General features: G+C 30.8%; 246 protein-coding genes, 7 tRNA genes and 1 other RNA gene (2 of these 254 cut by a window edge). 139 read left to right on the top strand and 115 right to left on the bottom strand.

Annotated features, from left to right (window positions below):
* The 15 genes from yihA to EO083_RS01570 form a co-directional block, all read left to right on the top strand.
* Nucleotides 1–509, top strand: partial view of a ribosome biogenesis GTP-binding protein YihA/YsxC gene (gene yihA, locus EO083_RS01640; protein ID WP_126992476.1) — the 3' portion only. The gene continues 76 nt to the left of window position 1, outside the view; only the last 509 of its 585 coding nucleotides appear in the window; the start codon falls outside the window, past its left edge; its stop codon occupies nucleotides 507–509.
* A 1-nt stretch (nucleotide 510) separates the two neighbouring features.
* Nucleotides 511–2,142: an arginine--tRNA ligase gene (argS, locus tag EO083_RS01635; RefSeq protein ID WP_126992475.1), complete on the top strand. Its 1,632-nt coding sequence runs from the start codon at nucleotides 511–513 to the stop codon at nucleotides 2,140–2,142.
* A gap of 11 nt (nucleotides 2,143–2,153) precedes the next feature.
* Complete coding sequence (locus EO083_RS01630) at nucleotides 2,154–3,551, top strand: sensor histidine kinase (RefSeq protein ID WP_126992474.1); 1,398 nt, start codon at nucleotides 2,154–2,156, stop codon at nucleotides 3,549–3,551.
* A 4-nt stretch (nucleotides 3,552–3,555) separates the two neighbouring features.
* The gene (locus tag EO083_RS01625; protein WP_126992473.1) at nucleotides 3,556–4,413 is read left to right on the top strand and encodes an HDOD domain-containing protein; all 858 of its coding nucleotides are present in this window, start codon (nucleotides 3,556–3,558) and stop codon (nucleotides 4,411–4,413) included.
* Complete coding sequence (gene rbfA / locus EO083_RS01620) at nucleotides 4,403–4,783, top strand: 30S ribosome-binding factor RbfA (protein ID WP_126992472.1); 381 nt, start codon at nucleotides 4,403–4,405, stop codon at nucleotides 4,781–4,783. The genes EO083_RS01625 and rbfA overlap by 11 nt, the downstream gene beginning before the upstream one ends.
* Before the next feature lie 40 nt (nucleotides 4,784–4,823).
* On the top strand, nucleotides 4,824–5,162 hold the full coding sequence (locus EO083_RS01615; protein WP_126992471.1) for a flagellar protein FlaG: 339 nt from the start codon (nucleotides 4,824–4,826) through the stop codon (nucleotides 5,160–5,162).
* Between the two features lie 14 nt (nucleotides 5,163–5,176).
* A complete protein-coding gene (fliD, locus tag EO083_RS01610) occupies nucleotides 5,177–6,952 on the top strand; it encodes a flagellar filament capping protein FliD (protein WP_126992470.1) in 1,776 nt (591 codons plus the stop codon).
* Between the two features lie 101 nt (nucleotides 6,953–7,053).
* Nucleotides 7,054–8,079 carry a dual-specificity RNA methyltransferase RlmN gene (gene rlmN, locus EO083_RS01605; protein ID WP_126992469.1) on the top strand — a complete coding sequence of 342 codons (1,026 nt, stop codon included), beginning with the start codon at nucleotides 7,054–7,056 and terminating at the stop codon, nucleotides 8,077–8,079.
* A gap of 203 nt (nucleotides 8,080–8,282) precedes the next feature.
* A complete protein-coding gene (locus tag EO083_RS09925; protein WP_241229922.1) occupies nucleotides 8,283–8,579 on the top strand; it encodes a hypothetical protein in 297 nt (98 codons plus the stop codon).
* Nucleotides 8,576–9,439 (top strand): ribosome small subunit-dependent GTPase A, encoded by an 864-nt coding sequence (gene rsgA / locus EO083_RS01595; RefSeq protein WP_126992468.1) that lies wholly within the window; start codon nucleotides 8,576–8,578, stop codon nucleotides 9,437–9,439. Before EO083_RS09925 ends, rsgA begins: the two co-directional genes overlap by 4 nt.
* Before the next feature lie 3 nt (nucleotides 9,440–9,442).
* Complete coding sequence (locus tag EO083_RS01590) at nucleotides 9,443–11,113, top strand: YgiQ family radical SAM protein (protein ID WP_126992467.1); 1,671 nt, start codon at nucleotides 9,443–9,445, stop codon at nucleotides 11,111–11,113.
* A gap of 28 nt (nucleotides 11,114–11,141) precedes the next feature.
* Nucleotides 11,142–12,434 carry a hemolysin family protein gene (locus tag EO083_RS01585; RefSeq protein ID WP_126992466.1) on the top strand — a complete coding sequence of 431 codons (1,293 nt, stop codon included), beginning with the start codon at nucleotides 11,142–11,144 and terminating at the stop codon, nucleotides 12,432–12,434.
* Nucleotides 12,427–12,816, top strand: coding sequence for a cytidine deaminase (locus EO083_RS01580; RefSeq protein ID WP_126992465.1), 390 nt, complete (start codon nucleotides 12,427–12,429; stop codon nucleotides 12,814–12,816). Before EO083_RS01585 ends, EO083_RS01580 begins: the two co-directional genes overlap by 8 nt.
* The gene (locus EO083_RS01575) at nucleotides 12,813–14,333 is read left to right on the top strand and encodes a DNA repair protein RecN (RefSeq protein WP_126992464.1); all 1,521 of its coding nucleotides are present in this window, start codon (nucleotides 12,813–12,815) and stop codon (nucleotides 14,331–14,333) included. Before EO083_RS01580 ends, EO083_RS01575 begins: the two co-directional genes overlap by 4 nt.
* Nucleotides 14,334–14,352: 19 nt before the next feature.
* Entirely contained in the window at nucleotides 14,353–14,874 is a 522-nt protein-coding gene (locus EO083_RS01570) for a hypothetical protein (RefSeq protein WP_126992463.1), read from the top strand.
* Here EO083_RS01570 and ligA read toward each other — a convergent pair.
* Nucleotides 14,864–16,861, bottom strand: coding sequence for an NAD-dependent DNA ligase LigA (gene ligA, locus EO083_RS01565; RefSeq protein ID WP_126992462.1), 1,998 nt, complete (start codon nucleotides 16,859–16,861; stop codon nucleotides 14,864–14,866). The genes EO083_RS01570 and ligA overlap by 11 nt on opposite strands.
* 86 nt (nucleotides 16,862–16,947) lie before the next feature.
* Between ligA and EO083_RS01560 the strand changes: the two genes are divergently transcribed.
* A complete protein-coding gene (locus EO083_RS01560; RefSeq protein ID WP_126992461.1) occupies nucleotides 16,948–17,166 on the top strand; it encodes a hypothetical protein in 219 nt (72 codons plus the stop codon).
* A 6-nt stretch (nucleotides 17,167–17,172) separates the two neighbouring features.
* On the opposite strand, the gene rnr is transcribed toward EO083_RS01560, so the two are convergent.
* Genes rnr through EO083_RS01520 form a run of 8 tightly spaced genes read right to left on the bottom strand, consistent with a single transcriptional unit; the run spans nucleotide 17,173 to nucleotide 25,549 of the window.
* Nucleotides 17,173–19,293: a ribonuclease R gene (rnr, locus tag EO083_RS01555; protein WP_126992460.1), complete on the bottom strand. Its 2,121-nt coding sequence runs from the start codon at nucleotides 19,291–19,293 to the stop codon at nucleotides 17,173–17,175.
* 4 nt (nucleotides 19,294–19,297) lie between these two features.
* Nucleotides 19,298–20,545, bottom strand: coding sequence for a 16S rRNA (cytosine(967)-C(5))-methyltransferase (locus EO083_RS01550; RefSeq protein ID WP_126992459.1), 1,248 nt, complete (start codon nucleotides 20,543–20,545; stop codon nucleotides 19,298–19,300).
* Nucleotides 20,542–21,234, bottom strand: a complete 693-nt coding sequence (locus tag EO083_RS01545) for a zinc metallopeptidase (RefSeq protein ID WP_126992458.1) — start codon at nucleotides 21,232–21,234, stop codon at nucleotides 20,542–20,544. The genes EO083_RS01550 and EO083_RS01545 overlap by 4 nt, the downstream gene beginning before the upstream one ends.
* Nucleotides 21,235–21,255: 21 nt before the next feature.
* Nucleotides 21,256–21,909, bottom strand: coding sequence for a response regulator transcription factor (locus EO083_RS01540; protein WP_126992457.1), 654 nt, complete (start codon nucleotides 21,907–21,909; stop codon nucleotides 21,256–21,258).
* A complete protein-coding gene (rlmB, locus tag EO083_RS01535; RefSeq protein WP_126992456.1) occupies nucleotides 21,890–22,606 on the bottom strand; it encodes a 23S rRNA (guanosine(2251)-2'-O)-methyltransferase RlmB in 717 nt (238 codons plus the stop codon). The genes EO083_RS01540 and rlmB overlap by 20 nt, the downstream gene beginning before the upstream one ends.
* Nucleotides 22,603–23,358 carry a nucleoside triphosphate pyrophosphohydrolase gene (gene mazG / locus EO083_RS01530; protein WP_126992455.1) on the bottom strand — a complete coding sequence of 252 codons (756 nt, stop codon included), beginning with the start codon at nucleotides 23,356–23,358 and terminating at the stop codon, nucleotides 22,603–22,605. Before mazG ends, rlmB begins: the two co-directional genes overlap by 4 nt.
* On the bottom strand, nucleotides 23,333–24,316 hold the full coding sequence (locus EO083_RS01525; protein ID WP_126992454.1) for an AI-2E family transporter: 984 nt from the start codon (nucleotides 24,314–24,316) through the stop codon (nucleotides 23,333–23,335). The genes mazG and EO083_RS01525 overlap by 26 nt, the downstream gene beginning before the upstream one ends.
* Before the next feature lie 3 nt (nucleotides 24,317–24,319).
* Nucleotides 24,320–25,549 carry a hypothetical protein gene (locus tag EO083_RS01520; protein WP_126992453.1) on the bottom strand — a complete coding sequence of 410 codons (1,230 nt, stop codon included), beginning with the start codon at nucleotides 25,547–25,549 and terminating at the stop codon, nucleotides 24,320–24,322.
* Between the two features lie 69 nt (nucleotides 25,550–25,618).
* Between EO083_RS01520 and EO083_RS01515 the strand changes: the two genes are divergently transcribed.
* The 3 genes from EO083_RS01515 to EO083_RS01505 all read left to right on the top strand — a co-directional run bounded on the left by EO083_RS01515 (nucleotide 25,619) and on the right by EO083_RS01505 (nucleotide 28,082).
* Nucleotides 25,619–26,806, top strand: coding sequence for a hypothetical protein (locus tag EO083_RS01515; protein WP_126992452.1), 1,188 nt, complete (start codon nucleotides 25,619–25,621; stop codon nucleotides 26,804–26,806).
* Between the two features lie 381 nt (nucleotides 26,807–27,187).
* The gene (locus EO083_RS01510; protein WP_241229921.1) at nucleotides 27,188–27,868 is read left to right on the top strand and encodes a transposase; all 681 of its coding nucleotides are present in this window, start codon (nucleotides 27,188–27,190) and stop codon (nucleotides 27,866–27,868) included.
* Nucleotides 27,858–28,082, top strand: coding sequence for a DNA alkylation repair protein (locus EO083_RS01505; RefSeq protein WP_241229920.1), 225 nt, complete (start codon nucleotides 27,858–27,860; stop codon nucleotides 28,080–28,082). The genes EO083_RS01510 and EO083_RS01505 overlap by 11 nt, the downstream gene beginning before the upstream one ends.
* 113 nt (nucleotides 28,083–28,195) lie before the next feature.
* Here the strand turns inward: EO083_RS01505 and EO083_RS01500 are convergent.
* The 3 genes from EO083_RS01500 to EO083_RS01490 all read right to left on the bottom strand — a co-directional run bounded on the left by EO083_RS01500 (nucleotide 28,196) and on the right by EO083_RS01490 (nucleotide 28,447).
* Nucleotides 28,196–28,271 (bottom strand) — tRNA-Phe (locus EO083_RS01500).
* 15 nt (nucleotides 28,272–28,286) lie between these two features.
* Nucleotides 28,287–28,361 (bottom strand) — tRNA-Val (locus EO083_RS01495).
* Nucleotides 28,362–28,371: 10 nt separating this feature from the next.
* A tRNA-Glu gene (locus tag EO083_RS01490) sits at nucleotides 28,372–28,447 on the bottom strand.
* A gap of 213 nt (nucleotides 28,448–28,660) precedes the next feature.
* Between EO083_RS01490 and flhA the strand changes: the two genes are divergently transcribed.
* From flhA to EO083_RS01430, 12 genes are read left to right on the top strand one after another with little or no spacing between them, the layout of a single operon-like run.
* Complete coding sequence (gene flhA, locus EO083_RS01485) at nucleotides 28,661–30,712, top strand: flagellar biosynthesis protein FlhA (RefSeq protein ID WP_126992451.1); 2,052 nt, start codon at nucleotides 28,661–28,663, stop codon at nucleotides 30,710–30,712.
* Nucleotides 30,709–31,845 carry a flagellar biosynthesis GTPase FlhF gene (gene flhF / locus EO083_RS01480; protein WP_126992450.1) on the top strand — a complete coding sequence of 379 codons (1,137 nt, stop codon included), beginning with the start codon at nucleotides 30,709–30,711 and terminating at the stop codon, nucleotides 31,843–31,845. The genes flhA and flhF overlap by 4 nt, the downstream gene beginning before the upstream one ends.
* Nucleotides 31,817–32,650, top strand: a complete 834-nt coding sequence (locus tag EO083_RS01475; RefSeq protein WP_126992449.1) for a P-loop NTPase — start codon at nucleotides 31,817–31,819, stop codon at nucleotides 32,648–32,650. The genes flhF and EO083_RS01475 overlap by 29 nt, the downstream gene beginning before the upstream one ends.
* Entirely contained in the window at nucleotides 32,647–33,180 is a 534-nt protein-coding gene (locus EO083_RS01470; RefSeq protein WP_126992448.1) for a PilZ domain-containing protein, read from the top strand. The genes EO083_RS01475 and EO083_RS01470 overlap by 4 nt, the downstream gene beginning before the upstream one ends.
* Before the next feature lie 14 nt (nucleotides 33,181–33,194).
* Entirely contained in the window at nucleotides 33,195–33,860 is a 666-nt protein-coding gene (locus tag EO083_RS01465; protein WP_126992447.1) for a flagellar brake protein, read from the top strand.
* Between the two features lie 11 nt (nucleotides 33,861–33,871).
* A complete protein-coding gene (gene cheC / locus EO083_RS01460) occupies nucleotides 33,872–34,489 on the top strand; it encodes a CheY-P phosphatase CheC (RefSeq protein ID WP_126992446.1) in 618 nt (205 codons plus the stop codon).
* Nucleotides 34,489–34,971 (top strand): chemoreceptor glutamine deamidase/glutamate methylesterase CheD, encoded by a 483-nt coding sequence (gene cheD, locus EO083_RS01455; protein ID WP_126992445.1) that lies wholly within the window; start codon nucleotides 34,489–34,491, stop codon nucleotides 34,969–34,971. The genes cheC and cheD overlap by 1 nt, the downstream gene beginning before the upstream one ends.
* On the top strand, nucleotides 34,968–35,648 hold the full coding sequence (locus EO083_RS01450; RefSeq protein ID WP_126992444.1) for a sigma-70 family RNA polymerase sigma factor: 681 nt from the start codon (nucleotides 34,968–34,970) through the stop codon (nucleotides 35,646–35,648). Before cheD ends, EO083_RS01450 begins: the two co-directional genes overlap by 4 nt.
* 1 nt (nucleotide 35,649) lies before the next feature.
* Nucleotides 35,650–35,958 (top strand): hypothetical protein, encoded by a 309-nt coding sequence (locus EO083_RS01445; protein WP_126992443.1) that lies wholly within the window; start codon nucleotides 35,650–35,652, stop codon nucleotides 35,956–35,958.
* Nucleotides 35,955–36,398 (top strand): hypothetical protein, encoded by a 444-nt coding sequence (locus EO083_RS01440; RefSeq protein ID WP_126992442.1) that lies wholly within the window; start codon nucleotides 35,955–35,957, stop codon nucleotides 36,396–36,398. The genes EO083_RS01445 and EO083_RS01440 overlap by 4 nt, the downstream gene beginning before the upstream one ends.
* Nucleotides 36,386–37,066 carry a hypothetical protein gene (locus EO083_RS01435; RefSeq protein WP_126992441.1) on the top strand — a complete coding sequence of 227 codons (681 nt, stop codon included), beginning with the start codon at nucleotides 36,386–36,388 and terminating at the stop codon, nucleotides 37,064–37,066. The genes EO083_RS01440 and EO083_RS01435 overlap by 13 nt, the downstream gene beginning before the upstream one ends.
* A complete protein-coding gene (locus EO083_RS01430) occupies nucleotides 37,063–37,980 on the top strand; it encodes a hypothetical protein (protein WP_126992440.1) in 918 nt (305 codons plus the stop codon). The genes EO083_RS01435 and EO083_RS01430 overlap by 4 nt, the downstream gene beginning before the upstream one ends.
* Here EO083_RS01430 and EO083_RS01425 read toward each other — a convergent pair.
* From EO083_RS01425 to EO083_RS01360, 14 genes are read right to left on the bottom strand one after another with little or no spacing between them, the layout of a single operon-like run.
* On the bottom strand, nucleotides 37,969–39,138 hold the full coding sequence (locus EO083_RS01425) for a TolB family protein (protein ID WP_126992439.1): 1,170 nt from the start codon (nucleotides 39,136–39,138) through the stop codon (nucleotides 37,969–37,971). The genes EO083_RS01430 and EO083_RS01425 overlap by 12 nt on opposite strands.
* Nucleotides 39,135–41,714 (bottom strand): CBS domain-containing protein, encoded by a 2,580-nt coding sequence (locus tag EO083_RS01420; RefSeq protein WP_126992438.1) that lies wholly within the window; start codon nucleotides 41,712–41,714, stop codon nucleotides 39,135–39,137. The genes EO083_RS01425 and EO083_RS01420 overlap by 4 nt, the downstream gene beginning before the upstream one ends.
* Complete coding sequence (locus EO083_RS01415; protein WP_126992437.1) at nucleotides 41,711–42,895, bottom strand: metallophosphoesterase; 1,185 nt, start codon at nucleotides 42,893–42,895, stop codon at nucleotides 41,711–41,713. Before EO083_RS01415 ends, EO083_RS01420 begins: the two co-directional genes overlap by 4 nt.
* Before the next feature lie 12 nt (nucleotides 42,896–42,907).
* Nucleotides 42,908–43,747 (bottom strand): MBL fold metallo-hydrolase, encoded by an 840-nt coding sequence (locus EO083_RS01410; RefSeq protein WP_126992436.1) that lies wholly within the window; start codon nucleotides 43,745–43,747, stop codon nucleotides 42,908–42,910.
* A complete protein-coding gene (gene rplI, locus EO083_RS01405; RefSeq protein WP_126992435.1) occupies nucleotides 43,744–44,199 on the bottom strand; it encodes a 50S ribosomal protein L9 in 456 nt (151 codons plus the stop codon). The genes EO083_RS01410 and rplI overlap by 4 nt, the downstream gene beginning before the upstream one ends.
* Before the next feature lie 5 nt (nucleotides 44,200–44,204).
* A complete protein-coding gene (gene prmC / locus EO083_RS01400; protein WP_126992434.1) occupies nucleotides 44,205–44,990 on the bottom strand; it encodes a peptide chain release factor N(5)-glutamine methyltransferase in 786 nt (261 codons plus the stop codon).
* Nucleotides 44,987–45,292, bottom strand: a complete 306-nt coding sequence (locus EO083_RS01395; RefSeq protein ID WP_126992433.1) for a metal-sulfur cluster assembly factor — start codon at nucleotides 45,290–45,292, stop codon at nucleotides 44,987–44,989. Before EO083_RS01395 ends, prmC begins: the two co-directional genes overlap by 4 nt.
* A 5-nt stretch (nucleotides 45,293–45,297) precedes the next feature.
* The gene (gene glmM, locus EO083_RS01390; protein ID WP_126992432.1) at nucleotides 45,298–46,590 is read right to left on the bottom strand and encodes a phosphoglucosamine mutase; all 1,293 of its coding nucleotides are present in this window, start codon (nucleotides 46,588–46,590) and stop codon (nucleotides 45,298–45,300) included.
* On the bottom strand, nucleotides 46,587–47,117 hold the full coding sequence (gene pyrR / locus EO083_RS01385) for a bifunctional pyr operon transcriptional regulator/uracil phosphoribosyltransferase PyrR (protein ID WP_126992431.1): 531 nt from the start codon (nucleotides 47,115–47,117) through the stop codon (nucleotides 46,587–46,589). The genes glmM and pyrR overlap by 4 nt, the downstream gene beginning before the upstream one ends.
* Nucleotide 47,118: 1 nt before the next feature.
* Nucleotides 47,119–47,895: a hypothetical protein gene (locus tag EO083_RS01380; protein ID WP_126992430.1), complete on the bottom strand. Its 777-nt coding sequence runs from the start codon at nucleotides 47,893–47,895 to the stop codon at nucleotides 47,119–47,121.
* A complete protein-coding gene (tgt, locus tag EO083_RS01375) occupies nucleotides 47,888–48,991 on the bottom strand; it encodes a tRNA guanosine(34) transglycosylase Tgt (RefSeq protein WP_126992429.1) in 1,104 nt (367 codons plus the stop codon). Before tgt ends, EO083_RS01380 begins: the two co-directional genes overlap by 8 nt.
* Nucleotides 48,975–49,598 (bottom strand): cyclodeaminase/cyclohydrolase family protein, encoded by a 624-nt coding sequence (locus EO083_RS01370; RefSeq protein ID WP_126992428.1) that lies wholly within the window; start codon nucleotides 49,596–49,598, stop codon nucleotides 48,975–48,977. Before EO083_RS01370 ends, tgt begins: the two co-directional genes overlap by 17 nt.
* A gap of 17 nt (nucleotides 49,599–49,615) precedes the next feature.
* Entirely contained in the window at nucleotides 49,616–49,885 is a 270-nt protein-coding gene (locus EO083_RS01365; RefSeq protein WP_126992427.1) for a cupin domain-containing protein, read from the bottom strand.
* A 20-nt stretch (nucleotides 49,886–49,905) separates the two neighbouring features.
* Nucleotides 49,906–50,658 carry a DUF368 domain-containing protein gene (locus tag EO083_RS01360; RefSeq protein WP_126992426.1) on the bottom strand — a complete coding sequence of 251 codons (753 nt, stop codon included), beginning with the start codon at nucleotides 50,656–50,658 and terminating at the stop codon, nucleotides 49,906–49,908.
* 118 nt (nucleotides 50,659–50,776) lie between these two features.
* Between EO083_RS01360 and EO083_RS01355 the strand changes: the two genes are divergently transcribed.
* The 4 genes from EO083_RS01355 to EO083_RS01340 all read left to right on the top strand — a co-directional run bounded on the left by EO083_RS01355 (nucleotide 50,777) and on the right by EO083_RS01340 (nucleotide 52,880).
* A tRNA-Ser gene (locus tag EO083_RS01355) sits at nucleotides 50,777–50,867 on the top strand.
* A 54-nt stretch (nucleotides 50,868–50,921) separates the two neighbouring features.
* Nucleotides 50,922–51,368: a ribosome maturation factor RimP gene (rimP, locus tag EO083_RS01350; protein ID WP_126992425.1), complete on the top strand. Its 447-nt coding sequence runs from the start codon at nucleotides 50,922–50,924 to the stop codon at nucleotides 51,366–51,368.
* Between the two features lie 11 nt (nucleotides 51,369–51,379).
* On the top strand, nucleotides 51,380–52,414 hold the full coding sequence (gene nusA / locus EO083_RS01345) for a transcription termination factor NusA (protein WP_126992424.1): 1,035 nt from the start codon (nucleotides 51,380–51,382) through the stop codon (nucleotides 52,412–52,414).
* A 13-nt stretch (nucleotides 52,415–52,427) separates the two neighbouring features.
* Nucleotides 52,428–52,880, top strand: a complete 453-nt coding sequence (locus EO083_RS01340) for a Fur family transcriptional regulator (protein WP_126992423.1) — start codon at nucleotides 52,428–52,430, stop codon at nucleotides 52,878–52,880.
* Here the strand turns inward: EO083_RS01340 and EO083_RS01335 are convergent.
* From EO083_RS01335 to EO083_RS01310, 6 genes are read right to left on the bottom strand one after another with little or no spacing between them, the layout of a single operon-like run.
* Nucleotides 52,793–54,025, bottom strand: a complete 1,233-nt coding sequence (locus tag EO083_RS01335; protein ID WP_126992422.1) for a ComEC/Rec2 family competence protein — start codon at nucleotides 54,023–54,025, stop codon at nucleotides 52,793–52,795. The genes EO083_RS01340 and EO083_RS01335 overlap by 88 nt on opposite strands.
* 3 nt (nucleotides 54,026–54,028) lie before the next feature.
* The gene (locus EO083_RS01330; protein ID WP_126992421.1) at nucleotides 54,029–55,237 is read right to left on the bottom strand and encodes a 2,3-bisphosphoglycerate-independent phosphoglycerate mutase; all 1,209 of its coding nucleotides are present in this window, start codon (nucleotides 55,235–55,237) and stop codon (nucleotides 54,029–54,031) included.
* The gene (gene lgt, locus EO083_RS01325; RefSeq protein ID WP_206512268.1) at nucleotides 55,234–56,058 is read right to left on the bottom strand and encodes a prolipoprotein diacylglyceryl transferase; all 825 of its coding nucleotides are present in this window, start codon (nucleotides 56,056–56,058) and stop codon (nucleotides 55,234–55,236) included. Before lgt ends, EO083_RS01330 begins: the two co-directional genes overlap by 4 nt.
* A gap of 41 nt (nucleotides 56,059–56,099) precedes the next feature.
* Nucleotides 56,100–57,422 carry a DUF8509 domain-containing protein gene (locus EO083_RS01320; RefSeq protein WP_126992419.1) on the bottom strand — a complete coding sequence of 441 codons (1,323 nt, stop codon included), beginning with the start codon at nucleotides 57,420–57,422 and terminating at the stop codon, nucleotides 56,100–56,102.
* A 22-nt stretch (nucleotides 57,423–57,444) separates the two neighbouring features.
* Complete coding sequence (locus tag EO083_RS01315; RefSeq protein ID WP_126992418.1) at nucleotides 57,445–58,047, bottom strand: Na(+)/H(+) antiporter subunit B; 603 nt, start codon at nucleotides 58,045–58,047, stop codon at nucleotides 57,445–57,447.
* The gene (locus EO083_RS01310; protein WP_241229917.1) at nucleotides 58,035–58,670 is read right to left on the bottom strand and encodes a winged helix-turn-helix transcriptional regulator; all 636 of its coding nucleotides are present in this window, start codon (nucleotides 58,668–58,670) and stop codon (nucleotides 58,035–58,037) included. The genes EO083_RS01315 and EO083_RS01310 overlap by 13 nt, the downstream gene beginning before the upstream one ends.
* A gap of 56 nt (nucleotides 58,671–58,726) precedes the next feature.
* Between EO083_RS01310 and EO083_RS01305 the strand changes: the two genes are divergently transcribed.
* The 17 genes from EO083_RS01305 to EO083_RS01225 all read left to right on the top strand — a co-directional run bounded on the left by EO083_RS01305 (nucleotide 58,727) and on the right by EO083_RS01225 (nucleotide 72,964).
* Nucleotides 58,727–60,457: an NAD+ synthase gene (locus EO083_RS01305; RefSeq protein ID WP_126992416.1), complete on the top strand. Its 1,731-nt coding sequence runs from the start codon at nucleotides 58,727–58,729 to the stop codon at nucleotides 60,455–60,457.
* 2 nt (nucleotides 60,458–60,459) lie between these two features.
* A complete protein-coding gene (locus tag EO083_RS01300; RefSeq protein WP_126992415.1) occupies nucleotides 60,460–60,792 on the top strand; it encodes a DUF1622 domain-containing protein in 333 nt (110 codons plus the stop codon).
* Nucleotides 60,789–61,637, top strand: a complete 849-nt coding sequence (locus EO083_RS01295) for a deoxyribonuclease IV (RefSeq protein ID WP_126992414.1) — start codon at nucleotides 60,789–60,791, stop codon at nucleotides 61,635–61,637. Before EO083_RS01300 ends, EO083_RS01295 begins: the two co-directional genes overlap by 4 nt.
* Nucleotides 61,637–62,431 (top strand): patatin-like phospholipase family protein, encoded by a 795-nt coding sequence (locus EO083_RS01290; RefSeq protein WP_126992413.1) that lies wholly within the window; start codon nucleotides 61,637–61,639, stop codon nucleotides 62,429–62,431. The genes EO083_RS01295 and EO083_RS01290 overlap by 1 nt, the downstream gene beginning before the upstream one ends.
* Nucleotides 62,409–63,149, top strand: coding sequence for a hypothetical protein (locus EO083_RS01285; RefSeq protein WP_126992412.1), 741 nt, complete (start codon nucleotides 62,409–62,411; stop codon nucleotides 63,147–63,149). The genes EO083_RS01290 and EO083_RS01285 overlap by 23 nt, the downstream gene beginning before the upstream one ends.
* Nucleotides 63,139–63,768, top strand: coding sequence for an LPS-assembly protein LptD (locus EO083_RS01280; RefSeq protein WP_126992411.1), 630 nt, complete (start codon nucleotides 63,139–63,141; stop codon nucleotides 63,766–63,768). Before EO083_RS01285 ends, EO083_RS01280 begins: the two co-directional genes overlap by 11 nt.
* 3 nt (nucleotides 63,769–63,771) lie before the next feature.
* Nucleotides 63,772–64,677 (top strand): tRNA (adenosine(37)-N6)-dimethylallyltransferase MiaA, encoded by a 906-nt coding sequence (miaA, locus tag EO083_RS01275; RefSeq protein ID WP_126992410.1) that lies wholly within the window; start codon nucleotides 63,772–63,774, stop codon nucleotides 64,675–64,677.
* A 2-nt stretch (nucleotides 64,678–64,679) separates the two neighbouring features.
* Complete coding sequence (gene dnaX, locus EO083_RS01270; protein ID WP_126992409.1) at nucleotides 64,680–66,122, top strand: DNA polymerase III subunit gamma/tau; 1,443 nt, start codon at nucleotides 64,680–64,682, stop codon at nucleotides 66,120–66,122.
* Complete coding sequence (locus tag EO083_RS01265; protein ID WP_126992408.1) at nucleotides 66,119–67,180, top strand: type IV pilus twitching motility protein PilT; 1,062 nt, start codon at nucleotides 66,119–66,121, stop codon at nucleotides 67,178–67,180. Before dnaX ends, EO083_RS01265 begins: the two co-directional genes overlap by 4 nt.
* Nucleotides 67,168–68,244, top strand: coding sequence for a peptide chain release factor 1 (gene prfA, locus EO083_RS01260; RefSeq protein WP_126992407.1), 1,077 nt, complete (start codon nucleotides 67,168–67,170; stop codon nucleotides 68,242–68,244). The genes EO083_RS01265 and prfA overlap by 13 nt, the downstream gene beginning before the upstream one ends.
* Entirely contained in the window at nucleotides 68,234–68,860 is a 627-nt protein-coding gene (upp, locus tag EO083_RS01255; protein WP_126992406.1) for a uracil phosphoribosyltransferase, read from the top strand. The genes prfA and upp overlap by 11 nt, the downstream gene beginning before the upstream one ends.
* An 11-nt stretch (nucleotides 68,861–68,871) precedes the next feature.
* On the top strand, nucleotides 68,872–70,140 hold the full coding sequence (gene rho / locus EO083_RS01250) for a transcription termination factor Rho (protein WP_126992405.1): 1,269 nt from the start codon (nucleotides 68,872–68,874) through the stop codon (nucleotides 70,138–70,140).
* 11 nt (nucleotides 70,141–70,151) lie between these two features.
* A complete protein-coding gene (locus EO083_RS01245) occupies nucleotides 70,152–71,258 on the top strand; it encodes a tetratricopeptide repeat protein (RefSeq protein WP_126992404.1) in 1,107 nt (368 codons plus the stop codon).
* Between the two features lie 56 nt (nucleotides 71,259–71,314).
* Entirely contained in the window at nucleotides 71,315–71,845 is a 531-nt protein-coding gene (locus EO083_RS01240) for a hypothetical protein (RefSeq protein ID WP_126992403.1), read from the top strand.
* Between the two features lie 6 nt (nucleotides 71,846–71,851).
* Nucleotides 71,852–72,376, top strand: a complete 525-nt coding sequence (locus EO083_RS01235; RefSeq protein WP_126992402.1) for a hypothetical protein — start codon at nucleotides 71,852–71,854, stop codon at nucleotides 72,374–72,376.
* A 24-nt stretch (nucleotides 72,377–72,400) separates the two neighbouring features.
* Nucleotides 72,401–72,853, top strand: coding sequence for a YqeG family HAD IIIA-type phosphatase (locus tag EO083_RS01230; protein ID WP_126992401.1), 453 nt, complete (start codon nucleotides 72,401–72,403; stop codon nucleotides 72,851–72,853).
* A gap of 20 nt (nucleotides 72,854–72,873) precedes the next feature.
* Nucleotides 72,874–72,964 (top strand) — tRNA-Ser (locus EO083_RS01225).
* A gap of 78 nt (nucleotides 72,965–73,042) precedes the next feature.
* Here EO083_RS01225 and EO083_RS01220 read toward each other — a convergent pair.
* The gene (locus EO083_RS01220) at nucleotides 73,043–74,698 is read right to left on the bottom strand and encodes an HD domain-containing phosphohydrolase (RefSeq protein WP_126992400.1); all 1,656 of its coding nucleotides are present in this window, start codon (nucleotides 74,696–74,698) and stop codon (nucleotides 73,043–73,045) included.
* Nucleotides 74,699–74,827: 129 nt separating this feature from the next.
* Between EO083_RS01220 and EO083_RS01215 the strand changes: the two genes are divergently transcribed.
* Together EO083_RS01215 and EO083_RS01210 are read left to right on the top strand one after the other, a co-directional pair.
* Nucleotides 74,828–75,388, top strand: coding sequence for a thymidine kinase (locus tag EO083_RS01215; RefSeq protein ID WP_126992399.1), 561 nt, complete (start codon nucleotides 74,828–74,830; stop codon nucleotides 75,386–75,388).
* A 12-nt stretch (nucleotides 75,389–75,400) separates the two neighbouring features.
* Complete coding sequence (locus tag EO083_RS01210) at nucleotides 75,401–77,203, top strand: 5'-nucleotidase C-terminal domain-containing protein (protein ID WP_126992398.1); 1,803 nt, start codon at nucleotides 75,401–75,403, stop codon at nucleotides 77,201–77,203.
* A 311-nt stretch (nucleotides 77,204–77,514) separates the two neighbouring features.
* Here EO083_RS01210 and EO083_RS01205 read toward each other — a convergent pair whose 3' ends face one another.
* Nucleotides 77,515–78,171 (bottom strand): hypothetical protein, encoded by a 657-nt coding sequence (locus EO083_RS01205; protein WP_126992397.1) that lies wholly within the window; start codon nucleotides 78,169–78,171, stop codon nucleotides 77,515–77,517.
* Nucleotides 78,172–78,296: 125 nt separating this feature from the next.
* On the opposite strand from EO083_RS01205, the gene EO083_RS01200 reads away from it, so the two are divergent.
* Complete coding sequence (locus EO083_RS01200; protein ID WP_126992396.1) at nucleotides 78,297–79,451, top strand: MalY/PatB family protein; 1,155 nt, start codon at nucleotides 78,297–78,299, stop codon at nucleotides 79,449–79,451.
* Between the two features lie 73 nt (nucleotides 79,452–79,524).
* Here the strand turns inward: EO083_RS01200 and EO083_RS01195 are convergent, their stop codons facing one another.
* Nucleotides 79,525–80,166 carry a lactate utilization protein gene (locus EO083_RS01195; protein ID WP_126992395.1) on the bottom strand — a complete coding sequence of 214 codons (642 nt, stop codon included), beginning with the start codon at nucleotides 80,164–80,166 and terminating at the stop codon, nucleotides 79,525–79,527.
* 14 nt (nucleotides 80,167–80,180) lie between these two features.
* The gene (locus EO083_RS01190) at nucleotides 80,181–80,804 is read right to left on the bottom strand and encodes a redox-sensing transcriptional repressor Rex (RefSeq protein WP_126992394.1); all 624 of its coding nucleotides are present in this window, start codon (nucleotides 80,802–80,804) and stop codon (nucleotides 80,181–80,183) included.
* A 280-nt stretch (nucleotides 80,805–81,084) separates the two neighbouring features.
* Between EO083_RS01190 and EO083_RS01185 the strand changes: the two genes are divergently transcribed.
* From EO083_RS01185 to EO083_RS01115, 15 genes are all read left to right on the top strand, one after another.
* Nucleotides 81,085–81,567 (top strand): Na+/H+ antiporter subunit E, encoded by a 483-nt coding sequence (locus tag EO083_RS01185; RefSeq protein WP_126992393.1) that lies wholly within the window; start codon nucleotides 81,085–81,087, stop codon nucleotides 81,565–81,567.
* On the top strand, nucleotides 81,564–81,821 hold the full coding sequence (locus EO083_RS01180) for a cation:proton antiporter (protein ID WP_126992392.1): 258 nt from the start codon (nucleotides 81,564–81,566) through the stop codon (nucleotides 81,819–81,821). The genes EO083_RS01185 and EO083_RS01180 overlap by 4 nt, the downstream gene beginning before the upstream one ends.
* Complete coding sequence (mnhG, locus tag EO083_RS01175; protein WP_004102534.1) at nucleotides 81,818–82,138, top strand: monovalent cation/H(+) antiporter subunit G; 321 nt, start codon at nucleotides 81,818–81,820, stop codon at nucleotides 82,136–82,138. The genes EO083_RS01180 and mnhG overlap by 4 nt, the downstream gene beginning before the upstream one ends.
* The gene (locus EO083_RS01170; protein ID WP_004102530.1) at nucleotides 82,135–82,374 is read left to right on the top strand and encodes a Na(+)/H(+) antiporter subunit B; all 240 of its coding nucleotides are present in this window, start codon (nucleotides 82,135–82,137) and stop codon (nucleotides 82,372–82,374) included. The genes mnhG and EO083_RS01170 overlap by 4 nt, the downstream gene beginning before the upstream one ends.
* Nucleotides 82,371–83,093 carry a Na(+)/H(+) antiporter subunit B gene (locus EO083_RS01165; RefSeq protein ID WP_126992391.1) on the top strand — a complete coding sequence of 241 codons (723 nt, stop codon included), beginning with the start codon at nucleotides 82,371–82,373 and terminating at the stop codon, nucleotides 83,091–83,093. Before EO083_RS01170 ends, EO083_RS01165 begins: the two co-directional genes overlap by 4 nt.
* Nucleotides 83,094–83,095: 2 nt before the next feature.
* A complete protein-coding gene (locus tag EO083_RS01160) occupies nucleotides 83,096–83,437 on the top strand; it encodes a sodium:proton antiporter (RefSeq protein ID WP_004102527.1) in 342 nt (113 codons plus the stop codon).
* Nucleotides 83,434–84,786 (top strand): complex I subunit 5 family protein, encoded by a 1,353-nt coding sequence (locus EO083_RS01155; RefSeq protein WP_126992390.1) that lies wholly within the window; start codon nucleotides 83,434–83,436, stop codon nucleotides 84,784–84,786. Before EO083_RS01160 ends, EO083_RS01155 begins: the two co-directional genes overlap by 4 nt.
* Complete coding sequence (locus EO083_RS01150) at nucleotides 84,787–86,631, top strand: proton-conducting transporter transmembrane domain-containing protein (protein WP_126992389.1); 1,845 nt, start codon at nucleotides 84,787–84,789, stop codon at nucleotides 86,629–86,631.
* 6 nt (nucleotides 86,632–86,637) lie between these two features.
* Nucleotides 86,638–87,519 carry a respiratory chain complex I subunit 1 family protein gene (locus EO083_RS01145; protein WP_126992543.1) on the top strand — a complete coding sequence of 294 codons (882 nt, stop codon included), beginning with the start codon at nucleotides 86,638–86,640 and terminating at the stop codon, nucleotides 87,517–87,519.
* A 19-nt stretch (nucleotides 87,520–87,538) separates the two neighbouring features.
* Nucleotides 87,539–88,075, top strand: a complete 537-nt coding sequence (locus tag EO083_RS01140; RefSeq protein ID WP_126992542.1) for a NuoB/complex I 20 kDa subunit family protein — start codon at nucleotides 87,539–87,541, stop codon at nucleotides 88,073–88,075.
* Entirely contained in the window at nucleotides 88,056–88,586 is a 531-nt protein-coding gene (locus tag EO083_RS01135) for an NADH-quinone oxidoreductase subunit C (protein WP_126992388.1), read from the top strand. Before EO083_RS01140 ends, EO083_RS01135 begins: the two co-directional genes overlap by 20 nt.
* Nucleotides 88,579–89,682 carry an NADH-quinone oxidoreductase subunit D gene (locus tag EO083_RS01130; protein WP_126992387.1) on the top strand — a complete coding sequence of 368 codons (1,104 nt, stop codon included), beginning with the start codon at nucleotides 88,579–88,581 and terminating at the stop codon, nucleotides 89,680–89,682. The genes EO083_RS01135 and EO083_RS01130 overlap by 8 nt, the downstream gene beginning before the upstream one ends.
* A gap of 31 nt (nucleotides 89,683–89,713) precedes the next feature.
* Nucleotides 89,714–91,549 carry an FAD-dependent oxidoreductase gene (locus EO083_RS01125; protein ID WP_126992541.1) on the top strand — a complete coding sequence of 612 codons (1,836 nt, stop codon included), beginning with the start codon at nucleotides 89,714–89,716 and terminating at the stop codon, nucleotides 91,547–91,549.
* Nucleotides 91,549–92,052 carry a ferritin-like domain-containing protein gene (locus tag EO083_RS01120; protein WP_126992386.1) on the top strand — a complete coding sequence of 168 codons (504 nt, stop codon included), beginning with the start codon at nucleotides 91,549–91,551 and terminating at the stop codon, nucleotides 92,050–92,052. The genes EO083_RS01125 and EO083_RS01120 overlap by 1 nt, the downstream gene beginning before the upstream one ends.
* A 128-nt stretch (nucleotides 92,053–92,180) precedes the next feature.
* Complete coding sequence (locus EO083_RS01115; RefSeq protein ID WP_126992385.1) at nucleotides 92,181–93,488, top strand: nucleotide sugar dehydrogenase; 1,308 nt, start codon at nucleotides 92,181–92,183, stop codon at nucleotides 93,486–93,488.
* On the opposite strand, the gene EO083_RS01110 is transcribed toward EO083_RS01115, so the two are convergent.
* Nucleotides 93,483–94,259: a glucosaminidase domain-containing protein gene (locus EO083_RS01110; protein ID WP_126992384.1), complete on the bottom strand. Its 777-nt coding sequence runs from the start codon at nucleotides 94,257–94,259 to the stop codon at nucleotides 93,483–93,485. The genes EO083_RS01115 and EO083_RS01110 overlap by 6 nt on opposite strands.
* A 66-nt stretch (nucleotides 94,260–94,325) precedes the next feature.
* Here EO083_RS01110 and EO083_RS01105 point away from each other — a divergent pair, with 66 nt between their 5' ends.
* Nucleotides 94,326–95,000: a TIGR00266 family protein gene (locus tag EO083_RS01105; protein WP_126992383.1), complete on the top strand. Its 675-nt coding sequence runs from the start codon at nucleotides 94,326–94,328 to the stop codon at nucleotides 94,998–95,000.
* A gap of 258 nt (nucleotides 95,001–95,258) precedes the next feature.
* Here the strand turns inward: EO083_RS01105 and mnmE are convergent, their stop codons facing one another.
* The 13 genes from mnmE to EO083_RS01040 all read right to left on the bottom strand — a co-directional run bounded on the left by mnmE (nucleotide 95,259) and on the right by EO083_RS01040 (nucleotide 106,087).
* Nucleotides 95,259–96,584 carry a tRNA uridine-5-carboxymethylaminomethyl(34) synthesis GTPase MnmE gene (mnmE, locus tag EO083_RS01100; protein ID WP_126992382.1) on the bottom strand — a complete coding sequence of 442 codons (1,326 nt, stop codon included), beginning with the start codon at nucleotides 96,582–96,584 and terminating at the stop codon, nucleotides 95,259–95,261.
* A 14-nt stretch (nucleotides 96,585–96,598) separates the two neighbouring features.
* Entirely contained in the window at nucleotides 96,599–97,237 is a 639-nt protein-coding gene (gene rsmG, locus EO083_RS01095; protein WP_126992381.1) for a 16S rRNA (guanine(527)-N(7))-methyltransferase RsmG, read from the bottom strand.
* The gene (locus tag EO083_RS01090; RefSeq protein ID WP_126992380.1) at nucleotides 97,234–97,950 is read right to left on the bottom strand and encodes a WecB/TagA/CpsF family glycosyltransferase; all 717 of its coding nucleotides are present in this window, start codon (nucleotides 97,948–97,950) and stop codon (nucleotides 97,234–97,236) included. The genes rsmG and EO083_RS01090 overlap by 4 nt, the downstream gene beginning before the upstream one ends.
* Nucleotides 97,951–98,005: 55 nt before the next feature.
* Nucleotides 98,006–98,092 (bottom strand) — tRNA-Leu (locus tag EO083_RS01085).
* 41 nt (nucleotides 98,093–98,133) lie between these two features.
* A complete protein-coding gene (locus tag EO083_RS01080) occupies nucleotides 98,134–99,297 on the bottom strand; it encodes a type III PLP-dependent enzyme (protein WP_126992379.1) in 1,164 nt (387 codons plus the stop codon).
* Nucleotides 99,298–99,421: 124 nt separating this feature from the next.
* A complete protein-coding gene (locus tag EO083_RS01075; protein WP_126992378.1) occupies nucleotides 99,422–100,549 on the bottom strand; it encodes a CD0519/CD1768 family membrane protein in 1,128 nt (375 codons plus the stop codon).
* 15 nt (nucleotides 100,550–100,564) lie between these two features.
* Nucleotides 100,565–101,044 (bottom strand): hypothetical protein, encoded by a 480-nt coding sequence (locus EO083_RS01070; protein ID WP_126992377.1) that lies wholly within the window; start codon nucleotides 101,042–101,044, stop codon nucleotides 100,565–100,567.
* Nucleotides 101,037–101,954 carry an SPFH domain-containing protein gene (locus EO083_RS01065; protein WP_004102489.1) on the bottom strand — a complete coding sequence of 306 codons (918 nt, stop codon included), beginning with the start codon at nucleotides 101,952–101,954 and terminating at the stop codon, nucleotides 101,037–101,039. Before EO083_RS01065 ends, EO083_RS01070 begins: the two co-directional genes overlap by 8 nt.
* A gap of 2 nt (nucleotides 101,955–101,956) precedes the next feature.
* Nucleotides 101,957–102,358: an NfeD family protein gene (locus EO083_RS01060; RefSeq protein ID WP_206512267.1), complete on the bottom strand. Its 402-nt coding sequence runs from the start codon at nucleotides 102,356–102,358 to the stop codon at nucleotides 101,957–101,959.
* A 41-nt stretch (nucleotides 102,359–102,399) separates the two neighbouring features.
* Nucleotides 102,400–103,233: an HD-GYP domain-containing protein gene (locus EO083_RS01055; protein ID WP_241229916.1), complete on the bottom strand. Its 834-nt coding sequence runs from the start codon at nucleotides 103,231–103,233 to the stop codon at nucleotides 102,400–102,402.
* Nucleotides 103,217–105,127, bottom strand: coding sequence for a threonine--tRNA ligase (gene thrS, locus EO083_RS01050; protein ID WP_126992375.1), 1,911 nt, complete (start codon nucleotides 105,125–105,127; stop codon nucleotides 103,217–103,219). The genes EO083_RS01055 and thrS overlap by 17 nt, the downstream gene beginning before the upstream one ends.
* Before the next feature lie 13 nt (nucleotides 105,128–105,140).
* Nucleotides 105,141–105,545, bottom strand: coding sequence for a hypothetical protein (locus tag EO083_RS01045; protein WP_126992374.1), 405 nt, complete (start codon nucleotides 105,543–105,545; stop codon nucleotides 105,141–105,143).
* Complete coding sequence (locus EO083_RS01040) at nucleotides 105,542–106,087, bottom strand: HD domain-containing protein (protein ID WP_126992373.1); 546 nt, start codon at nucleotides 106,085–106,087, stop codon at nucleotides 105,542–105,544. The genes EO083_RS01045 and EO083_RS01040 overlap by 4 nt, the downstream gene beginning before the upstream one ends.
* 172 nt (nucleotides 106,088–106,259) lie before the next feature.
* On the opposite strand from EO083_RS01040, the gene thrC reads away from it, so the two are divergent.
* Genes thrC through EO083_RS01010 form a run of 6 tightly spaced genes read left to right on the top strand, consistent with a single transcriptional unit; the run spans nucleotide 106,260 to nucleotide 112,298 of the window.
* Entirely contained in the window at nucleotides 106,260–107,471 is a 1,212-nt protein-coding gene (gene thrC / locus EO083_RS01035) for a threonine synthase (RefSeq protein WP_126992372.1), read from the top strand.
* Nucleotides 107,468–107,932, top strand: coding sequence for a (2Fe-2S)-binding protein (locus EO083_RS01030; protein ID WP_126992371.1), 465 nt, complete (start codon nucleotides 107,468–107,470; stop codon nucleotides 107,930–107,932). Before thrC ends, EO083_RS01030 begins: the two co-directional genes overlap by 4 nt.
* Nucleotides 107,925–108,767, top strand: coding sequence for an FAD binding domain-containing protein (locus EO083_RS01025; RefSeq protein ID WP_126992370.1), 843 nt, complete (start codon nucleotides 107,925–107,927; stop codon nucleotides 108,765–108,767). The genes EO083_RS01030 and EO083_RS01025 overlap by 8 nt, the downstream gene beginning before the upstream one ends.
* Nucleotides 108,764–109,552: an FAD binding domain-containing protein gene (locus EO083_RS01020; RefSeq protein WP_126992369.1), complete on the top strand. Its 789-nt coding sequence runs from the start codon at nucleotides 108,764–108,766 to the stop codon at nucleotides 109,550–109,552. Before EO083_RS01025 ends, EO083_RS01020 begins: the two co-directional genes overlap by 4 nt.
* Nucleotides 109,549–109,995 (top strand): (2Fe-2S)-binding protein, encoded by a 447-nt coding sequence (locus EO083_RS01015; protein WP_126992368.1) that lies wholly within the window; start codon nucleotides 109,549–109,551, stop codon nucleotides 109,993–109,995. The genes EO083_RS01020 and EO083_RS01015 overlap by 4 nt, the downstream gene beginning before the upstream one ends.
* Nucleotides 109,992–112,298: a xanthine dehydrogenase family protein molybdopterin-binding subunit gene (locus EO083_RS01010; RefSeq protein WP_126992367.1), complete on the top strand. Its 2,307-nt coding sequence runs from the start codon at nucleotides 109,992–109,994 to the stop codon at nucleotides 112,296–112,298. Before EO083_RS01015 ends, EO083_RS01010 begins: the two co-directional genes overlap by 4 nt.
* A gap of 56 nt (nucleotides 112,299–112,354) precedes the next feature.
* Here EO083_RS01010 and EO083_RS01005 read toward each other — a convergent pair whose 3' ends face one another.
* Together EO083_RS01005 and EO083_RS01000 are read right to left on the bottom strand one after the other, a co-directional pair.
* Nucleotides 112,355–114,382, bottom strand: coding sequence for a S8 family serine peptidase (locus tag EO083_RS01005; protein ID WP_126992366.1), 2,028 nt, complete (start codon nucleotides 114,380–114,382; stop codon nucleotides 112,355–112,357).
* A 19-nt stretch (nucleotides 114,383–114,401) separates the two neighbouring features.
* The gene (locus EO083_RS01000; protein WP_126992365.1) at nucleotides 114,402–116,030 is read right to left on the bottom strand and encodes a hypothetical protein; all 1,629 of its coding nucleotides are present in this window, start codon (nucleotides 116,028–116,030) and stop codon (nucleotides 114,402–114,404) included.
* Between the two features lie 245 nt (nucleotides 116,031–116,275).
* Here EO083_RS01000 and EO083_RS00995 point away from each other — a divergent pair, with 245 nt between their 5' ends.
* Genes EO083_RS00995 through EO083_RS00965 form a run of 7 tightly spaced genes read left to right on the top strand, consistent with a single transcriptional unit; the run spans nucleotide 116,276 to nucleotide 121,699 of the window.
* Nucleotides 116,276–118,402, top strand: coding sequence for a RelA/SpoT family protein (locus EO083_RS00995; RefSeq protein ID WP_126992364.1), 2,127 nt, complete (start codon nucleotides 116,276–116,278; stop codon nucleotides 118,400–118,402).
* Nucleotides 118,399–118,848: a D-aminoacyl-tRNA deacylase gene (dtd, locus tag EO083_RS00990; protein WP_126992363.1), complete on the top strand. Its 450-nt coding sequence runs from the start codon at nucleotides 118,399–118,401 to the stop codon at nucleotides 118,846–118,848. The genes EO083_RS00995 and dtd overlap by 4 nt, the downstream gene beginning before the upstream one ends.
* Entirely contained in the window at nucleotides 118,849–119,640 is a 792-nt protein-coding gene (locus EO083_RS00985; protein WP_126992362.1) for an epoxyqueuosine reductase QueH, read from the top strand.
* Complete coding sequence (locus EO083_RS00980) at nucleotides 119,640–120,047, top strand: ATP-binding protein (protein WP_126992361.1); 408 nt, start codon at nucleotides 119,640–119,642, stop codon at nucleotides 120,045–120,047. Before EO083_RS00985 ends, EO083_RS00980 begins: the two co-directional genes overlap by 1 nt.
* Before the next feature lie 12 nt (nucleotides 120,048–120,059).
* Nucleotides 120,060–120,404, top strand: coding sequence for a divergent PAP2 family protein (locus tag EO083_RS00975; protein WP_126992360.1), 345 nt, complete (start codon nucleotides 120,060–120,062; stop codon nucleotides 120,402–120,404).
* Nucleotides 120,405–120,414: 10 nt separating this feature from the next.
* The gene (locus EO083_RS00970) at nucleotides 120,415–120,951 is read left to right on the top strand and encodes a transglycosylase SLT domain-containing protein (protein ID WP_126992359.1); all 537 of its coding nucleotides are present in this window, start codon (nucleotides 120,415–120,417) and stop codon (nucleotides 120,949–120,951) included.
* Nucleotides 120,935–121,699: an ABC transporter ATP-binding protein gene (locus EO083_RS00965; protein ID WP_126992358.1), complete on the top strand. Its 765-nt coding sequence runs from the start codon at nucleotides 120,935–120,937 to the stop codon at nucleotides 121,697–121,699. The genes EO083_RS00970 and EO083_RS00965 overlap by 17 nt, the downstream gene beginning before the upstream one ends.
* Here EO083_RS00965 and EO083_RS00960 read toward each other — a convergent pair.
* Complete coding sequence (locus EO083_RS00960) at nucleotides 121,696–122,664, bottom strand: polysaccharide pyruvyl transferase family protein (protein ID WP_126992357.1); 969 nt, start codon at nucleotides 122,662–122,664, stop codon at nucleotides 121,696–121,698. The two genes, EO083_RS00965 and EO083_RS00960, sit on opposite strands and share 4 nt — an antisense overlap.
* 66 nt (nucleotides 122,665–122,730) lie before the next feature.
* Here EO083_RS00960 and EO083_RS00955 point away from each other — a divergent pair, with 66 nt between their 5' ends.
* From EO083_RS00955 to EO083_RS00920, 8 genes are read left to right on the top strand one after another with little or no spacing between them, the layout of a single operon-like run.
* Complete coding sequence (locus EO083_RS00955) at nucleotides 122,731–123,477, top strand: MBL fold metallo-hydrolase (RefSeq protein ID WP_126992356.1); 747 nt, start codon at nucleotides 122,731–122,733, stop codon at nucleotides 123,475–123,477.
* Nucleotides 123,478–123,533: 56 nt separating this feature from the next.
* Nucleotides 123,534–124,331 (top strand): 3-methyl-2-oxobutanoate hydroxymethyltransferase, encoded by a 798-nt coding sequence (gene panB, locus EO083_RS00950; RefSeq protein WP_126992355.1) that lies wholly within the window; start codon nucleotides 123,534–123,536, stop codon nucleotides 124,329–124,331.
* Between the two features lies 1 nt (nucleotide 124,332).
* Nucleotides 124,333–125,499, top strand: coding sequence for a bifunctional phosphopantothenoylcysteine decarboxylase/phosphopantothenate--cysteine ligase CoaBC (gene coaBC / locus EO083_RS00945; protein WP_126992354.1), 1,167 nt, complete (start codon nucleotides 124,333–124,335; stop codon nucleotides 125,497–125,499).
* Entirely contained in the window at nucleotides 125,462–126,397 is a 936-nt protein-coding gene (locus EO083_RS00940) for a YncE family protein (protein ID WP_126992353.1), read from the top strand. The genes coaBC and EO083_RS00940 overlap by 38 nt, the downstream gene beginning before the upstream one ends.
* A 36-nt stretch (nucleotides 126,398–126,433) precedes the next feature.
* The gene (locus tag EO083_RS00935; RefSeq protein ID WP_126992352.1) at nucleotides 126,434–127,036 is read left to right on the top strand and encodes a CBS domain-containing protein; all 603 of its coding nucleotides are present in this window, start codon (nucleotides 126,434–126,436) and stop codon (nucleotides 127,034–127,036) included.
* A complete protein-coding gene (locus tag EO083_RS00930; RefSeq protein ID WP_126992351.1) occupies nucleotides 127,036–127,689 on the top strand; it encodes a segregation and condensation protein A in 654 nt (217 codons plus the stop codon). Before EO083_RS00935 ends, EO083_RS00930 begins: the two co-directional genes overlap by 1 nt.
* A 3-nt stretch (nucleotides 127,690–127,692) precedes the next feature.
* On the top strand, nucleotides 127,693–128,238 hold the full coding sequence (gene scpB / locus EO083_RS00925; protein WP_126992350.1) for an SMC-Scp complex subunit ScpB: 546 nt from the start codon (nucleotides 127,693–127,695) through the stop codon (nucleotides 128,236–128,238).
* A complete protein-coding gene (locus EO083_RS00920) occupies nucleotides 128,186–129,211 on the top strand; it encodes an AAA family ATPase (protein ID WP_164723671.1) in 1,026 nt (341 codons plus the stop codon). Before scpB ends, EO083_RS00920 begins: the two co-directional genes overlap by 53 nt.
* A gap of 26 nt (nucleotides 129,212–129,237) precedes the next feature.
* Here EO083_RS00920 and fliY read toward each other — a convergent pair whose 3' ends face one another.
* The 27 genes from fliY to EO083_RS00785 form a co-directional block, all read right to left on the bottom strand.
* Complete coding sequence (fliY, locus tag EO083_RS00915) at nucleotides 129,238–130,338, bottom strand: flagellar motor switch phosphatase FliY (RefSeq protein WP_126992538.1); 1,101 nt, start codon at nucleotides 130,336–130,338, stop codon at nucleotides 129,238–129,240.
* The gene (fliM, locus tag EO083_RS00910) at nucleotides 130,338–131,330 is read right to left on the bottom strand and encodes a flagellar motor switch protein FliM (RefSeq protein WP_126992349.1); all 993 of its coding nucleotides are present in this window, start codon (nucleotides 131,328–131,330) and stop codon (nucleotides 130,338–130,340) included. The genes fliY and fliM overlap by 1 nt, the downstream gene beginning before the upstream one ends.
* A gap of 13 nt (nucleotides 131,331–131,343) precedes the next feature.
* The gene (locus EO083_RS00905) at nucleotides 131,344–131,868 is read right to left on the bottom strand and encodes a flagellar basal body-associated FliL family protein (RefSeq protein ID WP_126992348.1); all 525 of its coding nucleotides are present in this window, start codon (nucleotides 131,866–131,868) and stop codon (nucleotides 131,344–131,346) included.
* A gap of 11 nt (nucleotides 131,869–131,879) precedes the next feature.
* On the bottom strand, nucleotides 131,880–132,746 hold the full coding sequence (locus EO083_RS00900; protein ID WP_126992347.1) for a flagellar motor protein MotB: 867 nt from the start codon (nucleotides 132,744–132,746) through the stop codon (nucleotides 131,880–131,882).
* A 2-nt stretch (nucleotides 132,747–132,748) separates the two neighbouring features.
* Complete coding sequence (locus EO083_RS00895; protein ID WP_126992346.1) at nucleotides 132,749–133,537, bottom strand: motility protein A; 789 nt, start codon at nucleotides 133,535–133,537, stop codon at nucleotides 132,749–132,751.
* Complete coding sequence (locus tag EO083_RS00890; protein WP_164723676.1) at nucleotides 133,537–133,749, bottom strand: flagellar FlbD family protein; 213 nt, start codon at nucleotides 133,747–133,749, stop codon at nucleotides 133,537–133,539. The genes EO083_RS00895 and EO083_RS00890 overlap by 1 nt, the downstream gene beginning before the upstream one ends.
* A 19-nt stretch (nucleotides 133,750–133,768) precedes the next feature.
* Nucleotides 133,769–135,883, bottom strand: a complete 2,115-nt coding sequence (locus tag EO083_RS00885) for a flagellar hook-basal body complex protein (RefSeq protein WP_126992344.1) — start codon at nucleotides 135,881–135,883, stop codon at nucleotides 133,769–133,771.
* 5 nt (nucleotides 135,884–135,888) lie between these two features.
* On the bottom strand, nucleotides 135,889–136,557 hold the full coding sequence (locus EO083_RS00880) for a flagellar hook assembly protein FlgD (protein ID WP_126992343.1): 669 nt from the start codon (nucleotides 136,555–136,557) through the stop codon (nucleotides 135,889–135,891).
* A complete protein-coding gene (gene fliK, locus EO083_RS00875; protein WP_126992342.1) occupies nucleotides 136,532–138,793 on the bottom strand; it encodes a flagellar hook-length control protein FliK in 2,262 nt (753 codons plus the stop codon). The genes EO083_RS00880 and fliK overlap by 26 nt, the downstream gene beginning before the upstream one ends.
* Complete coding sequence (locus EO083_RS00870) at nucleotides 138,790–139,737, bottom strand: hypothetical protein (RefSeq protein ID WP_126992341.1); 948 nt, start codon at nucleotides 139,735–139,737, stop codon at nucleotides 138,790–138,792. The genes fliK and EO083_RS00870 overlap by 4 nt, the downstream gene beginning before the upstream one ends.
* A 113-nt stretch (nucleotides 139,738–139,850) precedes the next feature.
* A complete protein-coding gene (fusA, locus tag EO083_RS00865; RefSeq protein WP_126992340.1) occupies nucleotides 139,851–141,908 on the bottom strand; it encodes an elongation factor G in 2,058 nt (685 codons plus the stop codon).
* A gap of 49 nt (nucleotides 141,909–141,957) precedes the next feature.
* Complete coding sequence (locus EO083_RS00860) at nucleotides 141,958–142,248, bottom strand: LiaF transmembrane domain-containing protein (RefSeq protein ID WP_241229914.1); 291 nt, start codon at nucleotides 142,246–142,248, stop codon at nucleotides 141,958–141,960.
* 9 nt (nucleotides 142,249–142,257) lie between these two features.
* Nucleotides 142,258–142,767: a hypothetical protein gene (locus tag EO083_RS00855; RefSeq protein WP_126992339.1), complete on the bottom strand. Its 510-nt coding sequence runs from the start codon at nucleotides 142,765–142,767 to the stop codon at nucleotides 142,258–142,260.
* On the bottom strand, nucleotides 142,764–144,548 hold the full coding sequence (locus EO083_RS00850) for a polysaccharide biosynthesis protein (RefSeq protein ID WP_126992338.1): 1,785 nt from the start codon (nucleotides 144,546–144,548) through the stop codon (nucleotides 142,764–142,766). The genes EO083_RS00855 and EO083_RS00850 overlap by 4 nt, the downstream gene beginning before the upstream one ends.
* 11 nt (nucleotides 144,549–144,559) lie before the next feature.
* Complete coding sequence (gene murA, locus EO083_RS00845) at nucleotides 144,560–145,807, bottom strand: UDP-N-acetylglucosamine 1-carboxyvinyltransferase (RefSeq protein ID WP_126992337.1); 1,248 nt, start codon at nucleotides 145,805–145,807, stop codon at nucleotides 144,560–144,562.
* Nucleotides 145,808–145,818: 11 nt separating this feature from the next.
* On the bottom strand, nucleotides 145,819–146,412 hold the full coding sequence (locus EO083_RS00840) for a GGDEF domain-containing protein (RefSeq protein WP_126992336.1): 594 nt from the start codon (nucleotides 146,410–146,412) through the stop codon (nucleotides 145,819–145,821).
* The gene (locus EO083_RS00835) at nucleotides 146,405–147,040 is read right to left on the bottom strand and encodes a hypothetical protein (protein ID WP_126992335.1); all 636 of its coding nucleotides are present in this window, start codon (nucleotides 147,038–147,040) and stop codon (nucleotides 146,405–146,407) included. The genes EO083_RS00840 and EO083_RS00835 overlap by 8 nt, the downstream gene beginning before the upstream one ends.
* A complete protein-coding gene (locus EO083_RS00830) occupies nucleotides 147,037–148,050 on the bottom strand; it encodes a rod shape-determining protein (RefSeq protein WP_126992334.1) in 1,014 nt (337 codons plus the stop codon). Before EO083_RS00830 ends, EO083_RS00835 begins: the two co-directional genes overlap by 4 nt.
* A 1-nt stretch (nucleotide 148,051) precedes the next feature.
* Entirely contained in the window at nucleotides 148,052–150,631 is a 2,580-nt protein-coding gene (gene alaS, locus EO083_RS00825; protein ID WP_126992333.1) for an alanine--tRNA ligase, read from the bottom strand.
* 17 nt (nucleotides 150,632–150,648) lie between these two features.
* Nucleotides 150,649–151,461 carry a phosphatidate cytidylyltransferase gene (locus tag EO083_RS00820; protein ID WP_126992332.1) on the bottom strand — a complete coding sequence of 271 codons (813 nt, stop codon included), beginning with the start codon at nucleotides 151,459–151,461 and terminating at the stop codon, nucleotides 150,649–150,651.
* Nucleotides 151,458–152,135, bottom strand: a complete 678-nt coding sequence (gene uppS / locus EO083_RS00815) for a polyprenyl diphosphate synthase (RefSeq protein ID WP_126992331.1) — start codon at nucleotides 152,133–152,135, stop codon at nucleotides 151,458–151,460. The genes EO083_RS00820 and uppS overlap by 4 nt, the downstream gene beginning before the upstream one ends.
* 2 nt (nucleotides 152,136–152,137) lie before the next feature.
* On the bottom strand, nucleotides 152,138–152,695 hold the full coding sequence (gene frr, locus EO083_RS00810) for a ribosome recycling factor (RefSeq protein WP_126992330.1): 558 nt from the start codon (nucleotides 152,693–152,695) through the stop codon (nucleotides 152,138–152,140).
* Nucleotides 152,696–152,740: 45 nt separating this feature from the next.
* The gene (locus EO083_RS00805) at nucleotides 152,741–153,883 is read right to left on the bottom strand and encodes a hypothetical protein (protein WP_126992329.1); all 1,143 of its coding nucleotides are present in this window, start codon (nucleotides 153,881–153,883) and stop codon (nucleotides 152,741–152,743) included.
* Complete coding sequence (locus EO083_RS00800; protein WP_126992328.1) at nucleotides 153,873–155,570, bottom strand: GspE/PulE family protein; 1,698 nt, start codon at nucleotides 155,568–155,570, stop codon at nucleotides 153,873–153,875. Before EO083_RS00800 ends, EO083_RS00805 begins: the two co-directional genes overlap by 11 nt.
* The gene (gene ftsZ, locus EO083_RS00795) at nucleotides 155,551–156,606 is read right to left on the bottom strand and encodes a cell division protein FtsZ (RefSeq protein WP_126992327.1); all 1,056 of its coding nucleotides are present in this window, start codon (nucleotides 156,604–156,606) and stop codon (nucleotides 155,551–155,553) included. Before ftsZ ends, EO083_RS00800 begins: the two co-directional genes overlap by 20 nt.
* A gap of 3 nt (nucleotides 156,607–156,609) precedes the next feature.
* A complete protein-coding gene (gene ftsA, locus EO083_RS00790) occupies nucleotides 156,610–157,872 on the bottom strand; it encodes a cell division protein FtsA (RefSeq protein ID WP_126992326.1) in 1,263 nt (420 codons plus the stop codon).
* Nucleotides 157,873–157,877: 5 nt separating this feature from the next.
* Nucleotides 157,878–158,339, bottom strand: coding sequence for a DUF4894 domain-containing protein (locus EO083_RS00785; protein ID WP_241229913.1), 462 nt, complete (start codon nucleotides 158,337–158,339; stop codon nucleotides 157,878–157,880).
* Nucleotides 158,340–158,414: 75 nt separating this feature from the next.
* Between EO083_RS00785 and rnpB the strand changes: the two genes are divergently transcribed.
* From rnpB to EO083_RS00715, 14 genes are all read left to right on the top strand, one after another.
* Nucleotides 158,415–158,738, top strand: an RNA gene (gene rnpB / locus EO083_RS00780) — RNase P RNA component class A.
* A gap of 54 nt (nucleotides 158,739–158,792) precedes the next feature.
* On the top strand, nucleotides 158,793–159,731 hold the full coding sequence (gene fba, locus EO083_RS00775; RefSeq protein WP_126992325.1) for a class II fructose-1,6-bisphosphate aldolase: 939 nt from the start codon (nucleotides 158,793–158,795) through the stop codon (nucleotides 159,729–159,731).
* Nucleotides 159,732–159,752: 21 nt separating this feature from the next.
* The gene (ackA, locus tag EO083_RS00770) at nucleotides 159,753–160,973 is read left to right on the top strand and encodes an acetate kinase (RefSeq protein ID WP_126992324.1); all 1,221 of its coding nucleotides are present in this window, start codon (nucleotides 159,753–159,755) and stop codon (nucleotides 160,971–160,973) included.
* Nucleotides 160,974–161,023: 50 nt separating this feature from the next.
* Nucleotides 161,024–161,719 carry a FliH/SctL family protein gene (locus tag EO083_RS00765; RefSeq protein ID WP_126992323.1) on the top strand — a complete coding sequence of 232 codons (696 nt, stop codon included), beginning with the start codon at nucleotides 161,024–161,026 and terminating at the stop codon, nucleotides 161,717–161,719.
* Entirely contained in the window at nucleotides 161,712–163,016 is a 1,305-nt protein-coding gene (gene fliI, locus EO083_RS00760) for a flagellar protein export ATPase FliI (protein ID WP_126992322.1), read from the top strand. The genes EO083_RS00765 and fliI overlap by 8 nt, the downstream gene beginning before the upstream one ends.
* Before the next feature lie 26 nt (nucleotides 163,017–163,042).
* Nucleotides 163,043–164,407, top strand: coding sequence for a hypothetical protein (locus tag EO083_RS00755; protein ID WP_126992321.1), 1,365 nt, complete (start codon nucleotides 163,043–163,045; stop codon nucleotides 164,405–164,407).
* A 16-nt stretch (nucleotides 164,408–164,423) separates the two neighbouring features.
* Complete coding sequence (locus EO083_RS00750) at nucleotides 164,424–165,140, top strand: hypothetical protein (RefSeq protein ID WP_126992320.1); 717 nt, start codon at nucleotides 164,424–164,426, stop codon at nucleotides 165,138–165,140.
* A 92-nt stretch (nucleotides 165,141–165,232) separates the two neighbouring features.
* Nucleotides 165,233–166,231, top strand: coding sequence for a type I glyceraldehyde-3-phosphate dehydrogenase (gene gap, locus EO083_RS00745; RefSeq protein WP_126992319.1), 999 nt, complete (start codon nucleotides 165,233–165,235; stop codon nucleotides 166,229–166,231).
* Between the two features lie 73 nt (nucleotides 166,232–166,304).
* Nucleotides 166,305–167,513 (top strand): phosphoglycerate kinase, encoded by a 1,209-nt coding sequence (locus EO083_RS00740; RefSeq protein WP_126992318.1) that lies wholly within the window; start codon nucleotides 166,305–166,307, stop codon nucleotides 167,511–167,513.
* A 2-nt stretch (nucleotides 167,514–167,515) separates the two neighbouring features.
* Nucleotides 167,516–168,256 (top strand): triose-phosphate isomerase, encoded by a 741-nt coding sequence (gene tpiA / locus EO083_RS00735; RefSeq protein WP_277600356.1) that lies wholly within the window; start codon nucleotides 167,516–167,518, stop codon nucleotides 168,254–168,256.
* A 53-nt stretch (nucleotides 168,257–168,309) separates the two neighbouring features.
* The gene (locus EO083_RS00730) at nucleotides 168,310–168,912 is read left to right on the top strand and encodes a response regulator (protein ID WP_126992316.1); all 603 of its coding nucleotides are present in this window, start codon (nucleotides 168,310–168,312) and stop codon (nucleotides 168,910–168,912) included.
* On the top strand, nucleotides 168,896–169,321 hold the full coding sequence (locus tag EO083_RS00725; protein WP_126992315.1) for a potassium channel family protein: 426 nt from the start codon (nucleotides 168,896–168,898) through the stop codon (nucleotides 169,319–169,321). The genes EO083_RS00730 and EO083_RS00725 overlap by 17 nt, the downstream gene beginning before the upstream one ends.
* A complete protein-coding gene (locus EO083_RS00720) occupies nucleotides 169,318–169,977 on the top strand; it encodes a potassium channel family protein (RefSeq protein WP_126992314.1) in 660 nt (219 codons plus the stop codon). Before EO083_RS00725 ends, EO083_RS00720 begins: the two co-directional genes overlap by 4 nt.
* 2 nt (nucleotides 169,978–169,979) lie before the next feature.
* Nucleotides 169,980–171,461: a TrkH family potassium uptake protein gene (locus tag EO083_RS00715; RefSeq protein WP_126992313.1), complete on the top strand. Its 1,482-nt coding sequence runs from the start codon at nucleotides 169,980–169,982 to the stop codon at nucleotides 171,459–171,461.
* Between the two features lies 1 nt (nucleotide 171,462).
* Here EO083_RS00715 and queD read toward each other — a convergent pair whose 3' ends face one another.
* On the bottom strand, nucleotides 171,463–171,825 hold the full coding sequence (gene queD, locus EO083_RS00710) for a 6-carboxytetrahydropterin synthase QueD (RefSeq protein ID WP_126992312.1): 363 nt from the start codon (nucleotides 171,823–171,825) through the stop codon (nucleotides 171,463–171,465).
* A 20-nt stretch (nucleotides 171,826–171,845) separates the two neighbouring features.
* Nucleotides 171,846–172,703, bottom strand: coding sequence for a helix-turn-helix domain-containing protein (locus tag EO083_RS00705; RefSeq protein ID WP_126992311.1), 858 nt, complete (start codon nucleotides 172,701–172,703; stop codon nucleotides 171,846–171,848).
* A gap of 212 nt (nucleotides 172,704–172,915) precedes the next feature.
* Between EO083_RS00705 and EO083_RS00700 the strand changes: the two genes are divergently transcribed.
* The 7 genes from EO083_RS00700 to EO083_RS00670 all read left to right on the top strand — a co-directional run bounded on the left by EO083_RS00700 (nucleotide 172,916) and on the right by EO083_RS00670 (nucleotide 179,003).
* Nucleotides 172,916–173,377 (top strand): hypothetical protein, encoded by a 462-nt coding sequence (locus EO083_RS00700; protein WP_126992310.1) that lies wholly within the window; start codon nucleotides 172,916–172,918, stop codon nucleotides 173,375–173,377.
* Between the two features lie 87 nt (nucleotides 173,378–173,464).
* Complete coding sequence (locus EO083_RS00695; RefSeq protein WP_126992309.1) at nucleotides 173,465–173,935, top strand: hypothetical protein; 471 nt, start codon at nucleotides 173,465–173,467, stop codon at nucleotides 173,933–173,935.
* 26 nt (nucleotides 173,936–173,961) lie between these two features.
* Nucleotides 173,962–174,543 carry a hypothetical protein gene (locus tag EO083_RS00690; RefSeq protein ID WP_126992308.1) on the top strand — a complete coding sequence of 194 codons (582 nt, stop codon included), beginning with the start codon at nucleotides 173,962–173,964 and terminating at the stop codon, nucleotides 174,541–174,543.
* A gap of 22 nt (nucleotides 174,544–174,565) precedes the next feature.
* On the top strand, nucleotides 174,566–175,027 hold the full coding sequence (locus tag EO083_RS00685; protein ID WP_126992307.1) for a hypothetical protein: 462 nt from the start codon (nucleotides 174,566–174,568) through the stop codon (nucleotides 175,025–175,027).
* A gap of 141 nt (nucleotides 175,028–175,168) precedes the next feature.
* The gene (locus EO083_RS00680) at nucleotides 175,169–176,587 is read left to right on the top strand and encodes a hypothetical protein (RefSeq protein ID WP_126992306.1); all 1,419 of its coding nucleotides are present in this window, start codon (nucleotides 175,169–175,171) and stop codon (nucleotides 176,585–176,587) included.
* Nucleotides 176,584–177,690: a type II secretion system protein GspD gene (locus EO083_RS00675; RefSeq protein WP_126992305.1), complete on the top strand. Its 1,107-nt coding sequence runs from the start codon at nucleotides 176,584–176,586 to the stop codon at nucleotides 177,688–177,690. The genes EO083_RS00680 and EO083_RS00675 overlap by 4 nt, the downstream gene beginning before the upstream one ends.
* Nucleotides 177,687–179,003, top strand: a complete 1,317-nt coding sequence (locus EO083_RS00670) for an STN domain-containing protein (protein ID WP_126992304.1) — start codon at nucleotides 177,687–177,689, stop codon at nucleotides 179,001–179,003. Before EO083_RS00675 ends, EO083_RS00670 begins: the two co-directional genes overlap by 4 nt.
* 49 nt (nucleotides 179,004–179,052) lie before the next feature.
* On the opposite strand, the gene EO083_RS00665 is transcribed toward EO083_RS00670, so the two are convergent.
* The 7 genes from EO083_RS00665 to EO083_RS00635 all read right to left on the bottom strand — a co-directional run bounded on the left by EO083_RS00665 (nucleotide 179,053) and on the right by EO083_RS00635 (nucleotide 182,630).
* Nucleotides 179,053–179,433: a desulfoferrodoxin gene (locus EO083_RS00665; protein WP_126992303.1), complete on the bottom strand. Its 381-nt coding sequence runs from the start codon at nucleotides 179,431–179,433 to the stop codon at nucleotides 179,053–179,055.
* A gap of 2 nt (nucleotides 179,434–179,435) precedes the next feature.
* Nucleotides 179,436–179,615 (bottom strand): HTH domain-containing protein, encoded by a 180-nt coding sequence (locus EO083_RS00660; protein WP_126992302.1) that lies wholly within the window; start codon nucleotides 179,613–179,615, stop codon nucleotides 179,436–179,438.
* A gap of 1 nt (nucleotide 179,616) precedes the next feature.
* Nucleotides 179,617–180,135: a ferritin gene (locus EO083_RS00655; RefSeq protein ID WP_126992301.1), complete on the bottom strand. Its 519-nt coding sequence runs from the start codon at nucleotides 180,133–180,135 to the stop codon at nucleotides 179,617–179,619.
* Between the two features lie 14 nt (nucleotides 180,136–180,149).
* Nucleotides 180,150–181,316, bottom strand: a complete 1,167-nt coding sequence (locus tag EO083_RS00650) for an FprA family A-type flavoprotein (protein ID WP_126992300.1) — start codon at nucleotides 181,314–181,316, stop codon at nucleotides 180,150–180,152.
* A gap of 3 nt (nucleotides 181,317–181,319) precedes the next feature.
* Complete coding sequence (gene rd, locus EO083_RS00645) at nucleotides 181,320–181,478, bottom strand: rubredoxin (protein ID WP_004102330.1); 159 nt, start codon at nucleotides 181,476–181,478, stop codon at nucleotides 181,320–181,322.
* Between the two features lie 85 nt (nucleotides 181,479–181,563).
* Nucleotides 181,564–182,208, bottom strand: coding sequence for a peroxiredoxin (locus EO083_RS00640; protein WP_004102328.1), 645 nt, complete (start codon nucleotides 182,206–182,208; stop codon nucleotides 181,564–181,566).
* 2 nt (nucleotides 182,209–182,210) lie between these two features.
* Nucleotides 182,211–182,630: a Fur family transcriptional regulator gene (locus tag EO083_RS00635; RefSeq protein ID WP_241229912.1), complete on the bottom strand. Its 420-nt coding sequence runs from the start codon at nucleotides 182,628–182,630 to the stop codon at nucleotides 182,211–182,213.
* Nucleotides 182,631–182,879: 249 nt separating this feature from the next.
* Between EO083_RS00635 and EO083_RS00630 the strand changes: the two genes are divergently transcribed.
* Together EO083_RS00630 and EO083_RS00625 are read left to right on the top strand one after the other, a co-directional pair.
* On the top strand, nucleotides 182,880–183,911 hold the full coding sequence (locus EO083_RS00630; RefSeq protein WP_126992298.1) for an HD-GYP domain-containing protein: 1,032 nt from the start codon (nucleotides 182,880–182,882) through the stop codon (nucleotides 183,909–183,911).
* A 65-nt stretch (nucleotides 183,912–183,976) separates the two neighbouring features.
* On the top strand, nucleotides 183,977–185,554 hold the full coding sequence (locus tag EO083_RS00625; protein ID WP_126992297.1) for a bifunctional aspartate carbamoyltransferase catalytic subunit/aspartate carbamoyltransferase regulatory subunit: 1,578 nt from the start codon (nucleotides 183,977–183,979) through the stop codon (nucleotides 185,552–185,554).
* 29 nt (nucleotides 185,555–185,583) lie between these two features.
* Here the strand turns inward: EO083_RS00625 and EO083_RS00620 are convergent, their stop codons facing one another.
* From EO083_RS00620 to EO083_RS00610, 3 genes are read right to left on the bottom strand one after another with little or no spacing between them, the layout of a single operon-like run.
* Nucleotides 185,584–186,639 (bottom strand): galactokinase, encoded by a 1,056-nt coding sequence (locus EO083_RS00620; protein ID WP_126992296.1) that lies wholly within the window; start codon nucleotides 186,637–186,639, stop codon nucleotides 185,584–185,586.
* Nucleotides 186,636–187,592: a galactose-1-phosphate uridylyltransferase gene (galT, locus tag EO083_RS00615; protein WP_126992295.1), complete on the bottom strand. Its 957-nt coding sequence runs from the start codon at nucleotides 187,590–187,592 to the stop codon at nucleotides 186,636–186,638. Before galT ends, EO083_RS00620 begins: the two co-directional genes overlap by 4 nt.
* Nucleotides 187,592–188,515 carry an alpha-galactosidase gene (locus tag EO083_RS00610; protein ID WP_126992294.1) on the bottom strand — a complete coding sequence of 308 codons (924 nt, stop codon included), beginning with the start codon at nucleotides 188,513–188,515 and terminating at the stop codon, nucleotides 187,592–187,594. The genes galT and EO083_RS00610 overlap by 1 nt, the downstream gene beginning before the upstream one ends.
* A 481-nt stretch (nucleotides 188,516–188,996) precedes the next feature.
* Here EO083_RS00610 and metG point away from each other — a divergent pair, with 481 nt between their 5' ends.
* From metG to nuoF (EO083_RS00515), 19 genes are all read left to right on the top strand, one after another.
* Nucleotides 188,997–190,943: a methionine--tRNA ligase gene (gene metG, locus EO083_RS00605; RefSeq protein ID WP_206512266.1), complete on the top strand. Its 1,947-nt coding sequence runs from the start codon at nucleotides 188,997–188,999 to the stop codon at nucleotides 190,941–190,943.
* A 13-nt stretch (nucleotides 190,944–190,956) separates the two neighbouring features.
* Nucleotides 190,957–193,377 (top strand): DNA gyrase subunit A, encoded by a 2,421-nt coding sequence (gene gyrA, locus EO083_RS00600; protein WP_126992292.1) that lies wholly within the window; start codon nucleotides 190,957–190,959, stop codon nucleotides 193,375–193,377.
* The gene (locus EO083_RS00595; RefSeq protein WP_126992291.1) at nucleotides 193,370–193,747 is read left to right on the top strand and encodes an archease; all 378 of its coding nucleotides are present in this window, start codon (nucleotides 193,370–193,372) and stop codon (nucleotides 193,745–193,747) included. The genes gyrA and EO083_RS00595 overlap by 8 nt, the downstream gene beginning before the upstream one ends.
* Nucleotides 193,744–194,340: a transcriptional repressor LexA gene (gene lexA, locus EO083_RS00590; protein ID WP_126992290.1), complete on the top strand. Its 597-nt coding sequence runs from the start codon at nucleotides 193,744–193,746 to the stop codon at nucleotides 194,338–194,340. The genes EO083_RS00595 and lexA overlap by 4 nt, the downstream gene beginning before the upstream one ends.
* A 13-nt stretch (nucleotides 194,341–194,353) precedes the next feature.
* Nucleotides 194,354–194,692, top strand: a complete 339-nt coding sequence (locus tag EO083_RS00585; protein ID WP_126992289.1) for an STAS domain-containing protein — start codon at nucleotides 194,354–194,356, stop codon at nucleotides 194,690–194,692.
* Between the two features lie 14 nt (nucleotides 194,693–194,706).
* Nucleotides 194,707–195,144 (top strand): ribose 5-phosphate isomerase B, encoded by a 438-nt coding sequence (rpiB, locus tag EO083_RS00580; protein ID WP_126992288.1) that lies wholly within the window; start codon nucleotides 194,707–194,709, stop codon nucleotides 195,142–195,144.
* Between the two features lie 12 nt (nucleotides 195,145–195,156).
* On the top strand, nucleotides 195,157–195,594 hold the full coding sequence (locus tag EO083_RS00575; RefSeq protein ID WP_126992287.1) for a GatB/YqeY domain-containing protein: 438 nt from the start codon (nucleotides 195,157–195,159) through the stop codon (nucleotides 195,592–195,594).
* Nucleotides 195,591–196,550 carry an elongator complex protein 3 gene (locus tag EO083_RS00570; protein WP_126992286.1) on the top strand — a complete coding sequence of 320 codons (960 nt, stop codon included), beginning with the start codon at nucleotides 195,591–195,593 and terminating at the stop codon, nucleotides 196,548–196,550. Before EO083_RS00575 ends, EO083_RS00570 begins: the two co-directional genes overlap by 4 nt.
* Nucleotides 196,547–197,206 (top strand): eIF2B alpha/beta/delta subunit family protein, encoded by a 660-nt coding sequence (locus EO083_RS00565; RefSeq protein ID WP_126992285.1) that lies wholly within the window; start codon nucleotides 196,547–196,549, stop codon nucleotides 197,204–197,206. Before EO083_RS00570 ends, EO083_RS00565 begins: the two co-directional genes overlap by 4 nt.
* Before the next feature lie 3 nt (nucleotides 197,207–197,209).
* Nucleotides 197,210–197,719, top strand: a complete 510-nt coding sequence (locus EO083_RS00560; RefSeq protein ID WP_126992284.1) for a hypothetical protein — start codon at nucleotides 197,210–197,212, stop codon at nucleotides 197,717–197,719.
* Nucleotides 197,720–197,731: 12 nt separating this feature from the next.
* The gene (gene gltX / locus EO083_RS00555) at nucleotides 197,732–199,126 is read left to right on the top strand and encodes a glutamate--tRNA ligase (protein ID WP_126992283.1); all 1,395 of its coding nucleotides are present in this window, start codon (nucleotides 197,732–197,734) and stop codon (nucleotides 199,124–199,126) included.
* Nucleotides 199,116–200,732 carry a penicillin-binding transpeptidase domain-containing protein gene (locus tag EO083_RS00550; RefSeq protein ID WP_126992282.1) on the top strand — a complete coding sequence of 539 codons (1,617 nt, stop codon included), beginning with the start codon at nucleotides 199,116–199,118 and terminating at the stop codon, nucleotides 200,730–200,732. Before gltX ends, EO083_RS00550 begins: the two co-directional genes overlap by 11 nt.
* Nucleotides 200,725–201,492, top strand: a complete 768-nt coding sequence (locus EO083_RS00545; RefSeq protein WP_126992281.1) for an inositol monophosphatase family protein — start codon at nucleotides 200,725–200,727, stop codon at nucleotides 201,490–201,492. Before EO083_RS00550 ends, EO083_RS00545 begins: the two co-directional genes overlap by 8 nt.
* Nucleotides 201,489–202,394 carry a glutamate formimidoyltransferase gene (gene ftcD, locus EO083_RS00540; RefSeq protein WP_126992280.1) on the top strand — a complete coding sequence of 302 codons (906 nt, stop codon included), beginning with the start codon at nucleotides 201,489–201,491 and terminating at the stop codon, nucleotides 202,392–202,394. Before EO083_RS00545 ends, ftcD begins: the two co-directional genes overlap by 4 nt.
* 169 nt (nucleotides 202,395–202,563) lie before the next feature.
* Nucleotides 202,564–203,055: an NADH-quinone oxidoreductase subunit NuoE family protein gene (locus EO083_RS00535; RefSeq protein ID WP_184618609.1), complete on the top strand. Its 492-nt coding sequence runs from the start codon at nucleotides 202,564–202,566 to the stop codon at nucleotides 203,053–203,055.
* A 2-nt stretch (nucleotides 203,056–203,057) separates the two neighbouring features.
* Nucleotides 203,058–203,435, top strand: coding sequence for a (2Fe-2S) ferredoxin domain-containing protein (locus EO083_RS00530; RefSeq protein WP_126992278.1), 378 nt, complete (start codon nucleotides 203,058–203,060; stop codon nucleotides 203,433–203,435).
* 15 nt (nucleotides 203,436–203,450) lie between these two features.
* A complete protein-coding gene (gene nuoF, locus EO083_RS00525; protein WP_126992535.1) occupies nucleotides 203,451–205,259 on the top strand; it encodes an NADH-quinone oxidoreductase subunit NuoF in 1,809 nt (602 codons plus the stop codon).
* Nucleotides 205,260–205,287: 28 nt separating this feature from the next.
* Entirely contained in the window at nucleotides 205,288–205,776 is a 489-nt protein-coding gene (locus EO083_RS00520) for an NADH-quinone oxidoreductase subunit NuoE family protein (protein ID WP_126992277.1), read from the top strand.
* Nucleotides 205,773–207,386, top strand: a complete 1,614-nt coding sequence (gene nuoF / locus EO083_RS00515) for an NADH-quinone oxidoreductase subunit NuoF (protein WP_126992276.1) — start codon at nucleotides 205,773–205,775, stop codon at nucleotides 207,384–207,386. The genes EO083_RS00520 and nuoF (EO083_RS00515) overlap by 4 nt, the downstream gene beginning before the upstream one ends.
* 154 nt (nucleotides 207,387–207,540) lie before the next feature.
* On the opposite strand, the gene EO083_RS00510 is transcribed toward nuoF (EO083_RS00515), so the two are convergent.
* The 4 genes from EO083_RS00510 to EO083_RS00495 form a co-directional block, all read right to left on the bottom strand.
* Complete coding sequence (locus EO083_RS00510) at nucleotides 207,541–207,915, bottom strand: S1 RNA-binding domain-containing protein (protein ID WP_126992275.1); 375 nt, start codon at nucleotides 207,913–207,915, stop codon at nucleotides 207,541–207,543.
* Nucleotides 207,916–207,983: 68 nt separating this feature from the next.
* Entirely contained in the window at nucleotides 207,984–208,193 is a 210-nt protein-coding gene (gene rpmE / locus EO083_RS00505) for a 50S ribosomal protein L31 (RefSeq protein ID WP_004102224.1), read from the bottom strand.
* Nucleotides 208,194–208,266: 73 nt separating this feature from the next.
* Nucleotides 208,267–208,821, bottom strand: a complete 555-nt coding sequence (locus EO083_RS00500; protein WP_126992274.1) for a TetR/AcrR family transcriptional regulator — start codon at nucleotides 208,819–208,821, stop codon at nucleotides 208,267–208,269.
* 40 nt (nucleotides 208,822–208,861) lie between these two features.
* On the bottom strand, nucleotides 208,862–210,310 hold the full coding sequence (locus tag EO083_RS00495) for a radical SAM/SPASM domain-containing protein (protein WP_126992273.1): 1,449 nt from the start codon (nucleotides 210,308–210,310) through the stop codon (nucleotides 208,862–208,864).
* A 144-nt stretch (nucleotides 210,311–210,454) separates the two neighbouring features.
* Between EO083_RS00495 and EO083_RS00490 the strand changes: the two genes are divergently transcribed.
* On the top strand, nucleotides 210,455–210,715 hold the full coding sequence (locus EO083_RS00490; protein ID WP_126992272.1) for a type II toxin-antitoxin system Phd/YefM family antitoxin: 261 nt from the start codon (nucleotides 210,455–210,457) through the stop codon (nucleotides 210,713–210,715).
* 12 nt (nucleotides 210,716–210,727) lie between these two features.
* Nucleotides 210,728–211,831: an ABC transporter ATP-binding protein gene (locus EO083_RS00485; RefSeq protein WP_126992271.1), complete on the top strand. Its 1,104-nt coding sequence runs from the start codon at nucleotides 210,728–210,730 to the stop codon at nucleotides 211,829–211,831.
* A 42-nt stretch (nucleotides 211,832–211,873) separates the two neighbouring features.
* On the opposite strand, the gene purB is transcribed toward EO083_RS00485, so the two are convergent.
* The gene (gene purB, locus EO083_RS00480; protein ID WP_126992270.1) at nucleotides 211,874–213,151 is read right to left on the bottom strand and encodes an adenylosuccinate lyase; all 1,278 of its coding nucleotides are present in this window, start codon (nucleotides 213,149–213,151) and stop codon (nucleotides 211,874–211,876) included.
* 160 nt (nucleotides 213,152–213,311) lie between these two features.
* On the opposite strand from purB, the gene EO083_RS00475 reads away from it, so the two are divergent.
* The 3 genes from EO083_RS00475 (at nucleotide 213,312) to EO083_RS00465 (ending at nucleotide 214,598) form a co-directional block, all read left to right on the top strand.
* Nucleotides 213,312–213,614, top strand: coding sequence for an ArsR/SmtB family transcription factor (locus EO083_RS00475; RefSeq protein ID WP_126992269.1), 303 nt, complete (start codon nucleotides 213,312–213,314; stop codon nucleotides 213,612–213,614).
* On the top strand, nucleotides 213,607–214,497 hold the full coding sequence (locus EO083_RS00470) for a cation diffusion facilitator family transporter (RefSeq protein WP_126992268.1): 891 nt from the start codon (nucleotides 213,607–213,609) through the stop codon (nucleotides 214,495–214,497). Before EO083_RS00475 ends, EO083_RS00470 begins: the two co-directional genes overlap by 8 nt.
* A 24-nt stretch (nucleotides 214,498–214,521) precedes the next feature.
* A tRNA-Pro gene (locus EO083_RS00465) sits at nucleotides 214,522–214,598 on the top strand.
* 117 nt (nucleotides 214,599–214,715) lie between these two features.
* Here the strand turns inward: EO083_RS00465 and EO083_RS00460 are convergent.
* The 18 genes from EO083_RS00460 to EO083_RS00370 form a co-directional block, all read right to left on the bottom strand.
* On the bottom strand, nucleotides 214,716–215,198 hold the full coding sequence (locus EO083_RS00460) for a transglycosylase SLT domain-containing protein (RefSeq protein WP_126992267.1): 483 nt from the start codon (nucleotides 215,196–215,198) through the stop codon (nucleotides 214,716–214,718).
* Nucleotides 215,199–215,202: 4 nt separating this feature from the next.
* On the bottom strand, nucleotides 215,203–215,484 hold the full coding sequence (locus EO083_RS00455) for a hypothetical protein (protein ID WP_126992266.1): 282 nt from the start codon (nucleotides 215,482–215,484) through the stop codon (nucleotides 215,203–215,205).
* Complete coding sequence (locus EO083_RS00450) at nucleotides 215,477–215,674, bottom strand: hypothetical protein (protein WP_126992265.1); 198 nt, start codon at nucleotides 215,672–215,674, stop codon at nucleotides 215,477–215,479. The genes EO083_RS00455 and EO083_RS00450 overlap by 8 nt, the downstream gene beginning before the upstream one ends.
* 10 nt (nucleotides 215,675–215,684) lie before the next feature.
* Nucleotides 215,685–216,065: a FlxA-like family protein gene (locus tag EO083_RS00445; protein WP_241229910.1), complete on the bottom strand. Its 381-nt coding sequence runs from the start codon at nucleotides 216,063–216,065 to the stop codon at nucleotides 215,685–215,687.
* Nucleotides 215,995–216,264 carry a hypothetical protein gene (locus tag EO083_RS00440; RefSeq protein ID WP_126992264.1) on the bottom strand — a complete coding sequence of 90 codons (270 nt, stop codon included), beginning with the start codon at nucleotides 216,262–216,264 and terminating at the stop codon, nucleotides 215,995–215,997. Before EO083_RS00440 ends, EO083_RS00445 begins: the two co-directional genes overlap by 71 nt.
* A gap of 4 nt (nucleotides 216,265–216,268) precedes the next feature.
* Nucleotides 216,269–217,039, bottom strand: a complete 771-nt coding sequence (locus EO083_RS00435) for a metallophosphoesterase (RefSeq protein ID WP_126992263.1) — start codon at nucleotides 217,037–217,039, stop codon at nucleotides 216,269–216,271.
* Between the two features lie 198 nt (nucleotides 217,040–217,237).
* Nucleotides 217,238–217,783, bottom strand: coding sequence for a type II toxin-antitoxin system PemK/MazF family toxin (locus EO083_RS00430; RefSeq protein ID WP_126992262.1), 546 nt, complete (start codon nucleotides 217,781–217,783; stop codon nucleotides 217,238–217,240).
* A 145-nt stretch (nucleotides 217,784–217,928) separates the two neighbouring features.
* Entirely contained in the window at nucleotides 217,929–218,261 is a 333-nt protein-coding gene (locus EO083_RS00425; RefSeq protein ID WP_126992261.1) for a hypothetical protein, read from the bottom strand.
* Nucleotides 218,262–218,305: 44 nt separating this feature from the next.
* Complete coding sequence (locus tag EO083_RS00420; RefSeq protein ID WP_126992260.1) at nucleotides 218,306–218,905, bottom strand: hypothetical protein; 600 nt, start codon at nucleotides 218,903–218,905, stop codon at nucleotides 218,306–218,308.
* Between the two features lie 30 nt (nucleotides 218,906–218,935).
* Nucleotides 218,936–222,829, bottom strand: a complete 3,894-nt coding sequence (locus EO083_RS00415; protein WP_126992259.1) for a phage tail protein — start codon at nucleotides 222,827–222,829, stop codon at nucleotides 218,936–218,938.
* 27 nt (nucleotides 222,830–222,856) lie between these two features.
* Nucleotides 222,857–223,999: a LamG-like jellyroll fold domain-containing protein gene (locus tag EO083_RS00410; RefSeq protein ID WP_126992258.1), complete on the bottom strand. Its 1,143-nt coding sequence runs from the start codon at nucleotides 223,997–223,999 to the stop codon at nucleotides 222,857–222,859.
* A 12-nt stretch (nucleotides 224,000–224,011) separates the two neighbouring features.
* On the bottom strand, nucleotides 224,012–227,743 hold the full coding sequence (locus EO083_RS10125; RefSeq protein ID WP_373277285.1) for a phage tail tape measure protein: 3,732 nt from the start codon (nucleotides 227,741–227,743) through the stop codon (nucleotides 224,012–224,014).
* Between the two features lie 5 nt (nucleotides 227,744–227,748).
* Nucleotides 227,749–228,231 carry a hypothetical protein gene (locus tag EO083_RS00395; RefSeq protein ID WP_126992257.1) on the bottom strand — a complete coding sequence of 161 codons (483 nt, stop codon included), beginning with the start codon at nucleotides 228,229–228,231 and terminating at the stop codon, nucleotides 227,749–227,751.
* On the bottom strand, nucleotides 228,215–228,580 hold the full coding sequence (locus EO083_RS00390) for a hypothetical protein (RefSeq protein ID WP_126992256.1): 366 nt from the start codon (nucleotides 228,578–228,580) through the stop codon (nucleotides 228,215–228,217). The genes EO083_RS00395 and EO083_RS00390 overlap by 17 nt, the downstream gene beginning before the upstream one ends.
* 16 nt (nucleotides 228,581–228,596) lie before the next feature.
* Nucleotides 228,597–229,562: a phage tail tube protein gene (locus tag EO083_RS00385; protein WP_126992255.1), complete on the bottom strand. Its 966-nt coding sequence runs from the start codon at nucleotides 229,560–229,562 to the stop codon at nucleotides 228,597–228,599.
* A 14-nt stretch (nucleotides 229,563–229,576) separates the two neighbouring features.
* Nucleotides 229,577–229,936 (bottom strand): hypothetical protein, encoded by a 360-nt coding sequence (locus EO083_RS00380; protein WP_126992254.1) that lies wholly within the window; start codon nucleotides 229,934–229,936, stop codon nucleotides 229,577–229,579.
* Nucleotides 229,929–230,399, bottom strand: a complete 471-nt coding sequence (locus tag EO083_RS00375) for an HK97 gp10 family phage protein (RefSeq protein WP_126992253.1) — start codon at nucleotides 230,397–230,399, stop codon at nucleotides 229,929–229,931. Before EO083_RS00375 ends, EO083_RS00380 begins: the two co-directional genes overlap by 8 nt.
* Nucleotides 230,396–230,686 carry the 3' portion of a hypothetical protein gene (locus EO083_RS00370; RefSeq protein ID WP_126992252.1) on the bottom strand. 180 nt of this gene lie beyond the right edge of the window, so the window shows 291 of its 471 coding nt (coding positions 181–471); the start codon falls outside the window, past its right edge; it ends in the stop codon at nucleotides 230,396–230,398. The genes EO083_RS00375 and EO083_RS00370 overlap by 4 nt, the downstream gene beginning before the upstream one ends.

Below are 230,686 nucleotides of genomic sequence, written 5' to 3'. Positions count from 1 at the left end.
AATTTGTATTTGTAGGTAGATCGAATGTTGGTAAATCAACACTTTTAAACATTTTAACTGGTAGAAATATAGCAAAAACAAGTAAAAAACCAGGAAAAACAGCCTCTATAAATTTTTACAAAATAAATAATTCATTTTATTTTGTTGACTTACCTGGATATGGTTATGCAAAAGTTTCTGTAGAAGAGAGAGCGCGTTGGCGAAAAATAATTGAAAATTATTTTTCAAAAAGAGCTTGGAATATAAAATTAGTCTTTGTCTTAATTGACGGTAGGCATGAACTTCAAAAAAATGATGAAATATTACTCGAATGGTTGAAAGAATTAGAATTAGATTTTGCAATTGTTTTGACTAAAATGGATAAATTGAAAAATTCTGAGAGGGCTAAAATGATTAGGTATTATAATGATCTTTACGGAGAAAATTACACTATTATTCCATACTCTGCTGTTACAAGAGAAGGAATAGACAAAATTTATGAATTAATAGAGATATTTGGAGGTGTTTGAATTGATTAGGGAAGTTATAAATGAGCGTTTAGAAAGTATTTTACGTGAAGAAGGTTTCGAATATCAATTTAACGTTGAAATCCCTGATGAAAATTTTGGAGACTATTCAACAAATATAGCGCTTATAGGAAGTAAGCATTTTAGAAAACCTCCAAGAGAGGTTGCAAAATTGTTTGTCGACAAGCTTTCAAAAGAATCCATTTTTTCTGAAGTTACAATTGCCGGTCCTGGCTTCATAAATTTTAGAATATCAAAAGATTTCTATCTTAGCATTCTTTCAGAAATGATAAAAAAGGAAAAGGCATACTGGAAAGTTCAAAAAAATAATAAAAAAATACAATTAGAGTATGGTAGTGCAAATCCAACTGGTCCGTTTACAGTGGGCCATGGAAGACAAATTGTTATAGGAGATGTTCTTGGTAACGTATTAGAATTTCTTGGATATAATGTAACAAAAGAAATGTATATTAATGATGCTGGAAGACAAATAAGACTCTTAGGAAGATCCTTATGGGTTAGATACAATGAATTGTTCGGAAAAGAATATGAACTTCCAGAGGATGGCTATAGAGGAGATTATTTGATAGATTTTGCTAAAAAACTTAAAGATGAAATTGGAGATAAATATGTGGAAAAATGGGATAGTGAAATTGAAAAATTTTTCATGAAATACTCTGTTGAAAATATCTTAAAAACCATGGATGATACCTTATCAATGCTTGATTGTGGCTTTGATTCCAAAGTTAGGGAAAGCTTTGTAATAGAAAAAGGTTATGTAGATATTGTTCTTAATAAGTTTAAAGAAAAGAATATGATTTATGAAAAAGACGGAGCAGTTTGGTTAAAAGTTTCAAAAATAATAAACGAAAATGATAAAGTTTTAATTAGAAGTGATGGAACATATACCTACTTCTTAACTGATATTGCTTACCATTACTACAAATTTACTAGGGGATATGACAAAGTATACGACATTTTTGGAAGCGATCATCACGGACATATTCCGAGAATGATTGCAGCTATGAAATTATTAGATATTGATGAAAATTTTGTCCACTTTATACTTCATCAATTTGTAACTTTAAAGAGGAATAATGAAATAGTAAAAATGAGCACTAGAGCAGGAAATTTCATTACACTTGATGAGTTAATAAAAGAAGTTGGTAAAGATGCAACAAGATACTTTTTTGCTATGAACGATGTAAATACACATCTTATTTTCGACCTTGAACTTGCAAAATCGAAATCAAATGATAATCCTGTATACTATGTACAATATGCATATGCAAGAATCAACAGTATTTTTGAAAAAGCAAAAGAAAAAGATATAGATTTTAAAATTTTAGAAAATATTGAACTTTTGGAAAATGAACATGAAATGAGTATAATAAAAATGATGGATGAATTTATCTACTCACTATATCAAGTTGAAGAAAAACTTTCACCCCATTACTTAACAAATTACCTATTTAGTTTGTCAGAAAAATTCCATAGCTATTATTCAAAATACAAAATTTTAGATGAAGAAAATAAATCACTGTCAAATGCAAGAATGAACCTTATTTTTGCCTTAAAAAATGTATTTGAAATTTCCTTCGAACTTCTTGGAATAAGTGCACCTGAAAAAATGTAGAAGGTGATAATTTGAACTTAGATCTTCTTTTTTCATCTTTTATGCATGAAATTGGGAAAGCTACAAGTGAAATGGAGGTTTACAAAGCCTTATTAAACTCCGTTAAAAGTGTTCTAAAGTATGAAAAAGCCCTTGTAATGAAAGAAGATAAAGTAGTTTATTATGAACCAGAAATGTTAGACATTCATAAATTTGAAGATTATATTGCTTGGATAAAACAAAGACTTTTACCGGCATTTTTTTCAGAAGAAGACAAATTTATTGGAATAATTCCAATTGTAAAACAAAATAAACTCTTGGGAGTAATTTTGTTACTAACTAAAAATGAGCCAAATAACGAAATATTAAATTTATTACAAACATTTGCTTTTCTTACAGGTGTCACTGTAGAAAATTTGATCTTGCTTGACCAAATAAAAAAGTCAGAAAAATTTATGTCGGATGTTTTAAATTCGATTAAAGAAGGGATTTTTGTTTTAAACGAAGAGGGTAAGATAGAATTTTTAAACGATTTTGCAAAGGAAATATTGGATTTGGATCCTCACATTAATGATTTTTTGAAATCAGCAATAAATGATGAAAGAAAAATTTTAACTAAAGAATTTAACAGTCACTATTATACGGTAGTTAAGGTTAAATTTAATTTTTCAAATGAAACAAAATATGTTGTTACTTTCAATAATGTAACTTATGAAATTGAATTAGAAAAACTAAAACAACTAGACAAAATGAAAACAGAATTTGTCGCAAACATCTCCCATGAACTTAGAACTCCTCTAACTGCAATTAAAGCATACACGGAAACATTACTTAATATGGAAGTCGATAGAGAAAGCCAAAGAGAATTCCTTGAAACTGTTTATGAACAGAGTGAAAGATTAGAAAGCTTATTGAATGATTTGTTAGACTTTACTTTAATTGAATCTGGAACAATGGAACTTGAATATAGTGAATTTGATTTGTGTGAATTAATTAAAGAAGTAGTTGAAAACTTGAAACAACTAGCTGAAAAATATAATGTAAAAATTAATGTAAATTGTGAAAGTGTTTCTATATCCGCTGACAAAAGAAGAATTAAACAAGCAATACATAATTTAGTTGATAATAGTATAAAATTTTCGGATAAATCTAAAGAGAAAAGATACGTAAATATATCAGTTGAAAAGAAAGAAGAAAACTTAAGTATAATTATTAAAGATAATGGAATAGGAATTTCACAAGAGGACAAAGAAAAAATATTTGAAAAATTCTATAGAGGGGATAGAAGTCTAACATACGAAGTTCCAGGAACAGGTCTGGGGTTAACTATAGTTCAGGAAATAATTAAACTTCACGGGGGAAAAATAAATGTTCAAAGCACTTTAGGAGAAGGAACAACGTTTGAATTAGTTATCCCTTATAGGAAGTGATAAAGTGATAGCGGAACTTTTAAAAGATATTGAAGAATTACCAACACCGGATTTTCATGTGCAACAAATAATTAATATTGCTTCAAATCCAGATGCTTCGGTTAAAACACTGGAAAAAGCTATTTCTACTGAGCCCACTCTCTCCTTAAAAGTGTTAAAACTTGTAAATTCAGCATATTATGGTTTACCAAAAAAGGTTACAAAAATTAGCGAAGCAGTCATGATTTTAGGGTTTAAAACTGTTAGGAATTTAGCTTTATCTTTGTTTACTTATTCTTCATTAAATAGGGGAACATCAAAGATAGATAAAAAAATGCTTTGGAAACATTTTATGTCAACAGCAATTATTTCTGAGGTGGTTGCTAAAAATATTGGATATCCAGAACAAGAGGAAGCCTTCATGGCAGGTCTTTTGCATGATGTGGGAAAAATTGTTCTTGATATAGCATTTCCAGAATATTTGACTATGATAGTTAATAAAAGCAAGGAATCAAAGATAAATTTATACAAACTTGAAAAAATGTTAGAAGTTGAAACTCATAACGAAATAGGTAGCTATTTGATTGAAAAATGGCAACTTCCTGAATTATACCAAATTGTTTCAAAGTTTCATGATGAACCAGAAGAAAATACTTCGCCAGGTTTCAATAGTATAGTTTTTATAGTACACCTTTCTAATTATATATCAAATTTATTGTATCCAGGCTATTCCGGATCTTTTGGTGATCCAATTCTTTCAAAAGATACATTTAAAGTACTGGGAATTAAACCGTCAGATTTATTGAAATTAATTGTTAAATCTAAAGATTCTTTAGCAAAAGCTAAGGACCTTATGGAAGGAGGAGAAGATAATGAGGCCTGAATACAGAAATAAAAAAATAGAAGCGTATATTAGGGAATTAATTGCTCAAGCAATCCAAAAAATAAAAGAACCTGAATTCGAATCTTTAAAAGATTATATTGTTATTTCACGTGTTTTGATTTCTAAAGATAGAAGATTTGCAGATGTATTCGTCAGTGTTATTGGAAATAGCAAGCTGAGAAAAAAAGCTGTGGAATTACTTGAAAAGTATAAAGGATATTTTAGAACTTTTGTAGCAAAAAATATAAGACTTTATACTGCACCTGAACTGAGGTTTAAAGAGGACAAAGGTATAGAAGAAAGTGTTAGAATTAATAAATTATTAGATGAAATTATGTCTAAAGAAGATGAAAATGGTTCCGATAATTAAATTGGGATATATTACACTTTAATTGTGGGAGGCAAATGTTATGGATGGAATTAAAGGGGTGGAAAATAGAAGAGTAGATGATCAGATAATTTATAGTGATAGAAATGTAAAAGTAAGTGATAATGTTCAACAAAGAAATAAGGAAAAGGTGGATCCAGAATTTGCCGCTAATATTTTTAAAGAAAATTTGGAAAAACTTAAAGTGATTTTTAACGCAGAAGCAGAATTTAAAATTGATCAAGAAACAGGAATGATTATAGTAAAAATAAAAGAAAAAGATACAGGAGAAATCATAAGGCAGATTCCACCTGAAGTTGCATTAAAATTAGCAAAAAATATTGAAGAGCTTTTAGGCATGGTCTTTGATGAACATGCATAAGTGAGGTGGAAAGCATGGATTATAGTTCAATAGCAAATAATATAAACTATAAATATACTTCAAATGCACCGCTCTTTCAATTTGGCGGAGTATCTAGTGGTTTGGATACAGCTTCCATAATCGAAAAACTTATGGAAGTTGAATCTCAACCATTAAATAGATTAAACGAAAAGTTTAAAGAATTAGATTACAAGGAAAAAGCTTATAACGCAGTATCTGACAAACTAAGAGAATTAATGGATTATTTGACAGATTTTAAGCTTCAGTCAAATTTCATTCCTAAAAGTGCTTCAGTTTCAAATGAAAGTATTTTAACCGCAACCGCTAGTTCTTCAACATTGGATGGTACTTATTCTATTGAAGTTAAGAATTTGGCTACAAGGAGCATTTTTGAAAGCTCAAAACTTGGTCAAGATATTACTTTAACCACATTATTTTCAGATATTAATCATAGGTATGTTCCGGAAGATTCTGTCGTAAAATTAACCGTAAATAATACTGAAGTTGATATAAATATAAGCACTTCAGATACGATAAATGATATACTAACAAAAATTTCTGATGCATTTACAACTGCAGGAAGTTCTGCAACTGTAAGTTTTGATGATACAAATAATAGATTGATAATCCAATCTTCAGACGTATTTGAGCTTTCCCAAACAAGTGGTAATTTTATGTATGTATTTAATTTAAACGACGCAAATCTAATAGCAGATGGTAGTGGAAACTATACCCTTGAAAGTACTAAAGATATTGGAAGTTATTTTACTAGTAAAACACTTTCAGAGCTTGGAATTACTGGTTCCGGTAGTTTTACAATTAATGGTGTCTCAATTAGTTATTCTCAAGATGACACGATTGCTGATTTAATTTCAAATATAAACAACAATTTAGAAGATATAACTGCCAGTTATGATGAAGTGAATAACAAAATAATTTTAACAGCAAAGGATATGGGAGATGTTATTATAAATGTTGCAAATGCTCCCAGCGAGTTAGGCTTTGATACTGGAACATTTACTCTTGGAAATGTTGCACACGCTGTTTTAAAAACAGATTCTGGATTAACATATGATTTATATTCTGATACTAATTCATTTTCATATAATGGACTAGAATTTACTGCTCTAAGTGTGGGAACAACAAATGTAAGTGTAAATACTGACACAGATTCAATCATTGAAAAAGTAAAAGATTTTGTAGGCAAATGGAATGAAACTACAGATTATTTGTACACAAAATTAACTGAATCAAAAGTTAAAAATAAAGATGAATCTGAAATGACTGATGAAGAAAAAATACAGGGATATTTAAAAAATGATCAATATTTGAGAAAAGTCTTTGATAAAATGAGAAATTATTTATATGAATCCTACGGAGGAAAATATCTTTGGGAACTTGGAATAAAATCAGGTGATGCTGGCATAGGTTTTGAAAATACAATGAAAGGTCATATTGAACTTGATGAAGATAAACTAAGAGAATTCATTTCTAAAAATGGTACAGATGCAGTTTGGGAATTTTTTGGTGATGAAAATGGTTTTGCATCTCAGGTAAAAGATTATTTATATGAACTTACAAAATTTAATGGAGAGATAGATCAGATAGCCGGAGTTAGTGGACGTATTGAACGTGAAAAAAGGACGCTTGCAAAACAAATGGCTAATTGGATTGAAATTTTACAGAAAAAAGAGCAAGATTTATGGCAAAAATTTTCCGCTATGGAAGAAGCTATTTCAAAATTAAATGCACAAGGTGCCTATCTTGCCCAAGCTTTGGCTAAAAAATAATTTATTAATTTACCATTTAATATTAAAGGTTCTCTTTTAAAGAGAACCTTAAAGTTTTTTATGATAAAATATAATTGTAAATATAAACTGGAGGGAAAATAATGAAAAAAAACATTCTTGATTTTAATTATGAAGAATTGGTAAGTAAATTTAAAAGTTTAGGTTTTGAAAAATATAGAGTAGATCAGGTATTGGACTGGATTTATAAAAAGAAAGTCTTTGATTTTAAAGATATGACTAATTTATCAAAGGATCATAGAAAAATATTAGGTGAAAATTTTGAAATTCAGATCCCCAAATTAATCGATATGCAAATTTCAAAAATCGACAGGACAACAAAGTTTTTATGGGAACTACCAGATGGTAATACAATTGAATCAGTCGCGCTTTTTCATGAAGGAAGGGTTACTGCTTGTATTTCAACCCAAGTTGGCTGCCCTGTAAAATGTTCTTTTTGTGCTACAGGTCAAAGTGGCTATGTAAGAAATCTAACAGCGGGAGAAATAGTATCACAAATTTTGGGAATTGAACTTCATAGAAAAATTAGAGTTGGTAATGTTGTGTATATGGGTATGGGTGAACCTTTACTAAATTATGAAAATACAATTAAAAGTATAAAAATGCTTAATAATAAAAAAATGTTGGGAATTGGAATAAGAAGAATCACTATTTCAACGGTTGGAATACCCGAAAAAATAATTGAACTTGCAGAGAGTGGTTTGGATGTAAAACTTGCACTTTCTTTACATGCAACTACTAACCTTAAAAGAGATCAAATTATCCCATTAAATAGACAGTACAGTATAGAAGAATTAATTTTTGCTGTGAAAAAATATCAAGAAATTACAAATAATAGAGTTACCATAGAGTATATACTAATAAAAGAATTTAATGATTATCCTGAGGACGCAGAAAAATTGGCTGAGCTTTTAAAAGGTTTAAGTGTTTATGTTAACTTAATCCCGGTCAATCCTGTAAATCCAAATTATTATAGACCAAGCAGATGGGCAATGGAAAGATTCAAAGAAATTCTGACAAAGCATGGAATAGAGTGTGAAATAAGAGCAGAAAAAGGGACAGATATTGATGCAGCTTGCGGACAATTACGAAGGAGGAATCTAAAATAAAGATTTTAAAATTAATAATTATGTTTTCAATCGGGGCAATATTTGGTGGACTTTTTTTTCTGGGTATTTTTTACTATATACAAAATACTTCTTACGTTCAAATACCATCAATTGAAGATTTAAAAGGCTTAAAAGTGACGGAAGTAGGTAAAATCTTAAAAAAAGAAGGTTTACAAACCGAAAAGTTTTTTGGTGGGGGTAATTTGAAGTTGATCATACCGGAAAGTGGAAGTTTAGTAAAAAGAGGTAGAAAAATACAAATATATGGAGATCAAGAAATAAATGAAGGTATTTTTATTCCCAACCTTTATGGCGTACACTATTTAATAGGTGTAGATATTTTAAAAAACTTAGGTTTAAATGTAAATCTAGTAAAAATAAATTATCCTGGAGCAGATGGAAGAATTCTTGCCTCATATCCAAGTTTTGAAAGTACTATATCTAATCTAGAGAAAATAAACTTATTGATTGATAACGGAGAAATTGGAGGGAACAAATGAGAAGAAAAGGCGTTGTTATAAAGTTTTTGTCAAACATGGCAATTGTTCAAGATTTTGAAACCGGCGAAGAATTTTTGTGTAAATTAAGAGGAAAGTTTAAGGAGCAAAAAATTAGACCAATTGTTGGAGATATTGTTGAATATCGCCCTATTGTTTCAAAAGAAGGAGTTATTGAGAATATATTAAATAGGAAAAATGAGCTTCCAAGACCAAAAATTGCCAACATTGATCAAGTTGTTGTAGTAACATCCTTAAGAAAGCCTGAAGTTCCTTTACAAATTTTAGATAAATATTTAGTATTAGTAGAAAATGCTAAACTTCCGGCTGTAATTGTCTTAAATAAGATTGACTTATTAACCAAAGAAGAAATAAACAAATTTAAAAATATTTATGAAAAGATATATCCAGTTTATTTTGTTAGCGCTAAAACAAAAGAAGGAATTGAAGAATTAAAAGAAGTATTTAAAAATAAAATTTCTACAATGGCAGGAATGTCAGGTGTTGGAAAAAGTAGTATTCTGAATGCGATTAATCCAGGCCTTTCACTAAAAGTTAATGAGGTTTCGGAAAAATTAGATAGAGGTCGTCATACAACAACGGTTATTGAACTTATGCATTTTGACTTCGGTGGGTGGATAGCTGATACTCCTGGGTTTGCAAATTTAGATATAAGTCACATAGAGCACGAAGATCTAAAAAGATTATTTCCAGAATTTAATGACTTTTATTGCCTTTTCCCTGATTGCAACCATGTTGATGAACCAGGATGTGGAGTTAAGAAGGCGGTTGAAGAAGGAAAAATTTCTAAGACTCGATATGAATCATATTTGCAAATATATAAGCAATTATTGGAGGGGTAAGTTTTGTTTCTACCTACTACTAGAGATGAAATGAACGCACTAGGCTGGAAAGAATTAGATATTATATTAGTAACTGGTGATGCTTATATTGATCATCCATCAATTGGTATTTCACTAATAGGACATTATCTTTTGTCTAAGGGATATAAAGTAGGGATTATAGGACTACCTGATTATAATTCTGATGATATAACGAGGTTAGGAAAACCTCGTTTATTTTTTGGAATTACTAGCGGAAATGTAGACTCTATGGTAGCAAACTATACTGCTTCAATGAAAAAAAGAAGATTTGATGATTATATACCTGAAAAATTTAATATCAGGAGGCCCGATAGAGCTTTGATTGTTTATTCTAATTTGGTTAGGCGATATTTTAAAGGAGTTCCAATAGTAATAGGTGGAATAGAAGCTAGTTTAAGAAGGTTTGCTCACTATGATTGGTGGTCAAATAAAGTTAGAAAATCAATCTTATTAGACTCAAAAGCTGATATCTTAGTTTATGGAATGGGAGAAAAGGCTATTTTAGAAATTGCTAGATGTATAGAAAAATATGGCGATATAAACAAGTGTAAAGATATTGATGGAATAGTATGGTGGTCTTCTAAAAAACCAGAAAAGTGTGTTGAAATTCCTTCATTTGAAGAAGTTAAAGAAAATCCAGAAAAATATAATGAAGCTTTTAGAAAAATGACACTTTTAACAGATCCAAATAGGAAAATAAGAATAGTACAAAGGCAAGATAATAGGTATGTTATTCAAAATCCTCCCCAATCACCTCTAACTCAAAGTGAATTTGATAATTTATACCTTTTGCCATTTGAAAGAGAAGTGCATCCATATTACAATAAGTTTGGAAAGGTTAAGGCAATAGAAACAGTAAGATTTTCCATTACTGCCGTAAGAGGCTGTTATGGAATGTGTGCTTTCTGCGCCCTGACTCAGCATCAAACAACTCATGTAATATCAAGAAGTATTGATTCAATTCTTGAAGAAGTAAAAATTTTAAAAAGAATGAAAAAATTTCGTGGAACAATAAACGATGTTGGTGGTCCCACTGCGAACATGTACGGTTCTGATTGCTCTATAAGAGAAAATAAAGGACAATGTTCAAAGTTTTGTTTGTTTCCTAATATATGTAATAACGCAAAGGTAAATCATGAAAAGTTATTGAATCTACTATACTCAATAAAAAAGGTTCAAGGTGTTAAAAATGTTTTTATTTCCTCAGGAATAAGGCATGATTTAGTATTAGAAGACAAAAAATACGGTGATATTTTCATTAAGGAACTTCCAAAATTTACACCAGGTCAATTAAAACTTGCTCCAGAACATTCTGATAAAAATGTTCTACAAATAATGAGGAAACCTGATATATCTTTGTTTTTGCAATTTAAAGAAAAATATGAGAAAGTTGCAAAAAAAAGATATGTTATAGCTTACTTTATTGTTGGACATCCAGGAGAAGGAATGAAAGAAAATAACAACTTAAAAAAATTTATTAAGGAAAAACTTGGATATAGACCACAACAGATTCAAATTTTTACTCCTACGCCTGGAACATTGAGTACAACAATCTATTACACTGGAATTGATCCTTTTACCAACAGAAAAATTTTTGTAGAAAGAAGTTTAAAAAAGAGAAATCTTATGAAGAAAAACATACTGGATATATGATATAATCTTTTTGGAGGTGGTTTCTAAGATGGAAGATCCTTTAAGTTATTTGTTAAATTTATTTTTGTTAATTTTTCTACTTTATCTTTCTTCTCTGTTTTCAGCTTCTGAAACTGCTTTAACTTCTGTTAGTAAGTTAAAGTTAAGGGAATCTTTGAAAAAAGGAGATAAGAGTGAAGAGGAAAACGAGCTTCACCTTTTTAACAAACTTTTAACTGTAATACTCATAATGAACAATTTAGTCAACATTTTAGCTTCATCAATTGCAACATTAGTAGTTGTCAACGCATTTAAAAATGTATTCCCAGAAAGTCTCTCGGCACTTTTTAGTACGTTAATTTTGACATTTTTCATATTAATTTTTGGTGAAATTACACCAAAAATATATGCAAGGCAAAATAATGAAAAAATATTTAATAAAATGATTGGTATTTTGATATTTTTGTCCAAGATATTTTCACCAATAATAAAACTTCTTGTATCAATATCCAATTTTGTAATTAGAATAATTGGCGGTACCTATGTCGAAGAAGCACCATTTATTACAACAGAAGATATTATAATGTATGTTGAGGTTGGAAGAGAAGAAGGAACTATTAAACATGAGGAAAGTTTTATGCTTAAAAGAACTTTAGAAATGGAAGAATCCGTTGTAAGAGAAATTATGATTCCAAGGGTTGATATAGTAGCAATTGAAGAATCAGAAACTTTGGATAAAGTAATGAAAATAATCAAAGAGGAAGAATATTCAAGGATTCCAGTCTATAAAGAAACAATAGATAATGTAGTTGGTATTTGTTATGCTAAAGACGTTTTAGCATTTATAAGTGATAGAGGATCTGAAATATGCGAAAAGGTTAAGGTGAAAGAATTGATGCGCGAGCCACTCTTTGTCCCAGAAACTATGAAAGTTTCTGAACTTTTAAAAATTTTTAAGGAGCAAAAGATGCACATGGCAATCGTTGTAGACGAATACGGAGGAACTGCTGGACTTGTAACTATGGAAGATATTCTAGAAGAAATTTTTGGAGAAATTATGGATGAGTATGATCAAAATGAAAATCTTGGAATAAAAAAACTTGAAAACGGCTCTTACATAGTAGATGCTACTGTACCTATTAATGATATAGAAAGAGAACTAAAAATAGAGTTTCCTGAGACAGACTATGAAACATTAGCAGGTTATATTCTAGAACACCTTCAAAGAATCCCAAAAGTTGGTGAAGAAATTATAATCGATAAATTCAAATTTAAAATAATTGCAGCATCAAAAAATAGAATTGAGAAAGTATTGGTTAAGGTGGTGAAAGATAATGAATGATAAGCTAATTGAACTTGCAAAAAAGGCACAAGAAAATGCATATGCTCCTTATTCAAATTTCAAAGTAGGTGCAGCAATTTTAACAAAGAGTGGAAAAATTTTTACAGGCGCAAATGTTGAAAATGCATCATACGGATTGAGCTGCTGTGCTGAAAGAACTGCTATTTTCAAAGCAGTAAGCGAAGGAGAAACTCAATTTTCAAAAATTGTAGTTGTTGGTGATACTGAAGAGCCGATATCTCCTTGTGGCGCTTGCAGACAGGTTATGGCAGAATTTGGAGATTTTGAAGTAATTTTAGTAGGAAAAAATGGAAATATTAAGAAAACCACAGTATCAGAATTATTACCATACAATTTTGACAAGGAGCATCTAAATAAATGAAGAGTGTAGAGGTAGTATCTGTACACCTTCATGATTATTTGTATTTTAAAGATGTAGATATTTACTTTGATAAAGGATTAAATGTAATTACCGGTGAAACTGGTGCCGGAAAAAGTTTGATGTTGGATATTTTTGGAATATTGCTTGGAGTTACCCCAGGTAGAGTAGACAACTACAGCGTGGAAGTAGTAATTGATATTCCAGATGATATCTTGGAATATGAAATTTTTAAGGGAGAAAATGTATTTTCAGTTAAAAGAAACAATTCAAGAACTACTTTTAAGATAAATGGAAGAGTATATCCAAAGAATATTGTATCTTCAATTTTATCAAATTATATAACTTTACATAGGCAAAATTCACACATGAAATTTTTGGAGCAAAATTTTTTGATATCTATTTTAGATGAAATTTCAAATAATAAAAACTTATTAAATGAGTATAGAAAATATTACGAATTATATAAAGAATTAAACGAACTTCTTAAAAGTGAGAGTTTGAATAAGCTATATGAAAAGTTAGAATATTTAGAGTCAGTTATAAAAGAAATAGAAGAAGTAAACCCAACTGTAGAAGAAGAAGAATTTTTAAATGAACAGTACAATGTTGCTACTAAGCTTCAAGAAACTTTAGAAAAGTATAATGAAATTTTAAACGAAAGTGAAGTTATTTCAGAAAAATTGTGGAATATAAAAAAGATAATTAATGATAAGTATGAAGAATCAGTAAATGCAGCTTTAGATATTGTAGAAACATTAAAATTAGATATTCAAAAAGAACTTTCAGAAATTGAAGGATATGATGTTAAAGAAATCGAAGAAAAAATCTGGCAATATAACCAGCTAAAGAGAAAATACGGTCCAACTCTAGAAGATGTTTTGTTAAATTATGAAAATTATATGAAAGAGTTAAATGAAGTTAAAAAGAAAATAGAATTATTAGAAGATTCTCAAAAAAAGATAGAAGATTGCTTAAAAAACATGAAAAAACTTTCAGAAAAAATTTCGTTAAATAGAAAAAAAGCTGCTGAAAAAGTAAGTGAAGCATTCTTAAAACACTGCAATGATTTAAATTTAAATATAGAAATTCAATTCAATTTTTTAAAAATTGATTATAATTACAATGGATTCGACAAAGTTGAATTATTAGGAAGAACTGTAAAAAATCAACCTCTAAAACCGTTGAAAGTTATAGCCTCTGGCGGTGAACTTTCAAGGTTAATGCTAGCTCTGGAACTTTCAGTAGTATCAGATGGTATCCTAATTTTTGATGAAGTAGATGCAGGAATCAGTGGTGAAACTGGTAATAAATTAGCTGAAAAGCTTAAAGAAGTATCTGAAAGATATCAAGTAATCGTAGTCACACACCTTCCACAAGTTGCAGTAAGGGCTGACAAACATTTCGTAGTTTTAAAAGATCAAAAGTCTGGATTAATAAAAGAACTAGATGAAGAAGAACGCTCAATTGAAATTAAAAGAATGGTAGGTTCCGATGATGTACTTAAGTTTATAGATTAAAATTTAGGGTGGTAATATTATGAAAAGAGCGATAATTTATACGTTACTTTTAGCAATGTTTTTGTTTTTTTGGGGCTGCAACTATGAAAGAGATAATAATTGTGTATCAATAGGGATTGATAAATATTGCCTTCAAGATAATGATGAAATAATTAGTATAAATACTAACTTTGGTTATCTAATAAGTAATCAAAAGAATTTGATTTATTTTGAGGGTGTTTCTCAAAGCGGCGGAGTTGATATTGAAGATTCTCTTAACAAGGCAAGAATTGATGCAGCTTTAAAAATGATAGACTTTTTTGGTGTAAAGATAGGAACCTACAATGGAAATGTAAAAATAAATTATGGAACCATAAGCGAAGTCTCGCTAAAAATTATAAAAATTTTAAACAGTTCATTAGAATATCTGGTTTTTAGAAGAAACAGAGGTAGCTTTTATGAAATTCATACCATATTGATCTATATACCAGGTAACAAAAAATTCATCCCCATTTATGAGGATGAATTTTCAAAAAAATTATGGCAATATGCTAATCAATAATCATTTTTTTAAATTCATCTTCATTTATAATTTTTAAACCAAGCTCCAATGCTTTTTGATATTTTGAACCCGGTTTTTCACCAACTAATAGATAATCAGTTTTCGAAGAAACAGTGTTAGTAACTTTTCCGCCAAGTCTTTCTATAATTTCTTTTATTTCTTCCCTTTTAAAAGAATTAAACTTTCCTGTTATTACAAATGTTAAACCTGCTAGCTTTGAAGACTTTTTCGTTTTTTCTTCCTGTTCTAGTTTTACACCTGCATTTTCCAATTTTCTAATTATTTCTCTTGTCTTTTCATTTTTAAAGTATTCGATAATACTTTTTGCAACTTCAGGCCCAATTCCCTCAATAGAAGTTAACTCATCATAACTAGCTTGAGAGAGCGCTTTAATACTTTTGAATTTATCGGCTAATATTTTGGCAGTTTTTTCACCTACAAGTGGAATTCCAAGACCAATAATAACTCTATATAACGGAGTATTTTTTGCCTTTTCAATTTGTTCTAAAATATTTGCAATAGATTTTTGACCTAATCCACTGATTTGTGCAAGATCAAATGGGGTAAGATAAAATATATCTGCTACATCATTTATTAATCTTGCATCTACTATCTTTTCAACTATTTTTTCTCCCAAACCACTTATATTAAATGCAGATTTAGAAACAAATATTTCAAGATGTCTCTTTAATTTTTGGGGGCAATGAGGATTTAAACATCGTATAGCAACTTCTTCTTCTGAAGTTTTACCCACTTTTCCACCACAAATTGGACATGATTTTGGAACTTCAATTTCAAGTTCTTTTCCCGTCCTTTTTTCTTTTATAACACTTACAATCTGAGGAATTATACCACCGGCTTTTTCTACGTACACGTGATCTCCAATTCTTATATCTTTTTCTTTTATGTAATCAAAATTATGCAAAGAAGCTCTTTTAACAATAGAACCTTCCAAATTAATTGGTTCTAAAATAGCTACGGGTGTTATAACTCCGGTTCTTCCAACATTAAGTTCTATATCCAAAATTTTTGATTCAGCTTTAATAGAGGGAAATTTAAAAGCAATAGCCCATCTTGGAGATTTTGCAGTCTCACCTAATTTTCTTTGATATTCAAAATTATTAACTTTTATTACAAGTCCGTCAATCCAATAATCTAATTGTGTTCTCTTCTTGGTCATTTCTTTCCAAAAATCTATTACACAATCAACATCGTGACATAACCTTGAATAAGGATTAGTTTTAAATCCTACTTCTTTTAAGAATTTTAAAGCTTCCCATTGAGTTTTTAAACCATAAATCTCAGGGTTTACTACATAATAAATGAAAGAATCAAGATTTCTTTTAGCAACTATAGAAGAATCTAGTTGCCTTATAGTTCCAGCAGTAGCATTCCTTGGATTTGCAAAGGGTTGTAAACCTTCCTCTTCGGCAATTTTGTTATACTTTTCAAATTCTTTTACTGGCATGAAAATTTCTCCTCTAACTTCAATTGTCAAATTTCTAAATAATCTAAGTGGAATAGATTTTATCTTTTTTACATTTTCGGATATATCTTCGCCTTCAATGCCATCTCCTCTACTTAATGCCATAACAAATTGTCCATTTTCATATCTCAATGCTACAGAAATACCATCAATTTTTAATTCACAAACATATTCAACTTCATTAACTCCTAGTAATTTTTTTATCCTCTCATCAAATTCTTTTATTTCTTCTTCGTTATACGTATTATCCAAGCTTAGCATAGGAATCGAATGTTTAACCTTTTTAAATCCATCGAGAACTTTCCCACCAACTTTTTGTGTTGGTGATGTAGGAGAATAAAACTCAGGGTATTTTTTTTCTAACTCTATAAGTCTTTTAAGAAGTTTATCGTATTCTTCATCACTAATTACAGGATCAGCAAGAACATAATATCTGTAATTGTGATATTCAATTTCTTCCCTTAATTTTTCAATTTCTTCTTTAATTTTTTTCTTATCCATACCATCACCTCAAATTTTTTGATAAATTTGCAAATTTTTTTGTTATATGGTAAAATATTTTTGTAATACAAAAAAGGAGGGATAATATGATAAATTTTCTTGCAATTTTAGGAGTAATATTTTTAGTACTACTTGGTATTATATTTTTCCCATTTTTATCTCCTATCTTATCTATAGTTTTAGGAGCTTTATTAATCGTATTAATATTTGTGGGGCTTGTAACAATAGTTTTTCCAGTTGTCTTAGTTATAATAGCGATCGCTTTAATAGTTAAAGGTATAAAATATTTAGCAAATAAAAGGTGAGGCTTTTTAAGCCTCACTTTTTGCTATTTCAAAGTCTATTTGCATTCTTGTTTTGTTTGCATTTACAACTTTTGCTTTTAATTTATCACCAATTTTGAATACTTTCCCAGTGTGTGAACCAATTAAAATACTTCTTTCATCGTCATAGACAAAGTAATCATCCAAAGTTGAAATATGAATTAATCCAGATATATTTTTATCTATGATTTCCACAAATAATCCAAATTTTGTTACCGCAGTAACTACTACATCAAATGTCTCACCAATATGCTTTGATATATAATCAATTTTCTTCAAAGCTGTATAATCCCACTCTGCTTCATCTGCTACTCTCTCTCTCTTACTTGAATGTACCGCAATTTTTGATAGTTTATCATTTAGTTTTGTAATTTCCTTTTTAGTTAATTTACCATTTGTTGATAAAAATTGCTTTATTAATCTATGAACCACAAGATCTGGGTATCTCCTAATAGGAGATGTAAAATGGGTATATGCATATGAGGCCAAGCCAAAATGTCCGATATTGTTTGCAGAATATACAGCCCTTTTCATAGACCTTACAAGAAGTCTTTCTATACTTCCACGTAGAGGATGATCCTTAGTCTTTTCTAAAAGTTCTTGTAAAAGTTTTGACGTTATTTTTTTTGGAACTTTAAAGCTAATACCTATTGCAGAGAGATAATTTTTTAATTGAATTATAGTATCTGGATCAGGTTTTTCGTGGATCCTGTATACGAAAGGCAAATCGAAATTATAAAATAATTCTGCAATTGTCTCATTAGCCTTGATCATGAATTCTTCTATAATTACCTCGGCTTCTCCCCTCTCTCTTGGTATAATATCAATTGTGTTCCCCTTTTCATCTAGGATTATCTTTACCTCTCCGCCTTCAATATCTAAAATCGCTCCACGCCTTTTTCTTGCATTTCTTAGAACATCTTTTAATTCTTTCATTAAAATAAGCTGATCATATAAATCACCGATTTTATTAAAGGCTATTTTATCACCTTTAAATAAAGCATTTACATCGTCATATACTAGTCTTCTATGGCTTCTAATTACACCAGGTGCAACTTCAAAATCTACAACGTTTCCTTCTCTATCTATTTCCATAACAAGTGACATAACTAACCTATCTTCACCTTGTACTAGACTACAGATACCATGGGAGAGCTTAAAAGGAAGCATCGGAAGAACTCTGTCAATTAAATAAACACTCGTTCCTCTTTTAAATGCTTCTTTATCTAATTCACTCCCTTCTTTTACGTAATGAGAGACATCAGCAATATGTACCCCAAGTAAATAATTCCCATTTTTTAATTTTTTAACACTAACTGCATCGTCAAAATCTTTGGCATCAGGTCCATCAATTGTTACTATAATTTCATTTCTGAAATCTTTTCTATTTCTAATGTCTTTTTCTAAAACTTTATCTGGAATTTTAGATGCTTCTTTTAATACCTTATCTGGAAATTCAAGTGGAAGATCATGCTTAACAACTACAGTAGGAAAATCAGTTGCCGGATCATCGGCATACCCTAAAACTTCTATAATTTTTGCTACGGGATTTTTAGTCGGCGTTGGATACTTAATTATTTTTCCAACAACTTTTTCCCCTGGTTTTGCATTATTGAAGAATTCAATAGGAACGTAAAAATCATATTGAATTTTCGGATCATCTGGAATTATAAAAGCAGCCCTACCAATTGGCTGAAAAGTTCCAACAACTTTTTTTAAACCGTGATCTAAAATTTTTACAACTCTTCCTTCTGGTATGTCATACCATTTTCCTGTAATTTCTACAACAACCTTATCTTTATGAATGGCTCTTCCTGCTTTTTCGGCCGGGACTGCAATTTCTTCCCCGTTTTCAGTCCAAACAAAAGCCATAGTTCCATTTCTTGTAAATTCAATTGTTCCAACAATCATATTTTTTCCTATAACTTTGTATCTTCCTTTAGAGTCTTTATATATTTTTCCTTCATTTTGTAATTCTTTAAGTAATTTCCTAACAATTTTCTTTTCTTCTTTAGTTTTAATTTTCAAAGCATTATAAATTTCTTTTTGTATCATTGGTTTATAACTGCTAGAATTAAAAAAACTTTCTAATTTCTTTTTGTTAATCATTTAATCACTCCTTTATCTTTCTTAATATCGAAACATAGAATGGTGTTAAAGTTTCATCAGGATAAAATAATGCACCGTACCCATCCCAAATATGTTTTATATTAAATTTTTCTAATTTTTCTCTTATATCAACAAATTCTGCATAACTTGAAAATTCTTTAACTACTTGTGTGTTTTCTTCGTAAGTAACGGTACAAGTTGAATAAATCAAAAGACCAAATTTATTTAAATATTTCCAAAGGTTTGAAACAATCTTTTTTTGTAGTTTCGAAAGTTCCAAAATATTATTTTTGGATTGACGTCTCAATACTTCGGGATTTCTTCTACCTGTACCAAGACTTGTACACGGGGCATCAACAAAGATTTTATCAAATAAATTATCTAACTTTAATTTCGAAGCATCTTTGCACATTATTTTTTTAGGAGAAAGTCCCAATCTTTCAAATTGCTCTTCAAGAATATTAATTTTAGACTTTTCATAATCATTTACGTATAAATTAACATCGCTAATTTCTAAAATATGTGTTGCTTTTCCACCAGGTGCAGCACAAGCATCAAGAACATTTTCTTCATTTTCATAATTCACTAATAAGGGGATAATTTGTGAAGATTCACTTTGAAATGTTATATATCCATTTTTGTATTCTTCTAATTCCCAAGGGTTAGTTTCCAATCTTTCAAAAATAATACCTACAGGTGAATGAGGAGTAAATGTTGTATTTTCCAATTCTAAATTCTCCCTATTTATTTTTCTCATATTTACCCTTGCTGTAGTTTTTAATGGCTTTTGATTATACTCTAACATTTTTAAAAGATAATCATTTGGAAGAAATGTTTTCCAGTATTCAATCAACCATTTTGGATGTGAATATTTAAGATATAATTCTTTAGGTTCAATATACCCAATTTTTGCAATTTTTCTCAAGACAGCATTTACCAATCCTCTAAACGATTTTTTCTCAACCAATTCCACACAGTTATTAACTACAGAATAAGAAGGCTTGTTAGTAAAAATAAGTTGATATGCCCCAATTCTTAAAACGGTTCTTATAGAAGGGGGAATATCACGCTTTTTTAAGAATGAATCAATTATCCAGTCAAGATATTCCTGCTTTCTCAAAACTCCAAAAATTAAATTCTTAAAAAAAGCTTTCTCCTCCACATAGGAGAAAGCCTGATAGAATTCAGTTGAAAATATTCCTTTTCTAAATTTTTTCCTCAAAAGCCGGTACGCTATTATTAGATCATTCAATCTCTGTTTCCTCCCAAAAAACCTGCTATTAAAAGCATTCTAAGTAATTGCAAAAATGCCATCAATGTTCCAGCAACATATGTCATTGCAGCAGCCCCTAAAACTTTTTTAACACCTTCAAGTTCATTTGGTGGCATCATAAGATTTGTACGTAGAATTTTTACTGCACGATTACTTGCATCAAATTCAACCGGAAGTGTTATTAAGGAAAATATCACAGCAAGAGAAAATAATAACACACCGATCCTAATCAAAGCAATGTTCATAAATATAAAACCTGCAATAAATAATATCCAAGATAAATTAGATGCAAAAGATACAACTGGAGCAATTCCAGTACGGATTACTAAAGGTACATAATGTCTAGCATGTTGAATAGCATGTCCAATTTCGTGGGCTACTACTCCAAGAGCAGCAATAGAGTTTGAATTATATGTTGCATCAGATAACCTGACAACCTTAGTTCTTGGATCATAATGGTCAGTCAAATGTCCTGGAATTTTTTCAATTTTTACGTTGTATAATCCAGCTGATTCAAGCATGTACTTTGCTAGTTGAGCTCCTGTCATATTTAATGATGATGGGATTTTCGAATATCTTGAAAATCTTTCTTGAACGTAGGCTTGTGCTATGAAAGCTAGTAATAACCCCGGTATAAGTATAATGAATGTTGGATCAAAAAAGAACATTTAATCACCTCCAAATAACAATTATGATATAGTATATCCAATTCCTCTGACCGTTTTAATTATGTCTGAGGATAATTTTTTTCTTAAATAGTTTATATATACCTCAACCGTGTTTTCAGAACCTTCATAGGAAATGCCCCACACTGCATCTAATATTTCCTCTTTTGATACTACCCTTCCAGCATTTTTTACTAGGTAAGCCAACAGATCGAATTCCGTTTTTGAAAGATTGATAGGCTTACTCTTAAATATAACCTCTCTCTTTGAGATGTTTATTATTAAATCTTTAATTTTAATTTCATCATTCAAAGTTATATTTTTTCTTCTTGCAATAGCTTTTACTCTCGCAAATAATTCTTCAAAGTCAAAAGGTTTTACTACATAATCATCTGCGCCACTCTCAAATCCTTCAAGTTTATTCTTTTTTTCTGACAACGCAGTTAACATTATAATCCCTGCTGATGAATCTAGCTTTCTTATCTTTTTTGCTACTTCAGTTCCATCTATATCGGGAAGCATAATGTCTAATACAACAACATCAGGTTTAAACTCTTGATATTCAATTATAGCATCTTCACCATATTCACAAGTTTTTACTGTACAATTTTCATGCTTAAATTCAAGTTCAAGTAACCTTCTTAGCTTATCATCATCTTCAACTACTAAAATTTTCATTTTGCCTCATCACCTCATAAAGTAATATACCCGCACTAACCGAAACGTTAAGTGATTCTACACTATTTTTCATAGGAATTGTTATTAAAGCATCACATTTTTCTTTTACGTTTGGCCTAATTCCAGAGCCTTCATTTCCTAAAACAATAGCTATTGGTTTCCTTAAATCTGTTTTATAGTAAACTTTTCCATTAGTATCCGCACCGTATACCCATATTCCCATTTCTTTGATATTTTTTATAAAACGTGCAATATTGGTCGTTTTTATTATATTAATTTTAAAAATTGTTCCTACTGAAACTTTAACCACAGTTGGAGTAACTTGAACAGAATTATTTTTAGGTATTATTACTGCATCTGCACCACTTGCAACAGCTGTTCTTATTATTGCCCCAAAATTATGAGGATCTTGTAATTGGTCTAAAATTACTAAAAAGGGTTTTTCTAAACTTTCAATAATACTTTCATCCTTATACTCAAATTCTCCAATATCAATAACAACGCCTTGATGCTTTTCCGTATTACTTAACCTTTGCAGAACTTTCTTATTTGCAATTGTAAAAGGTAATTTTCTTTTTTTTACTTCCTCAATTAGATCTGTTAATTCTGCAGAGTTAGTATCCGAAAAGTAGATCATTCTAACTTTAGTATTTGTTTCAAGAATTTCTTTTAGAATATTTCTTCCATACACTTTCATTCTTTTGACTCCTCCCAGTACTTGTTCAGTTCATCAAGTGAAAGATCTTCAAATTTTTTACCATCTTTTTCGATCAATTTTTCCATTTTTTTAAATCTTTTTACAAACTTTTCAGTGGCTTTTCTCAAAGCAACTTCTGGATCAATCTTTAAAAATCTAGATAAATTCACAATTGCAAAGAGTAAATCTCCTAACTCGTCCTCAGCTTCTTCATCATTTTTTGCATTTTTCAATTCATCAATTTCTTCATAAACTTTTGAATAAACATCTTCAATATTATCCCAGTCAAATCCTACATTAGCAGCATTTTCTTGAATTCTCCTTGAAAGTGATAAGGCAGGCAATGAATAATTTATTTTACCTATTCTTGAAAAATCGTTTTCTCCCTTCTCTTGAGCTTTTATTTTTTCCCATCTTATGTAAGAAAAATCTTTCTCATTTCCAAACACATGCGGATGTCTCCTTATCAACTTTTCTGATATTGCATCGATAACATCATTAATCGAAAATTTTCCTTCTTCACTTGCAATCTGTGCATGAAAGATAACCTGAAGTAATATATCACCAAGTTCCTCCTTGAGATTATCGTAATTTTTATTTTTTATTTCTTCAATTAATTCATATGCTTCTTCAATTAGATAAGGTATCAATGAATCGTGAGTCTGCTTTTTGTCCCAATCACATCCATTGGGACCTCTTAATTGCTTCATTATATTAATTAATTTCTCAAACTTTTCCCCTGTTGTCGCCATAACTACCTCCTAATATATAATATTTCCAGAATTTCTTTATGAATAATATCGTTGGTATAGCAATTAATATTCCTATAAACCCGAAAAAGTCATTGAATATTAAAAGGCTAATTATGAGAACAAACCAATGAATCTTTAAATTGCTACTTTGAATTTTTGGTGCAAAAAACCAACTTTCAAGCTGATTTACAATTACCAATATTATAATTCCTAAAACTATACCTGTAAATCCTTTCGATGTCCAACCTAGCATTAACATTGGAATTGAAACAATTATTACACCAAGAAATGGTATAAAATCAGTTATAAACGATAAAATACCTAAAAAAAGGGCACCTTTTATTCCAAAAACAAAACAAAGAAATCCTACAGATATCCCTACAAATAAAGCAACCAATACTTGGCCACTTACAAACCTTTCAAAATCTTTGTAAAAACTCCTAAAAAAGTTATACCCTTTCTCTGGATTATACACAAAAAAACTTTTTAAATTTTTCTTCAAATATGCTTTTAAATTTGAAACAGCCAGTGTCGTGACTATTATAAGTATTCCCATTGTTATGATAGATGGAGTGTAAGAAAATAATTGGTTCAATACATTTAACGCAAAATTTGAAATTTGTTTATTAGAATTATTCAAAAAGTCAAGTATCCAGGAAGGCAGTTGTGGATTTCCATTTATAGAAATTTTTGAAAGTTCAGAAAATATCTTTTTTCCTTCTTCCAATATAACTGGTATAAATGTTATAAATGAATAAAAAATTAATGATAACATCAAAGTATATGAAATCACTTTAGAAAGATGTTTGTTTAACTTCTTTGATAATAATTTTGCAGGAACATCTATAACAATAGAAAAATAAAATCCTATTATAACTGCACCAAATACAAACGGAGAAAACTTTATTAATATCAAAAATAAAATAAAATATATTAGAATTAAAAATTTATCATCCATTTTTTAATCACCACTTTTTCTCCTTAGTTTATTTATAAAATTGCTAAAAAAAGAATTTTTTGATTCAACTTTTGAAATATGCGTTTCTTTTAATGGTGTTTCCACCAAATGTTTTACAAATAAATTTAGTATAGCATCTTTAGTAGAGTAAGATGGATACAGAATTTTACTGATAGCTTCTATCACTACTTTTAATGTAAAATCAAAGCTGTTTAATACATCTCTCTTTAGATAGATAACATTATCTTTAATATAATAAAAACTTTTTGAATCAATCCTTTCCAGCATGTTAGTTGATATTAAAACATTTATATCTTTATCTATTGTAGAAAGAAATTTCTTTAAGCTTTGAAAATTTTCTTTTTCTTTTTCAGAAAGTTTTTTCTCATCTATTATTTCAAAAACAAAATTTTTAGAATATTTTTCAAAATAATTTTGTATAGTATTGATTCTATTTCCAAGAATATCTCTTTCATTTAAAAGTTCTTCTTTTATTTCTTCGGGAATTTCTATAATTTTATACCCAGAATTTCTTGCATTTTCTAGTAAATGATTATACTGAACTATTTCTTTTTTAGTAATAAATAAATAGTTATTTAAAGCATTTAATAATTTTAGGGCATGAATTTGAACATCTTTCCATTTTATTTCATCATGTATATTTGTAGAATTAATAATCTCGTTTGCAAGTTTCATAGCAATTTCAGTATTTTCACAAAGTAAAAGTATATTTTTTAGCTTGTAGACAAACGCAGTTTTTTTAAATGGTAAGTCTAGATTCTCTAATTTCTTTATCATATTTTTTGTTGGATTTTTTATATTATAACTATACAGTAAGTTATCTTCCTCTGCAACTAAAATCCCCTTTACATAAATTTTTGATTTTTCATTTTTCTCGATTACTTCACCTTCAAAGTTCGATTCAATAACTTTTTCATTTGAAAGGTCTTTAATAAAATATTTGAGCCTTTCAAGAAATTTTTCATCTAAATCATTAAAAATAATTTTTCCTAACTCAATAACAGCCGGAGATTTATTAATATCAATTTTTTCCCCTTCGCTGTCAAGAATGATTACTTTGCCGTTGGACTTTAAAATATTTACAGGAATACATGAAGATGAAATAACTAATTTATTATTTTCAATAGCTATTTCATAATCTTCAAGTTTAGTAAAAACCTTTATTAAAGATTTAAATAATTCAGAAGTTATCATTTCTTGAAAATCAAACATTTAATCCCCCCTAGAACATAAAAATTATATCATAAAAAGTATGGTATAATTATTACGGGAGGTGAATTTATGAAAATCAAAAAATTATTAGTTATATTTGTTTTAGTTTTATCATTGATTGCTATTTCACAAACATACATTAACATTGGAACTATTGAAAGAAACAATGAAAAGTTTTTTGTTTATGAGCTTTCACCAGAATTTTCAATTGGACCAGTAACTATTGGAATAGGCTTTACCAGTTACTCTACTGATGTTGTTTATGGAGAAATGTATTATGGTATTCCTAGCTCCACACCAAGTACAAACATTTTGAATGCATTTGTCATAAATACCTTTGCATTAAATACTGATTTATTTGAATTTAGGTACGGGAAAGTAAAACCTGTTACTTTAGCTATGGGTTTCAATGTAAGAAAGTATGTTAATCCTAATACCAGAGCATTTGACATAACATTGAAATTTTCTGATCTTTCATTATATACACATTTGCCATATGAAATATCAAAATACATTCCATTTGAATTTTCAAGATCAGATAGTATATATATGGCAAGTTTAGGCTACAACTTAAGTCCCATATTAAAAATTGAATCTTACCTGATTACAGATGTTGATGCAACTGTAAGTTATACTGAAGATTCTTCAACACCAGTAAAATACGGTGGAGGAATTGCTACTTACATTCCTATTTTAAATTCCATTAAAATAGGCGGGGAAATTGCTGCTCAATCAGATGAAAGTTTTCAAAAAATTTCAAAAGGACTCTTTGCTGGAGTATTTGCAGATTTAGGATTAATAAATCCAATGGGTGGAATATACTACACGATGGATGGTTATATTCCGTTTTTGTTTAATAAAAAATATTCATTGCTTAAATTTAATAGCAATTTACCAAGCATGTCATCAACAGACAGCGCTTTAGGATATTTTGCAGGTGCAGATATTGATTTTGAACCTTATATAACTGGAGAATTTTATGTTTATGGATTACTAAAAAACAGTACACCAGTTGCCGAAGGAAATGTAAGAGTTATTCTTCCAGAACTAGGTAACTTCTCAGGACTTATCATTGACGGTACATATTTTGATGATTCACCATTTGAAGGTGGAAAATTGTTAGATGAAAATACAGAAGCAATTTTAAGACTTTCTTACCCATTAATTGGAAATAACTTCGTTGCCGGAATTCAATATAAATGGGAAAGTGATGAGTGGTTTAAGAGCATATTTATAAGTAGCGTAAGTAGTTTTTAAAATTAAAATTTAATAATAAAGCTCAACTTATTAGGCCCCATTCCTATATGTTCTAGAATGGGGCTTTTTAAATTTATCTCCAAAATATAAATTTCCTAAATCAGTTATCAATTAGGTTCTAAATATGACAAAGTTTGAATTATTTATTACGCCAAAATATCATTTCTGAACAAATTACTTATGATTAATGACCCTGGCCAATGTAAAAAATAGGTTAAATTAGAATATAAAAAAAGGGCTACACCTGCTAAAATTATTTTTGTACTAAAAATAATCTTTATCAAGGAGGTGTAGCCCCTGAAAAATATTCACTTCAATATTATTTTACCACAAAAATTACTCAATAAAATATCTAATCTTGTCTTTGACAAATCTAAAAGTATGTATCTAAGAAAGTATCCTGATCATATTTTTGTTTTAATTTTATCTCTTATGTATTTAACTAATATTCAATCTATGAGAAGACTATATGCTTATCTTTTAGATGGAAGAATAAAAATAAATAACCTACCTTCTAGGCAAACAATACACTATAGATTGAAAAGATTATCAAAAAAGAAAGTGAGTAAGAAACTAAAAAGACTTTTTAGTACACTGCTAGTTATTGACAGTAGTGAAATTAGAGGAAAGAAAAAGAGACTTCATCTATTATATGAAGCAAATGCAAAAGTGTTATTAGATTTTGAAATAGGAAATAATAGAGAAGTAGAACATGCAGAAGTTATGTTAGAAGAAATAGAAGGTTCGATATTGTTAGCAGATAGAGGGTACTGGCAATGGGAGTTTATTGAAAAAATGAAAGAAAAGATGAAATTATATGTAAGACCTAGGGGAAGAAAAGGGAAAGAATTTATGGAAAGAGAAATAAATAGGTTGATATATAGCAAAAGATGGGAAATAGAATGGTATATAGAAAGGCTGAAGCAGAGGATAAAGATGAGAGGAATGAATGAAAGGACGCTAAAGGCAGAGATTACATATATGTTACTAGGTCAGCAGTTAACAATGTTAATAGACGCACTCTCTGCTCATCCAAAAATGATTAGATTGATTGAAAAATAATTTTTACATTGGCCAGGGTGTATTAAATCATAAACATGACTTAATCCATAAAGCTGTCGGATGGATGCTACGTGAAATAGGAAAGAGAGATAAAAAACTTGAAGAAGAATTTTTAAAAAAATACTATAAAAAAATGCCAAGAACAATGCTAAGATATGCCATTGAAAAATTTCCTGAAGAACAAAGGCAAAAAATTCTTAAAGGAATATGGTAAAATTTGTATTTCAAAAAATCTATTTATAGACAAACAAAACAAAAGCCCCATAGTCGGGGCTTTCTGACTTAAAAAAATTAATTTTTAATCAATCTCTGAAAAACAAATAAAACTGGTGGCGAGGGACGGAATCGAACCGTCGACACGTGGATTTTCAGTCCACTGCTCTACCAACTGAGCTACCTCGCCACCTCTATGAATTTATGGTGGGTGCGGCAGGACTTGAACCTACGACCTCCTGCTTGTAAGGCAGGCGCTCTCCCTCTGAGCTACGCACCCTTTTATTTTCTGGCGCCCCCAACGGGATTCGAACCCGTGCCTCTGGCTTGAAAGGCCAGTGTCCTAGACCGCTAGACGATGGGGGCTTATCACTTCAAGATTTCCTGTTTATTTTCTTTTCAATTTCGCGAGCAACCGATAATTATCATATCAAAAAACATTTCCATTGTCAAGCAGAAATTTTGTAACTTTTCTCTGACAAGTAAAAAAATATGTTGTTAATATAAAAAATATCTCTTTATCATATTTATAGAATTTATGGTAAAATAAATATGACATATTTTTTCAGAGGTGATTAAATGGCAAAAGGCACTGATATAATTGTAGCAATAATGATTGCTGCTATTGTTTTATTAATGATTCTTCCAATCCCTGGTTTTTTATTAGACTTTTTTCAACTTTTAAATCTTTCTCTTTCACTAATAATCCTTTTTTCAACAATGTATATTAGAAAAGCACTCGAACTTTCTTCATTCCCTACAATATTGTTAGTTATAACATTGTTCAGGCTTGGATTAAATGTAGCTTCTACAAGATTAATATTACTTCAAGGCCCAAAATTTTCTGGTAAAGTTATCAGAGCTTTTGGTGACTTTGTCGTTGGTGGTAATTATGTCGTTGGTCTTGTAGTATTTTTAATACTTGTCATAATTCAATTTATAGTAATTACTAGAGGTTCAGAAAGAATTGCAGAAGTTGCAGCAAGGTTTACACTTGATGCAATGCCTGGAAAGCAAATGAGTGTTGATGCAGATTTAAACGCAGGTTTAATTACAGAAGATGAAGCAAGAAAAAGACGTGAAGAAATAAGAAGAGAAGCTGATTTTTATGGAGCAATGGACGGTGCTTCAAAATTTGTAAGAGGTGACGCAATAGCTAGTATAATAATAGTTCTTGTAAATATAATTGGTGGCTTAATTATAGGAATATTGACCCACAAAATGACTGTATCTGAAGCTGCTCAAACATTTACTCTATTTACAGTAGGTGATGGACTTGTAACCCAAATTCCTGCTTTAATGGTTTCTACTGCAACTGGTATATTAGTATCAAGGGCAGCTTCAGAAGATAATCTTGGAAATGAATTAGTAAGAGAATTAAGCGGCGAAAAAAAGGTAATAATCCTAACTGGATTTATCCTTATATTCCTTGGAATCTTTACTCCTATTCCTTTTTCTGCTGCAATTTTAGGAACATTATTTATGATCACCGGTTTCTTAATTAAAAGCACAACAGAACCTCAACTTGAAAGCGTTGGTGGTAGTGCTGAAATTCCAACAGCTCAAGCACCAAGTGGACCTATTTTAACTACTCCACAGGAAGTATCAGAAATTTTGCAAACTGATACTGTAGAAGTTGAGATTGGATATGGTCTTATACCTCTTGCTGATACATCTCAAGGCGGAGATTTATTAGAAAGGGTAACAATGGTAAGAAAACAAATTGCATATGAATTAGGATTAGTAATATCGCCAATAAGGGTACGTGACAGTGTCTTATTAAAATCAAACGAATATGCTATATTTATCAGAGGAGCACAAGTTGCAAAATATGAATTAATGCCTAATAGATTACTTGCAATCAATCCAGGAACAGTTACTGAAAAAATACCAGGAATCGAAACAAAAGAGCCCGCTTTTGGACTCCAAGCATTTTGGATTGATGAAAGTAAAAAAGAAGAAGCTAGTAGGTTGGGGTATACCGTCGTTGACCCTCCAACAGTTTTTGCTACACACTTAACAGAAGTACTAAAAAGAAACGCTCATGAACTACTAGGTACAAGAGAATTTGAACTACTTGTTGAAGGCTTAAGAAGTAAATTTGAAAAGCTTGTAGATGATCTGTTTAATGTATTAAAACCATCTGATGTAAAAAAAGTTCTTCAGAGATTATTAAAAGAAGGTATTCCTATAAGAAATCTTTCTTTAATATTTGAAACTTTATTAGAATATGGTGAACAAACAAAAGATGTAATTTATTTGACAGAAAAAGTAAGAAAGGCTATGAAAAGACAAATTATTACACCTTTAATATCACCAGATGGTATTTTACATGCAATTGCTATTGATAATGAGCTTGAAAAAAATTTGGTAAATCTTGTAAGAGAAAGCGACACTGAAAGATACCTTGACCTAAACCCAGAAATTATGAGAGAATTAATTGAGTCAATTTCTAACTCTCTAGAAAATATTATGAAAAAAGGATATAATCCTGTTTTAATTTGCTCATCCTCATTAAGACCACTTATATCAGATTTACTTTTAAAATTTATCCCTGGAGTTTATGTAATATCATATGATGAAATCCCAGAAAATGTTTCCATGCAAATCGAAGGAGTGGTTAGATTATGATAGTTAAAAAATATGTTGTAAAAGATATAAAAGAAGCACTTGAGAAAATTAAAATTGAGCTTGGAAAAGATGCAGTAATTTTAGGAACAAGAAAAATTAAAAAAGGTGGTTTTTTAGGTATAGGGGCTAAAACTTTCTTGGAAGTTACTGCTGCTGTTGAAGAAAAAGAAGTAGAAAAGCAAAAACAAAATGAAAACAAACAAATATATCAGTTACAAGAACTATTATCAAAAAATTCTAAAACTACAACTTCTAGTTCTGAACTATCCGAAATTAAAAAAATGATGTATGAACTAAAAACGATGGTTTCCAGCCAAAAGCCGGACAATGAACCCGAATGGAGTAAAGATCTAAGAAAATCTTTGTCATTTCATGATGTTAATTTTGAAATCATCGAAAAAATTATTGAATATATAAAAATAAAATATGGAAGTATAGACTTCAATGACGAAAATAGTAGGTTCGTACTATCTGAAGTTTTTTTGCCATTTATAAAAACTGAAGTTCCAGATTTAAATGGAAAGGTAATGTTTGTTGGTCCAACGGGTGTTGGAAAAACTACAACACTTGCAAAGCTTGCAGCAAAAATGTCAATTAATAACCACAAAAAGGTTGGAATACTTACTCTAGATACATATAGAATAGCTGCAACTGAACAATTAAAAACTTATGCAACACTGATGGATATTCCAATGAGAGTAGCATATACTCCAAAAGAAGCAAAAATTGAACTTGAAGCAATGTCTGATTTTGACCTTGTTTTCATAGATACAGCAGGAAGAAGCCAAAAAAATGATCTACAAATGAATGAAATTAAAGCAATGTCAGAAATTATAAACCCAGACTTTATTTTTTTAGTTGTAGGAATGCAGTATAGAAGTAATGACGTAGAGTTAATTACCAAAAAATTTTCAGCAGTTTCTCCAACACATGTAATCTTAACAAAAATGGACGAAACATCTTCTTTAGGACATTTCTTAAATATAGGTCATTATATAAATAGGCCAATAATCTTTGTCACAAATGGTCAAAGAGTTCCCGATGATATTATGGAAGCGAACAACAAAGAACTCTCTATAATCTTGTCCAGAGAGGTGCTAAATTATGTTAAATCAAGCAAGCAATTTGATTAATCTTGAAAATGTGGTTTTAATTGGTAGTGGAAAAGGCGGAGTTGGGAAAACATTAATTACAGTGAACCTAGCTATTGTTTTAAAACAGTTAGGGTATAAGGTATTAATATTTGATTTAGACGTTGGTTTTACAAATTCTGATGTTCTTTTAAATGTTCACCCACAATATTCTATAAATGATCTATTACTAAATAAATGCGAAAGGGAAGATGTAATCTGTTCAACAGAATATGGTGTAGACCTTGTAAGTGTAGGAAGTGACATTGAATCGATTTTCAACTTTAATCCAGAAAATATTAAAAACTTTTACATAAAATTTGCACAAATTGCAAAAGATTACGATTTTACACTCATAGATCTTCCACCTGGCTATAATAACAACTACGCTCCGTTTTTTAATAGTGCTACACACACTATTACAATCACCACTACACATCCTACTTCTCTTGTAAACTCATATACTTTTGTTAAAATTTTAATACACAAAGGTGTCCCATCTTCTAACATACACTTAGTTGGAAATAACATCGAAAATTATAACGAATCTCTTGAAAATCTTAAACGTTTTTCATCGGTTTTAGAAAAGTTTACAGGAGAAAAAATGGGATCACTAACAATTATCAAAAGACATAATCTTGTAGAAAAAAGTGTTTTTAATAGAAAACCTTTTGTCATTGATCACCCTAAAATACAACCAACTTTTGCCCTATACAGAATTGCATCTATATTAACAAAAAAAGATATTTCCTACAAAGAAAACATATTAGACAAAATTCTCTCTTTTTTCAGGAGTGATCATGAATGACCATTATTGAATTTATAAATAAAAACTTGAGTGGTATATATTTATTAGCAAAGGATCATAATAAAAATGATTATCAAGTAAGACTAATTAATATCCAAAAAAATGGAATTGTTGAAATAGAAAGCAATGATCAGTTCAATATTGGAAAAACCTTGCAATTAAATATTCCAGTAAAAGAGGCTCTATTACTTATTGTTGGTGAAGTATTTGATATTAAAGAAAAAAGATATTTTTTAAAAACTCATGAAAAAGTCGGAATAATTCAAAGGCGCAAAGAAAAAAGATATCCATATTTTAAAAGAGCTATTTTTTCTAATAACAAATTACTTATAATTGATGTCTCAAAATCTGGAATGCAAATTTTTTCAGAAAAAGAAATGGAATTAAAATCAAGTTATGAAATAACAATCGACGATAAAAAAATTAATATTATTCCTATGTGGAGAATATATGAAGAAGAAATATATAGAATTGGATGTAAAGTCTCCAATGAATCCTTAAACTTATGGAATAACATACTAAATATTTAGAAAGGGTGCAACAAATGGCATCATATGTAACAAATATTCCTGTTGAAAAGGCATTAAAAATTGGCCTTCCTGGAGTTGTTGAAATTACAATGGTAAAAGAATTAGAAGGTACTTATAAAACATCCATTGCCGATATGGAACTTTCAAAAAGATTAATTTACCTGTCTATACCTACATACAAAGGCAGGATGATTCCTATACCAAAAGGTGTAAGAATGAACGTCAAAATATTTGATAAAAGTTCTATGTTTTCATTTACAACTGTTTCCCTGGGAGTTATAAAAAGAGATAATCTTTACATGCTTCCTGTGATTGCGCCTGATGAAGTTAAAAAAACAGAAAGAAGAAAATTCAAAAGAATCCCATTATATGTATATGGAATTTTAAAAAAATCATTGGATGAAAATTCAGAAGCTATACAATTTTTAACAAAAGATTTTAGTGCTGGTGGAATTAAATTTGTTACAAATACTATCTTAAATGAAGGAGATATAATATATGTAACTCTAAATCTTGATGACGAATTACAAATAGAAAATCAAAAAGCAAAAATTGTAAGAGTAGATCAAAAAACAGAAGAAGGATATCAATATGGAGCCCAGTTCATAGACGTTCCTAGGCAACTTGAAAATAAAATGGTAAGGTTTGTTTTTCAAAAAGAAATTAAGGCAAAAAAATAGGAGGGATTATAATGCTTGAAAAATTAAACGACTCTCAACTTGATTTTTTAAAGGAAATAGGAAATATTGGTTCTGGAAATGCTGCTACCGCGCTTTCAACCATGATTGGAAAAAAAGTAGATATATCTGTCCCTTCGACAAAGGTTGTACCTATTTCCCAAATTCCTTTTATTTTTGAAAATCCTGAAGAAATAGTTTGTGCAATAAAAATGAAAATGAGAGAAGATGTTGAAGGTGAAATCCTTTTAATCCTGAACTCTAAAACAGTAAAAGAAATAACTAAAATATTGACTGGAAATAGTTTAGAAGATATTACTAGTCTTGATGAGTTTTCCTCTTCAATGCTTAAAGAAATTGGAAATATAATGTGTGGTTCATATGTTACAGCACTTTCAGGATTTACAGGTTTCTTTATAAACCCAGATCCACCTGAGCTTGCCGTTGATATGATTAGTGCAGTTTTGGCCGAAGTATCTTTATCTGTATCAACAACTGAAGATTACATTCTGTTGATTGAAACCTCAATAAAAATTGAAGGCATAGACAAAGAATTAACAGGATACCTGCTTTTACTCCCAAATGAGGAATCATTGGAAAAAATACTTAAAAAATTGGGGATGTGGAATTAATGCCGATCAAGTCAAAGAAAATTATTGGTATAGGAGATTATGCCATTGGTGATAAAAATACGATTCTTGTAACGTTAGGCCTTGGATCATGTGTGGGTGTATGTATAAGAGACAAAAATAAATTGATAGGTGCAATGGTACATGTTATGTTACCTGACAGCGACGGGAAAGAAGTTAACAAACCTGGAAAATATGCAGATACCGGGATTAAAATAATTGTTGAAGAACTCAAAAAATTAGGCGCAACTACATTTGAAGCTAAAATCGCTGGTGGGGCTTCTATGTTTGAAAAATCAGCAATGGATGTGGGGAAAAGAAATGTGGAAGCTGTCAAAAAATGGCTTTCAAAATTTGGAATTCGAATTGTTTCCGAAGACACAGGCGGGAATCGTGCAAGAAGTATTGAATATGATATAGAAACTGGAAAATTAATGGTAAGGAAAGTTAAAACTGGTGAAAACGTGGAGGTAATTGAAATTTGATAAATAAAGAAGCATTAGTAAGAGAATATCTACCATATATAAAAAAAATTGCATACGATTTGAAAAGAAATCTTCCTCACAACGTGGAAGTTGATGATTTGATACAGGAAGGTTTAGTTGCGTTTTTACAAGCTATAGAAAAATTTGACCCTAAAAAAGGAGCAAAATTAAGGTCATATTTGCTTACTCGTGTAAAAGGAGCAATGTATGACTATCTTAGAAAAATCGACTGGATGCCAAAAAATTTAAGACATGATATAAAATTAGTTGAAGATGCAATTATAAATATGGAGTCTGACAGTAATGATATAGATTTTGAAAAAATAGCTAAAATTACTAATTTGCCTATTGAAAATGTTAAGCGTGCCTACAATGAATTAACTAGAAAACAACTTCTAATGTTAGATAGCTACATTTCTGATGATTCTGAGCTAATTGATAAAATTGCTTCAGATGAAAATCCTTATTCATATGCAATTAACGAATTATTAAAAGAACAACTTATTGAGGCGATAAAAAAATTAGACGATAAGGAGCAGTTGCTACTAAGCCTTAGATTTGAACATGAACTTTCACTAAAAGAAATCGGAAAAGTTTTAAATGTCACAGAATCCAGAGTGTCTCAATTACTTGCTAAAACATTAGCAAAGTTAAAGAAATATTTAGGGGGGGAATAATATGGACCCTATTGAATTACATCCAATTTATACAAGAGCAAGCGTAGAAAAATCTGCTCACTTTAGTAATTTACAAAATTATGCAAATGTTTTATCAGAAATTAATGCAAATCAATTAAAAGAAAAAATAAAAAGAGAACAAAGTTCGCCAAAAGTTGTTGAAAAAACATCAAGCAATTTAATCAAAAATTCTACTGAAAAAAATGAAAGTAAGAACAATCAATTTTATAATAAAAAAGGAAAGAAAAATAAAACAAAAGAGGATATCATCAAAACTGAAAATAATCATATACTGGATGTGAGAATTTGATCGGTTATCTTTCTGTAAAAAAAATACTAGATAAATACATTGGTGGAATATTAATAATCAATGATAAAGGGATTCCTGTGGAATTTAAATACACAGAACCAATTATCCCCACAGCAATACAAAAAATCATATATGGTTCTTCGCTAGAAGAGTACCTTAGTACAGAGATAATTGGTAAAACACTAATTGAAAAAATTGAAAATAAACCAGAAATTATATTTGTTGACAGTCAAGAACTATTATCACTCGAGAATGTAGTTTTTTTAGCTGAGCTTAAAACTCCTGCTGAAGAATCATTGGAAATAAATAATAGATATTTTAAAATAATACCATTAAAGGAAAATATTAAAAGCATCTTAATTGATATATCCGAAAAAATAGATATTACCGAACCTTTTTCAAGGCTTGAAAAGGCGCTGAATTACGTATGCGAATCATAAAAAATATTGTAGAAACATTAAAAATGGAACTTGGATTTATAAAAGTTAATAATCTTGACCTTGAATTGTCGGCAAATGCTTCCGAAAACTCGATAAATTTGAGTACAAAAACTTTAGATAAAACATTAAGAACAAATGTCCTAAGCCTGGAATTTGAAAGCAAAGCGAATGTAAAAAATGAAGTGATAGAAAAAAATATTATTCAAATAAAAGATATCGCGTTTTCTGGGAAAAATTTAAAGCTAAACGAACTATCCTTTAAAAACTTTACCAAAGTCAAAAATCAAACCTTAATATTTAACATTCCCAATTGTACTAAAACACCAATATTGATAAAGAATATAAAAATCAATAAAACTGGTGAGTTCAAAGTCAAAATTAATAAAAATTATATTTCTCCTATATATACTATAACATTTCTTCCTACACCTTCTGTAAAGAAAGAAAAAATTTTAAAATTATTGAAAAATATTATCGCCAATTATAAAAATAGTGATATAAAATTTGTCGGTTATTACAAAAATATTCCTATAGGATATGCCTATAATATAATAATCACAGATAGAAAATTAATATTACATGTTAAAAGTAAGGGAAAAGATATTTCGAAAGATATTGTTGTTTTTAAAATTGGGGAAAAATATAAATTGGAGGTTATTGAAGATTGATTTATGATCCAGAATATTTCTCAAGACTTACAACTTTAAAAGGAAAAAGAAAAGTAATTTTTGATATTCTAAAAAGTATTAAACATATGAATTCAAACAACTACAAAATATTAATTAATAATTTAGAAAATAAAAAACTAAAAGAAAAATTAAAAAAAACAAATATAAATTATTTTATCGTTTATACCTCAAACCTATTACATGGAAGTGGAAGCATAATATCCAGACTAAAAATGTTTAAAGAAATAAACATAGAGCCAAACGAAATTGGTGAAATATTATTTTGGGCTAACCCTAAAAAGTTTCCATTTCCAGATACATCTGAAAATTACGATAAAAAATATTTTGAACAAAAAAATAAACTACTAAAAAAATATAAGGTATCAGATTTTCTCGAATTATATGTTATCGAAAGTCTTAATAAAGAAACTTTCTTAAATGATATTATTTCTGAAATAAATTCAATTACTTTTTACAATTTAGATAGAATTAATTGGCTCAGAGAAATTATATATGAACTTGATCCTATTTCAAAACAAAAAATTAGAGAAAAAATATCAATTCATCCATATTTAAAAAGAGCGCTTTTTTCAAAACCAATAAGCCCTGTAATTTTAGATGGCAATAACATTGCTTTTTGGTCTAGACCACCGTCTACAAAAAACATTTATAGCCTTCTAGAGTCTCTTTCAAAAAACAAGGATTTTTACTTTCCATTCTATATTGTTTTTGACAAAAATGCTAAATATATCTTTAAAAATGATAGTATATTTAATTTACCAAACGTATACTTTCATTCACCAGCAGATGAATTGATTATTTCACTTGCTAAAGCAAAAAAAGGAAAAATCATATCAAAAGACAAATTCAGAGATTGGGATAAAAATATTAAAAAGTTGATTTTAGAAATCTAATTTTTTAACAAAAATATCCGGCTCTTTTCCATCTTTATAAACTGAAAAGAATAAAAGGCCATCACTTACTGTAGGATAAAATACATCATAATTAATATCACTAGTTAAACATGTAACACTAGATGTATCCAAATCTTTCATCCAAATCCTATATATTCCATCCCTGTTAGATGTGAAAATTAATTTGTTTTTATAGATAACTGGATCGTGCTCATTATAAAAACTATCTTCCACTTTTAAATTTTCTCCATCAACATATTTATATATACCAAAATTTGCACCATTTAAAGATGTATAATATATATCTCCATCATAAACAAATGGTGTAAAAACCATATCTCCATAAACACCTAAAATCTGCTTTTTACCATTATAAATGTTTGCCATTATCATTACATTCCCTTTTTCAGTATCTTGTATATATAAAACGTTATCATTATCATACCACACAGGAGTATACGATGGTAAATTACTGTCAGAAATCTTTTTAATTTTTTTTGAATAATCATTAACCCCAAAAGGCATGGTATAGATACTCCAGTTTCCATGCAATGAACCTTGAAATAGTACCATTTTCATATCCGATGAAAACCTTGGATAGTACTCACTACTACCCCAAACAGGCAACAGTGTAATTTTCTCATTTTGAATATCAATATATGCTAAATTTCTATTCCCGCCTAATCTATCAGTTATATAAAGAAATTTTCCATCTTTAAAATCTCCATATTCATCAACACCTGGATAAAATGTTAATCTTAAATAATTGTCAAAATCTCTTTTTTTAAGTTTATTTATTGAAATTTTTTCTAGAGGATAATAAACTATTTCCTCTAAAAAAGTACTATATTTTTTATAACCATTTGGAGAATAAACACTACTGACAACATAATCAAAATCCTCGTATGTTGCCTTATATAAATTATTAGTTGAATCATAAGTTAAATAGAGATTTACATAATAATCGCATGTTACATCTGATGAAGAATTAATAAATTTCACATAATCCTTATATTCACTATACTCTTCATTTATAAGATTACTTGCATCAACAAGCAAATCATATGTTTCTGTACTGTAACTAGTTACTACACCAATAGTATAAGAAAACAAAATATACGAAATAAAGGAAAAGGCTAAAATTAACACTTTTTTCATGTTTCATCCTCCAATATTTTTTTTAATTCTCCTTCTTCATTAATTGACGGGTTATCTAATTTTCTACAATATAACTCATTCATAACTTTTCCAATTTCAACAGAATTTTTCACATTCATTTTTTCTTTTAAATAATTGCCTGAAATGCTAAGCTTTGTTGAAAAAACCCTTTTTAAATATTCTACAAAATATTCTTTGGAATCCTCTTCGTCAATATATGACATTATATGAGCAGCTGTCTCAGCTGAAGGTTTACCTATTACTTTATAAATATCTGAAAACCTTATTTTATATTTTATCATGTTTAAAAGAGGAGGTAATCTAGTTTCTGTTGCTTTTATCTCATCTATAAATTTTTTAGGAATACCATACTTTTTGATAACCTGTTTTAATGTATCAATATCATAGTATTCTAGCAAAATTCTCAGTAATGAATAAAAAATATTAATCTTTTTATATAATTCTCTTATAATCCTAAGGTTATTAAACAAATTTTCTAACTTTTTTTTCATAACACTTGTAAAATAGGTTTTAGGAAATATATGTTTTAAAATCTTTAGCTGTGCTAATCTCTTAATTGCATTTAATGGCTCTCTTTCTCCTAGAATTTTTTCTAATTCCTGTCTTATCCTTTGTCCACTAACTTTTTCAAGAAAACCTCCATTGAGTGTTTCATGTAAAATCCTTAATGTTTCTTCTTCTATTTTAAACCCAAATCTCTGTTCAAACCTTACAGCTCTAATTATTCTTGTTGGATCTTCAACAAAGCTTAATTTGTGCAATACTCTTATTAAACCTTCTTTTAAATCTTTTCTTGAATCGAAAAAATCATAAAGTAATCCAAATTCTTTAGTATTTAATTTTATAGCCATTGCATTAATAGTAAAATCACGACGATATAAATCTTTCTTTATGGTACTAATATCTACTTGCGGCAAATCAGCTGGCTTTTCATAATATTCTGTTCTAGCAGTTGCTATATCAATCCTAAAACCATCTTTAAAAAATAGTGACGCTGTCAAAAATTTTTCATGTTCTACCATCTTAGCTCCTAATTGCTTGCTTGCATATTTTGCAAATTCTAATCCGTTTCCTTCAACTACAATATCTATATCATAATTTTCTAATCCTAAAAGTAAATCCCTAACAAAACCTCCAACCACATAAACGGGCATTTTTTTATCTTCACCATAGCTTCCAATAAGTCTTAAAAGATTTAGTATCCGACTGGGGATTCTTTCAACCATCAAATGTTTAACATCTTCAAATTTTAGTGTTGATTCTTTTCCTTTTTTTAACTCTTTTTCATCAAGGTTTAGTAAATCTGATCGAGTAATTATTCCAACCAAAATATTATTTTTATTCAAAACAGGTATCCTACCAACATCGTTTTCAAGCATTAGTTTTCTAACCTTAAAAACTGGATCATCTTCATACACAGTAACTAGTGAAGTAGTCATTATAGACTTTACCGGACGTTCTGAAAAACCATGCCTTATTGCCTTATCAACTGCTTTTCTTGTAACAATACCAACTAATTTATTACCTTCTATTATTGGGAAGCCTCCATGTCCTGTCAAATTCATCATCTCATACACTTTCCCAATGCTCTCATGAGAAAAAACTGTCCTAACAGGTGATGTCATTATATCCTTTGCTTTCTTAGAAAAATTTATAAATTTTGGAAGAACATTTTTTAATCTATAAATTACCTCATCTAAAGAAACATTTTGAAGAGCTGCAGAGCCAGCTTTTTCGTGCCCATTGCCACCAAAATATTGCATTATTTTCTTTATACTAATATCATCGTTCTTTGTTCTTCCCACCAAAAAGACCTTTTTTCCCATTCTCACTACAACTATTAAAGTTTCTAAATCTTCAAATTCCCAAAGCTTATATGTAATTACATTCAATCCACCGATAAATTTCTCAATCTCTGATTTAGCAATTGCAATTTTGTAATCATATACATTAAAAGTTTCAACATTTTCACTTAACAAATGCAGTAATTCTTTTTGTTCACTATTTAACTCAAAACTTATAAATTCCTGAACCCAATCAAGTCTTGCACCATTTTCTAGCAAAAATTTTGCTGCTTCAAGATCCTCAGCAGTTGTTGTATCATACAAAAAATTACCAGTATCCTCATATATTGCAATTAAGAATAGAGTTGCTTCCTCTGGAGAAATATCTATACCATTTTCTTTTATTTTTAAAACAAAATAACTCGTTATTGCCCCAATTTCAAAGCTATTTACTTCTATTTTTTCATCTATTAACTTCAATTTTGGATGATGATCATACGCAACTATCTTAGTATCATCAGTTACTTTTTCTAAAATCTTACTTCCAATTCTATCTAAACTTGCCGTATCCACAAGAACAAGCTCTTTTAAATTTTCATTGATTTCCACATCCCTTAAATATTTAAATTCAAATAATCTTAAAAATTCTTCAAGGTTTTGTTGAAATCTTCCACTAACTACTATTTCAAATTCTGGATTTATTTTTTTAAATGCATATGCAGACGCAAAACCATCAAAATCAGGAGTTCTATGTGGAGTAACTATTTTCAAAATATCACTTCCCGCTTTTTTAAAACATTCACAGTCGAAGTTACAATTTCAACATCACCATTAACTGTCAAAAGGGCATAGAATAATTCACTTCTTCTTTGAAATTTTTTGCCATGCATTTTCTCTACAACCGGTTTCCAAGAGCCACAATTGATATAATACTTTGGTTTATTTGATACGTTAAAGATATTAAACGTATTTTTGTGAATGTGTCCCATAATAACTCCATTGACTTCTTCTATATCATTCCTATAGTCATACCCTATAAAATGTTTTTCATAATTAATCTGGCCTTTTAATACCTTTTTAGCCTTTTTTATCAAATAATCCGTTCTTTTAAATTTTCTCAAATTCATTATTACTCTTACAATTATCTCTCCTAATTTTATACCTCCAAAATTGTTCAAAAATACTTTTGAAAAATTACTCCAAAAAGGATAATTGGTTTTCATCCATTTCTTTGCTTCAAGGCTTTTCATCATTCCTAAAAATTCTTCCATCCAAAATCTCAAAAGATCAATTCCTAAGTCATACTTCTTAGAAACTATCTCAAACCAATCAAATAAATCAAGAGTAGGACGTACATTATCATAATCCCTTAAAACTTCACTTGGTACCTTACCATAAACCTTTTCATCAAAATTTTTTATCATATATCTGACAATATATTCACCAAGCGGTGGAAGTATTTTTCCAGTTGTTTTATCTACAGCAAATTTATTTACTGGATCAAACTGATTACCGTGGATAACTAACATTTTTAAAGTTTCGTCATAGTGATATGGCTTTATAGTTAAATTTGGAATTTTCTCTAAAAGCTTTTCCAACAAACCCTTATTTTTATAAATATAATAATCATGATTTCCAATTATATAAAAAATTCTATTACCGTTTTTAGCAAATTTTCTTAAGCTCGAAAAAACTTTTGGATGTTTTAGCTCAATTTCTTCTATAATATCAGAACTAACGCTCTGAATAGATTCTTCATAATTAAGCAAATCAAAATCTAACTTTGAACTACTTTCAACCAGTTCAAATCCATCTCCTACTATAAATAAATCCACATTTGAAAAATCGGAAAAATCTAACATCAACTTTTCAAAATGCTCGTCGTGTTCAAAATCATCCTTTGCGCTTCCATTTCCTATGTGTAAATCACTCAAAAATAGGTACCTTTTCATTCTAATTCACCTTCATAATTTAAATAGTTTATCAGGCTTTACAATATGAACATCGATGTTTTTTAATTCTTCTTTAAAATCTTCTAGAAAACGCTCAGGTCTTTTTCCATATCTTCCAGAAATGTGATACAAAATTAACGTTTTAATTTTGGTATCTTTAATTAAATCAATAATGTCTTCAAGAACCGCATGATTTTTATATTTTCTATCTTCCTTCCTAAAAAATGTACATTCATGAAATAAAATATCCGTATCAAAAACATCCTCTTTCTTTAAAAGATAAGTATCACCAGATACTGTTAAAATTTTCTTTTCAAACTTTTCAGAAACATAATCACTTCCATGCTTTCTTGAAAGTTCCGCAATTTCTTTTTGACTCAAACTTTGAAATTCTTTTTTTAATCTTTTTCTTACCTCATATAAATGATAACCAAAACTTTTTTCACTGTAAGTATGAACTACAGAAAATGCTTTAATGTACTTTGGCTGATTTCCTTCTCTTAAATAAACAATTTGACCATCTTTTAGTGGAAATACATTTAAATTAAACCTTAAATCAGAATTCATCTTTTTAATAAATTTCAAATATTCTTCTATTCCCCTATTTCCTATTGGATAATAAATGTTTAATTCCTTTTCTCTATCTCCCATTGCATTATTTCTAGTATTAATTAAAGCCCATAATCCAGAAATATGATCAACATGACCATGAGTTAAAAATATATGCTTAATAGCATATATTTTATTATTTAATAAAGTTGCAACTCCTTCACCAGCATCAAATAATATTCGCTCAGGTGAATAATAAATCCAAGTTGTATATAAGGCTTTTGAATATGCTATTATATTCAATTTTTACCCTCCTGAACTACTTCTACTTTAATTTTTCCAGTAACTCCCTCTGGTAACTTTACTGTTATTTCATATAAGCCAAGCTCTTTTATTGGTTTATTCAAAACAATATGTTTTTTGTCAATATCTTTTCCCGTTTTTTCAGAAATTGCCTTAGCAATATCCGCATTTGTAAGTGCCCCAAATAATTTCCCACTTCCACCAGTTTTTACAGGTATTTTGTACAAATGTTGTTGTAAAAGCTTTAGCAGCTCTTCACTTTCTTGCTTTATTTTTTTCTTTTCTTCTTCCTCTTTCATTTTTTGTGCTTTAAGTTGTTTTAAAACAGCAGGAGTAGCTTCTAACGCTAAACCCTTTGGAATAAGAAAATTTCTAGCGTATCCATCAGATACATTCTTTACTTCTCCTTTTTTACCAATTTTTGCAACATCCTTTAATAAAACAACTTTCATTTAAATCACCTCCGAAAATCTTTTATTACTATTCTATCGTTTCCTGAATAATCCTTAATTACATTCCATCCCTTTTCTCTAAAAAAATCACCTTGATCATGTCCTATTTCCATAATTACAATCTTTCCTTGTAAATCGTAGCTGCTTAAAAATTCTCTATAAAAATCTAAACCATCTTCTCCTCCAAATAAAGCTTCCTTGGGTTCGAACATAACTTCCTTTTGAAGGTCTGAATTATTTTTAACATAAGGAGGATTTGATACAATAAGCTCAATTTCATCATATTCATTTTTGAATGGTTCTAAAAATTTACCTAATCTTAAATCTAATCTATCGAGTACATTGAACTTTTTTGCATTCTTTTTTGCTATTTCCAAAGCTTTTTTCGAGATATCCGTCCCAAAACCAACACAATTTCTTTCAAGTAATATAGAAATGATTACTGCACCACTTCCAACACCTATTTCGGCAACTTTCTTTATCTTTTCTTTATTGATTATTTTCGATGCATTTTCAACAAGTAATTCTGTTTCAGGTCTTGGAATCAAAACTCCTTCCTCTATATAAAAATTATGTTTGTAAAAGCTTTTTTCATTTAATAAATATGCTAATGGAATTCCCACTAATCTTTTATTTAAAATATCAAAAAAATTTTTCTCACAAAACTGATATTCAGGATGAGTGACCAAATATTCTTTAGTTTTACCGGTAATTTTTTTTATAACAAGATAGGCTTCCAATTCAGGAAGCCCTCTATCTTTGCAAATTTTTAATGCTTCATAAACCTTCATATCCCTAATTGAGCTCTTACACTTGGATCAACTCTATCAGGAGTCCATGGTGGATCAAAGGTAAGTTCAACTTTTACATCATTTATTCCTTCAATTTCTCTAAGTTTGGTCTCTGCATCTTGCAAAATTAGACCTGCAAGTGGACACATAGGAGTTGTCATTGTCATTAATACATACACATTATCATTTTCATCGACCTTTACTTCATATACTAATCCTAATGATACTACATCTAATCCAATCTCAAAATCAATTACCTCTTTTAACTTGTTATAAACCATTTCTTCTGTTATTTTTCCCATAAATATCACTCCTTTTTATCATCAAGTTTTTTTATTAAATCTGCTATATCATTAGCTATAATTGTTGATTCATCCATATCTGGACCTTCAACCAGAACTCTTACAACTGGTTCTGTTCCAGATGGTCTTACTATAACTCTATAATCTTTAATTGATTTTAATTTTTCAAATACTTCTTTTGATTTATAAACTTCCTTATCATTAACCTTTACATTTATCATCACTTGCGGATAATCAGGTATTAATTTCGATAACTCAACTAATCTTTTTCCAGAATTTACCACAGCTGATAACGTCTCTAGTGCTGTAATAAGACCATCACCTGTTGTAGATCTATCTAGATAAATTATATGACCACTTCTTTCTCCACCTAAAATTATATTTTCCTTTAGCATCTCTTCCAAAACATATCTGTCACCAACTTTAGTTCTTACTACATCTATTGAATTTTCATTTAAAAATCTTTCAAGTCCCATATTAGATAAAATCGTTACCACTACCTTATCGTTCTTTAAACGTCCTTCTTTTTTTAACTGTAATGCTGTCAAACCTATAATTTTATCTCCATGAAATTCCTGACCATTTTCATCCAAAAAAATACACCTATCACCATCTCCATCATGCAAAACTCCAATTTTTCCATTAACTATGTAATTTTTTATGTTTTCTGGATGAGTTGAACCACAATCTTTATTTATATTAAAACCATCAGGTTCATTATTTACAACTTCAATTTTTGCTCCAAAATATTCTAAAATTTTAGGATTCAGATTATACGTTGCTCCGTTAGCAACATCCATTACAATTTTCAATCCTGACAAATCTAAATTCTTATAAAGTTCCTTTATATAATTAAAATACTCTTCTTCAGCTAACTTATAATCAATTACTCTTCCAACCTTTTCAAAAGAATTATATTTTACATTTTGCATTTCATTTTCTATACGTTCTTCTAAACTATCAGGCAACTTATAACCCTTCATTATTACCTTCAATCCATTATATTCGGGAGGATTATGAGATGCAGAAATCATTATTCCAGCTGCATTTTCAAGTTTGGTTATTAAAGCAAGTGCTGGAGTTGACATTATTCCACACCTATACACATCAGCGCCTGCAGAAGTAATACCAGCAATAAGAGCTGCTTCTAACATATCACCTGAATTCCTCGTATCTTTTGCAATAAAAACTTTTCCATTAACCATGTTTCCTACAGCATTACCAAGTCTAAAAGCTAGCTCTGGAGTTAGAAATTCATTAACAACTCCCCTAATTCCATCTGTTCCAAAGTATCTCACTGTTCTTCCTCCTTGTCCAATATATACACCGAATCTTCTCCATCCACTTCACTTATCCTAACTTTAATAGTTTCTCTTTCCTTTGAACTTGGAATATTTTTTCCAACATAATCTGGACGTATAGGAAACTCCCTATGACCTCTATCTACCAATACAGCTAATTGTATAAATTTTGGCCTTCCCCTACTTGTAACTGCATCCATAGCCGCTCTTATCGTTCGGCCTGTAAACAAAACATCATCCACTAATATTACTACCTTATTCTTTACTTCAAAATTTATATTACTCTTATCTTCTTTGGTCTTTTTTTCATCATCCCTAAATGGCCCAACATCAAGTCCACCAACTGGAACTGCAATACCCTCTATCATTTGAATATTTTCTGATATTCTTTTAGCCAAATAGTATCCTCTTGTATATATTCCAAGTAAAACAATTTCTTGGGCTCCTTTATTTCTTTCTAAAATTTCGTGAGAAATTCTCATTAATGACCTTCTTATATCATCTTTTCCCAAAATCTTTTTCATATTAAAATTTCACCTCAATATTTACTTCATAACCATAAGGTGCTTCTTCATAATGCATTGGAATATCAACCAAAAAATTTCTATCAAACGCATAAAAGCCAAAAATTGAAATGGATAAATCTTCTAATTTAATTTTAAAATCTCCACTAATTTTATTTAGCATAACATTATCTTTAACAATATATTCAGGTACCCAAAAAACGTCAAAATAAAGATTGGTAAATGAAATAACAGGACCTAAATTAAACTGAATATACTCTTGTTTTACATATTTCAAAGCACCGTATAAATTAAAATTACTCGTTCCAAAACTAAAATCAATACCAACATTTGGCTTAAAAAATGTAAAAGGTTTTTGAGCATAAAGAGGTAAGTCATCAATAAAAGCTCCTATATTAAAATAATTTGATAATGCAGCTTCAAATCCTATTCCTACACTTAAAGACCTACTTACAGTAGATTCAGTAGTTAAACTATTAAAAACAAAATTAGTCCCCCATTGAAAATTTTTTGACACACCTTTAATAACATACCCGATGCTATTTATTGATTCATTTTCACTATTTTCTGTTCTCAAATATAATAAACCATTCAAAGAATTTTCCTGATCAAAGTAATCTAATTCAAAGTTAGTCAACCAATTATCCAAAAACATTACTCCAAATTTAACACCTACTCCACTTTGGCCTTCTAGAAGGTCAACTGGACTTTTAACAGTCCTCATCGAAAAAACAAATAAACCTAATATCATTAAGAAAACTACAAAACTTTTACGCATAATACTTTAAAACCTCCCCCCTCAGTTCCTGGAAAGTATCATTTTCAATACTTTCTCTTATCTTTTTACTTAAATCCATCATAAAATGCAAGTTGTGAATGGTTAGAAGTATTTGGCCCAGTACTTCCCCCCTGTCAAATAAATGTCTTATGTAAGACCTTGAAAAGTTTCTACATGTATAACATCCACAACTTTCATCAATTGGTTCCTTACTAAATTTGTATTTTGCAGATCTTATATTGAGTTTCCCTTTCCAAGTTAAAGCCTGTCCATGCCTTGCAACTCGTGTAGGCAAGACACTGTCAAACATGTCAACACCAGAATCTACCAAATCAACAATTAATTTTGGGGAACCTGCTCCCATAAAATATCTTGGCTTATTTTCTGGAAGCAGAGGAGCGGTAAATTTAGTCATATCAAGAGTAATATCATATTCTTCACCAACACTTAATCCACCAATTGCAAATCCATCAAAGTTCATACTTGTTATTTCTTTAGCACTTCTAAGCCTTAAATCCTTGAAAAAAGCACCCTGAACTATTCCAAATATTGCTTGATCAGAAAGTGAACGAAGTTTTTTTAAACTTCTTTCGGCCCAAAGACTTGTAAGCTCAAGCGCAACTACCGCATCTTGATGACTTATTCCAGGTTCTGCACAATAGTCAAAAGCCATTACTATATCTGAACCAATAGCGTGTTGAATTTCCATCGAAAGTTCAGGGGTAATCATGTGTTTGCTACCATCCAAAGGAGAACGTATTAAGACTCCATCCTCGGTAATTTTTCGACCTTCCCTTAAACTAAAAACCTGGAATCCGCCACTATCGGTTAGTACTGGTTTATGCCAATTCATAAAATTATGAATTCCACCATGAAATCTAAAAACATCTAATCCGGGCTTAAGGTACAAATGAAACGCATTTCCCAATATAATTTGCGCTCCAACTTCATCTAAAAGTCTTGGAGTCATTAATTTTACATTCGCATTCGTTCCAACAGGCATAAACGTCGGCGTTTCTACAACACCATGTGGAAGATGAATTCTTCCTCTTCTAGCATTTCCGGAAATTTTTAACAGTTCAAATTTCAAAGCCATTCTCTTTTACCAACTCCCTAATAGATTTATAAATACCTTCTACTTCATTTTTTAATTCTTCAAGCTCTTCTCTATACTTTTTTACAAACTCATCATCTTTAATGCTCGACAAGTTAATTAGAACATTATACATACCTATTCTAAATGCTGCATATGCTAGCTCAGCGGAAGAGTAAGCATCAGAAATAGCGTTTTTATTTCCATGTTTACTAGTTACTAGAGAAAATTTTAATACATTCCTTGCTTCTCTTGCAAGCTCAAATGGAATATCGGCAGCTTCTTTTAATGCTGCTTGTAATTTTTCACTCCTTGTTGGATCATCTTTTGGAATTTTTATTGCCTCCATAACTTTATTAAAAGCGCTTATATCATCATACGCTAAATGTTGAAGCTTTTCCCTTGAATAGTTCATATTTTCTAAAACTTCTTCCATTGTCTCTTCAAAATCGGCATATTTTTTCTTTCCTATAGTCAAGTTTGCAACCATTTGATTTAATGCTGCAGCTAAAGCTGCTACAATAGCTCCAACTGCTCCTCCACCAGGAGTTGGTGTTTTATCTGCAACCATATCACAAAACTCTTTTAAGGTAGTTTTTTCAACATTCATTGAGATCCACCCCCGACTTATTTGAAATTATAATGTTTTCTAACCGCTTTTTTTACTTTCCATCTACAACTTAATCCTTTTGGAAATTCAACTAAATCACCTGGTTTAATTTTGTAAAGCTTACCATCCTTTGTTTCAACTTCAATTTCGCCTTCAAGAATATAACATACCTCTGTTTCATCATAATACCAATCAAATTCTGAAACTTCCTTAGTCCAAATTGGCCATGAAAAAACTCCTAATTTTTCTAACTCTTCTTTTGAAGGAGTTGTTATTTTTATTTCCATTATTACACCTCCCCATGATATTATATCATATATCTTGAAAGCATATAACTTAAAAAATATCCTAAAATAGCTGAAAATAAACCTAAAATCATATTTCCGCTTCCATGAAAACCGGGATAAACTGGGTAAAGTGAACCTATAACAAGGCCAAGGATTAAATTCTTAGAAAAATTTTCATATCTTTCAAATGCAATCTTCATGACAAGTGAAATTGCATAAATTCCTAAAAGAACACCTATTCCAAAAATTAGCAATATTCCTATATTTAAATTACTTATTGCACTAATAATATACTCATAAACTCCTAAAAGTAGTAACATCAAAGAACCACTTAATCCAGGGACAACCATAGCAGCTCCACCTGCAAATCCAGCGATAACAATTTTTAAAATAGACGAATTGGAAGAATGTGGCAAAAAATTAGGGATTATAACCAATAATATACCCAATATTAGTGGAACTATATTTAATTTTACTTTCCTCTTTAAAAATAGAATTGAAGCAAATATTAGTCCAAAGAAAAAACTGTACATATAAAATGGAAACTTTTGAAGGGAATATTCAAAAAACTTCGATAATGAAAATATCGAAGCTAAAACTCCAAGTCCAACAATAAATAAAATTTTCAAATCCTGCTTTTTAAACTTAAATACATTAGATATAGCAGAAATAAGTTTTTCATAAACACCAGCAATGACTGCCATTGTTCCTCCACTAACACCTGGAATAAGATTTGCTATACCTATCAAAATCCCTGCAAAAAATAGTCTCATTATTGCACCTCCTAATCTTTTCCTCATTTAGCATTATAATATTAGTTCCAAAAAATGTAAATTGTTACTACTTGCAATTTTTTTATTTTATGATAAAATTCATATTGGTTACAGAATTGGAGAGGTGGCCGAGGGGTCGAAGGCGCACGCCTGGAGAGCGTGTGACGCCCGCAAGGCGTCCGTGGGTTCAAATCCCACCCTCTCCGCCAGAAAACCGGGACTATATGTCCCGGTTTAGTATTTATATTATGAGGGGTGATATTATGAAAGAAATAGTTTTAAAAGTTAAAGAAATTGCCGAAAACGCATGTAAAAAATATAATCTAGAATTATTTGATATTAAATATTACAACAAATCTGGAAAATGGTTTTTAGAAATCGTAATTGACAATCCACTTGATTATGTAAGTACAAAAGATTGTGAAAATATTTCAAGAGAAGTGGAATTTCAATTAGACAAACTAGATATAATCCCTCAACGCTATTATTTAACTGTGTCTTCTCCAGGACTTGATAGGCCATTAAGAAATATTGATGATTTTAAAAGATTTATAAATAACAAAGTAAAAATCAAATTGGAAAATGAAACAATAATCGGATATATAAAAGATGTAAAAGATTCAGTTATCTTTTTAGAAGAAAATAATAAAAAAATCAAAGAAATTAAATATAACCAAATCAAAAAAGCAAATTTAGAAATAGATATATAGGAGGGAAAAGTATGAATTTAGACTTTCTACAAGCACTTGAACAACTTGAAGAAGAAAAAGGTGTTAAGGTTGATGAAATTATACCTGTCATAGAAAAAGCTTTGATTAGTGCTTACAAAAAGGACTTCGGTGGCGAAAAGAATGTTGAGATAATTATCAATCGCCAAACAGGAGAAATTGAAGCATACCAACTTCTTGAAGTAGTTGAAAATGTTGAAAATCCAAATTTACAAATATCTTTAGAAGAAGCTCTTAAAATTAATTCAAGTGCAAAAATTGGTGATATTGTCAAAAAAAGATTAAACATAAAAAAATTTGGAAGAATTGCTGCTCAAACAGCAAAGCAAGTGCTTATCCAGAAAATCAGGGAAATAGAAAAAGAAAAACAATTTGAAAAATATTCAGAACTTGCTGGAAAAATAACTACTGCAGAAGTTGTAAGAGTTACAAAAGATTGGGCTGACATAAGAATCGGCAAACTAGAAACGAGGCTACCAAAAAAAGAATGGATTCCTGGTGAGGAAATACAACCAGCATCTTTAATCAAAGTGTACGTAAAAGATGTAAAAAAAGATAAAAAAGGTCCAAAAATATTAGTAACAAGAATAAACGAGGAGTTTATTAAAGGACTTTTAGAACTTGAAGTACCAGAAATAGAATCAAAAGTAGTAGAAGTAGTAAAAATAGTAAGGGAACCAGGAATAAGAACTAAAGTTGCTGTAAAATCAAATAACCCAAAAGTAGATCCTGTTGGTGCATGTATTGGTGAAGAAGGTATCAGAATAGCAGCAATATTGAAAGAATTAAACGGGGAAAAAATTGACATAATTAAATGGTCAGATGACCCTAAAGAATTAATTGCAAGTGCATTACAACCAGCAAATGTTATAGAAGTTGAAATTCTTGATTCCGAAAATAAAGCATCCAGAGTTATCGTTTCCCCAAATCAATTATCATTAGCTATTGGTAAAGGCGGACAAAACGCAAGACTTGCTGCAAAATTAACTGGATGGAAAATTGATATTAAACCAATTATGAATGTCTAAGAGGAGGAAAAACATGTATATTGAGACTCTGAAAAAGGAATTAAAAAATAAAAAATACAGAATGACTCCACAAAGAGAACTAGTCCTTAAAGTTTTTATTGATAATGAATCTAAACACCTTGGCGCTGAAGATGTTTATAGATTATTATTTTCCAATAAACATACTGTCAGCAAAGCAACCGTGTATAGAACAATCGATCTTCTTGTCGAATTTGGACTTTTAAGAAAAATTGATTTTGGGGATGGAATATACAGATATGAACTTGCTAAAAAAGAAAAAATGCATCATCATTTTATATGTAAAATATGTGGAAAAATATATGAAATTGAAGAAAAGCACCTTGAAATAATAAAAAAAGAATTGCTTTCACAGGGTTTTCAATTTGAAGATTTTGATTTCAAAATATATGGAATTTGTCCAAAATGTAGTAAAAAAGCAAAGAACAAAAGTGAAAACAAAAAGTAAGTGATTGTTCCTCCAGGGATCTTAGGAAATCTTGAAAAAATACCAGAAATAAACTCTATGAATTTTGTAATAGGAAGATTGAGTTTTAAAATAAAATCAACTACTAACGAGAAATTTAAAATGTAAAAGAAATATGCAATCATCAAACTAATTAATATAATTTGAAATGGAATAATAAGCACAAAAGTTCCAATTATTGAAAAAACATTTACATTTGAAAATAATGATAAAAAGGGTGCACAACCTAAAAATGCTGCCAGAGGTTTTAATTTGTTATTTTCAACACTTAATATACCAAACGTACTAAAAAAAGTCATATAAAAAGAAAGTGAGTACGCCAAAAAAGGCTGAAAAAATAAAAAGAACAAACCAACAAAACTTAAAATATCTATTTTTGACATTTTTGGAAGTAATTTTTCAAATAAAATTACCAAAAAAAGGTATAAAAATGCTCTTAAAGACGGTAAATTATTACCACAAGAAATTAAAAAAAGAAACGAAACCATTAAAGCAATAACTTTTTTTGATAAATCAGAAAGGCTAAAAAACGTTAAAACAGAAGTTAAAATGGCAAATATTAAAGAAATATGTAACCCAGAAATGCTAAAAAAATGATAAAGTCCACTATCTGAATATATTTTATCTTTTACTTTTCCACCGAAAAGTCCATAGTAAATCTTGCTATATTTTAATATTTTCTCACGAAAATTTTCTGTCTTTGTATAAATATTTCTAACCAAAGAAAAATAGGGTGAGACAATCACCCTATTTTTATCTAATGTTACTTTTGGATATGAATATTTTTTTGCATCAAAAGGTCCATAATAATAAACAATATCTCCCAATGGTATCTCCTTATTTACTCCCACTAAAACATTTAATTTTTCCCATTTCCCGTCATAAAAAATATCTCCTTTAACAAGAGAATAACTGTCATTTGTCTGAATTACTCTACCAACAAATTCAAATTCACCATTAAAGTTCATAACTGATAAAATGTTAAAAGCAAGAAAGAAAAATAAAATCCAAAAATACTCCCTCTTTTTAAAAAACAAAAATGGTAAAAAAATCACAAACTTTGGAAAAGAAAAAACAGGGGCTATTAAAGCCCCTAATATTGAAGATAAAAAAATGAGAAAATACATAAATTATGCTCCATATTTTTCTAATCTTCCAGCATATGCAAGAGCAAGAGGCATCACATCAACTGCATGGATTGTTCCAAGGCTTCCTCTTGCACATTCAAACTCATTATACAATTTTGAAAGTCCTCTTCTTGTATTCTTCGCATAAATCATTAAAGGAACTGGATGGAATGAATGTCCTTTCATGACACATGGTGTTGAATGATCACCAGTAACTATTAAAACATCAGGATTTAATTCTAAAAGTATTGGCAAAAATTTATCAACTTCTTCTATAACTTTTACTTTCGAATCAAAATTACCATCTTCACCATATGAATCGGTTTTCTTTATGTGAACATAGAAAAAGTCATACTCATTCCAAAGTTTTTTTACAGTATTAAATTCATCTTCAATAGTTTGACCTGCCTCTACAACTTCCATACCAACAAGTTTTGCAAGACCCTTATACATTGGATATACTGCAACTGCTGCAGGTTTTAATTTGAAAACATCTCCAAATTTTGGCATATCTGGGTGCTTTGAAAAACCTCTCAAGAGTGCAAAATTCATTTTTGGTTGGTCTTTCAACACTTCTTTTATTTTATCAAGTAAAATGTTAACTATTCTTTCTGACTTTTTGGACGATTCATCTAAAGCCTTTGTGTACTTTATAGGTTTTCCCTCTTTTTGAGGATCCGCATCTTCTAATTTATCCATTAAGCCTTCACCTGTAAGTTTAACAACAAATCTATGTTCTTTTCCAGGATAAAATGTTATTTTTACATCTTCTATTTCTTTGATATTTTCATTTAAAATTTCTACAACCTTTGCACTTTCTTCTGAAGATGGCCTTCCTGCTCTTCTGTCAACTATAATATCTCCATCAATAGTTGCAAAATTTCCACGAGCAACCAAATCATTTTCACCAACTTCAACATTGATTCCGAGAGCCTCTAATATTCCTCTACCAATTTGATATTTTAAAGGATCATATCCAAATAATCCCAAATGACCTGGTCCACTACCAGGAGTAATACCAGGAAGAACTGGAATTGTTTGACCTAAATCACTCTTTTGTGCAAGAGCATCTAAATTTGGCGTGTTAGCCTTTTGAAGAGGGGTTAAACCTTCTTCATTTGGAATATCACCAATACCATCCATAACCAATAAAACAATTTTTGAAGTATTAGGCGAAATTAATTCACTAATAACTTTTTGCCTATCAATCATTTTTTCACCTCCGTTTTTCTTCTTACCAAAATAAACATAATAATCCCTAAAATAATTAATATGAGACTCACCAATTGTGCCACTCTAATTTTACCCCAATATAAACTATCTGTCCTCAATCCCTCAATCCAAAACCTATTTGCAGAATATAAAATAAAATATAATGCCGTTGTTTCACCATTATTCTTCTTCCACCTCAAATCATATTTGTACAAAAACAAAAATATCAAAAAATCAAATATACTTTCATACAAAAACGTAGGATGAAAATAAGAATAATTTTCATATCCAACCATCCTATTTTCGGGGGGAACAAACATCTTCCATGGTAAATTAGTCGGCCCACCATATGCTTCATAATTAAAAAAGTTTCCCCATCTTCCAATTGCTTGACCTAAAGGTAAAACACTTGTTAAAAGATCTGTTCCTTGCAAAAAAGTAAAAGAACAATTTTTTTTCAAGCGAGTATACAAAAAAGTTGAAATAATGGCACCAATAACAGCACCATGGATTGCAAGTCCACCATGCCAGATCTTTATAATCTCTGAAGGATACTTTGAATAAAACTCGTCCCACATAAATATTACATAATATGTCCTTGCACCAACTATTGATGATAAAATCCCCCAAAAAACAGCTTCATCTAAATCATCAGGGTTAATATTAAAATATTTCAACCTTCTTCTTACAAGATAATAGGAAATAATTATTCCCGTAACTATTAAAAAGCTATACCATCTAAGCTCAAAAAAGCCAAATTTAAAAATGTACCTTTTTAATATTATTTCTCCAGCAAATACTCCTTTGAGAAAGAAAAACATTCCAATTATAAAACAAATAAAGATTAAGGTAAGAATTAATTTTAAAGATTTTCCCAATTTTTCTTCCTCCTTTTATCTTTTTCGTATAAATTAGAATAAATATAGCTTATATTTGAAAGTTTAGCTTTTATTTCTTCAGGAAATTCTATGTACCTCCAGAATATTTCTCTAATTTCCTTTTCAATTTTTTGAACACCATTTGATTCCTTCAAAATCCAAAGTATATATCTTTTTACAAAAAATTCATCAATTCTCTCTCTAATTTTATTATCCATTAAATAATTGTATATTTCTCCTGTCAATCCTTCTTCCATCCAACGCCCAAATGCTAATTCTTTCGCTGCCTTTAACCTGTAATCTCCCAAAGCACTTAAAATAGCAACATCAATATTTTTAGGAAACATAGGTATAACCACTCTGCCACGCCCACTAATAACATTTAATCCCTCAAAAGGCTCCCAACAAAATCCATAGTCTCCATACCCAGGAACTATTATAAAATAGGGTTTTAATTTAATACTTGTGCCTCGAATCTTTCTTTCAAATATTTTATAATCAATTTTTTCAAATTCATTGATTTTACTCTCAACTAGATCTTTTGAACCAATCGCAGTAATACTATTTAAAAAAATAGAGGTTAAAACTAAAAACCGATTCCCAAGTCTTCCAATAGATTTATTTATCATTTGTATTATAACCTCATGCTCCCTTATTTTTTTATTGAAATTATCTTCTGCTTTTTCATTTATTTGAGATTCTTCTTTTAATTTGTTAAGTTGCTCAAAAATAATCTCAACTTCTCTGTTTACAAGTTTTAATTTTTTCAATTTTTCTATAGCTTGATCAATCAAGCTCAAGATAGATTTTCGATATGGTTTTCCTTCATCTTCAATGCTGTTAACAATTTCCCTTAATTGCCTTTCAATGAATTTTCTTTCTTCCAATTTCTCATTAAATGCTATCTCAAATGATGAAACATTTTTTGGGGCAACATTTTTTCGAGATTCAATTACCTCCATGAAGCTGCTTTCGTTTACTAATCCCTTTTTAACAGCAAGCATCCATTCATCAACATAAAATATATTTTCTTTATCATCCACAAAAGGAATGCTTTTTATTCTTTCAAAATCCCTGGAATTTAAATATCTAGGTTCGAGCAACCCATACCTTAAAAAAAGACGTTTTTCAACTTCATAATTTTCGTCTATATTTTCAAGCAAATATCCATACAATTCCCATGTAATTTCAATAAAGTTTCTTTTCACTTGTGAATCGTTAAAGTTTTTTTCAAGATCGCTTTTTGCTTTAAAAACTTCTTTGGCAAGTTCGTTAGGTACATCTTTCAAAACATTTTCAAAAAACATAAAACAACCCCCTATAAATTCATTAAACAATTCCTCTATGCTTTATAAAACTGTATATGATTATCCACATACCAAACATTACTTTAAGGTATATTAATATACTTAGTAATCTTACGTGAACACTGCCCAGCAAAGAAGAGATCGAAAATCCATATATAATGAATATTGCAATTTTTTCAAAAAGCTTTATTTTGTACTTTTCAAATGCATACTCAATCTCATTAAATGTAGTACTTAGAGAGTATAGTAAAACACCAGTTCCTCCAACTACTCCAGCTGAAAAACCTCCACCAGGAGTCTTATCACCATAATATGCTAAATAAAATGATAATAATATCACAAAATAACTAAGAAACTTTAATAATATTCTTATGTGAGTTTCATGTAAATGAAATTTTTGCCTTTCTTCTGAATAATTAAATAAAAATATTCCCATTGCAGCAAGTGAAAAAACCAAAACCTCAAAAAGAGTGTCATACAATCTATTTCTTAAATATATTTCAGTAACAAAATTATTTACAACACCTAATCTACTAAAATCTAAGTCGTATGAACTTTCAAGAAACAAAAATATAACAAATAAAATTGCTAAAGAAATCAAAGAAAAAAACTTTATCCATGCCATGACAACTTAAATTCCTCCGTTTTAAATACATAGATATCAGTAAAATCATACTTTTTAGCTTTTTTTACCATTTGTTCAGAATTTTTTATAGATGCTACTACTAAAGCATCTATTCTAACTTTCGAATTGAGTGGCAAAATTGGTATGCCAAAAACTCTAGAGTTAATTTTACTATTATCATCATCAAAAAATACAACTATATTATACCCTCTATTCAACAAAAGCTCAGCCAAAACTTTTCCAACAAGACCTGCTCCATAAATGCCTATTTCATTTTTTCCTTTTAATTTCAAGAAAATATTTTCAAGCTGAGAATCTATCTTTTTTGATAAATTAACTATATCATTAAAAAATGAAAGTTTCAAATAATATAATTCCGACAAACCTTCTTCTGTAACATTATAAATTTTGCTTTTTCCTAGATCCTTAGTTTCAATATATCCATTCTTTTCTAATTCATTAATATATTTATTCACCAAAGACGGAACAACACCAGCTATGGCTGAAAGTTCTTTTTGAGAAAGTTTAGGATTTTCATACAAAGCTTCCAATATAACAAGCTTTCTGTATTCAGGTGTCGGTTGAAAAAATTTCAACGTATCTATTTTTATCAATTTGCTCACCCCTTCAAAAAAATTATATCATAAACATGATATAATTTGATTGAGGAGGGATATTTATGTTTATAAGAACGACAGTTGCACAATTAAATTCCACTCTAGGTGATTTTGAAAGAAACATGAAAAAAGTTATATCAGCAATTGAAATTGCTGAAAATAATAATTCAGAATTCTTAATATTTCCTGAACTATTCTTGACAGGTTATCCACCTGAAGATTTAATTCTAAGAACTTCATTTTTAAAAAAGAATATTGAATATTTAGAAAAAATTATTGATTTTTCCAGCGGAAAAAACGTAGTTATTTTGCTAGGATTTATAGATATTGAAGATGATGCCTATAATTCACTTGCAATTATAAGAGATGGAAAATTACTTGGGAAGTATCACAAAATGCATTTACCTAATTATAGCGTTTTTGATGAAAACAGATACTTTAAATCTGGAAATGAAATTGCCATTATAGACTATAACAATATTAAAATTGGAATAAATATATGCGAAGATATCTGGAGCCCTTTAGGCCCTATGTTTTACCAAGTTATAAATGGAGCTCAATTAATTTTAAATGCATCGGCTTCTCCATATTTCTATGGAAAAAGGGAGCTTAGAAAGAATTATCTATCACAAAAATCATATGATCATCATTGCCCAATAGTTTACTGTAATATGGTAGGCGGACAAGATGAAGTAGTATTTGATGGTGGAAGTGTTGTTACTTCAGCTGATGGAAAAATAATGTTTGAAGGAAAACCTTTTGAAGAAGAAATCTTTACAATTGATATACCTATTGAAGATAATTTAAGAACAAATCTACATGATCCAAGAAGAAGATATATTAACATTGTAAATGATAAACAAATAAATTATATCTTTGTAAAAAGTGAAAACATAAATAAACTAAAGCCAATAAAACATATAAACCCAAATTACTCTTTAACAAAGGAAGAAGAAATTTTCAGAGCAATTACTTTAGGACTTAAAGATTACATCCAAAAAAATGGATTTAAAAAGGTTCTAATCGGCTTAAGTGGTGGTATGGATTCATCTTTGGTAGCTGCAATAGCAGTAGAGGCTCTTGGAAATAAAAATGTACTTGGTATTTTAATGCCTTCTATGTACAGTTCATCACACAGCATAGAAGATGCAAAAAAGTTGGCAGAAAATCTTGAAATTGAATACCATGTTATAAAAATCTCAGATATTTATTATTCATTTAAAGACTCATTAAAAGATATATTTAAAGGAACAAACGAAGATGTCACTGAAGAAAACTTACAAGCAAGAATTAGAGGAACGTTATTAATGGCTGTATCAAATAAATTTGGATATATCGTCCTTGCAACTGGAAATAAAAGTGAAATAGCCACTGGATATTCTACTTTATACGGTGATATGGTGGGAGGATTTTCTCCAATAAAAGATGTATATAAAACAGATGTATATAAAATTGCAAGGTGGTATAATAAATTCAAAGGTAGGGAAATAATACCAGAAAATGTATTTATCAAACCACCAAGTGCTGAATTAAGACCTGATCAAAGGGATCAGGATACCTTGCCACCTTATGAAATACTAGATGAAATTTTAAAAATGTACATTGAAAAAGAACTTTCGGTAGATGAAATAATTAAAAAAGGATTTGATAAAGATACTGTAAAATATGTAGCAAAATTGGTAGACAGAAATGAATACAAAAGACGTCAGGGAGTTATTGGTGTTAAAGTTTCAGAAAGATCCTTTGGAAAAGACAGGAGAATGCCAATAACAAACAAATATCGGGAATGGTGAATATGAAATTTGAAGAAATAATCGTCAACTATTTAGGATTAATCTTTCAACTTTTAGCAATTATAGTTATTACCTCCGGAATAGTTAAAGCTTTTATTATTTTTGTAAAAGACGCACTATTAAAAAAAGATTCAAAAGAAGCAATAGAAGAAAGTCGATTGGAAATAGGCCATTCTTTTTCGTTGGGACTTGCTATCTTAATTGGTTCAAGTATTTTAAAAACAACAGTTGCTCCTTCATGGAATGACATAGGGCAACTAGCTGCAATTATTGGAATAAGGACATTACTTAACTACTTTTTGAGAAAAGATATCAAAGGCGGGGATGAAAAATGATAAGAATAGGAGCACATATGCCCATCGGTGGTGGTTTTAAAAGAGTACCGAAAGAAACATATGAAATTGGAGGAAATGCATTTCAAATATTTCCGCATAATCCACGTCAATGGAAAGCTAAATTACCTAAGGAAGATGATGTCAAATTATTTAAAGAAGGTATTAAAAAGTATAAGATAGATCCAGAAGCTATGCTTTGTCACAGTGGATACCTTATAAACATAGCAAGTCCAAATATCGAAACATGGAATAAATCGCTAGAACTATTAATCTTAGAAATGAAAATATGCTCAACTCTAGGCATAAAATATTTAAACATTCATCCTGGAAGCCACTTAAAAAGCGGGGTTAAAAATGGTATAAATCAAATTTTAAAAGCTTTAAATACAGCTATGGAGGAAGAAGAAAATACTTTTATCCTACTTGAAAACGTAACAAAAAAAGGTGGAAATATTGGCTCAACACTTGAGGAATTAAAGATGATTATTGATAAAGCTAAATTCCCGGAAAGGCTTGGTATTACCATTGATACTTGTCATGCTTTTGATGCAGGATATGATATAACTAATAAAGAAAAACTAGATGAATTTTTAAATAAGATAGATAAATACTTTTCACTCGAAAAATTAAAATTTATACACTTAAATGACTCAAAAAATGATTTAGGATCAAATAAAGACAGACATGAAAATATTGGAAAAGGAAAGATAGGCTCTGAAGGCCTTAAAGTTTTTTTATCAAATCCATTTATTCAAAAAATACCATGGATATTAGAAACTCCCGGTGATAATGAAGTTCATAAAAAAGATATACAAGAAGTACTCAAAATTTTAGAGGTGAAATAATGAAAATAGGCCTTTCTCTTGCTGCTGGTGGTGTTAAAGGATTTGCTCATATAGCAACTCTGAAATTTTTAGAAGAAAACAATATAGATGTTGATATTTTAACTGGATCTTCAGCGGGAGCTATTGTTGCCGCTTTATACGGACTATATGGAGATAGTGACAAAGTTTTTGAAATGTTTTCAGAAGCTATAAAACTTTATCTTCCAAATTTCAAAAAATATATGACTAAACTTGAAAAGTCAAATTTTTGGTCTATTTTTCAAAGAGCCTTAGTCCCGGTCGAAGATTACTATCCATTTTTCAAATTCCTTTTTGGGAAGAAAAAATTTAGTGATCTTAAAAAGGACGTTGGAATAATAACCTTTGATACTTTAGAAGGAACTTCGTTGTTGATTACAGAAGGTTTTTTAGTAGATGCAGTAATGGCAAGCTCATCAGTACCGGGTGTTTTTTCACCACTATGGATAGCTGGAACTCAAAATACTGATGGTGGAGTACTAGCACCTATTCCTGTTAAAGAAGCTAAAATTTTAGGTGCCGATTTTGTTGTTGCAAGCACTTTCGAAAGAAAACCGCAAGATTTTCCTAAAGATCAACTAGAACTAATGTACTATTTAGATACATGGAAAGAAATAGAAATTGAATATGTTGATTTAGAACTTGCTAATGTGGTAATATATTATAGAATACCTTATCAATGGTATGAATTTAATAATTACTTGCAAATTTACAATACTGCGCTAAACTATATTAACGAGAGGAGAGAAGAATTTGACCCTCGCTTTTGGTGGTGATTCAATTCTTTATTTATCAATTCCTGCTTTTTTCTCCGCAGCTGAAAAATATAATATTGAATTTGAAGAAATTCACTGTACTGGCTTTTCATGTATACCAGCATATTTTTACATAAAAACACAATCAGCTTCAACTAGTTACTTATACTCAAAGAAAGTATACTTAGAATTAAAAAAAACCTTTCATTTTTTATTTGGCTTAAACCTTTTTGGAATTACAGAGCAATTAAGAACTTTGTACAAAGCCTCAAGAAGTTTAAATGGTTTTAAATCCGAAAAAGTTCTTATAAACTTCGTAGATAAGTTTTTTGTTGATGAACCTATTCCAAAAAAATTAAAAATACATGCATTTAATATCAATACATTTAACGACGAAATACTAAAGGGCTCTTTAAAAGAATCATTAATTAAAACACTATCTATTCCTATAGAGTTCAAACCTTATAATGGTTACATCACAGGTAGTTGGGTATATGGAATTCCAGAAGCTGATTTTTTATTCTATATTGAAAATGATAACGAACATACTCTGAAAAATGCTATTGATTTCATGATAGTATCAACAATACATAGGACAAAACAAATTACAAAGAAAAGATTGGAAAATGTAAATCATAAAATAGTTATAAATACAAAATCTAAAAACCCTTTTGAAATTTCAACAACAATACTCAATATATCAGAAAAATATTTAGGGGGACTAATCAATGAAAAATAAAATTTTAACCTTTTTTATTATATTATTTCTAACTACCATTGCAATCTCAAAAACTATACATATTTCTTCTGATTATATTGAACCAAGTGAGAAAACTATTATTTACCAAGGAAACATTTTATTGAAAATTCCAGAGGACAAATTACTTTTAACCTCTAATGATATGGTAATAAATAAAATAAACAATAAATGGATTGACCTAAATGTTGACGGTAAAGTTCACATAGAATTTGAAAATGGAGTAATGGAAGGTATAGAAATGAAATACAATATTGAATCACAAAAAGGAACAATTAAAAATGCATCAGTAACTATAAATGATTCACAAAGCTCGGAAACAATATTTATTTCATGCGAAACCCTTGAATTTGATTTAAAAAATAACACATTTTCTGGGAAATCTGAAAAAGAAAAAGTTTCAATTACAAAAGGAAGCATAATTGCTAAAGCTTTTGAATTTTGGTATGATAGAAATGAAGGTAAAATAACACTTTCAAACAATGTTGATTTAAAAGATGAAAAGAAAAAATTGAAACTTCTAGGTGATAGTGTAAGCATAAATACCAAGGATAATAGCATGAAAGGTAAAAACGTTAAAGTAGAAATAGTGGTGGAGTGATATATGAAATACACAATTATTTCAGGACCAACAGCAGTTGGAAAGACTGATATAGTATTAGAAATTGCATCCCAAATTAACGCAAATATTATTTCAGTAGACTCAAGACAAATTTACAAATTAATGGACATAGGAACAGCCAAACCAAGTAAAGAAGAACAATCAAAAGTTACACACTATTTAATCGATCACATTTACCCAGATGAATATTATAATGCTTTCCTTTTCAGACAAGATGCACTAAAAATAAGAGATAAACTAGTTAATGAAGGTATTGTTCCACTTTTTGTAGGAGGAACAGGTTTGTATATTGATTCATTAGTCAGAGGTTTTTTTGAAGGTGTACCTAAAGATGAAAAACTTAGAAAAGAACTAAGTGAAATGGAAAAAAATGAACCTGGTATTTTAAGGAGCATGCTGGAAAAGTATGATCCACAAGCTGCTCAAAAAATTCATCCCTCCGATATAAAAAGAACAATCCGAGCTCTCGAAGTTTATTTTAAAACAGGTAAAAAGATATCACAACTTCAAACACAATCAGAGTATTCAAAGGACTATAAAATACTTGTCTTAGATCGCTATCGAGATGAGTTATACGAAAGAATTAATTTAAGAGTTGACAAAATGATAAAAGAAGGACTTATAGAAGAAGTTAAATCTTTATTAGAAAAATATCCTAAAGACCTCAATGCTTTTCAAACAATTGGATATAAAGAAATAATCCGTTATTTAGAAAATACATACGATTTGAATACGGCAATTCACTTAATAAAGAAAAACACAAGACACTATGCAAGGCGACAAATAATCTGGCTTAGGCGATATAAACAAGCTAAATGGATAAATCTATCTGAAATCTCAAGAAAAAAAGCTATAGAAGAAATTAAAAAATTTATATTAGAGGTGTGAAAATGCAAGCATTATATAGAAAATATAGACCGAAGTTATTCTCCGAAGTTGTTGGCCAAAATCATGTAAAAACCTTGTTTTTAAATTCCTTAAAAAATGGAGAAATATCACATGCATATATTTTTGCCGGACCACGTGGCACTGGAAAGACTACTGTTGCAAGGATACTTGCAAAATCTCTTAATTGTGAAAATAAGGATGGAGTTGAACCATGTAACAAATGTAGCACTTGCCAAGCAATAGATAATGGCAGTTTTATGGACGTTCTTGAAATAGATGCTGCTTCAAATAGGGGAATAGATGAAATTAGAAAAATACGTGAAACGGTAGGTTATCATGCAGCGCAGGGAAATTATAAAGTTTATATAATTGATGAAGTTCATATGTTAACAAAAGAAGCATTTAATGCTCTATTAAAAACCCTAGAAGAGCCTCCTTCAAACGTAGTCTTTATACTTGCTACCACCAACCCAGAAAAAATTCCTCAGACTATCATATCAAGATGTCAAGTAATAGATTTTAAGAACATAACTATTGAAGATATTATAAAAAGACTTGAATTTGTATGTGAAAAAGAAAATATAAAAATAAGCCAAGAAGCCTTATATGAAATTGCAAAAAGAGCTAATGGTGGAATGAGGGATGCATTAACAATACTAGAACAAGTAGCAAAAAGTTCTGGAAAGAGTATTAGTATAGAAGATGTTCGTGAAACTCTTGGATTAATCCCAATTGAGGTGATAAATGAAATAATTGATAGTATAAAGCTTGGAGATATTAAGAAAACCACAGAAACTATTGAAAAAGTTTATTTTTCAGGAAAAGATCCAGAAGTATTCCTGATGCAACTGCTTGAAGAAATGATTTCAAAAATTGAAAGTGGTGATTATGAATTAATTGAATTTTTAAAACCACTCTCAGAAATTTTAAAAGACATAAGATACTCTGAAGAAAAATTAATTTTGATAAAACTTGGCTTTTTAAGCATCATGAAATTAAAACCACCTCGAGAAAATATAAAGAAAAATGTCGAGAAAAATAAAGAGGAAGATAATATTTCTGAAAGCAAACTAAATGATAAAGATCTAGAGTCAACTCAAAATGTTGAAGATAAAGAAAAAAAGATCGAAAATGAAGAAAATATAAGCAAAATAATGGAATATCTAAAACTTCATGGAGATTTATCACTTTACGTTGGACTTTCATTTTCAAAAATTGAAGAACATCCTGACAGAGTAACAATAATTTTTCCACCAGAGAAAAAAATTCACTATGAGCTTGTTAAAAGTAAAATACATGAATTGGAAAAATTGTATGCCTCAAAATTCGGAATCTTCAAGCCCTTTGAAGTAGTAATTAAAGAAAATTCAAAAGAAGATGATGTACTTAATAAATTAAAGTCATTATTTGGGAATAATTTCATAGTAGAGGGGGATAAGGAATGACCGAATTAAATATTGATGAAATAATACTAAAAGCAAATCAATCTCGTGCATCTGATGTACATATATCTGCTAATATGCCTATTATGATAAGAGTTGATGGTAATCTAGTAAAACTTCCTGGAGAAAATATCCCAACTGCCCAAGAAATAGAAATAATGGTTGAAAATTTATTTTCAAAGCTTGGAATAAATTCATTAAAAAAAGAAATAGACTTTTCATTTTCTATACGTGATATTAGAATAAGAGCAAATTTCTACTATGAAAAAAGAAATCCCACCCTTGCTTTAAGACTTATACCCAAAAAAATCAGAACAATAGAAGAATTAGGGCTGCCGAAAATCTTAAATGAATTTTCAGAAAAAGACCATGGATTAATTCTTGTAGCTGGTCCTACAGGTAGTGGAAAATCAACAACTCTTGCAGCAATGATCGAACATATAAATTCTCGATTTGCAAAGCATATAATAACAATAGAAGATCCAATTGAATATGTTTTTGACTCAAAAAGATCTTTGATACATCAAAGGGAAGTTGGAACCGATACAGATAGTTTTTCAGATGGGTTAAAGTATGCTCTCAGGCAAGACCCAGATGTTATATTAGTTGGAGAAATGAGAGATTTAGAAACAATGTCACTTGCCCTAACAGCTGCAGAAACAGGACACTTGGTATTTGCAACAATTCATACAAATTCAGCTGCCTCTGCTCCTGAAAGAATAATTGATGTTTTTCCAGCCCACCAACAAAAGCAAATAGCTCTTCAACTTGCAAATACACTGATAGCTGTCATATTCCAGAGATTAGTTCCTAAAAAAGATTTTGGAGTTGTCGCTATTGATGAAATAATGATAGCTACACCTGCTATAAAGAATCTTATTAGAGAAAATAAATTACATCAAATAGAAGGCGTAATGCAAACGAGCAAAAAGCAAGGAAATATATTATTTGATGATGCACTCATCGATGCATTTTTAAAAGGCATCATAACAAAGCAAGCAGTTTTAGAAAACGCTAGAAACATAGAGGAGGTGTCTAAAAAGATAGGATGGAGAATATAGAAATAGTTCAACAAATTAATGAATGGAGTACCAAGCTTTTAAAATCATTAGAAGAAAAATTAAGTTCTCAACTAACACCTGACCAGATCAGAATATATTCTGAAAAGTATTCAAAAATGAAAGATATTTTTCAACTTGCAAAAGAATATCTTGAAATTGAAGATGAAATTGAATTGTGGAAGGAAGAAATGCCTGAAGGTTTTGAATATGAAGTTGAAAAGTTACAAAAAAAACAAGAAGATATAATGCAGGATTTAATTTCATTAGTGCTTCCCGAAAGTGAATACAGCGGGAAAAATGTCTTCTTAGAAATACGTGCAGGTACTGGAGGGGAAGAAGCTGCACTTTTTGCTGCCGACCTATTAAGAATGTATCTAAGATATGTTGAAAAAAAGAATTTTAAAGCAGAAATTGTTGATGAAAATAAAACCGATTTAGGTGGATACAAAGAAGTTGTAATAAAAATCAAAGGCAAAAATGTTGGAAACTTATTAAAATATGAAAGTGGAGTACATAGGGTTCAAAGGGTTCCTACCACAGAATCTGGTGGTAGAATTCATACGTCCACTGCCACTGTTGCCGTTCTTCCTGAGGTTTCAAACGTTGAAATAGAAATAAATCCATCAGATATTAGAATAGATACATACAGGGCATCTGGAGCTGGTGGGCAATATGTTAATAAGACAGAATCTGCAGTTAGAATTACCCATATTCCAACGGGAATAGTTGTTACTTGTCAGTCTGAAAGATCCCAACTTCAAAACAAAGAGCAAGCAATGAATATATTAAGGGCAAGGCTTTTTAAGTTAAAACTTGAAGAACAAGCAAAAAAGATCAGTTCAAATAGAAAATCACAAATTGGAACAGGGGAGAGAAGCGAAAAAATAAGAACTTACAATTTTCCTCAAAACAGAGTAACTGATCACAGAATAAATTACACATCATACAATTTGCAAGCTGTTCTTGATGGAGAATTAGATGAATTTATAACAAGGCTTATGCGAATAGATATGCTTGAACAATTAGAAAACATTTTAAAAGGAGGAAATGAAGATGAAAATTAATGTAGTAGATCACCCACTGATCAAACACAAGCTGACAATAATGAGAAAAACTGATACCGGCCCAAAAGAATTTAGAGAACTTCTTAAAGAAATAACTCTTTTAATTGCTTATGAAGCAACAAGACACTTGCAAGTACACGAAACAGAAATTGAAACACCTTTAGAAAAAACGAAAGGATATTTTATTAATGACAAAGATGTTGTTATTGTTCCAATTTTAAGAGCAGGTCTTGGAATGTCAGATGGAATTCTACAATTACTCCCAAACGCATCAGTTGGTCATATAGGAATATACAGAGAGCCTCACACTTTAGAAGCTGTTGAATATTATGCCAAACTTCCAAAAATTAATGAAAATTCATTTGTTTTTGTATTAGATCCAATGCTTGCAACAGGGGTTTCTTCTGTTAAAGCTTTAGATATTGTAAAAGAACATGGTGCAAAAAATGTTATTCTTGTAACACTTATAGCATCACCAGAAGGTACAAGGGTCGTAAATGAAAAACACCCAGATGTTATTATTTATACAGCCTCCCTTGACAGAGAATTAAACTCAAAAGGATATATTCTTCCTGGATTAGGTGACGCTGGTGACAGATTATTTAGAACTAAATAGGGGGGATTATTTTGAGCAATAATGATGCATATAATATAAAAGATTTAGAAAGAATGACAATAAGAGATTTGTACAAACTCGCAAAAGAATACGATATTCCTAGATACACTTCTTTAAAAAAACAAGATTTAATATTTGCAATCTTAGAAGCAAGGGCCCAATCAGAAGGATACTTTTTTGGAGAAGGTGTTTTAGAAGTACATCCTGATGGTTTTGGCTTTTTACGAAGCCTTGAAAGTATGCTACCCAGTTCCAAAGATATATACATTTCAAATTCTCAAATAAGGAAATTCAACCTAAATACTGGTGATATTATATCTGGTGTAATTAGACCCCCAAAAGAAGGCGAAAGATTTTTTGCAATGATAAAAATTGAGGCAGTAAATTATAAAGACCCAGAATTTGCAAACGAAAGGGTTAATTTTGAAAATTTAACAGCATGCTATCCTGACAAACAATTTTTCTTAGAAACAAGCAAAGATATATATTCAACAAGATTAATTGATTTATTTTCCCCAATAGGTAAAGGGCAAAGAGGTATGATAGTTGCTCCACCAAAAGCTGGAAAAACGACTATTTTAAAAGAAATTGCAAATGGAATTGCAAAAAATCATCCAGATACAATAAGAATAGTTCTTTTAATAGATGAAAGGCCTGAAGAAGTAACAGATATAAAGGAATCAGTTAATGCATGGGTAATTGCTGCACCTTTTGATATGCCGCCTGATAAACAGATTAAAAAAGCTGAATTAACACTTGAAATGGCAAAAAGACTTGTGGAATTTGGATATGACGTTGTTATTTTAATGGACAGTTTGACAAGACTTGCAAGGGTGTATAATATAAATGTTCCACCAAGTGGTAAACTTCTTTCTGGTGGTGTAGATCCTGCAGCGCTTTACAAACCCAAACACTTTTTTGGAGCAGCTCGTAATACAAAAGAAGGGGGAAGTTTGACAATAATTGCAACTTCTTTGATTGAAACGGGGTCAAAAATGGATGAAGTAATTTTCGAAGAGTTTAAAGGAACTGGAAATATGGAACTCGTTCTCTCAAGACAACTTGCTAATAAAAGAATTTTCCCTGCAATCAATATTATGTTATCTGGAACGAGAAGAGAAGAGTTACTACTTAGCAATGAAAAATTAAAAAAGTTGTGGCTTTTAAGAAAAATGTTGTCTTCAATGAGTGAAGAAGAGGGGTTAAAACTTATTCTCAATAAAATGAAAGAAACAAGCACAAATGAAGATTTTCTTGCATTAATTGATCTTCAACAGTGAGGTAATCTTTTATGAAAAGATTTTTCATTTTGATTATGTTTATTCTCATTTTGAGTACGTTATTTTCATTCAAAAAAGAAGCAATCGAGTATTACCAAGCAGGGCTTAATGCATATCAACAAAGTAACTATGAAAAAGCTCTTTACTATTTTGAAAAAGCCCTAGTTATTGATCCATCAATTGAAGGATATGATACTTCGTTAAAGTTTAAAGCAGGAATATCAGCTTATATGATTGGAAACTATGAAAAGGCTAAAGCTTATCTTTCAGGGTATACCGAAAATCCATTTGTAAAAGAGCTTTTGAATGATATTTTAAAAAATTCAACATCCACATCAGAAGAATGGAGTAATTGGATTGAAAAGTATAAACCAATGGAATTACCTGCTTCAACTGAGACTACAAATAAGAAAAACAATTCAAAATTGATACTTTTCTTAATTACTTTTTTATCATCCTTTGCAATTTTACTTATAATGGAGTTAAGAGTTATAAAAGCTAAAAAAACTTATCCTCAACCTCTTGAAACTACAAAGGAAGTTGAACAAGAACTCACAGCAAAAAATTCAGGAATTATTTTTAATGAAAACGAAGAATTAATTCCTGAAAATTCTTATACTATGGACTTTAATGAACTTATAAATAAAGAGCTCTCATTCTTATCTGAATTATTTGAGGGACTTGAAGAAATAGAAAATAATAATGAAGTAGAAATAAAAAGTAATGTAGAAGAAAATAAAGAAAATCCTTCATCTGAAATTATAGCTGAAAAAGAAAACAAAGAAGAAGAAGAAAATGTAGATATTGATGAAGTTATTGAAGAAATAGATGAATTAGAAGAAATGGTATCTGATCAAGATGAAAAATTAATCAAAAGCGAAGTTGAACAATCATTAATTGAAAAAATTAAAAGCCTTGAAATTTCTTCCTCAGAAGAAAGTAGCAATGAACTTCCAATTGAAATTGCAGAAGAATTTTCATCATTAAATATAGAAGAAGCATTTTCAAAATTGGATGAAAAAGAAGAGCTTGAAGAAGCAGAATTAAAATTAATAACAGAAAAATTAAAAGAATTCATTTCAACCCAAAACCCAAAAGAAGAGGAGGAGATTATATAAGAAAAATTATACTTTTTCTAACACTACTTCCATTAATTATTTTTTCTGACTCTTCTATGTTTAATTTCATAGAAAATATTGCTGGTAAAAGGGATTTTTTTATATATGGAACTCTACATTTTGATGTATATGATCAAAGTAATAAAAATCTACAAAGTGATATAACATTAGATGCAACAATAGTTAATTTAGAACACTTTTTTGTGCAAATTTACAAACCCGAATTTTTAAAAGATATACAAATAGAATTTAATAGTCTTACAAAAACAACGTATTACAAATATAATAACTATAAAGTTGTAGATATTTCTGCAATTGATGTTGACTATATTTATGAAATTTTAAAAACAATTTTTAGCTTTTTATCTTCTTCGCTTTTTACAATATATGAAGATCAAGAAAATTTAACCTTAATCCCTGCAGGTGCCCCTTTCTTGAAAAGGTTAGGCTTAGAACCAACTAAAATTAGTGTTTATTTTGATAAAGACTCATTGAAAAAAATTATGTTTACCACCGATGATAGTACTGAAAATATTACAATTACATTTGATAAATTTCAAATTCTAAACTTAGAAAATCAGAGGTGAATTATTATGAAAAAGATTTTTACAATACTCATTATTTTGACTATCTTTTCTTTAACTTTTTCAAATGAAACTTTTCTGGATTTTGGTATTGGATGGAATCTAGGAAAATTCTCAAACTATGGCTTAAATCTTGGTTTTTCAAATAATTTGTTTAATATACAATGGATATTTAATTTCTCAGAAAATTTTGATCACAAAATTTTTGTAGACTCTGCTATAGCAAAGTTTGAAAATATAAGCTTTGGACCAATTCTATTTGTTAATAACACAACATATGATAGTACATCGCTAGACATTGAAGCTGGGCTCAAAACTTCTATATATATTCCTGATATAGAAATTTCTTTATCCCTTACCTACCCATTAAATAAAGAGGTAAGTTATAACCTTACTGATTTTCTACTAGTTAATCTAAAATACATCGTTCCTCACCCAAATACAAAAAAAATTTGGCGTGATAAGCTTTTTTTGCTAATTAGTTATTCTAAAAAAACTGTCTTTTTCGGAGTTGGGCTATCTGAACCATTTTAACAAAACAGCTTTGGAGGAAATTTAATGGAAATCTATCCAAATGTAACCAACATAGATTTTAAAAAACTTATTGATATGGGAATAGATTTATTTATTTTTGATTTTGATAACACTGTTAATAAATGGAAAGAGAGCAAAATTCCAAACGAAATAATTCAAATTTTTAATTATCTTGAAAAAAATGGTGTAAAAATAATAATTGTTTCAAATGGAAAACCAAGAAATTTAAATGTAAATGTTAAAACTCTTTGGCTTGCAAGAAAGCCCTTGCCTTTTAAGTTTAAAAAGTACTTGAAAGAAAAGAATATAAAATATAATAAAGCAGTAGTTATTGGCGATCAATTATTTACTGATATGCTTTTTGGAAAGTTTTTAAATGCGTATTTAATTAAAGTCGATCCACTTGATACAGAAAAAGAATTTTTCATAACAAAAATTCTTAGATTTTTTGAAAAAATAGTCTTGAAATTTTTTTAGAGTATGTTATAATAGCTTGTGGAGGCGTGTTCCGAACTGGCTAAGGGGCCGGTCTTGAAAACCGGTGGGGGTTACACCCCCGTGTGGGTTCGAGTCCCACCGCCTCCGCCAAGTAAAAATTAAGCCCCATCCTAAAATGGATGGGGATTTTTTCTATTTCTTTATAAAAATCTTCATGAAACAATATAACTAACTACTTAAATTTTCCCATATTCTCTCAATTTCAGCTTCATAAGCTTTAAAAATTTCTAAAATCTTAGGATTAAATTCATCTGGTGAAGTTCTTCCATCTCCATTTAGCATAATCTCTAAAGCTTTTTCGTGAGTAAACGGTTTTTTATATGGTCTTTTTGACCTTAAAGCATCATAAACATCTACTATATTTACAATCTGCGCTTCAATTGGTATCTGATCTCCTTTTAGTCCATATGGATATCCTTTTCCATTAAACTTTTCATGATGATACAAGGCTATCCTTTTTGCTATTTCTAATCTTTCATCTCCATTTAGTATTTCCGCTCCCCAAATTGTGTGTTTCTTCATAATTTCCCATTCTTCATTAGACAAAGAAGAAGGCTTTCTCAATATTTCCGGTGGAACTTTTATCTTTCCAATATCATGCAATGCCGAATACAAATATATCTTTTTTACCAAATTATCTGGTAATTTCATCTTTTCTGCTAAAAATTTTGATAAAACTTGAACTCTTTTAATATGATTACCGGTATCTTCATCAAAACCTTCAACAATAGTTGCCATTTTTTCAATAAATAGCTCGTATGTTGTTTCAAGCTCTCCAGAATATTTTTCTATTTCCTTATATGCTTCTTCAAGTTCTTCATTTGTAGCTTTAAGCTCTTGAAAATTTGCTTCAATTATTGAAATCATATCGGCAATTTCATTAACCAAAACATCAATTTCTTCAATTTCAGTATTAATTTTTGAACCATCAAATTCTTGATTAGTTAAATATCTTTTTGTTTCATCTATAATATTTTCAATTGGAGCTCTAATGTTGGAATTCAATTCTTCTTCCACATTATTATCAGTCAAATGGCCTAAGAGTAAAATTCCTAAAACAATTGTTATTGTAATTAAAAAATTTGGAAGCAACCTAATCACATAATTTTCATATACTACAATATAGATATCTCCTAAAGCTTTTTGAAATAACAATACATTAAAATTATAAATTCTATATTTTTTATCGTGATCAATTTTTAATTTTCGCCCTATAATTTTCTTATTATTACTATAAATTACTGTGTTATTCTGATCAATTAAAATAACATTTCTATCTAAAACATGAGTAACAATATAGTTAGGATTTATATCCACACCCAAAACTCCGTATCCATTTTTTATTTCAACATATTTTGATATTGTCAAAATAATATCACCAGTGACAGCATCAATATATGGTGGGGAAACTTGGAAAAAATCCTTTTTTTCTAAAGATTTTTTAAACCAGGGCCTATCTTTGGGCAATAAATTTTCTGGAATTTTTGCCTCAGGAATAAAGACAAGATTCCTTTCAGGAATGGAAAAATAGACATGTTGCACCATATTTTTATAATTCTCATAGAAAAGTCTTAAAATATTTTCAAGATTTTTCTTATCTTCAAATAAACTTTTGTCTTGGCTTAAAACGTTTAAAAAATTTCCAACATGTAATCCCAAATCATTCCATTCACGCACAGATTTGGAAAGTTGTAGTTCCAATTGAAAAAACATAGCTCTTATTCCTAAAAGCGTCATAATAATTCCAGCAATTATTCCAATAACTATAATTGGCAAGATAATATGGTTTCTTATTTTCCTTTTTATAAAGTGATTGATTGTCAATCTATCACTCCCAGTTCTATTTTTATACAACTTAATTTTAACATAAAAATCTTTTATATAAAATATGGTATATAATATAAAGTGTAGTAGACATATATCTCAAAAAGATCAATTAATTGGAGGGAGAATATGGTAGGAAAATTAACAGTAATCACTGGCCCAATGTATTCTGGTAAAACCACTGAACTTTTATCATTTGTAGAAATCTATAATATAGGGAAGAAAAAAACAATTGTCTTTAAACCATCGATCGATAACAGATATGGTGAAGATATAGTTTCAACTCATACGGGCTTTAAAGTAAAAGCTCATAAAATCTCAAAATCAATCGAAATATTAAATCATATTTCAAACAATATTGATGCAGTATTTATAGATGAAGTACAATTCTTTGATGAAGAATTGATAAATGTAGTCAGAAATCTTATCTTTAAAGGTATCGATGTTTATTGTGCAGGTCTTGATATCTCATATCTAGAAAAACCTTTTAAAACAACGGCAAATTTACTGGCAATGGCAGATGAAGTTATTAAAAAGAAAGCCGTATGTGAAAAATGTGGGGAACATAGAGCAACTTATTCTTTTAAAATAACTCAAGACAATAAAGAAATAGATATTGGCGGAAAAGAAAAATATATAGCTCTATGTAGAGAGTGCTTAAAAAAGATAAAAGTTAATAAAACACTATAGGAGGTGGAATGCATGAAGAAACTTTTAGGTATTATTCTTATTATTTTAACTGTTTCATTATTATTTTCAACTGAAGTTGTCATTTTACACAGTAGTGACTTACATGGAAATATTTTACCAATCAATTATGCTACAAACTCTCCTTCAGATGTAGGGCTTGCAAAAATTGCAACCTTGGTAAAACAGTTTAGGAATGAGTATCAAAACGTAATACTTATAGATACTGGAGACTTAATTCAAGGAACCCCCTTGGAATATTATCATGCAAGAATAGATAACAAGCCAGTTGATCCAATGGTACTTGTAATGAACAAACTAGGTTATTCTGCCTGGATAATAGGAAATCATGAATTTAACTACGGTTTAGATGTTTTAAAAAAAGCAGTTTCTGAAGCTCAATTTCCAGCTTTAAGTGCTAATATAATAGATGTAAAAGAAAATTCATCTTTATTTAAACCTTATCATATAGTAAATGTTGGAGATATAAAAATCGGTATTTTAGGACTTACCACTAAGTACATTCCCAATTGGGAAGATCCAAAAAATATCGAAGGTCTTGACTTTTTAGATCCAGTAGAAGTTGCTAAAAAATACGTTGATATTCTTAAAAACAAAGAAAATGTTGATATAGTAATTGTTGCATATCACGGTGGCCTTGAAAGAGATCCTCAAACAGGAGAACCAACAGAAGAATTAACCGGCGAAAATCAAGCTTATCAACTCTTACAAGAAGTTGATGGAATTGATGTTTTACTACTTGGTCATCAACACAGAACTATTGCAACAAAAATAAATAATGTGCCAGTTTCAATGCCTTCTTACTGGGGAAAATCACTTGGAAAGGTTGTTTTAAAACTTGAAAAAAAGGATAATAAATGGCAAGTTATTGATAGCTCAGTAGAGCAAGTTTCTGTAAAAGGAGTTCCTGCCGATGAAGAAATCATTTCTTTGATAAAACCATATGATGAAAAAGTTCAAGCATGGTTAGATCAACCCGTTGGATATGCAGATGGAGATTTTTGGGTAGAAAATCCTCTTTTTGCAAGACTTCAAGACAATCCTTTAATAGAATTTGTAAATAAAGTTCAAATGTACTACAGCAAAGCTAAAATTTCATCTACTGCTCTCTTTAATAATAGCATTAAAGGATGGAAGAGTGGTCCTATTACATTAAGAGATATTAATGCAGTTTACATTTATCCAAATACCTTAAAGGTTATTAAAGTCACTGGTAAAGATATAAAAGATGCTTTAGAAAAAAGTGCTGACTATTTTGTTATGGAAAATTATATGGTTTCAGTCAATAAATCTTGGGTTGAACCTAAACCTAGACATTATAATTATGACATGTGGGAAGGAATTAGCTATAAAATAGTTCTTAACAATCCTTCAGGAAATAGAATAATAGACTTAATGTTCGAAGGAAAACCAATTGAAATGGATAAAGAATACGAAATTGTCCTTAACAACTATAGAGCAGGTGGCGGCGGTGGATATACAATGTTTAAAGGAAAACCAGTTGTTAGAGAAGTAATGATGGAAGTTTCAGAATTAATGGCAGATTACATTCTTGAACACAAAAATATTAAAGCAACAACTGATAACAATTGGCAAACTGTTGTTAAATTTGAATATGTTATTAATCCTGGCGAAACTCTCTGGTCAATCTCAAAACGCTTAGGTGTTTCAATTAATGATTTAATAAGATGGAATAATATTAAAAATCCATCGCTTATAAAACCTGGAACTAAATTGGTATATTACAAAAATTACATTGATACTATACCACCAATAAAAGAACTAATAAACTTCTAAAAATCAACAAAAACTTTGCTCATGCTTACATTAATGCCCGTTTCTAGTAGAACAGCTAGAAACGGGCTTTTCTATTTAAAAGTAATATTTAAGTATATGATTCTGTGCTTTTAAAACCTTTTTGAAAGAATAATTTTTGCATTAAATTTTAAGCCATAAATAACTTAACAAGTTATGCGATTTATTAATTCTGACTCTTTTAAATAACAAAATATAAAAACAAAAATATCCCATTCTTTCTTAAGGTAGAATGGGATATTTACGGTTTAAGACTATTTATAAAGGATGATTCTTTTCAGTGTTAATATTTTTTATTTTATTAAACCAAAAACATCCTCTAAACCTTGCTTTTCAACTTGAAATTTATAAAATCCAAAAAATTTATCCATATATTTATCTCTTTCCTTTGAATATTTATCAGCAAAGTTAGCTGTAGATCTTGAAACAGTATCATGATCCCTTGTCTCTTTAATCGCATCCATTAGATATAAAACTGTATAATCCATGTTTATAGCAGCCATATATAAGTCTTGATTTGCATTATAAATTTCAGAATTTTCTATTCTATCTCTTAAAGAATCAAGTTTACTAATTATATCTTTTAATATTTTTCTCTTATCTTCTAAATAGTAAATCATATAAGAATATGTTTCATTTCTATCTTGCATTTTATTAACTTCATTAAAAATCTTACCTGTTATTAAATTTTCTTTTAAAACATCATATCCAATTTCTTTATCTAGAGCTTCTAAATAGGATTTAAAATCTTTAATTTTACTTGATTCTTGAGTGTTTTCAACTTCTTCTGTTACTGGTGATGAATCTTCTTCAATAACTTCTTGTGCAATTGGAGTTTGAACACTATTTGTTGCAACTTCTTTATCCTTAGATGGTATAAGTAACACTGCCACTGCCAAGACTACAACTATCAATATAAAAAAACCACAACCTCTAACCAGTTTTCTCATAAATCTACCTCCTCTAAAGTTAGTAAACAAAATTATATTTCCGACAAGATTATACCATAATAAAAGTAATAATCAATCTATGGTACAATTGATAACGATAGATTATCATAAAAGAGGGGGATAAAATGATAGATTTTGACAAAATCATTGAACGACGTGGAACAAACTCGTATAAGTGGGATTATGGGGATAATGAATTATATGATAATTTATTACCTTTATGGGTAGCAGATATGGATTTTGAAGCTCCAAAAGAAGTAATTGATGCAATAAAAGCAAGAACAAAGCACGGAATATACGGATATACTTTTAGGCCTGAAGGGTATTATAAGTCAATCATAAAATGGTTTGATGAAATTCATAATGTAAAAATAAAAAAAGACTGGATTGTTCCAATCCCTGGAGTGGTTCCAGGAATTGCATTTGCAATACAAGCTTTAACAAATCCTGGAGATAAAATAATAATACAACCTCCGGTTTATAGACCTTTTTATGAAGTAATTAATAACCTTGGAAGAAGAATTTCTTTAAATCCACTAATTGAAAATAATGGATATTACAAAATGGATTTTGAAAATCTTGAAAAAATTATTGATAATAGAACTACAATGTTAATTTTATGTAGTCCACATAATCCAGTAGGAAGAGTATGGAAAAAAACAGAGTTAGAAAAATTAGGTGAAATATGTTTAAAGCACAACATAACAGTTATATCCGATGAAATTCATGCTGATATCGTTTATTCCCCTAATAAACATAATATGTTCTTTTCAGTATCTGATAAATTTTTAAACAATAGTATTGTGCTTACTGCTCCAAACAAAACTTTTAATATAGCAGGTCTTCAAACTGGCAATGCATTTATTCCAAATAAGTTTATAAGGCAAAAGTTCGAGGCAGTTATAAATTCACAACACTTAAACTTAACTAATATATTTGGAATTGTTGCAACTGAAGCAGCATACACATACGGAAAAAGCTGGCTCATTCAATTAAAAAAATACCTTTATGACAATGCCGTATATGTTAAAAAGTCACTAGAAAAAAATACCAATGTTAGAACTTTAATACCTGAAGGAACTTTCCTTATGTGGCTCGATTTTAGAAAATATAATACTGATATCCATGAAAAGTTATTAAAAAATGGGTTGTGGTTAAATCAGGGTAAAGAATTCGGAGAAGAAGGAGATGGATTTGAAAGAATGAACATTGCAACCTCAAGAAAAATAATTGAAAAGGCAGTAAAAATAATAATTAGTAGTTTAAATGATCTTGAGTAATTTTTCAAAAGCCCCCAAAATATTTATTTTTCATAATCTTTGGGGGCTTTATAATATACTTAAGATTAAGATTTTACAAGCCTAGCTCTTTTAATACAATAACAACTTTTATCCTTCCAGGATGTCTATAACCACTTTCTATTATCGTATAATAATTGCAAATTCTTTGGTGTGATGCACAATCAACACAATAACCTGTTTGAGCACATGGAGTATTAAGATTCAACCTTTTTGTATTCATAGGAGAAATATACCTTATTCTTTCTCTTGCTTCTTCCAAATTTTTCACTACTTTATTAACACTAGTAACTAAAATAACGTTTTTTGGTCCAAAAATAACTGCAGCAACTCTATTACCGTTTCCATCTAAAAGCGCAATTTCACCATTTTCAGTTATTGCATTAGCACTACATACATAAAAATCTGAAAAAAACGCTTTTCTTTCTAATTCTTCCTTCTCTTCTTTTGTTTTTGCACTATATCTATCCAAAAAGTTATATTCTTCAGTTCTTAACTTTTCTAGTAGTCCTATTTGATTAAGTGTCAAAGATCCACCTGTGGCAACTGTTGAACCCTTAGGAATTAACTCTAAAACTTTTTCTAAAGCTTCTTTTTCATCTTTTACAATATATGCTTCATGACCTTTTTTGTTTAAAGCATCAGCAACTTTGTTTGCCAACGATTTATACTTCCATAAATATAATTCGTCTCTCATTCTACCACCTTCTTCTATTCAATATTTCTTTCAATCTTAAATGATAACGATTTAAAAGAAAGAGTTATATCTACATCTTCAACGGGGATATTCGTTCTAAGTTTCACAGGTGCAAAATTAACAATTCCCTTAATTCCCAATTTTTCCAATTTATCTACAACCATTTGAGCAGCATTTTCTGGAACCGCTAGAACTGCTATTTCTACAATATTTTTCTTAAAAAATTCATCAATTTCAGAAAAATGTTTAACAGTTAACCTTCCTATCTTTCTTCCAACCTTTGATCTATCAGCATCAAAAATACCTATAACATTAAACTTTTCCTTTCTTAAACCTTCATAATTTGCTATAGCACTACCGATATTTCCTGCACCAATAACAATGACATTCCAATATTTATTAACACCTATTATGTCTTCTAGCCTTTCCATTAATTCATAAGTATTATATCCAACTCCTCTTTTTCCAAACTCTCCAAAATATGATAAATCTTTCCTAACTTGGCTAGATTTAATACCAAGTCTTTCTGCAATATCTTTTGAAGCTACATATTCAATACCTTCATCATATAATCTATTAAGACACCTATAATAAAGCCCTAATCTCTTAATAACAGGTCTTGGAATCTTTTTTTCCATATTCTCAATCCTCCTATATTTTTGTGAAGTTAGTCACAATAAATTATACTATATTTTTCACAAATAATTCAAGTAATAATTTGCCTTCGATTTTTCAATAAAAATATTAAATTTCTGGAAATATTAAAAAATAACATGTAGATAATAACCTTTATTCTATTTTTTTTAATATTTGAACAAATTGGAAAATATGATATAATACAACTTGAAAACAGATAAGAATACTCGGAATTTAATAATTACTTCAAATTTTTAATTGCTTTTTTAAAGGAGGGATATTGTGTATATTTCAGTATTTATTGTGACCTATTTCACATGGATATTACTAACAGGTTACAACGATATTTCTGAGCTAATCGTAGGCTTTTTTGTTTCACTAATTGTTTCAGGTGTCTTAAAAAAGTATTATAGAATAAGATTCGATTCAAAATTTTTAGTAAGATTTGTTAAATTTGTATTAGTTTATTTACCTGTATTTATATGGGAAATGATAAAAGCAAATTTTGATGTTGCCGCAAGAGTCTTAAATCCGAAACTTCCAATTAACCCCGGTTTTGTAAAAATTAAAACAAACCTTAAAAAAGAAGCCTCAAAACTTACCTTAGCAAATTCCATTACACTTACCCCTGGCACACTCACCTTAGATGTTAAAGATGATACCCTCTTTATTCATTGGATTGATGTAAAAACCTTAGATGAAAGCGAAAAAAAGGAAAAGATTAGTGGAACGTTTGAAAAGATTTTAAAGGGGGTATTCGAATGACAATTATTAACTATATTTACTTCGGATTTGTAGGTTTAGGAGTATTATTTTCCTTTCTTAGAATATTGCTTGGTCCAACAAGCGCTGACAGAGTAGCTGCATTAGATACTTTGAATGTCGTTTTAACCGGAACTATTGTTTTTTTAGCTTTAGTATTTAAAAATGGACTATATCTTGATATCGCTCTAGTATACGGTCTTCTTTCATTTACTGAAACAGTTGTAATATCTCGTTACTTGGAGGGGAAAAAATGAGTATATTAGGATATATTCTAATAACTATAGGAGCATTTTTTTATTTTCTAGGCGGGCTAGGTATTTTTAGAATGCCAGATGTTTACAATAGGTTACAAGCTGGGACAAAGGCTACCACTCTTGGCTCATTCTCGGTAATATTAGGAGTAGGTTTGGTAAATCTTGATTATTTACCTAAAGCATTAATTATAATTGCTTTCATTGCATTAACAAATCCCGTTGGAAGTTCTGTTCTTGCAAGAGCTGCCTATTTGAAAGGTATAAAACCTACTGACAAGACAAAAGTTGACGAATATAAAGGTGGTGATGAAAAATGACTATTGTCATTATATTCGTCGGAATATTAATGATTATTTCTGCCATTTATGCAGTCGAGGCAAAAAAAATGCTGGATTCATTTATATCATTATCACTTTTAAGTTTGTTATCGGTTTTTTTGTTTGTAATAATGAAGGCTCCCGATGTTGCAATTACAGAAGCTGCAGTTGGAGCTGGTCTTACTACAGCTGTTTTAATCTTGGCATTACAAAGAGTTGGTGGTGATGAAAAATGAGAAGAGTATTTTCAATTCTTATAGTGTTAGGATTGATTTTATTTTTTGTAAATTCTCTTTCTATTCTACCTGAATATGGGAAAGTTAAACTTTCAAAAGTTTCCAGTGCATATATAAATAAAAGTGTTAATGGAAACAGTGAAAAAGTTAAATTTGGTGAATCAAAAGATTTAGAAGATGGTTCTGCTAATGTAGTTACATCTATAGTAGTCAACTATAGATCTTTTGATACACTTGGTGAAGTAACTGTATTATTCACATCTGCATTAGGTGTTGGATTAATATTACATGGCTATAAAAGAAAAAAATACGGAAGACAACCTAACTTTATTCTAAGAATTTCTGTAGGTATTTTGCTTCCATTAATTCTTTTATTTGGTGCTTATATATTTATCCACGGACATCTTACACCTGGCGGCGGTTTCCCAGGAGGTACAATAATTGCTGCCGGTATTTTACTATTGTATCTTTCTAACGAAGAATATGATCTTTCTAAAGTTTCCAAATTTGTCGAAAGTACTGCAGGAAGTTTATATGTAATAGTCGGTTTAACAGGATTAGCAATTTCAGGTATTTTCTTACTAAACTTCCTCCCAACGGGAGTAGTTGGTAATTTATTTAGTGCCGGAATAGTGCCAATAGTGTACATATTAATTGGTTTTAAAGTAGGTGCCGAACTTTCAGGAATAATTGCGGATTTATACAGGGAGGAGGGATGACAATGGTATACTATATCTCTTTTATATTAATAGGAGTAGGAATTTATGGAATACTAACTCAAAAAAACTTATTTAAAACATTAGTATCATTAACAATAATTGATACCGCAATTAACATTCTTATAATTTCACTTGGCTACATAGAAGGAAGTGATGTGCCAATTTATTCAAAATATACACAATCAGCTAACTTTGTTGATCCACTCCCACAAGCATTGGTACTTACAGCAATTGTTATAGGCGTAGGTACTTTAGCATTAGGTGCTTCTCTATTAATTAGAGTATATGAAAAATATGGGACTTTAGATACTGAAGAAATCGCCGTTAAGGAGGCGAGAAAATGACAGCTTTGTTAATTGCTATTCCCTTAATTTCTGCTTTCATATTTGTACCATTTAAAGAAAAATCAAAATATATTCTTCCATTTATTGTATTAGCCAACATCATTTTATTATTTAATCTTCCACTTGATACTGTAGAATTTATGGGCGGTTGGAAAGCTCCATTTGGAATAGTATTAGTACTTGATTCTGCAAGCTTTTATACTTTATTAGTCGTTAATATTATTTTCTTACTTATCTCCCTAATGCCTCAAATAACAGATAAAGGTTTGTCAATAATCTTATTAATTTTATTAGCATCTACAAATGGTCTAATATTAACAGGTGATATATTTAACTCATTTGTATTTATGGAAATCACAGCAGCTGCAGCATACATTATTGCTTCTTCAAAGAAAAATTATTATGGAGCATATAAATATTTGATTGTTGGAAGTATTGCTGGTGGTTTCTACCTCTTAGGTGCAATATATTCATATCTTGGAACTGGATCATTAAATTTTGCAGATATATCTTTAAATATGAAAGAGTCATTCCTTCCTTATGTTGCACTTATGTTATTTATTGGACTTGCTGTTGAATCAAAAATACTTCCATTAGCTGGATGGGTTCCAGATGTTTATGCTTCAGGTTCACCGCTTACTCCTGCAATTTTGGGTACTGGAGTTACATTTACAATGATTTATTTATTAAGTAGAATTTTTATTACTGTACTTAATGGATATTTTCTTGACGTAATTTATATCTTTGGATTATTAACTCTTATTTTAGCTGAAATTGCAGCATTTAAACAAGAAAAATTATTAAAAGCATTGGCATTTTCATCTATTGCTCAAGCAGGTTTAGTTTTAAGCGTTATTTCTTTAAACACTTATGATTCATTAAAAGCTGGATATTTCCATCTCCTTAATGATGCAACGGCAAAGATAATTTTATTCGTAATAGCTGCAACAGTTGTTGGCAGCTTTATGAAAAACAAAACTGCTGGAATTTCATTTAGTATTGCTTCTTTTTCCTTGATTGGTTTCCCACTATTTGCAGGCTTTAGAAGTAAATTGTTAATTTTACAAAGTTCATTCGAAAGTGGAAACTATATTTTACCAGCAGCATTACTATTCTCAACTATTATTGAAGCAGCTTACTTATTAAAATGGAACATTCATCTTTGGTACGGAAATAATGAAAAATCAGAAAGAATTCCTTGGAATATAGTTCTAATCACTTTAATATTATCGTTATTCATAATATACATTGGATTGTTCCCAGATACATATTTAAAAATTGCTGAAAATATAACAAACGGCTTAATGAACTACAAAGCTTATGTAACTACAGTTCTGGGAGGGATGTAAATGATTTCTATTACAAATCTAATATTAGTGTTTCTGTTTGGTTCTTTAATTAGTTATCTGCTAACAAAAGCAAACAAAGTTTTAGGTTCTATATTTAACTTTCTTCTTTCATTTTATGCATTATACTACGTATGGAATATTGAAGTAGGTCACTATGAAAAATTATTCAACATTTTTCCAAATATTGAAAGCTCACTAAAAGTAACATATTTAGGCAAGTTTTTCGCTATTATAAGTTTAATAGTTATTTCATTAGTTTCATTTTTCATAATTGAATGGATAAGAAAAAAACCTTCAAGACCAGCTGCTTTTAATGCTTTTATATTAATTATGATAGCTGGAGTAATTGGAGTATTCTTTTCAAATGATCTTTTAACATTATATGTTTTCTGGGAAATTGCAGTTTTAGGTTCATTCTTAATAGTTCCAATGGGGAAAGAAGAATCTAAAAAGGCAGCAGTAATTTATGCAGTAACAAGTGCCATTGGAAGCTATATGTACCTTTTTGCAACATTTTCTATTTATAGCAAATACGGCGTACTTTCTTTTGACAAAGTATCAAGTTATTTGTTGAATGAGCCATCAAACTTATTTAAATGGTTTGTAATTCTATTTATTGCTAGTGCAGGAATAGCAAAGAGTGGTATTTTCCCATTGCATACCTGGTTGAGAATAACACATGGTAATGCTCCAGATGCCTTTAGTGCAATATTATCTGGTCAACTAGTTAAAATGGGATCATATGTTCTTGCAATTTCTCTCTCTGTATTTCCTTCGACAATGCTATTCAATGCTTTCTATCATGGTGTACCTTTAATTAATTATCTTCTTATTTGGTTAGGAAATATTTCAATAATAATAGGAACTTTTATGGCAATAAGACAAAATGACATGAAACAATTAATTGCTTATTCTTCCATCGCAAATGGTGGTTACATTCTAGTTGGGCTCGGAGTAATGAATTCAATTGGTTATGCTGGAGGACTTTTCCATGTTTTTAACCATGCTATTGCAGCTGCAATGATCTTTTTATCATTTGCTGCAGTAGTTTATCGAACAGGCACAACTAAGATTGATGAAATGGGTGGTTTAATCTGGAGAATGCCCTGGACATTTGTAACATATCTTGTAGGAATAATTTCATTAGCTGGAATTCCCCCTACAAGCGGTTTTATATCAAAATGGATGATATTTAATGCTCTATTAACAAAGGGAATGTTTATTACATTAGCAATTACATTCATTGGAAGTGTTGGATCATTTTTATATGTCTTTAGACCACTTGCAGGTGTATTTTTAGGTCAATTAAAGAAAAAACATTATGAAGTAAAAGAAGTATCGCCTATAATGTTAATTCCTATGTTAATACTTGTTATTTTAACGGTATTTATTGGAATTTATCCAAAACCTGTACTTGACTTAATAGCATCGATTGAAAAAAATATTGGTATCAAACCAATAGAATATAGTGGTACTATTATAAAAACTTCTTTGGGTCAGTGGGATACTTTAACGGTATTTACAATGTTTGCAGTTGGATTTATTATTGCTCTTATTTTATACCTTATTTTTCCAAAGGGTAAAAAAGTTGAATTGACTGATCAATATACTGGAGGAGATTATCTATATAATTACGATTTATATCACTACGCAACAGGATTCTACAGATTTATTGAAAGATTATATGATAAACATCCATCATTTGAAAAACTCTATAATATGTTAGCATCATTTTTCAAGAGTATGGGTGAAATAGTTAATGGAATAATTTATAAGGTTAGCCCAAGTGGATATGTATTCTGGATTTCAATTGTAATCCTCATTTTATTCTGGGTGAGGTGGTAGAAGATGATGACTATACTTAAGGTAGCAGCAGTTTTATTTACAGGATTCTTTTTTGGATTAACATTAGAGGGAATTTCAAGAAAAGTTATGGCAAGGATACAAAGAAGGTATGGTCCACCCTGGTACCAGAACTTCTTAGATGTTTTCAAGGCTCTTTCTAAGATTGGAATTTCCCATGGATGGATTTTTGACTTTGGAATTTTGATGGCACTTGGAGGAGTAATTGCTACACTTGCATTTGTACCACTTGGAAATTTAGTCGCTTTTCCTGGGCTGGACAATTTATTTATTATAGTATATCTTTTTGCAGTTGGTGCACTGGGAATGGCAATGGGAATGGTTGGTTCCGGGAATCCAAATGCAAGTATTGGTGTTGCAAGGGCTTTGACACAAATGTTAGGTTATGAAATACCTTATATGATTTCCGTAGCCGCAGTAATGTATTACTATAAAACAGCTTCTGTATCAACATTAATGCTCTCACAACAAGATACCTGGACTTTATTTAAAATGCCAATAGGTGGTATTGTCGCATTTATTTCACTCTTGGGTATGTTAGGTAAAAAACCATTTGATACTCCAATAGCACCCGCTGAAATAGCTTCTGGGCCAATGGTTGAACTTTCAGCTAAATACATGGGCTTATTAATGTTAATGCATACTTTTTCAATTTTTGTTGAAGTTGGATTATTTGTAGACATTTTCTTGGGCATAAGTAATTATTGGACTTTTCTCTTAAAGTTTACAGCTGTTTGGATCTTTGCAACTTTAATTTCATCTGTTTTGCCACGATTTAGAATAGAACAAGTTGTTAAATTTTACTGGAAAGTTCCACTCAGTTTAGCTTTTATACAAGCATTGTTTGTATTAATCGGATGGGTATTTTAGGAGGTGAATAAAAGTGAAAATAGATGAAAGAGGTATTTGGGAAAAAATAGCTGACAAGCTTAGAAGTAAATCACTTTGGATGCTTCACTATTGTACAGGTTGTGGAGCTATGGAACTTCCACCAACAATGACATCAAGATTTGATATGGAAAGATTTGGAATGGGACCAATGGCTACACCAAGACAGGCCGATATCCTATTTATTACTGGATACCTAAATACAAAAACACTTAGAAGAGTTATCTATACATATGAAAAAATGGCCGATCCAAAATACGTAATTGGTTTTGGTTCCTGTACATTGAACGGAGGAATATATTATGACTCATACGGAACTATAAATAAATTAGATTATTATCTTCCCGTTGATTTATATATTGCTGGATGTATGCCAAGACCTGAAGCACTTCTTGAAGCATTCAATGAACTAATGAGAATGATAAGAAACGGTGAAGCAAACGGATGGAAAAAATACAAAGAAAATTATGAATGGTATAAAAACAATCAGCTACGTTCATTAGGGGAGGTGTATGTACATGACGAATTCCATGAATGATGTAATTAATAATGTAAAAAATATCGCTAGTCAAGTAGTAATAAATGAAATTGATGAAAGAGAAATAAAATTAGAATTAAATGAAAAAGAAGTCATAAACGTTCTTTCTTACTTGAAGGGTAATGGATTTTCACACCTATCCCTTATGACTGTAGTTGATTGGATTGATGAAAGCAAATTTGAAATTGTTTATATATTATTCTCCTGGAAAACAGGAAATAAAATTATTGTATCAACAAAAATTGACAGAAAAGAAGCTAAATTTGTAACTATAAAACACTTATGGCCAACTGCAAGATTTTATGAAAGAGAAATTCATGAATTTTTTGGTATAGAATTTAAAGGTAATGATGATATGAAACCTTTATTCTTAGAAATATGGGATGATATACCACCACTAAGAAAAGACTTTGATCCATTAGAATATTCAAAGAAAAAATTCCCTGACAGAGAATATGAAAAAGATGTCATCCATGAGGCAAAAATCATAAGAGGTGATATAAATGGGTGAAGTAAAATTATTCTTTGGTCCAAATCATCCTGGAATGCATGGCAATTTTAGTGTCCATATGTATGTTGAAGGTGATACTGTCTTAAAAGCAAGACCACTCCCAGGTTTTTTACATCGTGGTTTTGAAAAATTAATGGAAAGAAGACTCTGGTTTCAAAATCTTGCACTTATACCAAGAATTTGTGTTCCAGAACCTGATATAAATGAAGCATGTTATGCAATGGCTGTTGAAAAGATAGCAAAAATAGAGGTTCCAGAGAGAGCTCAATGGATAAGAATGATTGTTTTAGAACTTGCAAGAATAGCAAATCACTTAATGAGTTTTCCAGGTATTGGTGGTGCAATCGGTCTTTATACTAGTTCTTTTTGGGGAACCGCTGACAGAGATAGAATTTTAGATATATTTGAAAATTTAACTGGTGCAAGAGTTTATCATATGTATATTATTCCTGGAGGAGTAAGAAAAGACCTAACACCAAAAATAATAAAAATGATTAAAGAAACTCTTGACTATATCGAATCAAGATTACCTGACTATGAAAATCTTATATTTAAAAACAGAATCGTTCAAACCAGATTAAAAGGCATTGCACTATTAGATAGAGAAACCGCTTTAGAGTTAGGTGTCACAGGTGTTGGATTAAGAGCAACTGGAATACCATACGATATAAGAAAAGTAGATCCTTATTTATTCTATGATAAAGTTGAATTTGAAGTACCTACTGCTACAGAAGGAGATGCATTCTCCAGAGTTTATTTAAAATATTTAGAAATTCCACAAAGTATAAAAATTATAAGACAAGCATTAGAAATGATGCCAGACGGTAAAGCAAATGTTCCAATTAGTGAGGGTAATGCTCTTAGATATAGAGTTCCAAAAGGTCAAGCATATGTACATATAGAGTCAACTCGCGGCGAATATGGTTACTTTATGGTTTCAGATGGTGGAGAAAAACCATATAGAGTAGCTGTTAGAGGGGCATCATACCCACAAACATTTATAGGCATAGAAAAATACCTACCTGGAACAAGAATTGAAGACGTTCCAATATGGCTTGCTACGATGGACGTTTGTGCTCCTGAGGTAGACAGATAAGGAGGTGTGTGCAGTGAATAATAATAGTACAATGCCAAAAAAAGATTTTTTTGCACCAATAAAGGCTTGGAAGTTTTTATTTAAAAAACCAGTGACAATTAAGGTCCCATATGTTAAAAGAGAAGCTGCAGAAAGATATAGAGGATTTCATATAAATGATTGGGAAAAATGTATAGGATGCGGTACTTGTGCAAAAATATGTCCTACAGATGCAATTAGAATGGTCGAAGTAGAGGATTTACCCCATGAATATGGCAAAAAACCCCAACGTCCAGTCATTGATTACGGAAGATGTTCATTTTGTGCAATGTGTGTTGACATCTGTACAACCGGTTCCTTAAATATGACAAGAGAATACGTGCATGTTTCACCCGATCCTGAGGACTTTATTTACGCACCTACAGAAAAAGGAATACATGGAATAGAAAATATTCCCGTTGGTTGGACAAAAGATGAAAGTTCAGACCTTTTAGAATTAGATAGAGTTGAAATGGAAATGATCGAAGGAGAAGAAAGATCAAAATCATTTATCGAATATGTTAAAGGATATAGCAAAGAACAAGCTATGCATGAAGCTGCAAGGTGTGTTGAGTGTGGAATTTGTACAGACAGATGTCCACAACATATGAGAATTCCAGAATATATTAAAGCAATTTGGAAAGACGATCTAAAAGAAGCAGTAAATATATTGCTAAAAGGTGACTTAGAACAAGATATGCTCGGTGCAAATCCATTTTCTTCAGTGTGTGGTAGAGTATGTACTCACAAGTGTGAAGAAGCATGTTCAATAGGGAACAGAGGAGATGCAATTGCAATTAGATGGCTAAAAAGGTACATTGTTGACAACATTTCAAGTTATGAAAACGTTGTTAATTATAAAATTGAACCAAGGAACAAAAAAGTTGCGATTGTAGGTTCAGGACCTGCAGGACTTTCAGCTGCATACTTTTTAGCAACTATGGGATACGAAGTAGAAGTATTTGAAAGTCTTTCAAGGCCTGGCGGTGTCATGAGATACGGTATACCATCATATAGGCTGCCTGATGAAGCTTTAGATAAAGATATAGCTTTCATTCAAGCACTTGGGGTAAAAATTCACGTCGGTGTTAGTGTAGGAAAAGATATACCTCTAATGGAACTAAAAGAAAAATTTGATGCTGTCTATGTTTCAACAGGATTTACACTTGGAAGAAGTACCAATATTCCTGGAACAGAACATGAAGATGTAATACAAGCTCTGCCATTATTAAGAGAAATAAGAGACTTTCTAAGAGGAGAAGGACCAAAACCAAAGATTCCAAAAAGCCTTGTTGTTATTGGTGGCGGTAATGTTGCAATGGACGTTGCTAGATCAATGGCAAGGCTTCAAATGATGGAATATGGCAAAGTAGATGTAAAAGTTTCAAGTTTAGAAAGAACATACGAAGAAATGCCAGCAGATATGGAAGAAATAGAGGAAGGATCAGAAGAAGGTGTAAAATTCTATCCTGGATGGGGTCCAATAAGAATAATAATTGAAAATGACAAAGTAAAAGGTGTTGAATTCAAAAAATGTCTTGAGGTATTTGATGAAAATCGAAGATTTAATCCAAAATTTGATGAAAACCAAAAAATGGTTTTGGAAGCAGATATGGTAGTTGAGGCAATAGGACAGGCACCTGACTATAGCTACCTTCCCGAAGAATTAAAAGAAAAATTAGAATTTGTAAGAGGAAGAATTGTAACAAACGAATATAGGCAAACATCAATTAAGTGGCTTTTTGCTGGTGGTGATATTGTTCACGGTCCTGACATTATTCACGGTGTTGCAGATGGTTATTGGGCAGCAAAAGGTATTGATGAATATTTAAGAAGTGAGGTGAAATAATGTCAATTGAAGACATTTTAAAACTTGCTGAAAATTTTGAAATTGAAGGATACAAATTTTATATGTCCAAAAAAGAAGAAATCAAAAATTCACTTGCAAAAGAAGTTCTTGAATTCCTAAAAAACATGGAAAAAGAACATACTGAATACATTAGAATGGTTAGAAAAGCACTCGAAGAAAATGGTGAAATTCCTGCTGCTTCAGTTGATACTACAAAAGACTTTTTCAAAGAAAAATTTACTTCACAAAAAATAAGTAAAACGCCTTCAGAAGATGACATAAAAGATTTGTCTATTCTAAGAATGGCCCTTTTAATTGAAAAAGATTTTGTCAACTACTACGATAAAGCAGCAAAACGTGCTAGAGAGTTAGAAAATAAACAATTGGTAAAAATACTAGAAAACTTAAAAACATGGGAAGAAAGCCACGTAGAATTGGTCAAAAAAATGATTGAAGAAATATACGAAAAAAATAGCCTTGACCTTGGATTTTATCCTTTCTAACCATTGAAAAAATAAAAATACCCCAAGGGTGAAATATCATCCTTGGGGTATTTTTTACTTGATTTAAAAAAATAAAAATGTTATAATTTATTCAGAGCATTCATTCACTGAATGAACGGAGGGAGAGTATGTCAAAATTGTACGAAAAAATATTAAACAAAAGTGCTATTATTGGTGTAATGGGAATGGGATATGTTGGACTTCCACTTGCAGTTGAAAAGGCCAGAGCTGGATACAACGTCATTGGGTTTGATATACAACAAAAAAGAGTGGATATGATCAATGAAGGAAAGAATTATATTGGAGATGTCAATGATGAAGAATTAAAACAACTTGTAAGTGAAAAAAGGCTTAGAGCCACTACCAATTTCGATGAACTTGCAAATTGTGATGTAATAAGTATATGTGTTCCCACACCGCTTGATAAATTCAAACAACCAGATCTTTCGTACATTATTCAAACGGCAGAAGATATCTCTAAAAGACTACGCCGCGAACAGCTAATAATTTTAGAAAGCACAACATATCCTGGAACCACCGAAGAAGTAGTCCTACCTATACTTCTAAAATCTGGACTTGAGGTAGGTAAAGATTTTTACCTTGCATTTAGTCCCGAAAGAGTTGATCCAGGAAATATGAGATATAAAACGAGAAATACTCCAAAGGTGGTTGGTGGAGTGACCAGTGAATGTACAAAATACGCAAAAGCATTGTACGAAAATGTGCTCGATGCTCCGGTATTCCCAGTAAGCTCCCCTAAAACTGCTGAAATGTCCAAAATCCTTGAAAATACTTTTAGATTAGTTAATATTGCATTAGTTCAAGAGATGACAAAAGTTGCTGAAAAAATGAATGTTAATATTTGGGAAGTAATAGATGCAGCCTCAACTAAACCGTTTGGTTATATGCCATTTTATCCAGGTCCAGGTATAGGTGGGCACTGTATTCCTATCGATCCATTTTATCTATCATACAAAGCAAGAGAATACGATCTTCATTTAATGCTTGTTGAACAAGCAGGCCAAGTCGCAGATGAAATGCCTTACTACGTTGTCCAAAGACTTGGCGATATTTTAAATGAATTTAAAAAGCCTTTTAATGGTAGTAAAATATTAGTCCTAGGAGTTGCATACAAAGGAAATATAGATGATATGAGAGAAAGTCCCGCATTAAAAGTAATAGAGATATTAGAAAGAAAAAAAGCAGAGGTATATTATTTTGATCCATTTGTACCAGAATTTACTTTAAACGGAAAGAATTACAAATCCATAGATCTTGATAAAGAAGTCCTTAAAAACTTCGATGGAGCAATTATAACCACTGCTCATACTATTGGAATAGATTATGAATATATAATAGAAAATTTACCATTTGTTTTTGACACTAAAAATGTTTTAAAGAACTTTAAAAACAGAGAAAAAATATACGTTTTATAACCTTGGCAGATTTTTAATGACAGTCTTAATTATCTCAACATATTTTTCTCTCATTTGTGAGTAATTGATTAGGCCATCAGCTGGATGGCCTTTTTTTATTCCAGCCCTTATAAGTCTAAAATCTTCATAATAAGGTAATTTGTTTAAATTCAAAGCATAGCTTCTCATAGAATCCAAAAGACTATTAAAATATTCCACTTCGTAAATTTCACCATCTGGTCTATCATTTGGAATGATACCAGTTCCTGGTGTAAAAGTCCATTCTCCAAAAATATTATTTGCTTCAATAGCAAATCTACTTGTTCCCCATGCAGATTCTACGGCAGCCTGTGCAAGTGCTATGTCCTCTGGAATGATATTTACCTTTAATAATAGGTCGTCATAATCTTTTGCGTCATATTTCTTCATATAAAACTCTAAAATTTTTAAATCACCATTTTCCTTTGCTTTTAAGATTTCTTTTCTTTCCATAAGAATTTCTTGATTAACTTTTCGAATTAGTGGAATCATTATTTTTACAAATAATTCCTTTTTTTCAGCCACTGGAGCTTCAGAAAGGTTTTTTGGCAATGATTCAACAATAATATTAGGAGGGTTTTTAATTGAAAAATACCCTATCTTTTCAAAATATTTTTTTAATTCTTTCCATTCATCAAATTTGACCTTTATTTCTGAGTCAAAAAATTGAAAATACTCAAATTCTGAATCAATAGTATAAAAGTTTAAAAACAAAAATGCTATAATTATAATTGAAAAAGTTGCTTTTCTCACCTATTGTATCACCTCTTATACCAATTTTATCATAAATTTTATAAATAAACTTAAAGGAGGGGTTAAATGCTTTTTAAGACTGATTTTAGAGGTTCATACGCTATCTTGTTTGTTGAACTTGAAATAGATGAAACTATTGTAGCAGAACCTGGTGCAATGGTTTCAATGGAAGGAGATATTGAAGTAAATACATCTACAGGTGGAATATTTAAAGCCTTAAAAAGAGCCTTTTTAGGGGGTGAACACTTTTTCCTTAATAAATATATTTCACATAGCAAAAGCAAAATTTCATTTGCCCCACTTCTTCCAGGTGATATTGAAGTAATAGATATCAAAAATGGATTTTTCCTTCAATCTACATCCTATCTTGCAAGTCAAGAAACTATATCAATAGACACAAAATTTGGTGGATTCAAAACTTTCTTTTCCGGTGAAGGTTTCTTTTTATTAAAACTTTCTGGATATGGAAAAGCTGCTATATCTGCCTTCGGTGGAATTTATCATAAAGAACTTGAACCTGGAGAGACAATTACTGTTGATACAGGTCATATTGTAGGATTTGATGAAACAGTAAAATATTCTGTTAGAACATTTGGCGGAATAAAATCAACTCTTTTTGGTGGTGAAGGTCTCGTAGTTGATCTTGTTGGTCCAGGAAGAGTATATATACAAACAAGAAATTCTCCTGCATTTATTAACTGGATTAGAAATCTTTTACCTAGAGATACCGCAAGTAAGTAAAAACAATCTTTTTTTTGAACCATTTAAAATTTTCATTAGTCAAAATAGTAGAAAAAGTAAAAAGTGGTTTTTATAATTGCTAATAAGGTAGAGTGTAATTCTTTGTTAACAAAAATGGTTCGTAACAGAAACTTTGGTAAGACTAACTTTGTAACATAAATGATGTAATATATTAATTAGAGAAACCCCCCTATCCCCCTTGAGATACACCCCCCACAGCTTTGAGCGGGCCAAGAAAAAGGCCCGTGTTTTTTTTATTTATTTTCCAACACAAAAGTTGGAGAAAATTGTGTCGAGCAAATCTTCGGAAAATCTTTTCCCTATTAATACATCTAATTCTTCCAAAGCTTTTCTTATATCAATAGATACAACATCAACCTCATACCCACTTTTTAAATTAAAAATAGTACTTTCAACATTTCTTTTTACTCTCTCCAAAACTTCGAGCTGCCTTTGTGTTATTACATGAGAGCTTTCTCCAGATTCTATGATATCAGAAACCTTTGATAATATCATGGACTCTAAAGATCTAAAACTTTCTCCCGTTAAAGCACTTATTTTTACTGCATCTTTAAACTCCTTATTAAAATTATCACCAATATCACACTTGTTCCATACAGGTATATAGTTTAATTTTTTTACCTTCTCAAAAATATACTCATCTTCCTTTGTAAAACCTGTTGTCGCATCCAAAACAAAAAGAACAATATCAGCTTTTTCAAGTTCTTTAATGCTTTTTTGAATACCTATACTTTCAACAACATCATCTGTTTCTCTTATACCAGCAGTATCAACAATAACAAAATGGATTCCATTAATATCTATCTCACCTTTTATAACATCCCTTGTTGTACCGGGAATATCCGTAACTATTGCTCTATCTTCTTCCAAAAGCTTATTTAACAAGGTAGATTTTCCTGAATTTGGCTTTCCCACGATTGTCATAACTATACCCTGGTTCAAGGTTAAAGCTTTTTTGCTTTTCTCAATTTTCAAAGATAATTCTTGATCTATTTTAGCCAATAAATTAAAAATATTCTCAAAATCAACTTCCATATCATCTGGATAGTCTATAGAAACTTCTATTTCAGCAAGTATATTTAATAACCTTGAGCGATAATTTTCTATTTCTTCTGATAACTTCCCTTTTAAATTTTCAAAAGAAAGTTTTAAAGATATTTCACTCTTTGCTTCTATTATTTGATATATTGACTCTGCTTGAACTAGTGAAATTTTTCCATTTAAAAATGCTCTTTTTGTAAATTCTCCTCTTTCTGCAAGCCTTGCTCCACTCTTCAACACTGCTTCAAGAACTTTTCTAGTAACCAGTATTCCTCCATGACCATATATTTCAACTAAATCATTTCCTGTATAACTATTTGGGGATTTATAAAAAACAATATTTACCTCATCTACTATTTTCCCTTCAAATTCCATAAAAGCATGATAAACTCTTCTATAATCAACATTAGAAATTTTTGTCAACTTTTTTGCAATATCATGACTTTTAGGTCCATCAATCCTTATAACTGAAATAGCACCTGTTCCTAAAGGGCTGGATATTGCCGCAATCGTGTCAAACAAATCTTAATCCCTCCTCACAAAGGTTGTTTCAAAATTTTATTAAATCTCCTCGGAAATTTAGGATCAGTTGCTTTTACTTTTTCAAAAACAAGTAACACTCTTCCTTTATCAAGTATATTATATTCCCTTATTTCTTTAAGTTTTACGTTTAGCTCTTTTATAGCATTTTGCGCACTATCTAACTCTTTTTTATAATTTTTCCCCTTGTAAAGAAAAATTTTTCCACCAACTTTTGAAAAAGGAACAGTCAATTCCAATATTACTCTTAATTCTGCAACAGCCCTTGAAAAAACCGAATCAAATTTTTCAATCAAATCTTTCTTTTCCTCAATTCTTACATTTAAAAATTCTAGATTACTCAAATTTAATTTATTACAAACCCCTCTAACAAAATCTATCTTTTTTCTGGAAGAATCAACTAATAAGCCATGAGAATTTTCAAACATAATTCCAATAAAAACCCCAGGAACGCCTCCTCCGGTTCCAACATCTAAAAAATTATTCCCCACATCATCTTCTTTTAGTGGAATTAAAGTATCCATGGCTAATAACTGGTAGGCAAGTTCTAGATCCTTTATTGCGGTAAGATTTAACGGTGCATTTATAATTTCTTTCAAATAACTTAAAATGATTTCTCTTTTTTCAAAATTCATTTTATCTTACCTCTTAACACTAAATATGTATATTTAATTATTTCAAAAGGCACATGCCTTTTTTTTATCGGAGACTGCAGCCATCTATAAAACCATTCTAATTTCATTTTCTGGAAAAACAGTGGCGCACGTTTTTTTAACCCTGAAATTACGTCAAAACTTCCACCTACACCCATTGCAAATTTAAAAGGCAATGAAAAGTTATTAAAAATCCATTCTTCTTGCCTTGGAACTCCCATACCAACAAAAACTAAGTCAGGTTTTAAACGTTCTATTTCCTCAGAGACACTTTTATCATCAAAAGAAAAATAACCATGATGAAAGCCAACGACATTTACACCATTATTTTTCAATTTTTCAGCCGCTTCCTCAATAACTTTTGGTTTAGCACCTAAAAGATAAACTTTCCAGTTATACTCTTTAGACTTTTCACATAAATATAACATTGTGTCTATACCTGTAATTCTGTCAGTTAAAATGTTTCTGTTCCTTTTTAAGGCCCATACTATTCCAGAACCATCGGGAATAATATATGTAGCATTATTTACAACGTTTCTATAATAACCATCCTTCAACGCTCTTAATAAAATAGAAGCATTCAAAGTTACTATAAAAGTTTTTTCATTAGAAATTATACTCTTTACAATTTCGTCTCTTATTTCATTTTCAAATCCAACTGTGACCTTTAACTGCGAGAAGTTTACAATATCCACTTTCTCCACCTTTCTTAATTTTCTAATACAAAAAATTCCCGGATATTACCGGGACTGGTGCCGAGGGCGGGACTTGAACCCGCACGGAGAAAACTCCACATGATCCTGAGTCATGCGCGTCTGCCAGTTCCGCCACCTCGGCATGTTACACAACTATATTATATCACACAAAATTTAAGTAAACTATACTTCTTCAAACAATTCTTGCTTTACAAATATTGAACTTTCAAAGATTATCTTAGGAGAAGGTATACCATTGAAATTTGTACCATATTCAGTAGTGTACGCTCCTGTGTTATACAATACAATTAAATCATCCATTGTTATGGTTTTTGGTAAATTAATATCATAATACATTACATCAACGCTATCACATGTTGGACCTGCAAGAACAAATTTTTCCTTTTCTTCATCTTCTTTACCAATAACTTCAACTTCATATCTTATATTTTGTATAGTCTCAGTAAGACCATGGAATACTCCAGCATCAGTATAAATCCATTTTTCTTCTCCTTTTTGGCTTCTTAAAATTACACTCGTTATCATTACACCAGCGTTACCTACCATTGAACGTCCTGGTTCCAATATTACTGTTACATCTTCTCCAATATAATCTGCTATTGCCTCATTTATAACTGCAGAAATCTCTTCAACTGTTGGAATATTTTTTGAATATTTTACTGGCATTCCACCACCAGTATTAACCATCTTCATTTCAATTCCCATTCTTCTTGCCTCTTCAAATACTACAGAAACTTCCCTAATAGCAACTCTCCAATTTTCAGGGTTATAATTTTGTGATCCCACATGAAAACTTACACCAATTGGATTAAGTCCCAATGAGTGCGCATATTTTACTAATGAAATGGCGTGATCAACACTTGTTCCAAATTTTTTGGTTAAAGGCCAGTCTGCATCATCTTCCATTCCATTGGTGCTAATTCTAACATATATATCTGAACTTGGGGCATTTTCAGCTATCTTTTCTATCTCCATTTCGCTATCAACTGCAAACATTTTAATTCCTTTTTCATATGCAAACGCTATATCTGAAGATTTCTTTATTGTATTCCCAAAACTCATCCTCTCTGGTTCTACACCTATACTTAAGAGCTTTTCAATCTCTGGTCTTGAAGCTACATCAAAATAGCTTCCTAAATCTCTTAAAAGTTTTAAAATTTCAATATGGGAGTTGGCTTTAACAGCATAATAAACCTTTGAATTTTTTACATTTTCTACAAGTCTTTTGTAGTTATCTCTTATTACTTCCAAATCCATTACCAAAATAGGAGTTCCATGCTTTTCTGCCAATGCTTTCAATTTTTTGTTGAGAATTTTTTTGTCCATTCTCCCCACTCCCTTCAGTAAAAAATCTAAAACAATAATAAACTAATTTATGCTACATTAAAACATACATTTTATTAATTTTTTACTACAACATGTTACAATTTTGAAATACAGAGTGGGGAGGTTATAATAACATATAAATAAAATGTGAAAAAACGCCAGCTGCAAGTCCTCCAATTGTATGAGACAAAATTGCTTTACCTGTCAAAAATCTATACCCAAGCTCATCCATCATAGCAATATGAGTGCTTAAATATCCACTCCAAGTCATTCCCATGGCTGTAAAGACTGCTATATCATTCGGTGTAATAATATTCAAATCAATAAACTTTGGAATTAATGCAAGCGCAGCACCAGTTGAACCCAATGACGTTAAAGGAAAGGCAATCAATTCAGGATTGGAAAAACCAAACAACCACTTTAAAATAAAGAATATTTTTTCACCCAAATAAGGCAATATTGGGATACCTTCATATGCAAGACCCTGGTATCCTACTGTTGGATCTTTCGGCCCAAAAGTAATCATCATTACAAAAGTACTTATTACTAGAACACCTGGGATAATGCCCAATCCAATATCAACACCCTTTTTTCCACCATCAAGCAGAGCGGTTAAGAGCCTCTCTGTAAAACTGCCATAACTATTGCCATCCTCATATTCAACATTTATAACTTCTTCTGAATCATCGTAGTCTCCCAATTTTTTCTTTGTAAAACTTGAAAAAATTCTTACGCTAACAATACTTCCAAAAATTGCCCCCAAATTTCCAATAAACACTGCAGGAACTAGATTATATCCCATTTTACTACCTTGAGCAATCATAAAAGTTGAAACGATTAATCCCATACCAAAGGAAGTTCCCAAATTGCACAGCAAAGGTTCTTGCCACTTTGCAAAGTTTTTCATAAACCTTTTGTCCTTCGCAAGTGCAATAATAGCCGGATTATCTGAAAAGTAAGTTGCTATTATTCCCATCACAGAAACACCAGGAAGGTTATAGAGAGGTTTCATAAACGGTCTTAAAATTATATCTATCAAATCTGCAACTTTGAATTCAAATAAAAGTCCCGAAAAAGCTCCAGTAATAACTGCTACTGCCATAATAAAAAATACGGTATTTAATAATAAATCATGGGCTGTTAGCATTAGTGTCTTAAAAAAATTAGAAACTCCCATATAGGAGTTTACAAATAAAAAGGCAAGTATCAATACTATTAGAAAAAGAAAAGCTTCAAAATAGGATTTTTTCACAAATACTCCCCTTTCTCAGTCTAATTTTAGCAGAACCAGTATAATACCAACTAATAAAGATATTACACCAACTATTTCTGCATGCAACGACTGAGAAATGGGATAAGCGGCAATTAAAATCGCAAAATATTTAAAAAAGCTCCCAATTATTCTTTTGCTTACTCTTTTAATTGAAAATATAGCATACTCAAATCTATCTTTTCCCAAAGCCAAAACCAATATTCTAAATCTAGTATCTATAGAATAAATATCCCTAATAATTCTATAAAGCTGATAAAGTGTTGAAAGAATTAAAAAGAAAAACAGCTGTAAAATACCTTTAGGTATATAATACCAACCTAATATTCCAAGCCCTAAAACAATTAATTCGTTGAAAAGCCTAAATGTTCCATATTTAAAAAATGTCTTTGAAATTACAATTAAAAAAGCTAATGTAATAGAAATCAGGAGCCCTACGGCCCCTGTAATAAGCGTAAAAAAAGTAACATTAAGCATTATCTTTTTCACCGCCACTCTTAAACATTTCAGAAATTGCCCCTATACTTCCTAAAATACCTGATAATTCCATTGGTAAGAATATCTTAGTTGCATTTCCATTTGCCATTTCTTTAAGTGTTTCAAGATACCTTACTGCAATAACATCGTTGGTAGGATTTCCTTCATGGATTGATTTAAATACTAACATAATAGCTTCACCTTGACCCTGAGCTTCAGCAATCAATTTATACTTATTAGCTTCTGCAACTTTCTTAATGGCCTCCGCTTCACCTTCTGCCTTTAAAATCGCTGCCTGTTTTTGACCTTCTGCCTTCAAAATTTCAGATTGTCTAATTCCTTCTGCTTCTAAAATTGCTGCTCTTTTTGTTCTTTCAGCCTTCATTTGTTTACTCATAGCTTCCATAATATCTTTTGGTGGATCTATCTTTTTAATTTCAACTCTTGTAATCCTAATTCCCCATTTATCAGTAGCTTCATCAAGTACAGTTCTAAGCTTCGTATTTATTTTCTCCCTTGAAGTAAGCGTCTGATCAAGTTCTAATTCACCAATAACATTTCTAAGATTCGTTTGTGCAAGTTTTATAGTTGCAAATTCAAAATTACTAACGTTGTATACTGCCTTATAAGCATCTGTAATTTCATAGTATATTACAGCATCTACAGTTACAACAACATTATCCTTTGTAATAACTTCTTGAGGTGGAACATCTATAACATGTTCTCTTAAATCTACTTTTATCATTCTATCAAAAAAAGGAATTATAAAATGAATACCAGCTTTAACTTCTTTTCTAAACTTTCCAAGTCTTTCTACCAATCCTCTTTCATATGGCCTAACTATTCTTATGCCAGATGCCGCAACTAAAAACAAAAAGAATATTAATATTAAAAACAAAAAGTATAACATTATCACACCCCCTCCTCTATCTTTTCAACTACAACATGTGCACCTTCAACTTGCAAAATTTTTACATATTCCCCCTTTTTTATTAGAATTTCATCATTCTTTGAAAATGCTCTCCAGGTATCACCATTTACTTTAATAATTCCAGTTCCTGCTTTGTTGTTAATATCTTCTAAAACTAAGGCCTGCTTTCCAATTATCTCATCAACATTAATTTTTCTCGTTTGCTCTCCACTAATTTTATTTGCAAGAGGCCTTGTTAAAATAACCAAAATACCGGAGACTACTATAAATGTAACAAGTTCCCAAATTGTATTACCTATGAAAAAAGCAACTAGCGCTGATGCCAATGCACCAATACCAAACCAAAATATAAAAAACGTAGGTGTTAATATCTCAGCTGCCATTAATATTACTGCTAATATAATCCAAAAAACTGTCGAGCTAATTATATCACCCCCTCACTTTTTAAAAAACTTTCAAATTTTTCAACCAAATTTGGATCAAAATATTTTCCAGATAACTTCTTAATCATTTCCATAGCTTCTTTTGGGGTCTTTAGCTCAGATTCCCATTCTGAAGAAATAAAATGAGTTGTTTCATCAAAAAAATCCAGTATAGAAATCACTCTGGCATAATATGGAATCTGTCTTTCTCTCAAGCCATCTGGAAAACCTTTTCCATCCCATCTTTCATGGTGATATCTAACAGTTGGAATATATTCCCACAAAACCTCAAACATCGAAAGAAAAATACTTCCCATAACTGTGTGGTCTTGGTAACTTTCTTCAAACAATCTCATTCTAGTGGGTGAATATAACATTAATTGTTCAAGGCTGATTTTTCCAACATCATGCAAATATGCATGAAATACAAATTTTCTTAGCTCTTTTTCATCCATTCCTAAAAATCTTCCAAATTTTTCCGCCATTCTTGCAACTCTTTCAGTATGACTATATCCATCACTGTCTTCTACCTCACTCAAAACTATTATATTTACAAGTAAATCAACAATTAATTCTTCTGCTTTATCCTTGTGCAGAACATTTAAATGCCCTCTTACAACTTTTTCAATTATTATAGGTAAAAGGTCAAAATATCGTTTTTCGTTTTTGAGAGAAAAAACAATATCTTGATTCTTTTCTACAAAGATAAATCCATTCTCTTCAAAAATATTTATATCTTTTTCTCCTTTTTCAAAACCTATATCATAGTCAGATAATTTTTCATTCAAAAAATCTGATAATTCTTTTGAGATCAAGTTATCACCTTCTTTCAGCAATAGCCTTGCGGACAACCTCAACAAATTCTTCAACATTTACATCCTTTTCCTCGGCTCCATCCCTGCTTCTAACACTTATTTTACCACTTTTTTCTTCATTTTCTCCTACAATAATCATATATGGTACTTTGCTGATTTGAGCTTCTCTAATCTTATAACCAAGAGTTTCGTTCCTACTATCAACTTCAACCCTAATATTATTTTCACTTAAGAATCTTGCAACTTTTCTTGCATAATCAATATATTTATCAGAAACTGGTAAAACTAATACCTGAACTGGTGAAATCCAAAGAGGGAATGCTCCTGCATAATGCTCAATTAATATTCCAAAAAATCTTTCAAGTGAACCATATTTTGCTGTATGAATCATCACTGGCCTTTTTTCAATACCATCCTTGTCTACATATTTAAGGTCAAACCTTTCTGGCATTTGAAAATCTAGTTGAATTGTTGCACATTGCCATTCTCTACCAAGAGAATCTTTTACATGAAAATCAACTTTCGGGCCATAGAAAGCACCTTCACCTTCTGCAATATCAAAATCAAGTTTTATATCCTCTAAAACTTTTTTTAGCGCATTTGTTGCTTTTTCCCAGGTCTCTTCATCTCCCATATGATCTTCTGGCATGGTGCTCAGAGTTGCTCTGTAAGTAAATCCAAATGGTTTATAAAGTTCGTCTATAAGCCTTACAACAGAGCTTACTTCTTCTTCAATTTGATCTTGTCTACAGAATATATGAGCATCATCTTGAGTAAATGCCCTCACCCTAAGAAGACCATGTAACACTCCACTTCTTTCATACCTATGAACCTTCCCAAATTCAAAAAGCCTTATAGGAAGATCTCTGTAAGAGACTACATCATTCTTATAAATCAGAATATGTCCTGGACAATTCATTGGCTTTACTGCGTATTCAGTTTCTTCCTTTTCTGTAAAATACATATTATCTTTGTAATGATCCCAGTGACCGCTTTGATGCCAAAGTTTTACATTCATAATTAATGGAGTCATTACTTCTTTATATCCATACTCTTTGTGAAGTTGTCTTGAAAAACTCATCAGTTCATTTAAAATAGTTGCACCTTTTGGAAGGAATATTGGCATTCCAGCTGCAACATCTGTGTTTATGAAAAACAATCCAAGCTTTGGACCTAATTTTCTGTGATCTCTCTTTTTAGCTTCTTCAAGCATTTTTAAATAATTATCCAACTCATCTTTGGTAGCAAATGCTGTACCATAAATTCTTTGAAGCATTGGATTTTTTTCACTACCTCTCCAATATGCACCAGAAACAGATAATAGTTTAAAGTGCTTTATCATTCCTGTTCTTGGTAAATGTGGTCCTCTACATAGATCCACAAATTCTCCTTGCCTATAAAAACTTACTTTTTCATCTTGTATTTCTTTTATTAACTCAACTTTGTAAATTTGACCTTTTTCCTCCATCATTTTTATAGCTTCATCTTTGCTTAGTTCAAATCTTTCAATCTTTAAATCTTCCTTTATGATCTTTTTCATTTCTTTTTCAATTTTTTCCAAATCTTCTTCTTTTATAACCCCATTCAATATTTCAAAATCATAATAAAATCCATTTTCAATAGTAGGACCAATACCTAGTCTAACATTTTCTTGGCCATATATTCTCATAACTGCTTGAGCCATTATGTGTGCCATAGTATGTCTAAAAAATTCTGGTGCTTCTTTATCCTTTTTCGTTATAATTCTTATCTCACAATCAAAGTCAATAGGTCTTTCAAGATCCCATAGCATTCCATTAACTATTCCTCCAACTGCATTTCTGTATAACCCTTCACTAATCTCTCGTGCAATTTGTGCAAGCGTAACTTTATCTTTATATTCTTTTACACTTCCATCTGGTAAAGTTACCTTCATTATATTACCTCCTCTATTTAAATTTTATTATTCCTTTCTTTATTAAGTAAATATATATCAACAAAGAAATCAATATTGAAATAATAACTACTTTTAAATTACCATTAATCAAAAACAAAGAATAAAAAATAAAAGCTTCCAGTAAAGGTAAAATCCAAATCTTTAAGAAAGAATCTCTATACGACTCTATTAATATGATTAAAAATATCAAAAAAATATAAATTAAATTAAAATCTTTAAAGATTACCATAGTATATAAAGAAAGAAAAACAACGTATCTTAACGCTTTTTCAAAACTAAAGTTATTAACAGATTCTAAAAAGAAAAACATCATAAAAGATAAAAAAAGATCAGAAAAAGCTAAATCAAAAGAAATTAAAAAAAATGGAAATATCCAAAAAAACAAACCCGCTATCATAAACCAAGCTCCTTTGATATCTTTTTCATTGCATTTAAGGCAATTTCATAAAATTTCTCAAGTGAAAGCCCAAATTTTTCACAACTTGCCATTTGATCCCTATTTGCCCCTCTTGCAAAAGACTTTTCTTTAAAACGTTTAAGTAAGAACTGAACATCTATTGATTCTAACTTTTTTTCCGGTTTAATCAGTGCAGCTGCAACAATAAAACCAGTTGTAGGGTCAGCAGCATAAATTGCTTTTTCAATCAAAGTATCTCTAGATTTTTTCCCGCTGTGGGCAAGTATTGCATTTTTAATCTCTTGACTAACTAAATCTCCAAGCAACTCTACTGTTTTCAATCCATGCTCTTCTGGAGTATTTTTCGTATATTCATAATCTAAGTCATGTAAAAGTCCTGCAAGTCCCCAAGTTTCTTCATCTTCCCCAAAATAGTTTGCAAGATCTCTCATAACTGCCTCTGTTGCAAGACAATGTTTTATAAGATTTTTCGTCTTAACATGTTCATTTAAAAGTTCCCATGCTTGCTGCCTATTTATCATACCTAAACACCTCCACATTTATAGTATATCATAAGTTTAAAACGAAAATCACTAATAATATCTATAAAATTTTCAAAAATTGTAAAATTCAAAAAAATTCTTAATTTTTTGTTATTTTTTGATTACATCAAATATCAAGTATAATTTAAAACAAACTATAGGAGGGATTAATGTGTACAAATTGAAATGCATAACTTGTGGTACTATTTATGATCCAGAACCAAATATGTATACCTGCCCCAAATGTGGCGAAAGATATGGGACATTAGAAGTAGTTTTTAATTACGATTTAATAAATGTTAAAAAATCTGACTTTGATAAGCATGGAGATATCTCACAATTTTCAAAGATTTTGCCAATTGCAAAATATAACGTCAAACAAGTCGTAGGTAATACCCCTACATATGAATTTAAAAATTATTATGGCATAAAAAAAGTCTTCTTTAAATACGATGGGACAAACCCTACTAGCTCTTACAAAGATAGGGCTTCGGCAATTGCCATCTCAAAAGCATATGAATACGGATATGATACTATCTACTGTGCCTCAACTGGCAATGCGGCAAGCTCTCTAGCAGGACTTTCAGCACCTACTGATCTTAAAACTTTTATATTTGTACCTAAAAATATTCCAATTGCAAAACTTGCACAGTTACATGTCTTTGGAGCAACTGTAATTCTTATTGACGGAAATTACGACCAAGCATTTGATATATCTACAAAAGTTGGCAAAAAGTTAAATTGGTATTCAAGGAATTCTGCTATTAATCCATACCTTCTTGAAGGCAAAAAGACGGGTGCTATGGAACTTGCTGTACAACTTGATTTTGAAGTTCCAGATACCGTTTTTGTAAGCGCAGGAGATGGAACAGTTATAAGCTCAATTTACAAAGGTTTTTATGATTTTTACAACTTAAACCTTATACAAAAAATCCCAAAAATAATTGGCATTCAAGCAGAAGGTGCAGATGCAATTGCAAAAACATTCTTTAATGGAAAACCTTACATTCCTGTAGATATAATACCAAATACAATTGCAGATAGTATTTCTGTTGGAAAGCCTCGTGATGTAATAAAGGCTTGCAAATATGTTGAAAAAAGTGGTGGAACATTTTTAACTGTCAGTGATGAAGAAATCAAAGGTGCAATATTTGAGCTTGCTAAAAATACGGGTATTTTCGCAGAACCTGCTGGTGCCGCTGCATATGCAGGTTTTAAAAAAGCTATTTCTATGGATTTGCTAAAAAAAGAAGATACTGTAGCAATATTTATTACTGGAAACGGCTTAAAAGATATTAAAGCTGTGCAAGATAACATAGAAATTAATACTATTCCACCAGTCTTCGAAAAAATCATTGAATATATAAATGGGGTGAAAAAATGAAAATTAAATTCACACTTAACGGACAAACAATTGAAAGGGATGTACCTGTTTATAAAAGAGCTCTTGACTTTTTAAGAGATGATTTGAAGATAACGTCTGTAAAGGAAGGATGTGGTGAAGGAGAATGCGGAGCTTGTACGATAATCGTCAACGGTAAAAATGTTCATTCATGCCTTATGCTTGCAGTTGAACTTGATGGAAAAGAAGTGATTACACTTGAGGGTATTAAAGATCCAATTAAAGATGCTTATGTTGAAGCTGGGGCAATACAATGTGGATTTTGCACACCAGGATTTATAGTTTCAACAAAAGTGCTACTCGATAAAAATTCCAATCCAAGCGAAGAAGAAATAAAAGAAGCACTTGAAGGAAATCTTTGTAGATGTACCGGTTATGTAAAGATAATTAATGCTGTGAAAATAGCTTCTAGCAAGATCAAAGGAAGTGAAAAAAATGATTAAAAATTATTTCTTACCTAAAACAGTTGAAGAATTATCTGAAATTAAAGCATCTACAAAAGGCTTCCTCTTCTCCGGTGGTACTGATCTTTTTGTCAAAATGAGGGCTAACGCAATAAACACAGACACAGTAATAGATACAAAAGCTATTATTGAAGACCCAAAAATTAGTGATAAATTATTTATTCCATTAAACTTTACATACAGTCAACTTAGAGAATATCTAAAAGATAACAACATAAACAAATATTTAGATAATGTAATAAGGCTAATAGGCTCACCAATGATTAGAAATCGAGGGACTCCTGTCGGAAACATTGCAAACGCATCACCGGCGGGAGATTTTGTACTTGCAAGTTATCTTTTAAATGCAAAAGTAATTATCAAACCAACAAATAAAAAAATCCCCATTGAAGATTTTATAAAAGGTCCCGGAAAAATAGAATTAGAAAAAAATGAATTTATTTTTGGAATAGAACTTGATATAAAAAATGACTATAAATTCTATTTTGAAAAAGTTGGCAGAAGAAATGCGATGATCATTTCAATTGCAAGCATTGCAATACTATTAAAAGACTCAAACAACAAAATTGATGACATTGCAATTTGTTACGGTTCCGTTGGTCCTACTATATTACGTGAAAAGTTACTAGAAGAAAAAGTAAAAGGCAAAGAAATAAGTTTAGAACTTTTCGAATATCTTGCAAGCGAATATGAAAAACTTTCAAACCCAATTACCGATGTTAGAGCATCAAAAGAATATAGAAAAAAGCTTGTATACAACCTCATGATTAAAGCATATTACAATCTTAAAGAAAAGAAGGTGGTGGATATATGATAAAGTTTAAAGAATATGTAAAGCCAAAAACATTAGAAGAGGCATATCAAATACTAACCGAAAAAAATTCACGAGTTATCGGAGGAGCTGCATTTTTGAAACTTTCAAACCAAGAATTTGATGTTGCAATTGATCTAATAGATGCAAATCTTGACTTTATAAAAGACTATCCAGAAAAAGTTGAAATCGGCTCGATGGTGACAATATCAGCTTTTGAAGAGCATCCTGCACTTTCAACTTTATACAAAGGCTTTTTAAAAAATGTTGCAGAAAAAATTTTAAGTTATCAAATGAGAAACATAGTTACTGTTGGAGGAACTATATTTCCTAAATACGGCTTTTCTGATTTAATTACAGCCCTCTTAGCATTAAATACAAATGTAGAATTGTATAAAAATGGTAAAATGCCACTTGAAAAATTTCTTGAAACAAAAATAGTTAAAGATATCTTGTCAAAAGTCGAGATAATGAAAGAAAATTTAAAGCTCGCATTTGAATATGTCAGAAATTCAGAATATGATTTTTCTTTACTAAACGTAGCTGTATCAAACAATGAAGGAAAATTTAAAATTGCTGTTGGTGCAAGGCCAGGTATAGCTCAACTTGCTAAAAGCGCCGCAGAATTTTTATCAAATAACGTCATCACAAAAGAAAATATTGAAAAAGCTGCAGAAATTGCATCTGAAGAATTAAAATTTTCAGATGATTTAAGAGCCACAGCAGAGTATAGGAAAAAGGTTTGTAAAGCACTTGTAAAACGTGCTCTTGAGGAGGTGACAAAATGAAGATTAGTCTAATAATAAACGGTGAAAAAAAAGATGTTGAAATAAATCCAGATGATATTTTACTCGATGTTCTAAGAAAACTAGGTTATTATAGCGTTAGAAGAGGTTGTGACACTGGAATGTGTGGAATTTGTACCGTTTTGCTTGATGGAAAACCTGTACCTTCATGTTCTGTTTTTGCAGCAAGAGCTGATGGCCATCATATAACAACAGTTGAAGGGCTCGAAGATGCAAAAGTTTTTGCCCAATATCTTGCTGAAGAAGGTGCCGACCAATGTGGTTTTTGCAGTCCTGGATTGATCGTAAATACTGTCTATCTTAAAAATAAAAACATTAAAGATAAAGAAGAAATAACAAACAAATTGATTGGTAATCTTTGCAGGTGCACTGGATATCTAGGACAGCATAGAGCAATAGAAAAATTCTTGGGGGTGGAAAAATGAAAGAGGTTACAAGAAAAATTCCAAAAAAGGATGCATTAGGACTTCTTTTAGGAAAACCAGTATACACAGATGATCTATCCCCCAAAGATGCGCTTATAGTTAAAATATTAAGGAGCCCACATGCGTTTGCAAAAATAAAAAATATTGATACATCGAAAGCAGAGAAAATTGACGGAATAGAATGTGTTTTAACATATAAAGATCTTCCAAGAATTCCGGTAACTAGAGCGGGACAGGGTTATCCTGAACCTTCTCCGCATGATTGGTATATACTTGATGAATATGTAAGATATGTTGGAGATGAAGTTGCAATTGTTGCAGGAAAAGATGAAAAGGTCGTAGAAAAAGCATTGTCAGAAATTAAAGTAGAGTATGAAATACTAGAACCAGTCCTTGATTTTGAAAAAGCGGAAAATCATTCTTCAGTTATACATCCTGAAAAAGAAACTCATCCAATGTTTGAAATAGGGTTTGATGCTAAAAAAAATATTGCAGCTTCGTATGAAATGGAAATAGGCAATGTTGAAGAAGAACTAAAAAAATGTGATGTAATAATTAACGAAAGATTTTATACACAAGCTCAAGCCCATGTTGCTTTTGAGCCACATACTGCTGTCTCATATATTGATATGCATGGAAGACTAGTAATCATTTCTTCAACACAGGTGCCATTCCATGTTAGAAGGATAATTGCCGAAGCATTTAATATACCAATAAAAGACATTAGAGTTATAAAACCAAGAATTGGTGGAGGTTTTGGTGGAAAACAAGCAATACATGGTGAACCTTTTGTTTCCGCTGTTACATTAAAAACAGGAAAACCTGCAAAAATTGTTTATTCTCGCCAAGAAGTTTTTGAAGCAACCTATACTAGACATCCTATGAGATATGATATCACATTAGGAGCAACAAAAGATGGAAAATTAAAGGTTATTGACATGAAAGGTTTATCAGATACCGGAGCGTATGGTGAGCACGCTCTTACCACATTTATGGTTGCTGGTTCTAAAACACTTCCAATGTACAACAAAGTTGATGCCGTAAGATTTTCAGGGAAAGTTGTTTATACAAATAAGGTACCTGCGGGAGCATATAGAGGATATGGTGCAATTCAAGGGAACTTTGCACTTGAATCTGCTATTGATATCTTAGCTGAAAAACTAAATATGGATCCTTCAGAATTTAGAAAAAAGAATATGATACGTGAAGGCGAAACTTCACCAATATTCAAGATAATGGGTGAAGGTCGTGAAGGAGTAGATATGATTGTAAGAAGTTGTAAATTAAATGAATGTGTTGAAGAAGGAATGAAATTAATTAACTGGAAAGAAAAATTTCCAAGAAAAAAAATATCTGAAACAAAATTTAGAGGAATTGGAATGGCAATAGCAATGCAAGGATCAGGTATTGCAAACATTGATATGGGATCTGCCATATTAAAATTAAATGATGATGGTTCATTTAATTTATTAATTGGTGCAACGGATCTTGGTACTGGAAGTGATACAATACTTGCCCAAATAGCAGCTGAAGTCCTTCAAGTTCCTACTGAAAATATTATTGTTTATTCATCAGATACCGATCTTACTCCATTTGATGTTGGTGCATATGCATCAAGTACTACATACGTCTCAGGTAATGCTGTAAAAAGAGCAGCAGAAAAAATGAAAAGAATGATTATTAGAGAAGGAGCGCTTAAATTAGGGCTTGATGAATCAAAAGTAGACTTTGATGGAAAATATATATTCGAAAAAGATGGTAGTAAAAAAGTTGATTTAAAAGAACTTGCCACAGTTTTGTATTACACTGAAAATCAAAAGCAGTTAATTGCAGATGCATCATATGTTGGTGAAGAATCTCCACCACCATTTATGGCAGGCTTTGCAGAAGTTGAAGTTGATATTGAAACAGGAAAAGTTAAGCTTATAAACTATGTGGCGGTAGTAGATTGTGGTGTTACAATTAATCCAAATCTTGCAAGAATTCAAGTTGAAGGTGGTCTTGTGCAAGGAATTGGTATGACATTATTTGAAGATGTTAAATACTCACCAAGTGGAAAATTATTGACAAACAATTTAATGCAATATAAAATTCCTTCAAGAAAAGATATAGGAAATATTATAGTAAAATTCGTAGAAAGTTATGAACCTACTGGTCCCTTTGGCGCTAAATCTGTTGCAGAAATTGGAATTGATACACCACCGGCTGCTATAGCTAATGCAATATATAACGCAGTAGGTGTTAGGATTAAAAGCCTACCAATTACTCCAAAAAAAATATTAATGAGTTTAAATAATGAGTAAAAAATCAAGCCTCCAAAATTGGAGGCTTGATTTATCTTTATAAAATTTTTTAAATATCAATCACCAAAAATTAGCCAATAGGACTTCCCATAGACATCATCAACTACTGTAGAAAGTGTTGCATCTTCACTTGCAAAAACAGCTGTTACTGGTATTTCATAACCATTTAAGGTCGCCGTACCATTAACAGTACATGTTGCTCCAACATTTGATCTTTCTAATCTTAAATATACTAAATCTGCTATAGAAGAAAAATCATATTTCAAATTTGAAACAAACGTTCCACTTAAGTAGGTTCCTCTATTTCCAGTAATAAGTTCATATGATACTGAATCAACTGTTATAGTTGCTTGACCTAAGTCAACTCCAGGTTCATCAAATTCCACTTTAAATGTTGATGTAAAAGTAAATGTCTCTGTTGAATCCGCTGTTATATTAACTGTTTTTACATATTGCCTTTCTTCTTCCATTCTTGTGGATAAACTTAATGGATATGGCTTACCTCCTAAATAATACGATGCTCTATCATTTGAATCTGGTCCCCCAACTATAACTTCATACTTTCCTGCATCTATATTTGAAAAATGAGCAATACCAGTAAGATCTGTTTTAGCAAAATAATCTCCGCCAACACCATCAACTCTCTTTAATGTTACAAATACTCCTGGTATACCATTATCCCAACTATCAATTGCTTCAACATTAAATGTTACTCCGCCATCAGTTGGAAGTGGAAGATTTATTGAATTTTTCGCATTTACTAGTCCAAATCCTGAATCATGGTCATATCCTTCTTTATCAATATCAACAGCACCTTGTTCTATTAACTTTCTTATCTGCCATACTTTTGCATCTGGATACTTTTCTTTCAATAATGCTACAACACCAGAAACATGCGGACAAGCCATTGAAGTACCTTGATAAAATGCGTATAAGCCACCAAATGAATCAGCAAGCTCTCCACCTTCATAACCTAAAGCAGTAGCTTGTGGAACTGTTGAAAGAATATCAACACCAGGTGCTCCTACTGTTATAGCGTCGCTTCTATTTGAGAACCATGTAGTTCTATATTCCCCGCCATTAAATTCAACTGCTGCAACTTGAATTATTCCAGGATAACCTGATGGATAATGTACATGTTGGTCAGTGTGATCATTACCTGCAGATACTGTTACAACAACATCTCTGTCTAATGCATAATCAAATGCTTCTTTTAAAGTATAGCTATAACCCCATCCTCCCCAGGAATTTTGAAGAATATCTGCGCCATGATCAACAGCCCATATAATTCCATCAGCAACAGCATCATCTCCTACATAGCCTTCCACATCAAATATAACAATCGGCATTATTTTTGCATCTGGTGCTACACCAATAATTCCTAAAGAATTGTCACTAGCAGCTATAGTTCCTGCAACATGAGTTCCATGTGCTCCACCAAAAGAAGAATCTGTGCCTGCAGGTAGAACATCACCTGTTTTTGGTCTGTACCCCTCAATTACCTGACCTTTTAAATCAGGATGTGTTCCATCAACTCCTGTATCAATTACTGCAACAATTACTCCATCGCCTGTATATCCTATATTCCAAACGTCTTTAACGTTTAATGCTTCTAGTCCCCACAAGTATTTTGAAAATTCTTCATCGTCTCTTGGATTAGTCGAATTTAAACTAGTTTCATTATTTTTGTTTATCATATCATTATCGACTGGTTTTGGATCAATAATATATCTTTTGTAGCTTGGTTCTACATATCTGATACCTTTTAAACCAAGTTTTAAAATTTTCTCATATGCCTCTTCTACTTTTCCATTAAATTTAATTGATACCATTTTTATTTGTGGCAAATCAACTGCAATTTTTCCATTTAATGCTTCTACAATTTTGTCAACTTCTTCTCTGTTTTCATATCCAATGAGAACCTTACCCTCTTCGTATTCAAAATCAAGACTTCCCAATTTTATATCCGAACCTGCATTATTAGAAATCTTACTATTTTGAGCTATATTGTTTAACCCACAACTTGATAGTATTAAAAATAATACCAATATTCCAAACAATGAATATTTAAACAATCTATTCATCTAAAATTCCCTCCTTTCATTAATTTTCACCAGTAGTAAATGTATTATAAATTTCTGCCTCTATTCCGAATGGATCGACAACTTTACCTTGATCTGCGTATATAGAATATGCTTCTGAATCTTCATCAGAAACTATAGCAACTGCTAATTCATTACCCCACTCGTATGTTTTATTTTTCTGCAATGTATTAAATTGATACCAACCACCTGCAGCATAATCTACCCACCAACCAACAATTGGCTCGTTAAAAGCAAAAGATACACTTGTTGCATCTGTAACTATAAAACTATATTTTGGATAACCACTAGTACTTAATGAATAATATCCAAGATCATTTACTGTATTATCATAAAGCCATATATCAAATAAATAAACTGCCGTTCCCTCTGTAGAAACTACCGGATTTACTACTTCCCATTCAAAAGTTGGATTAGTAGATACATCAGTTGCACCATCAGTTGGACTTATATATTTTATATCAAACATTCCCAATGGAACAACTGAACCTAAATCAGTCAATGAAGAAATTTTCCCGCTATAATATGAGCCTACTTTGTACCAAACTTCTTTTCCAGCTTCAAGTTGTGCAGAACTATCCCTATAATAATTCATGTCTGCAGGTACCCTAGCAATTAGTTCATAATTTACTCCATCAAAACTTCTGTATACAACATAAGCTTCTGGTTTGTCAGTTGTTGATGATGCAGAAGAATCCTCCCATTTTATCCAATTCACTTCAATCCACATATTTAAATCTTTGTCTGGAGCAGCATTTGGTTTTTCAAATTTCATTTCTGAAACTGTTGATTTTTGAATATCATTAGAATAAAATTTTATACCAGCTCTTCTAGTATATGCTTTAAGGTTCACAAAACCACTATCACTTGGTTTTTCAACAACATACATATTATAATCGCCACTATCTTTAACTAGCGTCAAATAATAAGCATTAACGACCAAATTTTCATTTTGATCAAATACTGCTACAAAAACTGGGACCTTCCCAGAAAAACCATCCAAGGATATGCTTCCTTCAACTTCTGTATCATAATAAATATTTCTTGGATTAGTGAAAAATCCGCTTCCTGGGACTCCACCAACTTTTACATATACGTATTTTACATCATAACCAGTTCCTGAAAGAACGTCAATCTTATAATACAATTCATTACCGGAAAATTTGTTCAAATTAAACTTTGTTAAATTAAGAGTTTTTGACATTCCTTCATCTTCAAAAAAGCTTGCATTAATTGTAATATTATCAGATGCTTTTGAAGTGTCATATGATGTTTTTCTTAACGTTAGTTCTAATTTTTTTGTTTCTAAACCACTTATCATATAATTATTCAGTCTTGTAACAGCATAATTTTCTTTTTCAATCTTCACATCAAAATACTTTACAGTATCGTTCATTTTCAAATCAAATTTCACAAAGCCTTTTTCATCAGTAGTCTTTTCAGCAACCATTGACCCTGACTCATCAAAAACAGTCACTGTTGCCTCATCAACTGCAGCTCCTGATCTGTAATCAGCTACATAAATTTCAAGACTTGCAGGATACTCTTGACTTAAAAACTGCTGAACACAACCGCTAAAAAGCAGAAAAACAAATAAAAACATCGCACCAAAAATCAAAACTTTCTTCACAACTATCCCTCCTATCCTTTAATTTCTTAAAAATTAAAACAATACCAAACTTTCTAGAATGATAATCTAAAATAAGTATCTTAAAAATTATTTAACCAAATATTATTTAACGCCTTTCCAATAACATCATTTAATTTTTTTATCGAGACATAGAAATACAAAATTAACAATTTCAATGGTTATTATAACACACTTTGCAAAATTTGTGTTAAAATATTTCCAAAAGAGTTAAGGAGTGTTTAAATATGATAAATGCTGAAGAATATATTAAAAATTTGGAAACGGTTCTCAACAAAAATTTATCAAACGAAGAAAAAGAAAAAATCAAAAAAGCAATCAAATTGGCTGAATACGGCCATGAAGGTTATTACAGAAAATCTGGTGAACCCTTTATCACTCATCCAATTGAAGTTTCTAAAATTTTAGCATCATTAAAATTAGATATTACTACAATAATCTCCGGTATTTTACATGACACAGTTGAAGATAGTGAAGGCAAAGTAACTTTAAAAGATATTGAAGAAATGTTTGGTAAAGAGGTTGCATTAATTGTTGATGGAGTAACAAAGGTCAGCAAGATTAATGCACCTGTTGGAAACATTGAACAAAAGAAAAAAAGTGAAACCATACAAAAAATGCTTTTTGCAATGGCCGAAGATGTTAGAGTTATTTTTGTAAAACTTGCAGATAGATTACATAACATGCGAACTATTAAATATGTAGAAGACGAAGATAAAAAAAGATATAAAGCACTTGAAACACTTGAAGTTTATGCCCCCATTGCACACAAACTTGGAATTCATGTAATAAAGTGGGAACTTGAAGATCTATCTTTTAAAGTTTTATACCCAAAGGAATATTACATGATTAAAGAATTAGTTGCTGAAAAAAAGAAAGAAAGAGAAGAGCGAACAAACGAATATGTAAATCAATTAAAACTTGCATTAATGGAAAATAATATAAATGCAAAGGTTGAGGGGCGTTATAAACATTACTATAGTATCTGGAAAAAGATGAAAGAAAAAAATAAAAAATTTGAAGAAATTTATGACCTTATTGGAATAAGGGCAATCGTAAAAGATGTTCAAACCTGTTATACTGCTCTTGGAGTAGTACACCATATTTGGGTTCCTCTTCCTGGAAGATTTAAAGATTATATTGCAGCTCCAAAATCAAATGGTTACAAATCAATCCATACTACAGTTGTAACACAATATGGAGAGCCTTTGGAAATTCAAATTAGAGACGAAGAAATGCATAATGAAGCAGAATATGGATTAATTGCTCACTGGATTTACAAAGAAAAAAGCGTTGATTTAAAGCAAAAATGGCTACTTCAACTTCTTGACTGGAGAAAAGAACTTCTTCAAGGAAGTACAAACCTTTCCGAGCTTAAAAATGAACTGCAACTTGATGAAGTATTTGTCTTAACACCAAAGGGTGAAATAATTCATATGCCTTTGGGATCAACCGTTATCGACTTTGCTTACGCTATACATACAGAAATAGGGCACCATTTTGCAGGTGCAAAAGTAAATGGAAAAATTGTTCCAATAAATTACAAGCTAAAAAATGGTGATGTGGTAGAAATTTTAGTTAACAAATCAAGTAAAGGGCCAAGCCTTAGTTGGTTAAAATATGCTAAAAGTCCTAGAACAAAAGCAAAAATTAGAAGATTTTTTAGAGAAAAAGAAAAAGAAAAACTAATTGAATCTGGAAAAGATGTTATTAGGAAACTATCTAAAAGATTGAATATTTCAATAGAAAAATTACTTGAGCATGAAAAAGTTAATGATTTTATAAAGAATCATAATTTGAATATTGATGAATTTTATACACGCATAGGCGAAGGAAGTATTACTTTTAATGATTTACTGGAACTAATAGAAAACAAACCAGAAAAAAATTATAAGAAAAAGACAAGAAGCTCAAAAAAAATTAAAAACGCCGTAGAAATAGATGGAATTTCAAATATTGATATTCATATTGCCAAATGTTGTATGCCAGTTCCAGGCGATGAAATAGTAGGGGTAGCAAGCAGAAGAGGAATAACTATACATAGAATTAACTGCAAAAATATTAGAGATATAGATGAAGATAGACTATTTAAAGCCAAATGGCTATCTGATGATTCAAATGAATTTTCAACGAACTTAGAAATTGAATTTGACAAAAACGAAAGACTTGCCGAAATAATGAATCTCTTAGTTTCAAAAAACATAAACGTAAAAAGTTTTAAATTAAATGAATCAAAAAATTGGAATTCAGTCTTTGCACATCTGACAATTGTGGTAAAATCTTTAAATGAACTAAATGACATAATAAGTCAATTAAATAAAAAATCTGGAATATTGAGGGTGAGAAGAAGATGAGAGCTGTAGTACAAAGGGTTAAAAATGCAAAAGTTGAAGTGGGAGGAAAAACAGTTGGAAAAATAGAAAATGGACTTTTAGTATTGCTAGGAGTCGGAAAAGATGATAACAGAGAAGATGTCAAATATCTTGCCGAAAAAATAATTAATTTAAGAATTTTTGATGATGGAAATGGAAAAATGAACCTTTCATTGCTTGATATAAAAGGTGAGCTTCTTATAGTATCTCAATTTACTTTATACGGTGATTGCAGAAAAGGTAGAAGACCTTCTTATTCTGAATCAGCATCTCCTGATATTGCCAAAAAACTTTATGAAGAATTTGTAAACACATGTAAGAACTACAATTTAAAAGTTGAAACCGGTGAATTTGGAGCACATATGCAAGTATCTTTAGTAAATGATGGCCCTGTAACTTTATTACTTGATTCAAAGAAGGTGTTTTAATTGCTTCTTCACGTATGTTGCGCACCAGATTTGGTGCCTGCATACTTTCATATGAAAGAAAAAATAAAATATATTTATTTTTACAATCCAAATATCCATCCTAAGAATGAATATGAAAAAAGGTTCAATGAAGTTTTGAAACTTGCAAAAATGTGGAATTTAAAAATCATTGAAAGCAAATATGAACCCGAAGTTTACTTTAAGCATGTAAAAGGGCTTGAAAATCTTGGTATTAACAGCCCACGATGCGATAAATGTATTTATCTTCTTTTAAAAAATACAGCAATAACAGCTAAAAAAAACAATTTTGACTCTTTTGCAACTACTTTAACTTCTTCTCCAAGAAAAGTTTTGGAAAAAATAAATAAAATTGGTAAAATAGTAGAGCAGGAAGTTAATGTAAAATATATCGAAACATATTTTAGAAAAGGAAAGGAATACCAAGAAGCTTTAAAATTTATAAAAGAACAAAATATTTACCGTCAGACATATTGCGGTTGTATATTTTCTAAGATTGAACTTGAAAATAAAAGAAAGGAAAAAATTGAAAAATCAAAAAAAATTCTAAAAGAATACGGAATAACTAATATACCACTTTTCCCTGAAAAATTAGTAATAACAAAAGAAAATTTTGAAATATTCTCAAAAAACTTTATCGAGATAATTAAAGCTATTCAGCCAAAAATCTTATACGTTGACAATTTTGTTAAAGAAAAATACAATTTAAAAGAAGGTTGGAATAAATTTGGAAATTATAATCAAAAAATACAAATTTTAAAGGGGAATGGATAATGGATATAATTTCAATTACTTTTCTCTCAAAAAGTGAAAATATTAAGATCGCAAGAAGTGTAGTACAAAAATTTTTATCTCAAAAATCTGTTAATGAGCAAGATGTATTTGATACTGAACTTGCAGTTAATGAAGCAATTGCTAATATAATAGAGCACACATACAAATTCGAAAAAGATAAAATTATTAAAATGACGTTAAAATGGACTGAACCTAATATTCTAGAAATCTATCTTAGAGATTTTGGACCTAAAGTTGATCCATCAAAAGTCAAACCAAGACCTTTAGAAGAAATTAGGCCTGGAGGATTAGGAGTTTATATAATCCAAAAAATATTTGATGTTATGGAATTTAAAGATGTAAGTTGCGGAAATCTTCTACTTCTTAAAAAAGAATACAATATATAGAGGTGTAAATATATGCTCCAATTATTATCAAATAAAGCATTATTGGCTGCTTTTTTTGCTTTTTTAAGTGCTCAAATACTAAAGGTAATAATATATAGAGACATTAAAAGTTTTGGAAGATACGGCGGAATGCCGAGTGCACACGTTGCAACAACGGCAGCTTTGGCATGGGAAGTTGCAAGGTTAACAGGTTATAATTCACCAGAAACTGCGATAGCAGCAATTTTTTTATCAATAGTTGCTTCTGATGCAGTTGGTTTAAGAAGAAAAGTAGATCCAAATAGTGGACACACATTAATTGAAGCCATACTTGGATTCATTCTTGGGACAATCATTGCATTTATAATTCCAAAGTAGGAGGAAGATCATGAAAAAACATTTTCTTATCTTTTTACTAATAATCATGACAATTTCAACATTTGCTCTACCTGGAAAATGGTTTAGAGATATGATAAAGTACTATAGAGAAGCATATAATCTCCCAAGCGATGAGGATTTAATTCAAAATATTGAAAATGCAATTTTAGATGCTTCAAAAGAAACAGGAATTGATCCACTTTTAATAACTTCAATAATCATTGTTGAAACCGAGTTTAGAAATGTAATTGGAATGCATGGCGAACTTGGTATGATGCAAATAAAACCGGATACTGCAGAATTTGTGGCAAATCTATACAACATTTCAACACCACAAGAAGGTTGGAATAGAATATTGTGGGATTTTAAACTAAACATAAAAATTGGTAGTTATTATCTAAAATATTTATACGACAAATTCCATAATATAACTGATGCTGTAAAACACTATAATGGAGGAACATATAAAGAACAATATGCACAGAAAATTCTTGCAAAGTACAAAGAAATGTTAAAGGTGGCAAGTGTAAATGAAAGAAATTCTTAAAGTAATAGATTTAAATTTTTCATACGGAAATTTTGGAATTAAAAATTTGAATTTAAAAATAAAAGAAGGACAATTTGTAGGGATAATTGGTCCAAATGGTGCTGGAAAATCAACAACCCTCAATCTTATAACTGGTTTGTTAAAACCATATTCTGGAAAAATATTACTTTATGATAAGGATATTAGAAAACTTTCAAGAAAGTATATTGCGTCAAAAATTTCCTTTGTTCGTCAGGAATTTAATCCTACATTTGAATTTAAAGTAAAAGATATAATTGAAATGGGAGCACTACATAAGAAAACTAGCTTTTTTAATACCTTCGAAGATTCAACAAAAATAAAAGAATGCCTTTCAATGGTAGAACTCTCTGATTACGAAGATAGATACTTTTCCACATTAAGTGGCGGAGAGCAAAGAAGAGTTCTAATAGCAAGGAGTATTTATCAAGAAACCCCTGTAATAATAGTTGATGAACTAACAGCCCATTTAGATATCTCACATGCAATTCAAATAGTTGAAATATTAAAAAAACTTACTTTAAATGGAAAAACTGTACTATCAGCTTTCCACAACATCAATGTTGCTTCAAAATACTGTGACTATATATATGCATTAAAAGACGGAAAAGTAATCTTTGAAGGTACACCATCAAAAGTTATAAATAAAGAAAATATTAAAAAGCTCTATGAAAAAGAATTTTATGTTATTAATCATCCTGTACACAATTATCCCGTAGTGACTTTCTAAAGATTTACTAAAAGTTTTTCAAGCTTTTCATACATTTCTTCAGCATCTTCTTTCATCTTTTTATATATATTTGGATTTACTAGCTCTTTAACTTTCAAACTTGCATCAAATAAATCATGTGCAAAATGGCTTTTGCTACTAGAATATCTATTAAAAAATCTTCTGAATTTTTCATCGTTTATTGAAATGAATGTCTTGCCCAAAAATGCTGAAACTAGCGATCCATGGAATCTTTCACTGACAACAATCTTACTACTTGATATCTCTTCTATGATAAGGTTTGAAAACCTTGAATTTAATCCTTTAATTGAAATATTCGATAATCTTTTAGCAAGTACCTCATCTTGCGGAGAAAATGGAACATACACTACTTCATCTATTCCCTGGCTTTTTAATGTTAATAAAAGTGGGACATAATTTTTCACTCTCCTTGGAATTATTACTGCCTTATTACTTTCTCTACTACTTTTCACTTTTATGCTACCTAATTTTCTAATACCTGGGTCTGTACACAAAAAAGAATTTTTATTAAAATTTTTTGCATATCTATATGAAACCGGATCTCTTGCAAAAATATATAACTTCTTACTTTCCAATAAATTTTTCATTAAAATCCTTGATGTGTAATTATAAAAAGGGCCAAAACTATTTCCAAAAAATACCAAAGGTTTTCCAAACAAAAGGACCGTTTTAAAGAGAAGGTAATAATACATAAAGCTTTTAAAACTTGTCTTGTCTTGTAAAACTCCTCCTCCACCGCATATTACAACATCAGACTTTATAATAGCTCTTACAATAGACAAAGGATTAAATCTATTATACTCATTCAACTTTTTTTTCTCTTTTGGTAATAATTCCATAACTCTATAATTTTTTTCACTCAAAAACTCCTTTATACTTTGCCTCATCAGTTCGTCACCATAATTTCCATAGCCATAGTATCCAATCAATAAAACATTCTTCAAGGAACATTACCTCCTTATAGAGAATAATTTCTATGAAAAGTATATCATAAACAGTGGGGGTATTTTATGATAAAAAACATAAACAATAAGGTTTATATCATTGAAAACGAATTAGCATCAAATAGCACTTTAATTATTGGAAAGAAAGGAAACATCTTAGTAGATACATCTTTATTTCCAAAAAAAGCTGAAAAAATCAAAGAGTTTTCAAAAGATATTTCTGGAAAAGAAATAACTCTTGTTATTAACACTCATTATCACCCCGATCATACATTTGGGAATTCTGCATTTGATTGCCCTATAATTGGCCACTCACTAACAAGAAACCTAATGGAGCAGATAGATGAAAAATATTTAATGCAACTTGAACTTGAAGATATAAAAATAGTTCCTCCAAACATTATATTTGATAATTTTTTTGAGTACGAGGATGGAGTAAAATTAACTGTATATCATGGTCCAGGTCATACACCAGATTCATCATACATCGTCATAGAAAATGAAGATGTTTTAATAGCCGGTGATACTGTTATAACTGATATTCATCCTGAAATAGTAAGTGATAGTAATTTAGATATTTGGATAAATACTCTTGAAAACCTTCCACAAGTTTCTAATATTGTTCCAGGTCATGGGAAAATTGGTAATTTCACAGATGTAAGGCTAATGAAAGAATATCTGCAAAAAATTAAAAATTTAAAAAATGGTACTATAAGTTCGACTAGTTTAGAAAATGATCCAAATTTTACAAACAGAAAATATCCAGAATTACTAAAATGGAGTCTTGAAAATTTACTAAAAAATACCCTCTAGGAGAAACTAGAGGGTATTTTTTATGTTAAAATATATTAATAAGGAGTGTGATTAAAATGACAATACAAAAAATATTAAAAATGAAAAATAAAGAAAAAATTGTTATGGTTACTGCCTATGACGCACCAACTGCAAAAATTCTTGAAAAAGCAGGTGTTGATATAATCTTAGTTGGTGATTCTTTGGGAAATAACGTTCTTGGATATGATTCAACAATTCCGGTTACTCTCGAAGAAATGATTATACACCTTCAAGCAGTAAGAAGAGGTGCACCAAACTCGTTTATTGTAGCTGACCTTCCATTTTTGTCATATGGATATAACATAGAAGAATCTGTTAAAAATGCAGGGTTACTAATAAAAAATGGGGCAAATGCTGTAAAAATTGAAGGTGGAGCACAAAACTGTGAAATAATCAAAAAATGTTTAAACATTGGTATTCCAGTTATGGGGCACCTGGGTTTTACTCCACAATCATTAAATATGTTTGGTGGCTATAAGGTTCAAGGAAAAGAAGAAAGCGCAAAGAAAAAACTTTTAGATGATGCACTTGCACTCGAAAATTGCGGAGTATTTTCAATTGTTCTTGAAATGGTAACTGAAACCATTGCAAAAGAAGTGACAGAAAAACTCTCAATACCAACTATTGGAATAGGCGCGGGAAGATATTGTGATGGACAAGTTTTGGTATTTCATGATATTGTTGGATTAAATCCTGAATTTAAACCAAAATTTTCTAAAACGTATGCAAACACCTTTGAAATTATGCTAAATGCAATCGAAAGGTTCAAAGCAGAAGTAAAAGAGAAAACTTTTCCATCAAAAGAAAACGTTTTTGAAGAAGGAGGAAAATAAATTGAACATAGTTGTTGGCGTTACAAGCGGAATTGCAATTTACAAAGCAGTAGACTTAGTTAGCAAACTTAGAAAAAATAAATTTGAAATTGATATAATAATGACTGAAAATGCAACTAAAATGATTTCTCCGGTTGTTTTTTCAGCAGTTGGTAATTGTCCCGTATATACAGATACATTTAATGTTAAAAATGGATGGATTATACATACAGAACTTTCAAAAAAAGCTGATTTATTTGTTCTTGCACCAGCTACAGCAAACACCATTGCCAAAATTTCTTCTGGAATTGCAGATAATTTACTTACAACAACAATTTTGGCATTGCCTGAAAAAACTCCAAAAATTTTGATCCCAACTATGAATACTCGGATGTATGAAAATAAATTTACTCAAGAAAACTTTGAAAAATTGAAAAATTTGGGTTGGTTTATTGTAGAACCCGATAGTGGTCATTTAGCATGCGGTGATGTAGGTAAAGGAAGATACCCGGAAAATGAAAAAATTACTGAAGCAATATACAATATGCTTGAAGAAAAAAGATTATCTAGTAAGAAAGTTTTAGTTACTGCTGGGCCAACAAGAGAAGAAATAGACCCAATCAGATACATTTCAAATTATTCAAGTGGAAAAATGGGATATGAAATTGCAAAAATTTCAAAAAGGATGGGAGCATATACAACTTTAATCTCGGGACCAACAAATTTAACTCCACCATATTTTATAGATGAATTTATAAAAGTTAAAACTGCTCACGATATGTACACTCAGGTAATGAATAAATTTAAAGATTATGACATTATAATAATGACTGCTGCTGTAGCTGATTACACCCCAAAAGTAAAATCAAAAGAAAAAATTAAAAAATCAGAAAATAATTTTGTTTTAGAACTTGAAAGAACAAAAGATATTTTAAAAGAACTTGGAAGAAAAAAACGCAGCGATCAAATTATTATCGGATTTGCAGCTGAAACAAATAATATAATAGAATATGGTAAACAAAAATTGATTTCAAAAAATGCTGATTATATCATTGCAAATGATGCAAATAAAGTGATGGGAAGTGATTTTTCAAGTGCATTTTTAATTTCTAAAGATAAAGTAATACAACTTGAAGGGAGCAAAGAAAAAGTTGCAAAAGATATTCTTACTAATATTATTAACAATTAATACTTTAATTTTTCCTTTTTATACAGGCTTAAAATACACATTTAGAAACACACAATTTGAAAATTATATTGTTTTAACAAGTTCTATAGAAAGAAAGGTATATATTTATGACTTAGAAACAAACAAGTTAAAATATCTATTTAATAATGTTGGAGTTTATCCTGCAATATCTTATACAGACAAAAATAATTTATTCATTGTTGATACTGTCGGAAAAGAGATAATCCTAATTGATTTAAAAAATCCAAAAAAATATATAAAAAGACTTGAGCATAGACCAATCTTCTACAATCGTATTAATAGCATAATTTACATTCTTGATTCTGAGGGGAACCTATTTGGCTATGACTTCAATTTAAACTTAATATACTATCACAAATTTGTCTCAACACCAAATTATTTCTATTTTTACAAAAGCAAACCAATTGGATTATATATTTGGAAAAACAATATTGATTTTGAATACCAAGGAAAAATTTATAATTATAACCTTACTACGCCTTCATTATTAGTAGATAACTTTATAATAGATACAAGAGGGGGAAATATTTTAGAAATTGATAAAAAGAAATTGTATAAATCCGAACCTTACATATCATTCGCAATAATCTGGAATAAAAAACTTTACTTTGCTTCAATGTTTAGTAATACAATTTACAGCATAGAAAGTGGTAAAATAGAAGAGGTAGCAAGATTAAATTATCAACCAACTTACGCAAAAGTTATAAACGATAAACTATACATTCTCTCTGCATCGAACAATAAGCTTATAATATTTGATAATAAAAAAACACAAGAATTTGATACTGGTGATTTCCCCATTGAAATTTTTAGTTACAAAGGCAAAATAGCCGTTGTCTGTGCTGAAAATGGAGAGATAAACATATTTGAATTCTAAAAAAATATTTACTTTGTAAAAAGAGGAGGTCAAAATATGAATGTAAAAAAATGGGTTTTACAACACTTTCCGACAGTAAAAAAAGACGAAGAAATAGGAAATGCTTTAAGAAAAATGAGAGAATTTTCCTGCGATTACTGTATAGTATTAGATGAAAACGATAAATTTGAAGGTGTTGTTTACAAATCAAGTATCAGAGATTCGGAGCTCGATGAAAAAATCGATATGTATGTAACTTTCCCAGATTTTTATGTAGTTGAAGACTCAAATGTTGAAGAAGCAGCACTAATGTTAATAGAAAACAAAGATCAAGTTCTTCCTGTTGTAAATAATAACGCAGAAGTTATTGGAGTTTTAACAGTCCAAGAAGTACTTGAAGCATTTATTGAACTTTCAGCAATGGATGAACAAGGAACAAGAATAATTTTAGAACTTGAAGATAAACCCGGTGAATTAAAAAGAGTAATAGACGTTCTTGCAAACAACAAAATGAACATTTTATCTATTCTCACCCTTAAAGACGAGAATAAAAGACAAATTTCCATAAAAATTCAATGTGAAGATCCTGAGTCAGTAGCAAATCTGCTTGAAATCTATAATATTAAATATATCTCTATCATTGAAGAAGAAGGTTTTTAATGGAATTAGTATTTAAATTCCAAGAGTTTGAAGGTCCATTAGATTTAATAATTTATTTAGTAAAAAAGAAAAAGTTAAGTATTAGAGATATTCCTATTTCTCAGCTTGCTGATGAGTTTTATGAGTATTTACAACAAATGAAGAATTTAAATCTTAATATAACTTCTGAATTTATCGTCACTGCTTCTTATTTAATGGAGTTAAAATCAAAAAGTCTTCTACCAAGAAGCAGTGAGGATGAGTTTTTTAAAATATCCAAAGAAAAATTTTATTCTCAAGTTGAGCAATATGCAGCCTTAAAAGATTTAGTAGAAAAAGTTAAGAATAACGAAAATTTAAATATTGAAAAAATACCAGTTTCTGTAAAAGCTGTTTTTCCAAAAATTAATGAAAAAAAGTTAAAAGATATAATAAAAAATGCTATAAAAGAAGTTGAATTAAAACAAAAAGTCTACAAAATCAAAAAAGAAGAAATTACAATCGAAACTATAATGAGTAAAGTTCTAAATTCTAATATCAACAAAAACTTATATGAAATTCTTAAAAACCTAAATAGCAAGTATGAAATTATAATGTATTTTCTTGCTATACTAGAGTTAATTAAACTAAAAAAAATAGTCCTAGATGAAGAATTTTACATTAGGAGTGTATAATTTATGGAAAAAGAAAAAATTGCACTAATCGAAGCAATTATATTTGCCTCAAAAGGAATATCAATGCAAAAACTAAACGAATTAACAAATATTAATCAAGATGAAATAAACAAAATTATAGAACATCTCTATTCAAAATACAACAATAATTCTGAATCTGGAATTGAATTAAAAAACATAGATGGATATTTAAAATTTTACACGAAAAAGCAGTATTCTTCACATATTGAAAAAGTTGTAAAAAGGCGTTCTCTAAGTACTCTCACCAATCAACAACTTGAAATAGCAATACTCCTTGCAACAAAAAAAGAAGCAACTAAAAAGGAGATAGACGGAATTCGTGGAAAAGATTCTACAAATATTTTAAAACAGCTACTCTATAGCGGTGTAATTAAAAGAAAAAAAAGTGGAAGATCTTATATATACAGTTTAACTGAAACTTTTAAAGAAGAAACACTAATAGAAGAACTCATCGGAGAACTGGGAGGTGCTCAACTTGACACTTTTGGAAGCAAAAACTCTAGCTCGCAAAATAATGGAAAGCGGTGAAATTCCACTTTTAGTTGGTCATTTTGGTGTAGGTAAAACCGATATAATTAGAGAAATTGCCCGTGAGACAAACAAAGAATTAATTATTTTGGTTCTTTCACAAATGGAACCTGGAGATTTAATAGGTTTACCTTCAAGACAAGAAGATAAAACAGTTTTTCTTGAACCTGATTGGTGGCCTAAAAATAATCAAACAATACTTTTCTTAGATGAAATTAATAGATCTCATAGAAGTATAAGAAATGCTATTATGCAACTCCTTGTTGACAAAAGAATTCATAATCACATATTACCAGAAGGTACTTGGATTGTTGCTTCTATGAATCCTCCAGATGAAGAGTATGACCAGGTGGATTTAATAACTGATCCAGCATTTTTGTCAAGATTCTTTATTCTTGAAATTACTCCTGACCTTGAAGAATGGTTAAATTGGGCACAAAAAAATGATATTCCAAATGAAATAATAAAATTTATTGAAAAAAATCCTGAATTTTTATATTCCTCAAATCATATATCACTAAAGACAACCATAAAACCAAGTCCAAGAAGCTGGCATAAGCTTGGAAATGTATTCAAAAAACTTTCCGATGAGGAGAAAAAAACTTTTGGATATCAACTTGCTTCGGGAATCCTAGGGCCAGAGGCAGCAAAAATATTTACGGAAAACCTCTTCTTAAATATTCCTACAGCAAATCAATTGTTAATGGAAGGAATCATACCAGAAAAATTAGAACTTCACGAAGCTAATTCAATAATTCTAAGAATAATTGACTTTTTTTCAAATCTTGATGAAGAAAATGCAAAAAAATTATATGAAAAAGCAGAAATAATTGCAGGAAATTTAATCAAATTTTCAAATTCTGTTCCAAAAGACAGCTTTTTCAGCCTAGTTAGATTACTAAGTGAGCTTTCAAATGAGGATGGTTATAAAGGAAAGTTATGTGATAAAATACTTGAAAAAATATCATATTAAAAAACTCCCTTCGTCACTGAAGGGAGTTATTCTAGTGTATAAAATCTCTCCTGCGGTGCTACAATTTCCGTAATTCTTACTCCAAAATTTTCATCAATTACTACAACTTCACCACGTGCAATTAGTTTACCATTTACAATAATATCAACCGGTTCACCGGTAAGCTTATCTAACTCAATTAGAGATCCTACTGATAATTCCATAACTTGCTTTAAGGTAAGTTTCGTTTTTCCAAGCTCAACAACAACATTAAGTGGAATGTCAAGAAGTGCTTGGATTCTATCAGGTATTTCCCTTGTTGATTTTACTGTTCCACCACTTTCAAAAGATTGAAATTGTGCCGGAGAAACTGAAACAGGATTTTTTTCCACATTTTTTGTAGTTGAAGCAGGCTGCTCAGCATAATTTTGAGTAGAAGTAGATGAAGAGGCCTCTGTAGCATTTGAAGCTACCTTTTCCTGTTTTTCGCTCTCGCCAAAAATCATACTATATAACTTTTTAACAAATTCTGGAGACATTGCTAAAAAGAAATCAGCTGGTTCTAAACCTTCTATAACAAGTTTAAAATTAACTTTAGCTACAACTGCATCATCACTAGTTGCAATAGGTGGGAAATCAACGTTGTCCCCATCAAAATCAATCAATTCAACAGTTGGTGGAGTAATATCAACTGGTTTCTTTAACATATCAGAAAGGGAAGTCGCTGCAGCTCCCATCATCTGATTCATAGCCTCTGACACAGCACTTAATGAAATTTCATCAACTTCTTCATTTTCAACTTCTCCCGTTCCACCCATCATTATGTTTGCTATTTGCGCAACTAATATCTGCGGAATAATAAGAGCATTTAGACCTTCTATTGCACCCTTAAAATGTATGGAAACTACTGCATTTTTTCCTGTAACTTCTTTTTTTATTTCTGATATTTTTTTCAAATCAACTGTTGGAACAGTAATATCAACTTTTCTTCCAAGCAAAGTTGAAAGCGCAGTAGTTCCACTTCCCATTATTATATTTCCTATTTCACCAAACATATCTTTTTCTATCTCAGTTAAATTCTCATCTTCATTTAATTGATTAAGTAATGAATCTAATTCCTCCTGGGATAAAAATTGTTCATCACCCATCATCTTATCTCCTCCTCATCATCGAGAACCTCAACAATTTTTACCGCATATTTTCCTTTAAATACTCCTGGAACACCTAAGAATTTATCTTTACCATTTAATTTAATTTTTAAAGGATCTTCTTTAAAAGTATCTAATCTTATAACATCTCCAACCTCTAAGTTCAGTATATCCCAGAGTGTTAAATTAGTCTCACCAACAGCCACCGAAAGTTCAACAATTGTTCTCGCTAGATTTTCACGTAATGCTTTCATGTCCTCTTCAGAAACTATTTTTTGCTTGGTCTTAAACCAACTCTGAGTAGTTAATTTTTCACCAATCGGTTCAATCAAAGATGATGGCCAACAAATATTAATATATCCTTCAATATTTCCTATCTTTAAAAACAATGTAATTACAAGAACCATTTCATTTGAAGCAACAATTTGGACAAATTGTGGATTTGTTTCAATTGCTTCAATAACCGGCGTAAAAGAATAAACAGTGCTCCATGCCTGGGCCAAGTTAGTTAAGATATTTACTACTTCTTTTCTCATTACTTCAATTTCAGTATCTGTTGGAGGCCTGTTAATTTCCACATTCATACCAGGTCCTCCTAATAATATTTCTAATACCCCAAAAAATATTTCTAAATCTATATCCAAAATTGCACTTCCAACAAATTCTTTTGCAGAGAAAACGGCTATATATGAAGGATTACGAATTGATTTTACAAATTCATCATAGGTCATCTGATCAAGACCAACTAAATCAACTGCTACAAAATTACGGAGACGTCCTGAAAAATATGTTGAAAGGCTCCTTGCAAAATTTTCATGGAGCATTTGTAAAGTTCTCTCTTGCTCCTTTGAAAATTTCCTAGGCCTTAAAAAATCATATGTTCTTACTTTTTTTTCTTCCTCTTCTTTTTTTACTTCTTCAATTGATACTTCTCCTTGATTAACCGCTTGCAGTAATCGATCTATTTCTTCTTGGCTCAAAACATCAGACATTTTATCACCTCAATTATTGGACGGAACTAACAGCCTTTATATACAAATATACATCAATTACCCCTTCCTTTTCTTTTTCACCAACAAAGCCGGTAATTTCGTTTACAGCGTTTTTAATTTGCTTTTTTAAAAGTTCAATTCCAGCTGGAGTATTTATTTCTGTTCTTTCTTTACTCAAAAATATCAACATTAATGCATCCATAATTTCATCATTTTTTTCAGCAATTAAACTTCTACATTGATCACTTCCAACTTTAAAAGATAGAGAATCAATTACAGCAACCTCTTTACCACCTTTTAACATAAATGTCTGATAGGTTCCTGGTTGAATAACTACTGCTTTTATTGGAACTGTTGTCGTAGTGGTCGTAGTTGTTGTTTTCTCCGGCTGAACTTGAGTATTATTACCCAAAAACATTACCACCGCAACACTAACAACTAATGAAATCACAAGCGGTATCAAAATAGGTCCTAATAACCCCATTATTCCTTTCTTTTTTTTAGGTTGTTGTTCTTCTTGGATTTCTTCTTCTGGCATCAAAATCCCTCCTATTTTGCAAGTTCACGTTTTATTAAAATATCAATTCTTCTATATTTATCTCTCAATTGCCTTATTTTATTATCTGTTTCTTCAGTTTTTTTTGCTACAAAATTATTCCATTCTTCTCTTGTAATTTCTCCAGCAACTAATTTTTTTCTCATCTCTTCAAGTTCAAATTCGTATAAATTTCTTAAAGCTTTTATTTCCTTTTGAATTTCAATATCTCCCTTGCCAATTGGAAGAAATCTTTCAGCTGCATAATAGTAATCTGGATCAAATCTTCCTAGTTGTATATCTGCAATTCTTTCAAGTGTCCTCTTTTGCTTTAGCTCTGTAGTAAAAAAGTAAACAACACTTGATGCCCTAGCTGCACTTAAATGCCAATTTGATTGGTAAATAGAATTTTCTGGCACAGGAATTTCATTAGCATATCCATATACTTCTAAAACATTTGTTGTATGTTCAATAATTACTGCTCCTAATTTTTCCAATAGTTTTTTTGCTTCGGCTGTTAAACGTGCACTACCAGGATTAAATATATCCAAATCGCTAATTGTAATTAATGTACCTTCGTCTCTTTCCTCTACCGTTACTTTTCCTTTATACTCTTCAGAAATTTTCAATATTTCCTGATATACACCCGGGTTTTGAGATATCAAAGGCTCAGTTTGCAAAGATTTTCCTCCTGTAAGTACACTTGGTGGATTACCATTTAATGCCGATGTTAATCCAACTGCAACCTGTTGAAATTTTCCTGGACTAATACTTGACATTGCAAATAACAAAACAAAAAATGTAAGCAAAAGGGTCACCATATCTCCGTATGTTGTCATCCAGAGCGGAGCACCCTTAGGACATTCTTGTTTTTTAGCCATTATTATGCGCCCGCCTCCTGAGTAGCTGCTTCATACTGAGCTTTTACAGCATCTGGTAAGAATGACTTTAATTTTTCCTCCAATATTCTTGGGTTTTCACCAGCTTGAATCGACAAAATTCCTTCTAAAATCATTGTTTTTTCCATTTCAAAACTTATTACCCTTTTTGCAATTTTTTCTGCTATAGGAAGTGCCATTGCATTTGCCATTATAGAACCATACAATGTTGTAATCAATGCAACCGCCATTGAAGGTCCTAACGAGTTAGGGTCATTAAGACTTTTAAGCATTTGTATCAGCCCTATCAAAGTTCCTATCATTCCAAATGCAGGAGCATAAGCTCCAATTGCTTCAAATAATCCTTTCTTCAAATTCATCTCATTACTAGCAACCTCAACTTCTATTTCAAGCATTGATTTTAAAACTTCAGGTTCTGTACCATCAACTAAAAGTTGAAGACCTTTTTTCATAAATGGATCATCAAGTTGCTCTATATTTTCCTCAAGTGATAAGAGACCTTCCCTTCTTGCCTTTTCTGACAAAGATACAAGTGTTTTTAACAAATTAACATAATCAGTTTTCGGCTCTTTTAAAGCTTCAAGGGCTATTTGAACAATTTTAAAACCTATATCTTTTGGATTTGCTGCAACTGCAGCACCAATAGAACCCCCTATAACTATAACAATGGACGGAATATTAATAAACGCTGCAAAATCTCCACCACCAGAAACAATTCCAAAAACAACCATAGCAAAAGCTATACCAATACCACCAATTAACGCTATATCCATTACTCATCACCATCCTTAAATAAAGGAGGAATATTTAAAATTTTCTTTTTGTATTCAATAATTCTTTCTATAACTGTTTTAGCATCTTCTGACACTATATATTTTTTACCGTTATACAAGGTTATTGTAGTGTCAGGAAGTTCTTCTATTTTTTCAATGTAGTCAGCATTTAAATAAAATTGCTGCCCTGATAATGAAGTAACCAAAATGATAAAAATCACTCCTCAATTATTATCGTCTCAAATTAACAACTTCTTGAAGAATTTGGTCAGCAGTTGTTACAACTCTAGCATTAGCCTGAAAACCTCTCTGCGCAATAATTAATTTTGTAAATTCTTCTGATAAGTCTACATTCGACATCTCTAGTGCACCTGATATTAAAGACCCTGATCCCCCAAAACCTGGTTGTCTAATTATAGCTCCTCCACTATTTGCACTTTCTGTATATAGTGAATTTCCTGCTTCCAATAAACCTGCTGGATTATTAAATATAGCAAGTGCTACTTTTCCCAATTTATCGGTAAGCCCATTACTAAATGTTCCAATTATATCTCCATTTTCAGCTATTGAGAAAGATTCTAAAGTTCCTTGAGCATTACCATTTTGTTCCGTAACATAAGCATCAGAAGTTGCTGCAAATTGAGTTATTCCTGTCAAATTTAACTTTATCTTTACTTCTCCATCTCCATTTTCACCAGCATCAAATTTTATAGCATCTATTGATTCACCTCTATTTACCTTACCGGTAGAAGGATCGAAAGCATAAATTCCAGTAAATCTTCCGCTTTCATCAAATGTCATAACACCAGCTGTTCCACTAGTAATTTCTTGGCCTGTTTCATAATTAGAAAGATATTTAATATTTTCTCCACTTGCGTTTCTCACTCTAAAGGCCCAAGCATTTTTGAAAGTATCTGTACCATCATAGTAATTTGCCGAAAGCTTTACAAAATCTATATACAAGGTATAGGCATTTCCCAATGTATCATAAACTTGCACAGAAGTTGTATAAAATGGAGAATTAAACTCAGAAACTGCAAAATTTGTTGGATTATCTGCCTCATAAAATCTAGGTTCACCACTACCAGGTACTACTACACTATTAACAGTATCTTCTCTTACTACTTCTATTGTATATGCTCCACTTGCATTAAATACTCCTGATAAACTATATGAACTTCCATTTGTTATATTATCTAAGCTATACTCTCCTACTACATTTCCATCTCCATCCCTTACAAATACTTTTACAGGTGAAGTAGTAGTTGTTCCATTATACGTAAAGTCTATCTGGTTAGCCGCAACACTAGTTGGAGTTTCGGTTGATAATACATACCCAGGAGTTTGCAAGTCAACAACATCGTTTGCTATTTCTACGATATAATTTCCACCATTAACTATTTTTTCAGATGAAATTGTTGCATTACCGCTTGAAACACTCGAAGTTTGAACGTCCAAAATATTTCCGTTTACATCTTTAATAATAAACGTATAATTTCCATCATCTTGTTGAATATTGTTCAAAGTTAAGCTTCCATCAGTCGTTGCTGTTGCAGAAAGTGATTGCTTTATCGCACCAGATTGAACTACATTTCCAAATTTATCAAATTTAATATAAATTTCCCCATCAACAGAATCATCACTTCCACTATAAACCTTTGCTCTATAGATCTGGTAATCTGAGAATGGCTCTTGCAATGCTCCACTTTCACGGTCAAAAAGTATTTTTACATCTACAGAATTTCCTCCATAACCAGAAAGTGTCATAACTGTTTTACTAGGCCCAACTCTTGCATCAAGATTGTTAGCAACAGTCATATAAGATGTTTTTTTTGCAGCCATTGAAAGACCTGCAGAAATTTGAATATCTGATATTGGTTTATTAGTATCAACAAATCTCTTTCCAGATTCTGGATCCGGTTCTGCGACCCATCCTTGTAGTTTGAGTCCTGAAGATGCTTGCACTAAGGTACCATTTACATCCAAATCAAAATTACCAGCCCTTGTATAATACGTCTTTCCTGAACCATCTTTTAAAATGAAAAAGCCATCTCCTTGAATTGCTAAATCAGTTTTCTTTCCAGTATTTTGAAAACTTCCTTGTGACATGATTTTATCAATAGATGCTACCTTAACACCATAACCAATCTGCTTTGGATTTGTACCTCCTGTTAATTCTGTAGCTCTTTTAGACAATTCTAATACTTGGGAAAAGGTTGTTGCATAAGTAACCCTAGAAGCTTTAAAGCCAATTGTACTAACGTTTGCAATGTTATTTCCAACAACATCAATTGCTTGTTGAAATCCTTGTAACCCTGTAACACCACTATAAATTGACCTAATCATCTATTTCACCCCTCTTGCGAAATTTCTATTATTGAACTTATAGGATATAAATTTCCATTTACTAGAACATAAACATCGTTATCCCTAAATTGTACTGCTTCCACTTTTCCTCCATCCATAGCTGAAATTTCTTCTAAATTTCCGTCAGGTTGTACTGAATAAAGATTGAAAGTATATTTCCCATCGGGAAGCATCACACCATCATCATTTCTTCCATCCCAAAGAAAGGTCTGCATTCCTTCACTCAAATTACCTAAATCTTCTTGACGAACCAATTTTCCATTCTCATCGTAAATTTTCAAAATAACATGCGATGGAGACTCTAATTTGAAAACTTGGGTCGATGTTGACCCCCTTGATAACTCTAACACATTAGATTTTACAACTGCATACTTTCCAACCATGGAAGAAGCTTGGGCTCTGTACAACGAAGCAGAACTTTCAACAAACTTCTGCACAGACTCACTCATATTAGTAATCTGTTCTAATGTGGACAATTGTGTCATTTGGGCAATAAATTCTCTATCTTTTAATGGCTCTAATGGATCTTGATTTTTTAATTGAGTTACTAAAAGTTCCAAAAACGCTTCTTTGTCTAATTCCTTTTTTATTTCTTGCTTTTTTGAATTTGTACTTAAATTGTATATATTATCCATCGAAACCCAATTCATCATTCTGTTTCACCCACCTTTTTTGTCTTCTCCTTTGCTCTTGTTGTTGTTCTTCATTAGATTGCTGATTCTCATCCTCATACCATTCTTGCTCTTCTTTAACTTCTAAATTAAATTCTTTTACCTCCAAACCTACATTTAATAATCTTTCTCTTAAATTAATCAATCCCTTTTCTATAACTTCCTTGGAATCACTATTATCAAATATAAACTTTACAACTACTTCATCTTTTATTTTTTCCAAATTTATTTCCATCTTTCCAAAAGCAGGATGTTCTAAATTTATAACCGCTTTTTCTTTAACTATTTCTCCTTTAAAATTGATCATTTCAACAACTTTTTTGTAAATATTCTCTATATTTCTATTTTGAGTTTCAATTTTTACCTTCTGATTTAAATCTACTTTCCCAGTTTGTATATCACCAGGCCTTACAATATTTTCATCAATATGCGAAAGAGATTGGTAACTTTTTTTGGCATAAAACTCTTTTATATTATTAGACACTTTTGGTTTTATATCACTAAATTCACTTTTCAATTTTGAAATCTTATTTTCTCTTTCAACAACAAACCTTACATTTATCTCACTTTTATTATTCTTCGAAACACTTTCCATTTTCCTAATTAATTCATTTAAAGTTTCCACATTTTTCTTTATAGACTTTAAACTAATTTTTAAATGCTCACTGTGTTCTTTTTTCAACATCAGATTATCCAATTTTCTAATACTTTCAAAATTTTCTTGAGCATCAAACATATTGACTATCATAGGTTGTAAAACAACAGCTTTTATAGTGCTATCATTTGAAAAACCTTTATCAGCATTAACTTTATTATCCAATATCAAAAACTTTTTGCTTGAAATTTTTAACTTGATATTATCCTTAACATTCAAATGTTCTAAACTACTTTTTATCTCACTACCACCTTTTACAAAATCTTTTAAAGCAGCTTTTAAAACTAAAGGAATCCTCTCCATTTTATCGTTCCAAGTTATTTTTCTTGAATGAAAATTATCTTTCAAAGCTTTTTTATATTCATATTTACTTCTTTTACTCTCTAAATTTAACAACTTACTGGGTTCTATTAGAATTATTAGTTTTTCACCTTTTTTTAGATTTATTTCTTTTTCATTAATAACAACAGCTTTTTTACTGTTATCTGGTATATTTAAAACTCTATGCACAAAATTCTTGCTAATTATTTTTTCTTTCTTCAAGACATCTTTAATTATTTTTTTATTTTCCAGACTATAAATCTTTTCATCACTTTTTTTCGAATAAAAATTTTGAGTATCATTTTCAACCTTCTTTTCTTTTAAAAAAGTTCCATTTTCTACACCTAATTCACTCTTCATTTTTTGCTCTAAATCTTCAATAAATTGAATTTTTGACTTAAACTTATCTTCCAATTGAATTTCGTTTAAATCTTTATCTTTAACAATTACCTTATCTTTGATATCTTTTTGAATTAAATTTTCAACTTTTTTAGCCACTTCAACTTTCGAAATTTCCTTTTTTAATCTATCGTCCTTTATTAATTTTCTTTCATTGACTATTAGTTTTTTTACCACATCTGTTTTTGAAACAATTTCAGTTTTAGCTTTATTATCTTTAGAATTAGGAATTATTTTTATTTCTTTTTTATTACTACTTTTCTTTATATCGATATTTTCAATACTTGAATCTAAATTTGTTTTAACTGATAACTTATTTTTACTTTCATCAACAATAACCTTTTTGCTAATACTTTTAATTTCTTTTAAAATAAAATATCGATCTTTTTTACTTATTTTAGTTTCGAATTCTTTATCACTTAGTTTAGAATTTTCTTCTAATTTTTTCAATGATAGAATTTTACTATTTTCAATAACTATTCTTTTCTCTGCATCCAGTGCTTTAGTATTTTCTTCTATAACTTTGTTAGTATCATTCTTAATAAATGCATTTTTTCCACCTAACTTATTTAATTGCCCAGCTTCATTTTGTTCATTATTAGATAATGATAAGCTCTTTATAGCTTTCTTTAACTCCATAGCAGGAGTTGTTAATTCTTTTTTCATGTTACTAGACATTTCAAATACTCTTTTAGAAAGAAAATTAGCCATTACTTTCTTTTTTGTTTCAATCAGCGCTTTTTCAAAACCTTTAAAGTTTTGATTATCTTTTATCTTTTCATTGGTTGTCAATTTTAAATTTGCATCTTTTTTTATATTAACAATCTGCATTAAAAAGTTCATTCGATCCCACCACCAAGTTTTATTATCTCAATAAATAATTTTTCATTATTTTCTTTCAACCATTTAAGTATATTCCTTGATTTGCTAGGTTCTAAATTAGATAATAAGTAGGCTACTATCTTTGGAGATTCTTTATATTGATTTATAAAAGCTTTTATTTCTTCTTCTGTTAAACTTAAAATATAACTTTTTATTGCTTTATTGAAACCTTCGAGTGATATTAATTGGCTTTCTCTTTCATACAATTTTGCGTAAAAATCTTCTAATTCCTTTATTTTACTATTAACTTCATTTAAAATTTCTTCAACATTGTATATTGTATTAACCACCGATGCAGCTTTTGTCGGATTTACCGAGGCCAAAGATTGTACCATTTCACTTCTTAAATCAGGTGAAAGTTTTTGAAATACAACAGCTAAAGTTTTTACATCAACTTTCTCGCTATTCATTAAAGGCAAAAGTTCTTTTGAATCACCATTTTTAAATATTTCAACTAAACTATCTAAATTTTCAACTTTCTTAATCACTTCAACTTTCGAAATTTCTTCTTTAATTTTTCTTTCTTTCCATTCATCTTCTATTGACTTTAATGTTTTATATAATAATTCATTTTCTTGCTTTAATTTTTCTGCCTCTTTTAATTTTTCCTCAGATTGCTTTATCAATTCCTCAATATTTTTCTTGTAGCTTTCCAAAACTTCTTCAAAATATTTTTTTGGCTCATTTATACTTAAAGGTTCATATTTAACGTATTTATTTACCAATGGTATTTTTGACAATAAGTAAGCTGAATAACTTTTAAAATTAGAAAAAATTCCCTCATCAATTCCATAAACTTGATTTAGCTGAAACTTAAAATAGGAAATAAATATTAAATTAGAAAAAAACAAAACAGCTATAATAAATGCAACTAAAAATTTTAGGAATTTTCCTTTTTTTTCCATATCAACCCTCCAAGTTATACTTTGTCCATAGTATTTTTCTATAGAATCAAACACTTTTCCTTAAAAAAATGAGGCGCATAGTTGCGCCTCATTTTTACTTACATATAAAAATTTTATTCTTGTTCTAATTCACGTTTTCTTTCTTGAATAATTTTTTCTTGCACATTTGGTGGAACTATATCGTATTTTGAGAACTTCATTGTAAAGTATCCCCTACCGCTTGTGATTGAAGACAATCTTCCAGAAAAGTCTAGCATTTCAGCAAGTGGAACTTCTGCGGTAATCTTTGTAATGCCTTTTCCTGCTGGCTCCATTCCATGAGGCCTTCCCCTTCTTGAACTAATTTCTCCCATTACATCACCAGCATTCTCATCTGGGACAAATACGGAAACTTCCATAACTGGCTCCAATAATACAGGTTTTGCCTGCTCAAACGCTTTTCTAAATGCTTGGATTGCAGCTATTTGGAAAGAAATATCTGAAGAATCAACTTCATGATATGAACCATCAAACAATGTAACTCTAATATCAACAACTGGATATGCTGCAAGCGATCCTTTCTTCATTGCCTCTCTTATACCTTTTTCTACTGAAGGTATAAAGTTCTTTGGAATTACTCCACCAACTATCTTATCAACAAATTCAAATCCTTTTCCTCTTTCAAGTGGCTCAATTTCTATCTTAACATGTCCATACTGCCCATGCCCACCTGTTTGTTTTTTGTGTTTATGCTCTCCTATAGCCTTCCCCATTATTGTTTCCCTATAAGCAATTTTTGGCTTACCAACCTCAACATCAACACCAAAAATATTCTTAAGCTTTTCAACCATTACATCCAAATGAATATTTCCAATTCCAGAAATAACTGTTTCAGAAGTTTCAGGATCAAATTCCCAACTAAATGTTGGATCAGAATCCGCAAGTCTTGCAAGACCGTTACTGATCTTATCAATATCAGATTTGGATTTTGGATTTATACTCTTTGAAATCATTGGCTCTGGGAATTCTGGTGGTACTATCTTAAGTTTTCTATCTTTATGAGTCATAGTATCTCCAACTGAACTTTCTTTTAATTTAGGAATGACTATAATATCTCCACATGAAGCCTCTGAAATTTCGTTAGTATTCTTAAGAACAGGGAAATATAAATGTCCAATTTTTTCACTTGTTCCCTTATTAACATTTATAAGTGTATCCCCAGAAGTTAATTTTCCACTAATTATTTTTAAAAAGCTCAATTTTCCTACAAATTGATCAACAATTGCTTTAAAAGTATAAGCAACAATTGGTTCATCCTCAACTGGTAATACTTCAACTTCATCGCCAGTTTCTAAAACAGCTTTGTAAGAATTACCCTCAGATGGATTTACTCCTAAAATAGTCATTACTTTGAGGAATTGATCTACAGCAATGTTCTTTTCAGCTGAACCACAAAATACAGGTACTATCTCCCCGGTTTTATATCCTTTTTTCAAAGTTTTTAATAATTCTTCAGCTGATATTTCTTCATCATTAAAATACCTTTCCATTAATTCTTCATCAAGAGAAACTATATCTTCAATCATCGAAGATTTTAATTCTTCAATTTTATCTTTTAATTCTGCTGGGACTTCAACTTCTTTTGCTTTACCATTTTCATAGACAAAAGCTTTCGAAGAGAAAATATCAACAATTCCTTTAAAACTATCTTCTGCCCCAATAGGATAAAAAATTGGAACAAAGTTTTTCTCAAATCTTTCTTTTAAACTTTCCAGTGATTCTTCAAAATTTGCTCTTTCTTTATCCATTTGATTTATAAAAACAGCAATTGGTTTTTTCATTTCTTCTGCAAGCGCCCAAGTCCTCTCTGTTTGAATTTCAACACCAGCTGTAGCATTAACAACTGATACAATATTTTCCGTAACAAAGATCGCATTAATTACTTCTCCAACAAAATCACTAAAGCCTGGAGTATCTATAACCGTATATTGAGTACCCTCATAATTAAAAGAGGCAATATGTGAGGATATACTTGCACCTTTTTCTCCTTCAATTGGATCATAATCAACATCTTTATTTCCTATTTTATCAAGAACCCCAGCATTAAAAAGCATGCTAGACAATAAAACACTTTTTCCTGCTCCATTATGACCTATCAAAGAAATAGTCCTTTTTTTATCAACAGCACCCATTCGCCCACCTCCAGTTTATATTTATTGCAAAAATTATTATATCACAGCTTCAACCTCTTTTCTTTACAATCAAATCTAGCCCCACTTCTATCAATCCAGAACTAATTAAAATTACTATAAACTCCAAAACATCAAAATGGATTTTTCCAAAAGCACTAGCAACAATAATACTTCCAACAATTATAGCAGCGATACCTTTTGGAAAACTTCTTATTAATTTGTAAATCCCAAATCCAATTACCAGAAAACCAATTAGAAAAATAAAAGAATATGAAAAGGAAAAAAATACCGAAAATAATATTAAAATCCCCAATCCCAATAAGATAAAACCCATTAACATAAACACACCTCACATGAAAAAGTCTGTAAGCTCAGTTTCAATTTCTAATTCATAATCATCTTTTCTAAATTCTTCCTCAAAAACATCTTCAATTAAGTACTTTAAAACCAAGTATGAAATTTCATTATTAGTCATTTCTTTAGTTTGGTTTTCATCCAAAACTACATAAACAACGTCATTGTCGTAAATAAGGCCTTTTATAACGTTGTCAGAAACCTCAGACACAATCACATCAGAAACAAGACTATTATTTAATGAAAGCTTTTCTGAAAATACCCTTACTTCAGAAAATTCAAAATCATCAATATTTGAAAAAAATAAGCCCTTAAATAAAACCATTTCCCCATCATGAGAAGTTTCATATAATTCTAGCTTTATTCTACCAAAATTTTGATTAGATTTAATCTCACATTTTAGGCCATTTTCATGATATTCAGAAAGATTTTTCACAATTTTTGTTAAATAATCCTTCTTATTCTTTCTTACATATTTTACTGTAAAGCTATCAATAAATCTCATTCTATTCCTCCTCTAAATTTAAATTCTGGAACCAATTTTTTCGCATATTCACACGCTTTTTCAAAATTAAAACTCTTCAAATTTTCTAAAATTTCAAGAGAAACTTTTTTTATTTCGTCTTCATTAAAAGGTTTATCATATTTTACACTAAAAATTTTCGGATGTTTAGTTCTATTAGCTATTTCATATGGATAAAATAATTCTTCGTACAATTTTTCACCTTTTCGAATTCCTGTATATACAATTTCTATATTATCTTTCCCTAAGATCTTTCCAAGTTTTTTAGCAATCTCCTCGATTGGAATTTGCTTTCCCATATCTAAAACAAAAAGATTACCATTTAAAATTGTTGATTCCAAAACTAGTGAAACTGCTTCTGGAATACTCATAAAATAACGCCTCATATCAGGATGTGTTATAGTTACTGGCTTCCCCTGCTCAATTTGTTTTTTAAATTTCCAAAGTACACTGCCGCGACTTCCTATAACATTACCAAATCTTACAATTGAAAACCTCGTAAAACATTTCTTAGATAATATATAGAGTTCAGCTATTCTTTTACTCAATCCCATAAATGACGTTGGATTAACTGCTTTGTCAGTTGAAATAAAAACAAATTTTTCTACATTAAACTTACACGATATATCTGCCAAATTTATTGTACCAAAGACATTTACTCTTATTGCTTCATAAGGATTTTCTTCCATCAAAGGTACATGCTTATGAGCTGCTGCATGAAAAACTATATCTGGTTTGAACTTTTCGAAAATTTTTTCCATCCATTCTCTGTTTTCTACATCACCAATTGCTCTAAAAATTTCAACATCTGCGTATTTCTCATTCAATTCTTCAGAGATTTCATATATACTATTTTCTCCTCTACCTAATAATATCAACCTCTTAGGGTTTTGAATAACAATTTGTCTACAAAGCTCACTTCCGATGCTTCCTCCTGCCCCTGTAACTAAAACAACTTTATCTTTTAAATATTTACCAATTTCTTGCAAATTTACATCGATAGGTTTTCTTCCAATAATATCTTCAAGTGAAATATTCCTTATATCATCTATCTTTACTTTTTCACTAAGAATTTCCTCAAAAGAAGGAATAATTTTTACTTTTACTTTACTCAAATCAACTAAATCTATTATTTGATTTACCTTACTACTAGTGATTCCAGGAATTGCTATTATTAATTCATCAAAGTCTATAACCTTTGAAAGTTCATCAATTTTAGAAATTGGACCATAGACTTTCTTACCCATAATAGTTCTTCCAATTTTAGATTTGTCATCATCTACAAAAGCTACTACCTCGCCTATTTTGTTTTTTTCAATGTCTTCTGCCAAAGAAACCGCAATATTTTCAGTTCCAGCTATCAAAAATTTTCTTGTGTGATTTTTGGAAGTTTGCACAAAAAATTGGTACAGAAGTCTTCCTGTTAATATAAACATAAATGAGCCAAGAAAAGTAATTATGCCAACAGACCTAGGCAAAACAATTGATCTATAAAAGTGAAAAAACATAACTGTTAATAGATAAGAAAAAAGTGTTCCTCTAAAAATAACCAAAAAGTCTTTTTGATTAGCATATCTCCAAACTATCTTGTAATTTCCATTTAAAACATAAACAACTGCAGCTATAATAACATAGAAATAGATAGACTCATTATACTTATCCATCTCAGCAAAATCAAAACCAAACCTTATAAACAAAGCTGCTATACCAGCAATAATGGTTGCAAGAACATCCAATACAAATAATAATAACTTTCTTTTCAAAGAAAATCACCTCAAACTATATGTTCAATTTCTCCATTTAAATGCCTAATTTTTTCAACAATATTTTCATAACCTCTTAAAACATGAAAATCATTATGAACCTCAGTAGTACCTTCGGCAACAAGACCAGCAATTATTAAAGCAGCAGTTGCCCTCAAATCTGTTCCTTCAACTTTGGTTCCACTTAATTTTTTTACCCCATTGACAATAGCTGTACCATCAACAACTCTTATGTCTGCTCCCATTCTAACAAGTTCATCAATATGGTGAAATCTATTTTTAAAAACATTTTCCACAACCATGCTAACACCATCAGCCAATGAAAGATAAACTAAAATTTGTGGTTGGAGATCGGTAGGAAAACCAGGATAAGGTTGAATATTTATGTTTATTCCTCTCTTTTTACCTTTTCCATCTACAAAAACCCTATTTTTTTCAATGGTTACATTCGTACCTGTTTCTTTAAGAATTTCCCATAATATTTCCAAATGTTCTGGTATTATTTCCTCTATATATCCCTTTCCACCAGTTGCAGCAATTGCAATAGCATAAGTTCCTGCCTCGATTCTATCTGGCATCACTTTGTAGCTTCTACCATTTAATGACTTAACACCTTCAATTACTATTTTTCTACTTCCCGCTCCTTGAATTTTTGCACCTAAAGAATTTAAAAAGTTTTGAAGATCAACTATCTCTGGCTCCATAGCAGCATTTTCTATAACAGTAATTCCTTCCATTAAAGCTGCAGTTGTCATTAAATGCTCCGTTGCACCAACACTTGGAAATGGAAGATTAATAATTACTTCTTTTTCCTTTTTTCCCTTTTTTATGTATACTTCTCCATGCGCTATCTCAACTTCAAAACCCAATTTTTTTAATCCCATTATATGATAATCAACTGGTCTAACTCCTATAGCACAGCCTCCTGGAAGTGAGACTTTGCTTTCACCAAGAATAACGGCAAGCGGGCCTGCAACATTAAAAGAAGCTCTCATTTTTCTAACTAAATCATATGGAACAACATGATTTTCTACTGTTCCATTTAAAGTAACTTTATTATTTTCAAATATTACTTCTTTTCCAATTTTTCTCAATATTTCTATCATTGTCTGAACATCTAAAAGATCTGGAACATTTTCAATCTCTAATTTTTCTGAACTCAATATAGTAGCAGCTAAAATAGGTAATGCAGAATTTTTTGCACCTGAAATTCTTACATTTCCATTTAATATTGAATTTTTTACCTTAAAATATCCCATTTTATCATCCTTTATGCTTTTACTATATTTAATAATTCTTCTAAACTTGTTGAATCATGTGGATAAACTGCCATTTTAATTTCAAATTTTACATCTGGAATTTTCAATTCAATAAGGTGTTCTATCCTATTTTTTACGGTTTCAGCATTTTCTTTTGTAATTTCTGTTAAAAGTACCAAGAATGAGTCATAAGAATATCTTCCTATGCTATCAAGTGGTACTCTTACTGCTTCTCTAAGAACTTTACCTAATGTAATTATAATCTGTTCTTTTTCAAAATCCTCTTTACTATTAATATCTAAAAGTTTGATCATCACTATCGCATATTCAAAATTTTCTTCAAATGCTTTTTGATGATAATAGCTTATCAATTTTAAAATGTGTTCTTTTGAATATACACGAGTAAGTGGATCAACCATTCTTTTCGTTCCAAGATCCTTAATAAAATCGTCAAAAGCTTCAAATTGCTTTTTCACTATCTCTGAATATTCATTTAAAAGTCCCTCAAGTTCATTTTGCCTCGATTTTAAAAATAAAACTTCATCTTCAAGTTCTTTAATTTTCGCTATCAATTCTTCTCTTGTCATTTTTTCGTATTCACTCATCCCTATCTCCTCCCAAATTATTCTTAATATAATCATTTACAATAAAATAAATCCTCTTTGTTTTTATATCTGGTAAATTCAACTTTAATACTCCATCCTTTATTTCAGCAAGATAAATTCCCATCTTAATAAGTGCCAAACCGTAAGGGGTATTTTTTGATAAAAATATTTTTGCATTATTTATTTGAACATTATCAAAAACTTCAAGCTTTCCTTCTTTCAAAAATCCTTCTACTTCAAAATTATCAGTAACAACTGTTACTTCAACATTATCATACCACCATTTTTTTACAAAAATAAACTTTCCTGTTTTTTTTGCTATTCCTAATATTTTTTTATCATCTGTCAATATTACTCCAGGAGATTCTATTCTATAGAAATATATTCCCTTTTCTGTGTAAGATAAAGGTAAAAGCTCATTCTTCGTTTCATTAAATATAATTACTTTACATTCATTTTTACTTTCAAAAGTGTTCACAAGTCTCATCTTTAATGAAAAAAAAGGTTTAGAAAAAACACTAAAATATTCCCCCGTAATTTCAACTACTTTACCATCCAAAATAAAATTTATGGAGAATAAAAACAACGTAATTAGCAACGACACCAAAATTACTTCTATCTTATTCATTCATTCCTCCTCAATCTCGAAAGAATTGAAACTTTATCAAGGACCATACCTGCCCCACGTGCTACGCATGTCATTGGTTCATCTGCAACGATTGCATTTATTCCTGTTTCTTTTTCAATTAAAGTTGTTATTCCTCTCAAAAGCGAACCTCCACCTGCAACAACTATTCCACGTTCAGTTATATCTGCAACCAATTCTGGAGGAGTTTTTTCAAGTGTTGCTTTAGTTGAATCTATTATTTGCATTACTATAGGTTTCAAAGCTTCTCTAATTTCTCCTCCCTTTAACACCAATTTCTTTGGAAGACCACTCGATAAATCTATTCCTGTTACTGATGTTTCAAGTTCGTCGTATTCCTTGTCAGGGAAAACATTACCTATTTCTATCTTAACTCTTTCAGCAGTTCTTTCACCTATAACCACCCTATACACTTCACGAACATATTGAATAATAGCATCATCTAATTCATCTCCTGCAACTCTAATAGAAGTCCAAGTAACCAAGCTCCCAAGTGAAATTACTGCAATTTCAGTTGTACCTCCTCCAATATCAACAACCATATTTCCAGTTGGTTCCTCTACATTTAAATTCGCTCCAATAGCCGTTGCCATAGGTTCCTCTATTAAAAAAACCCTTTTTGCACCAGCTTCATTTCCTGCTTCAAGTATTGCCCTACTTTCTACTTCAGTTATTCCAACTGGAACACCTACAACAACTAATGGTCTAAACAAAGAAAATCCGTTTTGTGCCCTATTAATAAAGTAGGAAAGCATTGCAAGTGCAACGTTGTAATCTGCAATTACTCCGTCCTTTAAAGGTCTAATTGCCTTTATATAAGCAGGCGTTTTACCTATCATATTTTTCGCTTCATTCCCAACTTTTAAAACCTCATCTGTTTCTACATTTATAGCAACAACAGATGGTTCATTAACAACTATACCTTTATTTTTGACATAAACTAATGTATTTGCAGTACCCAAATCAATCCCCATGTCGTATCTTTTAAACATGCTAACACTCCCTTAAAATTTCTTCAAGCTTTTTTATAGCTTCTTGCACTTTACCGAAATCTTTACCTCCGGCTTGTGCAAAGTCTGGCCTACCACCGCCTCCACCACCTAAAACCTTTGAAAGTTCTTTTGCAATATTTCCGGCATGTAACAACTGATTAGATTTTTTCTTCTTAACAATTAAAATAACTTTTTCTCCCACTTTATCAAATAATACTACAAGGTCCACTCCTTTATCAACCAATCTATCTGCTAGTTCTCTTAAAACATCAACTTCTAATCCTTCAAATTTCTCTACAATATACTCTACATTGTTAATAACCTTCTTATTCTTATAAATACTGTCTATGTCAACCATTTTCTGTTTTAAGCTCTTTATCTCAGAATTTAACTTCTTTATCTCTTCTTTCATATTTTCAATTCTTCTAAAGACTTCGTTATCATTAACTTCAAGAATTTTTTTCACTTTAAACCAATTATTTTCTAATCTTTGCAAATACATTAAGCTATTTAAACCAGTAATTGCTTCAACCCTTCTAATTCCAGCACTCACTGAGCCTTCTGAAACTATCTTAAATAAACCTATCTCTCCGGTATTTTTCACGTGAGTACCACCACATAATTCCTCACTAAAATTGCCAACTTTTACTACTCTGACTTTATCCCCATATTTTTCTTCAAATAATGCAATTGCTCCCTCTTTAACTGCCTCATCATAGTCCTTTTCTTCTACAATAACGTCTATAGCTTCAAGAATGACATTATTTACCAGTTTTTCAACCTGTTCTATTTCATCGGAACTTAGTGCATTAAAATGTGTGAAATCAAATCTAAGCTTCTCACTTTCTACCAATGAACCAGCTTGTCTAACATGCGTACCTAAAACCTTCCTCAATGCCGCATGTAAAAGGTGTGTTGCTGTATGGTTTCTTGCAGTTGCTTTTCTCTTTTCTATATCAATTTTTGCATAAACTTCCTCACCTACTGATAATTTACCTTTTAACTTTCCTCTATGAACTATTATTCCCTCTGTTGGTGAATAGACATATTCGACCAAAAATTCTCCATTTTCCCCCTTAATTATTCCGGTATCAGATACTTGCCCACCTTTTTCTGCATAAAATGGTGTTCTTTCTAATACAATTTCACAATCAGCGTCTTGTACTTCATTAACAAATTCAGATACTTTTATTGCAAGAACTTTAGAATACTCCTCATATTTTTCGTAACCTACAAATTCACTTTTTAATTTCAAATCTTCATAACCTGTTCTTTTTGTAAATTCAACATCACCAGCAGCGTTCTTTGCAAGCAATCTTTGTTTTTCCATATACTCATTAAATCCTTGCTCATCAAGAACATATCCGTTTTCTTCTGCTAAATCTCTTAAAATATCTAGTGGGAATCCATAAGTATCATATAATTTGAAAGCCATTTCTCCACTTATCTTTCCATTATTTTCACGTACTATTTTTTCAACTAATTCTAAACCCTTATTTAGGTTCTGTAAAAATCTCTTTTCTTCACCTAAGATTATTTCTTTAGTAAATTCTTTCTTTTCAACAATTTCAGGATAAACATCTCCCATTTTATTAACAACAGAATCTACCAATTTATGTAAAAAAGGTGCATTTGCTCCCAACAATTTTCCATGCCTTGCGGCTCTTCTCAAAATTCTTCTTAGCACATACCCTCTACCTTCGTTAGAAGGAAATACCCCATCTGAAATTAAAAAGACTAAAGCTCTTATATGATCTGCAATAACCCTTATTGAAACATCTATCTTTTCATCTTTTTTATATTCCACATTCAATATATTACAAATTCCCTCAATTATAGGAGCAAATAAATCCGTATCAAAATTGTTATAAACTCCTTGCATCATAGCTGCCATTCTCTCAAGGCCCGCTCCAGTATCTATATTTTTTCTCTTCAAAGGAAGTAAATTACCATTTTCATCTTGGTAAAATTCTGTAAACACCAGATTCCAAATTTCTACAAATCTACCTTCTGTGTTCGCTGGTGTTGGCTCTTTTCCATCACTTGTAGGAACATCTCTTTGAGTATCATAAAAAATCTCAGTATCTGGCCCACAAGGCCCCGTAGGACCAGCAGGCCCCCAAAAATTATCTTCTTTTCCAAGTTTCAAAATTTTCGAAGAGGGGACACCAATTTTTCTCCAAATTTCATATGCTTCATTATCATCTTTATAGACAGAAACCCACAATCTTTCTTCAGGAATCTTCAAAACTTGAGTCACAAATTCCCATGCCCACTCAATAGCTTCTTCTTTAAAATAGTCACCAAAGGAAAAATTACCAAGCATCTCAAAAAATGTATGATGTCTTGGAGTTTTCCCAACATTTTCTATATCAGTAGTTCTCACACATTTCTGACAAGTTGCAATTCTAGTATAAACAGGATCAACTTTTCCCCAAAAAATAGGCTTAAAAGGAACCATTCCTGCAATAGTAAATAAAAGTTGAGGATCATCAGGTATCAAAGAGGCACTCGGCAGTATTTTATGTCCCTTTTTTTCAAAAAACTCTAGAAATAATCGTCTTATTTCATCGCTTCTCATGCAGCAACCTCCTTATTTTAACTAAATAGTTTTAAAAATATATAAACAACAGGTGTTACAAACAACAATCCATCTATTCTATCCAACATTCCACCATGTCCAGGCATAAAACGCCCTATATTTTTTAATCCATATGCTCGTTTAATAGCAGATTCAAAAATATCACCAGCTGTGTCCATTATCCCAGTAATTACTGCAAAAGCTATAGAATACCATAATGGTATATTATGGTTAAAAAAGCTATTTATAATTACAAAATAAATGAAAGTATAAACAAATGTACCAAAAATTCCTCCTAATAACCCCTCATAACTCTTGTTTGGACTATATACTTTTGAAAGCTTGTGCCTTCCAAAACTTAAACCAAAAAAATATGCAAAACTATCATAAGCCCAACTTAAAGTTAAAGTTAAAAGTGCAATAGCTGCCCCATAAAATTTATACAGCGGAATAAAAAATGAAAGATTCATTGATATATAAATAAATGAAATTGAATATACTCCAAAAAATTCCATTACAATTTCTTTATTTTTAACAATAAACAATGTAAATACGATTCCAATTATATATAGAACACTTAACAATTCCATAGGGTGCTCTAAAAACCAAATTCCAAAAAACAAAGGAAATGCAGATAAAAGTGCAATGTAGACAACTAATATTCCATTTTTTCTGTACTTCTTTAATGTTGCAAACAAAAGCTCAGAACTTGCAAGTAAGACAATTGCCGAAACAAGTCCTATCAAACTTTGGTACGAAATAAAACAAGCAACAACAAAAGGTGCTACAATAAACGCTGAAATTAAACGAACTTTAGTTTCTTTAGTCACTTTATCCCCCCAAAACGTCTTTGCCTTTTATTAAAATCTTCAATTGCTCTATCTAAATCTTCCCTGGAAAAGTCAGGCCATAAAACATCCGTAAAATAAAGTTCACTATATGCCGATTGCCACGTTAAAAAATTACTTAGTCTCATTTCACCAGATGTTCTAATAATTAAATCTGGATCTGGAATATCTGGGAAATACAAAAATTCCCTAAATTTTTCTTCATCTATATCGTTTATTTTAGAATCTATTATCTTTTTTATTGCATCTACTATTTCGGCTCTACCTCCATAGTTTAATGCCATATTGACAACTATTTTATCATTATTTTTAGTTTTTTCCTGATACTCCATACAAATATTATATATTTTTTCACCTAATTCTTTTAACCTTCCACTAAAAACTAACCTTACACCTTCCTTATTCATTCTTTCATAAAATTCACCAATTTTACTTTGCAAAAGCCCAAAAATAAAATTTACTTCACCTTTTGGTCTTTTCCAATTCTCAGTTGAAAATGCATAAAAGGTGGTGTACTTTACACCATACTCAGCACACCACCTCACTACTTCCTCAATTTTATAAGCACCGGCAAAGTGCCCATACATTCTAGGCTTGTTTTGCTTTTTTGCCCATCTTCCATTTCCATCCATTATAAAAGCTATATGATTCAACATAATTAAAACTCCATTATCTCCTTTTCTTTCTTTTCAAATAGCTTATCTAATTCCTCAATATATTTATCCGTTAAATTTTGAACTTCTTTTTCAAGTCTTTTTTCATCATCTTCTGAAATTTCACCGTTTTTTGTCATCTCTTTCAGTTCTTTAATAACATCCCTTCTAATGTTCCTTATAGCAATTTTACCATGTTCAACAATATCTTTTGTCTTTTTTACCCATTTTTGTCTTTGCTCAGTTGTAGGACTTGGGAAAACTAATCTTACAACATTTCCATCATTTGTCGGATTCAATCCAAGATCACTTGCTTGAATGGCCTTTTCAATAGCACTTAAAAGGTTCTTTTCCCAAGGTTTAATAATCAATGATCTTTCTTCTGTAACATTAATAGTTGCAACCTGATTTATAGGAGTAGGCACTCCATAATAATCAACCTTAATTTCTTCCAATAAAGCTGGTGATGGCCTTCCCGTCCTTAATTTTTTTAATTCCTCATCAATAGCTTCTACGCTTTTTTTCATCCTTAATTCTGCTTCCTTTAAAATAGGGTCCTTCATTAAAACACCTCCTATATTAATTTATCATTTCATTAAATAATTATATCATGGAACTTGTAAAGTTAACACTTTAGATATTGTTTCTCCAGCATCAAGTTTAAATATTACATCATATTTTCCTGGAGCCGGAAATACTAAAGGTAAAGTAACCAAACTCAAACCTCCATATCTTCCAAGCAGGACCTTTACATTACTTACCTCATAGGAATAATTTATTTTGGGAATAATTATAACGACTTTATTGAAATATAAATATCTCTCCTTCTCACTACGATTTAAAATTTCGAAATTGAAGTTCACCTTTTTACCAGATACAACATACTCATCAGAATAAATGTTAAGATCTAAATCTTTTAAACTTTTTTCTGGAACTTCAATAACATTAATATTTTTAGAAATAGTTTCAAGACCACTTTTAAAGTAAATTGTACATTTTAAATTATAACTTCCCTTTTTATTTATTTTGAAAATATTTGATGATTCAAAGAACATCTTTTCTCCTGGCTTTAAACTGTATTCTTGAGAAAATACATCCGTATAAGTTTTATTATTAAGTGCCCATTCAATTTTTGTTGGATTTAAAACAACAGTTGTTGCAGTTTTATTTTCAATAACCAACTGTGGAATAATATTTTCACCAATAGAATAATATGGGTCAGTAGTTATTTCTTTTAGAATCTCCTCCTTTACAGAGAAATTAAAAGTATTCTTTATCAATTTACCATCTAAATACATTTCTACACTTACTGTATAAACTCCAGATTTTAAGTTCTTTAAAGATACTTCACGAGAAAGGTCAAAAACTAAAATACTTTCCAATTTGTCTATTGTGGAACTTATCTGAGAATCATAATAGAAATTATACACTGGAACATTTTCTCTTAAGATTTGAAATTTGAATCTGTCAATCACAAAATCTCTTTTGTAATTTCTAGTGTTTATCAAAAAAACTTTCGATTGAACCTCTTCGTCAGAATAAATTTCTGAAAGCATTTTAATAGCTATTTGATAACCATCTACAATTGTTGTATCTTTCCCCTTTATACTATTAAATAAAATGAACAACACAACAACTAAAAAAACATTGAAGAAAAGGATATAAACACTTCTTCGTCTATATGACTGTATTTCTTCTTTTAATTTTCTTTCTTTTTCTTCTATTTTCTTTCGATAATTTTCATTCTTCATTGCTACCACCAGTCACTCTCAAAATTTCCTCAATAGTTGTTTCTCCTTTAAGAACCTTATACAATCCATCTTCAAATAGCGTTCTCATTCCATTATTTTTTGCAGCTTTAGTAATTTCTATAATTGATGCTCTGTTATTTATCAAATATCTTAATTCATCATTCACAATTAAAACTTCATTTATAGCAGTCCTACCTTTATAACCCGTACCATTACAAGCATCACAGCCAACTGCTTTGTACGCATATGGCTCTAATTCTGGAAAGAGTTTTCTTGCAATACTTTCAAATTCAGGATCAAGTTTTTCCTTCTGTGCACATTTTGTACATACTTTTCTTACCAATCTCTGACCTATTACTCCAATTAAAGCAGAACTTATCAAACTTGGATCAATTCCCATATTCAACAAACGATCAACAGCCCCCGATGCTGTATTTGTATGTAAAGTCGAAAGTACCAAATGTCCAGTAAGAGACGCTTCAATAGCAAGATTTGCAGTTTCCTTATCTCTAATTTCTCCAACCATTATAATGTCAGGGTCTTGCCTTAAAAATGCCCTTAAATACCTTGCAAAAGTTAAACCTATCTCCGGATTTACCTGACATTGAGTAACACCTTCAATGGTGTATTCGACTGGATCTTCTGCTGTTACAATATTTACTCCCTCATGGTTTAGCGAATTTATTATTCCAACAAGCGTAGTACTCTTTCCACTACCTGTTGGCCCAGTTACCAAAATTATCCCATATGGATGTTTTATCAACTCACTAATTCTTTTAAAGTTATAATCACTATATCCTAATTCTTCCAATTTTTTATTTGATTGTGACACTCTTAAAATTCTTAAGACAACTTTTTCACCATTAACAGAAGGCATTGTAGAAACCCTAAAATCATACTGTTCATTATTAATGTTCAAATAAAATTTTCCATCCTGAGGAATTCTTTTTTCAGTAATATCAAGGTTAGACATAATTTTAATTCTTGCAACTACTGAACCATGACTCGCTTTTGGATATTCTGTAACTTTTTTCAAAACTCCATCAATTCTATATCTGACTATCACATTTTTCCCTTTCATTGGTTCAATATGAATATCACTTGCTTCTAGTTCTATTGCATGATTTAAAATATTGTTAACCAACCTAACAACTGGGGTTTCTTCAGACTCTAATTCTTCTATTTTTATTTCCTCATCCTCGTTAACTTCTTCGCTATAAAGCTCTTCAGACACGTCAAAATCAACTTTTTTTTCAGCATTCATATCCATTAATAGTTCATCAAATATGCTTGGAGCAACCAAAAAGACTTCTATATCTTTACTTAGCAAAAACTTTAATCTCCTTTTAATCAAAGAAAGATTATATACATTATCAGTAACAACTATTACCTTACCATTTTCTTCTTTAATTGGAATAACCCTCAATTCTTCTATTAACTCTTTTTTCAAATTCAGATTTAAACCAGGATCTATTGTAGGCTTTTCAGAAAAAAAACCTACTTCATACTGCTCAGCCAAAGCTTTAACGATTTGCTGCCATGTACAAAATCCAAGTTCAACTAAAACTTCTCCAATAGGTTTTCTAGTTTCTTTTTGAACTTTAAGTGCATACTCTAAATCATCTTCAGTAATTATCCCCTTTTCAATTAAAATATCCCCCAATCTTTTATACTTTTTCTCCATCATCCCCCATTACCTCCAAACCAAATTTGAATATAGCGGGAATATCATCATCGCTGTAAAGAAAATCTTCTTCTCTTTCAAGTCCTGTTGCAATGAGTGTAACTCTTAATTCATCTTCTGGAATCTCTGGATCAACAATTATTCCAAGCTTTAAATCTGCATCTTCACTACATGTTTGCCTGATAATCGTTGCAGCCTCTTGCATTTCATGTAACTTAAAGGTAGTTGATGCTGTAATATTCATAATCAATTTGGTTGCATTTTCAATAGGATGTTCAACTAGTTTACTTTCAAGTGCTCTTCGCGCAGCAACCGTAGCTCTATTTTCACCCTTTGCAACACCAATACCAAGCATGGCTGCCCCCGCATTTCTCATTACCGATTCAATATCAGCAAAGTCAAGATTAATGATTCCACGTTTGGTAATAAGTTCTGAGATGCCTTTTATACCTTGATATAAGGTTTCATCAGCCTTTGCAAAAGCTTCTACAAAAGGAATATCCCATGATAATTCTTCAAGAAGTTTATTATTACTTATTTTAATTAAAGTATCTACATTCTTATGTATTTTTTTTACACCTTCCATCGCAGCTTTCCATCTTGGAGCACCTTCAAAATAAAATGGAGTAGTTACAACTGCCACAGTTAAAATACCTAGACTTTTTGCTATTTCAGCAATAACTGGTGCTGCTCCTGTGCCAGTTCCACCTCCAAAACCAGCTGCTATAAATAACATGTCAATTCCCCTTAACATTTCTTCCAGTTTCTTTTTATCTTCAAGTGCTGCCTCTTCACCAACTTTTGGGTTACCTCCTGCTCCCAAGCCCTTTGTTAACTTCTCACCAATCTGAACTATTTCATCAGCTTTGCTCACTTCCAACACCTGAGCATCGGTATTAACAGCAACAAAACTCACATCATCTATACCAAATTCAATCATACGGTTGATAGCATTACAACCTGCTCCACCAACACCTACAACCTTTATTTTCGGCATTATTTTAGAAAAAACTTCCTCTCTTTTTACTGAAAATCCCATACATTATTCCCCCTTAAATAATTTTCTTAGAAATTCTGAAAAAGCACTTGATGACTTATTTCTCTGTTTATTTAACGTATCTATACCCTCTTCTTTTTCAAATTGTAGTATATTTCCAAAGGCTGCCGCAAACTGCGGATCGGACAAAATTTGCTCATTTTCCTCAATTATAAACTCTTCAGTATTTATAAAACTTCCAACCCTTACGGAACATTTCATTACATCCGCAGCAACATCAGTTATTCTAGGTATTTTTGCACCACCGCCTGTTAAAACTATTCCACCAGGAATACCTAAATCTCTAAATTCTTTATAATCTATTGTTGCATCTCTATAAATTTTTCTAACATTTAAAAATATTTCTCTAAGTCTTGCATAAATTATACGTGCAAGAAGTTCTCTGTTTGTTTCAAGCGTAGTTCTTCCATCAAGTGCCTTATATTCTATAATAGAAGGCTCTATATTTTGAAAAATAGCTATACCATATATCTTTAATAGCCGTTCTGCTTCATAAATTGAAGTTTTTAATATTTTTGCAATATCAAGAACAACATATTTCATAGATTTAGGTAATCTAACAAATCTTATAGGAGCATTATTTAAAAATATGGTTACAACTGTAGAATAAAAACCTAAATCCACATGCATTACCCCGCTATCCTTTTCAAAACTAGTCAAAACAGCCTCAGCTGCTGAAATCGGAGAAATATAATAATCTGCTTCTCCCAAAGTCTCCCTAGTAGCATAATCAACTATGCTTCTGTGAATGCTATCCCCCATTATGATGGAGTATACTGCCTCTAATTTTTTTGCACTCATATCAACTGGATTAAATACTATTTTGTTCTCATCCAAAATATATTTCTTTATATATGAATGGTATACATAATTATTTTCGCCAAGTGCAGTATTCAAAACAAGTTCTTTAATTTCATCAACATGCTTTTCATTTACAGTTACTAAATTATCTCCTTCGGTCAAAAGTAATTCTTCTCTAATCTCTTGAAGCTTAAAATTTCCAACGCTTGAGGAAACCAAAAAATCACCTTTTAAAGTTTTTCCAACTTGCTCTTCTAAATTCTCAATTATCTGATTCATTGCATCGTTCAAGGCAACCACATCTTTTATATCTCCGGACTCTATACCTTTAGATTTTAAATTTGAATAAGCAACAACTTCTTTTCCTTCATTTGAATAATTTACAACAACCCCCTTAATGCTGTCATTACCTATATCTATTGAAACTACTGGATCCCATTTTCCCATACCTTTCACCTCGCTTTAACTAACATTTCATTCGAAATATAGTAAATTCCTAACGGTTCAATATAGTTATACACTATTTTCAATTTTTCAAAATACATTTGAAAATCAAAATTTTCATTAAAATATATTTTGGCGTTATTATTCAAAACGATATAATTTTCATTGAAATTTATTTCATACACGAAACTTGGTATATTTTCTGGTATTTTTTTTAAAAAATCATGCTTTATTTTCCCAAAATAGCTATCCACAAACTCATCAGGAATTACTATTATAGACAAACTTTTTAAAATCTTGTAGTCTTCAACAATATCAACAATTTTTCCACTATCAGAAACTATCCATAAATTATTTTTATATGGTAAAATAAACTTGTAAGCAATTGAATTTTTATAGCTAAAATCAATTGCACTTATTTTCTTAACATGAAAATTGTTATAAACTCCAATAAATAGAATCAAAAACACAATAGCCCAAAGAAAATAATATCTATAATTAACCATCAAAGTATATTTTATCACAAATAATATGTAATTATCAAATGAGTGGAGCGAGGAGGCGCAGCCTTAAAGCTGAGGAAAGTCCGGACTCCATGGGCAGGGTGCCGGATAACGTCCGGAGGGAGTGATCCCTGGACAGGGCCATAGAGAAGAAAACCACCACTATGGTAAGGGTGGAACGGTGAGGTAAGAGCTCACCAGGTATGGAGTAATCCATATGCTTGGCAACCCCCACCCGGAGCAAGGTCAAGCAGGGTTTGGGTGGCCCGCCCTATAACCCGGGTAGACCGCTTGAGGAATTTGGTAACAAATTCCCAAGATAGATGCCTCCATAAACAGAATCCGGCTTACCGCTCCACTCATTTTACAAAAAATGTTATAATTTTATTGAATAACTAAAATAGATAGGAGGTTGTTAAAATGTATGTAAACACTAAAGATATTTTAGAAAAAGCTAGTAAAGAGTTTTATGCTGTTCCAGCATTTAATATTAATAACTTAGAGTTCCTTATCGCAATTTTAGAAGGAGCAGTAGAAAAAAATGCACCTGTAATAATTGAAACAAGTGAAGGTGCGATAAAATATGCTGGAAATGGCAATCCAATTAGAGGAGCAAAATTTTTTGTAAATCTAGTTAAAGGATATGCTGATACTTTAAACATTCCTGTTGCATTACACCTAGACCATGGTAAAAATCTAGAATACATTGCTGCAGCAATTAAAGCTGGTTATTCTTCAGTAATGATCGATGCTTCACACGAACCATTTGAAGAAAATTTAAAAATTACTAAAGAAGTTGTTAAATGGGCTCATGCAGCTGGTGTCTCAGTTGAAGCAGAGTTAGGTCAACTTGCAGGTATTGAGGATAATGTTTCTGCTGAAGAAAATGTACTTGTTGATCCACAGCAAGCAAAAATATTTGTTGAAGAAACAGGAGTAGACTTTCTTGCTCCAGCAATTGGAACAAGCCATGGAGCATTTAAATTCAAAGGTGAAGCTAAACTAGATTTTGAAAGGCTTGAAAAAGTTAAAAAACTAACAAATATTCCATTAGTACTACACGGGGCATCGAGTGTTCCTGTAAAATATGTTGAACTTGCTGAAAAGTATGGTGCAGATCTTGGTGGAGCTAAAGGCGTTCCAGCAGAAGAAATCAAAAAATGTGTAAAACTTGGTATTAATAAGGTAAATACTGATACAGATTTAAGAATAGCATTCCTTGCTGGCTTAAGAAAGAATCTAACTGAAAATGTTAAAGAATTTGATCCTAGAAAATACTTTAAAGAAGGAATGCAATTTGTTAAAGATGTTGTTATGGATAGATTAGAATTCTTAGGTGCTGCTGGTAAAGCCATATAAAAAAGAAAAGGAGGCAAAGTTATGATTGTATTAGTTGTAAACAGCGGAAGTTCTTCTATAAAATACCAACTATTGGATATGGATAACGAGAAAGTTCTTTGTAAAGGCTTAGCAGAAAGAATCGGAATCCCTGGAAGCAGAATAGTACATAAAAAAGACGGTGAAAAATTTGTTATAGAACATCCAATGGCAAATCATGACGAAGCATTACAGCTCGTTCTTCAAACACTAAAAGATGAAAAAATGGGTGCTATAAAAGACTTTAAAGAAATTGATGCAGTTGGGCACAGAGTTGTTCATGGTGGAGAAAAATTCTCCGGTTCTGTTTTAATAGATGATGAAGTCATAAATGCAATAGAAGAATTTTCATACCTTGCTCCACTACATAATCCACCAAATCTAATGGGAATTAAAGCAATTATGAAACTTTTACCTGGAGTTCCTAATGTAGCTGTATTTGATACTGCTTTCCATGCCAAAATGCCTAAAAAAGCTTATCTATATGCTATTCCATACGAATATTACGAAAAATACAAAATTAGAAGGTATGGTTTCCACGGAACAAGCCATAGATATGTTTCAAGAAGAACTGCTGAAATACTCGGATTAGACTACAATAAATCCAAAATTATAACTGTCCATCTAGGAAACGGTGCTTCAATCGCAGCAGTAATGAACGGAAAAAGTGTAGATACATCTATGGGATTCACACCACTTGAAGGTTTAGTTATGGGAACTCGCTCAGGAGATCTAGACCCTTCAATTGTAACTTTCTTAATGGAAAAAGAAGGTTTGAGTGCTGAAGAAGTTTATACAATTTTAAATAAAAAAAGCGGTGTCTTAGGACTTACAAGCAACTTCAGTTCAGACATGAGAGATATAGAAGATAAAGCTCTTGAAAATGATCCATTATGCAGGTTAGTACTAGATATTTACGAATATAGAATTGCAAAATATATAGGCGCATATGTTGCGGCAATGAATGGAGTTGATGCTATATCATTTACAGCTGGAGTTGGAGAAAACTCACCAATTACACGTGAAGAAATTTGTGAAAACTATTTGAGCTACCTTGGTATTAAGATAGACAAAGACAAAAACAATGTCAAAGGAGAAGAAAGAATAATATCAACTCCTGACTCCAAGGTTAAAGTTCTTATTGTCCCAACCAATGAAGAATTAATGATTGCAAGAGATACTAAAGAAATAATTGAAAAAGGAATTAAAAAACTAGAATATTAATTATCTGGACTGGTGCTTTTGCACCAGTCTCTTTTCAAGAGGTGTTAAATGTGATCATAAAAAAAAGATACGTTTACATAGATACTCCTCAATTAATAAAGAGTGAAAATGTTGAAGAAAATAAAAATTTATCAAGCGAAGATAATAAAGAAATCCAAAAAGATATACTTCTTGAAGAAGCCAAAAAAGAGGCTGCAAAAATTGTTAATGAGGCAAAGACAAACGCAAAAAATATTATTGAATCTGCAAAAAAAGAAGCTGAAGAAATAAAAAATAAAGCATTAGAAGAAATATCACAAATAAAAAACAAAGAACTCGAAGAAATAAATCAGAAAATAAATGACCTTAATCAAAAAATAATTTCAATAAGCAATAATTTTGAAGAAAAGCTAGAAAAAAAAGTTAATGAATTAAGTAACGAAATGTTATATTTAATAAAAACAATAATTCAAAAATTTTTAGAAAAAGAAATAGATGAAGAGGTAACAAAAAGAAAACTTGAAAAAGTTTTAATGCATATTATAGGAATGAAAAACGTAAAGCTTTACCTAAATCCAGAAGATATTAAATTACTTGATAAGGAAACTTTAAATCATTTACGTTACAGAGGAATAGAAATAATAGAAGACAATAATGTTCATTCAGGCGTTATAGCTGAAACAGAAAGCGGCACTATTAACACCAGCCTGAATTTTCAAATAAAATTAATAAATGAAATAATTGATGAGGTACTAAACAATGAATAGATTAGATCTTTTAAAGAAAAGATTTGAAAATTTTAACCCTTATCAAAAGATAGGATCAGTAAGTAAAATTGTTGGATTAACCATCGAATCAAAAGGCCCTGATGCCTTTTTAGGTGAATTGTGTAAAATCATAACCGACTACAAAAAAACCCTTGCCGAAGTAGTCGGATTTAATGATAATGGAATAATATTAATGCCATTAGAAGACATAAGTGGTCTAAAAAAAGGTTGTCAAGTATTAAAAACAGGTGAATATGTTAGTGTACCTGTTTCTGAAGAATTACTTGGAAAAGTTATAGATTCTCTCGGAAGACCGCTTGATGGTACAAAAATATATACAAAAGAGAAAGTACCTATAGTAAGAGAAGCGCCTAATCCATTAGTTAGAAAAAGAATTACTACTCCCATTTCCGTTGGAGTTAGAGCAATAGATGGTTTTTTAACTTTAGGTTACGGTCAAAGAATTGGTATCTTTGCAGGTAGTGGTGTGGGAAAAAGCACGCTTCTTGGAATGATTGCAAGAAACACTTCTGCAGATATTAATGTTATTTCATTAATTGGTGAAAGAGGAAGAGAAGTTAGGGAATTTATTGAAAAAGATCTAAAAAAAGAAGGCTTAAAACGCTCAGTTGTTGTTGTATCCACCTCTGATCAACCCGCTCTTCTAAGAGTTAAAGCATTGCTTACGGCAACTTCTATAGCAGAATATTTTAGAGACAAAGGTTATAACGTCCTTTTAATGGTTGACTCACTTACAAGGTGGGCAATGGCACAAAGAGAAGTGGGGCTAGCAACTGGCGAACCTCCAACAACAAGGGGATATCCACCTAGTGTTTTTGCAGGATTACCAAAAATATTAGAAAGAGCTGGTAATTCTGATAAAGGAAGTATAACCGGTATATATACTGTTCTTGTTGAATCAGATGATTTTAACGAGCCTATATCAGATACTGTAAGGGGTATTGTTGATGGACATATAATATTATCCAGGAAACTTGCAGAATCTGCACATTATCCAGCAATTGATATTTTAATGAGTGTAAGCAGGCTAATGAATGATATTACTAGAAAAGAACATAAAATTGCCGCATTAAAAATTAAAGATCTTCTTGCCACATATTACGATGCAAAGGATTTAATAGATGTTGGAGCGTACAAAAAAGGTACGAATCCAAAAATTGATAAAGCAATAGAATTAATTGATGAAATAAACAAATTTTTAAGGCAATCCGTTGATGAAAAAATGAGCTTTGAAGATACTGTTGATTATTTAATTTCAATTGCAAATAAAATCTAAAACATACTAAGAAAGAGGGGGCTAAAGTGAAAAAGTTTTTTCTAATATTTTTAATACTTACATCAACAATTTTTGCAACAACATTTTCATTAAGGTATGAAAATATAATATATACATCAGATACAAATAAGTACTTTTCAAATGTATTTACTCCTGCTATTAAATATCAAAACGATAATTTTTCTTTTTTTGTAGAAATGACTTTTTCAAACGATGGAAAATCCCCACTTTTTTACGAAGAATTCTACGGTGATTATTACATAAAATTTAAAAATTCTGGAGTAAGTTTAAACCTTAATAACGTAAAAATCTCATTGGGAAATTTAGAGAACTATGATATTGTTGACTCGCCATATTCATTATTTATTTCGTCTCTTGGACATTCAAAGCCAACTATTTCTTTTAAGTTTGAAGATAATAATTTTAAGTATGAATCAAGATATATTTTAATTTCATATGATGATTTTGTGCCCCTAAATCTGTCAACAAAAAGTTCTATCGATAAAGGGTTAAACTTAAAATATTATGCTATAAAGTATGGAAATTTTACATTTGGATATGAAGAAGCTTCAGTATATGTAAACAGGTTATTCGATTTTGAATATTTTTCTAATCCTTTACCAAACTTTTTTGTACAATACTACCGTGAAAATGTTTTATACAATGGAATAAGAAGTTTTAATGACAATTCTTTAATGGGATTTTTTGCATCATATGAAGATTTTGAAAAATATTTATATGCACAAATACTCATAGATGATTTTAATGCAAATAGATTTTTTAACCCGGATAATCCGACGGTTGATAAGATTGCATGGTCTTTTGGCGGAACATACAATTTAAATAATTATTTAAAAGCTAAAATATTCAGTGCTGGTGCAACAAAGTATACATTTCAACCTTCAGCTGACTCAGGAAACCCTCTATATTATGGATATACTTACTTTATAGTTGAAAAAATAAAAGATTTTATAATAGACTATAAGGATAATTACATTGGATACAAATATGGCGAAAATAATCTTGCACTTTTAGTAGGTCTTGATTACTCAAAGGATTTTAATTTAACAGGAGATCTTGAATTTATTCTTTCTGGAACAAAATCGCCTATAAATCCCTGGACAGAAAAGAATGGTTCAACATATGAACGTGGATTTAATCTCTTAAATGAAGAAAAAATTGAAAAGACTTTTCTTATATCTTTAAACATCTCAAAAAAATTTGGTATAATGGAAATAGGCGGATTTATTAAACTGGGAGAAATATTCAATGTACTAAAATTAGTGGAAGAAGTAAATGATAATGTTAAAAAACCTTATTTTGCTCCTTCAGATGAAAATAAAACAATATTTGATCTTTCAATATTTATTAAAGTAAATTATAACCTATAATGAAAAGGGGGATCACATGAAAAAGTTAATATTAATTCTTTTTGTAATTACCTCCTGTATTTTATTTTCTGATACGGTTGTATTAAAAGACGGGAGCCAAATAAAAGGGGAAATACAAACAATAAATTCTGGTGTTTTAAGTATTAAATCTTTAGTTGGACAAATTGTTTCTTATACCGATATTGTTAAAGAAGTTTACTTTGACGAAAATGCTACACCAACTTCTGGAGTATGGATAGAACCTAATGAAGGTGAATGGATAAGAATTCCTGGAAAATTAACTAAATTTGATGGGAACTCTGGAACAGTTCTTTTACCAGATAGTGGAACTTTTGTATTTTCAAGTAGAGAAGCAATAAAATATGTTAATTTCATTGAAAGTTCTACAAAACTAGATCTTTTACAAAACACATCAGTCGTTCCTGGAAAAACCGACAAATTAAAAGTAACTTTAAAAAATGGTGATACTTTTTCAGCTGTCTTTTCATCCAGGCTTGGTGATATAATAACATTTATCGTAGAACGTGGAATTATATCAATTCCAACTAACCTAATTGAAAAAGTGATTTTCCCTGAAAACTCAAAATATAATTCTCTTTTTACACTTAAAGATGGTGCAAAAATATATGCAAAAATATTAAAATTTGAATCTAATAGCTTCTTAATTGAAACAGCAATAGGTGTTATATTTATTGATTTAAAAATGGTACATAATATAGAACTGCTTTTTTAACTGTAACAAAAATTTTATCAAAAATACTGATTGGTTGTTAAAAAAAGATAGTAAAATTTTTCACGAGGACCATATAAAAAGGAGGGAAAAGTATGAAAATAGCTATCAACGGTTTTGGAAGAATAGGAAGATTAGTCCTTAGGGAACTTATACGCCGCAATAGTGACATTGAAGTTGTTGCTATCAACGATTTAACCGATGCTGCTACATTAGCTCATCTTTTCAAATATGATTCAGTACACAAAGTACTACCTAATGAAGTTAAAGCTACAGAAAACTCTATTATAATCGATGGTAAGGAAATTAAAATCTTTGCAGAAAGAGATCCTGAAAACCTTCCATGGAAAGATTTAGGTGTAGATGTTGTCGTTGAATCTACAGGGGTATTCAGAAACAGAGAAGGGGCTGAAAAGCATTTAAAAGCAGGTGCAAAAAAAGTTGTAATTACCGCTCCTGCTAAAGGTGAAGATATTACAATAGTTATTGGTTGTAATGAAGAACAACTTTCTTCCGAACACAATATCATTTCTTGTGCATCTTGTACAACAAATTCAATCGCATCAATTGCAAAAGTAATCAATGATGAGTTTAAAATAGTAACTGGTCACCTTATTACTGTCCACTCTTACACCAATGACCAAAGAATTTTAGATTTACCACACAAGGATCTTAGAAGAGCTAGAGCAGCTGCTGTTAACATAATCCCTACAACAACTGGTGCCGCAAAAGCAGTTGCAGTGGTTGTTCCTGAATTAAAAGGAAAACTTGATGGAATGGCAATAAGAGTTCCAACTCCAGATGGATCACTTACAGGATTAAGTGTAGTAGTTGAAAAAGCTACTTCAACTGAAGAAGTAAATGAGGTAATCAAAAAAGCTACAGAAGGAAGATTAAAAGGAATTATTGGTTACAACACAGAACCAATTGTAAGCAGCGATATTGTTGGAACAAGATTTGCTGGAATCTTTGATGCGACATTAACTAAAGTTATGAACGGAACATTGGTAAACGTATTCTCATGGTATGACAACGAATATGGATACACAAACAGAGTTGTTGATACACTTGAATTAGTAGAAAAGAAATTATAAAAACTAATAAGCTTTTTCCGTAAATGGGGGCCGTGTTGCCCCCATTATTAAAATTAACAGGGAGGGATAAAATATGGAAAAATTAACAATAAGAGATATAGATCTAAAAGGAAAACGAGTTATAATGAGAGTTGATTTTAACGTTCCTATGAAAGATGGAGAAATCACCGACGATACAAGAATAGTTGAAGCACTTCCCACAATAAAATATGCTATTGAAAACGGTGCTATTGTGATTTTACTTTCACACCTTGGAAGGCCAAAAGGCGAAAGAAAGCCTGAGTTTTCTCTTGCACCTGTTGCCAAAAGGCTTAGTGAACTTCTTGGAAAAGAGGTCACATTTATTCCAGAACTCTATGGAGAAATTGTAAATGAAAAAGTTAAAAATGCAAAAGAAGGAGATATTATTTTACTTGAAAACACAAGATTTGACAAAGGTGAAACTAAAAATGATCCAGAACTTGCGAAAAAATGGGCTGAACTTGCCGATATACATGTAAATGATGCATTTGGAACAGCCCACAGAGCTCATGCAAGTAATGTTGGAATTGCACAGTATATACCAAGTATTGCTGGATTTTTAATGGAAAAAGAAATTAAATTCTTGTCTAAAGCTACAACTAATCCTGAAAAACCATATGTTGTTGTATTAGGTGGTGCAAAAGTTTCAGACAAAATTGGGGTTATAACAAACCTTCTTGATAAAGCAGATAAAATTTTAATTGGTGGCGCTATGATGTTTACTTTCTTAAAATCTCTTGGATACAATGTTGGTTCATCACTAGTTGAAGATGATAAGTTAGATCTTGCAAAAAGAATTTTAGAACAAGCAAAAGAAAAGGGGACCGAAATAGTTCTTCCAGTTGATGCTGTATGTGCTCAAAAAATTGAAGCAGGAGTTGAAACAAAAACAATTGATATTAAAGATGGTATTCCTGAAGGTTGGATGGGGCTTGATATTGGACCTAAAACTGTTGAACTCTTTAGAAATAGTATATCTGGTGCTAAAACAATAGTTTGGAATGGACCAATGGGAGTTTTTGAAATAGAAGATTTCTCAAACGGAACTAAAGAAGTTGCAATTGCTATTGCTGAAGAAACATCAAAAGGAGCTATTACAATCATTGGTGGTGGAGATAGTGCAGCAGCAATCTCAAAATTTGGACTTAAAGACAAAGTATCACACGTTTCAACAGGTGGTGGAGCATCTCTCGAATTCCTAGAAGGAAAAGAATTACCTGGTATAGCATCAATTGCAAATAAAAAAAAAATAGAAAACTAGTATTGGCTGGAAACTGGAAAATGCACAAAACCCCAACTGAATCTGCACATTTTGCATCAATATTACTAAATGCATTTCATGGTGAAAAAGAATTTGATATTATAATCGCTCCTACTTTCATATCAATACCAGCAGTATACGAAATTCTAAGAGATTCTAATATTAAGGTTGCAGCACAAAATATGTACTTTGAAGATGAAGGTGCATACACTGGAGAAATATCTTGGAAAATGTTAAAAGAATCTGGTGTTGAGTATGTAATACTAGGTCATAGTGAAAGACGAAACATCTTTGGAGAAACAGATGAAATGATTAATAAAAAGATAAAAAAAGCTATAGAAGTTGGTCTAACTCCTATTCTCTGTGTTGGAGAAAAACTTGAAGAAAGAGATGAAGGCCTTACATTTGCAGTAGTTGAAACTCAAATTAGAAAAGGATTAAAAAATATAGAGGACATTGAAAAAGTAATTATAGCTTACGAGCCAGTCTGGGCTATTGGAACAGGAAAAGTTGCAACTCCAGCTCAAGCACAGGAAGTTCATAGCTTTATAAGGTCACTTATTTCAAAAATGTACTCAAAAGAAAGAGCCGAAAAAGTTAGAATACTTTACGGTGGTAGCATTAAACCAAATAACTTCTTTAGTTTAATAGTACAACCAGACATAGATGGTGGACTAGTTGGAGGCGCAAGTCTTAAGGAAAGTTTCATAGAACTTGGAAAAATTTTAAAACAAGTGATATAATATAGAACTAGGGGGTGAGTCCCCCTAGTTTTTCTTTTACAGGAGGTAATTAAATGCCACACATTCTTATAATTGATGATGAAAGAAATGTAAGATTTTTAATTGAAAAATTTTTGGAAGAATTTTCTTATGATTCTCTATCTACAGTTGAAGAAGCTTTAAAAAACATATTTGAAAAAAATATAAACTATGATCTTATAATTTCTGATTTAAAATTACCTGGAAAGTCTGGTATAGAACTTGTCAAAGCATTAAGGGAAAAAGCAATTGATACACCTATTTTAATTGTGTCAGCATATACAAAACCAGAAATTTTATCTGAATTATTCAAATTCGAACGTGTTGATTTTCTTTCAAAACCTTTTACCAAAGAAGAATTACTTTCAAAGGTAAAAGAATTAATTGATGAACCTAAAGAATCTTTCGATAAAGCATTAAGAATGGCAAATGAATTTCTAAATTCTGGTGATCTAAATAAAGCTGAAAAACTTATTAAAAAAATGTTTAGTCTGTCACCTTCTTCACCAATACCACATTACCTTATGTATGAATTACTTAAAAAACGCGGAAATATGGAACTTGCGAATAAACACTTGAATGCTGCAAAGTCTCTTGATGAAAACATTGAGGTGAAAAAAGATGAAGAAAACAAATGAACTTTTTATTGTTATTATAGGCTGTGGTAAGGTAGGCGGAAACATTGCCAGCATGGCATCGTCCATCGGGCACAGTGTCGTTGTAATAGACAAAAATCAAGAGTCATTCGAGAATTTGTCACCTGAGTTTACTGGTTTTACAATTATTGGAGATGCTACTGAAAAAGATGTCCTTGAAAATGCCAAGGTTTCTAAAGCAGATTATGTATTTGTACTTACAGAAGATGATAATACAAACTTTTTAATCTCTCTACAATGTAAATATTATTTTGGAGCAAAAAATATAATTTCAAGAATTTATGATCCAGAAAATAGCGTTCTATTTTCAGAATACAACATTGATGTTGTATCACCTACTATGCTTCTAATTGGTGATTTAAAAAATATATTGGTTGGTGAAAGTTTATGAAAGTTGTCATAATCGGTGGTGAAAAAATTGCATATTTCCTTGCAAAATCGTTCTCAAGTAAAGGATATAAAACTTATTTAGTAAACAAAGATCAGAAATTATGTGAGGATTTTGCAAGAGATCTAAAAGCTGTAGTAATCCATGGTGATGCTTCAAAGAAAAAACTCCTAGAACAATTAGATATTGAAGAAGATGATATCATAGTTGTTCTTACAAATAAAGATAAAGAAAATCTTATTATCACACAATTTGCAAAAAAGATCTTTGGAGTAAAAAATATTGTGACACTGGTAAATAATCCAGACAATATAGAACTATTTGAAAAATTAGGAATTACAGCAGTTGTCAGTACTACCACAATGCTTCAAAAGGCTGTAGAAAATTTGTTATTTGGCGAAGAGCTTCAACAGTTCTTATCTGTTGAAGAAGGAAAACTAACGTTCTTAAAAATAGACATACCTGAAAACTCAAAAGCTGTTGGAAAATTATTAAAGGATTTAAGCTTGCCTCATGAATGTGTTGTTGGTGGTATACTAAGGAAGGGAAAAGTTATAATTCCACATGGTAATACTGAAATAAATGCTGGAGATAGATTATATATTGTAAGTTTACCAACTGCTCAAGAACAAATCCTAGATATATTAACGGGTGAATAAGTATGCCGAGAAAAAAAGAACAATACAAACTAATTATTCATAACATAGGATTAGTTTTAATGTATTACACAATTATTATACTTTTTCCATTAGTATTTAATATATTCTATCCAAATGAATTAAACAATTCCTATGCCTTTTTATTATCAGCCTTTTTGTCTTTTTTTATTGGGTACATTCTTTTTAAAGCTACAAAAGATGTTTCTTCAACAACCGTTACAGTTCGTGAAGGAGCTGTTATTGTATTTTTTACATGGTTACTTGTTGTTTTAATAGGTTCTATCCCTTTTATACTAGTTGAAAATTTGAGCTTTTCACAAGCAGTTTTTGAATCAACAAGTGGTTTTACTACGACTGGTTTAACAATGTTTACCGATGTTTCAAAAGTTTCAAAATTAATACTTGTTTGGAGAAGTCTAATGCAATTCATAGGTGGAGCTGGTTTTGCACTTATAATGATGGGATCTGTCATTGGCCCCAAAGGATTTGGTCTATATCACGCTGAAGGTAGGGTAGATAACATTGCTCCAAACATAAAGCGTTCAGCAAGGATTATTACCCTCATTTATATAACTTATGCATTTTTAGGAACAGTACTACTTGATATAGTTGGAATGCCTTTGTTTGATGCGTTCAACCATTCATTAACTGCTCTTGCAACAGGTGGTTTTTCCGTAAAGAATGCAAGTATCGGAGAATACAATAACTTAAGAGTTGAAATAGTTACAATCATTCTAATGTTTTTAGGTGGAACAGGTTTTGGAGTTCATTATACTCTTTGGAAAGGAAACTTTAAGGCCTTCTTTAAAAATGGTGAGCCTTGGTTAATGCTCATAACAATATTTACTTTTTCTTTAATAATGGCCTTTAACGGTATTGGAAAAGTATTTTCTACCTTTTCACAAGGCTTTAGAGAATCTTTATTTCAAACTACATCCGCACTAACTGGTACAGGTTTTTCAACAGTGGATTTAACAAATCCTTTATGGATCAATTTTGGCTTAGGAATGTTTATACTTACTTCATTGATGATGGCCGGTGGCGGTATGGATTCAACCGCTGGTGGATTAAAACAATATCGTATTTGGGTAACTATCAAGGTATTACTACATTCTGTAAAGGAATTTCTTCTGCCATCAAAAAGTGTTACCAAAATATCTGCATGGAAAGGGCAAAATAAAAATTTCATTACAAATGAAGATATTAAAGAAATTTTTCTAGTTTTTTCAATGTATTTTTTTACATTTTTCGTTGGAAGTTTAATATTAAGCTCTTATGGTTATAATCTAACTCAATCTATGTTTGAATTTGCTTCTGCAATGAATGGCGTAGGGCTATCTTCTGGAATTACTTCACCAAATATGCCCCTTGGAGCAATGTGGACCCTTACTATTGCAATGTTTACTGGAAGACTGGAATTTTTAGTTGTAATTTACGCTGTTGCAAAGCTAATTAATGATTTATCCGAAAGTATAAAAAAGTAGTTTACATCTTCTTTTTTAATGTTACGTAAGAGGTAGGCGTTTCATATACCTTTATTTCATATAGAAAATATCTTTCACTGTTTAATTCCGTCTCTAATTGTTTCCAAATCCACTCAGCAATATTTTCTGCACTTGGTTGTGGAACTATTTCGTTTATATATGAATGATCTAGTTTACTTAAAACTTTTTCTTTAACAATCCGCTTTAGTTCTAAAAAATCTATAACCATACCTTCCTCATCTTTTTCACCAGCAACGGTAACTACTAGTTTATATGTGTGCCCATGCAACTTTTCACACTTTCCATGATACTTTACAAGATTATGTGCTGCATCAAATGTAAACTCTTTTGAAACTAGTAACATCTAAAATAATCCCTCCCCAGTTAAATAATTTCTACTTTTTTTATCTTAGCTTTTTTATCTTTTAGTTTTGCTAAAAAAAGTTCTACATCTTTTTCTTTTGATAACTTCCAATTTCTCTCAATTAATATTTTATATGATAAGGTATCTATTTTTAAAATAATATCTCCTTTTCTTATATTATCCTCCAAAGGAAATTCTTTGTCAAAAATTATAACCATTCCTATATATGATGAAAATCTCATTAGCTTATTCTTCAACAATACATAGTCAAAAAAATCCTCATAGACTAAATCAAATTCATATCTTTTTTCTATTTCCTCAACTATCAATTTTACCACGTTATAATCTAACCCCAAATCTATCATCTTTTTTAAATACATCATTTCATTTGATACATTTGTTTCACTATAAACCAAGTATTTACCCACTTCAAAAAATGCTTGTCTATAATACATTCTTACTGATAAAGCCCAATTAGAGGAAACTGATGGTAAAAAATCTCCATTGTATATATCAAACGCTTTTTTTAAAGATTTTGTATCTTTTTTATCTAAAGAAACCAAAGATAATCTTTCAAAATTTTCAAAATCTGTTTCTATTTTATTAGACACAATAGAAACTATAGAATCTTTAGTATTTAATCTTGCAGTATTTTTTAACTTTTTATTTATTTTAGAAAAAAATACTGTTATATCATTGCGGCATGGCATCTGATCAATCTCCCACACATTTTCTAATATATTTTCAACACTTACATGTTTTTTGTAAATAACAAAAGCAAGAATTTCTGACTCTTTAGGAGAAAAATGTGTGTTTTTCAACTCTGAAATTAAAAAATCTCCAAATGTAATAACTTTTATGCTCTCACCTTCTTTCAAGCTAATTATATCACGTAAATTATATAATTAATTTTATATTGAGTGATAATTTGATTACATCTCAGGTTTTAATTTATATTAATGTAGTATTATCAATTTACAGAAGAAAAATAAAGACAAAAAAAGTGTTGTTGTTATGTAAATAATTTTTTAAGAAAGGAGGAAAGGTAAGATAATTCTATAAGAACCACAAAAACTAAGGAGGGGAAACTATGAGAAAGATGTTAATTACTTTATTAAGTTTATTTGCTTTATTTATTTTTGCCGACGCAACTTCTGTACATGTACCTGGCTGTGATTGGGAAGAATATACTATTGATTCTTCTATCACAATCTATGTCCATCAATGGATGGATCTTGATTATGAATGGTTAATCGCTGATTTTGATATTTGTGACTATACTCAAACAGGTGATGTTGATGTATTAACTTTCACTCTTGACTCAAATGCTCCTGTTAACGTAATTCCATATGCAGATTACAATGGGCTTGATGCTTACATCGACGCAGATGTTTATGTTACAAAAGATGGTAATCCATTTGTTCCTACAAATCCTATCGATGATGGACTTTATGTCATAGGCTTTACCATTAATAGTATTGATCCTAATTTACCTGCTGGCGATTACCCTGTAGTTCTTAGCCTTACTTTTGTTCCTACCGTTTCTTTCTAAAGATAACTAAAACATATCCAAGTAGTTTAAACTTTGACTACTTGGGTTCTTAAAATGATACTTTCTCCTTAAAAGAAAGGAGTTATCATGAAAATACAAATTCTACTACTTATTTTTGTTTCATTACTTTCATTTTCAAATAACCATATTATCGGGAAAGTCAACATAAAAGTTCCTCCAGAAATAAATACCGAGATCAAAACTTTTGAATATAATCTATGTAATACATATGAAGAAAGCAACTGCCAAAATAATCTACTTCTAAAAATGACCTATTCATCAAACTACTTAGTATTTTTAGTAATTTCTTATCCAAAAACAATAATAGATAATTTTATATTTGTATCAGTTAAATCCTACATCAACAATTTTCAAACAGCAAATTTTTGGTACACAGGTAGCAAATGTTATAGTTCAGACAATTACGTTCTTACACCACTTTCAAACAATGGAATAGTCAAATTTTTCTTTAAAAATAGCAAAAAATCCAAAACTATACCCGCTGGAAAGTATACTATACCAATTGAGTTTAAATTCTATCCAATTGTAAAGTGGTGAAATATCAGTGAAAGGAGGAGAATATTTTGAAAAAGATCATAATATTTATGTTAAGTTTGTTAGCAATAAGTTTACTTGCAACTACTCAAGGTAATTTTATTCATGTCTCTGGATGCACTTCTACCAGTACTGAGCTAAGTAATACCATAGACGTTAGAGTTCATCAATGGATAGATTTAACGTGGGATGCAACTCCTTATCACATCTGTGATAAAGAAACAAATGACCAATATTTTGATGATGGTTTTGTACTTTTGTCAGTTGAATACTTTTCAAATGCAGATGTTCAAGTTTCAGTAGATTTTCCTGATCCACACTTTAGAAATGAATTTTTAGAAATATTAGAAAACATATCAATCTATTTCTTTGTAAAATCGATTGATGCAGTATCTAATCAAGATAGTTATTTTCAATTTAATTATAACATGGGAGATTTAACAAGAATGGGTACAGACACTACAATACCTGTAAATCTACCACTTGTCAGCCAAGGCTCAATTTTATTCACAGTAAACACTGTAACTTCTGATCCTGGACCGTATGAAACACCTGCTGGTGTTTATCATTTACCAGTAAGGTTCACATTTAATCCTACAGTAAGTTGGTAACAAAAACTAAGGAGGGGAAACTATGAGAAAGATGTTAATTACTTTATTAAGTTTATTTGCTTTATTTATTTTTGCCGACGCAACTTCTGTACATGTACCTGGCTGTGATTGGGAAGAATATACTATTGATTCTTCTATCACAATCTATGTCCATCAATGGATGGATCTTGATTATGAATGGTTAATCGCTGATTTTGATATTTGTGACTATACTCAAACAGGTGATGTTGATGTATTAACTTTCACTCTTGACTCAAATGCTCCCGTTAACGTAATTCCATATGCAGATTACAATGGACTTGATGCTTACATCGACGCAGATGTTTATGTTACAAAAGATGGTAATCCATTTGTTCCTACAAATCCTATCGATGATGGACTTTATGTCATAGGCTTTACCATTAATAGTATTGATCCTGATTTACCTGCTGGCGATTACCCTGTAGTTCTTAGCCTTACTTTCGTTCCTACCGTTTCTTTCTAGAGGTAAATATCATCTAAATGGAAAATCCCATATACCTTGAGTATATGGGATTTTTTGAACTTAATTTTGATTTAGAATTAACTGTGAAATTGATATAATTAATATATGATATATTCAAATAAAAACATAGGGGGCATTCAAATGAAAAAAATACTTTTTACCATTTTAATCCTATTTACTTTATTTTCTTCAATTGGCTTTGCTGTAACTATTTATCCCTTAGTAAACAGGTTAAATGTTGAAGCAAATCAAAGAACCATAGAGCTCACAATTAATGTTGCAAACAATAGTCCTAGTATAGCAGACGTTGACGTCGAAATATCAGATTTTGTAATAGAAGGCTCTAAATATCTTTATGACATCCCAAATTATGCATTTAGTATTAAAGATTGGATTACAGTTGAAAGCACACATTTAATTTTACAACCCGGTCAATCAATTGATTATCCAATAAAGATAAATATTCCTTCAGGTTTTAAAGGGGCACAAGCATTTGGTGCAATACATTTTAAACAAAAAGGAAAGCAATCAGAAGTTTTTGAGACAATTTTTGACTATATTTCACTTATAATATTAGATTTTCCAACTGTTAAAAATATCAAAGCACAAATTCAAGATGTGTCAATATACGATCTAACTACAACTGCTTCAAAAACTCTTATTGACAAGTATGGCAACTTTGGAACAGTTATTGACATAAATGTAAAAAACAACGGTAATGCAGTTTTAGCACTTAATGGGGAAATGAGGCTTATCTCCAGAGAGATTAACAGAATTATCACTTCCATACCATTAAATAGTAATAATTTTGTTGTCTTTCCAGATAGGGCTAATAACTTTGAATTTTTTATTCCATATGTATTGCCGAAAGGAGATTTTGAAATACAAATGGATGGTATATCTCAAAATGTACGTGTTACAGCTTTTAAAAAGCTAAAAATCGAAGGAAAATCTTCTGATAGAGTTGCAGTAATGATTGATCCTGAAATAATTTTAATAAATGTAAAAAGAACAATTGAAAATTCAAAAATAACAATTCAAAATCTTTCGCCTTTATCAACCGAATTTGGTCTTTCTACAATTTCGAAAGCTATAAATATATTACCAGGCAAAATCAGATTATCTCCTTATTCAAAAATAAACGGTTTTGTAAAATTTGATAGTAGACTTGAAAAACTTAAAGATGGTGATAATGTTTTTAAAATTAATATTGATAGTAAAAATGAAATTAGCTTTTTTAAAAATCCAAAAATAGTCTTAAGATATGGTAACTTAGAACCAAATATAGGCTCATTCATTACAGATGTTGCAACAAATACGTTTGCTTTAAATGTAGAAAATACAGGAAATACAATAGTAACTTTTAAGGTCATAAGAACTGAAAAACTTCAATCAAATGATTTAACCAATGAAATAATACTATTTCCAGGTGAGATAAAAAAAGTTTTTCTTGAAATACCTTACAATGAAATTATCAAGAACAGTACTTTCATAATGTACAAAATTTATGGAGAAACTGATTATAAATATAAAAAAAATATAGGAGATGTTAGAAAATGAAAAAATATTTAGCAATCTTAATAATATCGTTAATTACTTTAGCTTTTTCTGTTGATATCTATTTTTATCAAACAGATATAAGAGATGCTTTAAATCAACTGGGAATGCAAGAAGGTGTTTCCATAATATATGATCCTTTAATATCTGGTTTCATAAGTGTTGAAGCTTACAACATAACTTTAGAAAAAGCTCTTGATTTAATGTTATTACCTCTTGGATATTACTGGACCAAAATAGACAATGTATATTTTGTTGGTACTGCAAATCCTGATAGTCCTAATTTTGCACTAATTTCAAAAAAATATCTTTTAAATCTAAGATTTATAACCTTTGATGACCTCTACAATGCTTTACCAAAGGTAATGACAAATTATATATACAAAACACCTAATAAAAATCAAGTTCTCATATATGCACCTGCAAAAATAGCATCCCAAATTGCTGAAACAATAACTCTAATAGACAAACAAATACCTGTTGCAGAAATCCAAGTTAAAATTGTAGAAATTGATGAATCCGATTTTAAAAAATTTGGTATATCTTGGAATAACGAAGAAAACAATATCACATCTTACAATAATGGCAATTTACAATTATCTTTAAATCCTTTAAATGTAAACTTTAATATTATTATGGAAACTTTGATAAGTTCTGGTAATGCAAAGGTTCTAGCAGAAGGAACACTAAAATTAAAATCAAATTCTACGGCACAAATTACAGGATATACAACTGTTGGTTTTACTCTTGGCAAAGATAACACTTATGTTGAAAAAAAGATCAACACTCAAATCATTATTTCTGGATATGTTTTTGCAGATCATGTAAATCTCACACTTAAATCCATTGTGGAATCATTTATACAAAATTCTTCAACATTTACACCAGTTGGTGCCTCAGTTGAAACAAATTTAGATATAAAATACGAACAACCTTATTATATAGCTGGTCTATCTTTTGACTCAGTTACAAAACAAGATGGCGGAATCCCAGGTTTAAAAGACATTCCAATAATTGGTAATCTTTTTAAAAATAGTACATATACATCAAGAAAGAAAAATATAGTAATATTCATAAAAGCAAGATTGGCAGGTGAAGATCTATGAAAAAAATAATAATTGTTATATTAGCATTGTTCTTTACAATTTATGCTTTTTCAATAACTAAGGATGTTTATTTTGAAAATATGGATATAAAAGATGCACTCATGCAATTAGGAACCCTATATAATACATCAATAATTTTTCCTGAAAACTTGAATGGAAAAGTTACGGTAGAACTCTACAATGTTTCAATTGAAACAGCATTAAATGTTATACTCTCAAATTTTAATTATACATTTGAAAAAATTAACGATGTCTATTTTATAATAACTGATCAATCGATACTATATTATAAATCACATACATATACTCCAAAATTTAGATCTCCAGAAGAATTATCAAAACTAATTCCATTTAAAAACTATATTGTCGGAAACAACATCATTGTTTATTGCCCTGATGATTTGTGGAATAATTACAAAAACTTTTTAGAAAATATTGATAAAGACGTAAAGAATAATACTATTATTTCTTATGCTATTTACTATATTAAAAACTCAGAATTAAAAAATTACAATATAGATACTAAAAAACTATTAGAAGCTCTTCCATATACAAGTAAATTTAATTACATATTAAATACATTTGGATTTTTCACAGGAAATGATCCAAAAGTATCCATTAATGGTTCAATAAAATTAAATGCAAGTGTTAATAATTCAGAAGTAATTTTTGAAATTTCAACCGAAAATGATTCAGCAAGCACAAAATTTTCTGCTAAAGAGGGAGAAATAAGAAAAATTTTAGAGGGAAAATTTGGAAAATTTATTGTTATAACAAATATCAAAAAGATAAATTATGAATCTAGTAGTTATAAAATAGAAAAATTAAAACTCTCCCTTAAAAATTCTTTTAATTTAACATATTTTTCTAACCAAAATCTTTTAATGTCTATTTCAACTGAAAATTTATCAATTTTTTTTGATAAAAACGCTTCTTCTTACTTAGGTGCAAAATTTAATCCTATTAACGATTTTTGGATAGGAGGAAAAATAAATATTCAAAAAGCAACTGAAACAAATATTATTTTTGAAGACAAATTTTCAATAAATCCACTTTATGTAGAATTTAATATCAACAAAGCTTTGAATCTAGAAAAAATGGAAATAGGTAATATTCTTTCAAATTTATATATGAAAATGGGAATTGGATTAAAGTATTACATTGATGAAAATGTATTCATAGATATTTCAGCATTTTATGACTCACTAGAAATTATTTCTGGAAGATTAAAACTTTTCCACAATAATTTTGGAGCAGTACTTTATATTGATCAAAATCTAAATTATGGTGGAGGTATATATATTAATTGGTAAAACAAATCCCCCAGCTAATTAACTGGGGGATATTTGCAATTTTTAAAAACTATTTTTTCCAAAGACCGTGAACATTACAATATTCTCTTGCATGTACTTCTTTTCCCTTTTCCACTTTAAATTCAGCCTCAGGTTTGTCACCTGGGTTTAAGAACTTTCTATAAACTACTCCATCCACAATTAATTCAATCCATTCTATATAGTGTTTTTCTTCCATAGGATGAAGTGCATTTTCACCTACTCTTACTCTATATCCATCTTCTAATTCCTCAATAAATGGTACATGTTTTTCTGTTGATGTATCAGCTGTCTTTTCTTCAAGCAATTTCATGGGCTCTCCACAGCAAACCAAGGTTCCTGCACCCTCGTGAAGAACTTCTACTATATTACCACATTTTTCACATTTATATACTTGAATTCTTTCAGTCATACTTATCCCTCCTTTGGTGCATAATAACACCTTTTTGGACTCTCAATTTTTCCTTCTTTTTTAAGCTCACTAATGAGCTTACTAACTACTTTTGAATCGACTCCCAATTTTTGTGCAATTTCACCCGTTTTCATTGGTTTACCTTCCTTTTTTAAGACCTCTAATACTTTTTCTTTTTCCATACTATCCCTCCTTGTTCGTGTTAAGAGGGACATATTGTCTTTGTGCTAATTCTCTATCAAGCATGAATAAAGCATTTTTATTATCTCCGACAAATTCCAATCTGGTTAATATATCCCTTGCATTTTCCTCTTCCTCAACTTGTTCATCAATATACCATTGTAAGAAATTAAATGTTGGTCTATCTTTTAATTCTTCGGCTATATCAACTAACTCGTTAATTTTACTTGTAATATGTTGCTCGTGTTTGAGTACCTCTTCAAATGTATTTTTTATACTTCCAAATTCAAATGGTGGCTCTTTTATTTCGTACAATTTAATTCTTGCACCTTGATTTATTAAATAATTATATATCTTCATTGCATGATCTCTTTCTTCCATCGCTTGGACCATCATCCAATTTGCAAAACCTTTTAATCCCATATCTTCAAAATATGCAGACATTGATAAATACAAATATGACGAATACAATTCTTCGTTAATTTGTTTATTTAATGCATCAATCATTTTATCTTTTAACATACCTATCTCCCCTTTTAGTTTAAGTTTCTTTCTGCAATTTCTTTTGCCAAGTGTTCTAATTTTTCATATCCTTCACTATCAACCAAACCCTTAACCGTTACCGGTTCTAATAGTTCAGCCTTTAGATTTGATAACATTGACTTTATTTCATCGATAAACTTTCCACCCCAACCATATGAACCTACTATTGCAAGATATTTTGTTTTTGGTCTTAAAGCATTTACCAAATAAATCGCGCCTGCAGCAATTGGATGAACCCCCGTTAAAACCATTGGAGTTCCAATAACAACTGTCGATGCTTCTACTAAATCAATTGCTATTTCTCCTATATCTGCATTTACAATGTTGTGCAATTTTACTTTTACACCTTTGTCCATCAAACTTTCAGATAAATATTCCACCATCTTTTTTGTGCTCTCATGCATTGAAATATACAATATAACTACCTCATTTTCAACTTCATCACTTATCCACTTTTTATATGCCTCAATTATCAACTTAGGATTTTTATAGACAGGACCATGACTTGGTGCAATCTTTTCAATATCCAGCATTTCAACCTTTTCAATGTTTTTTTTCATTGGAACTCTAAATGGCATCATAATTTCTGCATAATACCTCTTGGCCATCTCAAGTAATTTCTCATCACCCACTTGCTCAATTTCACTTGTTGCAAGGTGTGATCCAAATAAATCACAACTAAAAAGTATTTTATCCTCTTTTAAATAAGTAACCATAGTTTCAGGCCAATGAGTCCATGGTGTAAATATAAACTTTAAAGTTTTATTCCCCAATGATAACTCCTGACCATCTTCAATAGTTATCACATCTTCATCTTTAATATGAATGTGAGTTTTTAAAAAATCTGCACATTTTTTATTTGTAACAACCTTTGCTCCAAATTTTTCTACAACTTTTCCAATTAATCCAGAATGATCTTGTTCTGCATGATTCGAAATTACATAGTCTATCTTTTGAATATTCAATTTTTTTAGATTATTCATAAATTCTTCTTCTTTTCTTGGCTCAACTGTATCAATTAGTGCTATTTTTTCAGTCCCTTTTATTATGTAAGAATTATAAGTTGTTCCATTAGGAAGTGGAACCAACTCATCAAAAAGTTCCCTGTCCCAATCAATTGCTCCAACAAAGTATACATTTTCTGCTATTTTTCTAACCATAACTTATTCCTCCTCAAATTGATCCTTTGGCACCCCACAAACTGGACATACCCAATCTTCTGGTAATTCTTCAAATGGTGTTCCTGGTTCTATTCCATTATCAGGATCTCCAACCTCTGGATCATAAACATAACCACAAACTGTACAAACATATCTTTTCATAAATTCCACCTCCAAAAATCTTTTCAATTACATGGAGCGGGAGTACCCGCTCCTACAAGTCTTATGTATATATTATACTACATTTTTACTTATTATTTAATTTTTTATGACAGAACCACCAATCAAAACATTCATATTCTTTTGTTCTTTGTTCTGCATCTTTAACTGTTGATGCTGGTGGAACAATAGCTTCATCATTAACTAATTCATTATTTGGCCAATTTGCTGGTAAAGCTACTCCATTTTCGTCAATTACTTGGAACCCTTTCACCATTCTTAATATTTCATCCATATTTCTACCAAGTTCTTGAGGATAATATAAAACAGCTCTTAAAATACCCTTTGGATCAATTATGAAGACTGCTCTAACTGTATTAGTACCTTTTGCAGGATGAATCATACCAAGCATTTCAGCAATCTTTCCTCTATCATCAGCAATAACAGGGAACTTAATTTCAACACCTAGTTTATCTTTTATCCATTCAACCCATTTGATATGAGAAAACACCTGATCAATACTTAAACCAACCAATTCAGTATTCAATTTTTGAAATTCGTCAAATCTTTTTTGAAATGCTACAAATTCAGTTGTACAAACGGGCGTAAAATCCGCAGGATGGCTAAATAAAACAACCCATTTCCCCTTAAAATCATCTGGAAATTTAATAACTCCTTTCGTAGTAACTGCCTCAAATTCTGGAATTCTCTCACCAATCAATGGTATACCCATGCCTACTCACCTCCATTTAAACAATTTTTACATATTCCAACTAAACAATACTGAATATTCATTACTTTATGACCCTCTACTGAGTCAATTTTTGGAACTTCTGGAAGATTTTCAAAAATATCGTAAACCTTCTTACATTTTGTGCAATAAAAATGATGATGTTCTACAAATTCAAAATCATATCTTATAGATGAAGGAGTAATTATCTCTTTAATAACTTTTTTCTCGCTCAACAGAGAAACAGTATTATAAACCGTAGCTCTTGAAATTGCATGAATTTTTCCTTTCAAATGTTCATATATTTCATCTGCCGACGGATGTTTTTTGCTTTCAATAATAAATTTTAAAATTTCTATTCTTTGAACTGTTGGGCGAATATTCCTTTCCTTAAGCATTTCAGCATATCTTTTCAATGAACTCACTCCTATCTATACTAAGTACATTTTTATTATAAATCTAATTTTAGACATTGTCAAGTTTTTAACTATTTTTTATTAATATTTTGATTAAAATCCAAAAAATCCAATTAAAATAATTTTCTTTGAAACTAGAAAAAAATTTGTTAAAATTCATGTAATAAAACTTTGAAAAAAACGTTCCACAACTTTTAGTCAATTTATCTTTTGTAATCTTAACTTTAGTGTAAAATATTTATCGAAAGGGGGAAAAACGTGGCAATTATTTTAACCATTGTCTCAGTCTACGCTATAGTAATAACTACACTTTTTCTAAAAAAGTCTTTAGCTTCTAGTCGCTACAATATCAAAAGCCTAATCTATGATTTTAACGATTCATTGTCTGATAGTAGTAATGATTTTTCAAGCAAAGTTTTATCCTATATTTCCAAGAATTTTTCTAAAATTGATTCTGGAGCAATTTTTCTTAAAAACGGCAATTCATTTATTGAACTTAACTCATTTGGTAATAAAATAGAAAATAATGACAAGATTTTCTTTTTTAAAGACTATTATGTTAAAGAATTTTTTATAGACGAATCATATGCACTTAGAACTGTATTCCACACAATCAAGAATCTTTCAAAAGAAGAAAAAGAAAAGATTGAAATTTTAACAGGTTTAATCTCTTCTTCTGAAATTATCAAAAACTTAATCAAAAAGAATGGAAAGTTCCAAATTGACCTTATGCTTTCAATGATAAAAATATTAGAATATTATGACAGATACACTCAAGGTCATTCTCTTAGAGTTGCAGAGATCTCGAAGAAAATCGCAGAAAAAATGAAACTTTCTCAAAAAGAAATTTCCGACGCTTATTGGACAGGACTTGTTCATGATATTGGAAAAATCGCCATACCAACAGGTATTTTAAACAAAGAAGGAAAATTAACTAACGAAGAATTTTCAATAATAAAAAAACATCCAATATATGGTTATGAATTTCTATCAACATCTGAAACCCTTAAGGATATAGCAACTTATGTTTTTCATCATCATGAGAAATGGGATGGAACTGGTTATCCTACAGGTCTGAGAGGAGAGATGATTCCTATTATTTCAAGAATAATTGCGGTTGCTGATAGTTGGGATGCAATGATAAGTAAAAGGGCGTATAGAAATGCTTTACCTAAAGATTATGCATTACAAGAGATCATCAACAACTCTGGGAAACAATTTGATCCTAGAGTGGTTAAGGCTTTTCTGGAAGTTATTGAGGAAGAAGAAGATAATATTTCCATTGCATAAAGAGCCAACTTTAAAAAGTTGGCTCTTTTTTTATATCATTATACATCAGGAGGTGTGGGGGGAAGATGAAAAACAACTTTCTTGGAAGAAGCCTTACAGTGATTGAAGATTTTTCTGTTGATGAGCAAATGTTTTTGTATACCAAAACAAGAAAACTTAAAAAACTTTGGAAAGAAAAAAGTGACATTTCCGAATTTCAACTCAAAAAGAACGTAGGAATTTACATTGTATTTGTAGAACCTAGTACAAGGACCAAAGAATCTTTCATCAACGCAGCAAGATTCCACAAAAATGCAAAAGTAAATATTTTTGATTCAGAACATTCATCATTTAACAAAAAAGAAAGCTACTTAGACACCTTTAACATGCTAACAGGCTATAGTGACTACTCAATTTTTGTTCTAAGAACAAGACTTGAGGGGACATGTAAGTATTTAGATGAAAAAGTATCAGAATTTGCTGAAAGGCACGGTATAGAAAAGCCTGCATTTATTAACGCCGGTGATGGCAAGCACGAACATCCAACTCAAGAATTACTAGACGAATACACTTTCCTTGAACAAATGGATTTTGACAATTCTTTTATTCACATCGCTCTAGTTGGAGATTTACTTCACGGAAGAACTGTCCACTCAAAAGTTAACGGTCTGAAAATTTTTAAAAATGTTTTAGTTGACTTGATTGCACCTGAAGAAATATCAATGCCATCTCATTATATCAAAAAAATGAAAGAAAATGGTTTTGAAGTTAGAATTTTTGATTCCATTGAATCATATCTTAAATCTACTGATAAAGTAGCAAAAATATGGTACTTTACACGGCTCCAGCTTGAAAGAATGGGAGAAGATATTTTAGAAAAAGAACATGTGCTAAGAAAAAGTGTCACCTTTAGAAAAGAATTTCTAGAAAATATACCACAAGATGTTAAATTTTATCATCCTCTTCCAAGGCATAAAATATACCCAACTATACCCACTTTTCTAGACAACTTACCTCTCAATGGTTGGGAACAACAAGCAATAAATGGATATTGGACTAGAACAGTTCTACTATCAATGCTTGGTGGAGCATTAAAAACAAATTTTGATACATCTTTTAAACCCCAAGAAAATGATGATGATTTTATAATTCCTGCACCAATTGTAAATGGTACCAAAGGAGTTTTAAAAGAAGGAAAAAGAGGAATAAAACCAATTGAAAACGGAACAGTAATTGACCATATTGCAAAAGGAAAAGATAAAAATAAGATTTTTGAAACTATAGTAAAAATAAGAAAAATATTAAAATTGTTTGATCTTGATAGCGCAGATGGAATATTCAAATCGGAAAATGGTGAATTTAAAGGTTACATAAGTCTTCCAAATAGATACCTTTCAAAAAAAGAAATAAAAATGTTGTCTGCAATCTCTCCAAATACTACTGTAAATATAATTAAAAACTCTAGAGTGGTTGAAAAATACAGAATATTCTTACCACCTTTCATCTACGGATTTTCGGAATTAAGATGTAAAAATGAAAATTGTATTACAAATCCTGTAAATGGAGAAAATGCTGAAGCATTTTTTATAAGAAATAACGAGGGAGAGCTTGTATGTAAGTACTGTGAAACGCCTCATTCGTTCGAAGAAATTTGGAATATTTAATTAATAAAGTGCCTGGATATCCAGGCACTTTATCTAATCTCTGTAACACCATCTGATGAATTTAATTTATAAAAGGTAGGTCTTATACTAAATCTTGAATAATATTCATTTTCTAATAACTTTTCAATACTTTCAAATGTCCCTTCTTTCGAGATAACAATAACTCCTCCGCCAAAACCTCCTCCAACCATTCTTGCGCCAACTATTCCTTCTTTTTCCTTTAAAAAATCTACTATAAAATCTGTCTCTTCACAAGAAACTTCATACAAATATCTCAAACTTTCATGAGATTGATATAGATATTCCCCTATCTTTTCAATTTCATTTTCTTTTAAAGCTTTTACTGTTTTTAAAACCCTTTCATTTTCCTCCAATATATGTTGGGCTCTTTTCAAAAGTGAACCATTTAATAATTTAAGATCTTCTTTTGTCACCTTTCGAAAACTATCTTTGCCAATTATCTTAAGAGCATTTTCACATTCTTTCCTTCTAAGGTTATATTCAGAGCTTGAAAGTTCATGTTTTACATTAGAATCAATCACAAAAATCTCATACCCTTTTAGATTAAGTGGAACAAATTGAAAATCTAAAGTCATTGTATCAAGAAATATTGCGTGATCTTTTTTTGAAAATGCTGAAGCAAATTGGTCCATTATTCCACAATTTACCCCAACAAAATTTGCTTCTGCCTCTCTTGAAATTTTAACAATATCTATTTTAGATAAATTCAAGCCAAAATACTCAGATATAGCATAGGAAGATGCTACTTCAAGAGCAGCTGAACTTGAAAGGCCAGCACCAATAGGTATATTAGAATCCACCTTTATTTTAACGGGTTGAATCTTATAACCTCTTTTCTCAATTTCTTTAATAACACCTATAATATAATCTGCCCAAGTATTTGTTTCTTGCACAGATGAAAGTTTAACTTCTTCATTCAAATTATTTGAGTAAAAACAAAACTTATCTGATTCTTCAATCTCGAGTTCTACATACCTATCAATAGCAAAAGGCAGTACAAACCCATCATTGTAATCTGTGTGTTCGCCTATAAGGTTAACTCTGCCGGGTGCTTTTACTTTCAAAACTCCACCTCCACCTCTCTCAACATTTTTGCAGCTTGTTCTGGCACTATCGGATTTATAAAATTCCATGTTCCTGTTTCCACACTTGCCATCCACTTTAATTTATCCTTATCTCTCTTTGGCGGGTTAAATTCAACGTGAAAATGAAAAATATCAGAATAATCTTTTGTATTAAATGGAGCTTGGAAAAACATCATCATATAAGGAAATTCTTGATCAAATAATTTGTCATATTTTTTTGTAACAACTTTCAATATTCTTGCAAAATCTTTTTTCTCATTCTCAGTAATTTGCAGTAAATTTGAAATATGTCTTTTTGGATATATATGAACTTCGAATGGAAACCTTGCATAAAATGGAACTAATGCAACAAAAGTTTCGTTTTCATATACTAATCTTTCATTTGTTTCATTTTCTAAAATCTCACAAATTACACATTTTCCATTTTCATCAAACCATTTTTCCATTGCATTTAATTTAGCTTCTATTCTTTTCGGTATAAATGGAAAAGCATATATCTGCCCATGAGGATGCGGAAGTGATGCTCCAACTTCTTTACCTCGATTCTCAAATATGAAAATATTTTTAACAAAATCATTTTTTGACAGTTCATATGTTCTATCAACCCACATATCAACCAATTTTTCTATCTGGAATATAGGCATCTGCGGAAAAGACGAATCATGCTTAGAAGTATACACTACAACTTCACACACACCATATGATTTCATTCGCTTAAAAAGCTTATTACTTTCTTTTACTTCTGGTGGATTCTTTCTTAACGAAGGATATCTATTTTCAAAAGCTACAAGATCATATGTTTCCTCTCTAAATTCAACTCCTCCAGGACAAATAGGACAATTATTTTTTGCAGGTTGAACCGGTCTTTTTTGTGTCTCAGCAGATATAATTACCCATTCATCGGTAAGAGGATTATATCTAATTTCCATCATTATAAATCGCCTCCATAAAAATTAAATATTCTTCCATCTTCTCTTATTAATTTTCTAGATTTTAAATTAATAAAATCTTCTTCTACAAATTTAGATACCTTTCTTTCAAAATTCAAATAAATTTTTACTTTTCTTTTTTCCTCATTAATAGCTTCAAGAACATATATACTGTCATCACAAGTAAAACTAACTATCTTTTTATTATTTTTAACATTATCAAACAAAACTTTCCATTCTTCTTCAAATTCTTCCTTTGCATCAAGAACAATAAAATTTCCAATATTACTGAAAAGATAGTTTTCTTCGAATGGACCTGATACAACAAAACCATCCAAATACTCAAAATCTTGAAGGTAATTTTTTGATCTTGCAAATATTTTGCAATTTAAATCTTTTAAATTCTCAATCAAGTTTTTATCTATATCTTCAATATTTCTATTGAATACAACCACTTTTCCATTTAAATTTTCAAAATTTAGGTCTTCGTTAAAAATTACAACATCTTTCATATTAAACTGACTTTTTTTACTTTTCAGTTGACTTTCAATTAAATATTTATATGTTTTAAGCAAATAACCTCTATTAGTATGTTTTAAAATCACAAAAGAATTTTCACAAGAAAAATCTTTAAATAATTTATGTTCATAATTAATAACAAAAGAAATATTTTCGTCGTCTTCTATAATTTCAATGTTTCCTTCTTTAGCATCTAAAAATCCAAACAGACCTTCGCTATTAATAGCAAAAAATGAAAAAAGCTTTAAATCCTGTGTTTTTTTTATTTTAAAAACTTCAAAAAGGTCTGTTTTTCCCTTAATACTCCAAGAAAATTTCCATCCAATACTAAAATTTTCTACTTTCCATTTTATTTCATAGCCCTCTTTTTTCTCATAAAAATAACCATTTGAAAAGTTTGAAAACATTTAGAATCACTCCCTGAATATGATTAAATAAAACCTTAAAAATTTTTATTGCTTTTATCACTTTATTTCCCAAAATAAAATCTGAAAATACGATGAACTTACATCAAAAAGCAAACCACATGTGTGAAAATTTTTAGTCTTCTAACAATTCTTAATTTGATAAATCTCCTATTTTCCTCTTAACAATCAAATTTTCCAATCATTAAACGACAAAATAAACAATACCTTTTTATACATACTCTCCATCAGCTTAAAATAACTTCACCATTATCTATCAATGCTTTCGGTAGTTTTATTATAACAATTTTATATTCCAAAAAAGGAGCCACTTATAAAAATTTACAGCTAAATATTAACAATGAGAAATAATTCTCGTTATCTCACACTTTAAATCTCAAAATATTATAAACATGCCAAAAAATTACTATACAAATGTTACAGAACAATTAAGATAAACCTTTGTATGGTATAATATTTAAGAATGAAAGAGAACTTTTTTGGAGGTGAAGATGTGAAAAAATTCTACATTACAACGCCTATATACTATGTAAATTCCGAACCACATATTGGAAGTGCATATACTACAATTATTGGAGACATTATAGCAAGATATAAAAGATTAATGGGACATGAAGTATTCTATTTAACTGGTACTGATGAGCATGGTCAAAAAATAATGCAAGCTGCTAAAAAACAAGGGAAAAACCCTCAGCAACTTTGTGATGAACTTTCTGGAAAATTTGAGCAACTTTGGAAAGATTTAAAAATTACAAATGATTATTTTATAAGAACTACAGATGAAGATCATATAAAAACCGTACAATTTTTCGTTTCAAAAATGCTCGAAAATGGTGATATTTACAAAGGAAAATATAAAGGATGGTACTGCGTACCTTGTGAAACATATTGGAGTGAAGATGAGATAGAAAAAGATGAAAATAATAATCCAGTTTGTCCATCTTGTCATAGACCCTTAAATTTTGTAGAAGAAGAAAACTATTTCTTCAGACTTTCAAAATACACCGAACCTCTTTTAAAACACTTTAAAGAAAATCCAGATTTTGTTGAACCAGAATTTAGAAAAAATGAAATGTTAAAAATTCTAGAAGAAGGATTAAAAGACCTGTCTATAACAAGAACAACATTCGACTGGGGTATCCCAATGCCAAATGATCCCAAACATGTCATTTATGTTTGGGTTGATGCTCTTATAAATTATATTTCAGCAATAGGTTACGGAAAACATGAAGAAACTTTCAAAAAATGGTGGCCTGCAGATTTACACCTTATTGGAAAAGAAATTAATAGATTCCATAGTCTTATATGGCCTGCAATGCTAATGTCTGTTGGACTTCCTTTACCAAAAAAAATATTTGCTCATGGTTGGTTAACAGTTAATGGTCAGAAAATAAGCAAATCACTTGGCAATGCCATAGATCCAAGGGAATTTGTCAAAAAATATGGAAATGATGTAATAAGATATTATCTTGCAAGAGACATCGTCTTTGGAAAAGATGGAGATTTTTCTGAAGAAAACTTAGTCAATAGATTAAACTCGGATCTTGCAAATGACTATGGTAATCTACTCCATAGAACACTTGCAATGGTAGTTAAAAACTTTGATTCAAAAATTCCTTCACCTTCTTCTTTAAATGACTCAGATAAAGAGCTAATTGAAAAATTTAAGAATCTAAAAAAAGAATATACTGAATACATGGAAAGTTACAAATTAACAAATGCCCTAGAAAGTGTTTGGAGCTATATAAGGGATGTAAATAAATATTTCGATGAAAACAAACCTTGGGTACTTGCAAAAGAAGGAAATAAAGAAAGATTAGGAACTATTCTATATAATACTCTAGAAGCATTTATTAAAATCGCTTCTTTATTACTTCCATTTATGCCAGATTCTTCAACAGAAGTTTTTAGAAGGTTAGGGCAAGAGTTTAATCCTGAATTTGTACTAAACACAGAATGGGAGTCTCTTAAATCAGGTGTAAATGTAATACATGAAAAGCCACTATTCCAAAAGATAGATATAAAAAACATTCAAAAAGTTGGAGAAAAAAAGCCCAAGCAGGAAATGCCTGAAAATACAATAGAACTTATTTCAATTGAAGATTTTAAAAAGGTAGATTTGCGTGTAGCAAAAGTTGTAGAAGCCGAAAAAGTTAAAAAATCAGAAAAGTTACTAAGATTAATTGTCAATCTTGGAGAGCTTGGTAAAAGACAAATAGTAGCAGGTATTTCAAAATTTTATGCACCAGAACAGTTAATTGGCAAAAAAATAATAGTTGTTGCAAATTTAAAACCTGCTAAACTAATGGGAATAGAATCTCAAGGAATGTTACTCGCTGCAAAAATAAATGATAACTTAACTATTTTAACAGTCGACAAAGATATAGATGAAGGCGCGAAAATTTCTTAGTGGAGGGACTTAAATGGAAATATATAGACCTATAGAAGAGGAATTAAAAGAATCCTATTTAAGCTATTCAATGAGCGTAATTATTGGAAGGGCTATTCCAGATGTACGCGACGGGTTGAAACCCGTTCAAAGAAGAATTTTATATAGTATGTACGAACTTGGAGTAACACATAATAAACCATTTAAAAAATCCGCACGTATTGTCGGTGAAGTAATGGGTAAATATCATCCTCATGGTGATGCTGCAATCTACGATACTATAGTTAGAATGGCACAAGACTGGACGATGCGATATAAACTTATTGATGGTCAGGGAAATTTTGGTTCCATTGATAGAGATCCTCCAGCTGCAATGAGGTACACCGAAGCAAGACTTGCAAAGATTGCGGAAGAATTGCTTGAAGATATTGATAAAGAAACTGTTAATATGACTGATAATTTTGATGGGAGTTTAAAAGAGCCTGAAGTATTACCATCAAAATTCCCAAATTTACTTGCAAATGGATCAACAGGAATTGCAGTTGGAATGACAACAAATATTCCACCTCATAACATAACAGAACTTGTAAATGCTTTGATTGCATTAATAAAGAATCCTGAAATTTCTATTGAAGAACTTATGAACTTTATACCTGGCCCTGATTTTCCAACCGGTGGAGAAATTATCGGAAAAGCTGGAATTAGGGAAATGTACACCACCGGAAAAGGTAGTTTTACTATCCGTGGAAAGGTACATGTAGAAGAAAAAAAGAAAAAGAAAAATATTGTTATAACAGAAATTCCTTTCAACATAAGCAAAGCTGATTTAATAAAGAAAATAGTTGAGTATGCGGAAAAATCAAGTCTTCCAATTAAAGATATTAGAGATGAATCCGATAAGGAAGGACTTAGAATAGTTATTGAAATACCGAATGATACTAACGAAGAAATTATAATCAACAATTTGTATAAACATACCCAACTACAAAGTTCATTTCATTCACAACTCTTAGTTATAGACAAAGAGAAGAAACCTGTTCTGATGAATCTAAAAGAATTAATGTGGGCTTTTGTAGAACACAGATTTGAGGTCGTAAGAAGAAGAGCTCAATATTATTATAAACAATACTCTAAAAAAGCCCATATTTTAGAAGGGCTAATTAAAGCTTCAAGATCAATTGACACTATTATTTCAGTGATTAGAAATAGTGAAGATCAAAACAGTGCTATACATGAATTAATAGATATGTTTAACTTTACTGAAACACAAGCAAAAGCAATCGTCGATCTAAGACTTGGAAGATTAACTAAACTTGAAATCTCAAAATTAATTGATGATTACAACGATCTTGTAAATAAGATGAAAATCGAAAAAGAATTAATAGAAAATGATCAAAAAGTGTATGAAAAAATAATTGAAGAACTTGAAGCTATTAAAAGTGAATATGGAGATAGCAGAAAAAGTATAATATTAGATCATGAAGAAAGAAAAATAGAATTCAATGAATTAGAACTTATTCCAGATAAAGAAGTAGTTTTATCGCTTACAAAAAAAGGCTACTTAAAAATGATGAGCCTTGATACATTTAAAACTCAAAGACGTGGCGGAAAAGGCGTTACAGGCTCAAATTTAATGGCTGATGATGCTATAATGGAGATTATTTATACTCATCTACATGGAAAAACTTTATTCTTTACATCATATGGAAAGGTATATATTTTAAACAACTATCAAATAGAGGAAAATTCAAGGACAAGCCGTGGAAGACAAATAGCAAAATATTTAAATATTGGGCAAGATGAAAAAATTCTCACAATGCTTCCTGTAGATAACTTTGAAGGTGAATTATTCTTTGTAACAAAAAATGGTAAAGTTAAGAGAACTTCGCTTAAAGAGTTTGAAAATATAAACTCAAGAGGAATGAAAGCAATAACATTCGATGGTGATGATTTGCTTGTTTCTGTACAAAAAATTGACAATCCAGACCAAACGATATTAATTGCAACAAAAAATGGATTGTGTATTAGATTTCCAATTTCTGAAGTTAGGACAATGGGAAGAAGCGCAATGGGTGTTATTGGAATAAGGCTTTCAAATGATGATGTTGTGGTAAGTTCTTCTCTTTTAATGGACGATGAACATTATCTTTTGACTGTAACAAGTAAAGGATATGGAAAGTTAACTGAAACTTCTCAGTATAGAATCCAAAAGCGTGGTGGCCTTGGTATAAAAAATATTTCGGACGTCTCTAAAGCTGGGCATATTGTAGGTGTGACCCATGTTTTAGGAAACGAAAACATGATGATCTTTACAAAAAACGGTATGACTTTAAAAATTAATTTAGACAGTTTAAGACCTCTTGGAAGAGTCACAAAAGGAGTAAAATTAGTTAATCTATCCGAAGGTGACCAAATAGCAGACTTTGCTGTTATAAGAGGCGAGGATGATGTATAGGGAAATTGACCATACAGCAGATATTGCATTTGAAATAGTGAATGATACATTTTTAGGTCTGCTGGAAGATATCTTAAGAATAATCCATGATACATACAAGGTAGAAAATATAAATTGTAACATAACTAAAGTTCAGGAATATGATATAAAAGAAAATGAAGATGGCATATTTGATATTGTAAATGATTGGATTGCAGCTATAGAATTAGGATATTTTCCAGTAAAGATTGAAAAAGATAAAAAATACAAAACTACTTTTTGCTCATACAGCAAGGTAGAAGGCGAAACTTTTAAAGCACTTACGTATCACAATCTAAAAATTCAAAAAAAAGATAATAAGCTTTCAATAAAGGTGGTGTTTGATATATGAAAGAACTAACAAATCGTCAAAAAATGGTTTTAGATTTTATCACTAGTTACATTCAACAAAATGGTTATTCACCATCAATTAGAGATATTGCTAAACATTTTAAATTAACTCCTAGAGGTGCACATATACATGTTTTAGCCTTAGAAAAAAAAGGCTATATAACAAGAAATCCTAAAAATTCAAGGTCAATTTCTCTTGTTAAAAGGCCAGAAACAGTGTCAATACCTGTTAAAGGAAAGATTTCAGCAGGGCATGGAATTGAAATGTTTGAACTAGTAGATGAAGAAATAGAAATACCAGTCAGAATGATTAAAGGATATGGAAATTATTTTGCATTAAGAGTTGAAGGAACGAGTATGATAGAAGCACATATAATAGATGGAGATTATGTTATCCTTAAAAAGCAATATAGGATTCCAAATGGCCAAATAGCAGCCGTAGTTTTTGACAATAAAGTCACTTTAAAAAGGTTTTATCATAAAAATGATAAGGTGGAACTTGTACCGGAAAACAGCAGTATGTCTCCTATAATTTGTGATGCAAAAGATGTTAAAGTAATAGGAAAACTTGTTGGGGTTATAAGAATATATTAAGGGGGTGAATCATATGTACGAAGTTACTAAATTAGAAAATATTCCAGTTATCAAAATAACAGGAGAAATTGATATTTCAAATGCTTACGAAATGAAACAATTTATCCATGAAAATATCTTAAATAACGGAGAAAAGTATTGTATTTTGGACCTTTCACACTTAAAATACATTGATAGTTCTGGACTTGGAATTCTTGTAGGCCTCCACAAGAGCTTCAAACTTCAAGGCGGGGAAATTGTACTTGTTAATATGAATGAGAATATTAAAAATCTTTTAAAACTTACTAGTTTAGATAGAGTGTTAAATATAAAAGATACACCTAAAGATGCTATAGATTTTCTAAAAAATTAATAGGAGGGGAAAAAATGAAAATTGCAATAGGTTCAGATCATGCAGGTTTTGAGCTAAAAAACAGACTTGTAGATTATTTATCTAAAAAAGGAATTGAGATTATAGATGTAGGGACAAATAGTACCGAAAGTGTGGATTACCCTGATTATGCAAAAGAAGTAGGAAAAGCTGTTGTAAATAAGGATGCTGATTTTGGAATACTCATATGTGGAACTGGCATTGGAATGTCAATTGCCGCAAACAAAATTAAGGGAATAAGAGCCGCTCTTTGTATGATACCTGAAATGGGAAAACTTGCAAGAAATCATAATAATGCAAACATATTGGTCCTTCCTGGAAGATTAATAGGATTCGAACTTGCAACATGGATTGTGGAAGAATTTTTAAATGCAGATTTTGAGGGTGGGAGACACGAAAGAAGAGTAAATAAAATAGCAAAACTTGAAGAGTAAGGAGGTATTTTAATGCTAAAAGAAAAGATAATGCAAGATCTAAAACAAGCTATGAAAGAAAAAAACGAGATTAAAGTTAGAGTACTTAGGCTCTTAAATTCCGCTATAAAAAACTTTGAAGTAGAAAAAATAGGAGAAGCAAGTGACGAAGAAATTGAAAAATTAATATTAAAAGAAATGAAAAAAAGGCAAGAATCAATTGAAGCATATAAAAAAGCTAATAGGGAAGATTTAGCAAAAGAAGAAGAACAAGAATTAGAAGTTTTAAAAGAATATGCTCCAAAAATGTTAAGTGAAGATGAAATTAGAAAAATGGCCAAAGAAATCATTGAAGAATTAAACGCTACTCAAAAAGAGTTTGGTCTTGTTATGAAAAACTTAATGGCAAAAGTTAAAGGAAAAGCTGATGGTTCAATTGTAAATAAAATTGTAAAGGAACTTCTTCAATGATACTTTCAATCTTTTTACCAAACTTTGGATGTAAAAGCAGATGCATTTTTTGTAATCAATATACAATGACGGGCAAAAAAATGCCGACAAAAAAAGAGTTAATTAATACTCTTTCTTTTTTTCTTGACAAATCACCAGAAGAAATTGCCTTTTATGGGGGAACATTTACTGCAATCCCCCTTGAAAAGCAAAAAGAATTAATTGCTCTTGTTAGAAAATTTTATCCTGACACTCCTATACGAATTTCTACTAGACCTGATGAACTAGATTATGAAAACTTAAAATTTTTAAAGCAAAATAATGTCAAAACTGTGGAAATTGGTATACAAAGCATGTTTGATGATGTTCTTTCTGCCGCAAATAGAGGGCATAGTAGAAAAGACAACTTAAACGCAGTAAATTTGCTAAAAGAATTTGGTTTTGAAATTTCCGCTCACTTAATGATAGGACTTTTAAATGACAATATAAAAAAAGACTTACTATCAATACAAGAACTTTTAAATCTTGGAGTGAAGTTGTTTAGAATTCATCCTACAATTATTTTTAAAAATACAGAACTTGAAAAATTATATTTAGAAGGAAAATATTCTCCATTAACATTAGATGAAGCGGTAAACATTGCATCAGAAATGTTATTGTTAATTTATCAGTATGAGGCTAAAGTAATTAGACTTGGATATTTTGTACCAGAAAACCAAAAAAATCAAATAGTAGCAGGACCATATCATCCATCTTTTGGAGATATGACAAAATCAAAGGCAATGAATAAAATTATTACAAGGTTAAATATAAAAAAAGTTAAATACCCTAAAAAGTTTGAAAGCTGGTTCAATTCATATGATAATAAAGGTTTAAAAATTGAAAAATCGTTGTCTGAATCTAATGAGCTTTTTTTTGATCAACTCTCTTTAAAAGAGGCATCTAAACGTAGCTTTAGAAGGGAGTTATTGGATTGATTGAAAAATTTAAAAAATTAACTGTTCAAGGTTCACACGAAATTGCAGAATGGATACTTGAAAATATTAAAAATATTGATGATAAAGAGCCCATCTTAAAGGATATGATAAAATTAAAACCTGAAATGCAGGTTATTAAATGGATATATAAGATGATTAAAGAAAATAACGATATAAAAGATATAAAAGAAATACTTGATACAACTTTTGATAATACTATTAAAAATGCCAAAAAATTTTTAAATTTTGACGCAAAAGTAATGACAATAAGTAATAGTAAAACTTTAGAATGCTTTTTCAAAACTCATAGAAAAAAATTAAAAATTTATATACCTGAATCAAATCCAGGTGGAGAAGGAAAAATACTGTACAAGAATCTATTAAACTACAAGAAAAATGTGTATCTTATTAACGATTTTGAAGTTCACAGGTATATAGTAAATTGTGATTATGTAATAATTGGTGCTGACAGTGTAGGAGAAAACGGCGTTATAAATAAAGTGGGATCAAAACTTCTAGCTATACTTTCAAAAAGTTTTAATATACCACTTTTTGTAATTGCTGATCAAACAAAATTTACTAAAACTGTGTCAGAAAGAGAAAAAATCTTTGAAATTGTTCCAAACAATTTAATAACAGCAATCATTAGTGGGTGAAATATGTTTATCTTAAAAAAGAAGAAAAAAGATAAATTAAGTTTTTCAATTGCTTTTGTGAAAAATTTTGAAAATTTAAAGACAATCATAAAGTCTCTTAAAAAGCAAAAGATTGATGAAGTTTTTTTTATAATAGATAAAAATATAGAAAAAGATCACACTAAAACCATTAAAAAACTAATAAAAAGCAGCTTCAAAAATTATTCCATAATTTCAAAAAACTTTCAAAAATTCTCAAAAAATGTTACAAAAGTTGAAAGGTTAAACGTTTTTGAGTTAAGAAAATTGCAAAATAAAAAGAAAATACTTTATTCTCAGCAATCAATACTATCTTGGAAAATTCCTCAAATGTTTCCATTTTATACAATAGCTTTTGAAGATAATACATTGTACTTTTGTGCTCCCATTCCACTAACTAAAGATTCAAGTGGCTTTCTATTAAGAAAGAAAATGGTAAGTGACTTTATATTTAATATTACCTTGGACTTAAAAATATTAGATGAAATATTTTAGGAGGATGATTTAATGTTTAGACTAAGATTTGCTCCAAGCCCTACTGGATATCTTCATGTTGGAGGTGCAAGAACTGCATTATTTAATTGGATGTTTGCTCGAAAAAACAATGGAAAGTTTATAATCAGAATTGAAGATACAGATACAGAACGTTCTAAAAAAGAATATGAAGAAAAAATATTAAATGCTCTTAAATGGCTTAAGATTGATTGGGATGAAGGTCCAGATGTTGGAGGAAACTTTGGACCTTATCGTCAAAGTGAAAGAATCGATATTTACAAGAAATATGTTAATATCCTTATTAGCGAAAAAAAGGCATATTATTCAGTCTATCATGATAAAGAAGAAGTTGAACAATCTTATGAATTTCCTGAAAAATATGCAAACAAAGAGAGTTTCTCCATTGTTGTAAAATTTAAGGTTCCAAAACAAGGAACTACAACCTTTAATGATCTGTTAAAAGGTAAAATGACATTTGACAACAATCTTGTAGACGATTTTATTATAATAAAATCAAATGGATTTCCAACGTATAACTTTGCTGTTGTAGTTGATGATCACTTAATGGAAATATCTCATGTATTTCGAGGAGAAGATCACCTTTCAAACACGCAAAAACAAATAATGATATATAATGCTTTTAATTGGCAGAATCCTGTTTTTATGCATATTCCATTAATTCTTGGAAATGATAGAACTCCACTTAGTAAAAGGCACGGGGGCACTTCTGTTGATTTCTTTAAAGAAAATGGATTTTTAAATAAAGCTTTGCTAAATTATCTTGCAATTCTTGGATGGAGTACTTCAGAAGAAATATTTGATGTTCATGAAAAAATTAATGAATTCGATCCATTCAAAATATCAAATAAATCAGTAATTTTTGATTATAAAAAACTTGAATGGGTTAATGGTCAACATCTAAGAAAAATTGATATAGAAATTTTAATAAATGAATTCTTAAATTATTTAAAAGACAAAAATATCTCCTTAGAACATAACAGCAAAAATTATATTAAAGAAGTACTTTTAATATGTAGAGAAAAGGTAAATACACTAGATCAACTAAAAGAAATTTCTATTCCATTCTTTTTTGATGACTATAGCTATGAGGATATGTATATTAAGAAATTTCTATTAAATGAAAACGCAGAAAAAATTTTAAAAACCGCTCTAGAAAGATTTGAAAAACTGCAAAATTACACAATTCAAAACGTAGAAGAAGCACTAAGAAACATTTCAAGCGAACTTGAAATAGGAACCAAAAGAGTATTTCAAACTATTCGTGGAGCTCTACTTGGAAAATTAGTAACTCCCGGCTTATTTGAATCAATTGTAGTTTTAGGAAAAGAAAAAACTCTCAAAAGACTCCAAAAAACTTTAGAATTAAGGGAGAAATATGAGGTATAAATTAGTTTTTTCAATCTTTTTATCCTTTTTTCTAATACTTGTATTTTTTCTTTTCAAAATTCAAGTTATTGAACATTCACAACATAAAGCCTTTATTAATTCATTAATGCAAAAAACTATATTAACAAAAGGAAACCGTGGAACTATTCTTGATAGAAACGGTATTAAAATTGCTTGGAGCAAAAAAATTCCATATATAGAATATAACAACAACATTGATATAGAATCTTTAAAACCTTATTTAACCGATAAGCAGATACTTGATCTAATAAGTTCTGGAAAAGCTTATCTAGACAATTATCAAATATATGAGCTTGAAAAACTTGGATTATATATACATTACGAGGAAAAAAGATTCTATGTACCTGAAGCCTTCCACATAGTAGGATATGTCAACTCACAAGGAATTGGAAGTTCTGGAATAGAGAAAACATATGACAGTTTATTACAGGGAAAAATTGGTAGTGAATTAATTTTTTCCAGTCCTTCAGGAAAGGTTAAACAAAGAATAATTCAAACTGAGCCAGAAAATGGGGAAGATATAACTTTAACTCTAGATCTTAATTTACAAAAATACATTTATAACGAAATGAAAAAAATTAACAACCCAGGCGCTGTAATAGTAGAAAATGTTAAAAATGGTGAAATTTTAGCTTTAGTTTCATACCCAAACTTAGAAGAAAATTTTTACGATATTGACAAATTCACCTGGCAAAAGATAATAAACGATCCATTAAATCCTCTCTTAAATAGAGCTACAATGGGACTTTATTCTCCAGGTTCTGCAATAAAACCACTAATTGCGATTGCCTATCTTTTATCAGAAAGTACTCCAGCTACTTTAAATTGTACTGGAAGATATGAATATAAATCAAGTTCTGGAAAAACCATTGCAATCTTCAATGATTGGCTTTTAAGCGGTCATGGGGAAACAGATCTAATCAAAGCTCTCAGAGTCTCCTGTAATGTATATTTTTATACAATTGCATTAGAACTAGGAATTGATAAAATTAAAAGTGTAGCAGATATCTTTAAAATTTCCGATTTAACTAAAATTGATATTGAAGAAAAATCTGGAATATTTCCTTCCAGAGAATGGAAAGAAAAGTATTTTAAAACTATTTGGTATCCTGGAGATACAATATTAACAGGTATAGGCCAAGGTTATATACTTTTAACACCATTAGAAATTTTAAATTTCTATACAACAATTGCAAATAATGGTAAAACTCCAAAACCACATTTATTAAAATCAGAAGAAGTCGAATATACTAATGAAGTATCTTTGCCAGATAAAATATGGTCCACAATCAAAGAAGGACTTCTTGAAGTTACCACTTACAATGATGGAACCTTGAAAAACCGTGGAACTGCATATTTAAGCTTTAAAGACGCACCATACAAAATTGCTGGTAAAACAGGGACCGCGGAAGTTAGCAAAAGCAAAAAAGCACATTCATGGTTTGCAGGATTTGGTCCAATAGAGGATCCAACATACTCTGTAGTCGTAATGTTTGAAAATGGAGGAAGTGGTTCTGAGATGGCTGCACCTTTTGCAAGAAAAGTCTTTGATTATTTATTAAAAGGAGTTGAAAGTAATGAATAAGCTTGATTTGGCAATTAATATAGCTAAAAGTGCTGGATATTATATATTTCAATACTGGGGAAATGTAGATAATGTATATGAAAAAGAAAATTTTCAGGACCTTGTTACTGACTACGATAAGAACGCTCAGAATATGATAATTTCAAAAATAAAAAAATTTTTTCCAGAAGATGGGTTTATAGCAGAAGAAGGCAACCTTTATGAAAAAAGTAAAAATCTTTGGATAATAGATCCAATAGATGGAACTATAAATTACATACACGGTCTACCAAATTTCGGTGTTTCTATAGCATATTTTGAAGAAAAAAAACCAATTTTTGGAGTTGTTTTTAATCCATTTACTGAAGAACTATTTGTTGGAATAAAAAGTGAAGGTTCATTTTTAAATCATTCAAGACTAAAAATTACAAAAAATATAACTTTAAAAGAAAGTATTGGAAGTACAGGATTTCACAAAAACTTTACAGGTAAATTTATTTCAAATGTCGAAAACAAGGTCCAAAGAATAAGGATAATAGGAAGTGCAGCTCTCTCTGCTTGTTATGTTGCTGCAAATAAATTTGATTTTTTTGTTGCAAAAAGAGCAAATTCATGGGATATAGCAGCCGCTTATATAATTGTCAAGGAAGCAGGTGGAAAAATAATCAATTTCGATGGAAATTCTCCAAAATTATTTTCTAAAGATAGTTATATCTTTTCAAATCCAAGTATATCTGACAAAATTCTAGAATTAATTAAAAAACAGGAGGGGGATCTATGAAATTAATCGAATCTGTTCCAAATTTTAGTGAAGGTAGAAGAGAAGAAGTTGTAAGAGAAATAATTGAACAAGCTCAAAAGTACGAAAGAGTAAAGATCCTAGATTGGTCAATGGACTTTGATCACAACAGATCGGTTGTAACTCTCGTAGGAGAACCTGAAGAAATTGAAAATGCAATTTTTGATATGGTAAAAAAAGCAACTGAACTTATTGATTTAAGAAGTCATAGTGGGGAACATCCAAGAATGGGGGCAACTGACGTTATACCTTTTATTCCAGTAATGAATACAACTATGCAGGAATGTATAGAACTTTCTAAAAGAGTAGGTGAAAGAATAGGTAAAGAGTTGAACATTCCAGTTTATTTATATGAAAAATCTGCAACTTCACCTGATAGAGAAAACCTTGCAAAAATAAGAAAAGGGGAATTTGAAGGATTTTTCGAAAAAATAAAGGATCCAAAATGGAAGCCTGATTTTGGACCCGAACAAGTTCATCCATCAGCTGGTGTTGTAGCAGTCGGTGCAAGGGAATATCTAATTGCCTTTAATGTAAATCTTGGAACAAACGATATAAAAATTGCAGACAAAATTGCAAAAGCAGTGAGACATATAAGTGGTGGATTTAGATATGTAAAAGCTATAGGAATTGAACTAAAAGAAAAAGGTATTGTGCAAGTTTCTATGAATCTTACTAATTACAAAAAATCACCAATATTTAGAGTGTTTGAAACAATAAAAAGAGAGGCACAAAGGTATGGTGTACCAGTCTTAAACTCCGAAATAATTGGAATGATACCTTTAAAAGCTGCTATTGAAACAATGAAATGGTATCTCCAACTTGACGATTTTGATGAAGAAAGAGTCATAGAAAACAAAATTTTAAATACATTTTTTGAATAAGCCCAAAATCCCCCGAATTTCACGGGGGATTTTTAATATGTTCAATAAATATGAAAAAATAGCAAATAATTAAAAAATTGTTATTCTAAATATAACATTTTAAAAGTGAAATTTTTTACTTTTAGTGATATAATAATGTTGGGATGGTATTATAAAATAGGAGGTGGCCATGTTGGCAGTTTGTGAAAAACATGTCGAGCTCTACAAAGAGCTGGATGCTTATATTGAGGAACTAAAAGGAAAAAAAGGTATTTTAATTAATGTTCTCCACAAAGCACAGGAACTTTTCGGCTGGCTTCCCCAAGAAGTTCAAGACCATGTTGCTAAAAAACTCAACATTCCTCCTTCAGTAGTCTACGGTGTTGTAACATTCTATAATTTCTTTTCCACAAAACCAAAAGGAAAACACCAAATAAAAATTTGTCTTGGAACGGCCTGTTACGTCAAAGGCGGTGACAGAGTCATGGAAAGGTTCTTAAGTGAACTCGGTGTTGAAGAATCAGAAGTCACAAAGGATGGTAAATTTTCAGTTCATGGCGTAAGATGCCTTGGTGCATGTAGTATGGCACCTGTTGTACTTGTTGGTGAAAAAGATTTCTATGGAAAAGTTACACCTGACATGGTTCCAGGGATAATTAAAAAGTACAAAGGGGAGGGGTAATAATGGGTAAAATAAAAAGTTTAGAAGAACTTATGAAAATCAAAGAAAATACATTAAAAAATGTAAAAATGCGTGAAGAAGGAAAAAGAGGAAGAATAATAGTTGCAATGGGGACTTGTGGAATTGCTGCCGGTGCTAAAGATACTTTAAAAGCAATTGTTGAAACATTAAGTGAGCTAAATATAGATGATATATCAGTTGTTCAATCTGGTTGTATGGGACTTTGTGAAGTTGAACCAACAATAAAGGTTGAACTTGATGGTGAAGTTCCAGTAATATATGGACACGTTACTCCAGAAAATGCAAAGAGGATAATTAAATCCCATATTGTTGCAGGAGAACAAGTTGGAGAATTAATAGTAAAAAGAGGAGAAGAATAAGGAGGTTTGAAAATAATGCCTTTAACTACCAATACAATACTTATTTGTGCTGGTGGTGCTTGTATTTCCGCTGGTGAAGAAAGTGTAAAAGATGTTCTCGAAAGAAAGATAAAAGAATACAATCTTCAAGATACAATAAATATTGTCGAGACTGGTTGTATGGGTGCATGTAGTTTAGGTCCAATTATGGTAATTCATCCAGAAGGTGTTTACTATCAAAAATTAACTCCTGAAGCAGCTGAAAAAATCGTTGAAGAACACCTACTTAAAGGAAGAGTAGTAGAAGAATATTTATACAAAGGTGATAAGGGAAAAATAGTTCCACAACCACAAAAAGAGATCCCATTCTTTTCAAGACAGGTTAAAGTTGCTACAAGAAATGTCGGTATTATAGATCCTTTAAATATAGATGAATACATCGCACGCGACGGTTATTTTGCGCTTCACAAAGCCTTAAAAGAGATGACACCAGAACAAGTAATTGAAGTTGTAAAGGAAAGTGGTCTTAGAGGTAGAGGTGGAGCTGGCTTTCCAACAGGACTAAAATGGGAATTTGCAAGAAAATCACCAGGTGATGAAAAATATATGATCTGTAACGCCGATGAAGGTGACCCAGGCGCATTCATGGATAGGTCAATCCTTGAAGGAGATCCTCATTCAATAATTGAAGCAATGACAATCGCTGCATATGCAATTGGTGCTACAAAAGGATTTGTTTACGTTAGAGCTGAATACCCAATTGCAATTGAAAGACTTACAGTAGCATTAAATCAAGCTAGAGAATATGGCTTTTTAGGTGAAAATATCCTTGGAACAGATTTCTCATTTGATATAGAAATTAGAATTGGTGCTGGTGCTTTTGTATGTGGTGAAGAAACAGCTTTAATGCATTCAATTGAAGGAAAAAGAGGTCAACCAAGAGTTAAACCACCATTCCCAGCACAAAAAGGGCTTTGGGGAAAACCAAGTAATATAAACAACGTTGAAACCCTTGCTTGTGTTCCACCAATTATATATCATGGGCCTCAATGGTTTAGACAATGGGGAACTGAAAAATCTCCAGGAACTAAGGTCTTTGCATTAGCAGGTAAGGTTAAAAATACCGGACTTGTTGAAGTTCCAATGGGGATCACTTTAAGAGAATTAATATATGAAATTGGTGGTGGATCACCAACTGGTAAAAAAATTAAAGCAGTTCAAACTGGTGGACCAAGCGGTGGTGTTATACCAGAAGAATATTTTGACACTCCAGTAGATTATGAATCATTACAACAACTTGGTGCAATAGTTGGTTCTGGTGGTATGATAGTCCTTGATGAAGACGATTGTATGGTTGACGTTGCAAAATTTTTCCTCGAGTTTACCGTTGATGAATCATGTGGAAAATGTACACCTTGTAGAGAAGGAACAAAGAAAATGTATGAAATCTTGGATAAAATAACAAAAGGTGAAGGAACTGAAGAAGACATAGAAATATTAGAAAATCTTGCCAATGTAATCAAAGATTCATCACTCTGTGGTCTTGGACAAACTGCACCAAATCCAGTTCTATCAACTCTTAGGTATTATAAAGATGAGTATCTTGCACATGTCAGAGACAAAACTTGTCCGGCAAAGAAATGTAAAGATTTAATTAGCTATGTAATCAATCCTGAAAAATGTGTTGGTTGTACAGCATGTGCTAGAGTATGTCCAGTAAATGCTATCAACGGAGAAGTCAAAAAAGTTCACGAAATTGATCAGGATGCTTGTGTAAAATGTGGAAGCTGTATTGAAGTATGTAGATTTGGGGCAATTAGTAAAGTAACTCCTGCTGTGCAATAAAATTTTGGGATAAAGGGGGTCGCGCTTTATGCTCGCAAAGGAAGAAATTAAAAAAATAGTTCAAGAAGCTAAAAATGAGCGTTTGGAAGAACAAGATATTTTGATATATATTTTGCATAAAATCCAAGAAAAGATTGAAAACAACTATATACCAGAATATGCTGCTGAAGTCGTCAGTGAAGAATTAAAAATACCAACTTCAAAGATATATGAGGTATTAACTTTTTATTCGATGTTTTCAATCAAAAAAAGAGGAAAATATGTAATAAGAGTATGTACAAGTCTACCTTGCCATGTTGCAAATGGAAGAGAAATTATAAACACATTAAAAGAAGAATTAAAGATCGACTTTAATCAAACAACAAGTGATGGTCTTTTTACACTGGAAGAATCTGGATGTTTGGGACTGTGCGGTGTTTCCCCAGTTATTATGATTAACAATGAATATTATGGTGATCTCACCCCCCAAAAAGTCAGAGAAATTATTAACAATCTCAAAGGGGGTGAAACTTTATGAAGCCAATAACAATCCTTGTATCAGTTGACAGTAATAGTATTCTGTTAGGTGCAAAAGAATTTGTCAAAGTTTTTAAAAATCTAATCGAAGAATTTAATCTATCTAATTTGGTTGAAGTTTTAGAAACTGGAACCATGGGAAATTACTCAGGAGTTACAGTTGCAATCATGCCAGATAATGTTTATTACAGCGTTAGTTCAATATCCGATGTAAAGAAAGTATTTGAAGAACACATATTAAAGGGTAGAAAAGTCCTTGATCTTGAAATATCACCAAACGAACTAATATCTAAAAAAGAAAGCATTACAAAAGAGTATAAGATAGTTACTAGAAACATTGGAAAAATTGATCCAAAAAACATTGATGAATATATTGCAAATGACGGTTATTTTGCACTCGCAAAGGCATTATCAATGAAACCTGAAGAAATAATCAATGAAATTAAAGAAAGTGGACTTAGAGGAAGAGGAGGAGCAGGTTTTCCAACCGGATTAAAGTGGGAATTTGCATATAAAACAGATGCAGATCAAAAGTACATTGTTTGTAACGCCGATGAAGGTGAACCAGGAACGTATAAAGATAGATTAATAATGGAAGGTGACCCTCATAGCGTTATTGAAGCAATGATAATTGCTGGCTATGCTGTTGGTGCAACAAAAGGTTATATCTACATTAGAGGAGAATACTATGGTTCCATTGAAAATGTTAAAAAGGCTATAAATGATGCATACGAATATGGATTTTTAGGTGAAAACATACTCAATAGCGGTTTTAATTTTGATCTTTCAATACGTCTAGGTGCAGGTGCATACATTTGTGGAGAAGAAACTGCATTGCTTGAATCAATTGAAGGGCATGCTGGAAGACCTAGGTTAAAACCCCCATTTCCACCTCAAAAGGGGTTATTTGGAAAACCAACGGTAATTAATAATGTAGAAACTCTTGCCAATGTACCACAAATAATTCTTAATGGCGCTGAATGGTTCAAGCAAATTGGAACAGAAAATTCACCTGGAACTAAGGTGTTCTGTTTTGCAGGTAATTTAAATAATAGAGGAATTGTTGAACTACCAATGGGTGTTACCGTAAAGGAACTTCTAATATATGCTGGTGGAATTTCTGGTGGCAAACTTAAAATGGTACAAACTGGCGGAATTGCCGGTACCTTTATAGATGAGAGCAAATTAGATGTTCCACTTGATTATGATTCATTCGCAAAATACGGTGTAAGCCTTGGCTCTGGAGTCATACTAGGTGTTAATGATTCACATTGTGTTGTTGATATTGCTAAAAACGTAATGGAATTTTTCAGGCATGAGTCATGTGGAAAATGTACACCTTGTAGAGAAGGAACAAAAATTGCAGTAGAAATTCTTGAAAAAATGTCAAAATTTGAAGCAACTATGGATGATTTAGAACACTTGATTGAAATATCAAATGTAGCAAAAGAAGCAGCTTTGTGTGGTTTGGGTCAAAGCTTCCCCGTGCCATTACTTTCATTAATAAATAACTTTAAAGAAGAGTTTGAAATGCATATAATTGATAATGTCTGTCCAGCTAACCTATGTAAGAAAGTCGAAAAGAAAAAATCAAGAAAATTAACCATCTAAAATAAGATTCATTTCAAAATAATGCATGGCTTCGAGTATTCGAAGCCATGTTATTTAAAAAATAAGATTAAAAATTGTTTTTACACATATCATACAAAAAGTTTTAAATGTTAATAAAAACAAAACGCCCACTACTAAAAGTGGGCGTCTTTATTTATCTTCTTTCTTTTTTACCTCTTTTTTTATCAAGTCTTCTTCTGTATTCAGAAAGCTTTCTATCACTATCTTTCATAAACTTTGCAAGCTTTTTTTCAAAATCATTGTTTACTTTCTTTTCCTCACTTTTTCCTTCACTGCTGTTAGCTGAAGCATCTTTTAGAGTTAATTCCCATTTCCCATCTCTAGTTTTTCCTACAATTTTACCTTCAACTTCTTGTCCAACTGATAAGTGATCGCTCACTGCCTTAACATATGTAGGTGCAATCTTTGAAATATGTACAAACGCCTTTTCTCCATCCTCTAGCTCAACGTTAGCTCCAAACTTTAGTATCTCCACTACTTTTCCCTTTACTACTTGCCCAACTTCCATACACGCAAAACCTCCCTATGGTTTAAAAAAATAATTTGGGAGCTAATGCTCCCCGCATTATAATTACATTAATCCAAATTATATTTTTTCTTGAACTTTTCAATTCTTCCTTCTGTATCAACTATCATTCCTGCTGCGCCTGCACCTTTGTAGAATGGGTGGCAACTTGAACAAACATCAATTCTTACATTTTCTTTTGCACTGTAAAATTTGTGTTCTGCTCCACAAGCACATTTTACTGTTATCAATTTCATCTCTGGGTGAATTCCCTTTTTCAATTTACTCACCTCTCCTAGTTATTTTATCATTTTTATCATTAGTATTATACCACATAAATCATTTATGTAAAGCTTACGTATTATCTTTAAGTAAAATTTTTATTAACATATTTTCCACTGATTTTAACAATCCTTTTCTTGGTAACGAATCAACACTTGCAATCATATCTGTAGCAGCTTTTGGATCTACTTCTTCATTAATTATTCTTTTCTTCTTACCTTCAACTATCAAACTTTCAATCTTTCCCAAAAAACTTTCATATTTTTCCCTAGCATTTTTCCAATTTTCTTGATCAATAACCTTTGTCTTCTCACGTCGTAAAAGATCAGAAATTGCTTTCTTACTTGTCAAAAAATCAATATACCTTTTCAAGAAATTTTTTATCCTTGCAACATATGAAGAGTCATTCTCTTCCACTCCAAATAATTCGTTTTCCAACTCTTCAATAGATTTAATCCACACTTCTTCAAAAAGTGCTTCTTTACTTGGGAAGTAATAATAAATTAAAGATTTTCGCACACCTGCAAGCTGTGCGATTTCATCAATGCTTACAGCATCATATCCTTTTTCTGAAAACGCTTTTTTAGCAGCTTCTAAAATCAATCCCTTCGTATTTTTCCTTGCCATTAATACACCTCTTAAATGCGGGGAATATTCCCCGCATGAATTATAATTCTAACTTTTTATCAACTTTGAGTGCTTCTTCTTTATTTGCATATCTCTTCATTCTTGTCTCATAGTTGTAAATTCCTCTATTTACAGGGTATCTTTCGACATAACCATGTTCGTACCACAGTTTATCTGCATATTGTTTCCATTCTTCGGCAAGTTTATCTATCTCAGGTGCTAATTCAGTAATTACTTTTTCTGATCCTTCATGTTGTGGAATTGCATCAAAATGTTTTACCATTGCTCTAAATACTTTTGGATTATCAATAATTGGACATGGTCTGAAAAGATTATTAGAGAATGGAATCATCCTCTTATATGCTTCAAAGAATGGAGATTTAAATATTTCAAGCAATGTTTTTTCTCTTATACTATCTTTTGCAAATTGTTGGAAAACACATGGTTCAACATAACCCTTTGCATTCACGTGAAAGTATTTTGAACCAGCTGATAAACATCCATGTGTTAAGAAACCGTGGTTCCAAAAATCTGCAACAAATGCAAATCTTCCACTTAATCTTACTTCATCTGTTTTAAAGAATCTCTCGTATCTTTGTTTTGGAGTTGGTACAAGATCCATAGTTGGATTCATACCAACTGGCATGAATTGGAATACCCATGCATATGCTACACCATTTTCAGCAAGAAAATCCCAGAATTCATCTTTCATTATAACATCGTGATTCTTTCTAGTAGCGGTAACACTTGCTCCAAATGGTACACCATATCTTCTAAGTCTTTCCCAAGTATTTTGAATTGCATTGAATACACCTTTTCCTCTTCTCCAATCTGTTTCTTCCTCAAATCCTTCAACTGAAATTGCTATAGTAGCATTTCCAAGTTCTGACAATTTTTTAGCTTTTTCTTCATTAATCAAAATTCCATTGGAGTAAATCATAAAGTAGTGTTGATCAAATTCCTCTAATATTTCAAGAAGGTGTGGCCAATAGAAAGGTTCTCCACCAGTAATAATCCAGAAGAAAATTCCAAGTTCTTCGCCTTGTTTTAATACACTTCTTACTTCTTCTTTAGAAAGCTCGTATTTTCTTCCATAAAGTCCTGCATAACATCCAATACAATTCAAATTACATGCATATGTAGGACTTATAACTCCAAGTTTTGGAAGAACAACTTTTTCCTTTTCCATGTTTTTTTGTCTCAAAGGTTCGCCAATTGCCCATTCATTAATAATAAGGTTGTTGATAATCTTTTCAGTACACTTTGGGCTTGACTTTTGGAAAATCTCTATCCACTTTTTGATCATAGGATGTTCTTCTTGAGCCATTAATCCTAACTTTTTCAAACCACTTTTTGCAGGTTCTTTACTCAAAGCTCCTACTGTAAACAATAACTTTGCAAAAGATTGAGTATCTGCTTTTCTCACAAATGAGTTAATCATTTTCCCCGCTTGCCTATAAATCATACCTTTTATTCCGCCTACAGCCATCCTAACACCTCCAATTTTTATTGACCGTTCAGTCAAATTTTACACCTATTTTCTTAATTTTTTGTTTCTTTAAGGTAACAATTTCGTTTTATGTTCTTCTTTTTTTAAAAAATGACTATAATTATAGTCAAGGAGGGGTTCCTTTTGAATTTAAAAAACAAAAATATTTACTATAGCATTGCCGAAGCAAAAGCAAAATTTTCAAAAGCAATAGATGAATCCCGTGAAAATAATGTAATTATAACCAAAAACGGAAAACCTGTTTCTGTAATCATAGACTTCGATAAATTTGAAAAGATAGTAAATTTCTTAGAAAATGTATGGGAATTATACTTACTTGAAATAGGTGATCCCTCAAAATTTAAAGATTTAAATATAAATGATCTTTTTTCTGATAATGATTAGGAGGTGTAAAAGATGGCAAAAGTTGAGTTAGAACACGTATGGAAGATCTATGATGGCAAAGTAGAAGCCGTAAAGGATGCAACATTCACAATAGAAGACAAGGAATTTGTAGTGCTCCTAGGTCCATCTGGTTGTGGAAAAACTACCACTTTGAGAATGATTGCAGGGCTTGAAGAAATTACAAAAGGTACATTAAAAATTGATGGTAAAGTTATGAATGATGTTGAACCAAAAGATAGAGATATTGCTATGGTTTTCCAAAATTATGCACTTTACCCACACATGACAGTATATGATAATATGGCATTTGGTTTAAAGCTAAGAAAAGTTCCTAAAGATGAAATTGATAGAAGAGTAAAAGAAGCTGCAAAAATTTTGGGAATTGAAGAATATCTTGATAGAAAACCAAGGCAACTTTCTGGTGGTCAAAGACAAAGAGTTGCTGTTGGTAGGGCTATAGTAAGAAATCCAAAAGTTTTCTTATTTGACGAACCTCTATCTAACCTTGATGCAAAATTGAGAACTCAAATGAGATCCGAATTAAAAAAACTGCACCATAGACTCGGAGCAACTATTGTTTACGTTACTCACGACCAAATTGAAGCTATGACAATGGCTGACAAAATTATAGTTATGAAAGATGGTGTAATTCAACAAATAGGTTCACCACACGAAATTTACAACAAGCCAGCAAACACATTTGTTGCTGGATTTATCGGTAGCCCTGCTATGAATTTTGTTAATGCAAAAATTATTAGAGAAAATGGCCTATGGATTAAATCAAGCGGATTAAGACTCAAAGTACCATCTCAATTTGAAGAAACTCTTGAAAAATATATTGATAAAGACATTATCTTTGGAATTAGACCTGAGAATATTTATGATAAGATGTTTGCTATGCTACCAAAAGAAGGAGAAAATACTGCAAGAGCTAAAGTTGATGTAGTTGAACCACTTGGTAGTGAAACTATATTACACCTTGTAGCAGGCGAAGATAAATTAGTTGCAGTTGTTGATCCTAAAACCGAGGCAAAAGAGGAACAAGAAATTGACTTGGTATTTGATATGAATACAATGCACGTATTTGATAAAGAAACAGGTAAAGCAATATTATAATAACTAATCAAACAATCCCCGGTGTTAAAACCGGGGATTTTGCTATTCAAATCTTTCATAAATTACATCTACATTCCTCAAATAATACTCAGGATTAAATATTTCATCAATTTCTTCCTGTGAAAATTTAAAATAGTTTTTTACTTCATCTCTAAATGAACTCTTATTTTCCCAGCATTTTAATGCTATTTGTTGTACTTCTTTATATGCTTCTTCTCTTGTATAGCCCTTTTCAACTAACTTTAAAAGAACTCTCTGTGAATAAACTAATCCTTTTGTTTTATCAATATTTCCAACTACATTATCTTCAAAAACTGTTAAGTTTTCAATTAGATAAATTGCTTTTTTTAACATATAAAATAAGGTCATTGTAATATCAGGAAACATGTATCTTTCAACAGATGAGTGAGAAATATCTCTCTCATGCCATAGAACAATATTTTCCAACGCACTATTTACATAACTCCTAATCACTCTTGACATCCCCGTAAGCCTTTCACAGAGTATTGGGTTCTTCTTATGCGGCATAGCTGATGAGCCTCTCTGACCTTTTTTGAAAGGTTCTTGTACTTCCAATGTTTCTGTCTTTTGAAGATGTCTAATTTCCACCGCTATTCTTTCTATAGCACCTGCAATTAATGCAAATACATTTATTAAATTTGCATGAATATCTCTTGGAATTACTTGAGTTGCTACTTTAATAGGCTTTAGAGAAAGATAAGAAAGTGCAAGTTTTTCAACTTCGGGATCAATATTTGCATAATTTCCTACAGCACCTGATAATTTACCTACGGAAATTTCATCCATAGCACTTTTTAGTCTTTCTATATTTCTTTCAATCTCTGCTGCCCATGAAAGATATTTTAAACCAAAAGAAGTTGGTTCAGCATGAACTCCATGAGTTCTTCCTATTGTTGGCAATTTTTTATATTCAAATGCTTTCTTTAATAAAATTTCACGCAGTTTTTCAAGTTCATCGTATATATATCTTGTAGCCCTTAAAAGTGCTAAACTATTTGCAGTATCCACTACATCAGAGGATGTAAGTCCAAAATGAAAGTACCTTGATTCATCGCCCATTTTTGATGTGGCAACTTTAATAAAAGCTATTACATCATGATCTACTACCTTTTCAGTTTCAAGTATTTCTTCTACATTTAGATATGAATTTTTCTTGGCTCTTTCATATGTACCCTTTGGTGCTATTTTAAGTTCCTCATATGCTCTAATAACAGCAAGTTCAACCTCAAGCCACCTTTTATACTGACTTTCCAACGTCCAATGACTTTTAAGTGGCTCTAGCGCGTATCTTTCAACCATTTTTTCACCCCCGCACAGCATTTTACACCTAAAGTATACCATTCAAATTCAAAAAAAATGAAAAATGGAAGTTAACCTTTACAAAAATTATTGTTTAGTATATAATATATATGCACAATTATACATATATACAATTAATTATAACTAAAGGAGGAGTTCTATGGATGAATCTATATACCAACTTTCTGAATTTTTTAAAATTTTATCTGATCAAACAAGATTAAAAATCCTGATTGCGCTTTCAAAAAAGGAATGTAGTGTTTCAGAACTACAAGAACTTTTGAACACTACACAATCTACGGTTTCTCATCAATTACGTATTTTAAGACAAACTAACCTAGTAAAATATTCTAAAGTCGGAAGGAGAGTATACTACAAACTTTATGATGAGCATGTAAAAACAATCATTAATTTTGCACTTGAACATCTTGAAGAATTTAAAGGAGGTAGCAATAATGCATAGTCATGACCATCATGGAAATTCAGACATTGTTGGAGTAAAATTACTATTTTCCGTTTTCTTTAATCTTGCAATTACACTATCGGAAATATTTGGAGGAATAATCTCAGGAAGTCTTGCTCTAGTTTCAGATGCATTACATAACTTAAGTGATACAGGCGCGCTTCTAACAAGCTACTTTGCAAGGAAAATTTCTAAAAAACCAAGAGATTTAAAATTCACATATGGTTATAAACGTGCTGAAACAATTGCTGCAATAATTAATACAACTATACTTCTTGCTATTTCTTTTTCATTAATTGTTGAAGGTATTAGAAAAATCATTCAACCTACTGAAATTAATACAAATATAATGCTTATTATTGCATATATTGGACTTGCCGGAAACTTACTTACTGCAATTTTACTCTTTTCACATAGTAAAGAAAACCTAAATCTTAAATCTTCTTTTCTCCATATTTTAAGTGATCTATTATCTTCAATTGCCATAATAATAACTGGTCATATAATGCAATTTTACAATTTATATATTTTAGATCCTATAATAACTTTCTTAATCTCTGCCTATATAATTATTGAATCACTTCACATTTTAAAAGATGCCATAACAATAACTATGCAGGCTGTGCCTGATGGTGTTAACCTTGAAAATATTAAAGATAAAATTGAATCTTTGCCATTCGTCAAAGATATGCATCATACTCATATATGGTCTCTTGACGGTAATAATCTTTTTATTGAATCTCACATAAAAGTTGTAGGAAAAGACTATGATAAATACTTAAAAGAGGTTAAAGATATTCTAAATAAAAATGGTATTTCACATTCTACAATACAAATAGAATCTGAATATTGTGACGATATCTGTATTGAAGAAAAAGATTAACTATGTTAAAATATCAAATAGAATCTGGGCGTAGTTCAGTTGGCTAGAACGCCAGAATCGGGATCTGGAGGTCGTGGGTTCAAGTCCCACCGCCCAGACCATCATTGTAAACCACGGGGTTGTAAGAAAACACGTTTTTATGGTACTTTAAGTACGTTACGATTGTGTAAATTAAGGCAGACCAAAAAAATGCCCCCCTTTTATAGGGGGCTAATGTTTTATTTAAGGAGGGGTTGTTTGTCGTTGCAAAAGTACTTATACCACTTGCTAATGTTTGTAAGATAGTTTTTTGTTTCTTGCTCTACCGATTCGTCTATCTTGCTATTATCAAACGGCACTTCTTCTAACCACCTTCTAACGTTGCCGATTCCCCAATTATAAGCCATTAATGCGTAAATTAAATAAAAAGGATTTAAAGGATAACGTGTTTTAAAGTAATTCAAAAGCCATTTTAAATACAAGCACCCAACAACTATATTTGGCTTAGGTTTATACATATCTTCGTAGGTGTAATTTAATTTGTAACGATTATTAATATCTTCTAAGGCTATTTTAGAAACACCCATTAAACCTCTTGCAATGCCACTATCTGATTTTGGTTCCCAGTCACTTTCTGTAGAAATTATTGCTTTAACTAATTTAGGGTCTAAATTTAATTCTTTGCAAACTTCTTCTACTATTTCTTCTAGAACATTTCGCATATTATCACCACCAATACTTTCCTGTAAGCATTCCAACTATCCATGTGGCAATTACAGACAAAGCAAAGCCTATCATCCATTTTCCCATCCTTCTTTCGATTGTTTTATTTATTATGTTTTCAAAAAAAGAATCCATAGTCCTTACTTTTGTTTCTATCCTGTTTTCTAAATAGCCATTAAGTTTTTTGTTTATTTCTTTAATAGATTCTTTTATTTCTTTTATGTCGTCTTGAACTGATTTTATTTGTTCTTCGTGCTTTGCTATTTTTACGTCGATTTCACTCATGCTTATCACTACTTTCTGGATCTTGTTTAAATGTAAATTTTGTTAGCACATTTGCACCAGAGTAAACGCCATAAAGCCAAAGCATTGCATTTATATAATTTTCTTCTCCAAGTTTCCCAATCCAAACAAGTACAGTAAATAAAACCATTAGAATTAATGCAAGCCAAAGTTTTCTGCTTTTTAATTTCATAAATTTCACCTCACTTTATGAAAAATATTGCTGTTGCACCTAATACAATTACAGCTACTACCGTCCAGGATTTAAGCTTTTCTGCTTTTAACAAGTGTTCAAGTTTTCTTTTTTCGTCGCTTAGTATTGCTACTTGTTCTTCTAAATTAGAAATTTGTTTTTCCAAGTTTGCTATTTGTTTTTTTAGATTTTCTATTTGTGCAAGGTAGTTGTTATTTAATTCTTTTAATTGTTTAATGTAATTGGCAAGTTCTATTACTGTATTCTCTTCCATGTAAAATCTTCCATCTGTGGCTTGTTTTATAAACATATATTCATTTTCATTTGCGAAGCTCATCATTGAGATACTTAGCAGCATCAACAGGATCATTAAAATAACGCTTTTTTTCAATTTCCTTCGCCTCCCTCTCTAACCTTTCCTGCTCTTTCTTAAGCTCTTCTTCTTCCTTTTGTAAGTCTTTGCGTTGTTCCTTCAGAAGTTCAACATCGGGATTTTTTTTACCTTTTCTAAAAGAAAGTCCTGCAACAAAACCAAGGACTGCCAAGATTAACCACCAGAATTTCTTTAAGAATTCCCACACTTTTTTCATAACATCACCTCGTTTGCATTAACACTTCGTGGTGCTTTACTCTTGAACCATACAGTCTGAGAATCAAAACAGTTTCAGCACTCGGAGCTAAGAGCTTTTGCCTCGCATACTTTTCTTCGGTCCATGCTGGAATTGTGATGTGTTGCATGTTTCTTATTGTTATGTTTTTGTTTCTTGGGTCATATTCATATACCGCCGTCATACTTGTTTGTGGAACGTGTGTGTGTCCGGTAATGTATATATCTACATTCGCAACCATAGATTGAAAATATCTGTGCTGCCTCATACTCTTTTCTGGAAACCGTCCTCCACTTGCTCCGTGATGACAAGCTATTGCATAGTGCGTTCTTTTCTTACTTCCTCTGTAAGTTTGGTGGTTCTTGATTCCTATATCTAGGATCAATAAATCATCAGCATATGGAATTCCAAGTTCGTCGGCAAATAATCTTATTGGATCGACTCCTACTTTTTTCCAGGTACGCCGTTCGTGATTTCCACCTACTATTCCTAGAATTCTATTTCTATACTTTCTAAGAAAGCTTAAAACTTCCTGGAATGCATCATGTGGATTTTCTGTTTGAGAATATACATCTCCTAATGAATTTATAATTGCGTTATCTATTAAGTCTCCTAAGAATATTATTTTGGTTCCTGGAAATTCTTCTAATAATTTTAAAGCTTGTTTATAATTACTTTCTTCTGAACCAATATGTAAATCTCCCAAGGGTAGAATATCAATAAAATCATTCTCAAATTCATAAGTTGCAATTTGCATCTGAAACCCCCTTTCGGCATAAAAAAAGCCCTCGTTATGAGGGCTTATTTATCTTTATTCAATTTTCTAAGCATAACAAAAAGCGACTGGGGGTTTCCCAGCCGCTGGGCCGCTATGGGCAATTTTCAACAAATTTTGGGCCGCTATGGGCACAGTTTTTGTTATTTCAATTTTATTCTACTCCAAAAATTAATTTTGTCAAGTATTAGTTTTGGTAAAAAGTTTAATTAATTTTTGATCGATTTCATCTAAAATTTCATTTGGCAACCTTCCTTGTATTATTTTATTATTCTGTCTATAAATACGCATTTTACTAATACTTCTAATATGTTTAAGATCGACATAACTATGTTTTGTTAAAATTTCATGTTTGCCGACATAAACTAATCCTTCAAATATTTTTTTAGGACCTTTTGAATTATAACTTCTTATTGGAGCAATTACAATGTTTTTATCTTTTTTATTATTTTCTGCTTCTAATATAACTACTGGTCGGCGTCCTCCAAGCTCAGAACCAATATTATGTCCCAAATTTACCCAAACTATATCACCTCTTTTAAAGCTAGGTAGTTTTCCAGGTTCATATGTATGTTCGTAATTAAGTTTTTCAATAAAATAATTTAACCATTTAAATAAAGAGATAAGTTGTTTGTCGCTATAAACATTAAATAAGTTCTTAACTTGTTTCCAGAATTCTACAATATATTTTTTTAATTCATTTGAAAGAGTTTGTATAAAAATCACTCCTTGAAGTCTTTATCAACAATCATTATTATAACACATCATTTGTTTCGCCAGCCAGCCGTTATGATAGGTTTTACCTATTCAGATATAAATTCACATCTTACCTTATGAAACACGCCTTAAAATCGATTTAAAAAGGTCAATGTTATTCTATTTCTTTGGGAATCTCTATTCGAGCTAGCTTTAAGTTTTGTTCTAACGGTGGTATCTCCGCCTGATAATAAAGCTCTAATATTTGTGGGATTATTGGTTTGTGCAACAGTGGAAATGTTTGTTCTTTTATAATCTCTTCGTATTGCCACCCGTTTATTGTTTGCTCTATTGGTTTTCCAGTTTCTTCGTTGTATGCCGTTTCTGTATGTGTTGCTTCGGTTATACCAAAACGGAATGCGTATTTAACTGTTACGGTGCCATTGTTGATATCATCTCGAGTTGAAAGAATTACTATTCTTGCTGGTTTTTGTGCCGAAAATACCATAAGAAGCACCCCCTTTTTCGATTATTTAATTTATTAGTATGTTTTTACGGTACTGTTACTTCACCAGTTGCTGAAGCTATATTTAACGATTTATCAATGCATTTGATTTCCCAATTCCAAACACCTCTATGTGGTAATGTGTAATTTATTGACCAATGATTAGGATATTTATAATTCATGTTAAGTTTATAATATTCTAAGCCATTGGTAATAACTATATAGACCTCTTTAATTCCAGATGGAACGTCAATGACATCAACTTGAGCTTGTACTGTTGAAACATTAATATTTGTAAGCGTTGGTGCAACCGTATCATTTAATCTAGGAGTGGTTAAATACATTGCAGTCGATGCTATACTTTCATTGACAGCAGAAAAAATTAAAAAATATTTGTCTCCAGGATTTAGATTTTCAATTGTTAAAGTATCGGTTGCATAAAAAGTAGTCAAATATTCATTTTCGTGCGTTTTTAATGTTATCTTTGTATGCCGAGAAATATTATCTGAATATGCCCATGTTAAAGTTACCGAATTATAATTAATATTTTGAATGCTAACTTTAACTTCTGGGTGCTCAGAATATAAAGCACAGCTATTAAATATTATTACAATTGCTAAGATTGCCAATATAATTTTAAATTTCAATTTATCACCTCCAAAAAAATTATAACATGATTAAATAGCATGGACTATAAAATATGTTTTCGGAACTTGTATTGACCAATTTAAATAAATATCATTAGATGACGAATATGGGTAATAATAAAATCCTATAAATAACGTTTTCCCTGGCGACGGTGTTACCATAGAGTAAAAGTCAAATTCATCATTAAAATTTAAATAATCAGCAAAACCCTTTGTAGGGCTTTTATATATAAGCAAATCATCATAGTATAGCTCATAATATCCTTTAATAGAGCCAAGCATGGTAGATAAAGTTATGTCTATTTTAAGTTTAACGGGTATATTATCGTAATAAATTTTAGCACCATGAGCTGCAATTAGTTGTTTAGATTGTAACAATGTAGTTATATGTTCTGATTCAGAATAATACCAAGTTGGTGATAAATTAAATCCCAAGTGTTTTGACGATTCACTGCCAAGTGTTTTATATTCGCTTGTGTCAATAATAGCACTTTTATTTAGCATTAAATAACTTGTATCAATTTCACCGTTAACTTTTAAGTTGCCCGCGTTTATATATATACCATCTTGCCCCGTTCCTAATGCATCTTCTCCAATTTTTACAATATCTACTCCACCACTGTTTACTCTTATCTGTCCCTTGTCGGACGATGTGTTTTCAATAAACACTTTATTCCCAACTTGTATGCTCTTACCTGCGTATATTTTGTTTCCTGCCAGCAAATCACCAACAACGCTTCCTTCTGGAGCATTGTCTGGTGTAAGTGTTACGCTTGGAGCCAAGTTTACTTCTGTGTATCCGTCTGGCACGATGCCATTAACGACGTCCACCAAAGAATCTAACCAATAAGCTATTGTTCCTTCAGGAAGTGCGTTAGCAGGCTGAGCAACCAGTTTGTCTGAAGTTAAACTTCCTGCTTGTATTCTGTCGGCTGATAAATAGCCTGTTGTTATTTTGCCTGCGTCTACATTTGCTATTTTCGAATTGTCAACAGCCAAATCACCGATTTTAGCATTTGTTATTGCAGCGTCTTTAATCTTAGCTGTGCTTATCGCGGCATCTTGAATATGTGTTTCTTGTATTGCTGCGCTACTTATCTTAGCTGAGGTAATAGCTGCATCTTTAATGTACGCACTATCCATTACAAGCCTTATTCGTGGTTGTTGCACCTGCATTTTTCTGTTACCATAATTGTAATTAAGAATAAATCCGACAGACATGTATCTCGCATTCGACGGAAACGGCTTGCTTGTTCCTGCACCAAACAAACCTGTGTATTTTGTCCAAGTTGAAGGCGGAACAACTGCTTTTGCTGGATAATACCACCATGTTCCGTCTCCACTAATGTTGTTGCCATTTATATCGAACAAAACTACAGCCAAGTAAAATGCGCCATTATTTCCACTGATTGTTCTTGCATAACACTCCACGATATATGTATTGTTTGGGTCTATCGGCACCCTGCTCGAATATGCCCACCATACTTGCCCATCGTCGTTCGTCGCTGCGTATTTGCCACCAATACCATCTGTTACCTGTTCAATATGCCCGCTACCAGCCCACGTGTGCCAACCATCAAGCGAACCTTGCCCTTTTGCGTCTTCGAAATTGCTATTTAACACAAATGTGGTCTGGCGTGCAAAATTTTCCACATTGTCGACAGTATTAGACAAAGCATTTAAGTCGTTAACAGTATTGTTTAATGTTTGACTTTCTAAATCTGCGTCGTAGACCTTTGTTGTCGTTGCACTAACAGATGATGTCCAATTACTTTTGTTTCCACTCTTGTCAACGGCTCTAATTCTAAAGTAATAAGTTGTATTTGAATTTCCTGCAAAAGTATACGTTGTAGCATTTACTCTAAAAGTCTGCACATTTTGTGTAAAACCAGAATCAGTTGCAACTTGTACTTCGTAACCATCTAAATCGGACTCTGTGTTTTCGTTCCATCCTAACATCACTTTTTGAAACAATCCTGTTGCAGTTAAACCTGTTGGTGTTGCAGGCGGTGTTGTATCTTTTGCACTTGTTATGCTCTGTGTTGTGGCCCAATTTGATTTCTTGCTTTCTGCATCATAAGCTCTTACTTTTACATAAATTTTCATATTGCCTGGCACTTCGAATTTTACTAACGTATCAGAAGTAGTAATATAATTCCAATTGATGCCATCATAACTCCAAGCAAGTTCGTATCCAAGTAAATCGCTTTCGGTATTTGCATTCCAAGAAGCTGTTACAAAACTTAATCCATTTTCGTTTATTGTTGCAAGAGCAAGTCCTGTTGGTGTAGCTGGAGCTGAACCATCTATGTAGTTTGTTCGATTGTCTATTGTATTAACCTGTGTTTGTAAATCTTGCACATCCCCATTAACTGTTTGTATTTGTTGCTCTAAATCTGTTATATTCTTTGGTATTTGCACATCTGAAGTAGCCTTAATAATTGTTTTGTCATCTATACTGAAAACTACATCAGACCATTCAATTATGTTTATGGTAGTTCTGAATTTTCTTGCTTCAAGTGCATGCTCTATGCTGTAAACTAAGAACTTACCTGTAGAAATGCCTTTTGGTGGTAGTTGTAATACGATAAGATTTCCTGCAAATATATCTGGATAAAATTCGTTTAACTGAAGTTCAAATTTTATATTCTTTGTGGTTTCTTCGTACACGGCATCTGCTACATTAGAGAGCATAGCTTCGGCTGAATAAAATGAAGTAAATGAACGTTCTGAATCTGGCTCTGTTGTTTGATTTGGTTTCGTTACAGTAAGTTCTGTTTTTTTCTTTATAGGTGTTGCAGAAAATTTTACGTGTTTTATAGTGTAATCAACTGAGGTAGCAAGATTTGTAATCTTTAAAACCAACTTGTCTGGATATGCATTTAATTCATCTAATCTGATATTTCCATCATCACTTCCAGCGTTGAACGCAACATCAGTTCCTACTGGAGTATCATTTAGATAGTAAGTTATATATACTGTTGTATCAGGGTCTTTTATATATTCGCTTGTGTATTCAAGCTCGAATGTACCTTGTGTTCCAGCCTTTAGTATACTTGCATCGCCTTGTAATTCGTGGTCTATCACATACTCTGGAGCTGAACCTATCTCATATCCTTCGGATTGTACCTTTATTTGGTTATACTGCCTTTTGTTATTTATACTATAGTTCTTTATATTATCAGCTGTTATAGTAACCGCTGTTGCTGGCTCTGTGTAGTTTTCAATTCGTGTTCTAAATGATATTTTTCCATCTGGAGTGCATGTAAGCTTCCCGCCTGTAGCCTCTACTATTTCCTGAAGTATCTGCCACCATGTTTTGTTATTGTCAGCAATAAATACTTTCCAAGTAGTTGTAAGAGCCTGTAAATCTAAATAACTTGCATCTAAACCTATTCGATTAACTAAAATATCGTTTATTATTTGGTCTGGAGTATAGCTTGTATAAAGCAAAGGGTTAGTTGGTTTCTTTTGCGTAGCTATCCATAAAAGGTCTTTGAGTTCTATATCTGCTGTTTTATGTTTTTCTTTTATTGCGTTTGCGGGTTTCCAGCCATAGAATATAGGTACCTGTATAGTTGATGTACCATTATCAACTTCAACCAATAATTTAACTTCCCAAGTTTTGTTTAAATAATCATTATCAGGGGTCCCGTTAAGTTTGCCATTTGCGGGGTCAAAAACGTCATTGTATTGCGTTGGTGTAAATGCATTGTTTTCATTCTTTACAGTAATTACCGCTGAATCTATTGCAGGGGCTTCAAGAAGTTCAATTCTATTGCTTGTGCGTACTTTTAATACATAATCACTTAAGTCATACCAATTAATCCCATCTATTTTTGCAAAAAATAGCACCCGTTTGTAGCTTGTAGGGTGCCTGTAATATTCCTGATAACTTGTGTCTACATTTAGTGGTGGAAACATATTTATCACCTTCTTGTATTATAGATATTAAACTATAGGCATACGTGGCGGCAAGCTAAACGGCTTTTTAGCATTATAAAGCTCTTGAATGTATGAATCTGTCCAGATGTTGGGGTTGTATTCGGCTATGTGTGGTGCTGCTATTAAACCGTTAAACAAATTGCCTGTGGGATATTCATGCCCTATTGCAAACTGATACCTTATACTGTTGTTAAAATACAACCCACTTAAAAGTGTTGCCGAAACATCCATCACACCATCTATGTAAACTTTTGCAATTTTGTTTGTAGCATCATAGGTAAAAACAACAAAATGCCAGTTCAAATCGTTGAGAAATGTCTGGTTGTTTAAATAAACTAATTTATAACTTCCACCATCGTTTATAGACAACCTAATATCATAGTTAGCATATTTTTCAATATTAAATCCACCGCTTTCTGTGCACGAAAAAAGTCTAAACTTATCAGATGCTTCAACAACTTTGTTTCTTTTAAACCAAGCATCGAAAACAACGCCCGTTTGTGAAAAACTTTTTACAAGTGCATCACTTAACACTCTTAATATACCATCTGGCCTCGCACCATCTACAAACGATGTTGCAAAGGGTTTTTGTTCAAGCTGTATATACGCAATGTGAACCCACTCGCCAACATTTGCATCATTCTCATTTGGAATATACCACCAAAATGGATAAATCGTTCCACTACTTGCTGTCGTGATTTTTAACACATAACGTTGCCAATCTAAAGAAATTGGAGGTTTTTCTATCCATTCATAAGATGCTATCCCACGACTTAGGCTTAGGGAAAATTCTAATTCAATGGTGCCTCGCATATAGAAGGATATCGTATATTCTGTGTCATAATTTAAAGAATAATCTATCAATGTGCCAAAATCTTCGTACGGATTACCTGCTTCGCACTTTAATTCAGCAACATTTATGGTCTGACCAAAAAAAACATCTTGTGCAATTTGGACATCAGCATTCCAACCTGTTGGTGTAGTCCCAACAGTACCAGTAAATGTTGGATTGTTTGCAAGGTTGGTTGTCCCCTCTTCCACTGCAAAACTCTTTGCACCAGCAAAAGGTGTATCATCTTCTCTAAGCGTCACACACAAAGAACCGTCGTCGTTGTATATTAAACCGTATGGCTTTTTATATAACGCCATTTATATCACCTCTTATGCGAATTTGATTTGTCCTGTGTCTATAAGTTCTTGTACTGCTTCAGCTAAGAAATCATAGAACTTGCTTTTGCTATCTAATATAAAGCTTTCATCTGCGTAGAGATTTACTATGTTATATACAGTCTCTGGACCTGAGCGTGTTACATTTGCAGTGTATTCTTGTGTTAGATTACTTGTTTCCATTGTGTTTAAATCAATATTTGGAATTTTTTCCTGTGCTTCTTTCCAAATTTGGTCCATAGATTTTTCTGCCATCTTTTGTAAACCAAGTAATTTGCCTATCCAACTACCAGCTATCCAGTTATATAGCCTTACAAATCCTTCTCTTACAAGACCAAAAATAAAGTAAATGCCTCTTGCTATTGGCACAAGTACTGTGTTATAAACCCATGCAATGGATTGGGCAATTATAATGAGAAGCGGTTGAATTATTTGTAAAACAGGCATTAACAATGTGCCTAAAACATTTCCGAGAACTTTAAGAATGGTTACAAATGGTTTTAACATGTTTTCAATAATTGGTCCTAAAACATCCATTGCAGCACTCAAGATAGTTGTTAATGGATTTAACAGTTGTTGAACCATAGGTAATTTTTCAATAAAAGGAAGTAAGCCACCAAAAGCGCCTTTTAAACCATTTACTATTGCTCCAAATGTGTTGCCAATTACATCAGGAATTGACCTGACCATTCCAAGTGCAACGGCTTTAAAGTCCATGTTACTTACTATCTGTGTAAATCCTTCATAGCCATGTTTTATACCTAACACAAAGTTTTCTGCATTGGCTTGTATTTGGGTAAAAGTTTTATTAAGTTTGAATCCTAAATTATCAATTAATTCTCCGAAGTTTATTCCTTTTTCCTGCCCTTTACTTTCCATTTTTCGTAAGAAGTTAGCAAGGTTTGTGAATATGCTAAAACCTTTTAAATACGGGGTTTCTTTATCAGTTGCTTTCCATGTAATTTTACTTTGAGCACCCATTTGTTTAGCAATTAATTCCAATTGTTCTGCCATTTCTGGATTGCTTTCTTTTACAAGATCTGCAATTGTTTGAACTGCATTTGCTATTGTTTTAATATCGTTAACAACTCCACCGCCAAATACATAATTCATAACTAAATCTACAAGACCGCCTTCTGCATATCCTTTCAATCTTAATTTTTCTAACATTGCAACTAATTCTGGATATTTTGAAACTATATTTGCAGGTATTACATATTCACCTTTATGTACAATTCCAGCTGGTTCATATTTGCCACCAGATCCTGTATATCCACCTTCTGCAAAAAATCCTAATCCCAGCCCTAAACTGAATGTTGAAGAATTTCCTAGGCCTATAAAACCGAATATTTTATCTAAAACGCCTAAAATCATTCCGGACATTAAATCAGGTAGAGGCATTAACATTGCCGGTATACCATTTGGGAAAAAATTTGTTCCTGTCCGTTTTTCTACTCTTATCTTATTATCTACAGTGTTTATAGTTGAAGCAGCTTCACCTGTTAGATTAAACATAGGATTTTGAATATTAATATTTCCATTGTATGAAAAATCTAATTCAGAGTGTTTAACCTGTTTTTTATCTTTTTCTTCAGAAAATTCTTTTTTAGGAATGCCAAGTTGGAGCATTATTTTTACATTTTGAATACCATTGGCAAGCCAATCAAATGCTTTATCCCAAGCTTTTTCAAGTTTTATTGTTATAATTTGTGTTCCATTAATAAGCCAATCAAAAGATTGATGTGTTGCCTCTTTAAATTTCAAGATTATCTCTTTAACACCATTTATGATCCATTGTGCAACGGTAACAGGCCCTTGTATAAACTTTAGTACAATTTCTTTTGCTGTGTCAAAAGTACTTTCTAAAACAGGTTTTAATTTTAATTCCCAAGTATCTTTAACGCCTTCGAGAATATCTTTTAACCAATTGGGAATTTCTTTTAATACAGCACTAACGGTAAATGAAATATCTTTTACACCAGATGCAGCCCAATCTAATAATCTTCTTACCAAACTCTTTTTCTTTGTTCCTTCACCACCTGTTTCTCCGGTTTCTTCTTCTTTTGCAGTAAGAATGAAATTGAGAAAAACAGGTATACCTTCTTTGTTAGTTAGCCCGTCAATAATTGCTTTTACTGCTTCTTTTATCTTGTCCCATCTTTCTTCACCTAATAAACCTCCCATAATTTCATCTATAAGAGACTTTATTATTCTACCTACTTCAACGGCTATTGCTTTAAGCCAAGCCAAAAAAGAATTCATACCGCTCTTTATATAACTTTCTGCAAGTAGTTTTGTTTTCAAAAATACTCTTTTTAAAAATCCAACAAACCAACTAAAACCATCAAATATAGCTTTAATAAAATTCAATATTCCACCTTGGCCTGGTTTTTGCAGAGCATCCCATATTAAGTAAATGGCTGAAACAACAGCTAATATAAGTAAATTCATTGGCTTTAATACAAACATCATTATTTGTGCAAGTTGTGTAAATAGTTTTAAAGATACTAATATGCCTATTAAAGTAGCCCCCAATCTGAGTAAAGCCCAAACTACTTTTCCTACTGTTTCTTTATTTACGTCAATCCACTTTGTTAACTGCCTTATTCCAGCAATTAGCTTGCTCAAAAAATCAACCACACCCGTTCTTATTGCATTAAAGAACGCTATGTTTAATGCTCCAATACTGGCTTTTAATCTATCGAGTAGGTACGAAACGGACTGAGTTTGCAATTTATACGCTTCCATTAATGCTGTTGTATCACCTTTTATACCTTGTAATACCTCTTGATACTTTTCGTAGTTATTTACCCAAGTTAAAAGAGCCCTTGTGCCTGTTTCTGACAAATTAAGTTGTTGAAGTAATGCACGTTTTTCATCGTCTGTTAAACCTTGCATGGCTTTTCGCAATTGTTCTACAACTTTGGTTAATCCAACAAATTGTCCGTTCGCATCATATATATCAACGCCGAGCTTCTTGAAATTCTCTGCCTGCTGCATTAAATCCTGAAACGCTCCTTCAGCTGCATTTGCTGCTTCTGATGAGCCAAATCCCGCGGTTGTTAACGCGGTATATCCTGTTAATGCTTCTTGTAAACTAACACCTAAATTTCTTGCTGATGGTATGAGTTGTCCAAAGTCTCTTGCCAATTCTTCATATGTAACTAACCCTTGTTTAACTGCTTCAAATTGCATTGCATATACAGTTGTAAGATCATCTATACTCATACCGTAAGCATTGATAATTGCGATTGCACCTTGAAATGCTGTTGTTAAATCTGTTGCACCAGCAATTGATGAAATTGTAGTAGCTTTTAAAACGTTTAAAGCATTGTCAGCACGTACACCAGCTGAACCGAGCATGTATAGTGCGTTATTTAATTCGTCTAATGATTTTCCGCTTTGAATTGAAAGTTGAGATAAAGCTTTTTGCATTGATTGAGCCTGTTCTTGTGTCATTTTCATCATTGTTCTTGCATTCTGGAAGGATTTTTCAACTTTAGCTGCAAAATAAGTTGAAGCACTTACTGCACCAGCTAAAGCTCCTGTAAACGCTGCTGTGTATTTTATTGCAGTATTAATTGCTGTTGAGAATTGTTGAAGTTTTTGCCTTGCATATTCTATTTTCTTTTGAAATGAATCAAGGTTTTGTGAAACACTTTTTAATACTGGACTTGCTGAATCTGATGCTTTGATTGTTACACTTAATGTTTCATTGGCTGGCATATATCTCACCTACCTTTATTGTTATTTGCAAGTTCCTCTACAAAAGACGTTTTGAAAGCTAATAAGAAAAACATCCAGTCGGCTGGTTGATCTAAAATTCCGCCTTGTTCTGGAAGATTGATTATATTTCCCTTATGATCCGTGTACAACAATGCATATTGAAAATAATTTTGCTGTATTTCTAGAAAAATTTCTCTATCTGAAGTTCTTATTGTTTGCCCTTTTATCATCAACGTAAGCCATCTCTTTAAAATTTGTTTATCTAAAGATAATATTGGATCAACACTTTCAAGTAATTTTCGTTTCAGTTCTTCAACTACTTTTGGATCAAGCATTCCACATGTTTTTACATTAATTGGAGCGTCTTCACTCCATCTAATAATATGAAAAGGGAGAGCCTCAATAACTCTCCCTTTCCTTAGTAATTCAAGTCCTCTTACAGTTAATTTTTTGTACTCAATCCAGCCATCTTTATACTCCAAAAGCATTGCTACCACCGAGATTGTACATCTCCTGTAGTTTGTTCCAGATGTTTAACAATGTAGTTGCTTCTATCTTCTTCATATTTTCCAGATTCACAGGAACAGATTCACTCCAACTTTTGATTACTTTTGTCAAAAATTTATATGGTATTGTGTTTAGGGCTGCAAAATCTACTACTGCATTTCCGTCTCTAGTAACTTCTATCTTTGAGGATTTAAATATCTCCATAGCTTCTTCTCTTAATTCTGCAGTTAATTCCTTTGGTACCTCGATCCAGGTATCCGATTCTTTGTTTACCACCTTTTTGTCTTTGATATAAAGTTTCACAGTTTCATTAGAAGCAAATAAACCCATTTAATCACCCCTCATATCAATATGATCCAACTGCATTGGTATAGTCAGAAACTTTTATAATATCACCTGAAAGAGGAATAAGTGCTGTAAATTCTGCCTTTAGCATTATCTTGTCTGGTCCACTAATATCATGTGTCATATTGGAGAATAGCAATCTTGGAATGTAAATTTGAATCGTATTTGTGGCATCTTTTGCAAGTTCAATTCCAAGTGCCGCTTCTGTAAAGTTTTTAAATTCGGTATATTCTCCAGAAACTGTTGTTGGACCAAAAATGATATCTATTGACCCAGTAATTTCCAATGTACCAGCTTCAAGTGATTTCCTTTTTCCTGTTCCGTCTAATCTGTAATCGTCGGTATCTAAATTATTGTTAATTGAAAGTTCTACGCTTGAATAAAGATCCGTTGAAGTTGTAAATTCGTCTGTGTAGAGCATAAGTTCTTTGAAGTAATATGGATCATCGCCAGGTGTGGTTAGTGTCCCTTGTGTAAGTGCACCTGAAAGTTCTTCCTTACCAACAAAATCAGCAGTTACAGTTGGAATTGCTCCTACGCTTCCAGAGAATCTGAGTTGATTTAGTTTCATACCTAAGTATTTAAAGCTCTGCCCTGAGTGATTTACTTCTATACTTGCACTTGGCAAATCTTCAGATAGACCAATTGGAGTAATTTGTGTATATTCATCTCCCGAAGATGGTGTTGAGTCTGGATCTACAAGAGCAGCTTTTCCTAATGCAAGATAGAACAAAACACCTGCAGTTTCTGGATATAGTTCTACTTCAAGTGAGCCTTCAGCGCCAATTTTTCCAGGAGCTAATGATTTAATCCCTCTTACTCCAAGTAAAGCTTCACTTTTTATTGCATCAACTTTATGATTTAAACTCTCACTTTTAAATGGTAATTTGTATTTTGCTGTTGCTTCGGTTCCAAATGTACTTTCAACACCCAGTAGTACACTGGATCTTGAGCCTGTGTAAGCCATATTTCACACCTCCATTACTCTTCCCATTGTATGGTAAATTGTGCAAACACAAATAATCTATGTAGGTTGTTGACATAGCCGAATTGAATTTCCTGGATCTCATAATAATTAAATGAACTTTCCAGAACGCTTTCAATATCTGCAATCTTTGTATCTGCAGTTTGATATGCAGTATCTGCTGTTCCATCAATTGAAAACATAATTGCCATTTCACATGTTTTTCGGATCCTGGATGAGGTTAAATATTCTGGTACAACTCTATCAATAAAAATAACTGCGTTATTTGGTTTTTGAAGTGCTTTATCATCTGTTAATGAAACGTTATCAAAATACGCCTGCAAGCCTGTTATTAGTGGTTGTATTTGACTATACATTTTCCCACGCCCTTATAAGTTCATCTATCCATTTATTCAAATTGAAATCTTCTAAAGCATCACGCAAATATCTTTTTTCCGGAGTTCCTTGTTTGGCTATTTTTCGCCATACAGCCCATGCTACACCTTTACTTTTCTTTCCTCTAATCCGCAATTGTTGTTGTACCCATTTTAAAATTGGTTCAAATGGTGCTCTATGTGGTTTGGTACCATACTCTACAAACGGAGCATATTGCATGTTAGTAAACACTTTCACCTTATCATAACTCAAGTCTTTCACCGTCCATCTTTGAGCTAAAGCACCTGTATTAGTTGCTCTTTCATATATGTTTTCAACAATCATATCTTCAAGTTCCATTCCTGCTGCCAATAAAACTTTACGCAAGACTTCACGAAATCTGTCATCTGATACATACCTTCTGATTTTTACCAGCTGTTTTTTGTCAACACTGATGTCAATCATAAATCCCACCCGCGTGCGGTTCTGTAATAATTTGCTAAATACCTAAGATGTGGTTTAGTGTTATCATATTGCTGTGAGGCATTCTGTATTGAGTAGGAATTGAGTTTTTGAAAATCTCCCATAATCATTTCATAACAATCAGCAAGAGCATTATTCCAATCTATAATTTTTGCCTGAACTACAACGACCCCATCTACTGCTTCTGGAAATGTAATCTCGCCCGTTTCTTTGTCTAGTGTAAAGTCTGTTGTTTCAATGCTGTCTATAAACACTCTTTCTGTGTAGGT

Source organism: Thermosipho globiformans, assembly GCF_003990895.1.
Lineage (GTDB): Bacteria > Thermotogota > Thermotogae > Thermotogales > Fervidobacteriaceae > Thermosipho > Thermosipho japonicus.
This window is presented reverse-complemented; position numbering and strand designations above follow the sequence as displayed.

Excerpts from the sequence above, each read along its gene's own strand:
- EO083_RS01515 (WP_126992452.1), top strand. The coding sequence starts at position 25,619 with ATGAAAATCAAAAAATTATTAGTTATATTTGTTTTAGTTTTATCATTG.
- EO083_RS00500 (WP_126992274.1), bottom strand. The coding sequence starts at position 208,821 with ATGGCAAGGAAAAATACGAAGGGATTGATTTTAGAAGCTGCTAAAAAA.
- EO083_RS01005 (WP_126992366.1), bottom strand. The coding sequence starts at position 114,382 with ATGAATAGATTGTTTAAATATTCATTGTTTGGAATATTGGTATTATTT.
- EO083_RS00700 (WP_126992310.1), top strand. The coding sequence starts at position 172,916 with ATGAGAAAGATGTTAATTACTTTATTAAGTTTATTTGCTTTATTTATT.
- EO083_RS00975 (WP_126992360.1), top strand. The coding sequence starts at position 120,060 with ATGCTCCAATTATTATCAAATAAAGCATTATTGGCTGCTTTTTTTGCT.
- ackA (WP_126992324.1), top strand. The coding sequence starts at position 159,753 with ATGATTGTATTAGTTGTAAACAGCGGAAGTTCTTCTATAAAATACCAA.
- EO083_RS00805 (WP_126992329.1), bottom strand. The coding sequence starts at position 153,883 with ATGAAGAATGAAAATTATCGAAAGAAAATAGAAGAAAAAGAAAGAAAA.
- EO083_RS00675 (WP_126992305.1), top strand. The coding sequence starts at position 176,584 with ATGAAAAAATATTTAGCAATCTTAATAATATCGTTAATTACTTTAGCT.
- EO083_RS01125 (WP_126992541.1), top strand. The coding sequence starts at position 89,714 with ATGCCAAAAAAAGATTTTTTTGCACCAATAAAGGCTTGGAAGTTTTTA.
- EO083_RS01045 (WP_126992374.1), bottom strand. The coding sequence starts at position 105,545 with ATGATAGCGGGTTTGTTTTTTTGGATATTTCCATTTTTTTTAATTTCT.
- EO083_RS01165 (WP_126992391.1), top strand. The coding sequence starts at position 82,371 with ATGAGAAGAGTATTTTCAATTCTTATAGTGTTAGGATTGATTTTATTT.
- EO083_RS00800 (WP_126992328.1), bottom strand. The coding sequence starts at position 155,570 with ATGATGGAGAAAAAGTATAAAAGATTGGGGGATATTTTAATTGAAAAG.
- EO083_RS01360 (WP_126992426.1), bottom strand. The coding sequence starts at position 50,658 with ATGAGACTATTTTTTGCAGGGATTTTGATAGGTATAGCAAATCTTATT.
- EO083_RS00450 (WP_126992265.1), bottom strand. The coding sequence starts at position 215,674 with ATGAAATTAAAAAGCAGAAAACTTTGGCTTGCATTAATTCTAATGGTT.
- EO083_RS00935 (WP_126992352.1), top strand. The coding sequence starts at position 126,434 with ATGAATGTAAAAAAATGGGTTTTACAACACTTTCCGACAGTAAAAAAA.
- gap (WP_126992319.1), top strand. The coding sequence starts at position 165,233 with ATGAAAATAGCTATCAACGGTTTTGGAAGAATAGGAAGATTAGTCCTT.
- EO083_RS01200 (WP_126992396.1), top strand. The coding sequence starts at position 78,297 with ATGATAGATTTTGACAAAATCATTGAACGACGTGGAACAAACTCGTAT.
- EO083_RS00395 (WP_126992257.1), bottom strand. The coding sequence starts at position 228,231 with ATGCTTTTGGAGTATAAAGATGGCTGGATTGAGTACAAAAAATTAACT.
- ligA (WP_126992462.1), bottom strand. The coding sequence starts at position 16,861 with ATGGATAAGAAAAAAATTAAAGAAGAAATTGAAAAATTAAGGGAAGAA.
- EO083_RS00625 (WP_126992297.1), top strand. The coding sequence starts at position 183,977 with ATGAAAAACAACTTTCTTGGAAGAAGCCTTACAGTGATTGAAGATTTT.
- EO083_RS00730 (WP_126992316.1), top strand. The coding sequence starts at position 168,310 with ATGCCACACATTCTTATAATTGATGATGAAAGAAATGTAAGATTTTTA.
- ftsA (WP_126992326.1), bottom strand. The coding sequence starts at position 157,872 with ATGGGAAAATGGGATCCAGTAGTTTCAATAGATATAGGTAATGACAGC.
- EO083_RS00830 (WP_126992334.1), bottom strand. The coding sequence starts at position 148,050 with ATGTTTAAAAGATACGACATGGGGATTGATTTGGGTACTGCAAATACA.
- uppS (WP_126992331.1), bottom strand. The coding sequence starts at position 152,135 with ATGTTGAATCATATAGCTTTTATAATGGATGGAAATGGAAGATGGGCA.
- fba (WP_126992325.1), top strand. The coding sequence starts at position 158,793 with ATGTATGTAAACACTAAAGATATTTTAGAAAAAGCTAGTAAAGAGTTT.
- EO083_RS00685 (WP_126992307.1), top strand. The coding sequence starts at position 174,566 with ATGAGAAAGATGTTAATTACTTTATTAAGTTTATTTGCTTTATTTATT.
- EO083_RS00720 (WP_126992314.1), top strand. The coding sequence starts at position 169,318 with ATGAAAGTTGTCATAATCGGTGGTGAAAAAATTGCATATTTCCTTGCA.
- EO083_RS01300 (WP_126992415.1), top strand. The coding sequence starts at position 60,460 with ATGAAATTTGAAGAAATAATCGTCAACTATTTAGGATTAATCTTTCAA.
- EO083_RS00570 (WP_126992286.1), top strand. The coding sequence starts at position 195,591 with ATGATACTTTCAATCTTTTTACCAAACTTTGGATGTAAAAGCAGATGC.
- EO083_RS00520 (WP_126992277.1), top strand. The coding sequence starts at position 205,288 with ATGCTCGCAAAGGAAGAAATTAAAAAAATAGTTCAAGAAGCTAAAAAT.
- EO083_RS00485 (WP_126992271.1), top strand. The coding sequence starts at position 210,728 with ATGGCAAAAGTTGAGTTAGAACACGTATGGAAGATCTATGATGGCAAA.
- EO083_RS00415 (WP_126992259.1), bottom strand. The coding sequence starts at position 222,829 with ATGTTTCCACCACTAAATGTAGACACAAGTTATCAGGAATATTACAGG.
- EO083_RS01470 (WP_126992448.1), top strand. The coding sequence starts at position 32,647 with ATGACCATTATTGAATTTATAAATAAAAACTTGAGTGGTATATATTTA.
- EO083_RS01015 (WP_126992368.1), top strand. The coding sequence starts at position 109,549 with ATGAAGATTAGTCTAATAATAAACGGTGAAAAAAAAGATGTTGAAATA.
- EO083_RS00855 (WP_126992339.1), bottom strand. The coding sequence starts at position 142,767 with ATGAGATTTATTGATAGCTTTACAGTAAAATATGTAAGAAAGAATAAG.
- EO083_RS10125 (WP_373277285.1), bottom strand. The coding sequence starts at position 227,743 with ATGCCAGCCAATGAAACATTAAGTGTAACAATCAAAGCATCAGATTCA.
- EO083_RS01160 (WP_004102527.1), top strand. The coding sequence starts at position 83,096 with ATGGTATACTATATCTCTTTTATATTAATAGGAGTAGGAATTTATGGA.
- queD (WP_126992312.1), bottom strand. The coding sequence starts at position 171,825 with ATGTTACTAGTTTCAAAAGAGTTTACATTTGATGCAGCACATAATCTT.
- tgt (WP_126992429.1), bottom strand. The coding sequence starts at position 48,991 with ATGGCTTTGAAATTTGAACTGTTAAAAATTTCCGGAAATGCTAGAAGA.
- EO083_RS01105 (WP_126992383.1), top strand. The coding sequence starts at position 94,326 with ATGCTTTTTAAGACTGATTTTAGAGGTTCATACGCTATCTTGTTTGTT.
- EO083_RS01020 (WP_126992369.1), top strand. The coding sequence starts at position 108,764 with ATGATAAAGTTTAAAGAATATGTAAAGCCAAAAACATTAGAAGAGGCA.
- EO083_RS00410 (WP_126992258.1), bottom strand. The coding sequence starts at position 223,999 with ATGGCGTTATATAAAAAGCCATACGGTTTAATATACAACGACGACGGT.
- EO083_RS01290 (WP_126992413.1), top strand. The coding sequence starts at position 61,637 with ATGAAAATAGGCCTTTCTCTTGCTGCTGGTGGTGTTAAAGGATTTGCT.
- EO083_RS01545 (WP_126992458.1), bottom strand. The coding sequence starts at position 21,234 with ATGTTCTTTTTTGATCCAACATTCATTATACTTATACCGGGGTTATTA.
- EO083_RS01205 (WP_126992397.1), bottom strand. The coding sequence starts at position 78,171 with ATGAGAAAACTGGTTAGAGGTTGTGGTTTTTTTATATTGATAGTTGTA.
- EO083_RS01210 (WP_126992398.1), top strand. The coding sequence starts at position 75,401 with ATGAAGAAACTTTTAGGTATTATTCTTATTATTTTAACTGTTTCATTA.
- EO083_RS01010 (WP_126992367.1), top strand. The coding sequence starts at position 109,992 with ATGAAAGAGGTTACAAGAAAAATTCCAAAAAAGGATGCATTAGGACTT.
- EO083_RS01575 (WP_126992464.1), top strand. The coding sequence starts at position 12,813 with ATGAAGAGTGTAGAGGTAGTATCTGTACACCTTCATGATTATTTGTAT.
- frr (WP_126992330.1), bottom strand. The coding sequence starts at position 152,695 with ATGAAGGACCCTATTTTAAAGGAAGCAGAATTAAGGATGAAAAAAAGC.
- EO083_RS00390 (WP_126992256.1), bottom strand. The coding sequence starts at position 228,580 with ATGGGTTTATTTGCTTCTAATGAAACTGTGAAACTTTATATCAAAGAC.
- rbfA (WP_126992472.1), top strand. The coding sequence starts at position 4,403 with ATGAGGCCTGAATACAGAAATAAAAAAATAGAAGCGTATATTAGGGAA.
- EO083_RS00550 (WP_126992282.1), top strand. The coding sequence starts at position 199,116 with ATGAGGTATAAATTAGTTTTTTCAATCTTTTTATCCTTTTTTCTAATA.
- EO083_RS01330 (WP_126992421.1), bottom strand. The coding sequence starts at position 55,237 with ATGATTGATAGGCAAAAAGTTATTAGTGAATTAATTTCGCCTAATACT.
- EO083_RS00440 (WP_126992264.1), bottom strand. The coding sequence starts at position 216,264 with ATGAAAAAAGTGTGGGAATTCTTAAAGAAATTCTGGTGGTTAATCTTG.
- mazG (WP_126992455.1), bottom strand. The coding sequence starts at position 23,358 with ATGGCGACAACAGGGGAAAAGTTTGAGAAATTAATTAATATAATGAAG.
- EO083_RS01520 (WP_126992453.1), bottom strand. The coding sequence starts at position 25,549 with ATGTTTGATTTTCAAGAAATGATAACTTCTGAATTATTTAAATCTTTA.
- EO083_RS01030 (WP_126992371.1), top strand. The coding sequence starts at position 107,468 with ATGAAAATTAAATTCACACTTAACGGACAAACAATTGAAAGGGATGTA.
- EO083_RS00380 (WP_126992254.1), bottom strand. The coding sequence starts at position 229,936 with ATGTATAGTCAAATACAACCACTAATAACAGGCTTGCAGGCGTATTTT.
- EO083_RS00885 (WP_126992344.1), bottom strand. The coding sequence starts at position 135,883 with ATGATTAGGTCAATTTATAGTGGTGTTACAGGGTTACAAGGATTTCAA.
- nuoF (WP_126992276.1), top strand. The coding sequence starts at position 205,773 with ATGAAGCCAATAACAATCCTTGTATCAGTTGACAGTAATAGTATTCTG.
- EO083_RS00840 (WP_126992336.1), bottom strand. The coding sequence starts at position 146,412 with ATGAGTGAATACGAAAAAATGACAAGAGAAGAATTGATAGCGAAAATT.
- upp (WP_126992406.1), top strand. The coding sequence starts at position 68,234 with ATGAAAATTAATGTAGTAGATCACCCACTGATCAAACACAAGCTGACA.
- EO083_RS00725 (WP_126992315.1), top strand. The coding sequence starts at position 168,896 with ATGAAGAAAACAAATGAACTTTTTATTGTTATTATAGGCTGTGGTAAG.
- EO083_RS00660 (WP_126992302.1), bottom strand. The coding sequence starts at position 179,615 with ATGGAAAAAGAAAAAGTATTAGAGGTCTTAAAAAAGGAAGGTAAACCA.
- EO083_RS01510 (WP_241229921.1), top strand. The coding sequence starts at position 27,188 with ATGTATCTAAGAAAGTATCCTGATCATATTTTTGTTTTAATTTTATCT.
- EO083_RS01215 (WP_126992399.1), top strand. The coding sequence starts at position 74,828 with ATGGTAGGAAAATTAACAGTAATCACTGGCCCAATGTATTCTGGTAAA.
- EO083_RS00475 (WP_126992269.1), top strand. The coding sequence starts at position 213,312 with ATGGATGAATCTATATACCAACTTTCTGAATTTTTTAAAATTTTATCT.
- EO083_RS01365 (WP_126992427.1), bottom strand. The coding sequence starts at position 49,885 with ATGGAAATAAAAATAACAACTCCTTCAAAAGAAGAGTTAGAAAAATTA.
- EO083_RS00995 (WP_126992364.1), top strand. The coding sequence starts at position 116,276 with ATGATAAATGCTGAAGAATATATTAAAAATTTGGAAACGGTTCTCAAC.
- fliM (WP_126992349.1), bottom strand. The coding sequence starts at position 131,330 with ATGTCTGATGTTTTGAGCCAAGAAGAAATAGATCGATTACTGCAAGCG.
- EO083_RS01065 (WP_004102489.1), bottom strand. The coding sequence starts at position 101,954 with ATGTTATACTTTTTGTTTTTAATATTAATATTCTTTTTGTTTTTAGTT.
- EO083_RS00595 (WP_126992291.1), top strand. The coding sequence starts at position 193,370 with ATGTATAGGGAAATTGACCATACAGCAGATATTGCATTTGAAATAGTG.
- EO083_RS00860 (WP_241229914.1), bottom strand. The coding sequence starts at position 142,248 with ATGTTAATGGGTTTTATCTTATTGGGATTGGGGATTTTAATATTATTT.
- EO083_RS00560 (WP_126992284.1), top strand. The coding sequence starts at position 197,210 with ATGTTTATCTTAAAAAAGAAGAAAAAAGATAAATTAAGTTTTTCAATT.
- mnhG (WP_004102534.1), top strand. The coding sequence starts at position 81,818 with ATGAGTATATTAGGATATATTCTAATAACTATAGGAGCATTTTTTTAT.
- EO083_RS00425 (WP_126992261.1), bottom strand. The coding sequence starts at position 218,261 with ATGGTATTTTCGGCACAAAAACCAGCAAGAATAGTAATTCTTTCAACT.
- EO083_RS00575 (WP_126992287.1), top strand. The coding sequence starts at position 195,157 with ATGCTAAAAGAAAAGATAATGCAAGATCTAAAACAAGCTATGAAAGAA.
- EO083_RS00740 (WP_126992318.1), top strand. The coding sequence starts at position 166,305 with ATGGAAAAATTAACAATAAGAGATATAGATCTAAAAGGAAAACGAGTT.
- prmC (WP_126992434.1), bottom strand. The coding sequence starts at position 44,990 with ATGAAGGTTTATGAAGCATTAAAAATTTGCAAAGATAGAGGGCTTCCT.
- rlmB (WP_126992456.1), bottom strand. The coding sequence starts at position 22,606 with ATGAAAGTGTATGGAAGAAATATTCTAAAAGAAATTCTTGAAACAAAT.
- EO083_RS00670 (WP_126992304.1), top strand. The coding sequence starts at position 177,687 with ATGAAAAAAATAATAATTGTTATATTAGCATTGTTCTTTACAATTTAT.
- galT (WP_126992295.1), bottom strand. The coding sequence starts at position 187,592 with ATGATGGAAATTAGATATAATCCTCTTACCGATGAATGGGTAATTATA.
- dnaX (WP_126992409.1), top strand. The coding sequence starts at position 64,680 with ATGCAAGCATTATATAGAAAATATAGACCGAAGTTATTCTCCGAAGTT.
- EO083_RS01235 (WP_126992402.1), top strand. The coding sequence starts at position 71,852 with ATGAAAAAGATTTTTACAATACTCATTATTTTGACTATCTTTTCTTTA.
- EO083_RS01540 (WP_126992457.1), bottom strand. The coding sequence starts at position 21,909 with ATGAAAATTTTAGTAGTTGAAGATGATGATAAGCTAAGAAGGTTACTT.
- EO083_RS00610 (WP_126992294.1), bottom strand. The coding sequence starts at position 188,515 with ATGTTTTCAAACTTTTCAAATGGTTATTTTTATGAGAAAAAAGAGGGC.
- EO083_RS01380 (WP_126992430.1), bottom strand. The coding sequence starts at position 47,895 with ATGCGTAAAAGTTTTGTAGTTTTCTTAATGATATTAGGTTTATTTGTT.
- prfA (WP_126992407.1), top strand. The coding sequence starts at position 67,168 with ATGGAGAATATAGAAATAGTTCAACAAATTAATGAATGGAGTACCAAG.
- alaS (WP_126992333.1), bottom strand. The coding sequence starts at position 150,631 with ATGAGAAGCGATGAAATAAGACGATTATTTCTAGAGTTTTTTGAAAAA.
- EO083_RS00970 (WP_126992359.1), top strand. The coding sequence starts at position 120,415 with ATGAAAAAACATTTTCTTATCTTTTTACTAATAATCATGACAATTTCA.
- EO083_RS00895 (WP_126992346.1), bottom strand. The coding sequence starts at position 133,537 with ATGGATATAGCGTTAATTGGTGGTATTGGTATAGCTTTTGCTATGGTT.
- EO083_RS00955 (WP_126992356.1), top strand. The coding sequence starts at position 122,731 with ATGATAAAAAACATAAACAATAAGGTTTATATCATTGAAAACGAATTA.
- EO083_RS01155 (WP_126992390.1), top strand. The coding sequence starts at position 83,434 with ATGACAGCTTTGTTAATTGCTATTCCCTTAATTTCTGCTTTCATATTT.
- flhF (WP_126992450.1), top strand. The coding sequence starts at position 30,709 with ATGATAGTTAAAAAATATGTTGTAAAAGATATAAAAGAAGCACTTGAG.
- EO083_RS01335 (WP_126992422.1), bottom strand. The coding sequence starts at position 54,025 with ATGTATTTTCTCATTTTTTTATCTTCAATATTAGGGGCTTTAATAGCC.
- dtd (WP_126992363.1), top strand. The coding sequence starts at position 118,399 with ATGAGAGCTGTAGTACAAAGGGTTAAAAATGCAAAAGTTGAAGTGGGA.
- EO083_RS01370 (WP_126992428.1), bottom strand. The coding sequence starts at position 49,598 with ATGAATGTTGAAAAAACTACCTTAAAAGAGTTTTGTGATATGGTTGCA.
- rimP (WP_126992425.1), top strand. The coding sequence starts at position 50,922 with ATGAAAGAAATAGTTTTAAAAGTTAAAGAAATTGCCGAAAACGCATGT.
- ftsZ (WP_126992327.1), bottom strand. The coding sequence starts at position 156,606 with ATGGGATTTTCAGTAAAAAGAGAGGAAGTTTTTTCTAAAATAATGCCG.
- EO083_RS00455 (WP_126992266.1), bottom strand. The coding sequence starts at position 215,484 with ATGAGTGAAATCGACGTAAAAATAGCAAAGCACGAAGAACAAATAAAA.
- lexA (WP_126992290.1), top strand. The coding sequence starts at position 193,744 with ATGAAAGAACTAACAAATCGTCAAAAAATGGTTTTAGATTTTATCACT.
- EO083_RS00545 (WP_126992281.1), top strand. The coding sequence starts at position 200,725 with ATGAATAAGCTTGATTTGGCAATTAATATAGCTAAAAGTGCTGGATAT.
- EO083_RS00385 (WP_126992255.1), bottom strand. The coding sequence starts at position 229,562 with ATGGCTTACACAGGCTCAAGATCCAGTGTACTACTGGGTGTTGAAAGT.
- EO083_RS01170 (WP_004102530.1), top strand. The coding sequence starts at position 82,135 with ATGACTATTGTCATTATATTCGTCGGAATATTAATGATTATTTCTGCC.
- EO083_RS00585 (WP_126992289.1), top strand. The coding sequence starts at position 194,354 with ATGTACGAAGTTACTAAATTAGAAAATATTCCAGTTATCAAAATAACA.
- EO083_RS01570 (WP_126992463.1), top strand. The coding sequence starts at position 14,353 with ATGAAAAGAGCGATAATTTATACGTTACTTTTAGCAATGTTTTTGTTT.
- murA (WP_126992337.1), bottom strand. The coding sequence starts at position 145,807 with ATGGGATATTTTAAGGTAAAAAATTCAATATTAAATGGAAATGTAAGA.
- EO083_RS01315 (WP_126992418.1), bottom strand. The coding sequence starts at position 58,047 with ATGGCATGGATAAAGTTTTTTTCTTTGATTTCTTTAGCAATTTTATTT.
- rpiB (WP_126992288.1), top strand. The coding sequence starts at position 194,707 with ATGAAAATTGCAATAGGTTCAGATCATGCAGGTTTTGAGCTAAAAAAC.
- fliD (WP_126992470.1), top strand. The coding sequence starts at position 5,177 with ATGGATTATAGTTCAATAGCAAATAATATAAACTATAAATATACTTCA.
- EO083_RS01475 (WP_126992449.1), top strand. The coding sequence starts at position 31,817 with ATGTTAAATCAAGCAAGCAATTTGATTAATCTTGAAAATGTGGTTTTA.
- EO083_RS01060 (WP_206512267.1), bottom strand. The coding sequence starts at position 102,358 with ATGGCAGCTGAGATATTAACACCTACGTTTTTTATATTTTGGTTTGGT.
- EO083_RS01240 (WP_126992403.1), top strand. The coding sequence starts at position 71,315 with ATGTTTAATTTCATAGAAAATATTGCTGGTAAAAGGGATTTTTTTATA.
- thrS (WP_126992375.1), bottom strand. The coding sequence starts at position 105,127 with ATGAAGGTAACTTTACCAGATGGAAGTGTAAAAGAATATAAAGATAAA.
- panB (WP_126992355.1), top strand. The coding sequence starts at position 123,534 with ATGACAATACAAAAAATATTAAAAATGAAAAATAAAGAAAAAATTGTT.
- nuoF (WP_126992535.1), top strand. The coding sequence starts at position 203,451 with ATGCCTTTAACTACCAATACAATACTTATTTGTGCTGGTGGTGCTTGT.
- rsgA (WP_126992468.1), top strand. The coding sequence starts at position 8,576 with ATGAGAAGAAAAGGCGTTGTTATAAAGTTTTTGTCAAACATGGCAATT.
- EO083_RS00650 (WP_126992300.1), bottom strand. The coding sequence starts at position 181,316 with ATGGTTAGAAAAATAGCAGAAAATGTATACTTTGTTGGAGCAATTGAT.
- EO083_RS00695 (WP_126992309.1), top strand. The coding sequence starts at position 173,465 with ATGAAAATACAAATTCTACTACTTATTTTTGTTTCATTACTTTCATTT.
- EO083_RS00680 (WP_126992306.1), top strand. The coding sequence starts at position 175,169 with ATGAAAAAAATACTTTTTACCATTTTAATCCTATTTACTTTATTTTCT.
- EO083_RS00900 (WP_126992347.1), bottom strand. The coding sequence starts at position 132,746 with ATGGCTAAAAAACAAGAATGTCCTAAGGGTGCTCCGCTCTGGATGACA.
- EO083_RS01295 (WP_126992414.1), top strand. The coding sequence starts at position 60,789 with ATGATAAGAATAGGAGCACATATGCCCATCGGTGGTGGTTTTAAAAGA.
- fliY (WP_126992538.1), bottom strand. The coding sequence starts at position 130,338 with ATGGGTGATGAACAATTTTTATCCCAGGAGGAATTAGATTCATTACTT.
- EO083_RS01465 (WP_126992447.1), top strand. The coding sequence starts at position 33,195 with ATGGCATCATATGTAACAAATATTCCTGTTGAAAAGGCATTAAAAATT.
- EO083_RS00510 (WP_126992275.1), bottom strand. The coding sequence starts at position 207,915 with ATGGAAGTTGGGCAAGTAGTAAAGGGAAAAGTAGTGGAGATACTAAAG.
- EO083_RS01025 (WP_126992370.1), top strand. The coding sequence starts at position 107,925 with ATGATTAAAAATTATTTCTTACCTAAAACAGTTGAAGAATTATCTGAA.
- EO083_RS00460 (WP_126992267.1), bottom strand. The coding sequence starts at position 215,198 with ATGCGAAATGTTCTAGAAGAAATAGTAGAAGAAGTTTGCAAAGAATTA.
- EO083_RS01525 (WP_126992454.1), bottom strand. The coding sequence starts at position 24,316 with ATGGATGATAAATTTTTAATTCTAATATATTTTATTTTATTTTTGATA.
- EO083_RS00655 (WP_126992301.1), bottom strand. The coding sequence starts at position 180,135 with ATGTTAAAAGATAAAATGATTGATGCATTAAATAAACAAATTAACGAA.
- miaA (WP_126992410.1), top strand. The coding sequence starts at position 63,772 with ATGAAATACACAATTATTTCAGGACCAACAGCAGTTGGAAAGACTGAT.
- EO083_RS01305 (WP_126992416.1), top strand. The coding sequence starts at position 58,727 with ATGTTTATAAGAACGACAGTTGCACAATTAAATTCCACTCTAGGTGAT.
- EO083_RS01560 (WP_126992461.1), top strand. The coding sequence starts at position 16,948 with ATGATAAATTTTCTTGCAATTTTAGGAGTAATATTTTTAGTACTACTT.
- EO083_RS00880 (WP_126992343.1), bottom strand. The coding sequence starts at position 136,557 with ATGATGAATTGGGTTTCGATGGATAATATATACAATTTAAGTACAAAT.
- EO083_RS01040 (WP_126992373.1), bottom strand. The coding sequence starts at position 106,087 with ATGATAAATAGGCAGCAAGCATGGGAACTTTTAAATGAACATGTTAAG.
- EO083_RS01435 (WP_126992441.1), top strand. The coding sequence starts at position 36,386 with ATGCGAATCATAAAAAATATTGTAGAAACATTAAAAATGGAACTTGGA.
- EO083_RS01585 (WP_126992466.1), top strand. The coding sequence starts at position 11,142 with ATGGAAGATCCTTTAAGTTATTTGTTAAATTTATTTTTGTTAATTTTT.
- EO083_RS01445 (WP_126992443.1), top strand. The coding sequence starts at position 35,650 with ATGGACCCTATTGAATTACATCCAATTTATACAAGAGCAAGCGTAGAA.
- metG (WP_206512266.1), top strand. The coding sequence starts at position 188,997 with ATGAAAGAGAACTTTTTTGGAGGTGAAGATGTGAAAAAATTCTACATT.
- fliK (WP_126992342.1), bottom strand. The coding sequence starts at position 138,793 with ATGAACTTTTTAATGCAGATTGTTAATATAAAAAAAGATGCAAATTTA.
- EO083_RS00750 (WP_126992320.1), top strand. The coding sequence starts at position 164,424 with ATGAAAAAGTTAATATTAATTCTTTTTGTAATTACCTCCTGTATTTTA.
- nusA (WP_126992424.1), top strand. The coding sequence starts at position 51,380 with ATGAATTTAGACTTTCTACAAGCACTTGAACAACTTGAAGAAGAAAAA.
- EO083_RS01180 (WP_126992392.1), top strand. The coding sequence starts at position 81,564 with ATGACAATTATTAACTATATTTACTTCGGATTTGTAGGTTTAGGAGTA.
- gltX (WP_126992283.1), top strand. The coding sequence starts at position 197,732 with ATGTTTAGACTAAGATTTGCTCCAAGCCCTACTGGATATCTTCATGTT.
- EO083_RS01115 (WP_126992385.1), top strand. The coding sequence starts at position 92,181 with ATGTCAAAATTGTACGAAAAAATATTAAACAAAAGTGCTATTATTGGT.
- pyrR (WP_126992431.1), bottom strand. The coding sequence starts at position 47,117 with ATGAAAAAGATTTTGGGAAAAGATGATATAAGAAGGTCATTAATGAGA.
- EO083_RS01230 (WP_126992401.1), top strand. The coding sequence starts at position 72,401 with ATGGAAATCTATCCAAATGTAACCAACATAGATTTTAAAAAACTTATT.
- EO083_RS01130 (WP_126992387.1), top strand. The coding sequence starts at position 88,579 with ATGGGTGAAGTAAAATTATTCTTTGGTCCAAATCATCCTGGAATGCAT.
- EO083_RS01070 (WP_126992377.1), bottom strand. The coding sequence starts at position 101,044 with ATGCTTAATGTTACTTTTTTTACGCTTATTACAGGGGCCGTAGGGCTC.
- EO083_RS00980 (WP_126992361.1), top strand. The coding sequence starts at position 119,640 with ATGGATATAATTTCAATTACTTTTCTCTCAAAAAGTGAAAATATTAAG.
- EO083_RS01615 (WP_126992471.1), top strand. The coding sequence starts at position 4,824 with ATGGATGGAATTAAAGGGGTGGAAAATAGAAGAGTAGATGATCAGATA.
- EO083_RS00930 (WP_126992351.1), top strand. The coding sequence starts at position 127,036 with ATGGAATTAGTATTTAAATTCCAAGAGTTTGAAGGTCCATTAGATTTA.
- scpB (WP_126992350.1), top strand. The coding sequence starts at position 127,693 with ATGGAAAAAGAAAAAATTGCACTAATCGAAGCAATTATATTTGCCTCA.
- EO083_RS01280 (WP_126992411.1), top strand. The coding sequence starts at position 63,139 with ATGAAAAATAAAATTTTAACCTTTTTTATTATATTATTTCTAACTACC.
- EO083_RS00435 (WP_126992263.1), bottom strand. The coding sequence starts at position 217,039 with ATGCAAATTGCAACTTATGAATTTGAGAATGATTTTATTGATATTCTA.
- EO083_RS01340 (WP_126992423.1), top strand. The coding sequence starts at position 52,428 with ATGTATATTGAGACTCTGAAAAAGGAATTAAAAAATAAAAAATACAGA.
- EO083_RS00535 (WP_184618609.1), top strand. The coding sequence starts at position 202,564 with ATGTTGGCAGTTTGTGAAAAACATGTCGAGCTCTACAAAGAGCTGGAT.
- EO083_RS01395 (WP_126992433.1), bottom strand. The coding sequence starts at position 45,292 with ATGGGAAAAATAACAGAAGAAATGGTTTATAACAAGTTAAAAGAGGTA.
- EO083_RS01425 (WP_126992439.1), bottom strand. The coding sequence starts at position 39,138 with ATGAAAAAAGTGTTAATTTTAGCCTTTTCCTTTATTTCGTATATTTTG.
- cheD (WP_126992445.1), top strand. The coding sequence starts at position 34,489 with ATGCCGATCAAGTCAAAGAAAATTATTGGTATAGGAGATTATGCCATT.
- rd (WP_004102330.1), bottom strand. The coding sequence starts at position 181,478 with ATGAAAAGATATGTTTGTACAGTTTGTGGTTATGTTTATGATCCAGAG.
- rsmG (WP_126992381.1), bottom strand. The coding sequence starts at position 97,237 with ATGAATTTTGAAAAAAGAGAAATCATTTTAAGTTATTTGAAAGAAATT.
- cheC (WP_126992446.1), top strand. The coding sequence starts at position 33,872 with ATGCTTGAAAAATTAAACGACTCTCAACTTGATTTTTTAAAGGAAATA.
- EO083_RS00715 (WP_126992313.1), top strand. The coding sequence starts at position 169,980 with ATGCCGAGAAAAAAAGAACAATACAAACTAATTATTCATAACATAGGA.
- fliI (WP_126992322.1), top strand. The coding sequence starts at position 161,712 with ATGAATAGATTAGATCTTTTAAAGAAAAGATTTGAAAATTTTAACCCT.
- EO083_RS00375 (WP_126992253.1), bottom strand. The coding sequence starts at position 230,399 with ATGATTGACATCAGTGTTGACAAAAAACAGCTGGTAAAAATCAGAAGG.
- EO083_RS00665 (WP_126992303.1), bottom strand. The coding sequence starts at position 179,433 with ATGACTGAAAGAATTCAAGTATATAAATGTGAAAAATGTGGTAATATA.
- rplI (WP_126992435.1), bottom strand. The coding sequence starts at position 44,199 with ATGAAAGTTGTTTTATTAAAGGATGTTGCAAAAATTGGTAAAAAAGGA.
- EO083_RS00835 (WP_126992335.1), bottom strand. The coding sequence starts at position 147,040 with ATGAATAAGATAGAAGTAATTTTGGTGTCGTTGCTAATTACGTTGTTT.
- EO083_RS01320 (WP_126992419.1), bottom strand. The coding sequence starts at position 57,422 with ATGTTTTTTGAAAATGTTTTGAAAGATGTACCTAACGAACTTGCCAAA.
- EO083_RS01120 (WP_126992386.1), top strand. The coding sequence starts at position 91,549 with ATGTCAATTGAAGACATTTTAAAACTTGCTGAAAATTTTGAAATTGAA.
- EO083_RS01190 (WP_126992394.1), bottom strand. The coding sequence starts at position 80,804 with ATGGAAAAAAAGATTCCAAGACCTGTTATTAAGAGATTAGGGCTTTAT.
- lgt (WP_206512268.1), bottom strand. The coding sequence starts at position 56,058 with ATGTTTTTCTTTCTCAAAGGAGTATTTGCTGGAGAAATAATATTAAAA.
- EO083_RS00640 (WP_004102328.1), bottom strand. The coding sequence starts at position 182,208 with ATGGGTATACCATTGATTGGTGAGAGAATTCCAGAATTTGAGGCAGTT.
- rlmN (WP_126992469.1), top strand. The coding sequence starts at position 7,054 with ATGAAAAAAAACATTCTTGATTTTAATTATGAAGAATTGGTAAGTAAA.
- EO083_RS00495 (WP_126992273.1), bottom strand. The coding sequence starts at position 210,310 with ATGGCTGTAGGCGGAATAAAAGGTATGATTTATAGGCAAGCGGGGAAA.
- EO083_RS00870 (WP_126992341.1), bottom strand. The coding sequence starts at position 139,737 with ATGGAAAAAAAAGGAAAATTCCTAAAATTTTTAGTTGCATTTATTATA.
- fusA (WP_126992340.1), bottom strand. The coding sequence starts at position 141,908 with ATGGGTGCTGTTGATAAAAAAAGGACTATTTCTTTGATAGGTCATAAT.
- EO083_RS01150 (WP_126992389.1), top strand. The coding sequence starts at position 84,787 with ATGATTTCTATTACAAATCTAATATTAGTGTTTCTGTTTGGTTCTTTA.
- EO083_RS01580 (WP_126992465.1), top strand. The coding sequence starts at position 12,427 with ATGAATGATAAGCTAATTGAACTTGCAAAAAAGGCACAAGAAAATGCA.
- ftcD (WP_126992280.1), top strand. The coding sequence starts at position 201,489 with ATGAAATTAATCGAATCTGTTCCAAATTTTAGTGAAGGTAGAAGAGAA.
- EO083_RS01080 (WP_126992379.1), bottom strand. The coding sequence starts at position 99,297 with ATGGACAAAAAAATTCTCAACAAAAAATTGAAAGCATTGGCAGAAAAG.
- EO083_RS01245 (WP_126992404.1), top strand. The coding sequence starts at position 70,152 with ATGAAAAGATTTTTCATTTTGATTATGTTTATTCTCATTTTGAGTACG.
- EO083_RS00965 (WP_126992358.1), top strand. The coding sequence starts at position 120,935 with ATGAAAGAAATTCTTAAAGTAATAGATTTAAATTTTTCATACGGAAAT.
- rnr (WP_126992460.1), bottom strand. The coding sequence starts at position 19,293 with ATGATTAACAAAAAGAAATTAGAAAGTTTTTTTAATTCTAGCAGTTAT.
- gyrA (WP_126992292.1), top strand. The coding sequence starts at position 190,957 with ATGGAAATATATAGACCTATAGAAGAGGAATTAAAAGAATCCTATTTA.
- EO083_RS01195 (WP_126992395.1), bottom strand. The coding sequence starts at position 80,166 with ATGAGAGACGAATTATATTTATGGAAGTATAAATCGTTGGCAAACAAA.
- EO083_RS01415 (WP_126992437.1), bottom strand. The coding sequence starts at position 42,895 with ATGAAAAGGTACCTATTTTTGAGTGATTTACACATAGGAAATGGAAGC.
- EO083_RS01135 (WP_126992388.1), top strand. The coding sequence starts at position 88,056 with ATGACGAATTCCATGAATGATGTAATTAATAATGTAAAAAATATCGCT.
- purB (WP_126992270.1), bottom strand. The coding sequence starts at position 213,151 with ATGGTTGAAAGATACGCGCTAGAGCCACTTAAAAGTCATTGGACGTTG.
- EO083_RS00470 (WP_126992268.1), top strand. The coding sequence starts at position 213,607 with ATGCATAGTCATGACCATCATGGAAATTCAGACATTGTTGGAGTAAAA.
- flhA (WP_126992451.1), top strand. The coding sequence starts at position 28,661 with ATGGCAAAAGGCACTGATATAATTGTAGCAATAATGATTGCTGCTATT.
- EO083_RS01145 (WP_126992543.1), top strand. The coding sequence starts at position 86,638 with ATGACTATACTTAAGGTAGCAGCAGTTTTATTTACAGGATTCTTTTTT.
- EO083_RS00905 (WP_126992348.1), bottom strand. The coding sequence starts at position 131,868 with ATGCCAGAAGAAGAAATCCAAGAAGAACAACAACCTAAAAAAAAGAAA.
- EO083_RS00530 (WP_126992278.1), top strand. The coding sequence starts at position 203,058 with ATGGGTAAAATAAAAAGTTTAGAAGAACTTATGAAAATCAAAGAAAAT.
- EO083_RS01265 (WP_126992408.1), top strand. The coding sequence starts at position 66,119 with ATGACCGAATTAAATATTGATGAAATAATACTAAAAGCAAATCAATCT.